We start from the raw sequence: 230,686 nt of genomic DNA, 5'->3' as shown, positions 1-230,686 counted from the left end.
TTGAAACGCCTGATAACTCCGCTAAGCTATCTAAGCTAAGTTTTTTTATCGTCCTTGCTTGTCTTAGTTTGCCACCAGGAGTCATAGGTTTGTGAGCATCATAAGGCACTATTTTCTTCCTTTCATCAATGCAATTCTATGGTTATAGTGTAACATTAAAGAGGCTTTCATTCATAGAAGTTTCTCACAAAGACATTGTATTGGTAATTATTTTCTCAAAAAATAAGAAAATAATTATTGAAATCGGTCATTTTATGTTCTATAATTTAATCCTCCCCTGCTAAAAATGAGTATTTTCATAAACTCTAAAATCTTGAATTTCCTGCCCTCGCAAGAGGGCCTTTTTTTGTTTACCTCCCCAAATCAGGGGAAATAATTTGGATTTGAAAATAAAACTTGACTTTTCCAAAACACCACCATAATGGCGAATGGATGGTACTGTCTGCCATACCTTGCGTCGGAGGTGTTGTTCTTATGTTAACTGCTTGCCGTTCCCATGAAAATTATCAACTTTTTCTCAAAATGCAATTAATCCCTTTATATCAGGCTGACACATAGACTACTCTCTTTTAGTCAGTCAGTAGCCGCTTTATGGCTACTCAATCTAGATCCTGCCATTCCTTATTTATGTGAACACTATTCTTCCAAAGGTCGGCCCGCTGACTTTGATCCTGTCGATTTACGGCGTTCTTTAATCCTTATGGCTAAAGTACATGAAGTGCCAACGGGGACGGTTCGGAAAGGGGTGCGCACTGTTCCTGGACAACCTGTGCAGAAATGAGCAATAAAACCAGGCGCATAAAGCGAATTTTACATTCAAATTGGCAGGAGCATTACCTGCTATGGACTGAATATCGGCAGACCATCCCTAATACTCCGACGTGACTTAAGTAGATTATCCTGCTGAGGTACGAAGCTCGGTGAAGACGGCGAAAAGCAGACCTGTGAAGTGGTTAGCGAAGTAGTCGGGGGGCTATAAAGTGATCATGCCTACTCATCAGGAACTTCCGTATGTACGACCCGTAAAGAACAAGATACCTAACTGAAGGTATTTACTCCCTTCGTGGAGTCCAAGCGCAGGAATGGAAATTCCTTTTTTCATTCCTGTTCCAAACCCAATGATAACCCAATGAGGTTTGGAGTCTTACGACCGCCGATAATGGTCAAAAAGATGATTGGCGGGCCAAAGGAAGAGGTTAAAGTCACTATGTAAAGCTAGAATGTAAGAAACAGTGGAACTTCGGACGAGAATGCTAATGCAGATAAAAGCAGATGACTCGAAATGGGAGGAAATGCCCGTAGTAATGATGAAATGGAGTAATGTCCATGGAGTGAAGGGGCATAGTCAATATTTATATGAAAGTCAACACAACCTGCTAGGGAAGGCGTGGAGCCATACCTGACATGAAACCAGCTGGCCAAATCGAAAACGAGGAGGCTGATGCTTGGAACAACAATCTAACTATCCCGTCCTAAAAGTTCCTGCCGACGAAAAGGAACTGTATCAATACCTTGACCAGTTGTATACAAAGACCCAGAAAGCAAAAAAAGATAGAAAAGCTATAAAACATAACGGTCTGCTGGAAATCATCATATCAGGGGTTACCATACAAACCGCAGTCCACAATATTAAAGCAAACCGTGGAGCTGACACGCCGGGAACCGATAACGAAACCATGCGGCAAATGCTTGAATTACCCTATGAGCAAGTTATCGATACAATCCAGAAACATTTTAGCCAGTACCAACCTCGGATGATACGCAGAGTGTACATCCCCAAACCGGGAAAAATAAGCCTTCGACCGCTGGGAATACCCGCTGTTACAGACCGCATTATCCAAGAATGTGTTCGCATCGTCATAGAACCAATCCTCGAGGCTCAGTTCTATAGTCATTCTTATGGATTTCGACCCTACCGAGACACACATATGGCTTTGGAAAGAATAGCAGACATCGTCCATAAAACTGGATACCACTGGATCGTCGAGGGAGATATAAAAGCTTATTTCGATACCATAAATCATACCCGGCTGATCAAACAACTTTGGCATATGGGTATCAGGGACAAACGAGTCTTGATGATAATTAAACAAATGCTTAAAGCCGGAATTATGGGCGAAGTTAAGCGAAATCTAATGGGAGCCGCGCAAGGCGGAATCATATCGCCGCTACTGGCAAATGTGTATTTAAATCGATTCGACTGGTCAGTTGCCAATGCCTGGGAAGAAAAGAAAACCCGGTATGCATACACGCGAAAGGATGGTAAGTTACAAGCCTTACGGGAGCGTAGCGCACTAAAACCGGCGTATGTTATCCGCTATGCGGATGACTGGGTACTTGTCACCAACACAAAAACCAATGCAGAAAAGTGGAAATTCCGCCTACAGACAGAATTTATGTCCAAATATAAACTGGCACTATCAGAAGAAAAAACAAGAATCACGAACGTCAGGAAAAAACCAATAGAATTCCTGGGGTTTACCTTCAAGGTCATTAAGTTCGCTAAGGCGCGTAAAGGATACAAGACAAAAACAAGACCCAATCCCTTACGGCTTAAAGACAAAATAAACAGCCTACGCGAACCCATACGGCAGATAAGTAAACAAGGGACGCCAGAACAGACAATAAAGCACATCCATCTGCTAAACAGTCAAATTCGGGGAATCATCAATTACTATGACAAGGCGACTCAAATCACAACGGATATAAACAAACATTCTTGGAATCTTATGTACCTTGCCCGCCGTGAAATGAAGAAAATTGGTGGTCGGTCGATTCCTGCGAATCAGACTGACAATTTATCATCGGTGCATAGTCAATATACAACAAAAATACCGATGCTAGAAGTAAACGGACAGAAAATTGGACTTACCTCTCTGGCCTTTTGCAAATGGCGAAAAACCAAACTGAAAAATCAAGAGGAAACTCCATACACGCAGGAAGGGCGCGAGAGGTATCAACAACGGACAGGAAAGACCAAGGGATTATTTCGCCAAGACAAATTGCTCAACGCGAGCAAAATTGCGAGTCAAACAAACGGTTTAGGGTATAACTTTGAGTATCATTTAAACTGTGCGTATGCATTTAACCGGGATAAAGGGACATGTAGAGTGTGCAAAGTAAAGCTTGGGAGTGAAAATGTGGAATTTCACCGCATTCGACCATCTTTGTCTTTGAAAGACCTTAACCGTGTCCCAAATTTAGCGAGTGTTTGTAAAACGTGTCATGAAAGAATCCACTGGACTGCGGTACATCCGAAATTACCTGTAAAATCGGAGAAAAAGCTTAACAGGATGAGAGAAAAGTTGTTGTTGACTAACCATAAAATATTGATGGAACGCGCGGTGAAGCGAAAGTTTCACGCCGTGTGTGAATCAGGGGAAAAGGGAGTCCGAACGGCGCAAAATGCGTGCGAGGATGCCCCTTACCTACTGGTACTTCAATCGGAAGTTTTGCGCGCAAAAAGGCTCAACTAACGGCTCCCGGCTGTCAGTTGAGCCACAAAATTATCTACGCGCAAAATTTTTGATTGTCCGGGAAGAATGAAGTCGCGGGCTGCCCAGCTATGGAATTTCAATCTTTTTCTCTCGGTTTTTGATCGTTGATTTTTTCTGTTTTCGTACATTTTTTGTGCTTTACTTTGCTAATTTGTAATAAATGGGGGTTCATTTGTCTTGATTTGGACATACCTTCCCCCTCCCCCAAATAGGTCTTGGCAGTATCTATTCAATTTCTGCAACATTAAGGCGATGCCCCTTTGGCTAATGAATAGCTTGCCTGTAATTTACCTTTTCCACATACAGGACACATCGTTACATCCCTGCCTACAAGAATGCATAGAATCTCAACAGTTGTAAGACCTTCAAATTTTGGTTTGTAGGTTGGACTTAAAGTTAGTTTTCTGCTTAGTTCCAGCTTGGTCTTTTTGTTTCGGTTGGCAAGGAGTCCGTAATGCCTGATTTTGACAAAACCTTTGGGAAGTACATGCAGTAAAAATCGCCGAATGAATTCAACGCCACTGAGCGTTAGCGTTTTTGTCTGGTTGTTGTCGTTAGAGTCTCTTACGGTAATTGTCACCGTATGTTCATCCATGGCGACAATGCGTGTATTGGATAGGGCTATCCGGTGCGTGTACCTTCCCAAATATCGAACAACAGCGAGTGGACCGGAAAAAGTCTTTTTTGTGTAAATGTACCAGTTTTTGGCATAACACTGCTTGAGTAACTCCCGGAAACATTTTGGCTGTTGATATTTCTGGGCATCTCCATAAAACATCAGCAAGTTTTGGCGGTAGTATTGCTTGATGTGGTGAAGAAACTTACCCCGAAACTTTTTAGCTAACACCTTTACTGGAAGGAAGAACTTCTTACTGCTGTTTTGCCATTGATTGTTTTTTGTTAGTCCGCCTGCCAATACCACCGTGTGGATGTGCGGATGATAGTGCAAATCTTGTCCCCAGGTATGCAGTAAGGAAAAAAAGCCGATCTGTGCGCCAAGATATTTGGTATCTTGGGAAAGTTCCGCCAAGGTTTGGGCTACCGCTTGATACAGCAAGCCATAAAGCAATTCCTGGTTTTGATAAACCAATGGCTGAAGCTGTGATGGTAAAGTAAACACCACATGGAAGTAAGGAGCATTGAGGATATCTTTGCTTCTTGCGTCTACCCAAACTGCCTTATTAATACCCTGACACAAAGGGCAGTGCCGATTCCGGCATGAATTGTAACGAACAACTATATGGCCGCATTCTTCGCATTCAAACGTATGACCACCTAAAGCTGCTGTCCTGCAGCGCATGATATCATTAGCGGCTTTGGCTTGTTGTATGTATGGAGCATAGCTTTTTTCATACTGGGGATAAAACTTAAGGAAAACATCCTGTACTGTAGTCATTTGGAGTTGCTGTTTCCAGTAGTATCAAGAGGGCTCTTAATGCCCATAAGGCTTTTCGATGTCATATGCAGGTATGTCATTGTAGTCTGAAGATTTTTGTGCCCCAGCATTTGCTGGATAAACACGGGATCGACCCCATCCTCTAAGGCATGTGTAGCAAAACAATGCCGAAGCGTATGGGCAGAAATATTTTGTTTTATTTGCAACTGGTTGCGCAGCTTAATCATGGTATTTTTGATGGACTTGACGTTAATGTGCTCGCTTTTGTGTTGTCCTGGAAACAACCAATCGTCCATTTGGTAGCTTGAAAAATAGGCCCGGAAGTACTTTCGCAATACATCAAGGGCCAGTTCTGACAAGATGGTGTATCGATTTGTATTATGTTTGGCGTTTTCTACCCGTACGCGCATACTTTTACTACAAATGTCACAAATCTTCAATTTAGCTACTTCGCTGACCCTGAGACCACTACCGTATAGTAATGCTAAAATAGCTTTATGCTTTAGATTCGCAGCTTTATTTAATATTGCCAGCACATCTTGCTTAGCTGGGGTGACTGGAAACTTACGTATTCTTTTCATCCGGGGAATTTTTAAGGGGTTCCACTCTTTACCTATGATACAGGTATGAAAGAATTTCACAGCGGAAATGTAACAATTAATGGTTCCAGCTGACAGACCCTTTTCCTTTTTGAGATAGAGGACATATTGTTGGATATCGCTATCTGTAACGTCTTCCATGCATTTGTGCTGATTTTGCATATAATTGATGAAGGCAAAGATTCTTCGCAAATAGGATTCCCGTGAAGATTCCGGAGTCCCTTTAAGTTCAAAGTATAGCTCAATCTCTTGTTTATATTGTTGCATAGACATACTACCTCCTGATTTTTTGGTTTTGTGAAGCCAATTCATGGCATCAGGAGGAGCTCTAGCTGTGTTAAAAAACGTATGTATTTCAGTCTTAGGACATGGTATAATCATAAAGTAAAAAGTACGTTCCTCCTTTCTGGTTTGTTTGGTTTGGCGATTAAACAATACCACAAAAGGGCGTACTTTTTACATTTTTCATGAAATTTTTATTTACGGGGGACTATCAAGGCCATCGCGTGAGCGATTTCGTTCTTCGTGCGCCACGCAGGGGCGCATCATATAGTGGGTGGGAATCCCACTGAGAAAGATCTAGCAAATCACTCATAGCGAGTCTTGGGCGGCATAGGGTAACCTATGTCGTTAAGCGTAGACAGCAAGGTAGTAGGCCGAAAGCGAAAGCTGAAGGGATAGAGCCTCGAAATCCCAATCGGGAAGGTTGATACTGTGAACCGAGTAGAAAACAACATCAAGATATTCGCTATGCAAGAATACCTTGACTTCCCCGGGGTCGGTGACCTTGGCATGTTACACATAGTTATGATGCGTCAACGTGGGAGACCCTAGCAGCTCTTTACGCAGAGGAAGTAAGGCCACCAAGCGATAATAAAGTGAGAAGGCCGAAAGCGCTAGGGAGTCAGATTACTGCATACTACCGAGGAAGCAGGGTAATGCCTGCAGAGGGAAGGCGGTAACACAACATTGACCTTGAAAGAGAAACATATTCTACACACAGAGGTAGGGTGACTTGATTTATCAAGCACCACAGATATTACCGCCTTTGTCCTGGTATTCCCGCCACGTGATAGCACTGAGAAATTTGTAGTGCTGCCATACTTTTGGATTCCTGAAGATAACTTGGCTACAAGAGTTCGGCGAGATTATGTGCCCTATGACATCTGGCAGCAGCAGGGCTACATTAAGACCACCCACGGTAATGTGGTCCATTACGGCTTTATTGAAACCTTTATTGAAGAACTCAACACCAAGTACAACATCAAAGAAATTGCCTTTGATAGATGGGGTGCTGTACAAATGGTCCAGAACTTAGAGGGCATGGATTTTACCGTCATTCCTTTTGGACAAGGCTACAAGGATATGTCGCCAGCAACCAAAGAACTCATGAAGCTTACCTTAGAGAAGAATATAGCACATGGGGGTAACCCATTTCTCCGTTGGATGATGGATAATATCTATGTAAAAACTGACCCAACTGGCAATCTTAAGCCAGACAAAGAAAAAAGCACCGAGCCGATTGATGGTGCAGTGGCATTGATTATGGCGCTTGATCGGGCGATACGGAATGAAAATAAGGCCAGTGTATATGATGCGAGGGGAATATTAGTGTTGTAGGCGGTTAAAATGAATGGAAACATTGATTGTGGGGCATAATTATGGTACAATAAAGCCACAGAAGGGAGCTGAATGTTATGCCTCAGATCATTCCAATTCGAGATTTGAAAAACACAAGTGAGATTTCTCAAATGTGTCACGCATCCAATGAACCTATTTTTGTAACAAAAAACGGTTATGGCGATATGGTAATCATGAGTATGAAAATGTATGAAGAAAAGATGTTCATGCTTGACGTATATAGTAAGCTCATTGAAGCCGAGGAACAGCTAGCGGAAGGAAAAGTGCTTGACGCTGATGCTTCTTTAAAGAGCATAAGAGCGAAATACAATGTATAAATTGCTGGTTTCAGAACTTGCGCATCAAGATTTAAACAATATTGTTTCATACATTGCCGGACAGTTGGCCAATCCAAAGGCTGCTGGAGATTTCCTGGATGAAGTTGATACATGTTATGGTTTTCTAAAGAACAATCCAATGATGTATGAAAAGTGTCAAGATAAGCGGTTAGGAAAAGAAGGCTACCATAAGGCATTGATTAAGAATTATGTGCTTGTATATAAAATCAATGAAGCTTCTCAAATTGTAAATATTATGCGCTTTTTCTACGGTGCACAGGACTATATGAAGTTGATATAAATTATTATAAACATTAAGGCATCTGCTAACCATAAGGGGGCATCTGTAGTCCATTATTGGCGAACGTAGCCTTGCATGGGCTAGAAACAGACATTGAAGCAGCACTCCCTACCCAAAAGAGAATAAACGGGCAGACGCTTCATTGGAAATCGCAAGTCATCCGCTATGCAGATGACTTCGTAATCCTTCATCGAGATGCCCCATCGGTAGAAGTGGTCCGAAAGCTGACAGAAACCTGGTTGGGAAAAGTGGGACTGGAGTTGAAACCGGAAAAGACTAAATTTGTTCACACGGTGGATCGCCTAGTACATGAAAAACCAGGATTTGATTTCCTGGGATTCACAGTACGGCAATTTCCTCAGCGTAGAAGAGGGAAAAGTACACCTGCGGATGACAATTCCCAGCGTATTATAAGGATAATTAAACCAAGCAACAGCGGAATAAAGCGCCACGTCGCCAAGCTAAGGAGCATCATTCATAGATATGGAAGCAACGATCAGGGGAGTTTGATCTACGCGCTAAACCCAGTAATCCGGGGATGGTGTAACTATTACTCGACAGTTGTATCAAAAGAAACCTTCGGAAAAATCGAGCACGTGGTATTTCAGATGTTGTGGGCCTGGGCGAAGCGACGACATCCTAAGAAATCAAGACACTGGATATATGAACGATATTGGATCAGACATAAGGGGACACTAGTATTCAAAGACAAAGACTCCCCGCCCTTGTTTGGTCATAAAGAGACTCCAATTCATCGTCATATAAAGGTAAAGGGGATGCGCAGCCCGTTTGATGGGGACTGGCTATACTGGGCAACGCGAATGGGCAGATATCCGGGACTCGATAAAAAGGTCGCCGAGGCGTTGAAGAAACAACAAGGTAAATGCGCCGTGTGCGGCCTTTACTTCACTGAATTGGATTTGCCGAATACCGTGACAAATGCGCAAAAGAATCACCCAACAACGTACTGGTTAACACATAGTCACTGCCAATAAAGAAGTGCCAATAATTTGGCCAAATAACTGAGGAGCCGGATGACGAAAAATTGTCACGTCCGGTTCTGGAGCCGAGCCGGAGGGGTAACCTTTCCGGCTTAGGTAGCGGCTTGAGGCCGCAAGGCCTCTGGCTACTCGATCGCCTGACAACGAAATTTCACTAATTTGTTTTGCCGATTATCGAGAGTGTAACTCACGGGTACAAAGGAAGACAAGTATAATCCAGGTGACGCTTCCTGATTTGCGGAGGATGGAGATATCGGTAACAAATATTTTGCTCCGCAATAATACGGAAAATAAAACACCGCAAAGTAACGTCGGACTTTAGTTGGGCAGATTTTTAAATATGCAAGCAGCTGGAAAAGATGAAGTTGCCGGTTGCTGAGCAAATCATATGTATGGGAGAAAACATATGCGAAAAACAAAGAAACGGGCGCAACGGCTTCAGTCAGCCCAGCTGTGGATGTTAAAATATGAAGGAAAGAACATTGTTAAAGGCTATAGAAAACATTTTGGCGTAGATATAATATGCGCTATTACAGAACTTCAACTGCTTGGATATAAATTTACCGACGAATACACTAACAGTGTAAGAAGAACAATTGAAGCTGAGCGAATAAAGCGACTAGAAAAGAAGAAGCAAAAAGATTTAGCGGGTCTAATATCTTCTGATTCTGATGACACATTTTATTATGTTGCTGGATATACTTCCGGCGGCGCACCTTATGGCATAACCTGGGAAGAAGCAGAACGCTTTGTTGGCGAAGATGACGAGTAAGGAGAATAACGATGCCTGTGAAAATAAAGGACTTGGTTGCTGAAATGGAAATGCAGATGGATGAATATAGACAGAAGGATACAAGGTGACGGTTTGTCCTGTTTCCTTACTATTGAGGATTGACCGTATTTATAGTGGTTTCTGTCAATATTCTCATTCATCGAAACAAGTGAAAGGAAATAAGCTATTTATTGGCGAAAAAAGATAGTGGATATTGTCAGCAATAAAATTTTGCCTAGGGCGGGATGTTGCTGGCATTATCATGCAGAAAAAGGAGAGGATTAATTATGACAGAAGATGTAGTAAAAGAAGAACAAGATAATTCAAAAAAAGTGAGCTGGGAAGCTTTCGTAAAGCAGGATGCACTTAACTTTATGATGAGCCACAACCTTCAAGCTATTACCGTTGATGATGGTGCCGGTAAGAAAGGCGTCATTAAACGGACAAGTAAAGGTGACTTTTCCGTACAAATCACTTCCAACGAAATATTGTAAAAGTGAGACCCCATAGGGAGCCGTGATTGGCTTACCCTATGGGGTGCAGTTTATCATCGACTATTAAACTTTCCGGGAGGTAGTCTTTTTGTTACCGGTAAAAAAGGTGGCTGTCTTTCTTATGATGCTTGGCATGAAAAAAGGCCAAAGTATCCTTGAGTTAATGGATAATAGCGAAATCAAAGCTGTTGTGTCTGAAATTCGGAGCCTATCGGCGGTTTCACCAGAATTTCAAAAAAGCGTCTGGGCAGAGTTTAAAGAGTTAGGCTTCGAAGAAAACATGAGACCTTCTGAAATATTAACTGTTCTACGATTTTTATTTAACGGCAGCAAGATAAGTGATAAAGGGGACCGGCGATATGATTAGCGGCTTTCCGCCGTTGTTTGCGCTATTCATTCTATGGAATTTAGCTGCATTTCTGATGGTTATGCTGGACAAACGCCGGGCTCGCAGGAATGAGTGGCGCATCCGTGAGCGAACTTTTTTCGTTTGTGCTGCAGCCTTTGGAGCGTCAGGGATTTTGCTTGGCATGCACGGTTTCCGCCATAAGACACGCCATCGATTATTTACTATAGGCATACCAGTGTTATGTTTGCTTAATCTTATTGTTGGATATTTTCTCATGACGTTAATAGCCTAAGTAAAAACACACGGATGCAAACCTTGTGTTATCGCTATAAAAATTAGATTGCAACTGGCCGTCAGGCTTGCGTTGGTCGATAAAATTGCGTTATTGTGTTATTTATATCTAGAACTATGTTTCTTCCTGTTCCGTTTCTAATGAAAAAAATAGATGAGGAGAAAAAATACGGTGAAGCAGTCTAATATTGAGTATATGATAAATATGACCAAGGAATATCTTGAAGGGAAAATAGAGAGCTTTGCATATAATTTGGATTTTTCGTATGAGTTGGAGAAACGATATAAGAAGATGCGGCGGGAAGACGAGGATTACTGTGACCTGATCTATGAATTCCTTTATGAAGAGGGTGTTGCAAGGTATAATGAACTATCAGAGATAGCATTCAAAAAATTGGTTCATAAGCAATACAGTCACATAAAAAAAATCGCCCGAGAGGGTTTCTGTTAGTATATTTTATGCAGAGAAGTATTGTTGATCCAACAATTAGAAAGGGGGTTGCCATGACAGACAATAGACAGCTATCTGAAATAAAAGATCATATCACCGCTACTATTCGCCGCAATTCGGACAGGGGCTTTATCCCATATAGCGGCTGCAACCGGATTTGTACGGAGTTTCTTGGTATATTACAGGAAGCCGATAATCTGACAGACCAGAGGCAGGCGTTTGATATTTATATTTTTGCATTGCTGCGAATGGTAAAGTTACTTTCTCATGCTGACACATCTTCCGGCGCGGCCACTGACGTATGCCGAGAATGCGTAGAAAAAATAGACAAGCTGTGTCGGGAATCTAGTGAAGAAAATAATAAGCATTTCTTTGATATGCTTATTAAGACAGCAAAGAATAAGGCATTTCATGATTGGCCGGATGATGGTTATAAGTTATTAAAATCAGCTGTTTATTTTGTTCATGATAAAAAGCAGGCTAAAAAAATATACGACGTTTTTCCGTTACTTGGAACTCTTTATGATGGCAGGCCATATCCAGACGAACTATTAATTACTCATTCGATTATTGAACTGTTGGACGGAGCAGAAGTGGCAGAACAATATCTGATGGAACACATTGATGTGCCGGAAATTAGGATGATTGTTGTGGACAAGGCTATTGCCGAAAAGGATTACCAACAAGTAGAAAAACTATGCAAGGAAGCCATCGAGAAGAAAATACGCGGACATTTCACCCGGCCTGCTCCCTGGGCTTACTATTTGGAACAAATCTACGCTGAAACAGGTAAACAGGATGAGCTTACGGAAACCGTACGATATATCTTGTTTCAGCGGGACACAGCCTATTTGATGAAGCTAAAAAAAATATATCAGCAGCAAGGTGTTTGGAAAGAAAAAGAAGAGCTGCTTTGGCAGGAGCTTTCGAAGAAATTGCCAGTGAATGAATATGCGGCTCTCTTGGAGCGACAGGGCGAAATGGTAAAGTTATTAGATGTTGTCAAACAGTGGCCTTCGCTTGTATTGTATTATGGCAAGCAAATGGCTATTAACTTCCCGGAAGAAACACACAAAATCTTTGAGGAGTACATATTAAAGGAAGCCCATGCAGCTACTGACCGCAGAAAATATAAGCAAGTTTGCCGGATGATTAAAGATTTTGCTCAGGCGGGGGCAAAAGAAAAAGGTAAGCGTCAAATAAATCGTCACATGTACAACCAGGCCTCCGGATGAGACAATAGGTCCAAGAGAATCACATAGAGTTTGTTGGAGTCATTTGGATTCTTAGAAACTCGCAGGAGGTCTACTTTTATGAGCGTACAGAAAGTGACGCATGAAGTTCGATTGGAGAAATGGCGCAATATTGTTACGGCTTGCCGCAACAGTGGCAAAACCATTAAAACGTGGTGCAGCGAAAATAACATTAACGTGAAAACATACTATCATTGGCAGAAACTTGTATGTCAGGAGACTTGCCGGGCAATTTCGGTAAGTCTCCCTGCCTCCAGCGAGGCTGTTCCCGTACAGGGTTCGGTATTTGCAGAAATGAAGATGCCTAAGCATCGTGCGGAAACATTGGCTATCACGATTGAGCGTAACGATATGCAAATCCATGTCTATCAAGGCGCTGATATGGTAACCGTGGAGGCTACGCTTCTGGCACTGAAACATTTATGTTAGGTGATATATCTAAAATCGAACATATCTTTCTCGCCTGTGGCCACACCGATATGAGAAGATCTATTGATGGTCTGGCAGCGACCATACAGCAATGCTTTCACCTAGATCCGTTCTCCAGCAGTCTGTTCCTGTTTTGCGGCCGTCGGCGTGATCGAATCAAAGCGCTCTTTTGGGATGGCGATGGCTTTGTACTTTTGTATAAACGGCTGGAGAACGGAGGCTTTCAGTGGCCAAAAGATGAAAAAGAGGTCAAACACATTACGCCACAACAGTTTCGTTGGCTAATGGAAGGGTTAAGCATTCAACAGCCGAGGGCGCATAAAAAAGTCGATAAAATACAAATCGTCTAATTTGCTGAAAGTCCTAAATATCCTGCAAAATCAATGGATTTAACGGATTTTTCATGGAAAAAAGCCATAAAATATGGTATAACCCGACTTTTACAGTTAGAAAGATAAAAGAAGTTCATAATTGTTGAATTTACTGGCTTTATTCAAGTTGATTCATATGTAAAATTTGTTATGCTACAGTAATATTTTTCAGGAATTTATTAAATAGCTCCTGCCTCGGATAAATATTGTAAAAACTTGTGCCGAACGTGTCCTGGATTATCTTGTAGTCCATTGCGATTTCATCTCTATCGGAATATGCCAAAGTGTCTACTATTTCCCCTTTTTTGTTTAGCGCTTTTTGAAACGCGATCGCACCGCCGACATCGTCAAGGTGAATGATACCGCCTTTCAAAACCTGGCATGTCGCAGCCCCCAGAGTTCTTGCGATTCGTTCGGCTGACAACGCTTTTTCTCCCATGCGGTGCTGAATGATTCGGATGATGAGAAGGGCGACGAAACAGATCAAGAAATGTGCACGGATATGTTCAATTTTTCTAACGAACACGGGTCTGGCATAAAGATCTGTTTTCATAATCCTAAACGACTGTTCTATCTGCCAAAGACCGCCGTATACCTGCCGCATTTTGCGCTCATCGTAGTCAAGTTCGCTGCTGATAATGCAAAAATAGCCATCATACATCGCGTCATGCTCCGCCTTTTCTAAATTCACACTGCGGAGCTTTTTCGTGTTTCCCAGTATCTCCCCAGTTTCCTTGTCAACGATAGCTTCTTTTGTATATTCGTCGACACCTTTTTTGATACTATAGGCATTGTTTTTGACCGAACGCGCAGCTTTTTCCAGTTTTTCTTCCCGTTTACGCTTTGCCATGTCGGCTTCAGTCTTCTTCCAATATAAAAGTACTTTTCTTACTCGGATTTCTTTTTTTCCGTCCTTGTCCTTACCCTCGTATTCTTCTTCGAACAGCTTGTATCTGTAGGTACCCTGTTCGTTTGATGTCCATCCACTTTGATCAAACAGTTTTTCATTGTAGCGTTGTCCTTTTTTCCCTTTTATTATCTGCGAAAAGACAAAACCGTCACCGTTGTTCACAATTGCGTTGATATTCTTCGAAGAGTTGAGGCCTTTATCGGCAACTACAATCAGTCGTCCTAACCCGTACGAATCCTTGACATCCTTCATTGTCGGCTGAAGCGTAAGGGAATCACTTGTATTTCCTGGGAACATCGACATATTGACTGGTAATCCGTTGGAATCCATAAACAACCCCATTGCGACAATAGGGTCAGTGCGGTGTTCTTTCGATACGCCTCTTTTTCGCAGATCCTCTTCGCCATTTGGGAAATCGATCTCGAAGAAATAATTAGTCACATCATAGAATGCATAGGAAAGGTCTCGACCGATCGTTTCTTTAACACGTTCGTTTAAATGCCGTTGCAACTCCACCTCAAAATCTGCGAAGTGGTCAAGCGACCTGTAGACATCTGGCAATGTAAAATCGGTGCACATCCCGTAGAAGCCGTCCTTCAATTGGCATGAGGCGCGTTTTGAATCTGGATGAAGAACTCTTGCCAACACTAAGAATTTAAAAATGTCGCAGGGTGAATACTCCACCCGAAACTTGCGTGATTTCTCAAAGTTCTCGATGAATGAATTGATTTCGAGCAGATTATAAACGGCTTCCAGGAACTTGTATCCGTAGTTCTGTCGCCGATTTTCTTCACCATACATCATCGCATTAGCTGCAACTTCGATTCGTAAGGGAACAGTATCTTTAAAGTTATCATCGAATTTCACTACCATAGCCATGAAAGCTTCGGGATCTGGCTGATCTTCGAGATAACCAAAACTTTTAATCGTACGCTGCTTTGTGGGTAGCCCTGGTCCAGGGCGATACCCTTCGACAACACGGATGTGAGTCTTAATAACGCCGCCACGCTTTACACGATCTTTTTTAATCATTGAATATCACCTCATTTACATTATAGCATATCTGTAGCATAACATAAATAAAAACGCATAAAAAAATGCGGAAGTCCGCATTTTACAAGTAGATTATTTCACTCTGTCTGCTCTCTATGTTCTGCTAACTGTAAAAGTCGGGTTTGCTGAAAGTCCTAAATATCCTGCAAAATCAATGGATTTAACGGATTTTTCATGGAAAAAAGCCATAAAATATGGTATAACCCGACTTTTACAGTTAGAAAGATAAAAGAAGTTCATAATTGTTGAATTTACTGGCTTTATTCAAGTTGATTCATATGTAAAATTTGTTATGCTACAGTAATATTTTTCAGGAATTTATTAAATAGCTCCTGCCTCGGATAAATATTGTAAAAACTTGTGCCGAACGTGTCCTGGATTATCTTGTAGTCCATTGCGATTTCATCTCTATCGGAATATGCCAAAGTGTCTACTATTTCCCCTTTTTTGTTTAGCGCTTTTTGAAACGCGATCGCACCGCCGACATCGTCAAGGTGAATGATACCGCCTTTCAAAACCTGGCATGTCGCAGCCCCCAGAGTTCTTGCGATTCGTTCGGCTGACAACGCTTTTTCTCCCATGCGGTGCTGAATGATTCGGATGATGAGAAGGGCGACGAAACAGATCAAGAAATGTGCACGGATATGTTCAATTTTTCTAACGAACACGGGTCTGGCATAAAGATCTGTTTTCATAATCCTAAACGACTGTTCTATCTGCCAAAGACCGCCGTATACCTGCCGCATTTTGCGCTCATCGTAGTCAAGTTCGCTGCTGATAATGCAAAAATAGCCATCATACATCGCGTCATGCTCCGCCTTTTCTAAATTCACACTGCGGAGCTTTTTCGTGTTTCCCAGTATCTCCCCAGTTTCCTTGTCAACGATAGCTTCTTTTGTATATTCGTCGACACCTTTTTTGATACTATAGGCATTGTTTTTGACCGAACGCGCAGCTTTTTCCAGTTTTTCTTCCCGTTTACGCTTTGCCATGTCGGCTTCAGTCTTCTTCCAATATAAAAGTACTTTTCTTACTCGGATTTCTTTTTTTCCGTCCTTGTCCTTACCCTCGTATTCTTCTTCGAACAGCTTGTATCTGTAGGTACCCTGTTCGTTTGATGTCCATCCACTTTGATCAAACAGTTTTTCATTGTAGCGTTGTCCTTTTTTCCCTTTTATTATCTGCGAAAAGACAAAACCGTCACCGTTGTTCACAATTGCGTTGATATTCTTCGAAGAGTTGAGGCCTTTATCGGCAACTACAATCAGTCGTCCTAACCCGTACGAATCCTTGACATCCTTCATTGTCGGCTGAAGCGTAAGGGAATCACTTGTATTTCCTGGGAACATCGACATATTGACTGGTAATCCGTTGGAATCCATAAACAACCCCATTGCGACAATAGGGTCAGTGCGGTGTTCTTTCGATACGCCTCTTTTTCGCAGATCCTCTTCGCCATTTGGGAAATCGATCTCGAAGAAATAATTAGTCACATCATAGAATGCATAGGAAAGGTCTCGACCGATCGTTTCTTTAACACGTTCGTTTAAATGCCGTTGCAACTCCACCTCAAAATCTGCGAAGTGGTCAAGCGACCTGTAGACATCTGGCAATGTAAAATCGGTGCACATCCCGTAGAAGCCGTCCTTCAATTGGCATGAGGCGCGTTTTGAATCTGGATGAAGAACTCTTGCCAACACTAAGAATTTAAAAATGTCGCAGGGTGAATACTCCACCCGAAACTTGCGTGATTTCTCAAAGTTCTCGATGAATGAATTGATTTCGAGCAGATTATAAACGGCTTCCAGGAACTTGTATCCGTAGTTCTGTCGCCGATTTTCTTCACCATACATCATCGCATTAGCTGCAACTTCGATTCGTAAGGGAACAGTATCTTTAAAGTTATCATCGAATTTCACTACCATAGCCATGAAAGCTTCGGGATCTGGCTGATCTTCGAGATAACCAAAACTTTTAATCGTACGCTGCTTTGTGGGTAGCCCTGGTCCAGGGCGATACCCTTCGACAACACGGATGTGAGTCTTAATAACGCCGCCACGCTTTACACGATCTTTTTTAATCATTGAATATCACCTCATTTACATTATAGCATATCTGTAGCATAACATAAATAAAAACGCATAAAAAAATGCGGAAGTCCGCATTTTACAAGTAGATTATTTCACTCTGTCTGCTCTCTATGTTCTGCTAACTGTAAAAGTCGGGTTTGCTGAAAGTCCTAAATATCCTGCAAAATCAATGGATTTAACGGATTTTTCATGGAAAAAAGCCATAAAATATGGTATAATTATTACATGAAAATTCTAGTGAACGGTACTAATACACAAGAAGAAATGATCTCTGTTTCTCGTACTGAATATGAGGCACTAAAAATACAAAATGAGGAACTGACTCAACAGGTCAAGTGGCTGATGGAGCAAATGCGTCTTTCCAAACAAAAACAGTTCGGCTCCTCCAGTGAAAAAAGCAAATACGATCAGTTTAATCTTTTTAACGAGGCGGAGGCAACAGCAGATGAACGGGTGCCCGAGCCTGAATTGACTGAAGTTCAGAAGCATTATCGTAAGAATGTCAAAGAAAGAAAAGAGACCATTCCTGCCGATTTACCAATAGAGGTTGTAGAGCATTTTTTACCGGAACATGAACAGGAATGCCCGGAATGTGGTTCAAAACTGCATATTATGGGTAAAAATGTCCGCCGCGAATTGAAGATCATCCCGGCCAAAGCAGTTATCGTAGAACATATTGACTATGTATATGCCTGCCGCGACTGTGAAGTCAATTCATGCAGCGTGCCTATTATCAAGGCACCAATGGACAAGCCGGTAATCAAAGGAAGCTTTGCTTCTCCAGAAGCAGTTGCTCATATTATGACACAGAAATTTGCAAATGGAATGCCATTGCATCGCCAGGAGCAAGATTTGAGCCGTATGGGCATAGCTCTTTCCAAACAAACTATGTCTAACTGGCTAATTCGGTGTTCTGAAGATTGGCTGGAGCCAATCTATGATGCCTTTAAAGAGCTACTTTCCATACAGCCAGTGCTCCACGCAGATGAAACCATTTTACAGGTACTTCACGAGCCGGGCAAATCTGCGCAAAGCAAAAGCTACATGTGGCTGTATAGAACTGGCGGGTGTGCTAGTATACCTATTGTGCTGTGTGATTATCAGCCAGACCGGAAGGCAAAGCATCCTTTAGAATTTTTGCAGGAGTTTAGCGGCTACCTTCATACGGATGGTTATGCCGGGTATCATAGCTTGCCGGAGCGAATCGTCATTGTGGGCTGCTGGGCACATGCCAGAAGAAAATTTGACGAGGCGCTAAAAGGCCTTTTGGAAAAAGACCGAGAAGGCTCTGGGGCGCAACGTGGCAAACAATATTGCGATAAGCTATTTACTATTGAGCGCCAACTAGCTGATTGTACACCGGAAGAACGCTATAAAAAGCGTCAGGAACTGGCAAAACCAGTGCTTGACGAGTTTTTGTCGTACCTTCATACAGTAAAGGCATCTACCAAGAGCGGATTTGGCAGAGCCGTGCACTATACGTTGGAGCAATGGAAATATCTCGAACGATATCTACTGGACGGAAGGCTGGAAATCAGTAACAATCGCGCCGAGCGCAGCATTAAGCCGTTTGTGATTGACCGCAAAAATTTTCTCTTTGCCAACACACCGCGAGGAGCTAAAGCCAGCGCAGTTGTGTTTAGCATAATAGAAACCGCAAAGGAAAATGGGCTCAATCCATATGCCTACCTGACTTATATTTTTAAAAACGCACCCAACTGGGATATACGAAATGATGTTGAGGTACTACAACGACTAATGCCCAGTTTTGTTCCAGATTACTGTAAAACTAATGCCGTTACCAAATGACTTGTTGTCAAGGTGACGGCATTTTTGACGCTTACAGAAAAAGCAATCAATTTAATTGATCGCTTAAGTGAAATGTATGTAAGGCGTCCGGCTATGGTAGAGGAATTGGGTGGGTTGAAAAGAAAGCTAGGAACCTAAGATACCCATTTCCACCGGATCAGGAAAGGTAATCTGGTGAAGATGAAGAAAAAGATTATTAGGAGATTAAGAATATGACCAATCAGAATTTAAAAAGGACTATTTTGGCAACTGTTGATAATCAGATTCGAGAGAATAACCCGCCAATTACAAGAACGACATTGGAAAAATTAAAAAAATTAGGATACACCGAAAAAATCGCCAAAGAAAAAATTGCTGCTGTCCTTATTGAAGAAATATATGATGTAATGAAAAATAATGCACCTTATGATGAGGAAAGGTATAGTAAAAAGTTGAGATCATTGAAATAAGCAGTGCAGTGTTTTGTGCCGCAAAGTAATAGCCAGTTAATATGGCTACTATTTTGCGGTGCTCATGTTTTTTAAGCAGATATTAAGACAGACCTAACCGGCACTTCCAAACTTGCCCAGGATAAACCCTCGCGTTATTTCTAATTTATTTATCCGCCTAATTCCAAAAACGACTTCACGGACATCGTCTTTGGGTGTTGTATATATAGGCTTCTCAGGTTTTTTTAAGCCATCTATCCGGACGGAGAGCCACCGCCATTACTACAATGCAACTTGGGCAGATTGGTGTGATAAGCGAAAATTTTTATCTTTTATTATAAACAAGAAACAAAAAATCAAGTAAAATAGAATAGAATAGACTATATTTTATAGTGAGGAGAAATTAACTTTTATGTATGTATTTTCAATTGTACTAATTGTAGCATCAAATATTCTGTATAATGTGTGTCAGAAATCAACACCAGAAAGTGTCAACCCAATGTCGTCTCTACTTGTAACCTATTTGACAGCATCGCTCGTAACTCTTATTACATTCCTACTTTATTACACGGATGAAAATTTAGTTCAATCTATAAAAGGATTAAATTGGACAAGCATTGTGCTTGGCATTACAATCGTTGGTCTTGAATTTGGTTATTTGATGGCATATAGGGCAGGTTGGAATATAAGTGTTGGTTCTTTAGTAGCAAATATTCTTCTTGCACTAATGCTTATTCCAGTTGGTATTTTATTCTACCAAGAGGGGTTTGCTATAAATAAGACATTGGGTGCAGTGCTTTGTTTGATTGGACTGGTACTTCTAAACAAGAACTAAAGTGTTAATTTGAAGTTAGATAGCCACTGGGGACGCTTCTGAATGGCAACAAACTAATCCTAAAATATTAATGGTCTTGTGTGATTTCTATGCCAAGAATGCTAGGCAACTAAGTAAAACAGGCATTTATCATATAATGTTACGTGGTAATGAGCCTTCCGCATTAATTAAACGGGGATATAAAGATATTACTTCGTGGTTTAACTATAAATTACCTTCAGTATCTCCGGGTTTTACATAAACCGACTCATACGCAGTAGTATTAAAAAAAGTACGAGAAACAGCCAGTGGTATAATAGCCAATATAACAAGAGCTAAAAATAGTATGAATTGAACTAAAAGATAAAGTTTAAAAAAGTATAGTATGATTGAAATTACATCAATGAAGATATATAATTTAGTTGTCAAATTTAATTCACTTTCTTTGGCCCAGCACTAAGCTGGGTATTTTTTTGCCTTCTGCCGGGTTTGAGGCTGGTGGACGGCATTCGCCAAGCAGCATCATTAATACAGTACACATGCTGTATTGCCGGTAAGATAACAAAAAATCCGCCGCATTCCATATTCATCGGAATAACGGCGGATTTTTTGTTTTTCCTTATGACGCCAGTAGTCGTTTTTTCGGTCGACCCAGATAGAAGCTGATTTAACCTCCGGGGTCATAGCCCGATTCGGTTTACCGGCAATTTTTAGTGTATTCGGATTGATAGTTCCACATTTTATTGTTTTTTTACTCTTGGACATGGTGACACCTCCTATGATAATATCAGTCTGAGTAAACCGTCCAAGTCTTGGCATTGATAGGATAAACTGTTTTCTAATAAGCGGTATATCCAAATAAAATTAACATGTGTTATTCGCACAGTACATAACCTATTTGCATATATTATTACTAACAGGATTACCACATATTAATAAGCAAAAAGGAGCGTTTAAAATGAATAAATACTGCCCTACTGTAGAAAATCCGGAAAAACTCTGTGAAACAGTAAAAGGTCTAAACATATACCTGGCAAATCTTAATATACTTTATGTTAAACTTCATAACTTACATTGGAATGTTGTAGGCGTAGGATTTTTTGATTTACATGCACAAACACAAGTACTATATGAGGCAATTGCAGATAAATTTGATGCTGTTGGCGAAAGAATTAAAATGTTAGGTTATCAGCCTCTAGCTTCAACAGAAGAGTATCTTGAAGTTGCTACAATAAAGGAACTTCCCAGCGAATTTTTCAGTTCACAAAAAGTAGCTAAAATAATAGTAGATGACTTTTGTTGTATGGTAAGTATGCTGAAAAGAATAAAGGATGTAGTCACAGATGATTGTGCAAGCGGACTTATAGGCGACGGCATTTGTTTCTTTGAAAAATATATCTGGTTTTTTAGTGCTTATTTGACAAAATGCTAAATGAATTCGGCGTTCACAATGAATCCTCAATTCCCGATAAATTTATAACGAGGCTGGCGGCTTAATTCCGAGGCTTTTATAAAGTCCTACCTGTTTCTTTGTTACCTCACCTACATGCAGAGCATGACATGGCTGTTCAAAGCATTCGATGACATCAAGATCATCCAGAAGTTCCTGCATTGTGTAGCTTTTATATAAATTTTGTTCCGACATCTGTTTCTTTATGTAAGAAAGATAGATCAGAGCTATGAATTGGACAAAGAGCTTTCCTTCTAGTGCACTGTCTAATGACACGCCAGTGCGCCGCATGTTCAGGCGTTCCTTCAGATTACCAAAGGCTTTTTCCACAAGATCCTTGTTACGGTATGTTTCAAGAGCCTTTATTGAATCTTTGATTTCATTACTGATAAGAGCAAAAAAACCATAATCCTTTTCGGCGGCGTCCACGGCTTCCTGCTTAACTGTGACCTTCGTTCCCCGTACCGGTGTCGTACTAATATTGAAATACTTGGTGTACTGCCGTTCATGTTCTGGTTTACGACTTCCGGAAACCAGTTCTTCTTCCAGCATATCGAGCATGGCATTGAAGTTCTTTTCGTGTTCAAGAGCCTTTTCGCCATTAAAATAAATATGAAGATACATACGTCTTTTATCTTCGATGGTGTCTCCCTTATAGGGTCTTTCCTGTGAATAATTCCAGGAAATCAGGGCTGTATGTGAATAAATCTGATAGACAGCATTATAGTTTGCTCGTGTCCTTAGGGTATCCCTTACCTTATCCAGTTCCATACGGATAAACTTCAAGGATACTTTGGCTGAAATGAGGAACTTCAGATGATTTTGATAAAGATTGTTAATATTTTCTTTGCTGTAAAAGCCTCGATCCATAACTAGCTTTATCTTACCAAATCCAAGATATTCCATGTCAGTAAGCAGTTTTTTAACCGTCTTGACGTCACTGATATTACCGGCGAGTTTGCGGTAATAGAAGGGCAGGTTTGATTCTTCACCAAACAGCAGCGCAAGATTAATCTGCGGAAGCGGATAATGGTCTTTGTTGTGTCCATATTTTACCTGCTTTAAGGATTCGGAATAGGACGAAATACTTGTCGTGTCATAGGCCCAGTATTCGTTCTCACTTCTTCGTTTTCCTTGAAGCCGAAAAAAATGCTCCTTTCCTTCCTCGGTTATGGATGCGAACAGTTCACTGCTTCTTTGAGAAGAAATGTTTTTTCCATAAGGATGCATGTGTGTCCGATCCCATTTGGGAAAACGACTTAATGGATTCCTATCTTCAAGAATCAGGAAGTAGGCAATAGATAGAATTTGCCTATATTGCTGTGGAAAGCACGATTTCAAATCTGCGGAAATACCCAGAACTTCACCTATAGAATCGCAACCCACTTGCTGGAAGACGGCGCATCTCTATTACAGATTAAAGAGCTGCTCGGTCACAGCAGTATCCAGTCCACAACTATTTATTTGCATCTGGCAAATGTAACAGCTGGCATAAAAAGCCCGCTCGACAACATGCCTACGATTGGTAATCCAGAGGCAGCTTCCCATGCCTGAATTACAAGATATTTTTGCCCAACACGGAGAAAGCTATCGTTTCAACCACGGCCTTTCCATGAATCAAAGGAAAGCCACGCGTGCTATAGAGAACTGTCGCACCGCTGCCATCCTCATACTCACTGTATCGTGCCAGGTGGCGGGCTTACCTCTTGCGGCAAGTGGGTTAACTCCAGAAAAAAGTTTTTTATTCCAGTGAAGGTTTTGTCGAGAAAATTCAGAGGTAAGTTTTTATATTATCTTAAACAGGCTAAGCTTGAATTTTACGGCTCAAGTGGTTATCTTCAGAATCCGGCTCAGTTTCATGATTTTATGACATCTCTTTATCAAAAGGAATGGATTGTCTATTGCAAGCCGCCTTTCAAAAACGCTGGCTATGTAGTCGAATACCTGGGGCGTTATACTCATCGCGTTGCCATTTCCAACAATCGTATCCAAAAACTTGTAGACGGCCTTGTTACATTCAAGTGGCGTGACTATAAAGATGGCAATAAGCAAAAAGAAATGGAGCTACAAATAGATGAATTTATTCGCCGGTTTCTCATTCATGTGTTGCCTAGTGGTTTCACCAAGATACGTCATTATGGTTTTTTAAGTCTGCGAAATAAAGCAACAAAACTGAAACTCTGTAAAAAGCTCACAAAAACCGTGTCTAGTGGCATACCAAGAGTAAAGCTATCCATACTTGAGTTATTGAAAAAACTAACTGGTAAAGATGTATCGCTTTGTCCGTGTTGTAGAGTTGGTCATTTCAGCAGAGATTCACCAGGACAATCACAGTAAGTGGATAGGGACTCCATAGTGCCTCTTAATTGGGGAGGGGGAACGTATGTCTAAACTGCGCTATTTCGAAGCATTTTGGTCGTTATTTCTGATCTTTAGCAAGCAAGTTTTTAAAAAATCGATATACCAATGATCAAAATGCACTTAAGGCATTTTTTTATTTCCCCATAAGCTCAAATGCGCCGCAGTTTCGTCCAATAGAATTATCCAAAGTCAGCTCCCAGTCTCGGCGAGCTGATTTTTCTTGTGCAGCTGACCTCGGATAATTCTCTATTCATTATGCAAAGTAAGTTATTATGCTAAGTAATCTGCTGAAGTGCTGATAAACTCTACAGTTTTCTTTGATTTACTTTGCATAATATATTTGGACATGTGGTCAAATATTCAAAAAAAATATCAAAATAGCTTTTCTTTATACGAAATAAACTGGTTTTCCAGACTTTCTACGCATGGGGTCAGCTTTTTTACGAGAATATTATGCGAAGTAAATCAGTTACAAATGCCCTCAAACCGTGCATTCTAAGCGTTTACTTTGCATAATATATTACTTTGCATAAGGTGGCATTTTATCTCCTTTGTTATCGAATATAGTCTTAAATGAACTGGACTGGTGGATTAGTGATCAATGGGAAAGTTTCGAAACAGCTCATACCTTTACAAGAAATGACAATAAGCTAAATGCTCTACGTAATTCTTCAAAGCTAAAAGAATGCTTCATTATTAGATACGCTGACGACTTTAAGATCATGTGTCGTACCCGCGATATAGCCGAAAGAGTCTTCATAGCAGTTAAGTCTTGGCTCAAAGAAAGATTACATCTTAAAATTAGCCCGGATAAATCCAAAATAACAAATCTGCGAAAGAAATCATCTGAATTTCTTGGCTTTTCGATTAAAGCCGTTGTAAAAGGCAAAAAGCGGGTAGCCCATTCAAGTAAAATCTGATGCTGTTAGTAAAATAATGGTCAAAGGTAAAAAACTAATCAAAAAAGTCAAACAGAAGTCCAGCCAAAAAAATATCGCCCTGTTCAATTCCTACGTGCTGGGAACCCAAAATTACTATCGTATAGCAACGCACTGTTCTATAGACTTCAATAATATTGGATACTATCTTGATAGGATAGCAAAAATGAGATGGCGGTTAATCGCCACCAATAAAGGCTCTCCTGACAAAGTATATACCCAAAAATATAAGGGCTATAACAAAAACAAATTATATATCCGCTGCAAAATTATATACCCCATGTCATGTTGCAAGCATAAAAATGCAATGAGCTTTTCTACCAAAATAAATAACTACACCACTGAAGGTAGAATACTCATTCATAAACAGATCGAAAAGGTATCAGAGCATGAATTTCTCTATCTGGTGAAACACCCTGTAGAAAATCAAAGCATTGAATACAATGACAACCGAATATCATTATTCTCTGCCTAATGCGGGAAATGCAGAATACTTGGAACGAGACTGAATGTCAGTGATTTTCACTGTCACCATATCAAAAACATCCAAACCAATGGAAATGATAAATACAAAAACCTTGTTATAGTTCACCCTGATATTGACCAATTAATACACGCAACCCAATCCGGTATCATTCATCAACTACTGGCGAAACTTAATTTATCTAATGAACAGATAGAAAAAGTAAATCAATTCCGGCTAAAAGTAGGAAATTCTGAGGAAAATATGAAAAGTGCTCCGGCTTGTGAGAATATGGGTCGAAGCACTTTTGGAGCTTGGAGAACTACTGCGAAGCAGTTTAGTACAATCAAAAATTTGCGTAGATAACTTGGAGGATAATCTTGCAGATTCTGCTGTGAGGTTAGCCTTTTTTGCGCGCAAAACTTCCGATTGAGCCTTCAAGAACCGTTCTTTTATATTTGACAAAATATTTAGTAAAAGAGGTTATTTGTCTTAATATGACGAATACATATATATCCAAAGTATAAATAGGGGAGGTTCATTTCGTGAGAAGCATTCAGACAAAATTGACGGTATTTATTTTATTTATCTTTTTGGTGGCGATGGGAACTTTGGGAGGACTGAACTACTGGAAGGCGCGATCAATCATTACTGACAATATGAGCAGTGATATTGCTGAAAAGGCAAAAAATTCATCTGGCGATGTCGGTGACTGGTTGGAGGCTCGTAAAGCAGAGATGTTGATAATGTCGGTAGATCCTTTGGTTCAGAGCGGAAACTTTGAAGTGATTGCTCCCTTTTTGTTAAATGTTGCTCAAACGAATAAAGTGTACGACAGCATTGGATATATTAAACCTGATGGAACATATATTAATTCATTGGGGTCACAAGGCAGCTTGTCTGAGCGGGAATACTTTCGGCGAGCAATTAAAGGAGAGACAGTAATTTCCGACCCAGTGATATCAAAAACTACTGGTAAACCGATAACGGCGGTGGCTATTCCTGTAAAAAAAGATGGTAAAGTTAGTGGTGTGATTTATGGGTCGATTAATATGGAAGGACTCAGTAAGAAAGTATTAGATATAAAAGTAGGGCAGACGGGATATGCTTATGTCTTGCAGGCAGATGGCTTGATTATTATTCACCCTGATAAGGAAATAGCTATGAAGGTTAACGCCGTCAAAGACGAAAAACTTCCGCAAGCGCTCCGTTCTGTTAATGAACGCATTGTAAAGGGTGAGATAGGGTTAGCTAATTATGATTATGCAAACACAAATAAAATGGTGGCCTTTGCACCGGTACCAGGGGTCAAATGGTTTTTGGCTATTAATGTGCCAATAGCAGAAATATCCGGAGCTGTATCAGCCTTAACCACGATCTCAATGACGACGATTATTGTGGTTTTAGTTCTTACCGCCCTGGTGATTGTTTGGATTGCGCGCCGTATTGCAAAACCTATTCAGGCATTGGAGACGGCGGCCAATCGTATTGCTGAGGGTGACATTTCACAGACAAAACTGGAAATTGTCTCTAATGACGAGATTGGGCGTTTAGGACAGAGTTTTGAACAAATGGTGCAAAATCTGCGCAATCTTATTCGAAAAATTCATGGGGCTACTGAGCAGGTAGCAGCTTCCTCGCAGGAATTGACAGCAACTTCGGAACAATCGGCACAGGCCGCCAACCAGATTGCTACGTCAATTACTGATGTGGCTGCAGGTGCCAGTGAGCAGATGGATGTAACCAACGACACAACTGCTGTTGTGGAGCAGATGTCGTCCAGTATTCAGCAAATGGCCGCTAATGCCAATCAATTGGCTGATTATTCATCCCAGGCGGCTGAAAAGGCAAAAACTGGCGATAAAGCGGTAGAACAAGCAGTGGTACAGATGGGGCAAATCCAAACGACGGTTACAGCTTCAGCTCACGTTGTAGCAAAATTAGGTGAACGCTCCAAAGAAATTGGACAAATAGTCGATACTATTTCCGGTATTGCCGGACAGACCAACCTTTTGGCATTAAATGCGGCTATTGAGGCTGCAAGAGCGGGAGAACAGGGTAGGGGTTTTGCCGTAGTAGCCGACGAAGTGCGCAAGTTAGCTGAACAGTCACAGGATGCAGCAAAAAGAATTGCCGAACTTATTGGCGAAATTCAGGGAGATACCGACAAGGCCGTTGTAGCCATGGAAAATGGCACGAAAGAAGTCAAGACAGGAGCCGAGGTTGTAAATCATGCTGGTGCGGTCTTTAGGGAAATTGCGGGTCTGGTGACAGAGGTATCGGGTCAGGTGACAGAAATTTCTGCTACAATGCAGCAAATGGCGGCAGGCAGCCAGCAAATTGTTGGTTCGGTGAAAAAGATTGACAGTCTTGGCAAAAAATCGGCGGATGAGGCACAGAGCGTTTCGGCTGCTGCTGAAGAGCAACTGGCTTCTATGGAGGAAATTGCCTCATCGAGCCAGGCACTTGCTAAGTTAGCCCAGGATTTGCAGACCGAGGTAACTAAGTTTAAGCTATAAATATAAAATGGAATACCATGAGCAGATAGTGTGAATACTTAGTGTAGCAAACACTTTGTTTTGGTTTTCAAATAATATTTTGGGTAAGCACCTCAGAATACCCTAAAATTAATGTGGTTCCCTATAAAGATATGTGCAGCTGTAATCAGCCATATTGAAAAATAGCCTTATTCCGCAAGGGTTCGCATGTTTTGATAAATTAAAAATGTGTGTTTTTATGTTTTCATAGACGTGCTAAACGGGGCGAACATACGTTGGGGGTCGCCCCCCCTACATGAAATTCGGTGGGGTTAAGGGGCGCGATGCCTTGAAATATAAGGGTTTTGCTGCTGCATACAGTAAATATATCGAACATGTGTTGGGGGTCGAAAAAGCGACACCCTAAGTCTATGCGAACATAAGTAAATGAGTTAAGTTTGATTTGTATGATAGTTTAATACTTGGTAAAGTGCTTCGGCCCGTGAGATGGGTCGAAGCACTTTTTTAGTTAGAGAGTCACTGCGAAACAGTTTAGTAAAATAAGATTTATGCGATATTGGCACTTGGGAAGATTGTATTCTTCTCAGGTGCTTTTTCTTGCCAATCTCGCATAAATCCCTACTCATTTTGCGTAAACGTATGGAAGTATTAGGGAGGACGATCCCTGTTACTGTTAAGACCACCCAAGGTAATGTGGTCTATTACGGCTTTATCGAAGCCTTTATTGAAGAACTCAACACCAAGTACAACATCAAAGAAATTGCCTTTGATAGATGGGGCGCTGTACAAATGTTGCAGAATCTAGAAGGTATGGGTTTTACCGTCGTACCGTTTGGACAAGGCTACAAAGATATGTCGCCAGCAACCAAAGAACTCATGAAGCTACCTTAGAGAAGAACATAGCGCATGGCGGTAACCCCGTACTCCGGTGGATGATGGATAATATCTACGTAAAAACTGACCCAGCTGGCAATCTTAAGCCCGACAAAGAAAAAAGCACCGAACGGATTGACGGTGCAGTGGCATTGATTATGGCGCTTGATCGGGCGATACGGAAATGTTAACAAAGCCAGCGTTTATGACGAAAGAGGTATTTTGACACTATAAAAATGAAATTACGCAAATTATTGACCAAGCTTATTTCATAAAAAACTTAAAAAATGAAATAATAAGTGATATAATACAAATGTAATTTCATTTTAAGGAGTAGAACATGAAGGATCGTGCCGGAGAGTATAAAAAAAATCTAAGCGGGGAAATGCAGTACAATTCCTATGAGCCAAAACCGCTACCGCCCAATCCGCCCGTAGTCATGGATGAAGAGATTATTGCTCTGTTGGTGAAAGCCAATAGAATGCTTGGAATACTGGATGCCCTTTCAAATCGGATACCTAATATTGATTTGTTTGTTTCCATGTACGTCCGGAAAGAGGCTTTGCTGTCTTCGCAAATTGAGGGAACACAGGCCACTTTGGAAGATATATTGGACCCAGCCATAGAAGAGAATACAAATCGTAATGTGGCGGATGTAATAAACTATATTAAAGCGGTTTTGTATGCTAGCAATAGAATGCAAGAACTTCCATTATGCAACAGACTTTTAAGAGAAACGCACGCAGTATTAATGGAAAACGTACGGGGGGGAGAAAAAGAGCCTGGGGAACTTCGGCGGAGTCAAAATTGGATCGGTCCGCAGGGAAGTACTTTGAAAACTGCCATTTATATACCCCCGAATCCGGAAGATATGCAAAGTGCTATGTCTGATTTAGAGAAATATATCAATAGTGAAGAAGAAGTTGATCCGCTCATTAAGATTGCATTAATCCATTATCAGTTTGAAACCATTCATCCTTTTTTAGACGGGAATGGTCGGATGGGCAGGCTGCTAATTCCTCTTTATTTACGGGAAAAGCACCTTCTTAAACACCCAAATCTATACATTTCTTACTTTTTAAAAAGAAATCGTATTGAATACTACGACCGGATGATGGAAGTAAGGCTAAAGGGAAGATTTGAACAATGGATTCAGTTTTTTTTGAAAGCAGTTGCTGAGTCAGCGCAAGATGCGATTGATACCATTGACTTGTTAGTGGCACTGCATGAAAGAGACCACGCAAGAGTACTGGGAGCGAAGAAATCACTCAAGACGACGGTGCAGGTTTTTGAATATATTAAAAAGAACCCGATTATTGATATCAAAAAAACCAGTACTGAATTAGGTCTTGCGTTTAATACGGTTTCTAAAGCGGTAAATAATTTGATGGAAATCGGGATATTGAGGCAAACACAAAATGCAAGCCGCAATCGTTGCTTTGCATATGAGGAATACCTTAACATTTTGAGAAAAGATACCTGACAATACTCAGACTATTATTTTCATTCAAAGCGAGCCATCTTCAGAAGGAGGTGGTTTTTTCATACTCATTTCAGGAGGTAACCAGTGAAAATATCATTTGTATCAAGATTTTTTCAAACAAGAGCCAGTCCGAAAAACAGCTCATGGGGCAGTGCATATACCTTCTTTCTCGGAACAAGCACAAGCGGAAAAACCGTAAATGAGCGAACTGCCATGCAAACAACCGCTGTTTATGCCTGCGTTCGAATCCTAGCCGAAACCATAGCATCGCTGCCTTTACACACTTATCGTTATACTACGAGCGGTAAAGAAAAAGCAGCGGATCACCCCATATATTATCTGCTCCATAGCGAACCAAATCCAGAGATGACTTCATTCGTGTTTAGAGAAACACTGATGGGTCATCTTTTATTATGGGGCAATGCTTACGCTCAAATCAATCCGCGATGGCCGGGGCAGAGTAGTAGCTCTTTATCCGCTGCTACCTAACAAAATGACCGTCAACCGAAACGACCAGGGCCAGCTTTACTACCAATACGAGAGAGATGGTCAAAGCCATTTGCTCCGCAGCAACGAAGTCCTGCACATCCCGGGCCTTCAAAAGTATTGGCATCCCGCCAGAGCAAGCGCAATTTTTAGAAACAAGAAAGTTTCAAACCGAAGAAATATGCCGCATATTTCGGGTGCTCCCACATTTGGTGGCAAGCCTTGATCGTGCGACTTTCAGCAATATTGAGCACCAATCCATTAGCTTTGTTGACAATACCATTGTTCCATGGGTTTCAAGAATCGAACAATCAATGCAGAAGGCGATATTTACAGAAACCGAGAAAAAGGCATTCTTTGTGAAGTTCAATTTGAATGGACGATTACGGGGCGATGCGGCCACAAGGGCTGCCTTCTATCAAACCATGCGGCAAAATGGGATCATGGCGGCCAACGAAATTAGGGTTCTAGAAGATATGAATACGATACCGGATGAGTTAGGTGGCGGAAAATATTTGGTTAACGGAAACTTTGTTGATATGGCTGATGCCGGGGCTTGGACTGGTAAGTATGATGTTGGAGGAGGGATAAAAGATTGATTGAAAAATTTTGGAACTGGAGTAATAGTGAAGAAGGACGCACACTGTACTTCGACGGTTACATAGCCGCGGATAGTTGGTATGATGACGATATTACCCCAAAAAAATTTAAAGCTGAACTTAATGCATCCGCCGGTGATATATCCGTGTGGCTTAATTCTCCCGGGGGCGATGTTTTCGCTGGAAACCAAATCTATAATATGCTAAAAGAATACAAAGGCAAAGTCACTATCAAAATTGATAGCCTAGCTGCTAGCGCCGCCTCGGTCATTGTCATGGCCGGAGATGAGGTAATTATGTCACCGGTCAGTATGCTCATGGTGCATAATCCGGCCACCATGATTTTTGGTGAAGCCGCCGACTTTCAAAGCGGTATCAAAATGCTAAGTGAAGTGAAAGAGGGAATTATCAATGCATACGAACAAAAAACAGGGCTATCAAGAGCACTCAGCCACCTATTTTGATTGTATATATGCGCAATACCAGGTGGCCGACCCCAGTCGAGCCTATAGCGAATCGACAGCGGCTGATCGATTGGCAAGGAAAGATTTTTTGGAAACCGTAAGATATGCCGAGTTTGTGAGTGACAACGATCAAATGCTGTGTGCGAATATAAAGTGGCGATATAGACGTAAGTTTGAGAAGGGCGAACTGGCTATCAATGCTACCCGTTTTTGGGGCTACGACAAAGATGAGTACGGCGATTTGGTTATCAATCAAAGCCAGGCCGAGATTGTAGAACGAATTATTAAAGACTATATCGGCGGTAAGGGTACTTTTGTGATTGCCAAAGAGCTTAATGCTGAAGGAGTTATGACCATTGCCGGTGGCCGGTGGCATCCCAGCACAGTGCTAACCATACTCAAAAATGAAAAGTACAAAGGCGCTGCTAAGCTTCAAAAAACATATCGCAAAGATCACCTTACCAAGAAGAAGTGTATGTTCGAATGCTTAAGGATCTAAATGTTGAGGTGTTTTTTGAAAAGGAGAATATTAAGACGCTAGACAGTAAAGGGGAAGTTCTGCTTTCTATTTTAAGCTCCTTAGCCCAAGACGAAAGCCGGTCCATTTCCGAGAACTCTACTTGGGGCATAAGAAGGCGATTTGAGCAAGGGAAGCTACAAATCAACCACACCAAATTTCTAGGCTATGATAAAGATGCAAATGGCAATCTTGTTATTAATGAAAAGCAGGCCAAAATTGTCAGGCGCATATTCACAGAATTTCTTAATGGTAAAGGGACTAACCGCATTGCCAGAGACCTTGAGCGTGACCGCGTACCCAACTGGAATAGTAAGCCTAAATGGTATGAAGGCAGTATTCGGAAAATGTTATCTAACGAAAAATATCGTGGAGATGCTTTGCTGCAAAAAACTTACACCCTAGATTTTTTGACCAAGAAGAGGGCAAACAATACTGGGTAGGTGCCACAGTATTTGGTAGAAGATAGCCATCCAGCCATTATCGACAGGGAAACCTGGAAAGCCCTGCAATTAGAAATGGAGCGAAGGAAAAAATACGCTTCAGGGCACAGGATTCAAAAGCTGGAACTTGCTACGGAGGATAATCCTCACAACTAAAAAAAGCCGGGACTGAGTCCGGCTTTTGAAGTTGACTAGAAATTGTAGACTTCGTCGATTTCTTCGGGTGTGAAGTCCCAAACAAGGTTATGAGGCGGGCAAGGCTCATATTCAAAGAATTCAGGCAGACGATCATGAGCGTTCGTAAAACCAGCTGCGGTATTAAAGGCCCGTTCAACTTTAAGAATTGATTTTCCGAGGGCAGTTACGTCGTCTGCTGTCAATGACAGACCATAGCGAGCATTGATCATATCGACCAGAGCGTTAAAGCCTTCAGGAATATCCAAGATAGCGAAGGCAATGAAGAGACACATACCAGTGCTGTCAACAGCAGCGGTGGCGATTTGCAGGTTACGGGAGAGTTCTACTTGTCCTTCCTTCTTGAGCGGATCTACATAGCCACCAACTTTTAGGATGTTTGTAGCTATGGTGTAACCAGAGGTGTGGTCAGCTCCCATTGGAGAAGTAGCATAGGTCAGGCCGATACCTTTAACGTTACGTGGATCGTACGCAGGGATAGCCTGATCCTTAACAATAGGAGTCCGGAACAGACCGCAAATCTTACCAACAATGGCTGTACCACCACCAAGGATTCGGCCAAGTGGAGTAGGAACAGCGATTTCCTTGATAGCAGCCAGAGCAGCGTTGCCATCACCCCAAGGAAGCAAACCACCTTCAATAGCGGTAGCTACGGCAACAGAAACGTCGATAGCGTCTACGCCGACATCGTCCATTGCCCGGTCGATATAAGCGATGGCATCCAGATCTTGAATACCGGCGTTAGCGCCAAGGGCCCAGATAGTTTCATACTCAAAACCACTCGTAATGTAATTGCCTTCTTTGTCCGGATACCACTGTGAACAACGAATGATGCAACCAGTGTGGCAACCGTGAGACACTTTGCCTTGACCGCCACGCTCGCTGATCGTGGCATTCAGGGTTTCACCGGAGATTTTGTCATTCCAGTCAATGCGGCCTGTAGTGAAGTTCTTGGCAGGTAAACCGCCAGCTTCGTTTAAGATGTTAATCAATACGTCCGTACCGTACGCCGGTAATGCCTGACCAGTTACCGGATGAGTAGTCAACGCCTTGGCAAACGCTTTGGCTGCTGCTCTGAATTCCTCTGGTTTCGCAAGGGTAACGCCAGGTGCACCGGCATCATCGATTATCAGAGCTTTTACTTTCTTGGAACCCAGCACTGCACCCAGACCGCCACGGCCAGCACTACGGATGTTGCCTTCAGGATCTTTAAAGGAAATATTAGCGGTAGGCAGGCGATATTCACCAGCCGGACCTGCCAACGCGATACCAACTTTGGCACCATATTTGGCATTTAAGACTTTAATCGCTTCGTAGTTGCCACAGCCGCCGAGTATTTCAGCCGGAGCGTCCTCTATGGTTACACCACTCATATCAATTTTAAGCACATAGAACTTGTCTTCTTCAGGCATTCCCTCGATAACCAGAGCTTTGATACCCATTTTGGCCATCTTTTGGGAGAAAGTTCCGCCAGTGTTACTTTCCTTGATGGTACCGGTCAGCGGGCTCTTACCACCTACAGAGAGCCGTCCGGACTGGGCAGCAGTAGTGCCGCTGAGGAGACCGGGAGCAAAGATCAGCTTGTTGTTTTTTCCCAACGCATGGCACGTGGGTTTGACTTCATCGTTAACGAAGTTTGAAGTAAGAGCGCGACCTGCTAGGGCTGCGTACTTTTCTGGAGCCTCACTCGTTGTAACTTCCTTGGTTGTCATGTTTACACGGATAAATTTGTTCATAATAATCCTCCTAATTGTTTTGATTTAATTGATTTAATTGATTTAAAACAATTAGGAAGAGGCGCTAAAAAATATTATATTTTAGTACCTTTTCCTTTGCGCATTAGCGGGCACGAGAATCACTCATCGCATCTAACGTTTATTATCTCTTGTTTAGGATGATACTAAATCGGAAGCAAATATTAGATTTTTTGTCTTTATCCTATACACATGTTAAACAAAAAGATTCGTAAGTCTACCAATCAATGGGTATGAGGGTTACTTTATACAATAGCAACGTCTTCTATGCCCTCTCTAGAAGCTACAACTTTCTGCCTATCTTTTTCATCCATATGAGGATATATTTGCTCAAAATCATTTGTGATGTTCTCCCATAGGCGTTCATTTGCCTGGCTATCATTTTCTTTCAGAGGTTGATTATGAATGGCACGACTTATATTGTCCAAACCAGTTGTATAGGATGCGTCTTGCGTTAGAGCAATATTATCCTGAGTATTACTCATGTTAATATTTTCCATATTGTGCCTCCCATCTTAGATTATTTGCTCTCTATATATACTGGACATAATTCGTTGTTACATACATACATTTTTCTTTTAAATTTTAGCATGTATATTTTGGGGATATATGTATAAAGATATAAATTCGACCTAACCGACACCTTCAACGCTTGCCCAGGAAGGGACAAGGAACAGGTGCTCTGTCCCAAAGTGAATGACGTAGGTCCTTATTGCTAAGACGATCTAATCGACAATGATGCAGAAATGTAATTTTGGGGAATCTTTTTGATTGACAGTAATTCGGCGAAAATAATAATACCGCAAATGATGGTCATTTATGTTGACCACATTTTGCGGTATTTCTTCTTTGATGATTCGTAAGCTAGATCTGTCAAGACCTAACCGGCACTCTTAAAGCTTGCCCAGGATATATTCTCGCGTTATTGTCTAATTTATTTATTCGTCGAATCTCAAAAACTACTTCCCTAACATCGTCCTTGGATGTTGTGTATTTATAGGCAATTATGCCAAACTGTATCTCCTGGTTTCACGTAGATCATCTTATGGGTAGTGGTATCAACAAAAGCACGTAAAATAGTCAGTGGGGTAATAGCTAATATTTGCAAAAATATTTAACCGATAAAAAAGACTTTCTCAGGAGGAACATGCAAATAGACCATGTCCCTTATATTTTTCGCCAGGGTTTTCCATTTTGTTTTATCCATATCTATATGAATAAAGTGGCCATCACAGTTTACTGTGATAGAGACATAGAACGTTCCATCCATCACGTCAATAATCTGACAGTAAAATGTATTCAATTCTTTCGGGTCGTTATCGTAAAGGTGTAAATGGTAACTGTGAAAACCTATCGTTGTTTTTGAGTTAAGTTGGACTTTGGTTTTAGAGTTTGACAATAGCGTTTTAATAGTATTATCATGGGCGTTAGCACCTACGTTAATCAGGTTTCGACAACCAACAACTTGTGCTACCTCCAACGTAGCGGGGCGTTCCGTTACTTCATGCTTATCACCCATCTGAACACTCTTACCATGAGCATAAACCAGAATGTGATCGCAGAGGCGATGGGCCTCTTCAATATTGTGAGTTACGAGTAAAACTGTTCCTGTAAAATTATTTCGAATGATTTCAAGTAGTTCATTTTCAAGGTGGCGTTTAATATGGTTATCCAGAGCAGAAAATGGTTCATCGAGTAACAAAAGGTCGGGGCGCGTAATAAGTGTACGCGCCAGCGACACTCGCTGCTGCTGGCCGCCGGACAACTGTGCTGGATAATGATTTTCGCGGTCTTTGAGACGAAAAATATGAAGTGTTTCTTGGACACGATCTGTTTTATCCCGCTTATTCAAACCTTGTAAACCGAAAGCGATGTTCTCCTTGACTGTAAGATGGGGGAAAAGGGCATAGTTCTGAAAAACGTAGCCGATGTTTCGTTGGCGTGGGAGTATATTAATCTTTTCCCTGGAATCAAAAAGCACACGATCATTAATCACAATTCTTCCTTCGTTTGGGGTTTCAATTCCAGCGATTGAACGCAATGTAATACTTTTGCCGCTGCCGGAGGGACCAAGAACGCCAAGTATCTCATTATCCGCATGGAAATTGGCGTGCAGTTTAAAATCACCTAAACTTTTTCGAATGGTTACATCAAGCATACTATTATCTCCTCAGAACATTTTTGTCAAGTTGATTGAGCAGGAACAGGATAGACAAAGCGACAATTGTCATGATCGCGACTAGCATATCAGTAAGTTCGGTGTTGCCCGCTAGAAGGGCATCATATATGGTAATCGGCATCGTTGACGTTTTGTTCGGGATATTACCAGCAACCATAAGCGTAGTGCCGAAATCTCCTAAAGCGCGGGCAAATGAAAGGATAATGCCTGACAAAATACCACGCCACGCCAGCGGGAACAGAACTGTACGAAAAATATTATAATCAGTTCGTCCTAAGAGACGCGCTGCGTGAATTAAATCTTTGTCGATAGAGGTAAATGCCGTGCGTGCGGTTTTAATCATGAATGGAAGTGATACAACCATCGCTGCAATGGTTGCGCCAAGTGGAGTAAATACAATCATGACATTAAAGTTCTCTTCAAGAAATCTGCCGATAAAACTTTGGCGACCCAACAATATCAAGAGATAATAACCTAGAACCGTTGGCGGCAGCACAATTGGCAATGTCAGCAGTGAGTCTGCTAGATCAGCTATTTTACTACTAGATTTACAAAGAAAATAGGCCATCGGAATACCGATGGCAATGCTTAGCAAGGTAGCGCTGAACGCTACCCTTAGCGACATGATAAGTGGAAATAAGTTCAGATCAGATATATTCATGATGATTACACCTACAGTCCACTTGGTAGAACAAACCCGTATTTCTTCATGATAACTCGGCCCGCGGGACCGTTCACGTATTGAATAAACTGGCGAGCCAATGCTTCGTTGGAAGTGCCCTTTACGACAGCCAAGGCTTGATCAAGGGGTTCGTGAAGGTTGCCGTCAATCAGAGAAAAATCAATATCATCTCTCTTTGACAAGGAGAGCGCAATAATGCCGACTTCGGCATTGCCTGTCTGGACATGTTTTAATGTATCTTGAATATTATTTCCGTATACTAACTTATCTTTAATTTTATCCCACAGACCTGCTTTTTCTAAAGCTTGCTTTGCGGCAAGTCCATATGGTGCATGTTCGGGGTTTGCGATGGCAATTTTTTTGATATCAGGAGAAGTTAAATCAGTCAAATCCTTTACATTATAAGGCTTTCCTTTTAGAGCCGCGAGACCGATACGACCTCTGGCGTATAGTTGCTTGGTGTCGGAAACAATCTTACCCTTGGCATCTAAATCGTCCACATATTTGACATTGGCAGCGGCCAATAAATCAAAGGGAGCACCATTTTCTATTTGGTGGACTGCCGTACCAGTAGAGCCGAAACTAAATTCAACCGTATTACCAGTTTCTTTTTCAAAGTTTTGGCCGATTTCTTTAAAGGCTACAGCAAGGTCAGCTGCTGCGGCTACTGTTAGCTTTTTCACCGGTTGCGTTTCTGGCGATTTTGAGGTGGGTTGCTGAGTAGCACACCCCCAAAGCGTTAATGACACGGCAAAAAGCATTATGATTGTGAGTAAACGAGTTTTTTTCTGCATGTTGATCTTATCAACTCCTGTATGAATTTTATATAAACTTTCTCTCCTCTGATGAAACGAATTGATGTAGTAGTCAGCGACACTTCCATGGTATATTAATTATCCATTTCATCTATATCGAGAAGTTACCAAACTGTTTTATTAATCGTCCATCATATTTTGGTAACACAAATGACGGTGACGTTCCTAAACTTCATCTGGGTCATCTATGACGATGTTGTTTTTTAAAAACATCTTATTAAAGTTTTGCAAAATACTTGGCCGTTTTAACCATTTGGCTTACATATGAGTTTTCATTGTCAAACCACGATGCTATCTGAACCTGATAAGTATTATCATCAATCCGACTAACCATCGTTTGCGTAGCGTCAAACAGTGCGCCATAGGTAATACCAACTATATCAGATGAGACATATTCTTCTTCCGTATAGCCGAATGAATCTGATGAGCATGCTTTCATGGCCGCATTGATACTTTCAACCGTTATATCCTTTCCGTGGACAACTGCGATAAGAATAATTAAGCATCCTGCAGCCACAGGAACTCGTTGAGCTGAACCGCTGAGCTTTCCATCTAACTCCGGAATGACAAGTCCAATGGCTTTGGCAGCTTCTGCGGTGGTAGGAACAATATTAGTTGGTGCAGAACGCGATCTTCGCAAGTTACCTTTTCTTTGTGGGCCATCAAGTATCATTTGGGTAGCTGTAAAAGCGTGAATTGTGGTCGAAATGCCGCTTTGAATTGGCACATAGTCATTTAAGGCCTTAGCCATTAATGCTAGGCAGTTCGTCGAGCACGAAGCAGCTGAAATGATTTTGTCATCTGGCATCAATAACTTCTCATTTATGCCGAATACGATGGTCGGCATGTCCCTTCCAGCCGGAGCGGAAATAACAACCTTACTTGCACCTGCATCAAGATGAGCCTGCGATTTAGCTTTAGACAAATAAGCACCTGAACACTCCAGCACAACGTCCACACCAAGCTGTCTCCAGGGAAGTTTTGAAGCATCTACTTCTTTATAAACTTTTATCTCTCTTTCGCTAACCCTGATAAAGTCTTCGCGGGCTTCTACTTCGTCGGCAAGTCTAAACTTCCCCTGAGTTGAATCATGCTTTAGAAGATAGGCTAACAGGGTAGCATCGGCTAAATCGTTAATTGCTACTACTTCGTATTCATCTGAATCGAAAAATTGTCTAAGCGCAAGACGCCCTACGCGGCCAAAACCATTGATTGCAACTCTTATACTCATATCAAAACTCCTCCTTCAATTTTGTTTATATGTTAAGTAAACGTGAATTGCCTGAGTTTTTTGCTCTTTACATGAAACTGCAAATCAAACTAATTATTTGAGGAAAAAATGTCATTACAACAACTGCGCGAATAACCTGCATGACAATGATATCTGTGTTTTGCACTCCAATATCTGAGGAAATTAGTGCCATGTCAGACGCGCCTGCGGGAGTAGTGATCAACATCGCTTCTTTTCTGGTAAACCCATACATTTTGCTTATGATTTTACCTGTTATAAAGCAGTTTGCTATATAGCCGATAATAATTATTAAAATGGGCAGTAGCAGATGCCGTATATCGGAGATGTCTGACATTGTAATGCTACTTCCGATATACGTGCCACTTAAAATCTGTGCCCCTTGCTTTGCCCAACGCGGCAGATAAGCGAAATCAAATACAAGTTTTAAAATCAAAACAGATAGTATGGGAAAAACAAACGCACCTGCAGGTATACCGGAGTACTTTCCGATAATCCCCATAATTAATGCTATAACCATTGTTACCGAAAAGGCTAGCCAAGATTTTGTGCTTGATTTTCCTCGTTTTACGGTAAAAGTTTCTCTGTCTACATTTTCAGTAAATTTTCTTCTGTTATGATAAGCTAAAATCATCGCTGGGAATATGCCAATCCCCAGCACTTGACGTACCATTTGCATTACCGCAACTTTCGGTGCATCGGCTCCCATGTCTGCTGCTATAATTGGCGTATCGCTGATTCCTCCAGGAACCGCTGCCATTAACGATGTTACTAGATCTAAAGGGCTGATTAAATAAATAATTGTGCCTACAAATAAATTAAGTATTAAAAACGCAAATAACATGAGTGCAGTAGGTTTCGCAATGTTAGGAAGGCGTTTTAAATCACTTTTTTCTATTGTGCAACCCATGAACGCTCCTGCTATAATTAGGGCTAATGTTTTTGTTTCATTTGGCATATGAGCAACCCCAAACAAAACATTTATCACGGCTACGCCAAGAACGGCACCAATCATAAGTCCTCCAGGGACTTTTATTTTATAAAATGCAAAACCTAAACTTCCTCCGGTCAAGAGAGTAAGTAATAAATTAACCATAACTCGTTCCTTTCTTACTTGAAAATGTGCGAATTGATACGTAATCGTATATAAACGCTAAAAAGTAGTGGTTTATACATGATTTAAAATAAATTATATCACTAAAACGCACTTAGTCTAGTGATTAGTGGCAAAAACATACGAAATGATATATAATTACATTAAATCACATATAAATATAGAATGGACGGATATGAATGGACAATAATAAAGCACTGTCTACAGAGCAAGTTGCAGATATTTTACATGTTAGTAAAAGTACAATCTATGATTTGATTAAAAGAGGTGAAATCACATCCTATAAAGTTGGCCGTAAAGTTCGGTTCACAGAGGAAGATGTAGATAACTATATTGCAAAATCAAGAAATTTGCAGGGAGCATCGAATGACAAGTCCTTTCTCCAAAATGATTTAATGTTTGGAACAAATCAAAGTAGTAAAAACTTCATTATTTGCGGACAAGATGTTATCTTAGATGTTTTGTCAAACTATTTGAGATTAAATGGAGTGTCAGCACTGCGTGCGTATATTGGTAGCTATGACAGCCTAATCTCCTTGTATCAAGGGAAGGTTCAGGTTACTGCAGCGCATTTGTGGGATGGCGATACAGACCAGTACAATATTCCCTATGTAAGGAGACTACTCCCTGGGATTCCGGCTGTCGTTATCCACCTGACATGTAGAATGCAAGGATTCTATGTAGCAAAAGGAAACCCGAAAAACATTAGCACATGGAGTGATTTTGCGCGCGAGGACGTTACGATGATCAACCGAGAAAAAGGTGCAGGTTCCAGGGTGCTACTTGATGAGAATCTTAGACTTCTTGGAATTAGCGGCATGCAGATTAACGGCTATTCCAACGAGACATCATCTCACTTGACAGTAGCCAGTGCAGTTAGTAGTGGTGAGGTGGATGTTGCCATCGGAAACGAAAAAATCGCAAAGCAAGTGGATAATATTGAATTCATCCCTATAAAAAAAGAACGCTATCAGCTTATTATAAAAAAAGATGACCTCAATACATATGAGGTCATGACCATGCTAAAGATTATCCGTTCCGCTACATTCAAAAAAGAATTCGGCAACATTGGCGGATATGATATAACTGACATCGGGAAAATTGTAGCTGAAACATAATCGAATAATACACAATAAAATTAAAACAATAATTAAACGAAAACGCTCCCCGGCGTTGCTGCACTGCGATGCTGTGCAGGGGTTTGGAAAATTACCCTTCACCGCTGCTAGCATTGGAGCCGATCTTATCAGCATCAGTGCGCATAAGATACATGGTGTCAAGGGTGCCCGCTTTATGTGAAAAAGGGCGTAAATATGTATACTATCATGTTCGGCGGCGGGCAAGGAACGGGGTCTGCGTTCAGGGACGGAGAGTTCTCCGCTTATTGCTGCTTTCGGTGAAGCAGCTCTGGTTTATAGGTTCTTCATTGGCAGCGTGTCGCAAAAGGTGTTTGTGCACGCTGTTACTCTGGTCTACAGTATTGGTCTTGCAGCGAGAACGTAAATAGTGGTAGATTTGAATATCAAAGTTGAAGGAGGAGTCTTTGTGCCCAAAATTGCAAGTCAAGCCAAACGATTACGGATTTATATAGGGGAAAGTGACCATTGGAAACGGCGTTCGATGTATCACGCTATCGTAGAAAAAGCCAAAGAGCTGGATATGGCGGGAGCAACCGTATTTCGAGGTCTGGTAGGATATGGAGCTGATAAACGTATTCATACAGCAAGCATTGTAGATCTGTCAAGTGACTTGCCTATACTTGTTGAGATTGTTGACAGTGAGGAATATATAGCGAAATTGTTGCCTTATTTGGATGAAATGCTGGAAAATGGACTTGTGACAATTGATGATGTTGAAGTCATCAAATATGGCAATAAACCGCCCAAACGTTGAAAATAGTGGATAGATAATTTGGGCAAGCGGGGTGAAACGATATGTTAGAAATCATCTTAGTAGCGGTTGGCGGCGGGCTTGGCGCAACTACCCGGTTTTTGACGTCTAACTGGGTGGCAGCGCGTTTTGGTACAGAGTTTCCGATGGGGACGTTGCTGGTTAATGTCGTGGGGTGTTTCATTATTGGATTGTTTATGGCGCTGACTACCGAACGTTTGAGTGTCAGCCCCTATTGGCGGCTTTTGGTTGCCGTGGGATTTTTGGGTGGGCTGACCACCTTTTCGTCGTTTAGTTATGAAACGCTGCATCTTTTGGAGGAAGCGAATGTCATGCAGGCTTTTTATAATGTCGGGCTTAATGTCTTGGTCGGTTTTTTTGCTACCTGGCTGGGAATTGGTCTCGTCAAATTGTTCTAATAGCGAACGATTATAGGAATAAAGGGGAGTGGAGACCGTGATTTCTGTACAATTACCCAATGGCGGTAGACAGTATGAATTTCGTCACGTTGTGTTTGATTATAACGGAACGTTAGCTGAGGATGGTGTTGCTGGTCGAGCTGGCGGCCAAGACGCATGTGGTGGTGATAACGGCGGATACTTTTGGACTGGTGCGTCAGGAAATGGCAACGGTGCCGGGGGTGGAACTGATTGTATTGGAGGCTGAGCAGGATGGCACGGAAAAAGCCCGGCGCGTCCAGGAGTGGGGCGCCGAGCATACCGTGGTTGTCGGCAATGGCGTCAACGATCAGCCGATGTTTTTTATTGCCGGGCTGAAAATTTGCGTGCTGGGCCCGGAAGGTGTCAGCACCAGCGTGCTGGCGGCGGGCAACATTGTGGTGCGGTCGCCGGCGGACGCCATCCGGCTACTCTTAAAGCCCAAGCGGCTGATTGCGACCCTGCGGACCTGATGTGGTTTTAAGGGGCAGGCTATGCAGGAGAGGATGGGGCAGCGCATGCATAAGAATATTATTCTGTTAGGGTTAGTCAGTCTGTTTACCGATATATCCAGCGAAATGATTTATCCGCTGGTGCCGCTCTATCTGACCGCCGTTTTGGGGGCGTCGCCCGCCGCCCTGGGCATCATCGAAGGTATTGCCGAAAGCCTGGCCAGTTTGCTTAAAATCGGTTCCGGGCGGCTGGCCGATCGGCTGGAAAAGCGAAAGCCCTTGGCGATTGTTGGCTATGGCCTGTCGGCGGTGGGAAAAGTACTGTTTGTCGTGGCCGCCAGTTGGACGGGAATTTTGTGGGCGCGGGTCGGCGACCGGTTTGGCAAAGGTATCCGCACCGCGCCGCGCGATGCGCTCATTGCCGACGCCTGCGATGACCAAAGCCGCGGCAAGGCGTTTGGCTTGCACCGGGCCATGGACACGGCTGGTGCGGTCATCGGCATTGGGTTGGCATATTGGCTGTTTACCCAGTACAATGGCAATTATATTACTGTCTTTTGGCTGTCGGTTGTTCCTGCCGTGATTGGCGTATTACTCTTATTTTTGGTCAGTGATGCCGGGAAAAGTACGGTACAGACGGCAAAGAATCTGACGTTTTCCTGGCGGGAACTGGACAGCCGGCTCAAGTATTTTATTATTGTCAGTTTTCTTTTCAATCTGGGCAATTCTTCGAATCAGTTTTTGCTGGTGCGGGCCGGTACGGTCGGGTTTGACGCCGCGCAGGTCATCTTGCTGTATTTGCTGATGAATGTCACCTATTTACTGATTTCTTACCCGGCGGGGCTCTTATCCGACCGGGTGGGGCGACGAGCGTTGCTGGTTGCCGGCTATTTGGTGTATGGACTGGTCTATATGGGATTTGCGATGGCCCAAAGTTCCTGGGCGCTGATTACCCTGTTCGGCGTCTATGGCCTGTATATCGGTCTGACCGAAGGGAATGAAAAGGCGCTGCTGGCCGATATCGCGCCCAGCAGGCAAAAAGCTTCGGTGTACGGCCTGCATGCGCTGGTAGTGGGCGCAGCGCTGCTGCCAGCGTCGGTAATTGCCGGCTTTCTCTGGGAAGCCTTCGGCGCGGCCGCGCCTTTTTGGTTTGGCGGCGTTACAGGGCTGCTGGCAGCAGGAGCGATTTGGCTGGGGCTGAGAAAATAATCGTTGAAATATGGGATTATATCGCTATCTGTAATGGATAAGGATGGAACACTGAAAGCACGCCAAGCGGCGTGCTTTTCGTGTACGGGGTTATATTATAGAGCCGGCAATCCCATTGCTTTATCCAGTTTGGCTTTACTGGTATTGTAGTCGTATAAGGCCTGGACATAGTTGGTTTTAGCCTGGGTTAAAGCAACCTGGGAATCGAGTAAGTCTAGGTTAGTGCCAACTCCGGCGGAGTAACGGACCAGGGAGATTTTATAGTCGTCTTCCGCTTTGGTTACGGTCACTTGACTGGTTTCAATCCGTTTTTCGGCCTCCCGCAGCCCCAGATAGGCCTGCTGCAGTTCCAGTTGAATGGTATCCAGCGTTTGGTGCTGCTGGTCATAGGTTTTTTGCAGGTTGGCTTCGGCTTGAATCGTTTTGGCGTTTGTGAGGCCTGAATCAAAGATATTGAAGCCTAATACTAGATTGACCGACCAGTTGTTGGCTGACCAGTCCCTCCACCCGACCACCGGTATAGAGAGGATAGCTCAAGGTCAGCTTATTGTCAAAGTTATCCTTGACCGTGGGGGTTGGTTTGTTATCGGTGGGAGCGGGCAGCAGGCGGGCTGTGGTATGGGCGTAGTTTAATGTAGGCGATGCGCCTGCCTGATTTTCGGCAATTTTTCCATAAGCCGCCTGCCGGTCAGAAAGCGTCATTTTGATGGTATAGTTATTTTGCAGGGCCAGCCGGATGCTGTCAGTCAGAGTGAGTTCAAGCGGCGCGGCCCAGGCCGCCTGGGTCATGAGGAAAAAGCAGATGATGATACTGCTTAGCAACTTGCTTCGTTTCCCTATATTATGATTATCCATATGGATTCCTCCTGTTTGCCTGCGTTAGTCTGGAAATGGTAATCCTTGCCCCTGCTCTTCATGGGCAATGCCGTCGCGCAGGCGGTACAGCCGTTTAAAGCGGGGGATGATGATGTCATCATGGGTGACCACAATAATGGCGGTCTGGTATTGTTCGGCCAGCCTGGTTAGTATTCTCATGACAATGAGGGACCGCTCGCTATCTAAAGGAGCCGTCGGCTCATCAGCCAGGATAAAGGGCGGCCTATTGGCCAGGGCGCGGGCGATGGCCACGCGTTGCTGCTCACCCCCCGACAGTTCGGACGGTTTCGCATGAGAACGATGGTCAACTTCCAGCGCGGTCAACAGTTCCCTGGCCCGTTCCCGGGCTTTGGCATTAGAGAGACCGGCCAGCATGGGCAGGAGCGCCACGTTGTCCAGCACCGAAATAAAGGGGATGAGATAGGGGGCTTGGAAGATAAAGCCGATTTTATCCCGCCGGAGTGCTCTGAGATCGTCTACAAGCCAGCCGTTGTCATAGATGACTTCTCCTCCCAGGACAATTTTACCGCTGGTCGGGTCAATGACTGCGCCCAGGCACTGGAGTAACGTGGTTTTGCCTGAACCGCTGGGACCTAGTAGGCCGACGACTTCGCCGGGAGAGACTTCGAGATTGACGCCTTTGACGGCATGGACGGCGGTGGAGCCGGAACCATAGGTCTTGACCACATTGTCCATACGGATGGCTAAAGAAGGAGTGGAATGCTCAGTTGTCATAGTATCATCCTCCTATCGCCGAAGCCGGCTGGACTTTGAGCGCGGCCCGGATGCCGATAATGCTGGCCAGGGTGCAAATCAAGAGCGTAAGGATAAAGGCGACAATGCTATCGGTCAGCACAAATTCAATATGTTTGGGAAACAGCGGTGCCCACAGGGTAGCGGTTGTTTTGCCTACAGCAAAACCAATGAGGCCCAACCCCCAGGCTTGCTGCAAGATCATGCCGGCAATAATCCGGTTTTTGGCGCCAATGAGTTTTAGTACAGCGATTTCTTTAATTTTGCCCATGGTCATGGTGTAAATAATGAGGGCGATAATGGCTGTGCTGACGATGGCCAGAATAACCATAAATATGCCCAGTTGTCTGAGTGCGTTCGAGATCACCTTAACGAGGAGAATTTGTTCCATTTGGGCAAAGGTGTAGACTTCAAAGTGCTTCCAACGCCGGATGGTGTCAGCCACAATGGACGGGTCGTAGCCAGGGGCTACCCGGACGAGTACGGCGTTTACTTTGTGATTGGATTGCTGGGATTCGGTAACCGCCTGCAGGAGACCGGGCACGCCGGGACGGTTGAGCTGAGGGTCGGCGGCAAGGCGGTTGCGGTCATTATAGATGGAGGTGTTATCTTTTTGGAACTGCACTTCCTGTGCATCCTGCATGGTGATAAAGACCACCGGATCACCGCCGGAGGATACCATGCGATCGGTCAAGCCGACAACGGTATATTCGTTGCGGCGGATGCCAATTTTATCACCGACTTTGAAGCCGGTCTTGGTGTCGGCGATAGCTTCATAGCGGGATTTGCTGATGGGACGGCCAGCTACCAGATAAGGCGGCTCACCGGGCTTATCATGTTCAAACCCGGCCACCATCGCCCGCACGTCTTTGTCACCATATCGCACTTGGACTGTCAGATAGGCCACATTGCTGACTTCGGCCACACCGGGCAGACCGGCGATGCTGCGGTACACATCATCATAGAGGGTGGAAGATTCGGCGTAAGGCCCCATGGTATCATCCTGTACCACCCACAGATCGGCGTGAGTACCATGGATGAGGGCAAGAGCATCGTCCATCATGCCGCGCACCAGACCGGTCATGGTTAGAGTCACGCCGATTAACAGGCCCAGGCCGACTGCCGTTAGTACATAACGAACCCAGCTATGGGATATTTCTTTTACGGCTAAATTAATCATGACTTTTTCTCCACCCGGACGCTCATACCTTCGGCCAGTTGTTTCGGGCTGTAGACCACCACGGCATCACCCGGATTTAATCCGTCAATAATTTGGGTTTGGCCGTCCAGTGTCTGTGTGCCGACCGTAACCGGCTGAAAGCGCAGACGATCATTTTCCACTATCCATACGCCATTTTGTTTATTGAGGCGTTTGACAGCGGCGGTGGGCACAACGAGTGTATCGGCAACAGGGGGTAGGTCAATGGTGACCTCAGCTAACTCACCGAGGGGAATCAGGCCGGCCAAATCGCTGAATGCGACATCAACAAACCGTTCTTCGGTTACATTATCGCCCTGGACTTCCAGGCGCGCTACTTTACCAACAAGAGGAGCATCCTGGCGGGACCGGAGAACAATGCTGGCCGGTTGGCCGATGGCAATCCCGTAAAACCGGGATTGGTCAATGCGGGTTCGTACCCATAAGGTTGCTGGGTCTACCAGGTGAAATACCGACTGCCCGGCGACGACCGTTGTGCCTGGCTCGGCGTCCCGGGATACGATGATGCCGTTAACCGGGCTAATCAGTTGTAAGTTGGTGCGTTGACTCGCTATGGCATTTTGGTCAGATACTGCCCGTTCTACTTCTTTTTGCGCCGCTGCTAGTGAAGCCTGGGCGGAGTCATAGGCAGCTTGGGCGGCATTGGCTTCGTTTTGCTTGGAGTCAGTCAGCTCGGCGCTAATCGCCTGGGCTGCCAATAAGTCGCTATAGCGCTTGGCGTTGGTCTGGGCCAAGGCATTACGGCTGTATGTATCCCGTATCTGCGCTTCACTCACTGCCATTGCACTTTGCGCTTTCGCTACGGCGGCGGAAGCAGACTGCAGTTTCTGGTCCAGGTCTACCGGGTCAATTTCGCCCAGTACCTGTCCGGCTTTTACAAGGTCACCGTGGTCGGCCAGTGCGGACAGCAGCCGGCCGGCTTGAGTAGGTCCGACAGTATAGGATAGGCGGGCTTCCACGGTGCCGATGCCGAACACGGCGGGTTTTAGATTTTCTTTGTGAGCTTTGGCAACGGTTACTTTCGGTGGACCGAGCGGTCCTTTGGTGTACAGAAACCAGCCGGCACTGCCAACTAGGGCCAGAACGCAAATTGCGATAATCGGGTGTTTCCACTTTGTTAACAAGGATTTCAAGATTCATCACCTCAACGATAATAATTAGGAGGAAACACTACCGGGGGTTTAGGGTAGCGAGGAATAGAAGTTCCATAAATAAGACGAACAGTTTGACCATGTGCAGACCTCCTGAGGAAAAGTATAGTAGAAAAGTTAGGCGAAACTGTGCTACAAATGTGAAATAAGTGTGAAATTATTCAGTATTATATAGCGAATGACAAAAGCATCTTGCTGACGGCAAGATGCTTTTGTCATTCGCTACTTATTGTTTGATTGTTGCTGCCACATGGGGCCAGGGCCGCCGCGCCTCATACCAGGGCCTCGGTCCATCATGCCAGGACCTGCGTTGTTTTCCAGACGGTCTTTCATCCAGGCGATACGCTGGTCAGCCTGCTCTTGGGTCAGGTTGCCGAATTCGACCTGTTTTTGGATGACTTGTTTACGAACTTCAAACATTTGCTTTCTGAGGTCAGTCATTTGATTAAACAGGGGAGCCAGTTCCTGCTTCTGGGCGTCAGTCAGATTCACCTGGTTGCGGGCGAAGGGCGGTACGTTGGTCGGAGTTGCGGCATATACCATGGAAGCGGCAAAGGCGAGCACCAACAGACCGACTACCGCGATGAGAAGGGATTTTTTCATACGTTTTACCTCCTTGTATTGATTAATCGGTTGGTTTTTTCCAACTGATTTTAGTTTAAACAATAAGTAAGGCAAAAGTATGGAGAAAGTGTAACAAAAGTGTGAAATATGCTTTGACCAACAAGGATATCAGAGTACTGACGCTATGGGGGGGTTCGCCATATAATATGAATTTCGTATACCATACTTTATGAAATGTCACCAGCAAAAAACAGAATAGGAAAAGCCGGAATTTCCTGCGTATGGAAATTCCGGCTTTTCCGCCATAATGCTATTTTTGCTATTCATCATTTTATTTTTAGATTTAGATACTGTTAGGTAGTAAAAGTATTGTTAAAAATAGCTATTAATTAGTGAGAATATTTCTTTTCTGGTACGTTCATACTCGGCAGCGGTAATAAGACCTTGGGCATAGCGACGATTTAATAGTTCCAGGCAATCAGGCTGTACATTTATTTCTTTTTGCATAGATTCGTATTCAGCAGCAGTAATTTCTTCACTGTCCAATCTTCGTTGTAACAGTTCTTGACTAGTTAAGCCGTCGCGTATCGCTATATCATTGTCTGTAGCATTACGGCGTATTAATGCTATCACTAAAAGTACAGCACAAACAACAATGGCGAGTACGATTAACCCACCAAAACCGCTGTTCAACCCGGAAAACTCTTGATGGTGCATTCGATTACCCCCTGTTTTTTATTATGTTACCCCTATTCCTAATTATATCCCTGTCAGGGAAAAAAGTGTGTTAGGCTTGGCCTTAAGAGCGCGGCCATCAATACATGCTCAAGAGCCAATAAACCATCGTTCCGCCGATGACAACCCAAACTGTGTCTAGCTTGCCGAGCCGCAACGCCCCGAAAGTCACCAAAGCGATAACGATTGACAATGGATTAACTAAAGAATACCGCGCTAGGTCTATAGCCACAACCAGCATCATGCCAGCAAAAGCTGCGACGATTCCCTTGATGGCTGATTTCACCCAGGTGTTGTTCCTGATTTGTTGATGAACTTCAGCCGTTACCATAATCAAAAATAAGGACGGCGAAAAAATCCCCAGTGTCGCTGCAATAGCTCCGCTGACAGCGGCCACCTTATAGCCGACGAATGTCGCCGTGATGAGGACCGGTCCCGGGGTAACCTGCCCAAGCGCGATGCCTATCACGAACTCATCCAGAGTTAACCAGTGATAATGTGTTACTACAACTTCCTGTTGAATGAAGGGGATCATGGAAAATCCCCCGCCGAAGAGCAATGCCCCCATACGGAAAAATACTGAGGCAAGTTGCAATAAGACAGGCTGCCCAGAAGCACTGAAAGCGATAGCCACCAACACAGCGGCAAGCACTATAATCTGTCTGATGGGAATACCCATCACTCCAGCATTCGGCTGTACATTTTCCATTGAAGCAGCCTGGCTCTTTAGGGATTGATAGTAAACCAGCATGCCGGCGAAAGCAGAGAAAAGCAATAATGCAAAAATGTTGGCGCGATACAGCATAATGCTAACCGCGGCTAATGCAATACCTAATCCTTTCCAGTCAGTTACCGCCGATTTACCGATTTCGATGACTGCGTGGGCAACAAGACCAGCCACTACCACCGCTATGCCTTTAAATAAGGTATCGACATCCGGTACTGAATCGTAGGTAAAGTATAGGTAAGAAAGCAACAGCATAAGGCCGAATGGCGGTAAAAGGAAGGCAAAGAAGTAAGTTAAGGCCCCGACTATACCCCGTATTTTGTAGCCGGCATAGACGGTGAGCGATACCCAGGTTGCACCCGGCAGGAGCTGTGCCAGAGCCAAGCCGTTAATAAAATCTTCTTCGCTAATCCACTTACGGTTCTTTACCAGATGCTTTTTGGTTTCAGCAGCCAGCGCCGGACCAAACCCGGTTAGGCCAACTTTAAGATACACAACAAATAATTGCCACAGTGAAGGGCCATAACCCGACATGGCAGGGGGGGATGGTACAACAGTGGCTTTCAAAATCAATCATCTCCTTATGGAGTTAGCTTTTGCCACTATACTATGGGAAAACGAATCGTGACAGTGGTGCCTTGACCAACCTGGCTGGTGACTGTCACCGCCGCCTGATGCAACTCAATAATTTGGTTGGCAATGGCTAGTCCCAGGCCGGTGCCGCTATCGTCCCGGCAATGGGATTTATCCACTTTGTAAAATCGTTCCCAGATGTAGGGCAAATCTTTGGACGGAATCCCGGTGCCGGTGTCGGCAACTTCTACCCCGGCGGTGTCACCCTCGGCAAAAGTTGTGAGGGTTACCGTCCCGCCGGACGGGGTGTATTTTATGGCATTATCCAACAGGATTAATAAGAGCTGGGTAATCCGGTCGCCGTTGGCCCGAATAGCAGGGAGTGGTTCTTTGGTATTGGCCACTAGGTGAATTCCCTTTTGCTCTGCTTGTTGTTTAAGCATATGCACCACACTGTCGGCTACTGCCGCCAGTGGTATTTTTTCTTTATCGGCGGCAGCCTTAGCCGACTGCAGTCGGCTTAAATCCAGCAAATCATTGATGAGGCGTTCCAGCCGCACTGTTTCGTCCCGCATCAGCCGGTGGTGTTTTTTGATTTGCGCGGGTTCGTCAACCGTCCCGTCCAATAGCGCTTCGTTATAGCTCCGGATAATGGTCAGCGGTGTCCTGAGTTCATGGGAAACATTGGCCACGAAATCACGACGCAGTTTTTCCATTTTATTGAGTTCAGCAAGATAACTGGCTAAATCCCCGGCCAGAGAATTGAGCGCCAAGCCCAGACGACCCACCTCATCGCTGGTTTCCACCTTGACCAGGGTATTATAATCACCCCGCGCCATGGCGCCGGCTGTTTCCTGCATGGCTTTGAGCGGGCGCACGATATTGCGGGTGAGATAGTTGACCACCAAGAGAGCTAATAGGATGGCCAGGAGGCCCGCTCCGCCGATATAGTAGTAAAGGTGCTGCATGAAGGCGTTGATGCCGGCCACCGGCGCATGCAGCAGCACGGCGCCGCCCACCTGGCCGTTCGCCAGGGTGATGGGAACGGCAACGACCAGCATTTTTTCACCGTAATATGGGTTGTCGAATGTTTTTGTCCAAGTTTTGCCGTCAACAAATACCGGGTCCAGTTCGTTGATAATGGCGTATATGCCGCCTTGGGACTGAAATCCCATGCCGGGCTGTCTGGGGCTGCCCAACCCAGGACCGCCGTTCATGCGCCAGCCGGGGCCCCGCCCCATACCCATGCCGGACATGTTCACCACGTGACGGGATGCGTCCAGTACCCATATCCGCGCGTCCAGGTAGCTGTCGGCATTGGACAAAAAAGTGTCCAGGCCAGTAAAACTGCCGTTTTCCGCGTGGAAATTCTTTAGGGTGCCGGCCAGCTCTGTTCCCTTGGCCGTAAGCTCTTGCTGCTTGGCTGCCAAGGTTTGCTCTTTGATGAGGGCCGATACCCCCAAGAGGACGCCGCCTACTAAGACGATGATGACCAGCATAAAACTGAATAATAGTTTGAGTTGCAAGGAGTGTTTCATGGTCGTACCTCGAAACGATAACCGACTCCCCAAGCTGTTTGAATATCCCAGGGAGTGGTTTCTTTCGTGCCCAGCTTTTGCCGCAGGCGCTTAATATGGCTGTCTACCGTGCGAGTTTCGCCGCAGTAGGTGTAGCCCCATACTTTTTCCAGCAGCATTTCCCGGGAGAAAGTCCGTCCGGGGTGAGAAGCCAGACACCATAACAGTTCCATTTCTTTCGAGGTTAGCGGGACAGTTTGGCCAAAGGTAGTAATGGTATGTTCATTAATGTTGACTTCCAGATTGGAAAAGCGCAAAACATCGGCTTTGGTAAATTCGGTATCCGGCGCCCGCCGCAGCACGGCGTTGACCCGGGCCACCACTTCGCGCGGGTTGAAGGGCTTGGTTACATAGTCGTCAGCCCCTAATTCCAGTCCCATAATCCGGTCGTCATCTTCGGCGCGGGCCGTAAGCATGATGATGGGCACACGGGAAAATTTGCGGATTTGTCGGCACACTTCGATACCATCAAGTACCGGCATCATAATATCTAACAGAATCATGCTGGGTTTTAATTGCTCTACTTTGCGAATGGCTTCCACACCGTCCGCTGCCTCCTCGACGGTAAAGTTTTCTTTGGTAAAATACAGGGCTAATATCTCTCTGATTTTTTCATCATCATCGACAATTAAGATGGTCTGTTCCCGCATGAGAATGCCTCCTTTGTGGTGATTGTTATCCTCATTATACTGGAAAGCGGTGGCGGAAGTATGACTCAAATGTAAAAAAAGTGTGAAATCTATTTTTTCATACGCTGTGCGGATTGCTTTTTTCGTAACAGGGGAATATAGTAATAGTGAGCATATGCTCACTTGGAGGTGGCTACATGCCGAGACGATGTTGCTGTGGATGGGTAGACCAGGAGCCGCAGTGCAGACGATTTACGCCAGAATGCAAATCAGACGCGCAACCAGTGGTTGTTGGCGTGGAAGAACTGGAAGCGGTGCGTCTGAAGGATTTAGAGGAACTGGATCAAGCAGCCTGCGCGGCTGTGATGAATATTTCGCAGGCCAACTTCCAGCGGATTTTACAATCGGCCAGGGCGAAAATTGCCATGGCCTTGGTACAAGGGTGAACGATTTTAATAGAAGGGGGAAGTTACATGGTGAAAAATCGGGTATTTGAGTGTCGGGACTGCGGGCATACCTGGGAGGTTGCGCCTTGCACCGAGGGAGGCAAGCACGGCTACGAACTTGCCTGTCCGCAATGCGGTAGCATGAGCAAAATGAAGGTTGACGAAACCGGAGTTAAACATGCCTGCGGCGGGCATCACCATGGTCATGGATATAGCCATGGCGGCGGTTGCTGCGGCCACTAATCGTTACGTTTAAATAGAAAATTTGTTGTCGAGAGACAAACGCTGGTTGAATGAAATGCCGGAAAAGCTATTTCGTCAACCAGTGCGGCAACAAAACCTGATAAAGGAGTGGCATCCATGGATGTAGTGATTTCTTACGCGCTGGCCATCGGCGCGCTGGTATGGTCCTATTCGAAAGACAAGTCCAAAACGCGGCAGGGATTGAAAAAAGCATGGAAGGCATTTGAAAACATTCTTCCCGCCTTTGCCATCGTTTTACTCTTGATTGGCATTTTACTTACTGTGATTTCACCGGCAACGGTAACGGCCATGTTAGGGCAGGACAGCGGTTTTTATGGCATGCTGATGGTCAGTATCATTGGGTCCATCACGTTGATACCCGGGTTTATTGCCTTCCCGCTGGCTAAAGCCGTTCTGGACATGGGGGCGGGGATTCAGCAGGTGGCTGTTTTTGTCTCCACGCTCATGATGGTGGGTGTGGTGACGGCTCCGCTGGAGCGGCAATTTTTCAACACCAAGACAATGCTATTGCGAAATGGCATGAGTTTTGTCTTTGCCTTTGTGGTAGCTTATGTTCTGGGGCAGGTGATGACGTTATGAGCTGGCTCATGCGATATAAATGGGTTCTGGTCTTCTTGGCGGCGGATATCATGGTATACATCTATGACCAAACGATGGGCAGGGAAATTGTGCACCGCACCCAAGAAAGTTTTATCGAGATGTTAAGTTTTATTCCGCCGATTTTTATTTTATTGGGTCTTATGGATGTGTGGGTGCCACGGGAAAAAGTAGTTGCCCATTTAGGGCCGGATTCAGGAGTCGCGGGCATGGGACTGGCGACGTTTTTAGGCGCGGCTGCCGCGGGCCCGCTGTATGGTGCGTTTCCCGTCGCGGCGGTCATGATGAAAAAAGGAGCCAGTTTTTACAATGTCATGATTTTCATTGGCTCCTGGGCAACCTTAAAAATTCCGATGTTCTTGTTTGAGACACAATACTTAGGACCTGTGTTTGCCGGTACTCGCTGGATATTGAGTTTAATCTGTATTGTCGTGATTGCCGTTACGATAGATTACTTGTTGTCTCCAGGAGAAAAGACGGAAATATATCGTAAGTATACTGAGGACAAGGCAGCTTTGCAGCCAGGATTGAATCAGGTTGGCCTGCCTGGGCAAGCCAGGCAAAATACGGTTGGCGGAAAGCCTAAAGGATGAGACCCGCCTGTCGTATTCTTGGGAGTTAATACAATTATGACGGAACGGGCCGTATAACGGCAGAGAAATCGCTCCCGCTGTGTAATAAAAAGTCAGCCCGACGTCTTCAAAATCAGGCTATGACCTTCTCGTAGGATAGCTGTGATCACGAATGCCCTATAAAATATAAACCCCAGATGGTTTTATTTAAACCAGCCTGGGGTTTATTCGTGGCCCGCTCCGCATCCCTGCGGGCGGCGCTCCGGCCTTCGTGCCTCAGCCCTCCGCCTGCCGTCCTCGGGCTGCTCCGCTCAGTGCCCAATACAACGGATACCACTCTATGGCTGACCGTCCGCTCCTTGCGGCGTTCCGCGTTGCTCCACTCTCCTCATCCGCTCTCGTTCAGCCACCGCTGCCGCTTAGAGTCGTATCCTGCTGGGTGGCAGTTGTCATTCTGCAGAGGTAGCAGGCCAGGACGCTCCTTTTTCTCGCACCCAGACCTGCCGGGGGCTACGTCGGCTGGCCCCGCACGCTGCGCGGGGCCTCGGCAGGACACTCCAACCGGCCCGGCCGCAAAACCACCGGCCGACCCAGCCGGGCGTCCCGCCGACCGCCGGGAACGAAAAACAAAGCACGAAGCCCGGAGAGAACGACGGGTAACCAACCGCTCCACCGGGCCACCTGCGGCCACTCGCCTGGCTGGGTGGTAACAACCGTTCGTTCCCTGCCGCGGCCGCGCCCGTCCGGGCGCCCTAACGGGAAGGACTACCCCCCAAACCCCCCGCTAAGGAGCGGCCGAACAAATTGGGGGGGACGCCGCCACGGCAGGGCCCTTCACTAGCCGGGAGGCAATCAGACGGCGGCACCAGACGGCCCGGTTACGCTTTAGGGAACCCACCCCCTGACCCCCTCCCGACGAATAAACGGGAGGGGGAAGCGGCAGTCCGGTGCCTACAGCCCAATAAACGGCTTACCATGAGCAGCCATGAAACCCGCGTGGCCGCACATCGTAAGCCTGCTTTGTTTGCCATAGTCTGCCTGGGCAGGGAAGCGCACCGGCCACGGCAGCCAAACCCGCGCCGCCGCGCCCCGTGCAAACGGGCCTGCCGGCAGCAAGGGAGCCGCGAACTGCGCGGTGGGAGAAATGAAAAAACCGCCCACGGTTGGAAGGCGGCACTGTATCGGAGCAAGGTTAGGGACAATAAAAATTCTTTTTTGCTCTGGTAGAATATGCTATACTAAGTGTACAGGCTGCTCGGGGGACGGTTAGCCCCTTCCTTTTCAGGAAGGGGGTGGTAGGATGAGTATCTACGAGGCATTGACATTTGCGGTTGCATTTGCCACTCTCATGGTATTGATCACGACCAAAAAGAAATAACCGCCCCTGCTCAAGACGGCGGTTATTTCTTAAATAACACGAATTTGGTCTAACCGTTTTCCGGTTAGACAGCCTGTGGGGCTGACGTGTGTCGAGCACGTCAGTCCTTTTCTTATATTATACCCATAGAATGTAAAATATGCAACCGGTCAGGCAAAAATCATTACCCGCATGACAAAATAACGACGGATGGAAAAACTGCCTTTGATGTAATTGAACGCGTTGAAAGTTCGAACAGAGAAGTCGTGTTAGGGAGAGATTTAGTACTACCGTGGCCTTGGAACCGTGAGCGTTCAATTAACAGTATAGTCAATATAGGTAGAAAGAGACCTATGGGAGAGTGGAAGCAAGATTGTTCAAATCACAGAGTAACACTATGGCTGCCAATGGGGATTGCTTGGGTAGGTGGTGGAAGTCATTCTATTGCAGCGGGGATAATTAAGGCAACAGGAAAAATAAAGCCGGACTGCATATATGACATAAGCAGAATGTACGATTACGTTTACTGCGATGGGAAGAATTACATCCGAAAGGATGATTGGCAGATTATTTCTCATGTTAAAAATATTGAATTTGCTGCAATCTTTGAGACAAGAATTCCACCGCCGCCTCCTTGCTCTAATAACCATTTAACTTCTTCCACTGGCTCTGTTTTATTTTGTCCCTTCTCTTCCTATACCGACAAATGATGAGAATGCGCAGCCGCCACATCGGCAGGCAGCCAATTGCTATAATGAATACGCCAAAAAAATAAATGGTGAGTTTAGAGCAACAATGGAATTTCCAAGTAAAACTAGTCCGGAAAAAATGGTTATAACTATTGACTGTGCGGGAGCCACATTAAAGAAGGCCATTGCAAGCGATATAAATGTTATTACAAGTCAGCCGTCGCCAAGGGCAGGGAATTTGCTACTCTGTAATATTTTTCAGGAAAACAATTTTTTGTTGGGATTTGGTGTTGATGAGGTTACAAAGTGTTGTGCTTTTTTAAGTAGCTGATAACTAGCACATCGGGCTTGTTCATACGTTTCATGTATCTCTTCTACTAAAAATTCTTTGCGGTCTTTTTCTCGAGCCGCAGCAAAGCAAGTTAACTTAAAATTGTCTTCGTGATATAAAATTTCAATTAAAATTGCATCCATTGTATTTGAATGAACTGTATTTAGATACGGCTCATAATAAATAGCCCATTCAAAGCCTTTAATTTTTTTGGGCAATATATGCTCTATCCAGGTTTTATGGTTTTGAAAAGCTATATAACGAGTAGGGGATTCGTTGGTTTGCAGGACAGGGTTTTGAGGGACTAATGTCAAATGACGCTCCATTATTTTTCATCACCTTTTGCGAATTATTAATTTTAATACTATATAATAGTCGAGCGTATACATAATGTTACTAAATTCTAAATGTACAAAAAAATATCTGAGTTAATATTTTACCTATATCTACAATTGATTTTGGCATATTCGACGAATTATTCATGGGAAACAGCACTATTGAACGTGAGTGGGTATTTACAGAGTAATACAAAGCCGTTCAATAACTTCTACTCGATGCCAACGGGGACGGTTCCGCCTGACAACGAAATTTCACTAATTCGTTTTGCCGATTATCGCGAGTGTAACTCACGGGTACAAAGGAAGACAAGTATAATCCATATAATCCAGGTGACGCTTCCTGATTTGCGGAGGATGGAGATATCGGTAACAAATATTTTGCCCAACAATAATACAACAAAAAATAAAGACACCGCAAAGTAATAGCCAATTCATTATGGCTACTATTTTGCGGTGCTCACATTTTTTAAGCAGATAGATTATATTTCTTCACGCCAACGATTAGTTTTCTGAGCCGCAATAAGTTCTGCAATTCCGGTCTCTTTTACTAGTTTCGATAGTTTTTTATTATCAGCTATCCATCTGTCACTAAAATCCTCAGGCCCCATATACTGGACTGACATTCCCAGTTTCTCCATATTCTCTTTGAATTCAGGGTCATTGATCATTTTACTTAGCCCTGCTGTAAGCCTAGTCTTTTCTGCTAGCGGCATTTCCTTAGGCGCTGCAATTCCATTCCAAAAGTTGAAAGCAATATTGATTCCCTGTTCCTTGAAGGTTGGCACATACTCAAAGCCTGGTAGAGTCAATCTATTCTCATTGGCCACCCCCAGTATTCTGATTGTACCATTTTGTACGTGCTCTTTTATAGCCAGTGGACTAAACACGCCATTAAGCTGTACATGCCCGCCTAAGAGAGCCGCAATGGCTTCCGACTCACCCTTGAATGGCACTTGTTTAATAGTAATACCGGCTTCCTTGGCAAATAATTCTTCGGTGATATGTACTGTCGTACTTAATCCTGAATGACCAACCTGAATGACCAACCTTAATTTCACCTGGATGTTCTTTGGCGTAACTGATTAACTCATTCAAATTTCCCCATGGCTGGTCAGAAAGCGAAATTATCATTACTGACGAAGATACAACATTAACTAATGGCTCCAAGGCACTAGGGTAATGGTATCTTGTTTTTCCATAAAGTGGTTGTAATATTGCGCTAGACCCAACAACGCCGATTGTAATACCACAAAATAACATTAAATTCCTGCTTTTGACAAAAATAAATAGCCGTGTTAGACGGCTAATGGTATCTGTGAGACATAGAAATACAGGGATGCTGTGTGTTTTCTGGTAGATATCTTATTTTTGCTAATAAATCATTACTTATGATTGCCGGCACTTTCAAAGCTTGCCCAAGGTAAACACTTGCGTTATTATCCAATTTATTTATCCGACGAATCTCATAAATGGCTTCCCGAACGGCGTCTTTATCTGTAGTGTATCTAGCAGCAATTTGTCAAACGGTATCTCCGGGTTTTACGTAGACCGACTCATACGCAGTAGTATTAAAAAAGGCACGAGAAACAGCCAGTGCCAATATAACAAGAGCTAAAAGTAATATGAATTGGAATAAAAGATAAAGTTTGAAAAAGTTTAGCATGATTGATAATACAACCATGAAGATATATAATTTAGATGTCAAATTTAGTTCACTTTCTTTGGCCCAGCACTAAGCTGGGTATCTTTTTGCCTTCTGCAAGGTTTGGGGTTGGTGGACGGCATTCGGAAAAGTGTGATAAACGATCCAATTTGTGCAGTCAAGCTATAACATCAATGCTGCCCAATTGATAGTCAGGAAATTACTTCGTTTTGATGAATTGCGTAAGCAATGGAAAAACAAAAAATCCGCCGCATTCCATATTCATCGGAATAACGACGGATTTTTTGTTTTTCTTTATGACGCCTGTAGTCGTTTTTTCGGTCGACCCAGACAGGAGCTAGTTTGACTTCTGGGGTCATCGCTCGGTTTGGTTTACCGGCAATTTTAAACATGTTCGGATTAATGGTTCCAATTGCCAGACGAACGTTTCCACCAGAGTTAAATAGTAAGTGGGAGTTTCCGGGTGGTAAGATCGAATTGGCAAAGAGAGAGCCTTCAGGATGCTTTGGATATTGGGCAGGGACAGCATTGTGGCTAGACATTTACACGAACGGGAGTTTGAATTTATTCCTGAATTCAAGCTATTTTTGAATACAAACTATCTGCCATTGATACAAGATGATACTTTGTTCTCAAGCGGAAGGATTAAGGTAATTACCTTTGATCGACACTTTAAAGAAGAACAAGATAAAACATTGAAAGACAAGCTGAGGGAGAGTGAGAACTTAAGCGGTATTTTAAACTGGTGCCTAGAGGGGCTACGAGGATATTACACTGAAGGCTTAAAACCGCCGCCCGATGTGGTAGCTGCAACAGCTGAGTATCGGCGTGAAAAGGATAAATTAGGAAAGTTCATCGCGGAATGCTTAGAAGAAGCAGAGGAAAATATCACCGCCAATAGTACATACCAAGTTTATGAGCAGTGGTGTAAAGCCTGCGGCTACGGTTGTGAAAATAGAGATAACTTCTTTGTAGAACTACGAAGCAAGAACATGCTCAGTAAAAGTGGCACAGTAAAGGGCATAACAAAACTTCGTGTAATAAAAGGCTACCGTTTTTCAGAAGATTGGCGACCGCTATTTTCAGCATAAGCTGAGTATTTAAATATAAAGCATCTAGGAGGAAAAGAATGATAAATCAACAATATTCAAGACTGGATTACCCAGAAACCTATGAAGAACTATCCGGTTAGGTAAAAGAAAGTTTATCAAAATGGATTGAAGAGAACCTATCGCCCAGAAAGACAGCAAATTACGATTACTCTAGTTATGGCCTAAAACATCACTTTCAACTGGACACCGGACATTATGTATATAACGGTCAATTTAAAGGTGCAATGCAGGTAGCTGGCTACGCTGCTGTCGATGAACGAAAACAAAACTGGAATTATAGGATTAGGTATAAACGGAGGCGAGATCTATAGCGCCGACTTCGGTGCTAACCTTTATAATAGTGACGATTGCCCAGAAATATATGAGAAACTATTTAACAAACCGACTTACAAATTAAAATATAGTTAGGAGAATAAAATGAAAAAATTATCAGCAGGTAAAAAGAGATTGTTAGATTATCTTGGAAAGCCTTATAGGGCTATGATTATTGATTTAGAGAACTGTGTTTACTGTGATTTGGGAGATTATGACATAGAAATATCCGGGGGAAAAACGATTCGAGCTGACTTTGACATTTATGTTTGGAATAAGAAAGAGTTGAGAATTATCGAGAAGCATATGGGAGTAAAAAACGATTTGCCAAGTATTAAAGAACTGCTTGAAAGTATACGGAACAAGTATTCAGTGATTGCTGAGATGGCCCAATCAGTGTGATGACTATGTGATTTTAATTCGACCATTGCTAAAGATAATGCTTAAGGTATTGAAGAATCCTTCTATCACTTGACTTTATCGGCTCTGAGAGTGATGAATGGTACTAGAATTGATAGAAGGGAGTAGCCTTATGCGAGTTAGAATCATCGAACCAATCAAACCACCTGAACTAAAACGCAAACGAGTATGTGCTTATGCAAGGGTATCAACAGCAAGTGAAGCTCAAGGAGAATCACTAGAAAACCAAACTACTCATTAGTTTTGTAGTTTACACGATTAGGCCTTGGTTAGTGCGGTTAGAGCAGTCTATTAATAAAGCCTTATTGAGTGACAGTGAAAAAAGTAAGTACTACGTTGGCTTTATAGTGGAAGGGCTTTTGCGAGGCGATTATGTGTCGCGAATGCAAGGTTACGCTGTCGGAATTCAAAATGGTTTTTTAAGCTCTAATGACGTAAGGTCTTTAGAAAACTTGAACGCAACAACGCCCTGCGCCGCAAATTGCCAAAGGAAAAACAAGAATCAGAAGCCCAGCCGCAAGGCGCACCGCATCAAGAGTAACAAGATTGAACTTATTGAAATAGGGGGAACAACACATGAATAAAATTTTAGAACCGCGAAAAACGCGCCAAGCTTTGGGATAGTTATCTGCGGAACTTGCGGCCATATTTTTGGCAAAAAAGTAGTTAGGAATAGGCTCGTCCCATCGGAGAGGCTGTATTTGCCCTTCAGCTAATTCTTTCTCTACCGTAAAACGAGGCAACATAGAATTCCCAAACCAAGCATGATAAGTTGCTTTATTGTTTCGATACTGTTGGCTTCGAGGATGGATTGCGGAGTTGTCCTAAAATCCTTGAGGAATTTTTCCAGCGTTAAACGATAGCTGCAACCCGCTTCAGTGAGTATTACGCATGTTTCGGCCAAGTCATACGGTCTAACCTTTCCTTCTGAGCCAGTGGGTGGTTTGGAGCTGCCAGGAACAGCATTTGTTCGCGGGAAATATCTTCTGCAATAAGATCATACTCCCAAACCTTGTTATTAATAATTACCCCAACATCGATTCTGTTATTGCGAATATCGTCATAAATTGCATCGCAGTTTACAAACTTCAGGACCATTTCTACTTTGGGATAAGCCTTTCGATACGCTTGAAGCAATGCTGGCAAGCGATAAGTTCCTAACGATTCATTAGTTCCGATGGTCAAAGCGCCTTGCGGAACATCGGGATTGGCAATCACTTTCGCAGCTTCCGAAGTAAGCTTGATTACTTGTTCAGCATATGGCAGCAAAGCTTCTCCCTGAGCAGTCAGACATATGCGATGTCCAAGCCGTTCAAACAGTCTTACTCCCATCTCGTTTTCCAGATTCTGAATGTGGGTTGTTATGGTTGACTGAGCATATCCCAGCGCATCTGCCGCCTGCACAAAGCTTCCCTGTTTTGCGATAGTTACAAATGTTTTGAGTTGTCGAAGTTCCATGATCATCATCCTTGGTTCAGTAATTTCGAATGTTACATTCTAATTATTCAATTTTATCATTTGTTACGTCTATGATAAGATAAATCACAAGAAACTGCTATAGAAAATTAGGTGGTGATCTGATGAAAACAAAAAAAGTGTTGCTTTTGCTGTCAAACGGTTTTGAAGCCTATGAAGCCAGCGTCTTTACGGATGTACTGGGCTGGAATAAGCAGAAGGGTGACGGCTGCACTGAGGTAATAACCTGCGGCGGCCGCAAGGAATTGAAGTGTACCTGGAATTTCACCGTTATTCCCGAAATGTTGCTTTCGGAAGTTGACGTGAATATGTTTGACGCACTGGCTATTCCCGGCGGTTTTGAGGAAGCCGGCTTTTACACCGATGCTTTCAGCGATGAATTTCTTTCTGTTATTCGTGAATTTGACCGGGCAAACAAAATCATCGCCTCCATATGCGTTGGAGCTTTACCGATAGGCAGAAGCGGCGTACTGAAGGGGCGCAAAGGAACTACATATCATCTAAATAATGGTTATCGACAAGATCAATTAGCGTCTTACGGAGTGGAAATAGTTGACCAATTAATGGTGATCGATAAAAATATAATAACATCTTCTTGTCCATCCACTGCTTTGAATGTGGCGTTTACTTTGCTAGAGATGCTGACATCGCCGGAAAACTGCTATAAAGTAAAACATTTAATGGGGTTTAATAAGGAGGGGCTTATTTATGAATAACTAATATCTTTACTGAAAAAGTATGTGAAATCTATGATTTTGCAGTAGCAAGAATAGAGTGGTTACAAGGATTTTTATCCCTCGAAAACGGTATTCCAAGCCGTTTGACCTTTGCACGAGTTTTGCAAATCATGCAGCCTAAAGCGTTTGCTGTATTGTTTTCTCAAATCATGTCTCATGTTGAAGTGGTTAGTAAAGGACGGGTAGTTGCTATAGATGGTAAGGCACTTGCCGGCACCTACCATAATGAAGGAAGAAAAGGATTAATATATATGGTCGGTGCTTGGTGTAGTGAAAATAAAATTTCTTTAGCACAGGTGAATACTCAAGCTAAAAGTAACGAAATTACTGCTATTCCTGAGTTGTTAGATTTATTGGATATAAAGGGTGCTATCGTCACAATGGATGCCATGGGATGTCAGAAAGAACTGGTTAAAAAAATCGTAAACGAAAAGAAAGCGGATTATCTTATTGGGCTCAAAGGAAATCAAGAAACAATGCACCGAGAGTTTCTTGAATATGCGCAGTCTATCCTCCAAGATCCGCTGGAAAAAGACCAATATGAAATGTACCGCACCATTGAAAAGGGACATGGTCGGATAGAAGAACGCCATTATTACTTATTTCGTAATTTGGAGTGGTTTCAAAATAAGAATCAATGGGCTGGCTTATTGATATCGAAACACCCACAGAAATTCGCCTTTATATCACGAGCGCCCAAGGAAGTGTAGAAGAAATTGCTCAAACCTCTTGCTCCCATTGGGGAATCGAAAATAATCTACACTGGGTACTAGATGTGGGTTTTCGTGAGGATCAATGGTTAACACGGTTGAATATGGAAGCGGTAAATCTGTCTTAACTACGGAGATTATCTGCTAATTTATTAAAATTGGACGAATCTAAGATGTCCATTCAGAGAAAACGCTATCGTTGTTCATTGGATTTGGCGTATATGGAATTTGTTATTTTTAACCCTAAACTTTTTTCATGAACATGCCCTGGCTGCATTACCTATACTGTTGAAAAGTAAATAATTATATATTATAATAAAATAATACATAAAATTGCCTCAAAGCTGAGACTTCATACGGGGGAGTCTCTATTTTTATGAAAGGAGGTAAAAGAAGCATGGCTACATTAAAAATAGTCTTAACATTGATTCCGTTTATTTGGATTGTTGGCATGATCCCATTTGTTAATACGATTTATCCTATGGTTTTAGGGCTGCCATTTTTAGCGTTTTGGTTAGTAGCTGGCATATTTGTTACTTGTGGGTGCTTGAAAATAATATATAAAATTGATTCAAAAAATGACAGTGAAATTTAAAGCATGGAAGCAATAGGGGGAAAAAGATATGGGGAATGAGGTAAGCGCTCTTTTGGTAATCTCTATATTTATCATTGGCGCAACTGTTGTTGGTATACTGCCTGGAATGAAGAAAAAAATGAATCTTGAAGAATGGGCTGTCGGAGGCAGAAATTTTGGCAGGTGGTTGAGCTGGTTTGTCTTAGCCGGCGAAATTTATACTGCATTTGCATTTCTTGGTGCCAGTGGTTGGGCATACAGTCGAGGAGCGCCGTCTTTTTATATGCTTGGATATGCTGCATTGGCTTATGTGGTAGGCTATTATGTGCTGCCTAAAATCTCTCCGCTAGGTAAAAAGTATGGTTTAATGACGCAGCCTGATTTGGTTGAGCATCTCTATAAAAGCAGAACGTTGGCTGTATTGACTGCAACAATTGGTGTGGCTTTTTTATTACCCTATTTACAGTTGCAGCTAACAGGTTTAGGATTAATCATTGAAACTTGTTCCTATGGGCAACTGACACGCATACCTGCTATGCTGATTGCCTTTGTTCTAGTTGCATCCTTTGTATACTTAAGCGGGTTAAAAGGCGTCGCGGCAACGGCCGTAATTAAAGATGTTGCTATGATTACAGCGGTTGCTTTTTTCGGATTGTATCTTCCCATACACTATTTTGGCAGTTTAAGCGGTATGTTTGAAGCAGTGGAGGCGGCAAAACCAGGCTTTCTTACTTTGCCAGGAGGTACAAAGAACTTAGATGTTAGTTGGACTATGTCTACACTGCTGTTGACGGGATTAGGGTTTTATATGTGGCCGCATTTTGTGCCTAACAGTTTTAGTGCCCGTAATCCCGACGTACTTCGCCATAATGCCGTTTATTTACCGCTTTACCAAATATGTTTTCTGTTTCCGATGTTGGTTGGCTTTACTGCCATATTAGTTCTAGATTCCCCATTAAAAACACCTGATATGGCATTTATGACAATGGTAAGAGAAACATTTCCGGGATGGGCATTGGGACTTGTTGGTGGTGCAGGTGCGTTAGCTTGTATGATTCCGGCGGCTGACTTGCTGCTATCTACGTCTATGTTATGTACTCGCGGTATTTATTGCAAAACAGTAGGCAAAGACGCATCGCCGGAAAAAGTAGCGTTTCTTGCGCGGGCCACTGTGTTGGTATTAACAGGTATTGCATTATGTCTGGCTATTTTTCTTCCCAATATGCTGGTTAACTTATTGCTTACCGGTTATTCTGGTGTAACTCAATTTTTCCCAATGATTGTGTTAGGACTTTTCTGGAAAAAGGCGACAAAACTGGGTGCATATGTTGGCTTAGCGGTTGGCGAAATATTAGTATTTGCCCTGATCTTAGGTAAGATGGACCCTTTCCTAATTGGTGGGATGAATTTTAACGCCGGGTTTGTTGCATTAGTCGCGAACCTGATCTGTTATGTAGGTGTGAGTTTAGCAACATACACTCCCGTTAAGGCGGAAACTGGCAATGCGTATACAGAACCTGGTGTTGTAAACGGGCGCTAATTCTAAAGTCGTCTGTATTTACTATTAAGGAAAGGTAGTATGGCTGATGGAAATGTACCGCAAGCAGGAAAAAATAAATGAACGGTGTTTTAAAGAAGCAGTAGAGTGGCGCCGTCAACTCCACAAATGTCCGCAAACAGGCTGGCTCGAATATTATGCAACCGGGTTTATTGCTGATAAATTATCCGGCTGGGGTTATCAGCTGCTTTTAGGAAAAGATGTGATTGCTGCAGCTAAACAAATCCAATTACCGAATGCCCAAAGACATGATGAAGAGTATAAGCGCGCGCTATCGTTTGGCGTAAAAGAAGAATTCATTTCTCCCGCAAAAGGCGGGTTTACCGGTGTAGTAGCAGTGTTAAAGGGAGATAAGCCCGGCCCTACTGTCGGCTTTCGCTTTGATATCGACTCCAATGAAGTGTGTGAAGCAAATGATTCCGGACATCGGCCAGCTGATGAAGATTTTATATCGCAGAATCCCGGCTGTGCACATATGTGCGGGCATGATGCTCATGCCGCGACAGGATTATTGTTAGCTCGCTATTTCAGTGAAAACCGGGACATGATTCATGGTACCGTAAAATTGATTTTTCAACCAAATGAAGAAAACCTCTCTGGAGCGGCTGCTATGGTGGCTGCTGGAGTGGTTGATGATGTTGATTACCTATTCGGGGGACATGTTGGCACTAGTCTCAAACAAATTGGGCAGATTGCCGTAAATGTAAATAATATATACCCTATGTCGCGGTTTATGGTTACCTACCGTGGGCGGGCTGCTCATGCGGCGATCCGTCCGGATGAAGGTAAGAATGCTTTACTGGGTGCCTGCACAGCGGTAACCAATTTATATGCTATTGCCCGGCATGGTAACGGGGCATCACAGATTAATGTCGGGGTTATGAACGCAGGTACAGATTGGAATGTAATTGCTGATAAAGCTAGTTTTCGTTTAGAAACGCGGGGCGCGACAGATGCGATTAATGATTATATGGTCGTAAGAGCCAAGGAGATATTAACAGGTGTTGCTTTGATGTATGGCCTTGAATTAGAAATTACACCTGCTGCTGTCGCCTGTGGCGGTGCAAATTCGCCAGAGTTGGTTGCTTTGGCCTCTAAAGTTGCTAGTGCGCTACCATCTGTTAGTCAGCTTTTGCCTGAAGCTGGTTTGAATGGTTCTGAAGATTTCACTGCAATGATGAAACAGGTGCAAAACCGGGGCGGCAAGGCTATATTTGTTTTATATGGAACGCCTACCGGTGGTGGTCACCACAATGCGGCTTTTGATATTGACGAGACAGTAATTGCTAATAGTGTGAAATTTTTAGCTGCCATGTACAGCGAAATTACGATGGGACGGGGTTGATGGTCGCAGGACCCTTAACTCTTAGTTCCTTTGGAATTTAGCAGTAATTCAGTGTAAATAATAATACCGGAAGGATACAAGGTGACGGTTTTGCTATTTCCTATGATTTGGCAATAGATACAATGGGGACGATTTGTTTCCTTTCTATTGAGGATTGACCGTATTAATGATAAGTGTCAGAAGGAGACAGGGTTACTTCAATTATAGGTAATAGCATATACTCGAAGCGGTTTATGGTATTTAGAGCATTTGAAATATGGAATGCGGTCATTTGACTCGACACTTCCTGGTTTGGAATCGGTCTTATCACTGTTGTCGCTAACCTGAATACTTTTGGGATACTTAGAATGCATAATAATCCACTGGCCTTACTTCTCTGACATTTTGTAAATGGAGAAAAACTAAACTGAAAAATTACTTGCTAAATCGGAGAAAAGGCTTAACAGGATGAGAGAAAAGTTGTTGTTGACGAATCATGAAGTATTGACGGAGCGTGAGGTGAAGCGAAAGTTTCACGCCGTGTGTGAGTCAGGGGAAATGGGAGTCCGAACGGCGCAAAATGGTCAGCCTCCTACCCGATTATGTGAAGATAATGCGCTGCTGAACAATAAATTTGAAACCGCATACCAGAATGAATATCAAACAAACGCAGTCACACTATGCTTTTGGAGGATAATGGCAGTGAATAATGAAATTATGGGACTACTCAGAGACTATGTAAAAGGTTATAAAAATATTAAAAAAACTGAATCGGCTTGGAAGGAGCCGGTTGTTGGATTTGCAAGTGCTGAGGATCCTATGTTTTTAGCGCTTAAAGACCTAATAAGTCCTTCTCACGTGTTGCCAACGGACTTTATCAAAGATGCTAAGTCGATAATTGTATTCTTTTTACCTTTTCACGATGAAATTATAAAGAGTAATATTGGCAATATTGATAGTTCAAGAGTATGGGATATTGCCAATATTGAGACCAATAATCTTATAGTGGATATAAATAAATATATGCATGATAAGATCAGAGAAAAGGGATATACTTCTACACTTTTACCGCCTACTTATAATTATGATGAAGAGAAACTGATCAGCGATTGGTCGCACCGCCATGTGGGGTATATTGCTGGTATTGGAACATTTGGGATAAACAATATGTTTATAACGGAACAAGGATGCTGTGGTAGAATGGGCAGTATTATCACGAATATGCCGTTGTTTCCTACAGAAAGAAAGACACAAGAAAATTGTCTTTACAAATATAATGGATCCTGTAAAAAATGTGTTGAAAAATGTGTAGCTAGCGCAATCTCTACCGAGAACGGATATCCTTTCGTAAATAAAAAAAGATGTAACGATCAGATTTATAACGATAATATACCAGAGTATCCAATAGGCCTGGGCGATACCTGCGGTAAATGTATGTGTGGTGTCCCTTGTTCTTCAAAAAATCCTGTACAAAGTTTTCTTGATTCACACACGAAATAGGTAAAAATGATTACTGCCTGTAGTAGGGCCCCGCAGCATTATGCTACAGGGCTTTACTTTTCTCTTATGCTATAGTTGTACTTACGCAGTGTAGCTAGGGGTATTTATGCCGGGATCGGCTCCTGGCTGGCCTACTCACTGCTGACGTCCAGTATCCAAGATAACTCTGCTATCTATAATTTTACCATTGTAAACAATTGCTCTATGCAATGATTTTGCAATTTAACATACTAACAGGAAGTACGCCTAGTAAACAAACGGATCTTTGCTTCAATCACAAGTTTTTATATGATTGAAAACCTTTTATTTGCGACGTTTGCGTTTATCCATAAGGATACCTAGCTGCACCTGTTTATTACTAAGTTGTTTGCGTAGATTCTCCTTATTATCCTCACACAAACAGACCTGTAGAAGACTCTCTAATGATACAATCTCCCGTTTTAGCGCCATCTCAGTCGGAAGAACACCGTTATTTTTTAGTATTTTATACGAAGAGCGGAGTTCTTGTGGTATCTGAGCATCATCAAAGATAAGAGGTTTTCCTTTGCCAGGCAAATTATCAAGTTCACCTTGTTCAATTGCCTCTTGTATTTTCTGTTCTGCAATCTTAAAAAAGAAGGAATCATTCATAATTTATCGTTCTCCTGCATAGTGGTAGCGGCTAAAATTATTAAAAGTATTTTATGCTACCATATTACCACGGTTTTTTTGACATGTCACTGCCATCTTTATTACACGTCAATCAGCCCGTCACACCGAAGGATATAGGGGGACGTGGTAATGAGCCAATCCTCATTAATTATAGGAAAATTGCCTAAGCGGTAATACAGTAGAAATAGCATGTTTATTACGAGTTGTTGTTTCCCTTCAGTTTCTAAGATAACAGTGAAACTATCGAATCCCTTGACTAAACCTCTAATCGGAAATCCGTTTATCAAATGAATAATAACGGGGATATTCTTGTTTATTGCTTGATTCAAAAAGTTGTCTTGTAAATTTAGTTTTTCCTTTTCTTTGGCCCAGCACTAAGCTGGGTATTTTTTTGCCTTCTGCCGAGTTTGGGGTTGGTGGACAATGTTTGTAGGATTCGTTCCGTTTATATTTCGGGATATACCAGATATTCCGATCGGCTGGCTGAAGTTGAAGCATGGAGATATCGTTTGTGATAAAACGCTAATCCTGCCCTGCGCCGCAAGTTCTATTTTTATTCGAACCGCAATCCCTCAATATTGGTATGGCAAACACAATCCTTTCTTAACTCTGCTAGATTCCCTTCTTTCATACGAATATTCTGTACATTAACGCTTAATACTAGGATAAAGTTTTATGTTTTTTGTCATTGTTGTTATATTACAACAAGCTGTAGCAAATCTAAGGAGGCTTGTAGGCATGCAAAGAAATCCATCGCTCCCATGTAAATTGCTGTATTTCTTTTTGATAGTCCTGATTATGGCGACAGCCGGTTGCGCTGATAGACCCCAAAATCAGCTGCCACCGCCGCCACCACAATCGCAATCTTACACTATGCCAAACACGAACTTAACTATGAATCAGATGAATAAGGCGCTCGATGACATTGAGACCAAATCAAAAGATAACCAATGGGAGCAGGCTAAGGGATCAGCCAACAATTTATTTAATCTCAACGACCAACTCTCTACTCATATTACTGATGCGAATTTTCGCAATAACCTTCGTCAAAATATTTCTGTTTTGAAAGAAGAACTGGAAAAATCTTCTCCTGATCAAAAGACTGTCAGTAATCAAGCCAATTTAATTCGAAATATGTTAAAAGACGCTCCCGGCAAGATTACAATATATCAGGGAAAACTCGATGTATGTACTGGGACAACGAGACAGGTTCATTGTCCCAATTAGTTCACCAGTGAAAAGCTGCTATTTTAAAGAGAAGAATATGTATGGTAAAAAAACTATGGGTAATGATCCACTTTTATAATTGATCAGGAATACCTATATGCTTTGCTAATGATTGTTACTGCATATACCCGCTATGACCAGGATTGCACCGACTATACATATATGGGTACCTATCTGTTCAGAGGGCTATGCGCGGTTGACCCAGATGTAATTCCACTTGGAACAAAACTTTACGTTCCAGGATATGGCGAAGCCATTGCAGATGACACATAGGGGGAGCGATAAATGGGTGACAATAACCCCATAGGGAGCCGTAATTGGCTTACCCTATGGGGTTAACTATTTTGTGGCCATCATAACATTTGGGCATAGACTTCCCATCAAACTCCTCTTTAACTATATTGCTGCCTAGGGCCTGGTCATGCCTGTGATTCTTTTCTATAACACAGTTGCCGTCTGTTTTTCACCAGTTTATTCATCACCATCGTGCTGGAACTGTTTTCAGAAATAGTTTTAACTTTATTCGGCGTGAGAAATGAAGCCGATTTTGTAATAGGCACGTTGGCCGTCCGCATTTTTTCATTGAGTCTGCTTGGCAGAAGTCTTTCCTTGCTAATCATGTTTTTTTGCATGGCTACGGAGAAAAGAAAAATTGCCAGTGCTATTTCCCTTGTGGAAGGTTTTGTAATTGTCGTGTCCGGTGCGCTTATCCTAGGGCATTGGTTTGGAATTACAGGCATATGGTTTTCTTTCGTTCTCGCCGAAATAATTATCTTATTGATGGTTGGCGTGTATTATTTGTATAAGAAGAAACGCTCCGCAGGCTTGCAGCAAGATATCCTGCTGCTTGATACTTCAAGTACGAACTCTTTGCAGGTACTGGATCTGACGATTCAAAGCAGCATTAAAGATGCTGTAGGCCTTTCAGAAAAAATTATAGCTTTTTTGCGAAACGGCAGCGTAGAAACCGGTCTTAGCAACAAAAGTGGGTATGGTCATCGAAGAAATGGCAGTCAATATTGCTATGTACGGACATAAGAACAGCAGAAAACAACATTATATTGATATGAAATTACATCAATGAAGATATATAATTTATATGTCAAATTTAGTCCACTTTCTTTGGCCCAGCACTAAGCTGGGTATTTTTTTGCCTTCTGCCGGGTTTGGGGCTGGTGGACAATGTTTGCCAAGCTGCATCATTAATACGGTACACTGCTGTATGTAAAGATTATATAAGTAATTAATTGTAATATAAATGATATTGTCGATGCGTTAACAGCGGAGGTGCCCCATGAAAAAATTGACTGAAGAAGATATTAAATATCGGTGCATTACGCCGGCTATCGAGCAAGCCGGCTGGAAAAAGGAACAAGTCCTGATAGAAAATACTTCTTTATTGATGGTCAGGTTTTAGTGCGCGGCAATACGGTAAAATGGAGAAAGCGGAAAAAAACCGATTATCTGCTTACCCATAAAGACGGGCAAGTGCCATTGGCAATCGTTGAAGCAAAAGATGCAACCATTCCGTTACATCCATTTTTTTTTAGACGTTAGTATATCAGTCCATACTGGACAAAAAGCGGTAGTTACAAAAAAATCGACAAATTCTATCGGAAAGCATTTTATTGATAGGATTTTTCAATTAGACATTCTGTTGATGATAAAGCATACTGGGTATGAAACTCGTTGCATAGCATCTGCTTTCAATACGCGAAGATACTCGAGTTCTCCGCAATATCAAGGGGTTCGAGTTACTATAACTAACAAAGTGCAAAGAGGTACAATATGACGACTCAGATAAGTGTTGTTTCCGGATTTTTAGGAACTGGAAAGACATCTTTCCTAAAAAAGATCATTTTAAACATGGAGGGCAAAGTTGCTTTAATATTTTAATAGAACCTTCGGGGGTCGGCAGTCTTTCGAACATTATAAGAGTAGCCAAAGGAATTCTGGAGCTTGATACGCAGCACTCCATTCTCTTTAATTTTACTCCTCATCATTGCCAGTGGGAATACCTGGAGGAAGACAAGGAGACCAAGGTGGTCGTAATCGGTACTGATTTAAACAAAGAAGCTATAGCGGACTGGTTTGGCAAATAGCCGGGAGGGAGGCAGCATGAGCAAAATTATTGACTTTCAATGTACCTACGCTAATTCTGTGGGAATCAAAAAGGAGGCCGTACATGGCCTAGATTTAGAATTTCCTCAGGCCTATAAAACGTGGCAGGGTATGACCCAGTTAGCCCTAGCTTTGAAAAAGTATGATAAAACGGAGTTTTATGAATTGCCCTTTTGTCATACGGTCGAAGGAGAAGCGATGGGAGGGGATGTTAATTATGGAGATGAAAACGCAGGTCCCAGGGGGAATGACTATATTTGTACCACAGCAGAAGAATTGTTGGACTTGCCTGAAATTGATTATTCCCAGGGACGTATCGCCGAAGTGCTAAAGGCCTGCAAATATTTGCGGGAGAAGGGCGAACAGGTAGTTTTATACATTTCAGGCCCTTTTACAATTCTGAATATTCTAATGGACCCCCGGTATATTTTTAAAATATTTAAAAAAAATCCGGAGCAAATGAAGCTTATTTTTGATAGATTGCAAGGGGAAATGCTGTGCTATGTGAAGGAAGCACAGAAAGTAGGAGTCACTATGCTCAGTTATGGTGATTCTATCGGCGGTCTGAATATCCTGGGACCTGAACTGTCGGAAAAAACAGTGGAACTCTTTACGTATCCTTTCTTCAAAAAAGTGGAAACAATCCTCGACAATGAAACCCTCCTGCAGCTTTGTCCTAAAACTACCTTTGCCCTGCTGGGTATGGAGAAAGCGGTTTGGCGGGACATTGATTTGGGAGCGCCCGTGAAATATACTGCGGCTTGTCAAAAAGTAGTTGGGAAAACGAAATTTGTTGGACAAATGTGTATTAAAAACAGAGAGTTTGTCTTAGAAAACGGGATAATTAAAAGCATTGAGTTGCTTTAATTTAAGCAAAAGAACGAAAAAACAACAGTAATTTTTTAAATAAATGACGGAGGAAATGACCTATGCACAAAGATGATCTCATGACTCCTAACGAGCGACTGACGGCCTTTATGACAGGAAAGCCGATGGACAGGATACTGGCTATGCCGGTGGTCTGCTCCATGTCCGGGCTGGCATTAGGAATGACCCATAAGGAAAAAAGAAGCAGCGCGTTAAACGAAGCCAAGGCCCAGGTGGCTTGCTATGAAAGATTTGGCAATGATTTAACCATTATCGAATACGGGCTGCACGGAGTAGGGAAAGCGCTGGGTTCCGTGATGAGTGATCCGGAAGACTCCATCCCGGCAATTATGAGCTATACCTTAATCGATATAAATAATGTGGATCAACTGGATATGTCAAAGCTGGAGCTGAAGAATGACAAGAAATTTCAGCTCCATGTGGAAGCAACTAAAATTCTCATAGATGAAGTGGGAAAAGAGGTTCCGACGGGGGTGTTGATAACCGGTCCTTTTACAGCGGCTGCTAGCATCTATCAAACAGAGTATTTGCTAAGGGCAACCAGAAAAAATCCGGAAAAATTACACCAGTTGCTCCAGTTCTGCACGAAAGGCTTAAAAATGATTTATCGGGAATTTATTAAAGCCGGGGCTTTAATTTTGTTGTGTGATCCCATTGCCTCCGGGACAATCCTCAACCGCAAACAATATGTAGAATTCGTTTTGCCTTATACGATAGATTTGATGAAGGATATTCACGAGGCCAAAGGAATGGTGTGCTACCATATTTGCGGCGATACGACGGCTATTGTAGGAGATATGGTGCAGTCGGGCTGTGATATGCTGAGCATCGATAACAGGGTGAATCTGGCCTATACCAAGCAGGTAGCAGGGGACAAGGTTCCTATTCTGGGGAATGTAGACCCCGTAGAGGTGTTATATTTGGGGAATACCCAGGATGTGGATCTGGCGGTTAAGAGTTGTCTTCAACAGGCCTATGACAGTCCCTGCGGATACATTTTAGCGTCAGGCTGTGATCTTTCCGGAAATCTTCCTCTGGAGAATATTGATCAATTTATGGCGTCCGCCAGGAAATATGGGAAATGGCCCTTGGAGCCCGGAAATTTCTCGAACTAATATAATAAATCTAATAAATAATAAAATAAATAGCAATATGGAAGGAGAAACTTATGGCAGCATCCAAAGCGGAATTATTGAAAAGATTATCAGACGGCGTTGTGGATATGGAAGAAGATGACGTAATTGCAGCCTGTCAGGAATACGTAGAAGTAGGATATCCGGCCTTCGACGGCATTATGGAGGGCCTTGTGGACGGTATGAACCGGGCAAGCCAATTATATGAAGAGGAAGAGTATTATGTTACGGATGTATTGCTGTGCTCAGACGCCATGTATGAAGGGCTGAATATTTTAAGCCCCCATCTTCCTGCGGACGAAACAGGGAAAGAAAAAATAAAAGGCGTAATTGGGGTCGTTGAGGGAGATACCCATGATATTGGCAAGAACCTGGTGAAGATTATGCTGGAAACAGCCGGATTCGAGATGGTTGATTTGGGAAGGGACGTTCCGCTACAGAGCTTTGTGGATAAAACCAGAGAGGCCAACGCAGCCTTTGTATGCATGGCAACCCTGATGACGACAACGATGGGGGGGATGGGTAAAGTAATCGAGTTGTTAAAAGAAGCGGGACTGAGAGAAAATGTTAAGGTGATTATCGGCGGAGGGCCAATCTCCCAGAAATTTGCCGATATTATTGGGGCGGATGGTTATTCTCCCAATGCCGTTGCAGCGGTCAAATTGATCAAAAACTTGCTTGATATCGCCTAAAGGAAGGTGCAACTGTGTTATTACCAAAGGAACGGCTGAATAAGGTTTTCAGCGAGGAAAAAGTTGACAGGCCCCCCTGCATTTGTCCTGGGGGGATGATGAATATGATCACTGCAGAGCTGATGGAAGAGGTGGGAATCTGCTTACCGGAGGCTCATACGAATGCCCGGATGATGGCGGATTTGGCAGCGGCGGTTTATGAAAAAGGTTGCTTCGAAAATTACGGGGTTCCCTTTTGCATGACCATTGAAGCGGAAAATTTGGGGGCGAAGGTGGATTTGGGAACAGACTTTTATGAGCCCCATGTTGTAGAATATGCCATCACCTCCGTAAAGGAGTGGGACAGGCTTGCCGCAGTCAATAGCCGGCAGGGAAGGGCGGACGTAGTTGTTGAGGCTATTAAATTATTGAAAGCCAAGGGAAATGATGTACCGATTGTAGGGAATATAACCGGCCCCATCAGTATGGCCAGTTCGCTGATGGAGCCTGTTGTGTTTTATAAAGAGCTGAGAAAAAATAATGCGAAGGCCCATGAATTTATGGAGTTTGTCACCAACCAATTGATCGCATTTGCGAAAAGACAAATCGAGGCAGGGGCGGATATTATAGCAATTTCCGATCCAAGCGGGACGGGTGAAATTTTGGGACCCAAGCCCTTTGAAGAATTTGCCGTGAAATATATTAATAATATTATCGACAGTATTCAAAGTGAAAATAAGCATACCATTGTCCACATTTGCGGCCAAATGAGAAAGGTATATGCGGGAGTAGCGAAAATAAAAAGCGATGTGTTGAGCTTTGATTCCATTGTCAGCATGAAGGAAGCCAGAAAAAATCTGGGAGACAGGTTGCTGATGGGGAATGTCAGTACCTACGCCATTGAATTTGGTGAACCCGGAAAGATTGCCCTACTAACTGAGAGATGTGTAGGGGACGGAGTCAATATTATCTCTCCTGCCTGTGGGCTCGGGATGAAATCCCCTTTGAAAAATGTAAAATCAATACTAGAGACTTTAACTAAAGGAGCTGCGAACAGCGATGCCTGATATTTTCATTAAGAACAAAAGGAAAAGAATTCAGTGCGGGCCAGGTAGGAATTTGCTTCAGCTCCTGCTAGAAAATGGGATTTTTGTGGATAATCCCTGTAACGGGAAAGGCTCTTGCGGAAAATGCAAAATTAGGCTTTTGCAGGGGAAGCTGCCGACTGTCTCCGAGACGGAAAAAAGGCTTTTGAAAAAGGAAGAAATCGCCGCGGGCGTAAGACTGGCCTGTCTTGTAGTGCCTGAAGAGAATATCGAAATCGAAACGCTGCAAAAAGAAAGAAAGCATGAAATACTGACAGCCGGTTATATGCCTGATTTTCGCATAAATCCGGGGATTTCCAAAAGAGTCTTTCAAATAGAAAAACCAACATTGGAAAATCCAAGCGCATATGAAGATTCTCTCGGCAATGCCTTGGGCAGGGAAGACTTGGATTGGAGACTGCTACAGCATTTGGCAATAGGGGATGGGAAGGTTACCGGTGTTTTTAGCGGTAAGGATTTAATTGGGGTCGAGACAGGCGATACAACGGCGCTTATTTATGGAGTGGCAGTCGATATTGGTACAACGACGGTGGTAACCGCTTTAATTGATCTGAAAACCGGAGATGAGCTGGCTTCAGCTTCAATGCTTAATCCGCAAAAAAAATTTGGTCTTGATGTGTTAACCAGAATCACCTATAGCCTAGAAACTCCGGCAGACGGTTCAAAAGAACTGCAGAATGCGATTGTCGAAGGGCTCAATTCACTGATTGAAGATATGTGCAGCAAGTCGGCTGTCAGCAGGCAAAACATTTATGAGATCTCAATTGCTGCTAACTGCACGATGATGCACTTCCTGCTGGGCATTGACACGGCGCCGATAGGACGCTCCCCTTATGTTCCGGTTTTTGTCAAATCCAAAAATATAATGGCAAGAGATATTGGCCTAAAAGGAGCTCCGGGCGCAAGGGTATATTGTTTGCCGTCGGTATCCTCCTATATCGGCGGGGATATCGTAGCCGGAGCATATGTCTGCCAGCTGGAAAAAAACAGGAGGAATCTCCTGTTTATTGATATTGGGACCAACGGCGAAATTGTTTTAGCTAAAAACGGCCGGCTGATGTCCTGCTCCTGTGCTGCGGGGCCGGCCCTGGAAGGAATGAATATCAGTTGCGGCATGAGAGCGGCAGTGGGGGCCATAGAAGATGTGGCAATTACTGCAGAGGGGATTAAGCTAAAAGTTATCGGTGATGAGGCACCGATAGGTTTATGCGGCAGCGGCATTCTGGCGGCTGTAAAAGAATTGATTCGTATCGGACTTGTTAGAAAGAATGGCAGCTTTATCAAGAAAGAAGAGCTGGAAGAAACGGATTATCGATATCCTATGCTGCGGGTAGACGGTAAGAAGCGAGAATTTGTTTTAAGAAATGGTCAGGAGCCTTTGGGGATTACCCAGGGAGATATCCGGCAGGTTCAATTGGCAAAGGGAGCGATTCTCTCAGGGTTCCATGCTCTGTTAAGGCAGGCGGAGCTTCATATGAATCAATTGGACAAGGTCATGATAGCGGGGCAATTCGGAGCCCATTTGCCGGTCGACAGCTTAGTGGGAACGGAAATTTTACCGGAAGAGGTTAAGGATAAGATCCATTATGTGGGGAATTCCTCGAAAACAGGGGCCTATATGGCCCTTATGTCTGTTGAAGTAAAGAAAGAGATTGAGGCGTTGGCTAAGCAAATGGACTATATAGAACTGGGAGCATCAGAAGGATATGAAAAGCTGTTTGCCCAATGCCTGCAATTCGGGAAAGCCCAATAATAATACTGCCTCCTCTGAGGATGATTGCTTGACCATTGCATCCGGCTATTTTCTTTGGGCTGGGGGCGGTTGCTGTATAGCAACCGTACAGCAATGCGGTAAATACTTGCTAGGTGAAGGGTTAATATATTATATTAATAGAACGTATGCAGGGAGGTTGTAACATTGGAAGAAGAATTGATACAGTCTAACAAATGCTGAGGAAGTCCGCAGAAAGAACATGCAGGTCTGCATGATGAGCGTCATTCCGAGAATTGTATGGTTTGTGGGTCTGTACTAAATTATCAGACATATGCTGTAGCTATGGTTTGCGACTATTGTGGCAAGACCTATCCAGCCTCAGTTTTTTGTGAGAAAGGGCACTATGTGTGTGAAGATTGTCATGGCGCTGGGTATTACAGTTTTCTAGAGAAGACTGTAAATGAAGCGACAAGTAAAAATCCTATGGAAATTGCCGAGACACTACTCAAAGGTAATCTGTTGCCTTCATTAGGAGGAGAGCATCATGCTATCGTGACTACCTCTCTTTTGGTAGCCGTCAAAAATTATGGAGAAATATCGCTTAGCTATGGGACTAGGAGCCTGACAGAGGTGGACATTGCGGAGGGCATACGGCGGATGAAGCAAATTCCTAGTTGTACTTGTGCAAATCATGGAGCCTGTGGGGCCGGTCTAGGTGTTGGGGCATTTTTTAGCATTCTTTTCGACGCAACTTGTGCGAAAGATACTGAGCGCACGTTATCAATGAGGGCAACAAATGCAGCCTTGGCAGCTATTGCGAACAATGGTGGGCCAGGATGCTGTAAACAAAGCGTTAGAACGGCTATATTAGTGGGTGTCGAACTGTTAAAAGAAATATGTCGAGTAAAACTTCCTGTGACCCATATGCGTTGTTTTCATATGAAGGATACTTCCCATGGATGCAAAGGAGCTTACTGCCAATTTAGCAGATAAAAAAAGTGTTGTTACAATAAATTTTTGATTCCTGGTGTGCCAATGTCACCGGGGACGGTTCTGATTGGCAATAGACTAATATTGGAATATAATGGTCTTAGGTAATTTCAAAGGATACAAGGGAAAGGTTCGTTCTGTTTCCTTTACATTAGAGTTGACCATATTGATTATGACTCTTGACAACATTTTTGCTTGTTTGAAACAAGTGAAAGGAAATAAGCAATTTATTGGCGAAAAGAGATAGTGGACTTTTTTGGTAATACTAGTGATCTTTTCAGTGGTTGCTGAAAATGATGTCAGTAATAAAGTTTTGCCTAAGGCGGGATGTTGCTGAATGGCTTGGTTAGGTTAATTTTGTGATATGTAGCCACAAACTTAGCTAGTTAAATTTATATTGACAGAAGGGTATCAATTTCATAAAATTTAAATTAATTCTGCTGTGAAAGGAGGCCAAGAGTGATGGATTTTAGTTTCGGCACGATGCTGCGTGATGCAAAATCACCCGTTCGCGCGAGCGATTTAACCACAAATTGGATTAGTCTGTCCTTTTTTAAGCAAACAACATATCGAAAAAGACTGCCGGAAGCTCTTGGCCGCAAATAGAAAAGGTCACTCTTTTCTATCATAATTTACGTACAAAAAAGACGCCGGTTATTCGGCGGCTTTTTCTTTCACAGGAGGAAATACTATGCAAAAAATCATCAGTTATCAACAAATTGGGGAATTGGCTTTTCCTATGATTATCGCCCAGTCGGTGGTGCTGATAAACGGCATGATTGACCTTGCGTTCATCGGCCCCTATGGTACTGAGGCCATCGCTGCCGTGTCAATTGCAAATGCCTTGTGCGCTACCCTGTTTAATTTTCTGGAAGGGTTCAGGCTTGGCACAACTGTTTTAATCGCAAAAGCGTCGGCTGCTAATAATGCGCCAAAAGCAACAGCCGTAATCAATGCGGGGTTATTTCTTGTTATCGTAATCGGCGTGATTTTTATAGCCTGTGCCTCGTACATTAGCGATACCGTCTACGCTATTGCCGGCAATGAGCAAATGAAATATCACGGTATAGATTATCTGAAAGTATGGCTGTGGGCATCACCTGTTATATTATTCTCCTATGTGATCACAGGACTGTTTAGAGGGTTGCGCGACATGGCGACGCCTCTATATAGTACCGTTGTCATTTGTCTGTTGAATATCTTTTTTGATTATCTTTTTGTTTATGGTGGGTTTGGTTTTCCCCGAATGGGCGTAAAAGGAGCGGCGTGGGGAACTTTGCTTGCCAATTTGACCGGTTTGTTAATCATCATTTATTTAGCGCTGAAGAGATCGTTAACACGGCAGTATACGAACTGGAGACAGCCGTGTTTTAAACAGATCCCAGAATACATTTCTCTTGCTGTGGATATTGGTCTCAATACAGGATTCACGTTACTGGCTTTGCTGCTTTTCGTCTGTATAATAAAACCATTGGGAGCTAGTGCTTTAGCGGTGCATCAGATTACTTTGCAGGTTTTTAATTTTGCTTACCTGCCTGCTGTCGGTTTTCTAATCACAGCATCCATTGTTGTTCCACAGTTGTTGGCGAATCAGCAGGAATATCTTCTTTTTCCTACAGTGAGCCGAATATGTAAAATGAGTTTTGGTGTAATTATGGTAACAAGCAGTCTGCTCTTTATTTTTTCAGAAACTGTAGGTGCCTTCTTTAGCCCCACAGACAAGCTGGTAGCGAAACAAGCTGCTCAAACTATTGAACTTGTTTGTTTTGGCCAATTATTTTCCTCTGTTTATATGGTTCTGCGCGGAGCTTTGACCGGCTGCGGGGATACCCGTTTTATTGTATACGAAGGCTGGGTATCAGGTTATTTGGTATTCTTGCCGCTAGCTTATCTTTTTGCCATAAAATTAGGCTATGGCATATTGGGCGGCTATGTGGGCTTTGTTTTATGGTGCGTGACTGATTGCGTCGCACTGGCTTTTCGGCTGTTCGTGCAAAAACGTTGTCAATAGGATCTACAGATGCGGAAGCATATCTTTTGACACAAAAACCTAAAGCAAGCAATGCATTCAATTCTCAGGCAAGGCAGTTATCAAAAGGTGGAAGTACTATTCGTGCAGTTATTCTTAATGCGGCACTAAGACATTCGCTACCATAGCCCAAAATATGAATATATGTTTTTTGCTGCATAGTTTAGAGGCTGATGCTATAATATGGTTGTATAGCTGGATTTGGTATAACGGTTGTATCTGCTTTTTTATTAACTATGACTAATCCGATGATCATAATGTCTTTTGCTGCTGTTTTTGCAGGACTAGGAGTAGGAAATGCCGATGGAAAAGATATATTTTCAGTCTTCCTGGTTTTAGGTGTTTTTATCGGTTCTATGCTTTGGTGGTTAACCTTAAGCGGAATAGTAAATGTACTATGTCTCAAGTTTGACCAAAGGAGATTAAAGTGGGTTAATAAGCTTTCGGGAATTATAATTGCAGGCTTTGGTATATTTTTCAATCAAATTTCCTTGGAACATAAAGCCTTAATACTTTAATATTAAAGTTCCGAAATTAAGTTGATGATTGATCCCATCACAGCTGAAAAATAACGCCCTGATAAACAAAATGGAGCCATAAGGCAATTTAAACTCTTTCTTTTATTGTTTTGGGTTTTAAAACGAAATCTTTTTCAGTGGCCTCTTGTACAGGTGCCTTTTTGGTATAAACTATAAGTGCATACGAGATATTTTTGCGAAGGAGGAGAAACTACATGTCAGTGATTGTTTCGGCAGTATTCAAGGCAAAACCAGGAAAGGAAGGAGACCTTGAAAGTGTTTTGAGGGCAATAATACCGGAAGTTCAAGCGGAAAAAGGGGCTGTGCAATATGCACTTCACCGGGCGGCAAGTGATAATAGCCAGTTTTTCTTTTACGAAAAATATGCTGACCAGAATGCTTTGAACTATCACATGGCTACTCCGCATCTACAAGGACTTCTCAAGTCAATTGACGGGCTTGTGGCCGAGAACCCGGTAATTGAAATTTATGAGGAGATAGCGGCAATAAGACGGTAATCCGAAAGCGAGGTCACTGAAAAAGTGTACTCTAATGAGCCCAATTTTAAAAGAGCTTGGAATTACGAAGAAATGAGTAATTCCAAGCTCTTTTTTGATACAATTGAAGTAACAACATATAATCCTGAAAAAGTGGATAGAGTTATATTCTCAGTTTTGATTGATTTTTGACCTCATATGTAGGTATAATTAATTATACCTACATATGAGAGGGTCTCTATAAAATGAGTTCGATAGTACGTCAAAAAGTTGGCGATAAAATATACCTATACGAATCAGTTTCCTACCGAAATGAGGAGGGCAAACCCCGTAATAAGCGAGTGCCTATTGGTATAATTGATACGATTACAGGCAACCCAGTGTATAAACCTGAGTACCTGGAGCGAATGAATCTGTCAAATAGTATTTTCGCTAATCAGCTGGACTGTTTTTCTATTGAAGAGCTTCGTGATTCTACCATCAAAGAGTATGGGGCATTTTATTTATTTAAGCATATTGCTGAAAACACAGGGCTTTTATCCTGTCTTGCCTGCGCTATGCCCAAGTATTGGCAAAATATCTTTGTTCTTGCCTGTTATCTGGTTTCCTCAGGCGACCCTTTTTTGTATTGTGATGATTGGATTCATAGTACCGATTGTTTTCCTGTTGACAACTTATCTTCTCAACGAATCAGTGAGTTACTTTCCTTGATGACACCCGATGTTCAGGAACGGTTTTATCAAGAATGGTGCCTGCCGAAGTGAACAGGAGTATCTGGCTTTGGATATTACTTCGACTTCTTCCTACTCACAATTTATCGATGATGTGGAGTGGGGATACAACCGGGATAAAGAAGATTTGGCCCAAGTCAATTTATGTATGCTGATGGGTGAAACATCAAGGCTTCCTATTTACCAAACGTTATACGGTGGCAGTTTAAAAGACGTGAGCACACTGATAACCACTCTTTCGAAGTGGAAGGCAGTTTCTGCAGATCGGCCAACATTACTTGTGATGGATAAAGGATTTTACAGTACAGCGAATGTGAATGCTATGCTGGACTCGGCGTCTCCTGTACGTTTTATCCAGGTGATACCTTTTACGGCTCGGTTTGCTAAAAAGCAAGTAGAAAGCGAACACAAAGATATTGACCAATTATCCAATACGATTGTCTATGGTGGTGATTCCATCCGCGGGGTTACCAAGCTGCGCTCTTGGAATGGTAAGCATAAACTGTACACGCATATATATTATCATGCGATGAAAGCAATGAAGGTACGAGAAGAATTATTTTCTCATGTTACACTGTTAAAAGAGCAGGCGGAGAAGAATCCTGAACTCGCTGGTAAGTTGGAATTTTCTGGCGACAAAGTGGAGAGTGGTGAGACTTTGGAGCAAGCTCTTCACTGGGAACTGTTTGAAGAACTATGTATAAAAGTAAGCGTTTTGCGAATTTTTTGAATCTGTTAATTTTAATGTAAAAAATAAACTTTTCACTCTGGCAGCATACAGAGCGAGTTATATTTGCGGAGTGGTGTTTTTGAAAGAACACCAAGAATATCAGTGGGTAAAAAATAGCGATTTAGTTAAATTTGATTTTGCGCAAGCGGATATTCCAATTGTCTAAAAGTTGTTGAAAAATCAAAACCATAATAGCGAGATAGTTTAGGCGAAGTTTTTATAAACGATGTTATCAGACTAATTTTAAATTTTTCTTTATTTAAATAGCGAAAGTGTTGACGTAATTAGATATAGAGAAAAGTGTTTAAGTTTAAATATGATTTTGAATCTGCATTTACACCGAGTATGCTACTTAAAGCGTTGCACCAACTAAAAAAGCTTGAAAGCGTGACGATAGAAGAGCTTCAAACTACGGTATATTCTCAATCACAGTCTGTTGTAAAAACAATTAAGGCTGTCTATGGCGTAGATCTCGAACCACTTAAAGTAGATCTTGCTAAAGAACTGGCGGCAGTATTGAAAGGTTTAGGGTCATGGTGGACTGACGAAGCGTTTCTCAAAACAGAAATTGGTGAGTTCCTGAAATTTATTATTCACATACCAAGCAAGTTATAACGATGGATCTACTGCTACACCGAGAAATGACTTTTATAAAAGATCAAAGAAATAACAGGACGAAGCAATGCCATGAGTATGGAGCAACGAAGAGAAAAACTCCGTCAGTGTATTGTCGGCTGAGTAAATTATTTTGGTATGGCTGATATGTCCAAGACACTGGATGAGTGGCTGAGAAGAAGGATAAGAGAATGTGCTTCTGGAAACAATGGAAAAAAATCAGAACGAAGCACGATAACCTTGTGAAACTCGGCATAGATAATCGCAAAGCGTGGGAATATGCCAACACAAGAAAGAGCTATTGGCACACAGCCAATAGCCCAGTCCTCTCGCGGACACTCACCAACGAATACCTAAGGAAAGTAGGCTTTATCACCATAAGTGAAAGGTATTCAGTAATACACTAATTCTATTGAACCGCCGTATACCGAACGGTACGTACGGTGGTGTTATCCCGTTAACGGGATAACAGAACTTATCCCGTAAAATCGTGCATCCCGATTATTGATCTGAAACCCTCATATAAAGCCCTTCTTCCGTAAAAATATCGGGATAATATTTTTCTTTCAGTATGCTGTATATTGAATTTATCAAATTCAATAGGAGGTTTACATGAAAGATAGTACGATTTTTGGAATCATCCAACAAGCATTAATGATTTTGGAAAAAGAAGTAGGATTAGCCCCATCTTCACTTGAAGTGATTGCATCACGTAGTTTTAAGCCAATCTCTGCTTTCTTCAAGGTAAAACAAGAAGAATTTTACAGTGAAGACTTGATAAACGAACTTGAGGAACTCTATAGAGAGAACCTGCAGGCCGGAGCGATTTCCCGAAATGTATTCAATCTCCGCACCCGAGGAATCAGGATACTGCGAGAAGTAGGCGAGACGGGCAGATTCGTTTGGAAAGGCCCCGCTTACAAAGATACTTTCGCTTTATCGGAGAACTTTGAGCGCATTATCGCCGGTGTCGCTGATGATAGTCACTCAGAACTCAGAAATCGTAATAACCAAACCATAGTCAGGCGCTTTCTTCTGTCGCTTACTGGCTTGGGAATCAGCGATATCTCTCAAATTAAGGCAGAGCATGTGCAGATGTTTCTGAGCGATATTTCGCAGACACGCGCAAAAAGCATGGACGATGTTGTCGGATCACTCCGTAAACTGGATCATTATCTCACCAGTTCAGGGGATTCAGGACTTCCGTATGCAGGCTTACTGATGGTGCCGAGAGCAAGAGAGAGAAAAATATATCCGTGCATGCCTCTGGATGACTTGAACTTAGTCATCAGGTCTATTGATCGAAGCACCGCGATAGGGAAACGCGATTATGCCATTTTGCTTTTGGCAGCAAGCAGCGGGATGCGTGCTGGGGACATTGCGAAGATTAAACTGTCGGATATTGACTGGCGTAAAAGCGAGGTCCAAATAATCCAAGGAAAAACCCAGATACCAATTAGCCTTCCACTGCAAAGAGCCGTTGGCGCAGCGTTGGCAGACTATATCCTGAACAGCCGTCCGGAATCGGAATCTCCACAGATATTTTTAAGAAGCCTTGCACCTTTTCAAAGCTTTAAAGATGGCGTTTCAGTAGCGTGCGTCTTGCGCCGACGTATGAAAGCAGCAGGGGTTTCACATAGGCTTGGTGATGGGAAAACGATGCACGGCATCAGAAGGATGCTTGGAACCCAGATGACAATGGAAGGGGTACCCATCACAACGGTCACACAGATACTTGGTCATCAAAACACCGGCGCGACAAGACCATATATTTCTTTGGATATTGAGGGCTTACGCGAATGCGCACTGGGGTTTGACTCTTTTGAGGAGGGCTCCAGACTATGAAAACGCTCAGCGAATATATTGAGGATATGCTCCTCTACAAAGAGTCCATTGGTTATTCCAGACGTTCCTACGAGTACGATTTAGATCGTTTTTGCAGATTCATAGAGTCAAAGCAGTTGAATGTGTCTGAACTCAAGGAAGACGTAGTTCTTAACTGGTGCTCACGGCGGGAAAACGAGTCCAAGACCGGGGCAAGAAGAAGGATTCAATCAATTCGGGAGCTGCTTAAGTACCTATCTGCAATCGGAGTCGATTGTTATGTGATCCCATCAAGTTTTCTCCCCAGGCAAGAGACACGAACCCCATATATTTTCACAGATAAAGAGATGTTGAGCATTTTCAAGGAATGCGACGGGCTTCCACCTAATCTTTGTTCTCCGCATCGGCATCTGATTCTTCCTGTATTATTGAGATTGATCTATTTCTGCGGCCTACGCCCGAACGAAGGTCGGGAACTGCAGGGCTGCGATATTGATTTCGACAAAGGCATACTGCTAATCCGAAAAAATAAATCCCACAAAGAACGCTATGTCGCCATGTCCGACGATGTATTACAGATGTGCAAGAATTATCAATCAACTGTTGCAGAGATTTTCGCCAACCATATGTACTTTTTTCCATCAACAAACGGCGCGCCATTTAATCGGCGTTGGCTTGCCAGACAGTTTCAAATGATCTGGAGTAAAGCCCGGGGAACTGGCAATGAAGCAAGCGCTGTTACTTATGATCTTAGACATCGCTACGCTACGACAATGATGATGAAATGGCTGGACGAAGGCGCGAACCTTTACGCCAAGCTCCCGTACCTGAGTGCGTACATGGGCCACACCCACTTTTCGGACACGGCATATTACATCCACCTTTTGCCCGAAAGGCTCATTCGTTCAACTGCTATTGACTGGAGCCATTTTTCGGATTTGATCCCGGAGGTGGCCGAAGATGAATGAGAAGAGCACTCGGTTTTTCAAGTTGGTGAGAGACTTTTTGACGGTATATCTCCCCGATCAAAAAGCTGTGAGCGTCAATACAGTTAAATCATACCGTGAATGCCTTAACCAGTTGTTACGCTACATTTGCGATAGAAATGGGATCAGTCTGGGAAAACTCAGCTTTGAGCGCCTTTCCAAGGAGACTGTCGAGAATTATTTAGGGTATCTTGAAAAAGAACGGTATTGCAGTGTTTCCACGCGCAATCATCGGCTCGCATGTATCCGGTCATTCGTTAAATATGCCGGTGCCAGGGATATTGGTGTTCAGGCATACGTCAAAGATTTGTGTACTATCCCTTTAAAGAGGGCAGCAAAGACTACCGTCATTAAATTCTTCAGTGAAGCTGCGTTGAAAACAATACTTGAGCAGCCAGATACCAGAAAGAAGAAAGAGTTGCGAAACCTATTCTTTATGATACTGATGTATGATACCGGAGCCCGAAACCAAGAACTGCTGGATCTCAAGCTAAGTGACATTCATTTCGAAGGGAAATCTCCCTACGTTGTCATTACCGGAAAAGGCAGAAAAACGCGTTTGGTGCCGGTAATGCCCAAAACCGTTGATCATTTCAGAAAATATGCTGCAGTTTTTTACCCTGAACACACTTCTGACGATTATCTTTTTTACACTGAGCGTAAAGGGCGCCGATTTGCAATGTCGCCAGACAACACAGAAAGATTCATCAAGAAATACGGTGTCGCTGCTCATAATATGAATCCTGAAGTTCCTGAGTCGTTTCATTGCCATATGTTTCGCCATAGCCGCAGCATGCACTTGTACAGAAGTGGTATGCCAATGGTATTGCTGGCTGAATGGCTCGGGCATGCGCAGATTTCATCGACCTTGATTTATGCGAATGCTGATACGGAAATGAAGAAAGAGGCCATCCAGAAAGTTACTTCAAAGCTGAACCCGCTGGTGTCTGGAGAAACCACATATCTTGAATGGGAAGATGATGAGGAATTAATCAGGCAGCTTTACGGACTGAGTCGCTAAATATTATCCCGATATTATCATGAAAGAAGGGCTTTATATGAGGGTGTGATGCCGATAATCGGGATGCCGCATTTTGCGGGATAAGTGGTGTGAGAGGTCACTGAGTAAATTAATTACTCAGCTCCTACTCGATTTTTAGGGGGTAACGTTACGCGCAATAAACAATTGCGCGCATAGGCAGGTGTTCCGCGTAATTGTATAGAAAGGAAATATGCTGGAAGCATTTTGTCCATTCGAATAATAAGCCGAGAAGGATAGTCCATAAATCGCAGTTTTCCGAAAAAAGGTAATTATAATTCTCAATACTTGATGAACGAGGCCTCTGCGTTCAGGATGTCATTCGCCAGCATGGTTTTTTCGAACAAACCTTGCTTCCTATCCTATGTCCTGCAGGTGAGGCACATAGCATTAGCTGAAAGAAATGGTTATTATGAAAAGAGTATTTGCTGAATTCCCCGGATTTTGTGACATGGAGTCAGCCATAAATATTGAAACGCATATGCGTAAAGAAAACGAAGGAAAAATAAAATAGAAAGAAGGGTTAAAATGTCTTATAGTCCTAATCTATCCTCGGCGTTTAATGATACTAAGATGCGGAGTGACAAAATCACCCCCTGCTCCGGTATGTGCTCTTTCTGTACTGCTGACTGTGCAGGTACTTGTGAAATTGGCTTGTCTGCTGTGCTTGGCAAATCGATTGTCTATCCAACTAACACTGGCAATAACCAAGTGGCGGGTGAAAAAGACTATCCCATTGACTATTCCCATTTCAACATCAACGGCCGCGCCTTCGGAGCAGTAGGCTGTCCCGCTGACAGCGAGCAGGCCACTATTTTTGGTGTAGGCATTTCTACTACCATTGGCCGTAGCAATCCAGTCAAGTTGAATATGCCAATTATCCTGCCGGCATTGATTAAGCTAAACTGGAAGGACTATTTTGCCGCTGCCGCTATGGCAGGTGTCTGCTGCGTTATTGGCGAGGGCTCTCCTAGTAAAGACCCGAATCTGCAACTTGACGCAAACGGAAAAATTGTGCGTTTTGAGATGCTGAAAGAGATGCGGGAAGCTTTCAGTCGCTATGACAAAGGTTATGGGCAAATCGTTCTCCAGTGCAATCTGGAAGACCTAAGTATGGACCTGGCTGAATATGCCCTTACGGAGTGTGGATTTACGGCCATTGAGTTAAAATTCGGCCAATCTGCCAAAGGTACGCAGCCAGCCGTCCGGATAGGCAGTCTGCAGGAAGCCCTAATGAAAAAGAAAAATGGCTTGATCGTACATCCCGATCCGGAAGACCCTGAATTCGTCAAGCTGTATGAAAAGCATGCTTGTCCTGAATTCTGGAGCTATAACCGCCTACCTATGTGGACGGAAGAAGCGTTGCAACAGCGCATAAAGTCTTTGCGGACACTTGGCATGAAGAATGTCTACTTCAAAATGGCAGGATTTGATCGCCATGATATTGAAGAGGTTCTCCGTCTTGCTGCCGTACTGGATGTGGACCTGGTTACCATAGACGGGGCCGGTGGCGGTTCCGGTTACAGCCCCAGCAAGATGATGAATGAATGGGGTCTGCCCGCGGTATGCATTGAGAGTGCTTTGCCCGAAATTTGTGGGCGGTTGGAACGCATAGGATTGACTGTACCTGACATTGCCATTACAGGCGGTATAACCAGTGAAGACCAGGTATTTAAAGCCTTGGCTATTGGTGCCCCCTATGTAAAATTAGTTGGCATCTGCCGTGCTGCGATGGCTGCGGCTATGGTAGGCGAAAAGGTCGGACAGTTACTGGACAGAGGTATGGTTCCCAAACATTTGGAACGTTATGGAGAAACAAAGGAAGATCTGTTCCGGCATCTGCCAGAATTGCGGAGTATTTACAATGAAGAAGCTGACCATATGTCTTTCGGAGCTATCGGTGCATACTCTTATCTGCACAAAATTGCTTTCGGTCTGCGGCATTTTGCTGCACTTAACCGCAAGTTTGACGTTAAGTATATAAATCGGGAAGATGTGATCCCCATGACCCGGGACGCAAAAGATATCCTAAACGGTACCTGGTTTTGATGAAATAAAGAAGATAGTGGTCCGCATGACCTTCACTCTGAAAATGAACCATCTTTCGGGCGACAGCCCAATCGACGCATTCATTCCTGGGTCGGTTGTTGTTTCCTTATCACCTTCGTGAATTTACAATTCTTGTAACAGTAAAAGTATGCAATTAAACCGACACTTTTAGCATAAGGAGGGTCGAGCCTTTAGCAAAACGATAATTTCGCGTATTAGTATCGTTTTGATGTGTATCCCCATGTCAAGGACAATTTGGGTTTTTGGTATTCCAATCAAATAGGTAATTATGCTATACTATCCGTGCTTTACCGCAAGGGAGGATAGGGCAACGCTGAGGAGCGACCCGAGCGCCCGTGCGGGTTTACAAGGGAGACGGTGAACGTCACCTTGTATCCGACCTTGTATTCTGTGCATTCTGTGCCGGAGGACGGTAGGGTGAAACACGCCGGCGGCCAGCCTGAAAGTACAGTGCCGGTGGAAAGTCTCGGGGGCGATAAAGAGGGGGTGCAGGCATTCAGTGCAGACCGCAGTGCGGGCAGGAGAGACCGCCGTCCAGTGTGCCGCAAGAGAAAAGTTGCGGATCGAGTCCAAAGAGTGGCGGGGGTTAAACCGGTCAAATCCCATACAGGCCGCGATGATATGAGAAATTCTAGTTTCATCTAGTCGAGACGAGGGCCAGGTTGGCCTATCTTATCGCAGAAAAAAATAGAGTTTAAACCTATCCTCCCGGACAAACATAACGAGGAGGAGTTACACCCATATTTTTGTATACTCAATCTGCTTCTGCGTTATCTCGCTGACCCATAACTCATGGCCTGGTTGTTCATAGCACTCAATAACATCAAATTCATCCAAAAGTTCGTGCATTGTGTGCTTTTTGAATAAATTTTACCCCTTTGATGAACTCTATTCCGCAGCTAACCAGAAGGTCAAAAGGCTTGAGAGAGTGGCCTTGCCGGGATCAGGGCTGAAATAGTTTTTAATAATATTAGAGAAATTTGTCATTAGACATGATACGGCGAACCGTACAGTGCGACCTGTTCCTCCGAAACGTGGGTAGCAAAGACTGCTCATTAATATTGAGCATACGCTCAAATATAGTTTGATACTGGGGAGAATATGAAAAGTGCTCCGGCTCTTGAAAATATGGGTCGAAGCACTTTTTTACGTAGAGAGCTACGAATTTGGAAGGATTTAGCGTAGAGTTATGAAAAATATATGAAATAACCACAGAATTACTGGATGTAAAATAGCTTTTATGAGCAGTAAGGGGCAGTTGGGAAAGAGGCAAAACCATATTTCCACGCTTAATTCAGGTGACTATAGTATAACTGAGGGGTATGTGGAAAACTTTGATCCAGCCCCAGCTTCAGGACATAAATATGAGTCATTTACAATAAACGGCAAAAAATTTAGATATTTGGATTATGACGATAGTACAGGGGCGTTTAACCAGACCCGTTCACATGGTGGCCCTATTTATGAAGGCCGATGGGTAAGGATAAGCTACAAAGACGGTCTTATATTAAAAATAGAGGCAAGAATTGGTTAGAATTTCTCCCAGAAGAGCTCACAAAATTCGACGTTTTTCCAAATATAGTCAATATAGCCAAAAATATTACCATCCATTCGATGATAGTCTTTCTAGCAGAATATAAGACAGCATGTTCTATAACACTTCAATGAGTGCAAAAAAAGGTTATATTTCGTTAGAATCTTCTCGCTAAGGTCTCGCAGGTTTTGATAAATTAAAAATGTGTGTTTGTATGTTTTCATAGACGTGCTAAACGGGGCGAACATACGTTGGGGGTCGGCACCCCCCTAAAAGAAATTTGGCGGGGTTAAGGGGCGTGGGGCCTTGAAATATAAGGGTTTTACTGCTGCATGCAGTAAGTGCAGCGAACGTGTGTTGGGGGTCGGAAAAGCGCCCCCCCTAAGTATGTGCGAACATAACATGCCGTTACTATTTTGATGTGTATGAGAGTTTGATGTGGGAATAATAGAAAAAAATGCTCCGGTTTTAAAAGCACTCTGGGATTGCCACTACATAGCAGTTAGTACAATTATACGTTTACCGTTAATTTGGTCCGTTTTCGTAGAAGTATATGCTTTGTAAAGCGCCTTGTTATTTAATGGCAGGAAGTTTAGTAATCGATTATAACGCTTTAAACTTGGGAGGAAGTATGAAAATTAATTTTACTAAACAGGAGTATAAAAGTTTACTTGATATACTGTATATCGCTGATTGGATCGCGTCTGCCTATGATGAAATTGGAAATAGCAAACCGGTTGCTTATGATCAGTTAGAGCAAAAATTGTTGTCGTACGCAAAATATAGATGGGCGAGCGGTATGAATAAAATCAGTGAACATTGAAAAGGGCGGGATTGTATGGATAGGAATCAGGGTGATTTTAATAAAAAGGAACTGTTAAAAAAACGTTTGAATTCGATTCAATTTGCCGTAACTCAGGAAAATGCTACTGAACCTTCTTTTCGAAATGAATATTGGGATAATACACGTGAAGGCATTTATGTTGATATTGTGTCAGGAGAGCCGTTATTTTGTTCATTGGACAAATTTGATTCCGGCTGTGGCTGGCCAAGTTTTACAAAGCCATTGGATAAAAAGAGAATAAAGGAATCGGTAGATGCAAGCCACGGTATGATGCGTACGGAAGTTCGCAGCACAAATGCAGATTCACATTTGGGGCATGTGTTTACCGATGGGCCACAACCTGGCGGCTTACGTTATTGCATCAATTCGGCAGCATTGTGGTTTATTCCCAAAGAAGAGCTAGAGAAAGAAGGCTATGGAGAATTATTGGCATTGTTTGAAAAGTGAGTTGTTGAGTACAAGCATTAGGGAGGTTTGAACATGAGTGTTAAAGAGACCGTTCTTGAAACCATGAAAACTGCCGGCAAGCCGTTAAGCGCAGGAGAGGTTGAGAAATTGTCCGGGTTGACTCGAAAAGATGTCGATAAGGCATTTAAAGAATTGAAAGAAGAAAATGCCATTGTATCGCCGGTACGCTGCAAATGGGAACCGGCGAAGTGATACCAGATATTGAACTGTCTATTGATAACTCCGTATAACGGTCCCAGAGTACGATGGACTACCGTCCTTACCAATGCGCCGCTTACTGAAAACCACACGCTTATGGATACTCGCTGCGACGAATGTACGGTCTGTACGGTAGCCTGTCCTGTCCACGCCATCAAGGGACGAACGTTTTCACGATGTGAGAGCCGTGAAATGCGACTTGATGTAACTCAATGTGAAAACTATTTTAAAACCCTTAAAGCTGAGGGGAAATTGCCAGTATGCAGATGAAGGAGGGATGTCTTATGATACTAAAAGGCATTAAAGGTCTAATAAAGAAAATCAGATTTACAGGTGTTACAGTCAATGTAGGATTTATTGGGGATTGAACTTCGCTGGGGGTTCTTCCTGAATGAATATGCAAAAAGGCAGGATAATTCATGGGCTTTATCAAATTAAGATCCGAAGTTATGAAAATCTACATTTTATAATTAGTTAGGATTGGTGTTGTAACCATGAGTTTAATACCTAGTGGAATTAGGTAGAGAAAATAGCCATAACTTACTGGAAAAGCAAGGTATGGCATTTTTACATATGGATATTATCAGACTTGAAATTTAACTCGATACGCAGAAGGTTATCACCCGTAACATCACCATCAGCGAAACTTCTTACCATATGTAAAAATATGGCGGGATATATTAATTTAGGTAAAGAAAGTAGCTATAGTTTACTGAAAAGTAAGTTATGGATATTATTACATAAGGGCGATTATCGGACTGCGTGGTCCGCTAATCGTGGACAATAACAACGTGTTCCAGGGTGTGAAATTCAATTAAGGGTATTTTGGGGTCAAATTATACAATTGAAATTTCTAATAGAGGTAGGATGAAAAATGCGTGATTCTACAAAACAGCAGAGTAATCCATTTTCTACTGGAGGGGTCGGTGGGAATTTTGAAACACGTGTTCAAGCTGCCTTTATTGTTCTAATGCTCACCGGTAAGATTGCTCCCTGCTTGCCAGCTTGGCCAATAGTAAAGTTAAAGCTTCAAGGAATTTTTAAAAGGGTTTCATATTTTGGGTTATGATTTGGATACCGAAACAGGAATTTGCCTTTCATTAATTCAGTCATTAATTGCACAAAGCTCATCGGGGAATCCGGCACATCTTTGGTCCAGAATTATTGATGTGGTCCAGTCATATAACCAAAATGCGGGGACATATCTTGATAATGTTTTTTCATCCATAGGGCTAATAAGTTCATTGAGTGATCTAGAAGCGGGTTTTGCATTGATGCCGAAGAAGTATTTTATATTAGAATCGATCGAAAAAGTACTTGAACTTCAATATACTAATGCATTCACAAATTTACTTCATCAAGCCTTTGTTAATGTGTTTAATATGATGATTGAAAAAAAAGACTACTTTCTAGGGAAGTGGCGGGAACGGTTGGGGAGCGATAATGTGCTGGTGAGGTATAAGGACAAGCAATTTATTGAGATAATAACGGATGCTGAGATGATTAATGTTTTTGATGAAGATTTGTATTTGGCGTTTGTGGAGAAGATAACAGTCCAAGATGGCGGCAGGTTAATAGTTAGTTTGCTTGATGGAACTGAAATTGAATGTCAAAGTTGATAGTGATAGGAAATGGCCGGTTAGAGTGTCATTAAATCATCTTGACGGGCTCCCTTTGAGAGCGGTGGAGATAAAAGAAATTTTGGAAAAAATATGATCAACTAGTATTTGTGCAAGAAACTTGATAAGAAAATGAATTAAAATTATCACAATCGCAGTTGACAATAATCAAAACAACTGGTATAGTATTAATTCTGAGGACGCGGGAGTGGCGGAACTGGCAGACGCACTAGACTTAGGATCTAGCGCCGCGAGGCGTGCAGGTTCAATTCCTGTCTCCCGCACCATAATGCCGGAGTGACGTAATTGGCAGACGTAGCAGACTCAAAATCTGCCGGGGGTAACTCCGTGTCGGTTCGAGTCCGACCTCCGGCACCATCTAGGGGTATAGCTCAATTGGTAGAGTAGCGGTCTCCAAAACCGTTGGTTGAGGGTTCAAGTCCTTCTGCCCCTGCCACAAAGTAATCGGGGCGTGGCTCAGTTTGGTAGAGTACCTGGCTTGGGACCAGGGGGTCGCAGGTTCGAATCCTGCCGCTCCGACCAGATACCATTATAGATCAGAAAAGCTGAATCTTTTTTACTGTCAAATAAGTTAGTTGACATAATTAAAATGATCTGATATAGTAATAAGTCCGAAATGATGGCGATATGGCCAAGTGGTAAGGCTAAGGTTAGCAAGACCTTGATCCCCTAGTTCAAATCTGGGTGTTGCCTCCAATACATAGCCTGGGATGAATTGTTATCTTAGCTATGTCCAACCTACTGTAATATATAGGGAATTCAATAGTATGCAGCTGTCGAGCCACCTCAGAGTGGAGGGCAAAAGCGTACTCCAGAATACCCACCTGCTGAGTGCAGGTTTGGACATATAAAGAGACGACATTTTGGGCATGAACATAATACCAGTAAGTAACAGTTGACATGATATGAACAACATGATAACCTATAAAAGTCGCTGCGAGCGGCGGAAATAAATGGCACAAACAATTGTGTTGAAATAACAAAAACAACATGTTATGATATATTTCCGTCACAGAACAGACGATGTGCTCCTTGAAAACTGAACAATGTAAGTAATGCATCAAAAATGCCAGATGTGCGGTAGTATGTCGCTTGCGACATACAAAACCAAAAATAAACAATTTCTTAATTTGATTTATAGAGCCAACAAATGGCTTCAATAATATTTTATTGGAGAGTTTGATCCTGGCTCAGGACGAACGCTGGCGGCGTGCCTAACACATGCAAGTCGAACGGGGAGTTATTTATAACTCCTAGTGGCGAACGGGTGAGTAACGCGTAGACAACCTGCCTCTAAATTGGGGACAACACCGCGAAAGTGGTGCTAATACCGAATGTGGTATCTTAGTCGCATGACTGAGATAAGAAAGGTGGCCTCTGAATATGCTACCGCTTAGAGATGGGTCTGCGTCTGATTAGCTAGTTGGTGAGGTAACGGCTCACCAAGGCTTCGATCAGTAGCCGGTCTGAGAGGATGAACGGCCACACTGGGACTGAGACACGGCCCAGACTCCTACGGGAGGCAGCAGTGGGGAATCTTCCGCAATGGACGAAAGTCTGACGGAGCAACGCCGCGTGAGTGAAGAAGGTCTTCGGATTGTAAAGCTCTGTCGTTTGGGACGAACGTATTCTATGTAAATAATGTAGAGTAATGACGGTACCAAAGGAGGAAGCCACGGCTAACTACGTGCCAGCAGCCGCGGTAATACGTAGGTGGCAAGCGTTGTCCGGAATTATTGGGCGTAAAGGGCGTGTAGGTGGATCTTTAAGTCGTGTGTCTAAGTGCGGGGCTCAACCCCGTATAGGCGCAGGAAACTGGAGATCTTGAGTGCAGGAGAGGAAAGTGGAATTCCCAGTGTAGCGGTGAAATGCGTAGATATTGGGAGGAACACCAGTGGCGAAGGCGACTTTCTGGACTGTGTCTGACACTGAGGCGCGAAAGCCAGGGGAGCGAACGGGATTAGATACCCCGGTAGTCCTGGCCGTAAACGATGGGTACTAGGTGTAGAGGGTATCGACCCCTTCTGTGCCGCAAGCTAACGCAATAAGTACCCCGCCTGGGGAGTACGGCCGCAAGGTTGAAACTCAAAGGAATTGACGGGGGCCCGCACAAGCGGTGGAGTATGTGGTTTAATTCGACGCAACGCGAAGAACCTTACCAGGACTTGACATTGAGTGAAAAGCTAAGAGATTAGAACCTATCCTTCGGGATACACGAAAACAGGTGGTGCATGGCTGTCGTCAGCTCGTGTCGTGAGATGTTGGGTTAAGTCCCGCAACGAGCGCAACCCTTATCCTTTGTTGCCAGCGCGTAAAGGCGGGAACTCAAGGGAGACTGCCGCAGACAATGCGGAGGAAGGCGGGGATGACGTCAAGTCATCATGCCCCTTATGTCCTGGGCTACACACGTACTACAATGGGCTTAAACAAAGCGAAGCAAGCCCGCGAGGGTAAGCCAAACGCATAAACAAGCTCTCAGTTCGGATCGGAGGCTGCAACTCGCCTCCGTGAAGTCGGAATCGCTAGTAATCGCAGGTCAGCATACTGCGGTGAATACGTTCCCGGGCCTTGTACACACCGCCCGTCACACCACGAAAGTTGACAACACCCGAAGCCGGTGGGGTAACCAGCAATGGAACTAGCCGTCTAAGGTGGGGCCGATGATTGGGGTGAAGTCGTAACAAGGTAGCCGTATCGGAAGGTGCGGCTGGATCACCTCCTTTCTAGGGAGAACCGATTCGACGTTCGAAGGTCGACCTTCGATCTTCGACGATAAACACGAATCAACTTCCAGGTCGGTACATTTGGCAGATGCAAGACAGAGATAGAAACCTTGCCTTTTTCGAAAGTCGCAGGTCGAAAATCGATAGTCGAATACTCTTACATTGTTTGGTTTTGAGGGAATGCAAGTTACCAAAACTTACTTGTTGAAATAAACGTCGGCGGTTCGATCCCGTCATTGCCCACCATCTTCTCATAACGGCCCTGTGGTGTAGCGGTCTAACATGCCGCCCTGTCACGGCGGAGATCGACGGTTCAAATCCGTTCAGGGTCGCCATATATTTTTGTCGGTCTTATTTAATAAGGCTGTTAATATATAAAGAAGACTCCGTAGCTCAGCTGGATAGAGCGTTTGACTACGAATCAAAAGGTCGCAGGTTCGAATCCTGCCGGGGTCGCCATTTGTATATCAAGGGTTTTACGAGGTTTTCGTAAAGCTCTTTTTTCGTTTTCATAGTAGTTTTTACAACAACCGTACAACACGGCGGAAACTGCATTCTCTTAAAACGCTAATTAAGTGGGTTATGAGTGATCGGTGCGACCGAAAAGGAAGAGTTGAGCCATGAGGCGATTCTTTTGTCTTGCCGTAGCAATATTTGCCTAATTCATCACGGTTGACTTTCCCAATGATCAGCCGTTTAGATGAGTATCTGCTGAGTCTGATATGCAGGACTTGTTAGCAGAACCTTTGATTCAGATCATTTTGCAGTTTTTAAGACTGGCGACCACGGAACGCATGCCCACAGACTGGCAGGCGACTGGAAGAAAACAAGTCCGCGCTTCCTCCAGTGTACTCTGCATATTGAAAAAGCCGTGAATTATCCCATTATACCGCTTGAGGCATACTTTGACCCCGGCGGCGGATAACCGTTCTGCATAATTTTCGCCTTCATCACGTAGTGGGTCATATTCCGAGGTAATAATACATGCGGGGGGAAGATCGGCAAAGTTGCCTGCAAGCAAGGGAGAGGCCAAAGGTTTTTTGGCTTTATTTATATCATTTAAATGCTGCTGGTTAAACCAGGCAATTCCTTTTGTTGTTAGCCGGTATCCTTCACCATTTTCGATTTTCGAGGGGGTTTGTCCGTCCAATACCCATCTTGTAACCTGGTAACACTCTTCCAGAGGCTTCGGAAATTTATGCTCAGGCGCTAGGCCATAATCGATGGATATTACAGCACAGTTCACATTGTTTGTTATTTTCCGGCATATAGGATCATAGACATCAATATTTCACAGCACAAATCCACCACCATGAATTAAGATCAGCACAGGATAGATGCCTGTTGTTTTAGGATAATACACCCTGATTGGTGTATCCCGTATGGAGGTTTTTACAACACGGTTTACCACAGACCCCACTTCCTCAGGAATCCCTTTAAAGTCATCCCAGCTTTTACTGGATCATCCATGTGCCGCAGAAGGCTTGGACGACCGATATTCCAGATGGTATTGGCATCCTCCTTGACAGTACGGTCGCTGGAGAAACGGTTGGAGTAAGCAATGTTTATGGTTGCCACCTTCCTTCTATATCAATCTAGTCAGTTTCTGAATTGAGGCAGGCGGGTCAATCACAATGAGAATATCGTTGGCTGCAATTGTTTCTTTTTCGAGTGAAGTATGAAGAAAAGCATGGTTTCGATTAATGGCAGCAATCGTTAAATTAAGAGCCTTCTTAGCCCAAAATTCCCCAAGTTTTTTTCCTACAAGTTCTGATTTTTCGCAAATGTGTATTTCGGTCATGTCAATATAGAGCTCCTGGTTGTAGAATATATTTTGGAAAAAATCATGGGCAAGCGGATGCGTTATGGCGGCTAGTATCTGTCTTCCGCCTGATATGGAAGGCGATATGACCACTGTCGCACCGGCTTGCTTCAGTTTAGACTGAGCCTCTTCTTCATCCGCGCGTGTCGCGACGGTAATGCTGTGATTTTGGCTTTTGGCCGATAAAGTAACATATACGTTATCGGCGTCATCTGATAAAGCGGCTACCAGGATATTAGCCATCTTAACACCAGCCGTCAGAAGTACTTTATCTAGCTTGGCATCGCCGCAGATTGCCATGATTTCGTTTGCTAACAGTGAATTGACTTTTTCCGGGTCTTTTTCTATTACGACAAAGGACTTTCCGTTGGTTTTTAAGCCTGCTATTACTTGCCGTCCGACCCGGCCGGCCCCGCAGACAACGATATGATGCTTTAAATTAGCTATTTTTTGCAGTATTGTGCGCCTCCCCAATCGATCTTTTATATGTCCTTCAATGATGATGCTCATGATCAGTGTGAGCATATAGCCTGCTGTGCCAACACCACAAATCATAAAAAAGAATAGTAAAGATTTTTCCGGCTGCAGTTACTGGTACTACATCTCCATAGCCTACGGTGGTTATCGTGGTGGTTGTCAAATAGACGGCATCGAGCCATGGCAAGTGTTCAATGGAGGCGAATCCAATAACTCCGATAGTCGCCACACAGAGGATATACACTATAGCCATTTTTAGTTGATTCATCGAAACACCTGCTTCGCAGAGCTTTTTTGTTTATAACATTGTTTTTGAGTGCGGTTATTTTAATGGATGCCTATTTTTTGAAAGCATGGGAAATATTATAATGCCGATGAAGGATTGTATCTTACGACAATTTCCTGACCTGCTTTAATATAACAGCTCTCTATATTCTTTTCTTATAGGATCAAGACGTGATAGCTGCTATCACTTTTACATAGTTAAGTAAACGTTCGGTGGCGGTTATAGTGAAGCTGATGTCCATTTCCTGCAGCGTCTGAAGTGCAGGTGAAAACTGGCGCTTTAGAACTTCCCGATAAAGATTTTCCTTGCTGCCGAAATAATAGATAATAGCGGCGCCATTAACATTGGCCGCCTTTGCCAATTGGTCTACGGTTACACCTAAACCTGAATGAGGCAAATAAAGGTGTGGCCGCATCCAGGATTTGCTTTGCCGTATTTTTTTCATATCACCACCGCCTAAAATGAAATATGATGCTTATTTTTTTGCCATTCCGTTGCTCAGTAGGTCTAAGCAAGTATATGAAGTTATACCGAAGGGTGTTTATCAGAGATCGCCTGGGTCTGCGGCATGTTATGAGGGGGCTGTGCTTTGTTCCAGGCGGCATACATGACCGGCAAGACGATGAGAGTTAATATTGTAGCACCGAACAATCCGCTGGCAATAGCGACGGCCATAGCTCCCCAGAAAACACTGGATACTAACGGAATCATTCCCAGTATGGCGGCTGCCGCTGTCAATAGTATAGGACGCAACCGGATAACTGTTGCGTTGATAATCGCATCCCACATCGGCATTCCCGCCGCCAGAAGCTGGTCAATCTGATCCATCAGGATAACCGAGTTGCGCATAATGATGCCGGCCAAAGCCAGAATCCCCAGTTGTACTACGAACCCCATCGGGCTTCCTGTCAGAAGCAGGCCGATAACTACGCCCATGATGCCTAGCGGTGCCGTTAGCAAGGTCAACATCATTTTGGCAATATTTTGCAACTGGATCATTAGGAGAATCATAATGGTGATCAACATCGCCGGTACCGGAGCCGTGAGAAAGCCGGTGGCTTTGATGCTATTTTCCATGGCCCCGTCGTATTCGATGCTGTAGCCCAGCGGCAGGCTGGCCCGCAGTTCCTTTAGATCATTTTCATACACTTGCTGTACAATGTCGTTGCCTGTAATACCGGGCCGGATTTCTGCCTGCACCAGAATCATCGGTTTTAAGTCACGGCGCCAAATACGCCCTTCCTCCGCGTCGTAACTAATTTTGGCAATTTGGTCAAGCGGCACATACTTTCCATTGCCAAGGTGGATATTCAAGTCTTTAAGACGGGAAGGATTATTTCTGTCCTGGGCGTCAAAGCGGAACAACATGTTCACAGTTCTATCCTTTTCCCGGAATTCGGCAATGGTTGCGCCGGATAACTGCGTCTGGAGAGTAGCGGCCAACGCCTGGGTGCTCATGCCTAGTTTCCTGGCCTTATCCTGGTCAATCTCCAAATGCATGACTTTGTTTTTTTCGTCCCAGTTGAAACTTACCTCTTTTACAGCGGGATGTGCTGCCAGGGCATCTCGCATCTGGCCGGCGATTTCCCGGACCTTGTCATGGTCATATCCCTTAACCCGCAGCATAACCGGGTAGTCTGACGGCATGCCGCTGGCAATCACCTTGATATGCCCCTGGACGCCGCTAAATTCTTCAGCGAGCAGGGTATTGATTTTTTCGGCCAGAGAACTTCTGGCCTTGAGGTCTTTGGCTACGATGACAAATTCAGTGAAGTTGGTGCGCGGAAAAACCGGCTCAAAACTGAGGACAAAGCGCGGTGCTCCTTCGCCAACATGATAGGTATAGTAGGCAAGGTCAGGGTCTTCCCGGATGCATTCAGCAAACCGGCGGGCCACTTCTTCCGATGATTTCAGGGAAGATCCTTCCGGCAGCTTGAGTTGTACAATCAGTTCCGGGCGGGTGGAAGGAGGAAAAAATTCCTGTTTGACCAAGCCGAGCAGGCCAAGCGAACCAATAAAGCAGGCCACAGTAGCGAGCAGTACTTTTTTACGGTTTTGTAAGCACCAGGATAAAATTTGCTTAAACCAGCGGTAGAACGGAGTGTCATATACGGTATCACCTCTGTCTGCGTCTGCCTGGGGCTTAATTTTGATAAACAGGTAGCCTAACAGCGGTGTCGCTGTACCGGCAACCAGCCAGGAGGTCAATAAGGCAAGGGTAATTACTGAAAAAATGGTAAAACAATACTCGGAAGCCGTACCCTGGGAAAACCCGACCGGGATAAAACCGGCGCAGGTAATGAGTTCGCCGGTCAGGCGGGGATAGGCTGTCGACGTGTACGCAAAGCAGGCGGCGTTAAAGCGGTCCCAGCCCTGTTCCATTTTGACCACCATGGTCTCAATGGTGATGATCGCATCATCGACTAACAAGCCTAAAGCCAGAATTAGGGCACCCAGAGAGATTCTTTGCAGGTCAATGCCCAGTAAATTCATGAAGGTAAAGACGGTGGCAATGACCAGGGGAATGCACAGAGCCACGATGACGCCTGAGCGCATACCCAGACTGGCAAAACTCACGATCAGGACAATAATAATCGCTTCCGCCAGGGATTCGACAAACTCATCAATTGAGGTTTCTACTACTTTTGGCTGGTTGACGGTTTGGTGAAGCTCCAGTCCGGCGGGCAGTTCTTTTCTGAGATGCTCAATGGTTTTTTCCAGGTTTTCACCGAGAGAAAGAATATTGCCGCCAGGTTCCATAGCCAGGGATATGCCGATAGCCGGCTGGCCGTTATAGAAAAACTTGGGGTCAACCGGTTCGGAATAACTGCGGGTTACTTTCGCTATGTCTCCCAGGCGAAATGTGCGTCCATTTGCCTGGATGGGTGTATTGCGGATGTCGTTCATGGTTTCAAACATGCCTGTGATTCTTACATAGAGATTATCTGACGATGTTTCCAGCATGCCGCCGGGAGTCATTGCATTTTGTGTTTGCAGGGTAGAAGTAATGACGGCGGGATCGATACCCAGTTGGGCCAATTTGCTATTTTCCATCTCGATATAAATTTTTTCTGTTTGTACACCGAGTAACTGGACTTTTCGCACACTGGGCACGCCTAGCAGAATGCGGCGGACTTTTTCCGCCTTTTCTCTTAACTCCTCATAAGTAAAGCCGTCACCGGTCAGTGCATACATAACACCGTAGACTTCGTCGTAACGGTCATTAAATGTTGGTGCAAGAGTGCCTTGGGGAAATGTGCCTTTGATGTCATTTACCATGTTGCGGGCTTCCAGCCACCGTGCGCGGATTTCGCTTTTTGGAACAGAGTCTTTTAAGTTTACGTAAATTACAGCGGACCCAGGGGTGGAGTAACTGCTTACGTAATCAAGTCCTGGTAAATCCTGCAGTTTTTTTTCGATCTTGTCCGTCACCTGTTCTTCCATTTGCCGGGCTGTAGCTCCCGGCCAGGCTACGGCCACAACCATTTGTTTTATTGTGAAATCCGGGTCTTCCATGCGGCCCAGATTTTTATAAGAAACTACGCCGGCAATGAAGAAGAGGGCGATAAAAAAATAAATAAACTGCTTGTGGTTCAGTGCCCATTCAGTAAGATTGAAAGATTTCATATAGAATCACCACCTGCCTTTACCTTTTGGCCCTCTTTGAGTTTATGCACTCCGGCGGTTACAATCCGTTCACCCTGCTGGAGACCTTCCAGCACTTGAATGGTTCCATCGCCGAATTGGCCTATTTTAATTGGGCGCAAGGCAATGGTATTGCCGGTAACTACCCAAACTGCCGGAATATAGCCGTTTTGATAAATTGCTGCGAGCGGAATACTTACCGTTTGCTGCGAGCCACTGCCCAGGATGGTGACGGCAGCGGTCATGCCCAATTTCATTTCCGGCGGCGGGTTGAGTAAGCTGATGCGCACTTTATAAGTACGGGTTATTGGATCGGCCATGGGGGCGATTTCCCGTACCCTGCCATCCACTGTTACATTGGACAGTGCCCAAAATGTCACTTTGAGTTGCTGGGCTTTGCGCAGTTCTTCTATCCGGTTTTCCGGGACGCTGATTTCTACTTCCCGTTCGCCATCCTGTACAATAGTCAGTACGGGTTGCCCGGCGCTGACCACCTGCCCCATTTCCGCCGAGATGGCGGAAATTACCCCCGGCTTGTCAGCGCGCAGCAGGCTGTAATCAAGTTGATTGGCCCCTTGCGTATGCTGGGCCGAAGCCTGTTGTACCGCAGCTGCAGCCACTTCATAGGCGCTGACGTATTGATCGTAAGTCATGCGGCCGACAGCCCCTTGCTCATAGAGCTGCCTGAAGCGGTTCAGATTGCTTTCCGCCAGACGGAGCTGGGATTCGGCGGAGTATACCTGGGCGGAGGTGCTGTTTACAGTCTGTTGAATATCTTTGGGATCGATCTGCATCAGTACATCGCCGGCATTTATTATGCTGCCCAGTTCTACATTCCGTTTTATAATTTTGCCGCTTACCTGGAAAGCCAGCTGGCTTTCATAGCGTCCGCGGACTTCGCCGGAATACATATATCCTTGCGTGGCTGCTGCAACGTCCACTACGGCTGTCCGGACCACAGTAATATCATCGGCAACAGCCTTGGTTTGACGATGTTCATTCCATACCATACCGCCAATGATACACAACGTCGCTACTATCGCAGTTAAACTGTAATATAATTGCTTTTTTGATACTTTAGTTAGCCAATTCCATCGTTGCATGATTTTACACCTCATTTTTGTTACTTTTTAAGGGGGACAGACCGGATCGAAGGTTTTTCATAAGAACAGACATGGATCATTTGTCCATCAATAACCAGCTCGACTTTTCCCAGATGTCTGCCTTCCCAGGCCCATGTTTGGATGAGATCGGAAATAAGCTCGTTGATTTCTTCTTTTGGCAATGCCGGGTCGGCCATGACGGGGATGCCGTGAATGATAGTGTATATTTCCATTATTCCTCCTGAGCATCAGATTGACTGATATTGAAACAAGTTACTGTTGGGGATATTTTTGAGGAAGACGTATAGACATGTTCGTACTTAATTTACATTTTTAGTACAAATGGTACAGAAGGGGATTTTTAAATCGCACAAAGGTGCGACTTAAAAATTCCAAGAGAGAAAATCTTATTTATTAGGTGGAAGTAGTCCGAATACGATGATATCTGCCATGGCCGATAATGCATCCGCATGGGTCAGATTGTTTTCCTCAAGAAACTGGTAGTTGAACAGGTCATTCATCGCATTGGTTACGATTTGCCTGAGCACAGGTACATTGATAGGGCGAAGTGACTGAGTTTCAATACTCTGAACGATAAAGGACGTCAGGTGGTGCAGCTGTTCCTGGCGGAAATCTGCTACTAACTGCCATTCCTCAGGATAATAATGTCGAAGGTCATCATAAAGACTATGATTATTTATGGGGCCGAACACTTTTGGGGCGACTTTAAGCAAGGCCTGAATTTTTTCTGTTACGGACAGTTCGGCGTTATTGTAGATTTCCTGTTCCTGGTGTTGAACGTCCTGGGTGGCTGTAGCTATAATGTCATGCACAAGTTCATTTTTGGAGGCAAAGTGCTCATATAAAGAAGTTTTACTGAGACTAAGGCGCCGGGCCAGGTTGCTCATGGTAAATTTTACGCCACGGGTTTTCATTTCATCGGCCGCGGCCATGAGAATTTGATTACGCAAATAAGATCACCTCATTAAATTAGTACCAAAATGACAAAATTGGTACCGCAGAATTCAAATTAAGAATATACCACTTTCTAGCAAGTGTCAATACACATCGTAAAAAATTTTTGTGAGCATGGCGATCAATAACAGATTATGGGGTAGCTCTTTGACTGATGCAATATTTGTATTGACAGATGATAAAAAAAAGCATATTATGGCACTGAAAATTATGTACCATTTTTGTCAAACAGGTACAGCGTGGCAAATGTGGAGTGCAGAAAAGAACTGGACGGATTAGGAGATGAAGCAATATGAACGTAACCGAACGGTTAGGTCTTGCAAGACAGGTAATTTTCTTAATACCGGCTTTACTGATTTTTCCGGTTTCCTTTCAAATGTTGGGAGTACTGCTTGCGGCTCCTATATCGGATCTGTCAGCGGCCATAACAGGCATATGCCTGTATGGGGAAATCCGGAATCTGAATCAGAAGCACCGATTATTTGTTTTTAACCATACGGAGCTGATTTGACTTGAGGTGTTAGACACAGAGCAATGAAAAAACGTATGTATGAGACCGAATTCAAAGAATACCAAGGAAAGTTAAAAAAGTGTAATACAATTTTCTAACAAGGAGAGAAAGAGAATGAAAAAAATTATGGAAAGCGTAATTAAAAACTACAAGGGAGGCAGTTTGCCTAAAATCGATGTGCATGTTCATTATGTGCCGCAAGCTTATCAGGAAGCCTTATTAATCAACGCTAAGAAAAACCGCGACCGGTTTCCAACCCCGGAGTGGGATGTAAAGACTCATTTGGACATAGCCGAACAGTTGGGCATTGTTACTAGCATGTTGTCAATTACCTCGCCGCATATTCATTTTGGTGATGATCATGCCGCTAAGGTCTTGGCACGAAAAGTAAATGAAGACGGCGCGAAACTTGTCCGGCAATATCCGGGTCGGTTTGGCTTGATCGCTTCTTTGCCATTGCCTGATATAGATGCCAGTCTGGAAGAAATTCAGTATGCTGTAGATGTTTTGCACGCCGATGGATTTACATTACCAACCAACTCGCAAGGAGTCTACCTGGGTGATCCGCGCTTGGACCCCGTTTTTGCAGAACTAAATAAGCGCAAAGCTATAGTGACCCTTCATCCCACTACTCCCGGCGCGGTACCGGCAAATATTCTCGAAGATTTGCCGATGCCGCTCGTGGAATTTTTCTTTGACACAACCCGAACCATTATTAACATGATCTTAAAAGGTACCTTAAAGCGGTTTCCTGATATTAAAATTATTGTTCCTCATGCCGGTGCTTTTTTGCAATCCTTGCAGACCGGATGCAGGTCGGTCTTCAGGTATTAAACAAAGGGGAAGATGGTATTGATGTATATGCCGCTTTACGGGGATTATATTATGATGTAGCCGGAGTCTGCCTGCCACGGCAATTGGCTGCTCTGCTGCAGCTGGTAGATAATGACCACCTGTTGTATGGAAGTGATTATCCCTATACGCCGGCGGCTGGCTGCATTTATTTAGCAGACGCATTGGATAAGACAAATTTGCTTACCGATGAGCAGCGGCGTGCCGTATACCGGGATAACGCGGTAAATCTGTTTCCCCGGTTGAAATAGAAGCTAAAGAATCGGCAAAGAACCTAGTAGAATAAGAACCTTTATTTGTTCTTAGAAACTGTCAGAAAAGAGGGAATGGCAGATGATAACTAATATACATGTAAGAGATTTACATGCTCCTCTACCTGTAGTTGGAGCTATACTTGATAGTTTAGCCTCAAAGCAAGACTTATTATGGCCGTATGAAAAATGGCCACCAATGTTGTTAGATCGACCCCTTGGCATTGGTGCGGTAGGAGGGCACAGTGCAACCCGGTATATTGTAGAATCATATAAACCAGGACAGTATATTAGCTTTCGTTTTACTGCCCCCAAGGGACTTATTGGAACTCACTGCTTCTCTATTAAAGAAATTAAGCCTGATGTTGTTCAGATAAAACATGAAGTCAATATGAACTTAGAAGGTTTTGTGAAAATTTGGTGGCTTATAAGAATTCGGTATGTGCATGATGCTTTAATTGAAGATGCTTTTGACAAGGCTGAAAGTTATGTGTTACTCATCGTCCACTGAATCGAAAAATTTAATTGGAAATTCAGTATATATGATATTGCTGATTGCAGCAAGTTATCTATATCAAAAAGATCCTTTTAAAAACCTATGGTTTGGAATGGCTGGTGTAATGTGGGTTTTAGTGAACTCATTTATACATATTTCGGCAACAATTCTAGGTGGGGAATACTCACTTGGAGTTGTTACAGCAACACTTCTTTAGATACCGTTTGGATTAGCCTTTCTCATTATGTGGGGTAAGAAAGGCTTTCTGAATTGGAAAAACCTTATGCTTTCGTTCGCGGTTGGTGGTTTTTTGATTATGCTCCTGCCTACATTTACAAGGGCAATCATTCTTAAGGCGCAGCTTGCAAAAGTTTTTCATTTGATCAGTGGTTGATTGTAACAAAGTTTACTGGCGGTTTCCCAAGTGCGAAAGCTGAGTTAATGAAAAATGAAAGAAGTGTGATTCAATGAAAATTGCCGTAATTAACGGCAGCCATCGCGGCAGAAATGGCAATACGAATATTATGGTTTCTGCTTTTTAAAGGGAACCAGGGATGCAGGAGCAGAAACTGTAACTGTTTTTTTAGCGGAAAAAGAAATTAAATATTGTACGGCGTGTAAGGCCTGCTGGTTTAACACGCCGGGGAAATGTGTCATCAGGGATGATATGACGGAAATTATATCTCTCATCGAAGATGCGGATGTTCGTGTTTTGGTGACACCGCTTTATTTTGATAATATCTCCAGTTTGCTAAAACTTTTATAGATCGACTTATGGTAACAGCCAGCCCCTATTGGGGAAAAGACAGGGAAGGAGAATGCCGTCATTTAACAACAAAAGTCGTCCCACAGTTAGTCATGATGGCGAATTATGGTTTTCCGGAAAAATCACATTTTTAGGTAATCTCACATTGGCTTAAACGGCATGCCCGTAATCTCAATGCACAGATAATTGGTGAAATATAAATTTTTTCTTTACGTAATTCCATTTCTGGCGGAAGCGATCCTAGGTTTCTTAATGCCAAAAAACTGGATACAACAGCCATAACGGCAATATTTTTTCCCAGGGGTGTATAGGAGGATGCTTTATTGATAATAAACGGATAGGCCCAGCCGGTGCCAAATCCGGCAATCATAATTGATAGGGTGAGCATAGTTTTGGAGTCGTTTACGGCCAAACCACTATAACCTGCAGCCATCAAGAGCCGGCTTCGCCGATAATATATACAATTAAACCGGCTAGGACCTTCTTAAAAAATAAGCGGGGGGTTTAAAAATTTGGCTATCCGGATTAATTTGTTGAAACTTACCTTTTCACACTAATTAAAGCATTTCAATCATTCAATTAAATTGCCTCTGAAAGCTACCAAGTATATTACAATAGATAAAATAATTAGAATAGCTAAAGCGTTGTATATGTAAATAAATCCAAACGCTTGTGCCACGCTGCCCCAAATAACAGAGCCAACCATTATACCCAAGTCCATTGCACATAGAAGTGTTGCATTTGCCGCTCCTCTTCTTTCCACTGGTGCAAAGGATATAACCAATGCGTTTATAATTGGCTGAACTGCACCGTGACCAACGCCATAAATTATAGCGGCCACAAGAAACATTGGCAGCGACGCAGCTACAGGCCTTTGGAGGTTCCATAGCGGTCAGCAATTCGACCTGAGATTAACCTGACAAGTATCGTAGACAGTGCAGTAACTATATAAAATATCCCTATATTTTCTACATCTTTCTCACTCGCATATGCAGGCAGGAAAATTCCTACGGTGGCGTAGGTCATCATAACAATAAAATACAAAAAGGATGGCCACATCGCAGTTTTCTCAAAAAGCGTTGCTTCTGTATTTTGTCTTGCTCTATATTCAAGTTGTTTTTCAATAATTGGAGGCTCTGTACTTATTTGATTAAGGTAGGTAAGAACGTATTTCGGGATTGCTTTAGCTCAGTAAATCCAACCGGTAAACTATAACAAGTGAGAGGCTAACAGGCAGTAGTAGTAAATCTGTTGGAAACATACATACAAGGAAGTATCCTACTTGTTGCCTGAAGAAAAGGATCTACCTGCAAAATCTGTTCGACTTCTGCTTGCCACAGCCTAGACAAGGTATACTATGACAAAGATTTCCGCGAGCGGATGGAAGAAGACGGGCAGGAGGTATTGTTTGTTGCTATTAACTAGTGATGATTTGTCCTTTCAATGCTAACGGGGCAAATGGTTTATCAGCATCCACGCTAACAGTATGGACAATCCGACCGTCCACGGCACGGAGATGTATCATTATCCGGGCAGCGCCCGGGGCAGGCGGCTGGCGTCTTTGTTGCAGGCCCGGCTGGTGGCGGAACTGGGAATGGCCGACCGGGGCGTCAAGGAAGCCAATTTTCAGGTGCTCAGGGAAATCGACTGCCCGGCAGTGCTGGTGGAGGTGGCCTTTCTTTCGAATGAGGCCGACTGGCGGCTGTTGACCGGTTATGCCGGCCAACTGGCCGCGGCGGTAGCCATAGCTGCCGGGCTGGCGGACTATTTTGCCGGCTAACAGCCGCTGGGGCTGAGCGCTGCACCGGCCCCGCAGCTAAGGGGTGGATTGTCGACCACGCTTGTCGACTGCTGCCGTCCGGCCTTACAAGAAGCCAAAATGGAAATTCTGTCTGAAAAGTGGGATATGATTATTTTAGATGAAATCAACTATGCCATTAAATTTGGACTGGTGTCTTTGGATGCGGTCTTAGCATTGCTGGAGAGCAGGCCGCCCCTGTTGCACTTGTTGCTGACCGGGCGTGAGGCAAATCCTGCGATTATTGAACGGGCTGATTTGGTGACCGAGATGAAAGAGATTAAACATCCGTACAAAAAGGGAATAAAGGCGCAAAAGGGGGTGGAGTTTTAGAAGCTAGGATCATTATAAACAAGAAATGATTCATGGACGGAAAAGAGAAAGCCGAGATGGAAAACATGTATGTATGTTTCTCATCTCGGCTTTCTCTTTTCGGGTAAGTGCTTAGTGATAACCTTTGCTTATTTTTGGAGGGCATCTGCACTGTAAGTGGTAAATCAAAAATTGTACCGATAGATCTTTTCATCCCCATAGTCTAAAAAGATAATTTGGATCGGAGTCAGACCAAGTTATTGAGAATTTGTCATTTGGCGATTTCGAGTATTGCCCGAAGAAATCGGGGTTTTGAATGTGTACCCACCCATCCTTATCATATTCTATGTTTTGGTAGTCACGGGAAGGTTTTCGGACTTTTGAGCCAGGCAAGCGCTCTTGGACGATTTTGATCGTTGAAGACAGGTTTTGGGTTGGTTTTGCTTTTGTTAATTTCCATACTATAAAGCATGCAATGAGTAATAGTATAAGTGTAAGCATAAGACACCTCCATCTATAAATACATTTTGTATTTTTTTCTGCTATGCTGATGAATAATTTGATATCGTAAGTTTAACTCTTTTTATTTAGAAACACTCAGCATTAAAGTGACACACTGCCGTTTTTTAAAAAGTGGTCGTTTTATCATGTTCACCTTTTAATGTGAATATATCCCAATAAAGGTTATAGTATCATTTTCAGCCAAAACTGTCAGCATCCTTCCCGGACTTTCGTTATGAAAGAATCCTGCCGCTCGCGCCCGGACTGCCGGGGGACGGGGAACGACGGCTGGCCCCGCCCAATGCGCGGGGTCTCGACAGGAACGAAAAACAAGGCCCGCCGGAGCTTGGGCCAACCAGACCGTTCCACTGCCGCAAACTTTACAAAAAAATTGACACATCATTACAAAAAATGCTATTATGAAAGCAAATTATGGAGTAATGTACTTTCAGGACAATTAAATAGTGTTGAGATAGGTGCCCACGAGGGCTTAATAGGGAAGACCGGTGTAACGCCGGCGCGGTCCCGCCACTGTAATAGGGAGCGAATCCAAAGTATGCCACTGAGACACGCGTCTTGGGAAGGTTTGGACGAGCGATGATCTAGAGCCAGGAGAACTGCCTGTCTGTCAATCACCGTTTTACCTACGAGCGATGGGGAGGGGGTTAAGTACATACATGTTGTATGGTATTTCTTCCCGGCGTTTTACGCCGGGATTTTTTAATACAACAGAGGTATTGTTTCTATCTCCCGCCTATGGCCGGGAGATTTTTTATTCGTAGTAGGTATAGTTGCTGTCCAGTACAGGTAGAAGATTTAGAAGAGGCCCGTCCAGCGCACAAGTGGAAGATCAGGTGTATCGCCTGCAATTAGATTATAAATTCTAACAGGAAATTACCGGATGTAAACGTGTAATTTTGCAAGCAAAAATTTCTAGTAGATGCGTAGTTTGCGTTGTCAGTGATATTGTTTGTACGCAATGAATTCCGGCTGCAGTAGGGGGTGCCAAAATGCTGACTGTTGCAGCCTTTTGGCATAGAAAGGGATGTACATGAATCCACAAAATGAGAAAGACTGTTTAAAGATTGCGTTTTATGGCAAAGGTGGAATTGGCAAATCCACAGTTTCCGCCAATGTTTCCGCAGCGCTGGCGATCCAAGGCTGTAAGACTTTACATATCGGATGCGATCCGAAGGCGGATTCCGCACGCTGCCTGGTGGGGCGTAAAATTCCTACCGTGTTGCAACAATTGCAGATAAAACCAGAGGGGATTGACAGGAACGATATTGTTTTTTCGGGTTTTGGCGGTGTTGACTGCATCGAGGCGGGAGGGCCTGAGGCCGGCATTGGCTGCGCTGGCAGGGGGATCATCACCATGATGGAGGAATTGAAGTACCTGGAGCTCTGGCGGGAGGAATGGGACGCTGTTATCTATGACGTGCTGGGCGATGTTGTGTGTGGCGGCTTTTCGGTTCCGATGCGCGAACGATATGCAGATACCGTTTATATTGTGACATCAGCGGAGTTCATGTCGCTATATGCTGCCAATAACATCATGAAAGCGATTAGCAGAAGTCAGGGAGCACGGTCCGTAACGCTGGGGGGATTAATTCACAATTGCAGGACCGGTGAGTCGAAGCGTGAGGCAGTGGAGCAGTTTGCCTTATTGACGGGTACGCAGGTAGTGGCCGATGTCCCGTTCAGCCGGGAAATAACCCTGTCGGAACTGGCAGGCAAAACCGTGCTGGAAAAGTATCCGGATTCAGAAGCCGCTGGTTTCTTTAAAGAACTGGCAGGGGTCATTGCTAAACATCAGGGTCAAACGCACATAAGAGCGCTGAATGATGATGAACTGGAAACATTCAGTCACTATATGCTTGATCTGGAATTGGCAAAAGCATAAATAGCGGGGCCGGAAATGGGAGGAAATGAATTTGTCTTGTGCAGGTTATAAACAGGGAAGCCATAGTATTGAGAAGATCAATCTTTCGGCTGTGACAGATACAATACCGCTTGATAGCTTTTTTGACCGGGGCATAGCGGATGACGACTGTGGAGAACTGGTTAATCTGGCCTTGGCTGTGCCGGGCATTGACGTAGTAGCGGCCGGTCCTGCATCCTGTTCACGGGTGCTATACTTCAGAGCTGCGAAAAAAAGTTTGCAAGAACGCTTGTTTTTGCACCCTATATCCAGCAATGATTTTACTGCCGGCAATCATCTGCAAAATTTGGAAGAATCGCTTACAGACCTGGCGGCTTCGCGCCGATCAAGAGCGATCATTGTGTATGTTACTTGTGCCGATATTCTTGCCGGCACTGATTTTGCCAGTATAACCGGACGCGTAGAAAGTAAATACGGGATACCGGTGAAGGTCTTTGAGCGGGGGCCGCTTTCCCGGCGACGGACGCTGCCTAAAGAGCGGCTGTGTGATATTTTTATCGATTTGTTGCAACAAGGTAATCGGAGCGGAAGCAATAACTGCATTCACTTGTTGGGAGACGCAGGGAAGCTTGCTGAAACTTCCGGACTAAGAAAGATGCTTATGCACTACTGTTCCGACGGGGAAATCAGAGAATTTGCCGCGCTGGACTCTTACGAACAATTTGAGGAAATGACAACAGGCAAACTGAACATTGCCTTGGATCGCTTTGGTTATGACTTGGCAGTGGGCATACAGAAAAATTGGAACATACCTTTCGTATTTCTGCCTGCCTGCTACAATATGAAAGAGATCAAAGGCAGCTATGGGGCATTGATGAAGGCGCTACATACAACCTGGGATTTCAGCCAGGATTCGAAAGCCTATCATCAGTTGGCGGCACAAACTGCTGCGACATTAGCAGGCAAACAAATTGCGGTGGGAATTGGAGCAAGGTCTTTCGAACTCGCCTATGCTCTGACGTTGGCTGGCTTTTCTGTTTCCACAATATTTGCGGATACCGTGAATAAAAACGATAGGGCGTACATCAATGCGCTTCTCGCCATAGGAAGCCAGGCGCAGGTATATCTGATTTCAAACGTGACCAGCGAAACGCAGGCGGGCGGGTTTGCTGAAATCGATGTCGCCATTGGCGAAAAAGCAGCGTTTTATTGTGCGAAAGCCAAAGAAATTCTGGTGAGTGCCGACTATCGTTTCGGTTATGAGGGAATCACGGAAATTATGGAGGCGATGAGATGACAATGAAATTAACTCGCCTTCCTTCGCTGGCAAGCGACTATTCAGGCGCATGTTCGGTTCTGTATGCGATGCAGGCGCTTACCCTTTTATACTCGTCAGGCGGATGCAGCAGCGCAATCATCGAATGCGATGAGATCAGGGATTTGCGGCAGACCTTGTTTTTCTGTTCCAAGCTGGGGGAGTTGGAAGCCGTCATGGGCGCGGCGGATGAATTCCTGCTGCAGGCACAAACTCTTTGTGCGCACAACCGTCAGACGAAATTTACCGCTATTATTGGTACGCCTATACCGGCGTTGACCGGGACCGATATTGCGGCAGTTGCCGATGAGTTGAGCCGGCAGACAGGCTTGCCGGCCATGGCGCTCTCTACGGAGGGATTCAAAGACTACTACTCCGGTGTTCATCAGACACTGTTGGACTTGGGGAAGCATTTTCTGGAGAAGCGGGAGAAAAAGAATAACCAGGTCAATATCATCGGGTATACGCCGCTCAGTCTTGGCAGTCCGGCGCATCTGACTGAACTGATGAATGAACTGGAAGCGTGCGGTCTTACTATCAATGGTTCGCCGCTGGCAAAGATGAATTTGGGCGACTTTAAGAACATGTCTGCCGCCGCGTTGAATATTGTCGTATCGCATGAAGGCGCGGGGCTGGCTCAATATATGCAGCAAGAATATGCAATTCCCTATGTTTTACATGTGCCGATAGGAATGTGGGGTATGCGGCGATTGTTTAAAACATTAGTGGCGGTGACAGACATCTCGTTCGGCCATACAAGCTGGAACCAATATGCCCAAACTGGCAAGGCACTGTCTGCACGCCGCGCCGTGGTGATCGGCGAACCGCTGTTTGCTTCTTGTATGGCCGCTTGTCTGCAAAATGATTTTGGGCTTGCCTCTGTTGAACCAGTCAGCTTGGTAAAAACCGATAGGCGTATGAAAAGTGTCTATAAAGAAGAATCGCTTTCCGGTGTCCGCTTTTTTACGTGCGAGCATTCACTGGCTCAGTGGCTAGGGAAAGGGCAGCCGGATATTATTATTGGGGACCCCTTGTATCAGATTCTGGTACGTCAAAAGAATATCCAGTATGTGCCGCTGCCGCATGTCGGCTTGAGCGGTTCAATGCACGCTGATTTGAATTATGAGTTCATTGGTAAGAAAGGCTATGATTATTTAGCAGGATTTATCGGGTCATGACATTCAAGTAACATAACGGAGGGGGTTTTTATGCTGGAGCATCGTAAAAAATGGTTGCAAGGGGTAGCACTGCTGTTGGCTGTGTTCTTTATGTTAAGTCTTGCAGGCTGTCAATCCGGGGGGAGCGGAAAGAAACCGCCAACCGGGCAAATGTCTGAAACGAAAATTGTCACCGACTTAGTGGGAAACCAAGTGAAACTCAAGGCTAATGTGGAAAAAATTGCCGTTGTGCCTATTCCGTGGGCTACGATTGTTTATGCGGTAGATGGGACGGGTAAAAAAATCGCTGGCATGCATCCGTCGGCGATGAAGGCCTATCAGAGTAACATATTGAAAGCTATGGCGCCGGAAATGGCTAACGCGAATTCGACGTTTGTAGATAACAATTTCAACGTGAATTATGAAGAAGTCGCCAAGCTGAAGCCGGATCTGGTCGTTATCTGGGATTATCAGCCGGAGATTGGCAAAAAGCTGGCAGAACTGGGCATTCCGTCTGTAGCGATCAAATACGGCACGCTTGAGGATGTACAGAAAGGCATCAAGCTGGTCGGTGAAATCATTAATCAGCAAGAGCGGGCCAATGCGCTGATTCAGTATCATCAGGATACAAACGGCTATCTCAAGTCCAAGGAGAGCGCACTGGCGGGCAAGAACAAGCCTAAAGTGTTATATTTACGGGATGAGCAACTGCAAGTCGCGGTAGGCGACTCGGTGAACCGAATCATGATTGAAACGGCAGGCGGTACAAATGTCGCTAATGAGGGCAGCGGCCAATGGTCAAAAATAACCATGGAGCAGGTTATGGCGTCGAACCCAGATGTCATTGTTATCAGTAATTTCTCCAATGTGTTGCCGGAAGATTTATACACGAATAAGTTTCCAGGGCAGGATTGGAGTAAAATTGACGCCGTAAAAAATAAACGAGTGTATAAAGCGCCGATGGGAATTTATCGCTGGGATGCACCCTGCGTGGAAACGCCTTTAATGATAAAGTGGCTCGGCAAAGTTCTTCAACCGGAGGTATTCACGGATTACGACCTGAGGGCTGATCTGAAAAGCTTTTACCAGACATTTTTTAACTATAAGCTCAGTGACGCGGAACTTGACCAAATCCTAAACAGTAAACGCAATTCTGGCCTGAAAATCTAACGATAGAGAGCTTGATTGATAATAAAACAAAGTCAAAGTAGCTGCTGTTTTGATTGGAAGGGCGAGGAAAGCGAGGCATGATGTGTAAACAACAGAATTTAAAGTTTGTGTGGATGGCTGTATTGGTCGTGCTGCTGGTTGCCTTTTTCGTATCTCTCTTTGGGGGCCGTTATGTAATTCCTCCCCATGAGGTCGGCAGCATACTGCTTGATGGAATGCGCGGTGAAGAAGGGGACGGCATGGCGTTTTCCGTTGTTTGGAATCTCCGGCTGCCACGGATCTTGTTGAATAGTTTTGTCGGTGCGGGACTGGCTGTTGCCGGAGCAGCATTCCAGGGGATTTTTAGAAATCCCCTGGTTAGCCCTGATGTGCTGGGCGTCAGTTCGGGAGCGGCCTTTGGGGCGGCGTTCGGTATCTTGCTCTCTGGAATGAATCATCTTGCTACAGCTATGGCGCTCTTTTTTGGCATTGTGAGTGTTTTTATGACCTATACGCTTTCCAAGCTGCGCGGCGAATCGTCTACGTTGTCCCTGGTGCTGTCCGGCATGATCATTTCTGCGGTATTCAGCGCACTCATCTCTTTGATTAAATACGTCGCCGATCCCTATGACAAGCTGCCAGCTATTACGTATTGGCTGATGGGCAGCTTTGCCAGCGCCTCGTACAGCAATTTACAATTGGTCGGGGTTCCCATTTTACTAGGGACGATTGTGCTGCTCATGCTGAGGTGGCGTATCAACATTCTGTCATTGGGGGATGAGGATGCCTATTCTTTGGGAGTTAATCCGGTAAAGACCCGGCTGGTTATTATTGTCATGGCGACACTGATTACAGCCGCCTGTGTGACCGTTACGGGTGTGATCGGCTGGGTCGGTTTGGTTATACCGCATATCTGCCGTATGCTGATCGGAGTAGATCATAAAAATCTGCTGCCTGTTTCCTGTGTTGTCGGGGCAGCGTTTATGATTCTTGTTGATCTGATGGCCCGGACGGTAACTGCGGCGGAAATCCCCATTGGCATATTGACAGCCCTGGTCGGTGCGCCGTTTTTTGCCTTACTATTTAAGCAAGCGAAAGGTGATTGGCAATGATACTGGAAGTGAAGCACGGCTATTTCGGATATACAAAAGACAGTGACATACTGCGGGATATCTCTTTTGTTCTTGGCGAACAAGAGATTATGACCATACTCGGTCCCAATGGTATCGGCAAAACGACTATGTTAAAGTGTATGACAGGCATCTTGCAATGGACCCAGGGGCAGACGCTGATCAACGGAACTCCTATGGGAACTTCGCGGGAGGCACAAAAACATTATCCTATCGGGTATGTGCCGCAGGCCCACAGTCTTTCTTTTCCCTATACCGTTAGAGAAGTAGTAACCATGGGGCGCGCACGTCATATTGGCGTTTGCTCCGTGCCCTCCCGGCATGACAAGGAAATTGTGGATAAGGCAATGGAGCAGGTAGGCATAGTCCCTATTCGGGACAAGCCCTGCACGCAATTAAGCGGCGGGCAATTGCAACTGGTCTTCATTGCGAGAGCCTTGGCCGGTGAACCGAAGGTGCTGGTGCTTGATGAACCCGAGTCTCATCTCGATTTTAAAAACCAGTTCATGATGCTGCATCTTATTAAAACGCTGGTAAAGGAACGTGGTATATCCTGCATTATGAATACCCATTATCCGGAACATGCGTTGCGTCTGTCGGATACGACGCTGCTGCTTGGCAAGAATTCATATCTGTTCGGAAAAACGCAGGAGATTATTACCGAACAGCGGGTTAAAGAGTATTTTGATATCGAGGCTAAAATTTTATCGGTTCCCTATCATGACGAGAGTATCAAAGCTTTTGTTGTGCTAGAAAGCTTTGATCGTGCAGAAGAAGCATACAGTAGTTCTTAACAATTTTTGCTCGCGATTGTATTTCGCGGGCTTTGTTTTTTGGTCTACTGCAAGCCCTGTAGGAGCTTGAAAGCCTTTATAGGTTTTCCTCAGCGTCAACACTATGCTCTTGGCAGCGGAGTGACTTTGTTCTTCCTGGGTGGATGGGTTAAGGCTTGCTGTTGATTTAGGTGCGGACGTCGGCTCTTGTTCCGCTATGCCGAAGGAGCAGCCTGTCACAGATAGAAACACTACAATAGCAAGTGGTAGTAACCGTTGCATTTTCCTCCACCTCATTTGACTGCTTTTTGATTATGCAGGGAACCTCCGGCATAATCGAACACCGGTGTCCGCAAACTAAATGCAAATGTTTTCGCGTCAACAGCGCCCACAGTCTGATCGCTGTCGTAAAGCGCCAGCAGCAAATCCGCCATTTGCTCACTGGTATGGTAGTGGCCAAAGCTCTTGTCATAATCATATTCCGCTACATCGTTGGCAACTTTACCAAACTCTGTTTGCGTTGCGGCAGGAGCTAGTACTTTGGCCTTTAGTTCGGCGCAGGCAGCTTTTAACTCATGGGCCAGCCCTTCGGTAAAGGCACTTACGAAGAATTTGGCCGCACTATATGTAACGGCGTTGGGGACTATGCAATAGCCGCCCCGGGAGGAAATATTAATGAGCTGGGTCCCGGGAACATCCTTGTAATCCCGGACATAGAGCGAGGATAAAAGGGTCAGGGCTTCCACATTGACTCGCAGCATGGTTTCAATTTTGTTCAAATCTTGCTGGGCCACGCTGTCATAATTGCCAAAGCCCGCATTATTAATCCAGGTTTCAATCGAATACCCCTTTACCTCTTGATACAGTTGATGCGCATTGGCCGGAATGGATAAATCACAGACTTTTACTACGACATCCACAGCCAGATGCTGTTCTCCAATTTCTTGTTTCAGTTTTTCTAGCCGGGCTTGACTGCGGGCGACTACAATTACATTTTTAGCGCGTCGGGCGAACGCTTTAGCGGTTGCATAACCGATACCGGAACTGGCGCCCGTAATGACCGTATAGTTTTGGGTGTTGTTCATTTGTATAACCTCCTGTTTTTTGGTATGCTTATACTGTACAATGTAGAGTTAACTCTAGGTCAAGTCTTTTGCGGAGGTGTGTGATATGAATTATTCTATTGGTGAGTTTTCGGCCATTACCGGGATTAATATTTATACGTTGCGGTACTACGAAAAGGAGAAGCTGATTATTCCGGCGCGGAAAGAAAACGGCAGACGCAGTTATGCGGAAAGTGATATTGCGTGGATACAGTTTATCAAGCGCTTGAAAGATACCGGTATGCCAATCAGGGAGATTCAAAAATATGCCAAGCTCCGGGCTCAAGGCGATATGACAATGGCTGATCGTATGGAAATGCTGGCAAGGCACCGGGCTGTTCTCAAGGAAGAGATAGGAACGCTGGAGGAACATCTTAGCAATCTGGATGATAAAATTGGCTATTATCAGACGGAGATAAGGAAACGAAACCAATCTGTGGGCTAGAATTTATTTTTATGCTGGATTGGCTGTGGGGTAACTATTGTTTGTTAAGAGGTTAATATGCAGTTCGAGCAGAGGACCCAAACCGGGCTAATCACAGTCATTTGTTGCGGACTGCGGGTTACGTTGGCTGGCCCCGCACGCTGCACGCGGCCACGGCAGGCCCCTTCACATAACTGGGAAGCAGCAAGACGGCGGCAGCAGACGGCCCGGTTACACTCTGGTGGATCCACCACCTGCCCCCCTCCTAGCGAATAAACGGGAGGGGGAACCGGTACCACATCACCGAGTGACTAGTAAGACGGCTTACCATGAGCAACCGCCAAAACCATGCGGCCGCACATCGTAAGCCTGCTTTGTTTGCCATAAAAAGCCAGGGGAGTGCACCGGCCACAGCGGCCAAACCCGCACCACCGCGCCCCGTGCGACGGGCCTGTCGGAAGGTAGATCGTACTATCTAAATAGAAGCGGGAGCAAAGTCGGTGCCCTTTAAAAATGTTATCTACAGTTATCCGATATCGAACATGCTAATGCCTTGCTGGCAACGATGGAAGATGCCGCCTTTTTTGGCGGCAGGTATAAGGGTAAGGTGATTACAGTCCATTCCAATCAGCGCGGGGAGTTTACCAAACAATAAGAGCACCAATATTTATAACAACGTGAATACTCGCGTTCAATCAGAGGAAAGGTAAGTAAAGCTATCGATAAAAGGTGGTGCAATCATGAAAAAAGAGATAGTAAGTGTAACGGCATGACCTGCGCCTCCTGTGCAAATGCGATTGAAAAGTCCATAAAAAAGCGGCCTGGAATCCATGAGGTGAGTGTAAACTTTGCGACCGAAAAAGCCAAAGTCGTATATGATGCCACGCAAACACGGATCTCCGAAATGAAAGATACCGTAGCTGCTGCCGCAGGATAAAGCGAAGGAAGTGAAAAACCTGTAGGCGGAAGGCAAAAAAGTTGCCATGGTAGGGACGGTATCAATGACGTGCCGGCCCTGGCTCAGGCGGATATCGGGATAGCGATTGGCTCTGGAACGGATGTTGCAATGGAATCGGCTGATATTGTTCTGATGCGAAGCGACCTGATGGATGTGCCTACAGCCATACAGCTAAGCAAGACGACAATACGCAACATCAAGCAAAACCTGTTCTGGGCGTTTGTCTACAATTCAGCTGGCATACCGTTGGCAGCCGGACTGCTCTATCTGTTCGGCGGACCGCTTAACCTGGAAGGTAAATTTGCAACAGTGGAGCTAGCGCACGAGGTGGATGATGCAAAGCTTAAAGCCGCCATCGAAGATGCGGGATATAAAGTTACCCATATTGAGTAGCTGACGCATCCAAAAACCCCAGTGTGACGGAAGCCACTGGGGTTTTTGGATGTATATGCAAGGAACATGATTATTTTTATGTCTTAAACGTACTGCAGCAAGTGCCGGCAGAAGCCTGTACCCGTTATTGCCGCTGGAGTGAACTTCGATGTCGTCTGCATGGCATTCATAATAGTATTGAGTGTGATGGCATTCCTCACACGCATTTTGCCACTCTTGACATAAAAATTACCTCCTGAAAATTAGTATGAGACATCTTTTCGTTTGTTATGCTGAAGCGATGCCAACGCAGTATCCGAACTTGAAAGGCTGACCAGAATTTCCGGGCGTTAATGGACGAACTGGCCGGTACAGAAAACCGTTTGGTAGTAGCCCGGAAAGACTACAATGAAAGCGAGTATAAACTTACTGTCGGCAGAGGAGGAACCTTAGACCGCCAAATTACAAAATAAATATTGTACGAAGGAGGGCTTACTGGTGGGCCAATATTCGGTGTTGATTGTCGATGACGATGTCAAGCTGGTCAGACTGTTACAAACCTATTTTACCAAAGAAAAATTTATTACCTACACCGCCAATGATGGCTTGGATGCCTTGCAAATAGTACGGAAACGCAGGCCGGACATTATGGTACTTGATTTGATGCTGCCTGGTATAGATGGATGGGATGTATGCCGGAAAATTCGCAGAGATAACGACATTCCTATCCTTATGCTAACCGCCCGGGACGAGGAAAGCGACCGGCTGGTGGGCCTGGAAATAGGAGCCGATGATTATGTGACCAAACCCTTCAGTCCCAAAGAAGTGGTAGCCAGAGCCAAAGTAATTCTGCGCCGTGTTCATAAAGGAGTAGTTCAGCATGAGCCAATTCGGGCAGGCAGCCTGGTCATCGACTTGGAACGGCACCAGGTTACGCAAGGGGACCAGTCGATTGAACTTACCCCTACCGAGTTTAAAATCTTGGAACTCATCGCTGCTAATACAGGCAAGGTATTCAGCCGTCTGCAGATTGTCGAACAAATTCAGGGATATACGTTCGAAGGTTATGAGCGGACCATTGATGCCCATATTAAAAATTTGCGCCGTAAAATCGAGTCCAACTCTAAAGAACCCCAATATATTCAGACAGTATATGGGATTGGCTATAAATTTACCGGTGATCGTGATGAATAGAGTGAACAGCATCACCTATCGCATTACCGGCCTGATGTTTTTGGCAGTGGCGTTGACGGTATTTTTACTCATTTATTTGGCTGATGCCCAAATGGTAGAACTGTTTCAGGAATACCTAGTGGTGCAGCATATGGAGATGCACCAGGGCAGTGGAATGGAACATATGGCTGACGGCAGCCCGGCCATGACGGTCGTCATGGGACCGCTGGAAGAGACCTTTTTAACTTCGGTTCATAAGTCGCTGATTTGGGTAGGGATTGCCATTCTGGCGGCCGGGCTGGCGGCCAGCTACGCTTTAGCCCGCAGTATTACAGTGCCGCTGCGCAACCTGAGCCGGGCGGCGGAACAAATTGAGCAGGGCGACTATGATCAAAAAGTAGCTGTGGAAACGAAGGATGAAGTAGGCCATTTGGCGGATGTTTTCAACCGGATGGCGGAAGCGTTGGCGACAAACACGAATCTGCGCCGCCAGTTGTTGGCGAATATTGCCCATGAGCTCAGAACACCGTTGGCTGTGATCCAAGGCCATCTGGAGGGGATGGTGGACGGTGTTATTGAGCCAAGCCAAGAGCAGCTGAGTTCGCTGCATGAAGAAGCAATCCACTTAAACCATTTAATTAAAGATTTGCGTGACCTGTCATTGGCCGAAGTCCGGCAATTGGTGCTGGAAAAACGGCCTACAGATATTAATCAGCTTGTTAGCCGGGCGGTGGCTATGCTCAAACCGCTGGCCGATGCAAAAGAAATTCAGGTTGGCTGCATACTGGCTGATGACTTGCCGGAGATTAGCGCGGACAGCGACCGGATGAGTCAGGTGTTTTATAATATTTTGGTCAACGCTATTCGCTACTCGCCCCGTAAGGACAGCGTGCAGGTGACTACGGCTCTGACTGAGGCCGACAATCGAAACTGGCTTACAGTAGCTGTTGCGGATCGTGGACCGGGTATTGCCCCGGAAGATGTACCTTGTATTTTTGATCATTTCTACCGTGGTGATAAATCCCGGGACCGCAAAAGTGGCGGGTCCGGTTTAGGGCTTGCAATCGTCAAACAATTGGTGGAAATTCACGGTGGTCAAGTGGCAGTCGAAAGCAAGCTAAATAGCGGCAGTACGTTCCAAGTGATGTTGCCTGTGGGGCCTGAGAGCAGGCGATCCTAACATTTTACATGAAAAAAATTAGCCGGGAAATATTATGCTGATATTATGTAGATTGGTCAATAAGACGCAATCAATCAAGCTGCCGTCTTATGACCATGGAACGAGAGGACTGTAATATGGATTAAGAGATGATGGTACAGACAGAAATTATCCGTAATCGATATAACCGAACCGCCCGGTTTTATGATTGGATGGACAAAATGATTCCTGAAGCTGTTCGGCGGACAGCTATTGTCAAAGTCACGGGTAAGGTGCTGAAAGTTGGTGTGGGCACAGGCAAAAACCTTCCTTATTACCGGGAGGGTTGCGAGGTAACAGGTATCGATTGTAGTTCTGGCATGCTGGCTAAGGCCCGGCAAAAGTTAGGCATAGCCAAAGTGCCGGTTACGCTTCTGGAGATGGATGCTCAGCAGATGAAATGCTGATGGTACCTTTGACACGGGTAGTTACGTCCTGCGTATTTTGGTTCGGTCCCTGACCCAGTGCAGGGTCTTAGGGAGGTGCGGCGAGTTTGTAAGCCTGAGGGGCAAATCATTTTACTGGAGCATGTCCGTAGTGAGAATTTTGGTATTAGGGTGGCTACTGGATGTTCTGAATCCGGTCTCCCTCTATCTCGTCGGTTCCAACATTAACCGGAAAACGGTGGAGAACGTAAAGACTGCCGGCGTTGATATCCGGCAGGTCAAGGACGTAAGCGGATCTGTGTTTATCAGAACACACTGTATAACCTTGCTGCGGCGGCGCATTAAGAATCCAAATTTAATAGTCAAAAGGTTCACGCTTGGTGCCAGAAGCAAAACCGCTGTAGCTCTTGTGTTTATTCAGGGCATTGCCACCCGTGTTAAACAACGTAAGGTAAGCATTTTTTGATGCTGTCAAAGAAATAATTGCAATTCATGGCAATAAATGCTATTATTATAATGAAAAATGTAAAATAATATATTGTAATAGACAATTGAAGAGTGTTGAGGTAGGTGCCCGTAAGGGCTTAATAGGGAAGTCCGGTTTATGCCGGCGCGGTCCCGCCACTGTAATAGGGAGCGAATCCAAGATATGCCACTGGGACGAGAAGTCTTGGGAAGGTTTGGATGAGCGATGATCTAAAGCCAGGAGAACTGCCTATCTGTCAATCACCGTTTTTCACCCACGAGCGATGGGGAGGGGATTACAGTTGTTCATCTGGCTTACTTAGAACTGTTCTAAGTAAGTTGTGTGGTATTGCTGAATTTACTCCTGGTTATTATTAGTCAGGAGTTTCTATTTAATGTGTTGTAGAATCTCTCCCGGTTGCCATGGCAGCCGGGAGTTTTCTAATATGTCCTTCTTCTTACTACTCCTTATGTTTTTTATTGCTATAAGCAGCGTAAAATTAAAGAAACCGACATCCGCGTGATGATGACTGCCGGCAACACGACTATGGCGCACCTGTTTTTAGGAACTGTTTATGGATGAATTTGTCTCATCGCTGTTTATTCCGCATATAGATTTGTCTTTTCCCCAAATGTGCATATCTAAAGGATTAAGATCCTAGATTTAAATAATAAAGCTTACAACGGACAAAGAGTTGACATCGGTTGATAGGAGTTGAGTAATTTTGAAGAAAATAGAGAAAAAAGCCTTTTTAATGGTGGGTTTAGGCACCGCCTACCCGGAGGCCCGCCAATTGGCCAGCGAAAGTATAGATATCAAACTTTGGGCAGATTTCCCACACTATGAAGTGCGTCGGGCATTTGCTTCCCATATCCTGATAGAAGAACTGGCGGAACGCGACGGTATCCAGGTTGATGACGAGAGACAGGCATTAGAGCGCCTACAAGAAGAAGGTTTTACCGAGATTATCGTGCAGCCCTTTCAGATTGCTGCAGGGGAAGAGTACGAAAGAGTCCGAGATGTTGTTCAGGACTATGCCGAACGGAACGAGTTTGGCAAGATTGTGACCCTTCCGTGTGTGACCGTCTGGGCCAAACCGATAAGACTTGCTATTCATTGATCATCAGAAAATAGCAAATTACATACGGCTAATCAGCTAGTATTTCAGATATATCTCATAGAGCAGAGGTGCTTAAAGTGATAACGAAATGATGAATTTGTGTGAACTACCATATCATATTATTCAAGCTGATCTGAATCTAAGTCAGTTCACTCTGCATGGTATTGTCAACGGTATTTCAAAAAAGGTGTACTTAGTGACCGATGGTAATAACCACAAAACCATCCTTTATATCTGGCAAAAACCTTTTCTAGGACTAACAGAAGCGCATACTGACGGTTTACATTATTTGTATGCAGAAGGATTTGAATATTTTTGCCATAACACCAGGTTGTTGACTGATCTGGGCATCAGAGTTCCCCGGATAATAAAAACAGGGCATTTTTTCGCAGAGGAGGTATTTGATTATGCCTATGTGGAGTGTTTTGACGGGGTTAGTCTACAGGAGCATCTGCAGCACGGCAATATTGCAGAAATTAGTGATACGTTGAATGCAGAACTTAATAAATTCTATTCTTGCAGCCGGGATTACTACGGATCTCCTTTACTCACCAACAGATACGCTAAATCTTGTCAGCTTTTATGTTATGAACATACTGTTGAGGAACTGGAAATAGCGTGTAGTTTAGACAACACTGTAAACAGAATGAAACATTCGGTTTTGCAGCAGTTGGACAACTACATGACTATCCTTGCCTGTCAATTAAAGCCGGATAGTTATGCACTTATACATGGAGAACCAACGCCGTTGCATGTCTGGTTGTTGACTGACGGCACAATTGGTTTTATCGACATCGAAGGCATCAAATTTTTCGACATTGAATTTGAATATGCTCTCCTGGATATGTTGTATAACTTTCTATCCACCAGTAAGCCTAAAAGATATGACCGAAATAAGCTGTTATTTTACAAGCTGTATCACCGGATATGTTGGTTATCGGTTTCTGTAGATTATTTGCGGAATATTGATGCAACCAATAAATTTTTCACAAGGCTGAGGAGTACAGTGACTCGTGAGCTGTATGAAGGTGACAGGCGATATATAAAGTAGAGGATTATCAAAATAGTATGGAGACTGCTCGTCATGAATAAGAAAAAGAAAAGGAAAAAGGTGAAAACAAAAAAATGACCCAGACTGCTGAAAAGTAGCCTGGGTTTAACTACTAATACTGGCCTTTTGCCTGAACTTCCTCGAAAATATTTGCAATGCAATCCCTCTTGTCATAATTCTGTTGACGCTTAACGAGATTGCCAACAAGACTCTTACAATGGACACGGTAGGGAAGCATCTGGGTATTTTGCTGCTTGGGTTGATTGGCAAGTATGTATTCAATTTGCTGGTATATATTTTCCAGAGCGGTACCGGTTTTGAAATTATGGGGAGACAAAGGCTGATACTGGGTGAGCGCTTGCGGCGTTTGCCTATGGGCTATTTTGCCGCTAATAACGTGGGCAATTTTCGGCTGTTGTAACCAGTGATTTAACCTTTGTTGAAATGTTTTCCATGCAGTTCCTGACCAAAGTGGTAAACGCTGTTACCAGTACGGCAATTTCCGTTGTATTTATTTTTTCATTAACTGGAAAATGGATGTTGTTACTTTAAGCGGATATCCCATTGCCTTTTGGCTGTATGCCAAAATCCAAAAGGATTTCAAGAAATTTGCTGCTGAGAGGCAACAGGGTCAGGCGGATGTTATTGCAAGCATTCTTGAGTATCTTCACGGCATTGCCGTTATCAAGGCCAGAATATGAAATGCGATTCTGTGCTGTCGCACATAAGTATGGTTTTTGCCCATCGACTGTCTACGGTCAGAAAAGCAAATCAAATCCTGGTTTTAAATCACGGCGGGGAAATTGCCGAAAAAGGTACTCATGAGGAATTGCTGGCAGGCAATGGCAGCTATGCAGAGTTCTGGAGAAGACGGCAGCAGGCTGAAAAGTGGAACATAAATACCGGGATGGCTGCAGGAAGCAGTAGGGCGGTATGAAGTGGTGAATAAAAGGAGGAAACTTGGTATGACAGAATTCCCCAAGGCGGATGCAGGCGCCAATAAGCTATTTGCAATGGTACATTTTTCAATGTATACCAAAATATTATTTGCCGGTATTGAATTGGCGGTATTTTCAGAATTGGAAGTGGCCAAAAAGCATACCGAAATTGCCGAAAAGCTGGCCTTGCATCCGGAGAATACCAGGCACTTGCTGGATGCTTTAACAGCAATGGAACTGTTGGAGAAAAAAGCGGGTTTCTACAAAAACACGGTGCTGGCAAGCAAATATCTGGTAAATGGTTGTGACTTATTTTTGGGGGAATACCTTAGAGCTTACAGCAGACTGGCCGGTTTTGACGATATTGATATTGTAAAACTTGTAAAAGAAGGCCCCGCTGATGGATATGAAGATAAAAAAGGTCTGGAAGCGCATGCGATATACAGTGAATATACTGAAATGGCAAAAAGCGGACAAAGAGCCGGCAGGGCTGGAGAAATTGCAGCGATTATTGCTGCGCTGCCTGAATTTGCCGGGTTTAAAAAAATGCTTGACCTGGGAGGAGGCCCCGGACTAATCTGCATGGCTGTTGTTGCAGCCCATCCGGTGCTGAAGGGAGTAGTCTTGGATACTCCGCCTGTTGGCAAGGCTGCAGCGGAAACAATCCGGGAATATGGCCTGGAAGACCGGGTGGAAGTGCTGATCGGAGATTATATGGCGGATGCTATTGGCGGCGGATATGATTTTATCCTGGCCATAGGTACGCTAAATTTTGTCAAGCATGATTTAGACAGGGTAATAAATAAAATCTATGACGCATTAAATCCTTCAGGCGTATTCATGTGCATTTCCGAAGGGTTGACCCACGAAAAAACCAGGCCGAAAGAAATGGTTGTCGGCTGGCTGCCAAGCTATTTAGAGGGCTGCGATTTCAGTTTGGAACAGGGAGAAGTCAGCGCCGCCGTTCTCCGAAATGGTTTTCGCAGCGTTTATACACGCACAATGAATCTATTGATGGGGGAGATGGATGTGGATATCGCCAGGAAATAGTGCAGTGTTCACAATAAAAACCTCATTAAATATGGAAGATTTTCATTTTGGGTTTTAATTAATACCTCTGAGAGTGGAAAAAAACGAAACAGTTTATACAATGGTCATGATATAGGGTAGTTGAACGGCATGACATGTAGTCCAGTATTATGACCAGCAAATACTGAGGACTTTCCATAGTCTTATACCGATGCGGAACAAGTGAGAGCTGAACAGGCAGTAGTAGTAATGAATGGCTACACCGATAGGGTACTCTTCGAATACTATGGCACCCCTCACAAACTAGCAGTCTAAAGCCTTTTTCAGGGTTGCCAACGAAATTTTTCAACTTCCTTTTCGACCACATTCCGAATGCGCGACCCATATTTAGCTTTGAATTTCTCCCAATTATTGTTTTCATCAAAGAAGATTCGTCGCAGTATATTGTTATCCATTACTTTACAATACCACAGTGCTCAAAAAAGGGTACCCTCAGGTAACCCCAAAAATCATATATTTTTTATAATAATAAAAAAGGCCGCCCTCATTAAGTGAAAGTGGCACATTGTCGACACAAAAGTCTGAGACGAAATTTTTTCTCTTTTCATTTGGCAGATTATGATATAATGATCGTACAGGTTGTGTACGGAGCGGTTAGAACTCCCGTAATAAGGGGTGACGCTTAATGACTACATATGAGTCCTTAGTTGTGATGATTATGTTTGCTACTTTAGTAGTTTTAGTCATAAAAGGCAAGTAACCGCTCCTAGCCAAAGGTAAGCGGTTACTTATTGTAACTAACTATTTTGGGCTAACCGTTTCTGGTTAGACAGCCTGTGGGGCTGGCGTGTATCAGCACGTCAGTCCTTTTCTTATAGTATACTCCTAGAATAAAAAATATGCAACCGGTTACAACAAACACGCCCTCAATAAACATCAGCGGGCCCGCCCGGATAGCCGGTGGGTCATGAAGAAATAGGGGAAACGTGTCAGAAAAGGCAGGAAAAAGCAGAACGAAAATTGGTGACAATTGGCAATCGCTGTGTTAAAATAAATTAATAATAAGAAGCGGACAACCACATAGTGTAATGGTACAGGTGCCCGCAAGGGCTTCATAGAAAAGCCGGTGTAAGACCGGCGCGGTCCCGCCACTGTAATGGGGAGCAAAGCCAAGATATGCCACTGGGAGGAAAGTCCTGGGAAGGTTTGGCGGCGCGAGGAACCAGAGCCAGGAGAACTGCCTGTACAACAGTCACCATTTGACCTGCGCGTGCTCAGGGAGGGGATTTGATGTGTAGTTTACACCGGCAGTGTTGCCGTATAAACGCCGAAGCCTTTCTGAGTGATTATCGCAGAGGGGCTTCTTTTGTTTACTAGTGCCGGTAGCTGGTAATGCCGGACGGGTTGCCTGATTACCAGGGAGCGCCAGTAAATGCCTGGGAGGATACTCTGGCCAGGGTATTAATTCATCCTGCATTGTGTCAAAAAGCAACAATTACAGAAACAACAACTAAATATTGCCAGGGATAGGTGCCCGCAAGGGCTTAATAGGGAAGTTTGGTGCAAAGCCAACACGGTCCCGCCACTGTAACGGGGAGCAATGCCGAGATATGCCACTGGGATGAAGGTCCTGGGAAGGTTTGGCAAAGCCATGAACCGCAAGTCAGGAGAACTGCCTGTCCGACAATCGCCGTTTTCACCCACGAGGTATGGGGAGGGGATTACGTAACGTTGCCGGAAACATCCTGGTAGCTTAGCGTAACCACACTCCCGGTCAGGGATTTTTTTATTTGCCCGCAGACGATGCGCGATAGACAGGCCAAAGAAAAATGATAGGAGTATACCCAGTGAAAAAATTACAAAAACAAACTGGCAGCGCTGATCGCAATTGCATTTTTCGTATCCGGCATTTTCGGACTGTTAGCGCCGACCCAGACGCTGGCCGCCAAGGCCAACAGCAAGCAAACGGTCGGCTATGTTAGTGAAATAGGACGAAGAAAAACAAACTGATTATCAGTTCTAGCTATTCATGCACCGGTGGTACAGCAGCCGGTCTTCAGGGATGAAAAATAAGCAGCAAAGGAATGAAAGAATTTTGAATCATGTTTACAAAGTTATCTGGAACCGCACCCGCGCCTGCTGGCAGGTGGTATCCGAACTGGCGAAAACGAGCGGCAGGGTGAAATCGCTCCGGCGGAGGAGCCGGCGGGAGAGGGAGACACCAGGGGGCAGTTTTGCCTGCCGGCAACTGGCGGCGGCGTTGGCCGTAACGCTGGGCTGCTCACTGGGGCTGGCGGCGGAGCCGGCTGCCGCGGCGGCGGTGGAGACCAATGCCACCGGTAATTTGTACTATGGTAGTGATGGTAATTACAATGTCTTTGCCACCACTTTGTCTTCCGCGAACGACGAGTATATAACTCCTTTTGCTTATAACAATGGTACGAAGACAACCCGTAATTTTACCTTGTGGAACGCGACCGGAACCTCCTTAACCAGTGATCAGGCTTATCGGAGCGGTCCTGCCGGTAGGACCATCAGTGGCACAGCTTATCCCGGTTGGTCGACGATCCTGGGCTACTCCAATATCTATTTAAAGCTTTCAGATGGCAGCTATGTCGACGTCTCTACCTATGCCAGTACGCAGATACTGATCGCGACTCTAAATACCGACTATTGGATAAATTCAGAATATGCTAAGGAAATTGACGAAGCGTTCAGTACCGGGGATTTGAGCAAGCTGACGCATCTGCCGCAGTTTTACGGCCTGACAACAGACGGTCAGTATGAATTGCTGGGTTCGCGGATCATTATAAGCAGCATAGCTAATACGCTCACGAGTACTGGTACGTCTTCGTATAGCAGTGTGACCGTCAATGCCGGCGATACCTGGCGGCCCAAGGACCGGATGGTGTCAAAGTCCAATCAGGTCGTATCAGGTGCATATGATCTTGCCAATAGCCTGACGGTCGCTCCTGACGGTACGATTACGAATACTGAATATACATCGCCGGCTACTTATATAAAACTGGACGGGACAACCGCCGCTTTTCCCACTACAGCGAAGATAACAGGCAGTACAGTTCCTGTCAACAATGGTGAGGTGCCTCTTACAGGTTCTTCCAGTACGACTTACATCAAGGTCGACAACCTTACTGTCGGCCAAGGCGGCACCATTGACCTCGCCTATCTCAATACGTCGGGCAGTAATCCGCTGGTGCTGCAGACAACTACCTATAATAAAAATCGCATCATTATAGCGGAAAACGCGTCGCTTGCGGACGGCACCATCCTGCACTTTGGTTCTTATTACGGTAATCAGCAAATTGGATCTGATAAGACGACGAGCCTCTATAGACTCAGCAACAGCGGCATGGATCAGCTCTTTGTCACCAACGCGACAACGCCGGACGGCCAGGCTACGGTCTACCTGGAACTCGGCTATGTGGGCGGGCTGTCCCAAGCCACGCAGGGGGTGGCAACGCGATCAACTGGATACCCGATATTTTTCGGCATCCTGAACGGGGCGGAAAATTTTACGGTCGAGGGCAAGACCACACTGGCCGACGGCATCTTCAGCCAGTACCAGATCACGCCGGTGGTCGCCCGGTACGACAACTATTTCACCGCTGATCCTGACGCCAGTACCAGTACCAACCGGACCGGCACTGCCTGGTATCTCGACAGCTACAGCTGGGTGAATCTCGGCACCGCCTCGGAGTCCGGCCGGTCGGCGGCTGATAACAGTGTAATTACGAACAATCTCTGGAAAAGCAACTATCTTAATATGTTCCGCCGGGTGGGCAGCCTCCACCGCCAGCCCTTCACCGAGCAGCGGGTCGAGATGCTGGGCGACAGCGCCCCAGCTGCGGTGAGCAGCACCTCGGCGGGCGGGATAGGAACTCAGGAAACAGGCGGGGACACTTCCCGCACCCTGGGCATCGCCTCCCATCCGGTACAGACGGAGGACCAGAAAGAGAACGCCTGGGCCGAGGTCTGGCACGGCAAGTATCAGAGCAGCTCCGGCTACGGCCGTCAGGTGGACCAGACCTATAATGGCCTGCAGGTGGGCTATGACAAGCTGCTGAGTCATGACATTCATGGCGGCAAAGTCTATAACGGCTTTTTCCTGAGCAAAGTGGACGGCAAGTCCACCACCGCCACCGGCGGGGGCGACCAGGACAGCCAGGGCCTGGGGCTGTACGCTTCCTGGGTAGGCAACAAAGGCCACTACCTGGATGCGGCCATCATGGCTTCCCGCCTCACCAATGACTACCACCTGACCGGCGACACCGGCAGCGGCCTGGGTCGGATCAACTGTGACTACACCACCTGGGCCTATGGCCTGGGTCTCCAGTACGGCTATCAGTCACCGGCCGATAAGCGCGGTTGGTACTGGGAGCGGTCGGCTTCCCTGTTCGTCGGCCGCACCGACGCGGTCAGCTATAGCCTCAGCAACAACCTGGGCATCAGTCAGGCCAGCACTGATACCGTTACCGGCCGCCTGGGCCTGAAAGTCGGCAAACAGCTTGCAGGTGACCAGGGCAGTGTCTACGCCGGCATGGCGGCGCTGCATGAATTCGCCGGCGGCACGGGGTTGCACGCTTTTTTCGGCAACCAGACCATGGCGCTCGATACAGCCGGCGGCAAGGACACTTGGTGGGAATGGAGCCTCGGCGGCAACTGGAAAATTTCGCCGACCGGCGTTTTTAATCTGGACCTCAATAAGACGACCGGCGGCAGCGATGGCAGCAACTGGAAAGTGAGCGGCGGTCTCAACTGGACCTGGGGCGGCTTCTGGGGCGGCAGCAGTGCTGCGGCTAACAACCAGGCAACCGCGCCGGACAGTGGCGAACCTCGCAGCGAACCCACGCGCGGCAGCACCGCTCTGGTCATCGGCCAGGCGACGGCTGCAGCGGCGCCGGCGGAGACGCAGCCGCCGGCCGGCAGCCTGAACAGCCAGGCCGGAACGGAACAACCCGCTGTTGCCGCCGGCCAACAGGAAACAACTGAGGAAACAGCCGCCAACAATACAGTACCGTCTCAGCCGGTCATAAACCAGCCGGTCAGCGCACCGACCGGCGCCAACAGCGGTGGGTACAGCTTCGCCCCGGTCACCGTCGAGGCCACCCGGCCCGCCTGGGAGAAACAGCTTTCCCCCGGCCAGGTCAGCGTTGTTTATCCCGAACACTTTGAAGGTGAGCAAAAGGACCTGCCAGACCTCCTTGACCGTGTGCCCGGCCTGTTCATCCAGCGCGTCAGCGGTGACGGCCACTATACCGTGGCCCGCGTGCGCGGCTCGACCGGCGCTCAGGTCGCCGTCTACGTTGACGGCGTCCTGATGAACCTCAACGGCGAGGCGGCCGTTAACCTCTCGTCCATTCCGGTCGACAATGTGGAACGTATCGAAGTCTACCGCGGCTACGTGCCGGCGCGCTTCTCAGGCTCGCCCCTGGGCGGTGTCATCAATATCGTTACCAAGAAGCCCAAGGAACTGGGCGGTACCATTACTCAGGGCATCAAGTCCTACGGCGGCTACACCGGCACCTATCAGCTCACCGCCCCGGCCGGCGACGGCAGCCTGCTGTTCACCTACCAGCGCGACATCTGGGGCGGCGATTTCCCGTTTACTGTGGCACCCTTGAACTATGGCAACTATTCCAACCAAGGCTTTGGCGACGTCGACCGCCGTTCCAACGGCTATCAAAACAGTAACGGTATGATCAAGTGGCAGGATGACCACTGGATGGTCAAGGCCGCCTGGAAGGACCTGAACGAACAGCTGCCGCGCGCCGTTAACACCCTGCAGCCAACCGGCACGCCGGGCATGGGTGGCAATACCGGCGGCTATACCGAGTATTTCCACAAAGGCTACTATGACGCCGATCTCAATACCAGCCAGAAAGAATTCCAGATCGGTCGCCGCGCTACGGCGGGCAGCCTCGACTGGGGCTGGAAGACCTACTACCTGAAGCAAAAGAAGGACTACCGCAACACCGGCATTTATAAATACGGTGCCGACACCGGGAAAGATGTCGATGCCCTGTATGACTATATCCCCGGCTTCAACTGGACCAAATACGACTCGGACAAATGGGGCGTCAACCTCAACGGGTCGCTGAAAATGGGCGGCAGCCACCTGCTGGAACTGAACTTCGACTATAGTGACGAAAGCATGGATGCCGACGGCAGCCACTGGAACGACTGGGCGCAGTCCGCCTGGGTCAAGAACTGGAACCGCCAGTATATCAACCACTACAAAATTCAGGAATACCACCTGACGCTGCAGGACAGCATCACCCTCAACCAGGCCGGCGACTTCAAGCTGACGCCGGTACTCCGCGCCGACCGGGTGGTAATGTCCACCATGGCCGACAACGACAAGAAGTGGCAATACTCCGGCGCCGCCGCCCTGCAGAAGCAGCTTAACGACCACTGGAGTCTCAAGACCAATTGGGGCACCTACAACCGCCATCCTAATTTCTATGAGCTGTTCGGCGACGGTGCCACCATCGCCCCTAACGAAGGGGCGGCCAAGTTCTTTGACCTTGACGGCCAGGGTACCTGGGAGAGCGGCCACCAGTTCGACTTCAGCGTCAGCTGGCAGGGCAAACTAGCCCAGGCTGATACCGACACCAGCCTCACCTGGTTCCAGCGGCGTTCACAGAACCAGTTCGCCCTCTGGCAGCCCAATGTCCCCAACGCCCCGGGAACTTATTACCCCATGGATGACGCCCGCGTCCACGGTATCGAGCTGACCCACAACATGAAATGGCGGCGCGTCGGTCTCGACCTGAGCGGCACCTGGCAGAAATCGGAGTATACGGACAACAACATGGGCGGCAATCACAACGGTATAAAGTCCTACATTTCCTACACCCCGGAATGGGTCTGGAACGCCCGCCTGGATTACCTCCTGCCGGGTGACAAGTTGGATGTCTTTGCTGAGTATCACTACACTGACATGCAGTTTGTCGGATTGCAGAACACACTTGCCAGTATCGAAAGAAGTTTCATCAATAGTTTGTCCACCGTCAATCTGGGCGCCAAGTATTCCTTCGGCAACGGCTGGAAGCTGTCCGCCGGCGTGAACGATGTCTTCAACAAGGGCTATGAGGCCAGAATGATCTGCATCGATGCAGTGCGCAACGCAGCCGGCGGCTGGGAAGATGTAAATAGTTATTGCGCCCTCGCCTATCCGCTCGCCGGACGCATGTATTACGCCACTATGGAATACAGGTTCTAATCGGTGTCAAGCCTGTCTGCTTCGCACCTGAGACTTTTCGCTCCGGGTACAAGCAAACGGGATTCACATAAATAGCAGGCTAAGGAGGTGATTCCAGTGAAGTAGATACGCGTTACCGCAAAAGAAAACAAAAGTACATTTAAATAAAATGAAATGGAGAGGTGATTTACCATGTCTACCTTAGCAGTAGGTGTAACCAATTACGGTCAAGGGCTTGTCAGTACAGTAACTTTTGGAGTGTCGGCGCCTCATAACATTGCGGCTGTGACGGAACTTCCTCCCGGTCAAACTCCGGCTAAAAAATTATCCGGCGATCCGCGCGTTCTGGCGTTTATGCACGGTACGAACGAACGGGCCTTGATTGCCAGCTATACCTATGGCACACCACCCAGCGTGGGACAGGCAACCTTCGGCGTATACGTGCCCAGCGCCACCGGCACCTGGGGTTCGCCCATCGCCACCGCCACCACCAGCGGCGGTACCAACAATTGGGGCGTCAGCAACCCCTGGGGTCTTGTCAGTATCAGCGATTCCAGCAGCGGCGATTATCTCTATATCCAGGACTATGACTCCAACAATATCGCCATTGTCAACATGGCTAACAACGCCTACACCCTGGCCGGCACCATCAGCAACGTCTTCACTGGCTACGACAGCGGTAAGACCCCGCACGGCAGCGGCATGGACGTGTACAGCTTTGATGACCCGGACACCGAAACGACCGCCCATGTACTGGTTGCCCTGTACAATCAGGCCGATTCATCGTATACCTACGGTAATTCCGCCATTGTGCTGATCCGGGTTGACGGCACTACCGCCACCACCATCGGCACCATTGTCACGTTGACCGAAAACGCCATTTCCGTGACAGTGGAAAATGATGTTGATAGCGGTAATTTCTATGCCTATGTCGCGGCCATGGGCGGCATGCAGGTCGCCGACGGCAACGGCAGCGCCTCCAAAGTGGATGTCGTGACTCTCCCGAACACCGTTTCGTCAGGCACATATACACCCACGCTGGCATTGCTCAACACAGTTGCCGCCACTACCGCCCCGACCACCTTCGGCGATTTCAATGATGTTGAGTTTTGGGGCACGGGAACGGATCGACGCGCCTATATTCTGGTTTCAAACTTTGATCAATATTATTCTACGTATACCTACCAGCTCGTCAGGGTAGCAGCGGCTTCCCTGCGCAGCGGCAGCTTCAGCGGCAGTTCCAGCACAGGAACTGGTCTCACTTCCAGCCCGGCCGGCGCTACCTGGCTGCTGGCTCCAGCCAATGACACCTTGTGGCTGGTAGATGGCAACTACGTGCACAATGTGCCGTCCGGTGCTTTGACATTGTATGATCCTAATACGAATCCTACTCCGATTGGCAACGCCGTAGCTAATGCCACTAATGGCGGTATCGGCTTGGGTAACAGCACCGTTAATGGCTATCTGAACACCGCGTCGGTCGTCATCGACCGGACAGCGGCCAGAACCCGGAGCGGCAAACCGACGACTGCTGTTTCCCGCAGCAAAATGGCGCTTACCGTCGAAGAACTCAAGCGCAGAACCGGCAAGAAATAAGGTTTTCTCATCCGGCGACAGGCGAAAATCCTGCGTGGCTCAGGCTGCGCAGGATTTTCCGCCCCAGGCCGGTTGCCGCTTACCGGTGGCTGATAATCAGCCCGCAAGAGAAAGGAGGATTTACTATGAAAGCCAAGCCACGCTTGTCCTGGCAAAACCATAACCGGCCGAACCGTCGGCCCGCACCGGAGGTCCTGCAGAGTGGTCCGCTAGCCGTTTCGCCCGCTGCCAGGGAAATAGAAAAGCTGCTGCAGAGAAAGGCAGAGCCGTCCCGGCCGGTATTGCCGCCGCCGGGGACATCTCCCGTCCGGCCGGCGAGGCGGGGGGAACGGCCGAAACTGCCGGCCATTGTCCGGTTTGCCCGCCGGCAAAGCGAACGCCTGCAGGTGAGCAACAAACAGTTACCCGCCAAACAACTGGTGAAAATATTCCATAAAATTGCCAACGCTTTTTGTCGAGACGAATTCTACCGGGAGCATGCCCATTTCCCGGATCTGTATCAGACCGCGTTGCTGGCGCTCAGCCGCTACGACCTGCAAGTAAACCTCGGCGCGGCCGCGCGCGGCGGCATGGCCGACCGGTCGCTGGCCGCCTTTTGGCGAAGCTATTTTCGCGTAAATCCGACGATGGACAGTACCGAATATTTCGCTGCGGTGGAAACAGCAGCTGTGCTGGCGCTGTTTATCGCTGACGCCGAGCTGTTTACGGTCGACGGCCCGGTCTGGCCAACAGAGGACCGGACGGGACTGTTTTACAAAGCGCAGGAATTCTTTGCCGTCAAGGGCTACTTGGCTTTTCCCGCACCGGCGGGAGAGACGCTTACCCTCAGCCCGTATGCGCTGACCCGTGTGCTGCGCCAGTTCTGCTGGTTCATTGAGAATTTCTACCAGGTCAACCAGAAAGGCTATGTCTATACGCCGCCCCTGTCCTGCGAGGTGGTCAGCCAGGTAGATGATCAGGCCGGCCTGGCCGGGGAGGCGTATGCGGCAGCCACCACAGAAAAGGAGGGGGAAGAGGATGCCAACCGATGATTTGCGGGCAAGCCTTCTCAAAAAGAAGACGGAAATAACCCGGTTAAAAACCGACAAGGCCCAGGCCCTGCAGCAAATTTCCGAGCATAACAAGGTGTTTTCTCAAGCCGTTGCCACCGGACTTAGCCTAAAGGCAACAGCCGGAGCGGCAGCAGGGCAGGCCGTGGAAACCGCCAAAAGCCATATTAAGCGAAGTGCGCAACAAGCTATTGACTTGGTGGCGACCATCGCTGAGCTGGAGCAGGAAGTCGCCCAATTAGAGCAGCAGCTGTATGACGTCGATCAATTGGAGCAAAAGAAAAAGGACTTTAAAAAGCCGAAGCGGGCCAAACCCATCGCGAAAAAAGCGGCCGAACAGGTAACCGTTTTGTTTCTGGCGGCCAATGCCCTGAAGGACGCTCCGTTGGAGCTGGATGCCGAAGCCAGGGATATCCAGGAAAATATTCGTAAATCCGCGCGCCGCGACGCCATCAACTTTGTCACCCGCTGGGCGACGCAGCCGCTCGACATCCTGCAGGCCATCAACGAGACCAGTCCTCAGTTGGTGCATTTCAGCGGCCACGGCTCGGAAAATGATGAGCTGATTCTGCAGGGTGACGACGGCCAGCCCAAAATGGTGCGCCTGGCCGCCATTGTGCAGGTCATGCTGAGCGCCGCCGACACCATCCGACTGGTGTTTTTCAATGTCTGCTTTTCCAATGATGAAGCGAAAGCGGTCGTCAAGTACGTCGAGGCGGCAGTCGGTATGAACACGGCCATCGGCGACGAGGCAGCCAGGGTATTCGCCGCCCAGTTTTATTCAGCCCTCGGCTTTGGCAAGTCATTAAAAATTGCCTTCGAGCAGGCCAAGGCGGCCTTAATGCTGGAAGGCATACCGGAAGAAAATACGCCGCTCTTATTTGTCAAAGAAGGTCTTGACCCGGCTCAGCTCGTATTTATTAAGGAATAAAACAGCGAGTTGGAGAGAGTGAATTATCATGCAGCAACAACAGGAAGTCAGCCTTGACCTGGTGCCGTTTATGGCCAGGGGCATAGCTCAAAACAAGGTCGCCCGGTCCGTGCTGGATAGAATCTGCGGCGCCGGTGGCATCGTGATCGACAGCACTATGACTCCCCGGCGGCGTGCTTATGACAGCTATTTCCGGGAAAGTGACGTACTCACCGAACTGTATTGCCAAAAAGCCACAGACCTGCTTGTCACTTCGTTTCAGGAAAATGACAACGGACAAAAAGCGGCAGCGGCGTTTGAACAACTGCTGAAAAAATGCTGGCGGCCGATTTATACGTATGTAAAAACAAAAGACAAAGAAGTCCCATTCGAATCGTTTTGGCGGTTGTTAATGAAAAAAGAACCCAGAGTGACGCCCCGTGAATTGCGCAATCTGCCCGCGCCGCCGGTGCTGCTGGACAAACGTCAGCGGCCGCTTAAGCCGTATGTCAATAAAAAGGATATGCTGGACGGCGATTTTGCAATTTTTTGGCATCTGGTCAATGCTTTCGGGAAAACCCTCACGGAACAGGGACCCCTGTTCCACTCTAATTTTCAGGCCCACCTCCGGGCGCAGGAAAAAATGACAGGGGAACGGCCAGCTTCCGTCTTGACGGACCGGCAAAAAGAACTGTCCGAAACGCTCTGGCAGTCCATTGACCAAAAACTAAAGGGAATTCCGGCCAGTTTGGACGAGTATTTTCATACTTTAGAATATACCCGGACCACCGGGTATATGTTCAAACGAGAAAACTTCAGCGGCCTGCCGTTCGACGCCATTGCGCGGGTGCCGGTCAGCCGGTGGGAACTCAGGCGCGCCATAGAGACGATGGCTGCCTCCCTGCCCGACGAGACTCAGGTAACGGCTGAACTTAAGCAGGCGGCCCTGGATTTTTTCGCTCGCACGCTGCTGATCCGTGCTTGTGCGGTCGAGTATGATAACCTGCGAACCTTTGCGTTACGGGAAATCCGGCGGGAGGGAAAAACGGCGGCCAAGCGTTTGCAAGTTGACAAGCTGAAAGCAGAGCTGGCCCAAGTGCAGAAAAAGAATGCGGTGTTGGAAGAAATGCTGGCGGCCAAACAAAGGGTATTGAATGAACTCCAGCTTAAAATAGATAAAAACGAGATTGCCCGGCAAAAAGAAAGCGAGCAATGGCAGGAAAAACTGGACGATACCAATCGGATACTGGACAAGCTGCTTGCCTCCTCAAATCAGGAAAACGAGCCGGAAAAGGAGCTTAGTCCGGAAATCATCGAAGCCATTGCCTGGCTGAAGGTTGTTATTCTCGGCGGGCGTACGGATTGGCAGCAACGCCTAAAGCAAAAGTATCAAAACTTTAGCATGATTTCGTCTGAAAATGTGAAATTCGATCTGTCGGTACTGGATGCGGCCGATGTCATTGTGATCAATTGGAAACATTTGGGGCATAGCTTGTTTTACCGGACGGTAAACTATGCCGGCAAATATAATAAGCCGATTGTATATCTCGGCAAGAGCAATGAGAAACATCTGCTTAAAGCACTGTACCGGGAATGTATTTTGTCTAAAGAAGAAAGGGGTTAGTATTGAAAAAGGAGGCATCCCCCATGAAACAGCATGTCTTTTTAGTGAAAAACAGAACGGTAGGGACGGGCTGACCCGCAACTCCTGGGGCAGTACCGACAGTATAGAACTAAGCCCTGATAAAATCCAGGATAATACAAGAAGTATACGATAACTCCCTGCAAATTCAAACAATCTCGCAACCAGTGAGTTTTCCATAATTTATTCTCCCTTCAACAAAAAATAGAAGTCTGCTGCAGCTTTGCAACTGACTTCTATTTTAAAGAAGATGATATAGAACTAATACTCCATATAGATTGTTTTAGCTCCATTTAGTCAAAGCGATTTTCGGTAAGCTGAGGGAGAAATATGCATTACAGCCTTAAAGGCACTGGCAAATTTGCTGGAATTTTCATAGCCGACGTTACCGGCAATAACCGTGATGCTATCTTGACTCGTAAGCAGCATGGAGGTTGCTGCCTGCATGCGATACGTGCGTATATAAGTAACACGTCAGTCCTTTTCTTATAGTATACTCCTAGAATAAAAAATATGCAACCGGTTACAACAAACACGCCCTCAATAAACATCAGCGGGCCTGCCCGGATAGCCGGTGGGTCATGAAGAAATAGGGGAAACGTGTCAGAAAAGACAGGAAAAAGCAGAACGAAAATTGGTGACAATTGGCAATTGCTGTGTTAAAATAAATTAATAACAAGAAGCGGACAACCACATAGTGTAATGGTACAGGTGCCCGCAAGGGCTTCATAGAAAAGCCGGTGTAAGACCGGCGCGGTCCCGCCAATGTAATGGGGAGCAAAGCCAAGAAATGCCACTGGGAGGAAAGTCCTGGGAAGGTTTGGCGGCGCGAGGAACCAGAGTCAGGAGAACTGCCTGTACAACAGTCACCATTTGACCTGCGCGTGCTCAGGGAGGGGATTTGATGTGTAGTTTACACCGGCAGTGTTGCCGTATAAACGCCGAAGCCTTTCTGAGTGATTATCGCAGAGGGGCTTCTTTTGTTTACTAGTGCCGGTAGCTGGTAACGCAGGACGGGTTGCCTGATTGCCAGGGAGCGCCAGTAAATGCCTGGGAGGATACTCTGGCCAGGGTATTAATTCATCCTGGATTGTGTCAAAAAGCAACAATTACAGAAACAACAACTGAATATTGCAAGGGATAGGTGCCCGCAAGGGCTTAATAGGGAAGTTTGGTGCAAAGCCAACACGGTCCCGCCACTGTAACGGGGAGCAATGCCGAGATATGCCACTGGGATGAAGGTCTTGGGAAGGTTTGGCAAAGCCATGAACCGCAAGTCAGGAGAACTGCCTGTCCGACAATCGCCGTTTTTCACCCACGAGGTATGGGGAGGGGATTACGTAACGTTGCCGGGACATGCCGGTAGCTTAGCGTAACCACACTCCCGGTCAGGGAGTTTTTTGTTTGCCCGCAGACGATGCGGGAAGACAGGCCAAAGAAAAATGATAGGAGTATACCCAGTGAAAAAATTACAAAACAAACTGGCAGTGCTGATCGCAATTGCATTTTTCGTATCCGGCATTTTCGGACTGTTAGCGCCGACCCAGACGCTGGCCGCCAAGGCCAACAGCAAGCAAACGGTTGGCTATGTTAACCGACAACAAGTTTTCGCCAGTTACCCCGGCATACAGGACCTCATGAACCGTATCCAGACCCTGCGGGACGAGGCACAAAAAGACTACGACACCAATGCCAAAGATCTGCCGGCAGCCGACAAGCAAACCTACAGCGATAAATTGGCCCGGCAGGAAGCCCAGCGGGAAGATGAATTGATGAAGCCGGTGGGAGATAAAATTGAGGCATCCATTAAGGCCGTCGCTGAGGAAAAAGGACTGACAGCAATTTTTGACGCAGCAACCGTGGTCTACGGTGGTACAGATATCACCGCCGATGTGATAACCAAAGTAAAACAATAAGCAGCAGCGATAGTGTACCTGAGCCTAACCGTCCTGCCCGGACGTGCTAACGACGTCCGGACAGGCTGCGATATGAATTTGTTTCAGGAGGCAATAATGTCACCTACCCGCAACAGGGCCGGACCTACTATTTGACCGCCCAGTATTTCTTCTAAACCAACGCAACTTTGCCGCGCTGATGCCCAGGCAGAGGCAAACCAGGCCTGGACAGATTGTCCGGGCCTGTTTGCCGATATCGCCGGAATCGCTTGTCTCTCACAGGGAGGAAGAGAGCAAGGCAGGATTGTCATGAATACACAATTTTTTAGAGGGAGAAGGAGGATTATGATGAATACACAGGTCATTTTGCCTGACAACAAAATCGTGGGCACCGGCTGGCGGCCGCCATTGCCCGATCTGCGCGACTATGATGAGTGCCATCCCAACCTGCAGGAAACGATAAAACGCCTGGGGATCGATGCGGCCGCGCCTTTGCCGGCCAAGGCGGATTTGCGCCAGTGGTGCAGCACACCGGTGCCGGAGCAGGGCCAGTTGGGGGCCTGTACCGCCCATGCGGCGGCAGCCATCATTGAATATTTTCAGAACCGGGCCTTTGGCAAGCATTTTACCGCCTCCCGGCTGCTCTGGCAATCAATCCGGAAGGGGTATGGCGGCAGATTGAACCGCTTTTAGCCGGTAAGCTAGATGATGCCGCCTTTGCCGGCCGGATTTTGGACATGATTGCCCAGGGGGAAATCGCCTGATGTTGATTATGTAATTACTAATGGTCTTACCTTGCTCCAAGATAAGGTCTATTTATCGCAAACTTTTATAATGACCAATTCATATTTTGTGTTTGAGTTTTAACCATGTGATGATATAAGCCGTCTTGTTTTAGCAAATCATCAGGTCTGCCTTGCTGAGAGACATATCCATCAGACAAAACGACGATCTTATCGGCATTGGCGACGGTTCTCATACGATGGGCAATAATCAAAACCGTTTTATTTTTAATCAGTTCTGCCAAGGCCGCCTGAATCTTTGTTTCATTTTCCACATCCAAGGAAGCAGTGGCTTCATCCAATAAGATGATGGGCGCATCTTTAAGAATGGCCCTGGCGATAGAAATACGCTGGCGTTCTCCGCCTGATAATATAGAACCATTTTCGCCAATAATTGTATCGTAACCCATAGGCATACGCGATACGAAGTCATCACACATAGCCAGCCTTGCCGCCTCTTTTACTTCTTCATCTGTTGCATTACGTTTTCCCAAACGAATATTTTCTATGACAGTGTCATTAAATAAGGTGACATCCTGAAAAACAATCGCATAATTTTTCAGCAGCGCTTCGGGATCTATTGCCGTTATATCCTGGCCTCCCAGCGTAATCTTACCGGAAGTTGCATCCCAGAAACGTGCCGCCAGTTTTGCAGCCGTACTCTTGCCACCGCCGGAGGGACCTACAAGAGCTGTCACCTCTCCTTGTTTTGCCAAGAAAGAAACATCCTTTAAAACCGGTTCATCGGTATTGTAAGAAAATGCGACATGGTCAAATTCGATGTCATATCCATTCAGTTTATAATTTTTTTCACCGCGTTGAACAGGCTGTGCTTCCATTTCCTGCATTCTTGTTATAGGAATTTCAGCAATAAAAATCTCAGCAATATTTGATAGTGTTCCGGACAAAGGATCGTACAATCTTGACGCCGTAATCAAAAAAATCAGGTAAGTCAGCAAATCGGTTTTTTCTGCAATTAATAATTCACTGCCTGCCAATATTACCGAGGCCAAGCCAAGTCGCAGCAGTGCTTGTGCACTGGTCACAAAAGCGCCCAGGGTCAATTCAGAATGAATATGCGCCTGTTCTGCTGCATCCAGTTTTTTGTCTAATCCTTCTATATAACGTTCTTTCATACTGCAGGCCTTTATATCCTGGATGGTTTCAAGGCATTCCTGAATACCGTCGGCACAAATTCTTTTGGCTTGATAATGCTTAAGTTCGGCCCGGTTCTGCATATATTTTGAACCAATAATCATAAGAAACGCTGCAGGAATGACCCATAATACGGCAAGTCCCATCCGCCAATCTGTATAAAGCAAGCCAATGGCAATGACAAGTGTTGAAAGCATAGCCCCAAACAATTGTGGAACAGCATGGGAAAAAGCATGTTCCAATGTCGCGCAATCGCCCATAATCGTATTTGTTAAGTCCGATAAGTCTCTTTTACCGAAAAAGGACAAAGGCAACTGACGAAGTTTTTCCGCCAAATTAATCCTTCTTGTGGCGCTTTCCGTATAGGTAGAAATAAATACACTGGAATACTGTAAATACTGGCAAAAATATAAAACAATAAACACTACAAAAACAAGCAGCACATATTTCATCAGGTCAGGTGTTGAGGCGCTTGTCCCTAACAGCGGCTGTAACAGTTCAGCCAGCAGCATGATAAAAAGCCCCACAGGAAGCATCATACTAAGATCGGCCAAGGCACTGTATAAACTGCCCTTGATTAAATCCTTTGCCCCTCTTTCACTGAGTGCAAATTTCTCTTGCAATAATTTAAGCATGTCCTACCGCCTTTCCGACCTTCCATGAAACGGAGGTTTGATATTCCTGCCACATGCCGGCATACACACCCTTTTGCTTTACTAACTGTTCATGAGAACCTCGTTCCACAATCTCGCCCTGTTGCAGGACTAAGATACAATCAACATTTTTAATGGAAGAAAGGCGATGGGCAATCATTAATACCGTTTTTCCTTTCGTCAGATGTTTGAAGGCTTTCTGAATCTGATACTCATTTTCCGGATCGGCAAAAGCAGTCGCCTCATCTAAAATAATAATCGGAGCATCTTTTAAAATGGCTCTTGCTAACGCAATCCGCTGTTGTTCCCCGCCGGAAAGGTAAACGCCGTCAGTTCCCACAACCGTATCAATTCCCTGCGGCAGCTTTGCCAAAATATCATCGCACTGCGCCAGATGTGCTGCATAAAGAGCTTCTTTCCGGCTTGCCTCTGGTTTGGCTGCGCAAATATTATCCAACAGACTGGCTTTGAATAACTTTGTATTTTGAAATACAAAAGCGATTTTTTGCATTAAATCTGTTTCCCGAATCTCCCTTACATCGATTCCGCCGATTCTAATGCAGCCCTCATTTACATCCCAAAAGCGCGGGACAAGGCTGGCCAACGTGGTTTTGCCGCTGCCGGAAGAACCTACTAAGGCATAGGTTTTTCCCTGAGGTACGGTAAAGCTCACTTGATCAACAGCAGGCTGTTGATTGCCAGGATACGTAAAGGTCACATTTTCAAAACAAATGCCGGTATCTTTCATTGATCCATCAAGGTTCCCTGCTGCAAGCGTTTTAGCCTGTATAATTTCATATACACGATCAACGGCCTCTTTTGCCGTCATGATACTTTCGCCCATACGCATGATTTTACTCATCATAGCAATGCACAAAGGGACAAACAGCATGTAGAAGATAAGATCCAAAAGGAACCCTTTATAATCTGCTACCGTTAAGCTAAATAATATACCGACAGGTAGCAAAAGCAGGGAGGGTGCGTTAATCGTGATTATAAATCCAACAAAGGGTACACGGCAGGATAAAGCAAAACCCGAGGCAAACCTCCAATATTTTGTAATTGATTCGTGGAAATTTTTAAAAGAATAAACGGTTTGTTGAAATACCTTTACAACCGGAATTCCCCTGACATATTCAACAGCTGCCGTATTCATTTCCTCCAGGGCATTCATGTACTGATTCATACACTTGGCTCTTTTGCCGCCCATCATCTTTTTTAAAAAGGACAGGCTAAGCAAAAGCGGAACTAAGCAAACCAAGCCCAGCCTCCAGTCAAAGATAAAGAAAACTGTCAAAATTGCTACAGGCATAACGACAGCGCCAGACACATCAGGCAATTGGTGAGCTAAAAAGGCATGTGTTAAACCTGCATTATCATCAATTATTTTTCTCAGCTTTCCGCTTGTATTTGTGTTAAAAAAACCTAGCGGTAAATTTACAATTTTATGCATAGCCTCTTTACGCATATTTTTCTCAACGCGAAAGGCAGCAAAATGGGAGCATAGCAAGCCTGCAAAATATAAAGCAATACTGAGAGCGGCAAAGCCTACCGCCAGCCAGCCAGACTTAGCTGTTTCCACAGCCTGCGCAAAATCCGGCAGCACTCTTAATGCATCTCGAATCACGAACCAAATGCAGATAAAGGGAACTATCGACAGTATAGAACTAAGCCCTGATAAAATCCAGGATAATACAAGAAGAATACGATAACTCCCTGCAAATTCAAACAATCTCGCTACCAGTGAGTTTTTTTGAACACTCATATTCATTCCTCCTAAAAGTAAAGATAACAGCTTCTTTCTTAATGTTACTTAGTTTGACTCATTGCGTTTAATTGTTGCCGTTTTTGTTCTCTGCCCTTGGTAAGATATAAACCTGCAAGAATTACCACGGCTCCGAAAAATTGCATCCAACCGAAGGCCTCACCAAGAATTAGGTAACCTGCTGCAACCGTGAAGACTGGGCTTAAATTAAAGTATAAAGATGCAATAGTACTACCGGCTTTGGCTGTTCCCCAAATCCAAAGACAATTTGCCAAACATAATGGAAATACACCTGAGTAAAAAGCGCTGGCCCAGCCTGGCCATGGTATTGCTTGCCAATCAACGGCTAACATAGAAGGCAAAGAAATAAGCCCGAAGAGACTGGTCGCAATAATAAGAACATAGGTAGTAATTTGATAGACTGAGTAGGTAGCAGATAATGGGCGTGAAAAAACCGTAAAATAGCCATAGCTTATTTGTGCGGCTAAAACCAGTATAGCTCCTCCAATATGGCCGCCGGAAAGACTTATTGCTTTTCCGGTTCCGGCTACCATCAAAACGACACCTAGCAATGAGAGAAAGATGCCTTTAATAACACCCGGTTTAATATTATCAAACCGGTGAAAGTGATTTATAATGGCAACACTGACTGGGAGGCAGCCCAAAATAAGTGCCGCATTTCCTGCTGTAGTGAGCTGTAAACCAAAAGTAAAGAAAAGATGAAAAAAGAAAAAGCCTAGACTAGCGATGAAAAGTGGTTTTTTATCTTGCTGTCTTAATGGTACCCATTTACATAAACGAGGAAAGATCAGCCAGCCCACAGCTAAAGCGGCAAAAAGACGGATGGCACTATACGGCATCGGTGGAATGTGGATAAGCCCGATTTTCATTACCGGAGGATTTAAACCCCATATAAAGGCGACAAGAATTAAAATCAAATGAACCTGCATATTTAACACCTCTTTCACAATATAAGTACTATGTTTTTTCTCCAACAAAAAATAGAAGTCTGCTGCAGCTTTGCAACTGACTTCTATTTTAAAGAAAATGATATGGAACTAATACTCCATATAGATTGTTTTAGCTCCATTTAGTCAAAGTGATTTTCGGTAAGCTGAGGGAGAACTATGCATTACGGCCTTAAAGGCACTGGCAAATTTGCTGGAATTTTCATAGCCGACATTACCGGCAATAACCGTGATGCTATCTTGACTCGTAAGCAGCATGGAGGCTGCTGCCTGCATGCGATACGTTCGTATATAAGTATAAATAGGCATTCCGTAAACCTCTTTAAAACAAGATTTCATGAGAGTGATGGATATATCAAATCGGTTAGATAATTCCTCTAACGTGAAATGATGCTCTATATGCTGCGTTATAAACTGTTTTATTTGCTTAATCTTATTAACTTGGCTTTTTTGGAAATACGGACGCTTTTCATATTGTTCCGAAGCATCAATTATACTAAGAAAAAGTAACAGTTCCAGTACCTTTAGTTTAAAATATCCGTATTTCACTTCATCGGGGATCGTATAGAGTTCCGAGAAAATATGCTGTATGGAATCTTTCGCCCGTATGATAAAGCAGCGGTCACCGGCACATAATTTATCGCGTAATGCGTATAAATCAATAGAAATATCCGTCAATATGGTCGAAACCATTTTCGCTGCCTCTTCGAGATCAATAAAAATTGATACCCCGTGATAATGTTTTAGAGGAAAGGTGGCATTGGTGTTTCGATTATTTACTACTGTATTAACAGCAAGATCGCCTTCGCTTAAATAAGTATACATTCCATTGATAAATTCACATTCAAATCGGCCCTCGCGGCAATGGTTGATTTCTACTATATCCTTGTGTAAAAAAATGTGATGCGGGCATTTACCTGTATGAAAATCGTTATACGTCAACTGAATTCCGGGAAATACCTGATAACTTGTCAGGATTCCTGTTCCGTCATCATTTTTCATCTCGTAAACCGTACAGTGCTCTGACTGCTTAATTATTTTTGTATCGGCATCATATATGGAATTGTTTTGAAATACATTGTTCATAGAAATACCTGCTCATTTGATAATAATAATCATTTGGATTTATCATACGCAATGAATTGTTTTTTGTAAAGCAAAAAGTTAAACAAGTATTTTCCGGATTCCAAAAGAATGTTTCCGGGTTTATCCAGGTGGAGTAGACTCTCCACCTGAATCCCCGATGTTTCAGCTATGCTGAAACGAGTTCACTCAGAATGGCTGGGAACTGACGCTGTTACAGTTTGTTCCGGACGAGAGTCAGGGGTTACTTTAAACCATGTCGCATACATGGTCGGCAGGACCAGCAGTGTTAATACGGTAGCGCCCAGCAAGCCTCCGGCAATAGCCACTGCCATAGGACCCCAGAAGCTGCTCTCCATCAGGGGAATCATGCCTAATATAGCGGCGGCTGCCGTCAGCATGATAGGGCGGAACCGCAGTATGGCGGAGTCGATAATAGCATTCCAGGGGGTCTCGCCGGACTTGATGTGCTGTTCAATTTGATCAATCAAAATGACGGAGTTGCGGATAATCATGCCGCTGAGTGCCAGTATACCAAGCTCAGCCACAAAGCCTATCGGCTGTTGCGTCAGCAGCAGGGAAAGACTGACGCCAATGATTCCCAGCGGAGCAGTCAGTACGGTTAAAATCATCAGAGAGATTTTTTGCAGCTGAAACATTAAGCAGGTCAAAATGATGATAAACATGGCAGGGACGGGTTGAAGCATGAGTCCCATGGATATTTTGCTCCGCTCCAGCGCTCCGCCGATATCAATGCTATAGCCGGGCGGTAAACTTTCGCGCAGCTCCTTAAGCTGGGCATAAACCTGTTTGGTTACGTCATTGCCGGTGGCTCCCGGCAAAACATCCGCCTGTACCGTGATGGTAGGTTTAAGATCACGCCGCCAGATCAGGCCATCTTCGGCCTCATAGCTGATTTTGGCGATTTGATCTAGAGGAACAAACCTACCGTTGCCAATATGAATAGTAAGATCTTTTATATGGGATAAATCCTGCCGGTCTTTCTGGTCGAGGCGAAATACGATATCCACCGTTTTATCCTGTTCACGGAACTCGGATAGAGCAGCACCGGACAAATGGGATTGCAAATTCGCAGCCAGAGCCTGGCTGTCAATTCCCAGCATGCGGGCTTTGTTCTGGTCAACTGTTAAATGCATGGCTTTACTTTTTTCGTTCCAGTCAAAATTGGTGTTGGCGGCATGAGGGTTGGACGCTATGACGTTTCTTACCTGCCGGGCAATTTCCCGTACCTGTTCATGGTCATAGCCGGTTACTCTGAGCATGACAGGATAGGGGGAGGGCGGGCCGGTCAGGATTACCTTGACGTGCCCGTGCACATTGGGAAAGCTTTCTGTGAACAAATTATTTACTTTTTCATGTAAGGCTTTACGGGCTTCCAGATTTTTGGCCACAATTACGAACTGGGCATAGTTGTTGGCGGCAAGGTTGGGTTCGGCGGTCAGTACGAACCGGGGCGAACCTTTTCCCACATAGTAGCTGTAATTTTCAATGTCGGGGTCGCCGGCGAGGTTTTCGGCAAAGCGTTGGGCCTCATCTTTTGCCGCCTGCAGCGAAGCTCCTTCGGGTAAAGTCATTTCCACAATCAATTCAGGACGTAAAGAAGAAGGGAAAAACTCCTGCTTGATAAATTTGAAAAGAAATAGGGAGCCGGTAAAGCAGACGATGGTAGCGCCGATGACCAGCTTACGGTGACATAGACAATAGACCAGTGTTTTCCGGAAAAGCCGGTAAAACCTTGTGTCATAAATGTCGGCGTCATGCCCGAGCCCCTCTTTTGTTTTGATTAATTTAAAACCCAGCAGTGGCGTAACAAAAACGGATACAACCCAGGATAGTAACAGCGCGATCGCAACAACGGGAAAGAGACTGCGGCAAAATTCAGATGCGTTTCCTTTGGCAAAGCCAATGGGGATAAAGCCGGCGCAGGTAATCAGTGTTCCTGTCAGCATGGGAAAGGCAGTTGCCGTATAGGCAAAACAGGCAGCCTTAAAGCGGTCCCAGCCCTGTTCCAGTTTTACGCTCATCATCTCAGTGGCAATGATGGCGTCATCGACTAAAAGTCCCAGGGCGATAATCAGGGCGCCCAGTGAAATCTTATGTAAGTCGATGCCCATAAGCTGCATGCAGGTAAACGTACCGGCAATAACCAAAGGAATGCACAGTGCCACTACCAGGCCGGAACGCATGCCGAGGCTTAAAAAGCTAACGGCCAAAACAATGAGGATGGCTTCCCGCAGGGATTCTACAAATTCACTGATCGACGCCTCGACTACCTTGGGCTGGTTGGATACCTGGCTAAGCTCCAAACCAAGCGGCAGGTTCTTTTTGATTTGGGCTACTGCTTTGCTAAGACCGGCACCCATATCCAGAATATTACCGCCCGCATTCATGGATATGGCAATACCGATGGCCGGCTGGCCGTTATAATACATTCGGGGGTCAATGGGATCGGCGTAACGGCGTTCAACCCTGGCAATATCGCCCAGCCGGAAAGTGCGGTCGCTGGCCCGGACAGGCAGGTTGCGGATGTCCTCGATATTGTCAAACATGCCGCTGACTCGCAAATAAACATTATCCGACGAGGTTTCGATCATGCCGGAAGCGGCCATGACATCCTGATTTTTAATCGTACTGACAATTAAACTGGGATCAACACCCAATTGGGCTAATTTGTTGCTTTCCATTTCAATATAGATTTTTTCCTCTTGTACCCCAATGAGTTCGACTTTTTTTACATCGGGAACTCCCAGTAGGGTCCGGCGGATCTTTTCGGCCCGATCGCGCATCTCTTCATAGGTAAACCCGTCGGCTGTCAGCGCGTAAATGCAGCCGAACGTATCGTCAAAACGGTCATTAAAAGCAATGCCGGCTACTCCCTGGGGCAAAGTGCCGTTGATATCGTTGACCATGTTGCGCACTTCCAGCCAGGTAGGACGGATATCTTTTTCGGCTACGTTGTCATCTAATGTGACATAGATAACAGCCTGACCCGGTTTGGAATAGCTTTTCAGATAATCCAGACCCGGCGTGTCCTGCAGCTTTTTTTCGATTTTATCGGTTACCTGTTCTTCCACCTGGCGGGCGCTGGCCCCGGGCCAGGAAACCGATACAATCATTTGCCGGATGACAAAATCGGGATCTTCCATCCTTCCCAGACGGAGATAGGAGAAAATCCCCATAATGAATGTGATAAAAACGAAAAAGTACACAAGCTGTTTATGACGGAGTGCCCATTCTGTCAGGTTTAGATTTTTCATAGGTTATCACCAGTTACACGAACCTTTTGTCCTTCCTGCAGTTTATGGACTCCGGCGGTTACCACCACATCCCCGTTTTGCAGTCCTGCCAGTATTTCAACTTGGTTGTCCCCGAACGGTCCGACGGTTACAGGTCTTAGACTTGCGGTATTGTTTTCAACAACCCACACATTTGGTGTGCTGCCTGTTTGATAAATGGCCGACAAGGGAATTGTGGCTATTTGTTGCTGCTGACCGCCTGGATACGTTGCCGCGACAGCCGCAGTCATGCCCAATTTGACGTCTGATGGCGGATTGACCAGGCTTATGCGGACTTTATAGGTGCGGGATATTTTATCAGCCATAGGTGATATTTCTCTTATTTTTCCGTCTACAGTGACGCCGGGCAGAGCCCAGAAAGTGACCCGGAGCAGTTGTGACTGGCGTAGTTCTTCAATACGGTTTTCGGGGACGCTGATTTCAATTTCCCGGTCGCCGTCCTGCACCAGGGTAAGGACAGTCTGTCCGGCGCTGACGACCTGTCCGGTTTCGACACTGATGTTAGAGATAACGCCGGCACTGGTGGCATACAGGGTGCTGTAGCCCAATTGATTAGCTCCCTGGACATATTGAGCGGATGTTTGCCGTACGGCAGCGACCGCCGCGTCGTAGGCACTTTGATACTGGTCAAGCTGAGCCTGGCTAATCGCATTTTGCTCATATAACTGACGGTAGCGGTTCAGGTTGTTTTCCGCCAATTTTAATTGCGACTGAGCAGAATATACCTGAGCGGCATTCGCGTTTACCGTTTGATTAATATCTTTGGGATCAATCTCCATCAGGGTGTCACCGACTTGGACCACACTGCCCAGATCAACATGGCGTTTGATGATTTTTCCGCCGACCTGAAAGGCAAGCTGGCTTTCGTAGCGTCCCCGGACCTCGCCGGAATAGGTGTACTCCTGTGCGGCGTTTATCAGTCCGACTGTGGTTGTCCGGACTAAAGCAATTTCGTCTGCAACTGATTTGGGCTGATGCTGTCCTTTCCAGATCATGCCGCCGATGATGCAGATGCCTAATACGATGGCTAAACCGTAAATTATTTTTTTTTTGAGTATTTTATTTAGAAACTGTAACTGTCGCATTAATTTAGTCCTTCCTTATGTGATTTCGTAAAGGAACAAGCTGAACCACGGGTTTTTCATAAGAAATGACATGAATCAGTTGTCCATCACAGATCAGTTCAATTTTTCCCAGTTCTTTGCCTTCCCATTTCCAGGTTTGGATGATATCCCAAACGAGTTGTTTGATTTTTTTCCTTGGCAATGCCGGGTCGGCTACGACAGGTATGCCTTGAATGATAGCGCACATTGTTATTGTTCCTCCCGCTGATTAGGCAAGTTTTTGGAAAACGTACCCGTCAGACTGATAACAGCTAGCAATCCCATACAACCTGCCAGCGTAAAGAAGATGGCGGCAACGGTTCCACTGGCTAAATTTCGCAGGGTATCTAAAAGTAATGGCGAAGAAAACTGTCCCAGAAAAGCAAAACTGGATACTACAGCCATAACGGCAATATTTTTTCCCAGGGGTGCATAGGAGGAGGCCTTATTGATAATAAACGGATAGGCCCAACCGGTTCCAAACCCGGCAATCATAATCGATAGGGTGAGCATAGTTTTGGAGTTGCTTACGGCCAGACCGCTATAACCTGCAGCCATTATCAGCAGCATGCAGCAGGGAAGCAAGCGGTTCAAATACTGGCTGGCGGCTTTGAGACTGAATCCTCCTACAAACATGCTTACGGCATTGATGGCGAAGAGAATGCCGGCGAAACTGGAGTCACCGATGTTTCTGCCATAAATTAGTAAGGAAAGGTTAGTGACAATCGCATAAAAGGCCAGCATGACCAGAAATGCTGCGACAGCCCAGCTGTAAACGGGACCGGGAAGGGCGGTTTTACTATTTGTTTCCACTTGTTTTTGGGGTGCCGGAATATCTTTAATAAACAGTGTAACAAGCACCAACACAAGAACGGCGATTAAATAGACATAAAAAACGTAATGCCAATTGATCAGGGCAAGCAGGCCTGCGCCAAGATTGCCGATGATAGCGCCCAGGTTATTGGCCGAAAAGGAATATCCCAGCATTTTAATTCGTTCGCCGCCCTGATAAAAATCGGCAATCAGACCGGTCGACAGTGGCATAATGATGCCGGTTCCTGCTCCCAGCACGGCGCGGAAAACAAGGAGTGGAATCAGTGCATCAGCAAAAACGGCACCGGCTCCGCCGATAATATATACAATTAAACCGACTATCAGCAGCTTTTTTTTACTCATATAGGCACTTAGTATTCCCGATAGGATGGAAAACGGGATGATGAATAGTGGTGGTACAGAAAGGATTAATTTAATCATGGTTTGACTTTCGCCCGGAAACGCCCTGGCAATCTCCCCCAGTCCCGGAGCCACTGCCGCTCCGGCCATAATGGTGAGGAGGGAAATGGAGAGAAGTGAAATTTTAAACATTAACTAGGACACCTTCTTTCAAAATTTATCCAGCGGATACCGCGGACATCCTGGCAGGTATTTCGTCCTCATTAATATTGAATCAACGTTCAATATTAGTCGAAAAAAATTGCCAGCCATATGCTATTGATATTCATTATCAATATTTACATTATGCTCATTTCCATTAAAATGTCAAGCTTATTTTTACAGCAACAAGGGCTTCTTGTGCATAAAAAAATGGAATATTGAATAATTGTTCAATATTTAGTTAAAAAATTATTTTACCAAAGAGTTTATTCCGTAAAAGTATTGCTGGGTAAAGAGATGCATAATATGGGTTGCCCATTCTTCATCTTTATAGTGCCTGGCAATCTCGAACAGGCCTTCCATAAAATTATTAGCCAAAATGTGATAAAATAAGTCATCCATTTTTTTTTCAGAGTGGATTAGGTTATTCTGTAATTGTGCTTGGATATGAATTTGGGTAAGCTGGATAAGTTCCTCTCTGGCATTTTCGTACACTGTTCCATTGCTTTTATCGACTAAAATGATAAATGGTTTGCGGTTATTCTTGAGCAAATTAAAGATAAAGGGCAATTCTGCCTGAAAAAATTGGTCAAACCCAGGTTGGTTGTCCGGAGAATTTGTTGTAGACAGCATTTTTTGAAAAGAACGATAACTAGGGCCAACAACGGCGTCGAACAAAGCCGCTTTATTCTTGTAATAGGTATAAATAAGCCCGACAGGAATGCCTGCTTTCCAGGCAATATTTCTCAGGGTAGCGGACTGATAATTCTTTATATAAAATTCATCAATCGCCGCCTGAAATATTTTTTTTTCTATTTCCTCTTTTAATATCTGTGCCATAGGTACCTCATGCATTACTGTTGATTAATAATTTAAATATAGCGCTGATTTGGTTAAGTTGTCAAGAGGTTCCAACTGTGACTGGCTGGTAAGATAATTGTTGCATTCGCCGACTGCCATGAGAATACTGCTTAATTTAGTTATTAAAATGGACTTGACAATTAACGGAAATGCGGCATAATATAAATATGATAATGATTATCAATATTAGTTAACCTGAATTTATTTTTTGAACAATATTGAATAACTGTTCATCATTGTTGGGGGAGGGCATCAAATGAGAGAAGATAACCTGGACAAAGAGTACAAGAAGTATAGTATTTGGGCCCGGCGGCGGAGGTGCGAAGTCACATGATAGAATTTAGAAATGTCAGCTATAGTTACCGGAAAAACGGCGGCAAAAATATTGATGATTTAAATTTCACAATTCACAAGGGAGAGTTTGTATTAATAACCGGAAGGAGCGGGTCAGGCAAAACCACCGTATCAAAGTGTATAAATGGTCTTATTCCCTATTTTCATGAAGGAATAATGGCCGGCGATGTATTTGTCGGCGGGGAAAACACAAAAGGCCTGGCATTATATGAAATCGGAGAAAAAGTCGGTTCGGTCTTTCAGGATCCCCGCTCCCAGTTTTTTACCACCAATACAACCGATGAGGTGGCCTTTGGCTGTCAGAACTTGGGGATGGAGCGGGGCGAGATACTGCAAAGAATAACCGATGCCTTTTGTTCATTGAAGATTGGCGGTTTGCGGGACCGAAGCATTTTTGAACTGTCAAGCGGCGAAAAGCAAAAGATAGCTATCGCCTCATGCCGGGCCATGAACCCCTGCGTCTATGTATTGGATGAGCCGTCCGCCAATCTGGATATTGAATCAATCGATCAGTTAGGCAAAATATTACAGGTGTTGAAAAACAGCGGGATCACTATCGTGGTAATAGAACACCGTCTGTATTATTTACGGGAATTGGTAGACAGGATTCTATATATGGATGGGGGCAAAATTACCGGCACATATGCTGCCGCTGATATTGAGCATTTAAACAGTGAAAAGCTGGCGGCGATGGGGCTAAGGCACTTTAACCTGGCTGATATCCAATATTGCGCCAAAAGGGTTGCCAAAAACAGGGATATCGCATTAAAGGTTGCGAATCTGGAGTTCGTTTATAAGCGCCGGAAGAGCATCGGAGGAACGGGAGAGATACTCCGAAATGTCGGCTTTACAGCCTGGGGAGGAGAAATTATCGGCCTGACCGGCAAGAACGGTGCGGGCAAAACCACTCTCGCCAAAGTGCTTGCCGGCCTGCTGAAAGAGAAGAGTGGCAGTATCGCCTTCAATGATCGGCGGTTGCGCCCCAAGGATAGATTGAGAAAAACGTATTTCGTTATGCAGGACTCCGATTACCAGTTATTTTCCGACAGTGTGAGCAGGGAGTTAGAACTTGGCAACGAGCAGCTGGAAGGCCTGCCGGAAAAATGCCATAAGGTGCTCGGCGAGCTGGATTTATTGCCGTATGAAGAAAGTCATCCGGCTGCGCTGTCCAGGGGGCAAAAGCAAAGATTGACCATAGGGAACGGTATTATTTGTGGAGCGGACGTCATTTTTTATGATGAGCCGACAAGCGGCCTGGATGCGGAAAACATGAAGAAAGTTGTAAAACTCCTGACAGAGCAGGCCGGGAAAGGAAAGCTTGTGTTTATCATTTCCCATGATTATGAGTTTCTGCTGAACATTTGCAGCCGGATACTGCATCTGCAGGACGGGATAATTGCCAATGACTTTGAACTGGAGGGAATAAATGAACCAAGGTTAAAGAAATTGTTATTTACATAATCGATTTATGCTTTTAGCATAGGATTGATTGCTGAATTTTTGCACGAAAGGAGGAGTGCTGAATGAACGGTTTTTCAGCAGGCGAAAAAAGAAAATTTCAATTAGACCCGCGAACAAAACTGCTTATTGCGGGATTAACAGGCATTATTGCCTTTGCTTCCGGTCAGACATTGATGGTTCTGTTATTAGTAGCGGTCATTTCCGTCTTGATGTTTATGGCGCGAATCTATTTAACTACAATAAAGTTTTTAACGATATTTGCTTTTGTTTTTTTTCTGGAGCTCACGGCCCAAGTGTTTGTCAATAATTCCTTGACAATTATGGCGGTAACTCTCGTCTGTATTTTCCAGCGTTTTGTTATCCTGGCAATGGTGGGAGCTTATATAGCGGAAACCACCCCCACAACTGCGCTGATAGCTGCCATGGAAAAGCTGGCAATGCCCAGACAAATCATCATACCATTGGCGGTTGCTTTGCGGTTTGTGCCGACAATCAGGGAAGAATTCGGCTATTTGCGGGATAGTATGAGGATCAGGAAGATTAATACTTCCTTTACTGGGTTTATTTTACATCCGGTTAAAAACATCGAGTATTTATTAGTTCCCCTGTTGATCAGAAGTTATAAAATAGCCGACGAATTGGCCGCTTCGGCCATGGTCAGGGGGCTTGACAGTCCCCGGGTAAAAACGGTGCTGTATGAAACACAATTTAGAACAGGGGATTTTTTGACAATGGCGTTATTTGTTATTGCCGTAGCCGGGACGCCCATTTGGGGTTAGGTATAGGCCCAGGGATAAACGGCAGTCAGATAGTTCAATATTAGGGAGAGGTGAGTAAATTTTGCATGAATGCAATAAGAAAGTGGAATTAACATCCAGGGATTTAATCAGTCTGGGGATCTTTAATGCCATAGCAATGGTCGCTTACTTCGGCGTAGCAACTGTTGCCGGGACCACGGTAATCGGTCTGCTGGTCTGTTCAGCTGTCGCTTTTCTGCCGATGGGCGTTGTCTATATGCTGATGGCAGTCAAGATAAAAAAGCGAGGTGTATTTTTGATTTCCGGAGCGGTACTGGCAATCATCGCTATGACAAGCGGCCGCATTTATCATGCGGTGGGCTGCGTTGTGGGCGGATTACTCGCAGAGTTTTTGGCCGGTAAAAATAAATACCAAAAATCAGGAGGGATAATCCTGGCATATGTTACTCTTGCCTTTGTCGAGTTTCTGGGAATATATTTGCCGTTCTTTATTCTTGGTCAGGAGTATATGCTGTCACGGGGCAACAAAGTCGCTATAACGCCGGATACAGTAAATACATTTATGAGTTATTTTACCGCAGGTAATTTTTTCCTAATCGCCTTGTTGAACATAGTAGGGGCTTACCTGGGAGCGAAATTGGGACTGCGAATTGTTAAAAAGCATTTCCGCAAGGCTGGGCTGGTTGAATAGCTAGGTGTTACTTAATTTTGAATAGAAATGATCTCGTGTTCAATATTTCCGTAGCACTGCCAGTTTGAAGACGCAGACTTTGAATATATAATTTTATTTTTGCATTTTTTGTATGCATGGCATACAATTTATTTAGCCCATTTTGTATGCCATGCATACAACAGTCATTGCTTCGTCTGAGCCAAGAAATGCTCAGTCGTTAAGATTATAGGAGGCGAACAACATGGAAAAAACGAGTCTCAGTCCCGGAAGCTTCTACCGGATGATTCAGCAATATAAAGAAGCTCAGCTTTTGTTTGCGGCCATCAGGCTGGATGTATTCACCTATCTCAACAGTTATTTGACCCCAGGCCAGTTAGCAAAACAGACCGGCTGCAATGAAAGAAACCTGGCGTTTTTTTTAAACAGCTTGGCAGCGATTCGGCTATTAGAGAAAAAGCATGACACCTTCCGTAACACAGCCGAGGCAGAATTGTACCTAAGTCGAAATAGTTCCCTTTATTTAGGAGAATATCTACTGTTTTGGAACCGAATAACCGGACTGGAACAAACGGAAGAACAAGTCCGCACCGGTCCTGATGCTGTCGTACAGCAGCATAACGAGGGTGTGAAGGTTTATAACTTCCGTGAATTGGCCCGTCTGTCTGCGACGGAAATGAAAACAGGCCGCATTCAGTCGTTTTTGCAGGCTGGCGCTCCTTTATTTTCTCCGGCTGCACCACTGAAAATCCTTGATCTTGGCGGCGGCTCCGGGATGATGGCCATTGAATTTGTCGACCGGTATCCTGCCGCTTCGGGCGTTATTTTTGAACATCCTTCGGTTGCCGATGTGCCGGAACAATTTGTGCGCGAACATCAGCTTTCCGAACAGATATCGATCATGCGGGGCGACTTCACAGTGGATTCCATCGGCACGGGTTACGACCTCATTATTGCCTCCGGTATTCTGGATTTCGCCAATACCAAACTCACGTCCCTGGTCGAAAAACTGGCCTGTGCACTCGCACCCTCCGGGTATTTATACCTTGTTACCCACGAAGTCAGCGATGATTATCTTTCTCCCAAAGAATTGATTATCGGCTGGTTGTCCAGCCATTTGGCCGGCTTGGATAATTTATTGACAAAAAAAGAGATTGACCTAGCACTAGCAAATGCAGGATTTAAAAAAATAGCACCAAGGCCAATAGATGATGTTTTGAAAAATTTACGGGGTGAATTTTATACACTGTCCTAGTGGCTGTACTGGCAGAAAAACACCCAGGTAAACTAAGGAGGTTGAAAATTAATGCATAAAAAAATCTCGTTTGCTTTATCCGTCCTGATATGCTCCTGCGCTAACGGTTTTGCGGAAAGCAGTGAAGCCATCGACCCTTACTCTTTTGCCATGCCGGAAATCGTCGTTACCGCAACCAGAACGTCAATGAATACCCAGACCGTTCCAGCCGCCGTGGAAGTAATTACCGCCGAAGAAATAAAAGCCAAGGGAGCCTATGTCCTAAAAGATATTATCGGATCGGCAACCGGTGTTGCCATCACCCGGGCCAATGGGCGGGCATCTCTTTCCGTCCGGGGTTTTGACGCCCGCTACTCTATGATCCTGGTTGACGGCAAACGGATTCCGGCGGAGCCTGACCCGCTTTATGAACTGGACCGGATTTCCCTGGAGAACGTGGAACGCATTGAAATTGTCCGCGGTCCGGTCAGTTCACTCTACGGCGCCGATGCTCTCGGCGGTGTGGTCAATATCATCACCAAAACATCAAAAGAAAAATCGTTCACATTCAACCTGGATCAGGGGTTTTTAAGCCGCAGCGGTGATAAAACGGGGCGTTATGCTTTTACTTATGATTCCGGCCGGCAAGGAAAGGCCAGTATAGTCCTGTCCGGCTCCCTGGTTGATAACGATGCCTCGCTGAAGGACGACGGCACCACCTATCAACCTTTTGGCGACCGGAAAACCTTCAGCAGCCGGTTTGAATATTATCCTACCGACAAGGAAACCGTGACGCTGACCACCTCATACATGAAGGAAAATACCCATGAATATGCCATTGCCCAGACAGTCGCAGGAACCATCTGTACCAATATTCATGATGACAATAAGCGCAGCGAATACGCTCTTAGCTATAAAAAACTTCTGAACGGCGGCGAATTCTTTGTAAGCGCGTATCATTCCATCTGGGACAAATACAATGATACGGTAAACCGCGCCACCGGGCAGTACACCAATGCCACTTACGGTTACCGCACCATCTCCGGCCTGGAAGCTCGCATCAGCAAAACGGCAGGTGACAATCACCTGCTCACTCTGGGCGGCGAATTCCGTCCGGAACTGTTCCGTGGCACCGGCACCCAAAGTGGAAAAGGAACTTTCACCAAAACGTATCATGGGAAAACTTACACAGGCTCGGAAGTAAAAACCGATTATTCCGCCCTTTATCTTCAGGATGAGTGGAAGATAGCGCCAAAACTATTTATGGTCACATCTGCTCGCTATGATGACAGCAATCGCTTTGACAGCAACGTTAGTCCAAAAATCGGTTTGACCTATACAACGGAGTCGGGATGGCGGTTAAAATTCAATGCCGGCCAGGGATTTCGTGTACCTTCGCCCAACCAGTTATACCGGAATTTAAATGTCACCAGGAATGGGAAACTAGTCAGTTCTGTAGGCAATCCCAACCTAAAGCCGGAAGATTCAACCTCTTATGATGTATCAGTAGAACGGGATTTCGGCAAAGCGACCAGTAAACTTACTTATTTTTCTAGTAAAATCAAGGATATGATTGACGAAGTCTGGGTGGATACGGCCAAAATCGAATTCCAGAATATCAATCGCGCCAGCATCCAGGGTATTGAGGCCGAAGTGTCCTCTCCCTTATCCGACTGGTTATCCTGGTCGGCAAATTATACCTATCTTGACGCTACCAATGATTTGACCGGCGCTCGCCTGTACAACAGGGCACGGCATAAGATTTCTTCCCGTTTTTCTTATCATCCGGAAGACAGCTGGACTGCCAACCTGTGGGTTGATTCTTATCTCGGCTATTGGTTCCAACCGTCCGCCAATGTATCCACCAATAAATCGTATACCTTATGGAACATAAACGCGGAAAAGCAACTCACGAAAAATCAAAGCCTGCTGCTGGGAATAGACAACCTCTTTAATCATAAAGACGATGACCTTTCTTTACCAGGAAGTTTTATCCATGTCAATTATAAACTGAAATTATAGGTGTCAAAATTTATACACGAATTCTGTTGAATAAATCCAACAGAATTCGTGTATGAGAAATTAGGCAAGTAGGGAGTGTGCGGAAGAAATGAATTATTATTTTCGAATGTTTTCATTGTTAAAAGGGGTTTACTGGCACGTCGCCGGTAAAGCCGGCTTGGGTCTTTTGATTATCGGGGCTTATGTGATTCAGGCCCTGGCGTTAGCCCAAAGCCTGAATATTATTTTTCTCACGAAAAGTCTGCAGGGACTTGGCGGTATTCTACTCTTTATCGGGGGACTGATGCTGATTAGGGGAATACTGCACTGGCTGGATGAGATATATGCAAAAAAAATAGCTTTGTTATTGAAAAGTGTTTTACGGCAAAGATTATTTCAGCATATTTTACACTTGGGACCAGCGTATCAAATCAGTTACCGCAGCGGTGGGCTGCAGTCGGCGCTTACCGACGGCGTGGAATCTCTGGAGCCTCTTTTAACTTCTTACATTCCTCAGTTATTAGTAGCTTTTATCGGCTCCGGGTTGATCGCGGCCTATATTTGGCTAATGGACTGGATGATCGGACTCCTTGTTTTGTCAGGGATTATGATCGCCGTTCTTTTCCCACTGGTGATGGGGCCTGTAGTAAGAAAAGTCTTGTTGAGTTACTGGGGTTCCCATGCCAGGCTTAATGCCCAATATATCGATGCTATGCAAGGGTTGCCCACTTTAAAAATATTTAACGCCAGTTTAGGTAAGGGAGAAGAACTGGCAGGAGAAGCATGGAAACATTACCGGCACTCAATGGAAGGAATATCTACTATGCTGCTGGATAGTACAGTAGTAAAAGGTGTCGGTACCGCCTGCGCCATTTTCGCAGCCGGGCTGGGCGCATGGCGGGTAGCCACCGGTGTATTGCCGCTGGCAGAGTTGTTTATCATACTGTTTCTAGCGGTGGAATGCTTCAGGCCAATGAATGATTTGGTAACATATTGGCATCGCAGTTTTTTAGGATTGGCAGCCGGCCGGGAAATTTTTGCTATTCTGGACACGCCTGTGACTATTCAGGATTCGTCTTGTCCTGGTGAAAATAAAAAATTACATTGTCCATCAATTGAATTTAAAAATATTTCTTTTGCGTATGACAATGGCAAGCGGCCGGCACTAAATAATATTAGTCTTACGTTGAATCCGGGAGAAACAGTGGCTGTTGTTGGTAAGTCCGGCTCAGGAAAATCAACGCTGGTTAATCTGCTGCTGCGCTTTTTTGACCCGCAACAGGGAAAAATATTTATGGGTGGCCGGGATATTACGGAATACTCCCTGTCTTTTCTCCGCAGCCAGATTGCGGTGGTATTTCAGGACACTTATCTATTTTACGGCACAGTGGAGGAAAACTTAAAAATAGCTAAACCGGACGCCAAAGCTGCAGAAGTGGAGCAGGCGGCCCGGTTAGCTCAGGCCCATGATTTTATTATGGAATTGCCTGATGGTTACCAAACTCAGATCGGTGAACGGGGTCTGCGGCTGTCCGGTGGTCAGAAGCAAAGGCTTTCCCTGGCCCGGGCATTCTTAAAGGATGCTACCGTGCTGGTGCTTGATGAGGCCACTTCCAATGTGGATGGCGTTAGTGAAGAATTCATTCAAAAAGCTTTAGAGGGTTTGACCCGGAATCGAACAACCCTGATCATTGCTCACCGTCTGTCTACCATTCAGGCTGCAGACCGGATTGTTGTACTGGACAGTTGTGAACTTAAGGAAATGGGCACACATTCAGAACTGCTTGCTGCCGGGAGTATTTATTCTCAACTGGTAAAAGCACAACAGGGATAAAGAAGGGGGTATATCACTTATGTTGGAATCCTTGAGACTGACGGAAATTATTAAGTTGCTGCCTTATCTAAGGCCTTACAGAGTGCGTATGGCTATGTCTATATGCTGCGGAGCTCTGGAACATCTGTTGTTTATTGCCGGCACAGCTTTAGGCGCATATTTGGTTGGGCTGGCGGCCTTTGGCGGCCGGGCAGATGATATTTGGCAATTTTTGCCGTTATTGGCTATTATGGCAATTTTGTGGGTGGCTATGTATTTCGGCGATCTGTGGGCGGCCCATGATGTTGCGTTCCAGATATTAAAGGATTTTCGTAAAAAATTATTCCAGGCGGTGGAAAGGTCGGCACCCGCACAGCTGCTCAATATGCGTTCCGGCGAGTTGGCTTCGGCATTAATGGCTGACACAGAACTGTTAGAATGGTTTTTTGCTCATACTGCCGGAGTTTTCATCGTAGCGGTGCTGGTATCGGCAATTACCTTGAGCATGCTCGTATTAATTCATTGGGCATTACCGCTGGTAATCATACCCTGGATTTTGTTACTGTTCAGCGTACCGCTCTGGCTGCGCCGGCAGGCTGATCAGCAGGGAACGGAAAGCCGGGGAAAACTGGCGGACATTGCTTCGGAAACAGTAGACGGAGTACAAGGTTTGCGGGAAATTATCACTTACAATTTTGAGGACGGTTTTTTGCGTCGCTTACAATTATTGTCGGAAAATTTGGATCGAAGTTTGCTGGCTTATGGCAAACGTTTGGGCCTGGAAGGGGCCGTTTTAAATGTTTTTTCCACTGCGGCTATGCTTTCGGTTTTAGGGACAGCGGCATACCTTATTGTTGACGGGCAACTGGCTTTTTACTGGTTACCTGTGGCTATAGTTATAGCGGCTAATGTTTTTAACCCGGTACTTCAAATTGCTGCTATGGTCAGAAATTTAGGGCTGGTTACGGCAGCAGCCGGCAGGGTGTTTACTGTTCTGGAAACAAGGGAAACAGTTGGGGACAGTAAAACTGATGGGTCATGCCGTATATCAACAGCCAATGTTCAATTTTCCAATGTATCGTTTCACTATAGTAAGGACTCGACAAATACTCTGAACGATGTAAGTTTTTCAGTAGAGACGGGAGAAATGGCAGCCTTGGTAGGACAGTCGGGAGCCGGTAAAACAACCTGTCTAAATTTGCTGCAGCGGTTTTGGGATGTTTGCAAGGGACAGATTACTATCGGTGGCGTAGATTTGCGGGACATACCTCTGAAAAAGTTGCGCAATCTGGTCTCTGTAGTGCCTCAGGATGTATATCTGTTTAATACTTCGATACTGGATAATATCAAACTCGGTAAGCCGGACGCTTCTATGGAAGAAGTAGCGGCAGCCGCCCGCGCGGCCAATATTCATGAGTTTATTATGAGTTTGCCTGATGGTTATGAAACAAACGCTGGGGAACGGGGACTAAATATGTCCGGGGGACAAAAACAAAGAATTGCAATTGCCCGTGCTTTTTTGAAAAATGCGCCCATTTTAATCATGGATGAAGCGTTATCCAGTCTAGACGCAGAAACTGAGCGACTGTTGCAAAAATCCATCGCGAATTTGCGTCAGGGAAAGATAACTATTATTGTGGCTCACCGGCTTTCTACTTTCCGGGAGGCGGATAAACTGGTGGTATTACATGACGGCAAAGTAGAGGAAATCGGCCCTCATGACTTATTGGTCAATCAGGGAGGGTATTACCAGAAATTTATTTTAGCGCAGTTGGTCAGTTGAAAAGCAAAACTATAAATGCTTTTTGGGAATGGACTATAGTTAAGAGGAGGTTCCGTCATGTTACAGCCACGAAATGATCAAGAAGATTATTTCGTTTTTGCAAACTGATCCGCCAAATGAGCTTTCATTCCTTTAAATGTATGAATGAAGGCTTCCAGGGGAGTCAGGTTATAGGTTGCAGTCGAAAAAGTGGCAGTGGTGGCGACGATACCGGTTGTGACATCATAGACAGTTTGCGTTAGTGTAATGCGGTAGGTGTTGTTTTCTTCTTGTTTTATCCGCATGGCACTTACCTCGGAGACAATGGCCCACCGGCAGCCGGAGGCACTGGCTGGCTCCCGCCAGTCTGCCTGAGTATCAGCTGTGACATGGTCCGGTAATGTCTGCTGGTATTCATCCTGTAATGCTTCCTGCATGTATAAAAAGTCTTTTGTCAAAGCAGCAGGAAGGTTACTGCTAAGATGGGCGATATAGACGCGTCCGGGATTTATTTGTTTGTTAGCGGGCGGGATAGGCAGCTGTATTCCGCCCGCTATAGCCAGACGGCGTTTGTCATAATAGTTTTTTATTGCAGAATCTATGTAGCCGATCAATTGATGCCCATCTTCCACTGTATCGGGCGGGTACCATTTAATTTCCCGGCCAAACTGCTGATAGCCGCCGACCAGGGTTTGCAAGATTCCGGGTACCACGTCGCCGGAATTGACGATCCGTACCAGATCGAGGTTTGGGTCGAACTTGGCGGCAAACGCAGCATTACCTACAGCAGGTGCACCGAAGGTAATGACTTTCAACTGCTCCGGGTTGACGCCTGCGCTAAGCAGTCTGGCTCCGGCCAAAGTGGCGGCTGCGCCGCCGAGACTGTGACCGGTTAAGTACAATTTGTGGGTTGGGTCAGATAAGAGTAAGTCGGAAAGCGCGAGACTAACCTGCTGGGGATTGCGTAAGACAGCTGATAAGCCGGCTTGTACAAATTGATTAAATCCTTTGTGAACCTTAGGTTCGGTGCCGGGAACATCTTTCTTCGAGGCATTGACAGCGCATTCTTCCTCATTGCTGCCGGCAAAATATACTTTATCAAACTTGAGATCGGTTTTAATATCTCTATCGTTTTCCGTGCCGACAATCGCTACAAGGTAGTAGGGGACACCTTCTTTTTGAGCAATCAGGTAGCGGGCGCCGGTATGGCCCTTGGACTGAATGTAATGATCAATTTGCCAGCCATCCTGTTCCAGATAGCGATTGACCAACTCGCCGATCCGGCCGCTGTAGGCCGCCGCGCTGGCAGCGGCGGTAAGGTAGAGCGTATAGGCTTCTTCATAATCTTCTTTTGCCCCGGCATAGCCTGTGACCGGAAAGTATGTTAGCAGGCACGTAAATAGGCCTAGCAGTAAGAAGCGTTTCAATTCATATCACCTCGCAGTTCTCGTTGTCTTAAGGTGGATTGCCTTAATAGGACTACTCCAGCGAACCGGTTTTAGTATTGTAGGTTACAGAATCTGCGGACCATGTGTCAGTGCCTTGCGTGACCTGTACATTGCCGGTAAAGGTTCCAAGCTTGGTGCGCCAGTTGTAGTCTGCTGTATCAGCGGTGATGGTGATATCGGGCTGCGATAAGGTCACGCCGCCGCTAAGTACCGCTTTGTGCTGGGTACCGTAGACGTAAACGCTGTCGGCGGTAAGATAAATGGCATCCTGGGTAAGGGTGATGCCGTCTGAGCCCCAGACCTCCATTGAACTGAGGCTGACTTTGGCCTGACCGGCTGTTATTACGCGGCTGCCAACTTCAACGCGTACATTGCCCTTTAATAGATAGAGCCCGGTATCTACATCGTAATAGGTGGTATCGGCCGTGATGATAGGTTTGGCAGCAACTGGGCCTGTCGAGCAGGCTAAAAGAAAGGAAAATAAAATAAAGAGTGTTAGCGCGTTACGTTTCATAGTTTATGACCTCCAGGTTGATGAGTGGTGATAGCGGGGTGATTTTCGTATGCTGGTCTGGCCTTATACCAGGCCGCATACATGGTCGGTAAAATGATGAGTGTTAAAATGGTAGCGACAAAAAGTCCACCGGCGATAGCGACAGCCATCGGTCCCCAGAAAATACTGGAAACCAAAGGCAGCATGCCCAGAATTGCCGCCGCGGCCGTGAGCATGATGGGGCGAAAACGGCTGACAGTTGCATTGATGATCGCATCCCACAATGGTTCGCCGGCGTCGATATGCCGGTTAATCTGATCAATAAGTATAACCGAGTTTCTGATGATAATCCCGGCGAGTGCCAGAATGCCCAATTGTACGACAAAACCCATAGGACGTCCGGTCATCAGCAATGCCGTGCTGACGCCGATCATTCCCAGCGGCGCCGTTAGCAGTGTTATGAGCATCTTGGGGATATTGTGCAGTTGAAACATGAGCAGGGTTATAATGATGATCAGCATCGCCGGTACGGGTTGGAGCAGCCAGAGTATCGATTTCTCACTTGACTCTGTGGAACCGCCGATTTTAATACTGTAGCCTAATGGCAGCGAGGCACGAAGTTCTTTTAAGTTTTCATAGGCGTTATTAGTTGCATCGTCCCCCAATACGCCTTCCGCAGTATTGGCCTGGACCGTAATCGTCGGTGTTAAATCACGTCGCCAGATTATGCCTTCTTCTGCATTATAACAGATTTTAGCGATTTGATCCAAAGGAACATACTGGCCGCCGCCAATGTGAATGGTAAGATCTTTAAGGTGGGAAAGATCCTGGCGGCTGTCTGAATCGACGCGGAAAACAATGCCGACAGTTTTATCCTTTTCGCGAAATTCTCCAACCTCTGTTCCTGATAACAAAGCCTGGAGGCTGGCTGCCAATGTCTGGCTGTCAACGCCCAGTGCTCGGGCTTTGGCCTGATCAATGTTCAGCCGCAGGACTTTGTTTTTTTCATTCCAGTCCAGACTGATATCGGTAAGATGAGGATCGGCGGCCATGATGTCCTGCACTTGTCCGGCGATGTCCCGGACTTTATCGTGATCAGCACCGCTGATTCTGAGCATAACCGGATATGGGTCGGATGTGCCGGTTTGGATGATTTTGGTGTGGCCGCGTACGGTGGTAAATTCAGTGGCAAAGAGCTGTTGAACTTTTTTCTGCAGTTCGATGCGGGATGGTAAATCTTTCGCTACAAAAATAAACTGGGCAAAATTCGAATTCTCTATCGGCGGGTCTGCGGTCAGAACAAAGCGTGGCGCTCCTCCTCCCAGATAATATGTATAGTTGATAATCGTATCATCCGCTGCAAACTGATTTGCAAATTTCGCGGCTTCCCGTTCGGTTGCCTGCCGGGAGGCTCCTTCCGGCAGGTGCATTTCCACGATGAGTTCGGGACGGGTCGAGGCTGGAAAGAATTCTTGCTTGAGCAGTCCCAGTAGGAGAAGTGAGCCGGCAAAGCAGAGTACGGTACCTGCCAACACCTGACGGCGATGGGACAGGCACCAGGTCAACAGGCGCTTAAACAGGCGATAAAATGGTTTATTGTATGCATCATGCTCCGCCATATTGTCGACGGGAGTGACTTTCAGCAAATGATACCCGAACAGGGGGGCTGCTATAACGGAGATCACCCAGGAAATCAGGAGGGCAATGGTGATTACCGAGAAAATGCTGCCGACAAATTCGGAAGCGCTTCCTTTGGAAAAACCGACCGGAATGAATCCGGCGCAGGTGATGAGTGTGCCGGTCAGCATAGGAAAGGCGGTAGCGGTATAGGCGTAGCAGGCGGCGTCAAAATGGCTCCAGCCCTGCTCAAGTTTTACGATCATCATTTCAATGGCAATAATGGCGTCGTCCACTAAGAGTCCCAAAGCAATAATAAGAGCTCCCAGGGAAACTTTATGTAAGGCAATTCCCAGCATGTGCATGGTAATGAATACACCGGCAATTACCAGCGGAATGCAGAGCGCCACGATGACACCTGAGCGAAGGCCCAGGCTGGCAAAACTGACTAAGAGAACAATGCCTACCGCTTCTGCTAGCGTTTTGACGAATTCATTAATGGATTCTTTGACCACGGTGGGCTGATTGGTAACTGTATGGAGCTCCAGCCCGAGGGGCAGTTCCTGCTTGATCTGGGTCACCGTTTGTTCCAGGGATTTACCCAAGGCAAGAATATTGCCGCCTTTTTCCATCGATAGCGCCAGTCCGATTGCCGGCTGGCCGTTGTAAACCATTTTCGGCTCCGGCGGGTCGATATAACTGCGTTCAATTTTGGCGATATCACCAAGGTGGAAGGTACGGCCTCCAGAGCGTATCGGGAGATTTTTCAGGTCATTTATATTTTCAAACATGCCGGATACGCGCAGATAGATATTATCTGAAGCTGTTTCGATCATGCCGGACGCCGTCATGGCATTTTGTGCCTGTACGGCAGCGGTAATGTCTGATGGAGCAAGACCCAGCTGCGCCAGTTTGGCAGCTTCGATTTCAATATAAATTTTCTCCGCCTGTACGCCAACCAAATCGACTTTCTTAACGCTGGGCACAGCCAGCAGCAGGCGGCGGATAGTTTCCGCCTGTTCCCGCAAATCTTCATAGCTGTAGCCATCACCGGTCAAGGCGTAAATGCAGCCAAATACATCGTCAAACCGGTCATTGAAATAAGGACCGTCAACACCTTGCGGCAAGGTGGCTTTGATGTCATTGACCATATTGCGTACTTCCACCCAGGTTGGATGCACCTTATCGGCAACAACAACGTCTTCTTTCAAGGACACGTAAATTACGGATTGTCCAGGCATAGAATAGCTTTTTAGATAATCCAGTCCCGGCGTATCCTGTAATTTTTTTTCGATTTTATCAGTTACCTGTTCTTCTATCTGGCGGGCGGTCGCGCCCGGCCAGTTTACCGATACGATCATTTGGCGGATAGTAAAGTCAGGGTCTTCCATCCGGCCGAGATTCTGATAGGAAATAATTCCGCCCAGGAAAATGACGGTAATGAAGTAGTAGATTAGTTGTTTGTGGTTGAGGCTCCACTTTGTTAAATTAAATGTTTTCACAGCTTATCACCATCCGATACTCGCACCTTCTGCCCTTCGCGGACTTTGTGTACGCCGGCTGTGATGATAATTTCACCCGGAAGGAGGCCGGTTACCTGCACCTGGTTATTGCCGAGGCCACCGATTTGGACAGGACGCAAATGGACGGTGTGATCGGTTACCACCCAAACGCCAGGTAGGTCATTGGTCTGATAGATGGCCGCTAACGGGATGGAAGTAAGGTTGATGTTTTGATCGCCGGCACTGGTTAAAGATACGGCAGCCGTCATGCCGAGCCTGATTTCCGGCGATGGATTCAGTATACTGATGCGTACTTGGTAGGTGCGGGTGGTCGGAGCGGCCATAGGGGCGATTTCCCGCACTTTGCCGTTGACTTTTAGGTTAGGGAGAGCCCAAAAAGATATAGTGAGTTCCGAAGCTGTGCGTAATTCCTCGATGCGGTTTTCCGGCACACTGATTTCCACTTCGCGTTCCCCGTTTTGGACAATGGTTACTATCGTTTGACCGGCGCTGACTACTTGTCCGGCCTCGGCATTAATGCTGGAAATGACACCAGATGTATCTGCACAGAGCCGGCTGTAATCCAACTGATTGGAACTTTGCCCATATTGGGCAACTGCTTGCTGTACGGCCGCCTGGGCCACTTCATATGCATTTTCATACTGGTCAAGCTGGGCCTGACTGATGGCGTTTTGTGAGTATAATTGCCGGTAGCGCTGCAGGTTGCTTTCTGTCAGCTTTAGCTGTGATTCGGCGGAGCGGACCTGAGCCGAACTGCTGTTAACCGTCTGCTTAAGATCTTTGGGATCAATTTCCAGCAATACATCACCGGCATTGACGACACTGCCGAGCTGCACATGACGTTTGATAATTTTACCGGCCACCTGAAAGGCAAGCTGGCTTTCGCAGCGACCGCGCACTTCCCCGGCATATGTATAGCTTTTTAATTCCCCGGCGGCGCCAACTACAGCAGTGCGTACCAGGGGGATCGTTTCAACCGTGGCGGCGGGCTGGTTCTGAGCTTTCCAGAAAAAAATACCGGCAATGCATAAGGCGACTGTCGCTAAAACATAAAATAATTTCTTTTTTGCTATTGTTTTTAAGTAACTGACTAGCTTTGCTGATTGCATGAGTGATGTGCTCCTTTACTGTTTAAATTTACGCTGCTGATTAGTTGAGCATTGATTTATAGCAGAAAGTTAATTGAATACCATTCAATTAACTTTCTAAAAAAAACGCTCATCCCAATATTGGGTATGGCGGAATTTTCCCCTGGGTTATGTTTTGATTTATCTGGTTAGCATGATATGAATTGTTTTTTCTTGTGCGCCTAACGCTTTTTCAATAAGAGCTTCTGCCATTGTTAAACGAAATGTCAAAATCTCGTCAGAAGTCTTTTGATAGAGTGCTTCACTTAAAAAATCTGTGATGACTAGAATATAATCTACGGCAGTCGGCGGGTAAGACACGAAAAAATCCTGATTGGCTATTCCTGCTTCTACGATTTTTAACAGCCAGGGAGAGAGAGCCAGTTCGAGTTGGTGAAATAGTTTCTCTTTAAGTTGTAAATTTTGAGCATCATATAGCATATTGAGCAGCAATCCGTCTTTATAATTGGCTCTATGTAATGCGGCAGAGATTACTAAGGCTATTTTTTCTGCAGGAGTGGTGGTAAGATAATATATATTTTTGATTTCTGAGATCAGGAAAGCGGCGTGTCGATCCAGAAGAGTTTCTAATACTTGTTCTTTTGATTTAAAATAATAATAAAGAGTTCCCTGTGCTACACCCATTTTTTTGGCAATGTCGCTGATGGTGGTTGCATGGTAGCCTTTGGTAAAAAATAGCTGATCGGCAGCATCTAAGATTTCGTTGATGCGAATTTGAGGATCTTGCGGTGGTCTGGCCATAGTGCACCTCAATAATTTGAATTATGTTCAAATTATAAAGCAGCTGAAAAATAATGTCAAGGATAAATATGGTCACTTCAATAAAATTGAAATTTTAGCTTCGCAATAGTAGGGATCTTCAATGGCTGCCATAGTATCATCCAGGATACTTTCCAGATAGGCGTGTCCAAGGAATGTAAGCCTGTGATTATTTGCATAGTCCACAAGTTGTTGAAAGGTTGGGTCCATCTCCGTCCAGGGTCCTCGGTAATAACCAACAAGGTAATGGCCGGCAGGCTTATACGTCCAATTCATAGCTACGTTGTTTTTCTTATCAATACGGTAAAAGCAATTGGTTAATTGGCTGAAATTTCCCTGTTGCACTTTTTTGGCATCCATCATATAGCCAAGAGGGTATCCATTATAGGTCCGGGTATGATAGCAGTTATGCATAAATTTCAGCATAGCTTTTATTGATTGTTCCAGAGATACTTCGGAAATCGGTTCGCTGACTACGATTGCTTGCGCTTTGGATTCAATAATTTCGATTTTTGAATAATCGATTTCCAGGTTATCTTCCAGGCTGCGAAGCTTATTTTGTACAACCTTTTGCAGCCATACAAGCTCGGCAATTTCTTGCTCCAGCAGGTGACTTTGATTATTCAGCAATGTTCGTGTTTTTTGTGGAGTGCAATGCGTCAAATGGTTTTTGATCTCTTCCAATGGAAGACGAAGTTTGCGCAGCAGTTGAATTACGTCGAAAAGATCGCTTTGTCCATAGGTATAATAGCGATAGCCGTTTTTTTTCACAATAGCCGGTTTAAACAAATCAATGCTGTCATAATACATCAAGGTGCGCTTGTTAATGCCGTACAGAGCGGCAAATTGACCGGTAGTAAATTTTTTTTGTAAAAAATCATACATGATATAAAATCTCCTCTTGACTATACAGTTACTGTATAGTCTATTATAGTTTAATAGCTCCAAAATTGTCAATTTTAGGAGTCCATTGAGTTGCCCGCAGGTATAATTTGGGGTGTAGCAAAGCAATGCGGCAATGTCATTAACAAATAGGGAGGTTGGAAAATTGTGTCTTCAGCAAAATTCAGGAAGAGTTACTGTGTAGGATTGAGTGCTATACTGATTTGTTTGATCATTATAGGATGTGGCGGCACGAGGATGACGATGCAGGAAAAAGAAGTGCCGGTTAAAGCCGTAAAGGTTATCCAGCAGGAGGTAACGAGAGCTAGTGAATATGCAGGACAGGTACAGGGGAAAAATGAAGTGAAAATTCAGGCGCGTGTGTCAGGTAATATTGTTGAGAAAATGGTTTCCGGCGGTGATATCGTTAAAAAGGGTCAACCATTGTTTCGCATCGACAGCATTCAATATGAAAGCACATTGCTTTCTACTCAAGCGCAACTGGTACAAGCCGAGGCTAATTTGGAAAATTCACGGATTGATACGGAACGATATCAAAGCCTGCTGAATGCGGCAGCCATTCCAGAACAGCGTTTGACTACTCAAAAAGCGACCGAACGTCAGAATGAAGCGGTCGTGGCTTCTTATCAAGCACTAGTAAAAAAGGCTCAGGATGATGTAAACAGTACTTTGGTTGTTTCACCAGTAGATGGACGCATTGATGTAAATGATGTCGGCGTGGGAACTTATGTGCAGGCAGGGAGTACCACGCTAGTCACGGTTGGCACTCTTGATCCGGTGTTTGTACAGTTTAGTATGAGCGAAAATGAATACCTTAGCTTGCGGCAGGTTTCGCAAAACAATATTGCCAGCCACAACTGGGGTGAGGATGTCATGATTACATTAAGTAATGGTGAAGTGTATCCGTTAAAGGGCAAAGTAACACAGGCGGACAGAAGCTTGGCCAATAATAGCGGAACCCTGACGTTAAAAGCTTCTTTTGCCAATCCGGATGAGATTTTAATCCCAGGCATGTTTGCTAGAGTTAAGATCGCCGGCGTGCCAATAAAGGATGCAGTGCTGGTTCCACAGCGGGCTGTACAGCAGGTTTTGGATAAATCGCTGGTCATGATTGTCAATGCTGAGAATCAAGCGGAGCCCCGTCCGGTGATTCTGGGGGAAAAGGTGGGCAGTTATTACCTTGTAAAAGAAGGGTTGACAGTAAATGACACCGTGGTGGTAGAAGGACTGACAAAGGTTAAGGAAGGAGTGGCGCTTGATGTGACAATCGTTACTCCGGAAGAGTTGGAGTTATCGGTTAACTCATAGGAGGTGTGAACAATTATGGCAAGATTTTTTATAGAGCGTCCAATTTTTGCAATTGTTATTGCGATTATGATTGTAATAGCAGGAACGATTGCCGGACTGAGTCTTCCCATCGCCCAGTATCCACAGATTCAGCCGCCAACTGTATCGGTATCGGCAACCTATACCGGGGCGAACGCCGAAGTGGTCAATCAGACAGTAGCCCAGGTTTTGGAAGAGCAGATTAACGGTGTACAGGGTATGAACTATATGAGTTCAAATTCTGATGATTCAGGTGCCTATAATCTGGAAGTGGTCTTTGATCTCGGAGTCGATGGTGATATCGCTGCCGTTAAGGTACAGAACAGTGTCGCGCAAGCTAATGCTACTTTACCGGCAGAAGTAACCGCAGCTGGTATTACCACCAAAAAAGCATCGTCTGACATGGCTACGATGCTGAGCTTCTTTTCACCCAAGGGCACTTATGATAATACATTTTTAACTAATTACTTCAATGTTTATTTAAGGGATGCTATTAAGCGGGTCAATGGCGTCGGTGATGTCATGGTTTTTGGGTCGGAGTTTTCCCGGCGCATTTGGATCAATCCGGATCGCATGGCGGAACTGGGGTTAACGGTTGCCGACGTAATTGAGGCCGTCAAGGAACAAAATGTTCAGGCGCCGGCCGGTACAATCGGCGCTATGCCTGTACCTAAAAAGCAGGAGTTTCAGTATACTGCTAAAGTCCGGGGGCGTTTAACGAGTATCGCCGACTTTGAAAATATCATTGTGAAGGCTCAGCCGAATGGCTCCTTTGTTTATCTGAAAGATATTGCGCGAATCGAGAATGCTGGGAAAGAATTGAATTATACAACAAAACAGGATGGGGCCAATGCGGTTGCGGTTGGTATTCAACTTACCAGCGATGCCAATGCAATGAATACCATCCAAGGTGTAAAACAGGCCGTGGCAGCGGCGGCAGTGAATTTTCCACCGGATATGAAATACATATCTGTTTTTGATAATACGGATTATATTTCAGAATCTGTGACAGAGGTAGTTAAAACCTTCCTTGAAGCGATGGCCCTCGTTATGATCATTGTATTTGTTTTTCTGCAAAGCTGGCGGGCGACCCTGATCCCGATGCTGGCCGTTCCCGTATCGTTAATTGGTACGTTTGGTGCCTTTATTGTTCTTGGTTTTTCAATCAACACATTAACGCTGTTTGCAATGGTGTTGGCAATCGGCCTGGTTGTTGATGATGCTATCGTCGTTATTGAAGCGGTCGAACATCACATTCGCTATAGTAAACTGACACCTGTGGAGGCCACGAAACGAGCAATGGACGAAGTATCGGGGCCGGTTATTGCCATTGCTTTTGTATTGGCCGCCGTATTTATTCCGGTTGCTTTCATCGGCGGTATGGTGGGCGTTCTCTACCGCCAGTTTGCCTTGACGATTGCGGTGTCGATGGCTTTATCTGCGGTAGTCGCCTTGTCGCTGACCCCGGCACTGTGTGCTTTGTTATTAGAACCACATAAAGAACAGGTAAAAAGCAGTGTTTTGGGCCGGTTTTTTGGCAATTTTAATGACTGGTTTGACCGAATCACTAGCGCTTATAGTGAAACGGTGAAATCATTAATCTCCAGGGCAAAATATGGTTGTATTTTCTTATTAATCATCTTAGTGGGAACGGTGTACTTATACAAAGTTGTCCCGACGACATTTGTACCAGATGAAGATCAAGGGTTCTTTGCGACGGTTGTTAATCTGCCGGAAGGTGCAAGTATGAACAGAACACAGGCAGTGACCGGACGACTGGTAGAAGAAATCAAAGTACTGCCAGGTGTCAATCAGGTTATTTCAGTTGACGGTTATGATATGTTGTCAAATGGTGTCAAACCCAACGCTTCCGTCCTCTTTGTTGGACTCGAACCGTGGAGTAGGCGAAAGGATCCCGCTACCCAGATTGATTCTCTCATTACTCAGGTTTATAGCAAAGCGGGTCTGTATCCGGAAGCATCTATTATGGCCTTTAACATTCCTTCTTTGCCAGGTCTGGGCATGGTCGGCGGTTTTACTATGATATTGCAGGATATGTCCGGCCATAGCAAGGAAGAACTGGATGCGATGACGAAGAAATTTGTGCTTGCTGCCAATCAAATGCCGGAAGTGACTGCAGTATACTCTACGTATAAAAGTGATTCTCCCGGCTATGAGTTCGAAGTTGACAGAGAAAAGGTAAAAAATCTTGGTATCGCGTTAAATGATGTATTCACGGCTTTACAAGTCAATTTTGGCGGTACCCAGGTGAATGATTTCAACATGTTTAACCGTACCTATAAAGTGGTTATGCAAGCAGATACAATGTTTCGCAATGAAGCGGACATGACGCGGTTTATCTATGTCCGTTCCTCAAATGGTTCTATGATTCCATTAGATACTTTATTAAAACCTAAGTTGACTACAGGGCCGTCCATTATTACTCGTTTCAATGCGGCGCGCAGCATTCAGATCAACGGCTCTGTAGGAGCAGGCTATAGTTCCGGGCAGGCTCTCGCTGCTATGGAAAAATTGGCTAAAGAAACGCTGCCTTCCGGTTTTAGCGTGGAATGGTCAGGGCAAAGCCGGGAGGAAAAAAAGGCAGGCAGCAAAACCATGCAAATTTTGGCAATGGCCTTGGTATTTGCCTTTTTATGTCTGGCGGCACTGTATGAGAGCTGGAGCGTTCCTTATGCTGTCATGCTTTCCGTACCAACCGGTATTTTCGGGGCATTATTGTCTCAGTTTGCTATGAATCTGCAAAACAGTGTTTATATGCAGATTGGAGTGATTATGCTAATCGGTTTAGCCGCTAAAAATGCAATTTTGATCGTCGAATTTGCAAAAGTCAGGGTGGATAAGGGGATGGACCCGGTCAAAGCTGCTATCGAAGCTGCGGCACTACGTCTGCGCCCGATTCTGATGACTTCTTTTGCCTTTATTATTGGCTGTCTGCCGCTGGCGATGGCTAGCGGTGCCGGTGCTGGCGCAAGAAAGGCGATGGGTACTGCGGTTGTTGGCGGTATGACGATCGCTACGGCTTTTGGCATCTTTCTTATCCCGGTATTATTTGTGGTTGTAGAGTGGATTGTGGCTAAATTACATTGGAAGAAAAAGAAAAAAGAAGCCTATTCAGCATAAATTTGAATTGCACTTTAAATTCTCCTAAACCAACTTTGGTTTAGGAGAATTTTTTTGTAGGCGCGGTCCCAAAATCGTTAAATATTGCCAAAATTATTACAAATGTGAATATTAAAAAAATATATTGACAATTAAGTGGTAGTTAGGATAAAGTATGATTAAAGACGAATACAAACAGTGTTTGATAATATCGAACAGCATAAGTTCTGTTTGATCGAAAACTGTAAGTTTGGTGAAAGGAGGTTTTTAAAAAAGGATAGGTGACAGTTATGTTAGGGTCTATGCTGAGAAAGAGTAGTAGTTGAAATTTTTTAGGAGGTGTAGTTAATTGGCAACGATAAATTTCACTGAAGAACGCGAGCATCAGCTAATGAGTAAAATACGGTGGAAACTTGTACCGTATGTTATGCTTTTGTACATTGTGGCTATGTTAGACCGGGTTAATATTGGTTTTGCTGCTTTGCAAATGAATAAGGATTTGGGGATTGGCGCCAGTACGTTTGGTATGTTGGCCGGTATCTTCTTTATAACATATTTCTTTTTCGAAGTCCCTAGTAATGTTATTATGCATAAAGTAGGTGCTAGGAAATGGATTGCCAGGATTCTTGTTAGTTGGGGACTAGTAACGGTTGTTCTGGCATTTGCCCAAAATGTTACCCATGTTGCGATCCTGCGGGCCTTGCTTGGCGCCGCTGAAGCTGGTTTTTATCCTTGTATTGTCTTATATTTTACGTTTTGGTTCCCGACGAAGCATTTTGCCAAAACCATGTCACTGTTTATGTGCGGGATGGCGTTGGCGAATATCGTTGTTGGTCCAATATCATCGTGGATTATGGAAAACGTGGTTTGGATGGGGCTGGCTGGCTGGCGCTGGATGTTTATCTTGGAAGGATTGCCTGCCATTATCCTCGGTATTGTTACACTCTTTGTTATGGTGGACAGACCTGACCAGGCAAAGTTCTTGAATGCTGAGGAAAAACAGTGGCTTATTGCAGAACTGGAACGTGAGCATGTAGCCAAACAATTAAAGGTCAAGGTCGCTAGTAAATGGGAAGTATTTAAGAATGGCCGGGTGTGGCACTTAGCCTTCTGTTACCTGTGCTATGTACTTGCTCTCTATGGTCTTGGAATGTGGATGCCGCAGATATTGAAAAATCTGGCTAAAGCTATGAGCTTGTCAAATATTGGTTTGATATCCACTATTCCCTATATGTTTGCTATAATTGCTATGGTTTATGTCGCTAAACGTTCTGATGCCGCACAAGAACGCCGGTATCATACTGCTTTACCAATAGGAATAGCCTTTTTTAGCTTGATTAGTTTAACCATGACAGATAATTTGATGGTCTCAATGTTGCTACTGTGCGTAAGCCAGGCCGCCATCTACTCGTTTGTTGGCACGTTCTGGACATTGCCGAATTTGTATCTGTCGGAAGCTACCGCTGCTGTCGGTATTGCGATTATTAACTCGTTTGGCAATTTAGGTGGTTTTTTCGGGCCTTATATGGTCGGCTTCCTGAAAGACGCAACTGGTTCGACCAACGCCGGTATGTATTTCTTAGCTTCTTTCGCGATTCTGGGCACTATCTCTGTGTTGGCAATCCCCAAAAAAGAAGCAGCAGCTGAATCGTTAAAATCCGGTATAGGTGAATAACTTTGTCTTACTAAGCGCAGCAGGCAAATGCTACGCAGTTGCTCACTAATGCAGCCAGTACTTGTGCTGGCTGCATTTAGCTTTTAACGTTTTACTATCTATAATTGCCAGGATAGACATTCGTTCCAAGTAGCATACTAAAATTGGGGTGATTTTAGTATGCTAAGATTAACAACTACATTTTTACTAATCATGCTCTCCTTTACTTTAGTTGCCTGTGGCAGCAGCAACAACACCCCGCAGGCAAAACCAGAAGCGGCGGCACCTCCTGTCACTGATCGTGTGCAGTCACAGACTGACTTGTCGGGACAGCTTCAGCGCAGCTTAGAGCAATTTGAGGGTAAGGCAGGTTTGTACACAAAGAACTTAAAAACAGGTCAGGCTTTTGGGTTTAATCAGGATACCATCTTTCCCACTGCGTCAACTCACAAAATTGTAGTTGCGCTTGCCATTTACAAATACTTATATTCAGAGGCTACAACAAACGAAAAAAAACGTTATGACAGCAACATTAAGCAAATGATGGTAATCAGTGACAATCCCGCTTTTTATCAATTGTTAGATGATATTGAACGAAAAAAACCAGACGCACTTACGCGCGTATTGACAGATCTTAAACTTGTCCATACCAGAATACATAGTCGGGAGGCATTTTCCCAATACGGCTATCACAGTGTAACAACTCCATCTGAAATGGCTGTGGTTATTGAAACAATTTATAATGAGACCTATCTGGGAAAAGAATTCTCTGCTATCCTAAAAGAAGAACTGGGTAAGACTATTTTCAAAGAAGAAATTCCACGCTATATGCAAAAGGCTAAAGTGTTGCATAAAGTAGGTGAACTTCCGGGAGTGCAATGTGACGTAGGTATTGTTGATGACGGCCGTGATCTGATACTCATTAGTGTTTACACAACTACTCAACGCGCTGCTCCCTATGCCAGTAATTTTATTGCCGATACTTCAGCTAAAGCCTATAATCTGCTTCGAATCAAATAGTGAAAACATCATACACGGCCACGATCAGAAAAAAATTTTAAAAGACCGGGCAATCTCCTTGGGGGATTGCCCGGTTGTTGTACAAGCTGGTAGTGTGTAGTTGTTGAACTACGTTGTACTTAGTGTAACCCTAATTCTTTGCGTTTTTTCTCAATATGGTCAATATATATTTGTACAGTCTTATCAGCATTAGTTTCTACTGTAAGTTTGCCAAGTCCCAGGGTTTCAGTCGTTTCGGTTAATGTTTTGACTACAAGATCGCTGCCAGTAACTGATGGTACGGGAGCTACATGCACCAGCCAGCCGAGTGCGATAGCTGTGCAAGCATCAGCAACAGCTTTTTGTTCAAGATATTCGGGAGCGCCAATAACAAGTGGCAATTTATTGGTGTCAACATCTAGAGCGTCGGCAAGTTCTTTAGCTGTTTGGGTCATCTTTCCAATGTCGACACAAGCTCCGTAGGAAAGAACCGGTGGGATACCCAGTGCTTTGCAGATTTCTTTGAGACCAGGTCCGCATTCATCGGCAGCTTGTGGATTGGTTAACCCGGAATATTGCATGACTGCAGAAGTACAACCGCCTGACAATACTAGTATGTCTTTTTCGATTAAGCCTTTGGTAATACGGAAGATATTACTGCCGCCTTGACCATAGCGGGCGGTAGTGCAGCCAACAATAGTTGCGATACCGCGTATCTTACCGGCGGCAATTGCATCAATAAGTGGTTTCCAGGTGCCGCCAAGTGCTTCTTTCACTGATTCGGTGCTAAAACCAATTACACAACCTTCAGATATATGGGGCGGGATGTATATCTCCCGGTTTTCGGCTTTACGCTTGGCATAGGCTTCTATTGCCATTTCGAGAATCTTTTCGGCCTGTTTTTTCATTTCCTCAGGCTTAAATTCGACAACTTCAGTGCCTGGCATGCGAATAACCTCATGGGTGCTAACCATTTTAGTGCCAAAGCGTTCTGCGTAGAGCGGCAAGGTCGGAATGGTACAGTTATAATCAAACATAAAGAGATCAACTGCACCTGTGGCAAACAGGTATTCTTCAGATAACCATTCGCCTTCCTGACCACCATAGGCACTCATTTCTCCCGTATCCTTGTAATTTAGCAACTGTTGACCCTCACAGACATGGCCCAGTATCTGCATGCCACTGGCACCTGCTTTTTTTGCTTTCTCCTGCCATTCCGGCGTAGAAGCTAGTTCAATAACCACATGGGCCGTCAATGGCATATGGCCGTTGGTAATAATATTAACCATATCTTGTTTAAGGAGCCCCATATTCTGCTTGGCAGCGCGAATTTTTTGAGTTCCCATAAGGATCTCTTGCAGAATATCAAGTGCAAAGAGACCCTGATATTCATTGATTACCCCCAGACGGACAGACGTTAGTAGAAAATCTACAGGGTCGGCATTAAGGTTGGTCATGCATTTGGTTTGGGCTAATCCGATTTCACTGAAGCCACCACCGGGGTAAATACCAAGTTTGCGCCACAACTCTTGACGCTTGGGTGGTGCAAAGGCTTGAACCATAGCTGATTCTTCCCAGTAGGGTTTACCCATATCTGCAAGCACCCAATTAGCAAAATTAACAGCTACTTTATTAGCATCCTCATGGCTATTTAAACCTGCCATTTCAGCATATTTTAAAAGTTTTTGCTTGTCGCGGATTTTTAGGCCGCTATCTGGTTTTTCGGCAGCTGCTTTCAGGGTACGGGCGGCTTGCTGGGCGTGGAATATATTTGCGGATGTACCGATGGTGACATGACGATAGACAAAATTCCTGGATACCATAACATCGGCATCAACACCACAGTTGCCACGAGGCGCTTTGGGACTAATGCGGCAGGGGCCGTTGGCACATAGTTGGCAGGATAGACCAGAAGAACAAAAATTGCAGCGGATTTTTTCTTGCTGTTCAAAACGGTCAAATACGTTGGTTAAACCTTGGGCGTGTACGTGCTGATACATTTCACGTATAGCCGGGTCAATGATAATGTTGAGGGGAAACCCATCTTTGCTCTGGTCGTGAACCTTAATATGTTCGCGCTGCCATTTATGCACTTCAGGCATAGATGAAGGTGCTTTTTCAATGTCGTAGTATTTTTTCGCGTTTTTGTGAATATCAAAATGTTGGTCCGGATTATTTGTACCACTGGCGTCACCTTTATTGAGAACTGATTCAACGTCTCCGCGGTTGGTAGCATCTTGGCTTTTAATTAAGGTTTCATTAGGCATCTGGAATATACCCTCCTTTAGGTTGCTAACGTTAGTTTGTTACTTTAGAAGGGATTTTATTTATAAGTATGGAAGAGTAAGTTTTTTTTTCCAGCACAATATTTTGAGTATGTACGTTTGCAATTAGCATTGCTGGTGGAGGTAATTGTATAGCAAAGTTCATTGTTCAAAATAGCGTAACTTAGGAAGGCCTGTGATAATACAGATAGATATATTTCATTCAAATTAATTAAAAATTAATACTGAATTAACGCGACTCTCATAGCCACATGATATTATATTAGTAGACTTTTGTTATCCAGAGGGAAAGAATAACTTTCTCTGGATAGAGCGACGAAGACTTCTGTCGGCGTCCTAAAAGACTTGGCACAAGCCCAGTCTTATCTTATTTCGATACAGGTTCGAGGGGAGTGAATCTAGTGCACCATAATGTAAGCGCTGGCTTACTGTTGTATCGGATAAATACTGGACGATTAGAGTTACTGTTAGCGCATCCGGGTGGACCATATTTTGAAAATAAAGATGACCGATATTGGGGGATTCCCAAGGGGCATCTTGAGATTGGTGAAACAATTGTTGAAGGTGCAGTGCGGGAGTTTATTGAAGAAACTGGTATCAATCCGGATTTAACTTATTCAATTTATCTTGGTAGCGCTCCGGGAAAGTATAAAAGAATTCTACATATTTGGGCATTTGAGGGAGATTGGGATGTATCTAAGCCAGTGCAAAGTAATGCGTTCCAGTTAGAATGGCCTCCCCAATCGGGTCAGGTTTGTCTATTTCCCGAAATTGATAAGATCGACTTTTTTTCGATAGCAGAAGCAAAGAGGAAAATAGAGCGAGAACAATTAATATTTATAAACCGTCTTGAAAAAAGGCTATTAGGCAGTAATTATCAAAATCAACTTGATTTATTACCGAAAATTGCGCACGGTTAAGCTAAAGAATACAAGGAGAGGGGTGTTACTTTTGGCATCCCCAAAAGTAACAAAAGGTCTAGGCCCAAAGCGTCCAAAAGCTGAAAAGCCGGGCGATATTCCTAAAATCCGTAAACTCGCTACGCTCAAACAGTACGGATTTTTTAACGGAATACCGCCCGGCTTTTCTTCTGCGGAACGCTTTTTCCGGCAAAGGCCGGGGGGTTACGGGAGTTGCGGGGGTTGCCGGGATTATATACCTACCTTTATTCTGTGGATGGACCTATTTCCTCGTGGCTAGTATCTGATTGTTCATTAATTTTAAGTGCTTCCTCAATATCTGCTTGGGTAGTATGGTTAATAATCCTTCGAGTACCAAGAATAAACCCGTGCATAAACGGTGGCATAGGCGGCATACGTAAAGGTGGTTTAAGGTATTGAAGGTAATTAAATATTGCTGGGGGAGCTACATCATCTTTGATAAGCAGGAGCGGAGTATGTTTTCCCTGATGAGCAAAGCTTGACGCAGCTACAATCAAATCCCAGCGATTCAAGTTAGCGAACGTGAAGGCATCGCCTAATCCCTTGTGATTCCTGTTCCAACCAAGGTTTGTAACAGGGTCATGGTATTGAGAGAATTCAACTGACGTTTCAAAGGGGTCAGCGCCTGCTATGCGCCGCACTGGCGGTTCTACGATAGTGCTGATTTCCCGGGAAACACTATCTGACACTGAATGTCTGCCGCCAATAATGTAAACGTTTTTTTCAGCCATATCTTGTAAGACTGCAGCTGTTGAGCGAGGGAGCCGGTCTTTATGTGTAAACAGAATGGGCACCCCCGAATGTGTTGAATAGTAGGTAGCTAATACACTTTCGTAAGGGTTATCGGCAGACACGACAAACAAGCATACTGGGCCATCTGGTGATTCGGGTGGTATTTGTTCCCGCAATTTAGCTACTTTGACAGCACTAGTAAAGATGCTTTTTCCCATAATGTGTAACACATCATAGCCCATACTCTCAATTTCGCGAATGACTTGTGCCTCAAACGGGCCAATTGCAATGATTGAGGGAGCAGAGTCAGCGCCCGGAGGGTCCAGACGTTTAATTTCTTCGCGGGTAAGGGCCGCAAGTTCGTCTAGGGGCGTAAACAATAAATTGCCCATAATGGGGTCATGCACCAAACTAGCAGCAGCAAAGGCATAAGGAAATTGCTCAGCAGGTACTAGTATTATTACCTTGGGGGCTGAGCTCATAGCAGGCTTAGGCCACTGCATGCGGGATACAGCAACCGACAACTCAATTGCCGTATCATAAGGAATACGTGTTGTGTCCACTGTATTTAGGGGAACCATCCTGAATTTCACCTCTTCCTGACATAGTTGATATTGGGTATGTGGTTTTCAGTATATAGTTTATGCTAGAGGTGAAGTGATTGGTTTATAATTGCTTATAAATAAGTTAAGGGATATAAATGCAATTTAGAACAGCGACCGTAGCCGCTGTTCCGGAGAAGAGTTTTATTACTAAAGCTAGCAAATCACGTGGAAAATATTTCCTGGAAATAAAACAATCTAATAACGTGGGACCACCGGGACGGCCATAAGAAAAACCGCTAACGCGGTCCTTTGTCTTACGTTGAGTCAATGGAATACAAGGAGCGGGGTGTTACTTTTGGCATTGCCCCATAAGTAACAAAAGGTCTAGGCCCAAAGCGTCCAAAAGCTGAAAAGCCGGGCGATATTCCTAAAATCCGTAAACTCGCTACGCTCAAACAGTACGGATTTTTTAACGGAATACCGCCCGGCTTTTCTCCTACGGAACGCTTTTTCCGGCAAAGGCCGGGTGGGAGTTGCGGAAGTTGCCGGAGTACCAGCACCTTATGGGGGCATAATTTCTTTAAGGCAGGGGGTGGCGGTACTACAGGCCGATTAGTGCCATTGCCTTTCTTCTTCAATCAATATTCATTTTACCCAGGGTATCTTCTCCCCAAATTTTAATCATTTTTTTACCATTTTCAATAAAACCATGAGCAAGTTCGCAATGTCTTAATACGGCAAAGTTTCTTTCCAACTGTAACTTCGATAAATTAAATTTGTTCATAATTTGCTCGGCAGTAACTGAACCTGCTTCTTTAATGTAATTGTAGATGTTTTTTTGTAGTTCAGTTAATCCGTCGCTTCCTTCTTGGCCTGCCATTTTACGGGCCAATTTAGCACCATATACGGCGGCAACATCACACGTACGCGGGGGTTCCAACATTTCAAGATAACAATCCTCACAGAGCATTTTACCCTGATGCAGACATTGTTCTCCCTCGGGGATTTCGTTGTTACATTTAGTACAAATCATGATTATCCTTCCTTTCAGTACGTATAATCTCTTGAATGTTAATATACTAACAATTGAATGTTAGTATATTAACATTCAATTGTCAATGTTTTTTCAAAATCTCAAATAGGAGAATTGCTCTAAATTATTTTGTATATTTGACAAATTTGCGCTATGATGTAATAGTCACGCAAGAGCAATACAATATCTAACCAAATGAGGTGTTAGTCTAATGAAAAGGGTTTTGATGGTTTTTTTATTGGCACTGGTTATCATAAGTTCAACTACCAGTCCTGCTTCTGCTGCTGCCGATAGTAACGCGACTGCAGCTGTCGCTCTCTTTATCGACACGTCCGGTCACTATATTCCGGGGGTTGATATCCTAAATAAGGCGCTGAATGAAGTAATTCGATTTAAGATAAACGTTTTGCTTTTAGGAAGTGAAGTACAGTCTGGAAATGAGGTGTTACGGGATCTTAACCGCTGTAACGTCAATAGCGCAGCCGATGCTACCCTCGAAGAATTGGCTAAATACGGGAATGAGCGCCATGTGAATTATATTGTTTTGGTATCTGTTCGACCACTGGATGTAGCTCTTGATTTAAAGGCTTATTCTACGGCCGATAACGCTTATATTGTGGATAAATCGGTTACTCGTCCGGATGGAACGGAAACTGCATCAGTAGTGGATACGCTATCAGACATGGTTGGTAATGAGGTCGCTCAGGTCCTTCAGACAATTCATGGTTCTTAAAGCTGGTACTTTGCAACGGCCTGGGGGATTAGGAAATTGCTGGTTGGTTAAAACACCTACTTACTTGTAGGTGTTTTTTATTGCCCGTAAGGCAAGTGGCAGTGTTGGATGTTTGAGTAGAGGTTGAAACCAAACAGCGAGAGTTGACGGTGAAACTTTTATGGGAAACGTAGCCAGTCTAGCAGGATACATTGTGCGGATGGAGAAATATTTATAGCTGATAGATACAAGGGGGAATAAGACATGTACAGTAGAAGGCTGTGGTTATTTTTTTTGATTCTTGGTTTGTCAATTTTGTTTGTCGGTTGTTCCGGTATACAAGAGACTAAAATTCCGAATGCAGGGAGTCTTATGGTGGGGATGAGTACAGATGCCGGCACAATTGATGACAGGTCATTTAATCAAGCAACATGGGAAGGCCTTGTCAAGGCAGGAACGGATTTCAATTTTAAGCCCAAATATTTGCGCCCGTCCGGTACGACAACAGCCGATTATGATAAAGAGATTGCCAATTTCCATGATGCGGGTTACAGGCTAATTTTTACCCCCGGATTTAAGTTTGAGAATTCAATTTATGCAGCGCAAGAAAAGTATCCGGATACCAAATTCGTGATTTTGGATGGAGTTCCGCATCCGGGCAACGATTACAGTAAGGTTAAAGTTGAGCAGAATACAGTAGCTATTAACTTCGCCGAACATGAAGCGGGTTTTCTGGCAGGTGTGGCGGCTGCTTTACAGATTAAGACCGGTGAATTTGGTTTTATTGGCGGTATGGAGTTTCCATCTGTGCAGCGTTTCAATTGGGGTTTTCAGCAAGGTATAAAATACGCTAATGCCAATTTAGGTACTCAAATTAGCGTAAAAACCGAAAACTTTATTTATCAAGGCACGTTTCATGATGTTGCGGCAGGCCAACAACTGGCTGCGCAGATGTATGATCGAGGTGTCAATGTCATCTTTGCCGCAGCCGGCAGTGTCGGTATTGGCGTAATTAATGAAGCGGTAGCACGGACAAAAGGCGGACAATCAGTTTGGGTCATTGGCGTCGATGTAGATCAATATGCACAAGGTTATTATGATGAAGGTAAGACAAAATCAGTTATCTTGACTTCGGCGATGAAGTGTGTTAATCAGGCAGCTTATGATATGGTGAAGAGTGTAAAGGAAGGAAATTTCCCCGGCGGCAAGGCACTTACTTTTAATGTAAAAAATGATGGTATTGGCATTCCGGCTAACAACCCAAATCTCAAGGAAGAGGTTACAAGTAAGATTAAAGAAATTGTTGAAAGCATGAAAGAAGGTAAAATAACGGTTGCTGATAAAGGTGAAGGGTTATTGCGTTAAAGTTTTATGCCGTAATAGATGCTTAACCCCAAATTCACCTGAATGTATTAAGCAAGAATAGGTCCGGATTGGGGAGAGAATGTAGTTATACAAGCAACTCTCTTATCCGGACCTACTTTTATCCAGAGGGAAAGGTTAATTTTCTCTGGATTGGACGACTACGGTTTCGGTCAGCGTCCTAAAGGACTTGGCATAAGCCAAGTCTTGGATAGGGGGAGGTTATCAGGCGTGGAGTACGTCGTAGAAATGCAGGGCATTCGTAAAGAGTTTATTGGGATTGTCGCCAATGATGATATTACGTTAGCCGTTCGGCGCGGTGAAATACATGCAATATTGGGGGAAAATGGCGCAGGAAAATCTACATTGATGAATATTTTGTTCGGATTATATCAGCCAGATAGTGGCAGAATACGGCTGCACGGACAGGAAGTCCGGATTACTAATCCGAAGGTTGCCAATGATTTGGGAATTGGCATGGTTCATCAGCATTTTCAATTGGTTCATAACTTTACTGTCACGGAAAACATTGTTTTGGGAATCGAGCCTGGCCGGCTTGGCATTGTCAACACCAAATTTGCAAGCCGTCAGATAAAAGCGTTATCTGAACGTTATGGGCTGAATGTCGATCCGGATGCGAAAATTGAGGATATTTCTGTAGGCATGCAGCAACGGGTAGAAATTTTAAAAATGTTGTATCGTGATGCAGAAATCCTGATTTTTGATGAACCGACAGCTGTTCTTACGCCACAAGAAATTGCCGATCTTATTGAGATTATGAAAAACCTTGCCGCAGAGGGAAAGGCTATTATTCTCATTACTCACAAGCTAAAGGAAATTAAAGCGGTAGCTGATCGTTGTACAGTGATAAGACGGGGACGATGTATTGGTACGGTAGATGTAGCTTCCTGCAGTAAAGAAGAGATGGCGGAGATGATGGTCGGGCGGCCGGTCTTTTTAAAAGTGGAAAAAGAGGAATACTCTCCGGGGGCAGTGCTACTGGAAATCAAGGAATTGACAGTACTTAACCAGAGCAAGAGGCCGGCAATTAAAGAAATATCTTTTTGTATACATGCCGGTGAAATTCTCGGTATTGCCGGTATAGACGGCAATGGGCAAGCAGAACTAGTCGAGGCTATAACTGGTTTAAGAAAGATTCAGACAGGCCAAATTCTATTACAAGGCAATGATATTTCTTCCTTAACCATTAAAGAGCGGATTGATGCCGGACTGGCACATGTGCCGGAAGACCGCCGGAAACGGGGCCTGGTGCTTGACTATAGTCTGGAAGATAATCTGGTGCTTGAAGTTTATGACCGGCCGCCGTTTTCCAAAAACTATGTGTTAAACCGCCCTGCTGTGCGGCATTACGCAAAAGAGATTATGCAGTATTTTGATGTTCGTGCCGCACAAGGCTCTGTTACGATCGCCAGGTTGTTGTCAGGCGGTAATCAGCAAAAAGCCATCATTGGACGGGAAATAAGTCTTAATCCTAAGGTTCTGATTGCCGTACAGCCGACAAGAGGTCTTGATATTGGCTCGATTGAGTATATTCATAGACGGTTAATTGCGCAGCGGGATGCCGGCTATGCGGTGTTGTTGGTATCCTTGGAACTGGAGGAGATTTTGAATCTTTCAGATCGTATTGCGGTTATTAGTCAGGGCGAATTGATTGGGTTAGTCCAGGCTGATGCCACAAATGAAAATGACCTCGGCATGATGATGGCTGGTATGCGAAAGGAGGCAGACTCTTGACAAAAATAAATTGTCAAAGTCAAAAAGAGGCTCTTATTCTGCTGATGACCATCCTGTTAGGCTTGTTAGCTGGAGCCATTTTTATGTTTTTAACCGGTCATGATCCGGTAACTGGCTATGAGCTTTTATTTCGTGGCGGATTAATGAGCTTGGAACGGGTTGGGAACACAATTGCAACGGCTGTACCCCTGATTTTTACCGGGTTATCAGTGGCTTTCGGGTTTAAAACCGGTCTTTTTAATATTGGTGCAGCCGGTCAGATGTTAATCGGCGGCTTTTGTGCTATTGCTGTGGGGTTGACAGTGGATATTCCCAAGCCGCTGCTGCTAACAGCCATGGTATTGACGGCAATGGTATGCGGCGGTTTATGGGGGGCAATAACAGGCTGGTTTAAAGCCAGGTTTAATGTCCATGAAGTGGTTTCTACGATAATGCTTAACTGGATAGCCTACTGGTTGGTATACTATCTTGTGCCAGCCTACTTCAAAGGCTCATTTGAAACAGAATCCCGGAATATCCCGCAGGCAGCTTCACTACGTACAGACTGGCTTTCACAGTTATTTAACGGCTCGTATATTAACTTGGGGATTTTTTTGGCAATTGCCGCCGTGTTGCTTAGTGTATTCGTATTGCAACGTACAACACTCGGGTTTGAGTTAAAGGCTGTGGGGTTCAATCGCTATGCAGCGGAATATGCGGGTATTAACGCTGGCCGCAGTATTATTCTTTCGATGGTGATTGCCGGGGCTCTGGCCGGCTTGGGCGGTATGACACTATACTGTGGTTATACTACCAACCTTCAAATCGGGATATTGCCGTCACAGGGAATTGATGGTATTGCTGTAGCTTTATTAGGGGCTAATTCACCGTGGGGAGTCTTGGGAGCCGCATTATTTTTCGGTTTGTTATATTCCGGCAAAGGTTTTATGAATGCTATGACCAGTATACCACCGGAAATTGCCGACACTATTATTGCCACAATTATCTACTTTGCGGCTACAAGTGTTCTTATTGAAAAAGGTATTGATAAGCTTCTAAAAAGGCAAAAAGGAGGGGCTTAATTTGTGGCAGGTTTTGCAGCAGATTTCACCTTATGCAATTGCGTTTGCCATTCCTTTGCTTATTACTGCGATTGGCGGTTTATATTGTGAGCGCAGTGGGGTGGTTAATATTGGGCTGGAAGGCTTAATGGTTATCGGTTCTTTTACTGCAGCTATCACAATCTCAGTTTTGCAGCCGGTTATGCATAGTCAGGCTCTCTGGCTGGGGCTTTTGGCGGCAGTGCTGGCGGGCGCGCTTTTTTCCCTGTTGCATGCGTTTGCCAGCATTAGTTTACAGGCTAATCAGGTAATTAGTGGAACGGCTGTCAATATGATTGCCGGTGCGCTTACTGTGTTTATTGCCCGTAATATGACAGGCAGCGGCAACATCCAGATTAGCCCATTTACCCGGTTTGATATACCGGTACTTAGTGATGTGCCACTGATCGGAAAATTGTTATTCACCAATACCTACGCGACAACCTGGCTTACGCTGTTTATATTGACAGTAACTTATTTTGTCTTATATAAGACTGTTTTTGGACTGCGTCTTAGAGCTTGTGGGGAACATCCGCAGGCCGTTGATTCGGCAGGGATTAATGTGCAGTTGATACGTTATCTGGCGGTCATTATATCAGGTGCCTGTGCCGGGTTGGGTGGTGCTATTGTCCTGACAACCTATTCAGGTGAGTTTAATGGCACAGTATTTGGTTTAGGTTTTTTAGCTTTGGCGGCACTGATTTTCGGACAATGGAAACCGCTTGGTATTTTAGGGGCTACCTTTTTTTTCGGTTTTGCCAGTACGATAGCGACATCTGCACAGGCTATTCCAGCTTTGGCGCATATACCGGGCTTAGTACTTAAAACATTCCCGTATATTGTAACGCTGATTGTACTTGTTTTATTTTCTAAAACAACACAACCTCCGCGTGCGTCCGGGGAACCCTTTGAGCAGGGAAAACGTTAGTGATTGTAGGAGAGATGTTAATTTGATATAAAAGTAGGGCTGTGAAAAAACTTAGAAATAAGTTTTCTCACAGCCCCTTTTGACGTAGGGGTTGCTTAGTGCGTCTTGAAAGCGCTGCCTACGGATAGGTGATTAAGTTTCTTCTAAGATCAGTTTTAATAAATCTACGTTGTGGAGAGTGACAGATGAGCGATGACAGTCGATAATACCTTCATCTCTCATGCGACCGATTTCTCTGGACATAGCGGGGCGGGAAACATACAAATAGTCAGCCAAATTATTGCGGTTTAGCGGCAGTGTAAAAGTATTTTTACCTGTGATTTTATACTGTTCCAGAAAATACATGCAGATTTTTTTTCGTAAACCTTTGATTGCAATATAATCCAGTTTGCGATGTAGACGAAAGTCTTTTGTTGCCATACGAGTTATGATGTTTTGCAATATCTTTTCACGATTTAAACAAGAATTTTCGCATTTATTGACAAGTTTATCACGTGGCAAAAATATTACGGTACAGCTTTTTTCTGCAATTATTGAAATTGGCCAAATTGTTTTCCTGGAAAAGATAGCTCTTAGACCGAAGTCTTCCCCTTTTTTCAGCACTTTTATTAGCATGCGCTTTCCTAGCAGGTTTTCTTTAATTATAGATGCTGTGCCGTTGATTAGTAGCCCCATATCAGTTATGTTATCGCCTTGAGCAATGATGTAAGATTTCGCGGAATAATTTATGATTTTTGGTTTAAGACAGGCAAACATTATGGTTAGTGCATCGGAAGAAATACCGGAAAACATGGGTGATTCCGAAAGAAATTTGTATAAATTTTCTTGCAAGAATACCACAACCTTCTTTGTTTTGTAACCGTGGATACTGACATTTTTTCTATTGCTGGATATAATTATGAAGTAATAACAGTTTACAACATAAACAAACACAAACAAATAATGATAATAGATTATGTTTTTTATATTCAATTATATTCGTATGTGTAAAAGTTTGCAAGTTATATATATATTAATCAATTTTTAGATTATAAATAGCTATAATTGATATAAAATAACTGACTGACGACAAGGAGGAGTATCTAATGCTAAAAAGATCATGCCTATTATTTGTGGTAACTTTGCTGATGCTTTTATTGACAGCGTGCGGAAAAGAAGTGGTTTTTCAAGAAAATAAAGGATCAGCAATGGAAGTGAACGACATGGTCGGGAGAAAGGTGACCATTCCCCTGGAAGTAAAAAAAGTCTTTACAACTAATCCTATCGGTACAATTCTGGTATATTCTATTAATCCTGATAAGCTTGCGGGATTAAATAATATGCCGCTGACAGCCGGAGAAGTAAAATATATTAGTAGGCAATACCTTGATTTGCCAACATTAGGAGGAGGCTATGGTGAGGGAGGGACAATATCCAAGGCGAATTACGAAACAATATTACAAGCTAGCCCAAACGTTATTATTTCTACCTCGGTGACAAACGAAGACAATTCTGCTGCTGTATTGTTTGCGGATAGAACACAAAACCAGATAAATATACCAGTAGTAGTATTTGATGGGTCTCTTGCTAATATTGGCAAAACTTATGACTTTATCGGTACTGTTATTGGCGATAAGGAGCGGGCGAAAGAACTGGGAGATTATTGCGAAAAAACGATTGCGGAAGTTAAGGCAATTGTTGAAAAAATACCCCAGAATAAATTGGCGCGGGTTTATATTGCTCAAGGAACAAATGGGTTGACAACCAATCATTCCGGTTCAGTGCATACCGAAGTGCTGGATTTTGTTCGGGGCATTAATGTGGTCCAAGTTCCGCTGAATGCAGGTCCTGGTCAGGCTGTAGTATCATTGGAAAAAGTGATGATCTGGGATCCGGATGTTATTATTGTAGGTTATGAAAAAAGTTTAGAGAGTGTTGGTGGGCTTCGTGGCTACATAATGAACAACGATGAGTGGAAAAACATCAAAGCGGTTAAAACCGGACAGGTTTACGAAATTCCGTCCAATCCGTTCAATTGGCTTGACAAACCACCATCTGTCAACCGAATTTTGGCTGTTAAGTGGCTGGCAAACCTGCTTTATCCGGAATATGTAAAACTGGATATTAAGGCAGAGACAAAAGAATTTTATCAGCGCTTTTATCATTATCAGCTATCTGATCAAGAGGTGGATGAAGTATTGAGAAATGCATTGCGGGAATAGTTGGATTCACTATGTTGTTTTATGTTTTATTTTGTGATATTGTATTTTAGATAGAGTGAACTCGTTTCAGCAAAGCTGAAACATCAGAGGTTCAGGTGGAGAGTCAAATCCACTTGAACAAACGCCGCCTATAGAGGTGGGAGTCTTAACTCGTATGCTAAGATAAATAGAGTGAAAACGCTAGATTTACAATTCGATTTCAAATTGTAAATCTAACCTATTGGACGTTGGCGAGCCCTCAGGTATAACTAGAAAGATTAGTTATATCATTCTGAAAAGGAGTGCGGTATGGACAGGATAGCAAAACTATAAGCACATCTTTTTGTTAGCCAAACTCTTCATTAGTTTGGCTAATTTTATTACTTTATGGTTCAAAACCTATAGCTGACAGGGCAAGGCGCACGGTGCAGATCCGGCAAGGAAAGTTTAAAAATACAGAGTATGTAACGGTGGTGTAATTATGCAGTTAATTACTGTATCCGGTCCGCCTTCTGCAGGGAAAACGGCAGCGATTGCCAAGATTGCTGAAGTTTTGCAGCAGGATAAAATGAAAGTGGCGGTTGTGAAATTTGATTGTTTATCGACTAAGGATCAGGAATTTTATCAAAAAAAGGGTATAGTTGCCAGGACTGGACTGTCAGGCAATATTTGTCCAGACCATTTTTTTGTCAGCAATATTGAAGATTGTGTAGCATGGGCAAACCGGAAAGACTTTGCGATGTTGATTAGTGAAAGCGCCGGACTATGTAACCGTTGTTCGCCGCATATCCGCGGGGCGCTGGCAGTATGTGTGATTGATAATTTGAGTGGCGTTGAAACCCCGCGAAAAATTGGGCCAATGCTAAAACTGGCTGATATTGTTGTGATTACCAAAGGGGACATTGTCTCGCAAGGGGAACGGGAGGTCTTTGCTTTTCGCGTCAAACAGGCCAATCCCCGGGCAGTAATTGTTCATCTTAATGGCATTACCGGGCAAGGAGCTCAGGAAGCCAAAGAATTATTTTGTAAGGCCGCTGAGTTTGAAAGTCTTATTGGCAGTCAACTGCGTTTTTCCATGCCGGCTGCCACTTGTTCGTACTGTTTGGGGCAGGTTCGTATTGGCGAGGACTTCCAAATGGGTAATGTGAAAAAAATGGAGTTAGACTGAGAAGGGACTGGGTCTAAGTGTGGGAAAAGCTATTTTCTATGACTATGCAAGAATTATTTACTGCCTATCCGTATGCGGCTGATTTTTTTCAAGCCTTACCATTGCCGGTTAAATCGTTTGACCGGGTTTGTAATTATTTTTCAAGTATGGACGAAGAAACTTCCCAGGATTTAGGGATGGATCAGCAGGTTCTTATCGAACAATTTGTCGCTTTTATGACTCAGATGCAGCAACTGCAGGTTGAGGAGGAGGCAGTCAAATCGGTTACTATTGTTGGTGGACAAGACAAAGACGGTCAGAGTGAAAATATAGTATTAACAATTAATGCCGGTGAAGTTATTTGCATCGTGGGACCAACAGGGTCGGGGAAGAGCTGTTTGCTGGCAGATATTGAGTGGATTGCTCAACGGGATACACCGACAAAACGAAAGATACTGATCAATAATCAGATTCCGGATGTCAAACGCCGCTTTTCTATAGAACATAAGCTGGTTGCTCAACTTTCGCAGAATATGAATTTCATTATGGATTTGACGGTTGAGGAATTTGTTCAGATGCATGCCGAAAGCCGAATGGTGGAAAATGCGGCGGAAATTTGTGCTAGCATTATTGCGAAAGCCAACGAATTAGCTGGCGAGAAGTTTTTGCCAGCTACGCCGGTTACCTCATTAAGCGGCGGTCAGTCCCGTTCCCTGATGATTGCTGATGCGGCCTATTTGAGCAAATCGCCGATTATCCTAATTGATGAAATTGAGAATGCCGGAATTGACCGCCAAAACGCGATCCGGCTTTTGGTTGACAGACAAAAAATTGTATTGATGGCTACTCACGACCCGATTTTGGCCTTAATGGGCGATAAGCGGCTGGTGATCAAAAACGGTGGAATAAAGAAGGTCATTGTGACTTCAGAACAAGAACGCCATAATTTGGTCTTGCTGGAGAAATTGGACCGTCAACTATCCGCAATCCGGGATATATTGCGTAACGGAGGGTGCATTGATCTAATACCGGCCGAACCGGGGGTGACAATTTGTTAACTGCGGCTATGCCGCCAAGACATCAAAAAGACGTAGAGGTGAAATGATGATCTATTATAAACCAATTGGCGTCATTCAGTCGCCGTTTAAAGAGCCAAAAGGAACGCCTATCCAACCCACGGCGGCACGGGATGTAGAAGGTATCATTGAAGTATATCCTGACTATCGGGAGGGATTGAAAGATATTGAAGGATTTTCACATCTGATCCTTCTTTATCACCTGCATCTGGTAAAGGAGTCTGGTTTATTGGTTAAGCCATTTCTGGGCGATGAACTGCATGGCATCTTTGCTACACGATCACCGGGAAGGCCAAACTCCATTGGTTTTTCAGTAGTGCGTCTCATCAACGTGGAAGGAAATAAACTATGTATCAGGGATGTAGATATTGTAGATGGAACTCCTCTTTTGGATATAAAGCCTTATGTAGCTGAATTTGATGCCCGGCAAGATGTAAAAGCCGGCTGGTTTGAGCAGAATATGCATAAGCTTGCGACAACAAGAGATGATGGGAGATTTGCAAAATAGTATGATATAAGGCCTTTTCATCTTTGTTACTGGCGTAGTGCATCAATTCGTTCGAAGAGGTGGCGTGCTTGCTGGCCAAGACGTTTGCTGTAGATTTCACGTAAGGGAAAGGCTTTTGCGGCAAATTCTTCGGGGTGGTCAATTTCGTTGATTTGTATGCCTTTTTCTTTTAGGTGTTCAAGAAGTTTGACTTCTTCTCTGGCGGCTAGTTCTCGTTCGTAGTCCTGTGCTTCTCGGGCTGCTTCCATGATTAGCTGCTGCTCGGAGGGGGATAATTTTCGCCAAGTTTTTTCGCTGATCAGAAGTACCTGTATAAATAACTGATGATTGGTGAGGGAGAGATATTTTTGAACTTCATAAAACTTATTGTAGAAAATCAGGGAAACAGGATTTTCTTGTCCCTCTGCTACACCATGCTGTAAGGCGCTATACACTTCACTAAAAGGCAAAGGAATTGGCCAAGCTCCGAGGGTTTTGAAGCCTTCAAGGCTGGCTTCGCTTTGGGGAACCCGGAGGCGCAGTCTCTTCAGATCGGTAGGCGTACGTATGGGGTTGCGGTTATTGGTGATTTGGCGGGAGCCGGCGTCAAAGTAACATAAGACACGCAGCCCTTCCGCCTGCAGTTTTTGGTCGATTTCGTGTCCGATAGGTCCATCGAAGACGCGCAGCTCATGGGCTTTGTCTTGATAGAGGTAAGGCAAATCAAAAATGCCCATAAGCGGTTCATATATGCTTAAAAATCCAACAGAGGTGGTGCCCATGTCAATAGTGCCCATACGCATACTTTCATTGCGGTCACGCATGTTCCCAAGTTGGGCATTTTCATATACCTGGATTTCTAAAGCGCCATTAGATTTTTCTTTTAGCAGCTCAGCCAGCTTTTGCGCGCCCCTGCTTTCAGGTGCATTTGGCGAAGTATCTGTTCCTAGACGCAATACTGTTTTTCCGTTTGCAGTTCCAACTAGCTGATTGGTGTTGGTACAGCCACCAAAGAAAGAGATCAACAAGAGAAGTGGGACCAGACAAAGGGTCCACATTTTTTTTTGCAGCACTTCGGGGCCTCCTCTGCAGCGATTTAGCTAATTATGATCATCGCAGGAATTGTGGGTAGAGTGAGCCTGTAAGAATGTTATGGCGTTTTGTATGGACAGAGGTTGGCTGAAGAAATACCCTTGTACCAGATCGCAGCCGCAGACACGGAGAAAATCCAGTTGTTCCTGGCGCTCCACTCCTTCGGCAACCACATTCATTTTCAGGTTTTGGGCAAAACGGATAAGCGAATCAACCAGAGTGTTGTCTTTGCCGGGGATGTTGTCAATAAAGGACTTGTCAATTTTTAATGTTTTTACAGGGAAGAGGCGTAAGTGGGTCAACGAGGAATAACCGGTGCCGAAATCATCCAAGGCCAGGCTGACCCCCAGGTCTTTCAGTTTATGGAGTTTGGAACAGCTCTCATCTAGGGCGGTTAACAAGGCGCTTTCGGTAATTTCCAGTTCCAGTTGGCTTGGAAGAATCGGCGTGGTGTGGAGAAGCTGTCTGATCATGCCAACAAAATGATCGTCAGCCAGTTGCTTGGGAGATAGATTAACGGCAATCCGTATATCGTCATAGCCTAACTTAGAGAGTGTCTGGATGAATTGGCAGGCTTGGGATAAAATCCACTCGCCAATGGGGATAATCAGCTGACTTTGTTCGGCAAGGGGAATAAAACGTCCTGGTGGAACACAACCATGTTCCGTGCTATGCCAGCGCAGCAGTGCCTCAAAGGCAATTAGACGATCGTCTTTGAGGGAAAGCTGTGGTTGATAGACTAGGGATAACTCGTTATTTTCCAAAGCGTGCCGCAGACTATTGGTCAACCGCAATTTTTCCTGGGCGTCGCTCAGCATGGCCGGGTCGAAGAAACGCCAACAGTTGCGTCCGGCTGCTTTAGCGGCGTACATGGCATTGTCTGATTTCTTTAACAGTTCTTCTACTGTGGTACCATCATGGGGATAGGAGGCAATGCCAATGCTGCCGGAGATGCGTACGTTTGTTGCAGCAAGGGGATAGTCCTGACAGAGATTTTCTACTAAACGCTCGGCAATTTTTGCGAGTTGCTGTACATCGGTGTAGTTCGTAACAAGCACAATGAATTCATCGCCTCCTAGACGGGCAATGAATGCGTTGGAACCTGCCATTGTTTGGACAAGTTTTTCACCTGCGGCGATAATTACAGTATCGCCAGCAAAGTGCCCAAAGTTGTCATTGATACTTTTGAGGTCATCTAAGTCTACGAAAAATAAGGCACAGCTTCTTATTGAGGCATCGGGAAGCTGTATTTCCTCTTCCAGGCGGGTCAGCAAGCAGGCTCTATTAGGCAATCCGGTTAAAGCATCTCGAAAAGCAATGCGGCTGAGTTGCTCATGGAGCTGTTTTCGCTGAACCAGTTCCAACTGCAAATCTTCCTTTAGTTTCGCAGCCTGAAAGGCAAGAGCAGACAGATCGGCGTATTGCTGCAGCATCTCCAGAGCATCTGGTTCCATGGGATGGACAGTGTGCAGCCAGATTAAAGTCAAACAGCCAATGATTTTATCATTTGTTGGTTTTAGGGGAACCATAATAGCTGTGCTGATGTCTTGCCAATATATGTCACGCAGGCGGTTAGGGAAAGATTGATAGTCTTCTGTATATTGCAGGCGGCCCGTAGCCAGCAATAAAGGGCAAAGACCGCCAGTAGTCGATAGAAACTGCCCCGGAAAGGGTGTATGCGACCCACGAATATAGCGTGTTTGCAGGCGTCCGTCTTCCAGAAAGGCGATATAGCCATTAGCAGCATCGGTTAATTGTAAGGCGCTGTTCAGCATGGTCTGCATTTGTACGTCCAAAGCAGCCGTATTATCTGTAAAGAGCTGCACCATGGCGCGATGCTGCAGTTCGCGCAGCCGTAGCTTTCCTTCAGTGGTCTGACGTATTTGGATTTCCTGTTGCATATGTTCATTGCTGTGATGCAATTCGTCTGTAACTGCAAGCAGCTCTTCATTTATAGCGAGGAGCTCTTCGTTAGCTGCAGTCAATTTAACTTCGGCATGGCTTCTTTCGGTTACTTCTACTTGCAGAGCTGTATTTGAATCATGCAATTGCAGTGTGCTTAAATCCACTGCACGGCTTTGTCGCAGCAGCAGCGCTGCAAGCCCGGAGAAAATTAAAAAGGATAGAAGAATATGGGTGATTGCGGCATTGCGCAACGGTGCCAGGGCCAGAGTTTTATTCTGCACCGTTAGGATGGCCCAGGAAGCGGCATAACCAGGCAGGTGGATAGGGGCATAACTGCAAAGAATGGTATTTCCTTCGAGGTCCTGGTATTCAGTATTACCCTGGATTCCATCCAAAGCCTGCGCGGAAGCCTGCATCAATCCTTGGGGCAACGTAATGGGCTGATATGCCAACTTGTATTCGAAAGTATTTAACAACAGAACTTTTCCAGCAGCATCGCGTGCTACAAGCGTTTTCTGACCGGTTTTGTAATTATAATGTTCTTTGATTTGCTGAGAATCCGGATGGACGATGACAGTTCCAGTCTCGTCAAGGACATAGGTGTAGCGTTCGTCACCGCGGTAAAACTGGCCCACGCGTTCCTGGATCTCGTCTACACGCAACAAGGCGGCCATGACGGCGATTAAGGTATCGTCTTCATCCTGCGTAATCGGGAAGAAGAGACCGATTACGGTAGCGGGGATCTGCATATCGCTGCTGAAAGAGTAAAAAGAAGGACTAACAAAGGGCTGCTGCTCCTGCAGCAGCCGGCGAAACCACCAGCGGTCTGGGCGTGTAGTGGGGATACCGCGTACGCGGACGGTTTGCAGGCCGTCCGCTGCTCGTTGGATGATTAGGTTTTCAAAAAAACCATGTTGTGAAAAACGATTTAGGAGAAATAGCTGTTGTTCCTGGACCTTCATACTTCTTACTTCCTGAGCTTGGGCCATTTCCGCGCCGACTTGATAGGCCATTTCTAGGAAGGAGGAAATGCTAAGAGCAACTGTTTCGGAATAAACAGTGTTTTCTTCAGTGAGGCGTTTATAATATGATGTGGATAGGAGATAATAATTAACTGTGTTAAAGAGTAGGAAAGCAAACAAGCCTAGAATGATAATTCGGAGGGAAAAGCGCATACTGTTGCGTTGTATCATGGAGTACCTCCTGTTTACGTCCTTGAGCACAATAGCAACATGATGCTGTTGCGGAAAACGCTAAAAGCAATAATTTGTACTTGGATTTAGTGTACAGTAATTACTATTGAGGTTGTTATTATCCAGATATCACAGTATAAGACAAACTTTTTGCGCAGAATCAACAATATGTAATTAATAATTCTTCCTATTACTGGGGGAATCCTTTTTTGATTCAAAAATCATTAGGGTGCTAGCGGTTACTTGATGTCCATATTATAATTGCGGAAAAGCATCTATTCACGCAGATGCTTTTTTTTGTCTATTATACTAAGGAAATACCAATATTATCGTGATTTCTTAATCAGTATAGTGGATGGACTATTGAAAATCTAGGGATTAGTATGCCACTTCTTTAAAAACACTTTAAACTTTTCTGAAAAGCATTATGGTAAAATACGTCTAGAACAAACAAGTCATAAAACACTCGATTTAAGTCTTTAAATGAAAGAAAAGCATGAAAATTAAAGGTTTTTTTGCAAAAGTATGGAATTTCAAGGTAATATAAGACCTTGTAGATTTTGCAGGAGATGGATTATGGTAGGAAGCAAATGATGTGTGTAGCACGGGAAGGAGTAATCAATGGTAGAAAAAAACGGAATTATTTCTCAACACCCTCTGGTTTTATTCAGGGACTTTCGTATGCTTTTTCTGGGCCGAATTATTTCCGCTATCGGAGATAAATTTTTTACTATTGCACTTGCCTGGTGGGTGGTTTCGTATGGCGGGGAAAACAGTAAGCTCCACTTGGCTTTACTGATGGCCAGCAATGTAATAGGAGTGGTAGTGTTTGCCCCGTGGATGGGAAACATGGCTGATAAATTCAATAAAAAACATTGCATGATGGCCGCGGATGCCGCTCGGTTTAGCATTTTAGCACTACTCTCTTATTTTTTTTACCAAGAAGAATTTAACTTGCTCTTTTTATATTTTTGTTGCTTTGCTATTGCAGCGTTTGTTCCTCTGTTTGAAGCTGCTGCCAGCAGTTCCCTGGGACTGCTAACTGATACCAAAAGCCTGCCGGGGGCGGTGGCTATTGACTCTTCTATTTTAGGACTGTCCAATGTTTTAGGGGCTGCAGTCGGCGGAATTGTTTTGGCGGCTATCGGAACTTTGGGAGCCTTTATGGGGAATGGATTTACCTTCCTGCTTTCTTTTTGCTTTATCTGGGCTATTCGTACCAATTTAGAACCTTCCACTAGTTCGCGGCCGGAAAGTCAGCAAGGAAAGATGGGGGAAATTATTGCTTACTTAGTGAAGAAGCCTGCCATCGGCATTTTAGCACTGAGCTTATGTATTATTAATTTTTTTTCGGCTCCTTTACTATTATTTATTCCGATGGTCGTTAAATTTCTGCTACAGTACTCTGTTGGCTGGGTGGCCGCTATGGAAGGAGCGCTAGCTTTAGGAGCAGTGATGGCCACGCTTATACTGAGTTGTTTTCCCAGGCTGAATCGGGGTAGTATTTATCCAAAATTTTTTTTGGGCGTGCTAACTATGGGGGCTATGGCTTTAATAATGGCTTGGGTCCCCAACGGGTTGGCAATTACTGGCGCTCTTTTTGTTTTCGGTATTGCGATGGGTTTGGTTAATACTACGCTGCAGGCTACGTTCCAGCAAATTGTTCCTAATGAAATAAAAGGACGGTTTTTTGCTCTTGCCGGTGCGGCTAGTTTCGCGCTTGTGCCACTGGCTTATGTATGTAATGGTTTAGTTTCACAGTATTTTCCGCTTCCGTGGGTTATAACAGCTAACGGCATAGCCCTAATGATTACGTCGACAGCATTTTTATTCATACCGCAGGTAGCAGAAGACGCGCATGAATGACTGTAGAAAGATACAAAATACGATATTTCGGGAGGAATTTTAGTGAAGAAGTCTGTTTATTATCCGCTTAGTCATCCGCAACAGCGGATTTGGTATACGGAAATGATGTTACCTGAAACAAGTTTTGCCAATATTTGCGCGAGCATGCTACTGAAAAAAAGTAATATTAACCTGGAGTTGCTTAAGAAAGCCATCAATCTGGCCATTCAGCATAATGAAGCCTTGCGTATCCGGCTTATTCAGAGTGACAATGGTGTGCAGCAGTATGTAGCAGAATACCACGAAATTGACCTGGATATAATCCAAGGCCCTGGTTTGTCTGAGTGGTTTAAAAAACAGTCACAAACACCCTTGGCCTTACTGGATGCACCTTTAGCTTATTTTGCTTTGGTAAAATATTCGGAAGAAAGCTATGGATTTTATATTAAACTGCACCATGTGATTAGTGATGGATTCTCATTTTCCATCTTGAATAAGCAAATTGTAGAATATTATGAAAAACTGGAAAGCGGACAGGATATAGAAGCGATAGCTAAGCCTTTATTTACCGATTATTTTGCACGGGAAGAAGAGTATTTGGTTTCCCGGCAATGCACGCAAGATCGTGAATATTGGCTGCAACGACTTGAAAATCTTCCAGAGCCGCTTACTATGCAATTTACCTCAACAAAATTTGGCATTACTGCCACACGGCAGATCTTTGGCGTAGCGGAAGATTTGCAAAATAAAATCGATCAATTTTGTCGCCAACAGGAGACTACCTTATTTCGATTTATGATGTCTGTATTCTATGTGTACTTGGCCCGAGCCTACCGCAGCAATGATATTATCATCGGCACAGCTTATTTTAATCGGGTGAATAGAAAAGAACTGAATACCATCGGTATGTATGTAAGCACAATACCTGTGCGCATAGCGCTTGATGGTAAGAGTACATTTGCCGATGTATTGCGTCTTGTTCATTGTCAGTTAACGGAAGATATGGCTCATCAGCAATATCCCTACAACTTGCTTGCACAGGACTTGCGCGCGATGGGACAAACACCGGATGGCCTGCTCAATATCAATGTGGTGCAAATACCCAATGGCAAAGCTGATAAATTTGTTAGCCAGCAATGGTATCAGGGAGCTGACCCAGCCCTACTAAATATGGTGATTAATCCTAATCAACTTCCGAAAGGTTCGCCGTTAGAGATCGCTCTTGATTATCGCAATGATTTATTCAATGCGGCTGCTATCGAACGTTTATTTGATTGTTTGCTGGCGTTAATCCAAGATCTATTGGATAATCCGCAGAAACAACTATTCCAGTTGGAAGTTATGCCTAAGGTAGAAAAACAGCAGCTCTTAGTGGAATTTAACAAGGCACAGCTTCCTGTTCCAGACAAAACCTTTGTTGATTTGTTTCAGGAACAAGTGGACAAAACTCCTGAGAATATTGCGGTAATGGATTTCCAGCAAAGCTTAACCTATGCTGAGCTGGACAAGGTAACTGATAGTTTAGCTGCCCGTTTGCAAAATCTTGGCGTTGTACCTGATACCATAGTTGGGATTATGGTCCCCCGGACTGCCGATTTTATTATTGGAACATTGGCAATCATGAAAGCCGGGGGGGCTTATCTGCCGATTTCAGCCGACTATCCTGATGGAAGAATTCAATATATGATTGCCGATAGCAAGATTTCTGTTTTGCTGGGAGTAGAACAGTTTAAGGCAAAAGCGGCTGGGTTTCAGGGTACCTTTATTGATATGGGGATGCCCGGGTTATTTGATTATCCGGTTCAGAACCTAGCAAAAGCTAATAGACCTTCAGATCTGGCCTATATCATTTATACATCAGGCTCAACAGGCAACCCAAAAGGGGTAATGATTAGTCATGCTAATCTGATTCATTTGTGCAGTTGGCATAACAGCCAGTATCAAACAACGCCAGATGATATTTCAGCCTTGTTTTTTAACACCAGCTTTGATGCCTCTGTAAAACAGATTTTCCCGTTTCTGATTGAAGGGGGAGCTGTTCTCATTATCCCGGAAGAGTTGCTGCAAGATATTGCAAGTCTGAATAAGTATATTGTCGAAAAAAAGGTAACTTTTATTGGTCTGCCAACTCAGTTTGCCGAAACCTTTATGGCCAGCTGTGACAATAGTATTTTGAAATATATGATTGTCGGTGGGGAAAAGCTGCGTAGTTATAAGCCGCGCGGCTATGAATTAATCAATGAATACGGTCCTACCGAGTTTACGGTCTGCGCTACCTATTATCCGGTGCAACAACAGCTGGATAATATTCCGATTGGGAAACCGGTTGCTAATTCGTGGGCCTATATTCTGGATCAAGCTGGCGCCCTACAGCCACTTGGAGTACCTGGGGAACTTTGCTTGGCCGGACCGCAAATTGCCAGAGGCTATTTAGGCCGGCCTGACCTAACAAACGAAAAGTTTATCAATAATCCGTTTCAGACCTGTGGAAAAAATGCCAAGCTGTACCGTACCGGCGACCTAGCCTATTGGAATGAACAGGGTGAGCTTATATATCTAGGTAGAATGGACAATCAAGTTAAGCTCAGAGGCTTCCGGATCGAGCTTGGGGAAATAGAAAGTGCCATGACAACCTTTGATGGAATTATCGAGGGCGTTGCTGAGGTTAAAGAAATTGGCAAAGCACAGTATTTGTGCGGCTATTTCACAGCAAACACTGCTCTTAATACAGAACACCTGAGAGAACATTTGGCTACAAGCCTGACCGAATATATGGTGCCAGCCTTCCTAATACAATTAGCAAGCTTACCACTGACGCCTAATGGTAAAGTGGACAGGAAAGCGTTGCCTATGCCGGAATTGCAAGGCAATGCTACCTATGTTGCTCCGCGCAATGACACAGAAGCCATCCTTGCAGCTGTGTTTGAAACGATATTGGGAGTGCAGCAGGTGGGTATTGATGACAGCTTCTTTGCCTTGGGTGGAGATTCTATCAAGGCCATCAGAATGGTATCCAAGCTGCGTGAAAAAGACGTGTTTGTAACAGTGCCGATGGTGATGCAAGGGAAAACCATTCGTGCTATTAGTGAAACAGCCGCCTGTCAAGATACGATGCCAACTATTGATCAGCAAGCCGTCGCAGGCGAAGTGCCGTTAACCTTTATTCAAGCTTATTTCTTTGCGCAAAATTTGCCTCGTCCTCACCATTTTAACCAATCGATAATGCTGGAATCAGCCCAGCGTGTAGACGAAGCCAAACTATGTCAAACTTTACATGCCTTGACTGCACACCATGATATGCTGCGTGCTGTTTATCGTTCGGCTGGTCGACAAGAGATTCGTCCGGTCGAAAGCGAATATCTCTACAGTTTGACTATCTATGAGTATCAAGAAGATGACCAGTGGCAGAATGCTATGGAAGTAGTCTGCAATAAAATGCAAGCTGGGTTTGATTTGACCAACGGCCCCCTGATGCAGGCCGGACTCTTCCGTACACCGTCTACAGATAAGCTGTTTATTGTCATCCATCATCTGGTAGTGGACGGCGTATCCTGGCGTATCCTTATCGAAGATATAAATACTGCGTACAGACAAGCAAGGCGAAACGAGACGATTACGTTGCCGCCGAAAACAGCCTCCTTCAAAGCCTGGAGCGAGGCCATTGCCCGCTATCGCATAAGCTATGCGCTCAAACTGGAAATCTCCTACTGGAAGAAGGTACAAGACAGCCTTTCTGCCGGGCGTATTCCTGCTGTATTCACTCAGGAGAAAGGTTTTGGAAGCGTGAATGTAACGATAGACGAAGCGCAAACACGTGCCTTAGTATCCACCGCCTCTGAAGCCTATCATACCGAAGTTAATGACCTGCTGCTCTGCGCGCTCGGGAGAGCTGTGCATAAGGTCACCGGACAAACAATGGTAAGCATTGCTCTGGAAGGGCATGGCAGAGAACCAATTTGTGAACATTTGCCAATTGACCGGACAGTAGGCTGGTTCACCAGCGTATATCCTACAGTTCTTACTGACATCGGTTCCGATATAAGGACTGATATCCGCCGTGTAAAAGAAACACTGCGACGTGTGCCAAACCACGGTATCGGTTACGGTATTCTCCAATATATCGGTGAGCCCGCATTAGACCAGCAGCTTCAACCAGATATCTCCTTTAACTACTTAGGGGAATTATCTGAAGAACATACAACAGCGCTGTTTACCGTAAATAATCAAGTACCGCAAGGGCAGCATGTCTATGAAGGCAATACCTTTGGTTCGCCCATTGCCTTAAATGGTTTAGTGAAAGATAAGCAGCTATTGATGGATATCGGCTATGACCGAACAAAATACAAGGATGCCATGATAATGCAGCTAGGGGACGCCTTTGCCCAAGAATTAAAGATGCTGATAGCCCATTGTGTTTCCCGCGAAAATATTGAGATAACCGCAGCTGATTTAGGCGAAACAGCTTGGAACGACACCGAATTTGAAGCCTTATTGCAGCAGACACAAGCCAAAGGCTGGGAAATAGAGCGTATTTATCCCCTAACCCCCATGCAGGAAGGAATGCTGTTTCACCGCATTGCTGAACCGGAGTCGACAAGCTACTTCTTGCAAAGCGTACTTCGTTTGACTAAACCATTATCTATAGATTTATTACAAAAAGCACTCTACCACTTGGGACAAATACATGAAGTGCTTCGGACTGCTATTCTTTACAAAGGTATGAGCGAATCTCGCCAGGCAATTATCAAAGGGCGGGCTTTTGAAGTAAGTCAGGTGGACATAAGTGGTGCTAGTGATACGTCAGAACAGCTGGAAATGATTAAACAGCAGGATATTCAGCGCGGCTTTGACCTGCAGGAAGATCCACTGCTTCGAGTTATCATAGTGAAAATATCGGATGGCGACTATCGCCTGATCTGGAGCACACATCATATCATTATTGACGGTTGGTGTCTCTCTATTGTCATGAATGATTTTATAAATATCTGTAACACCCTCTATGTCGGGCTGGAATATACTGCAGTTGGGAAACTAACAAAAACTCGCTATGAAGACTATGTAAGAAGCCTTCTCGTTTACGATAAGGAAGCGGCATATATCTATTGGAAAAATCTCCTTTGCGGCTACTCCACCGACGCAGCGATTCATCCGTTGGGAACTCCAACCGGCGGCGAGAAACAGGAAAGTACAGTAACCTACCAGTTCAGCAAAGAGATTACCGAACAAATACAAACTGTTTGCAATCACTATGACGTGACTATCAACACCGCGGTCGAAGCAGCCTGGGGCTTGGTACTGCAAAAATACACTAATACCGAGGATGTCGTATTCGGGAAAGTAGTATCTGGCAGAAATACAGGTATTGCCGGTGTCGAGGAAATGGTCGGCTTGTTTATTAATACCATTCCTGTACGTGTGCAAACAGACAAGGAGGAAACTCTTGGTAATCTGCTGCAAAAACTGCAGCAGCAGGCCATCGAAAGCACACAGTATGACACTTGTGCGCTTTCTGAAGTCCAGCAATTGAGTGATGTTGGCAGTAGTTTAATCAGGACAATCATGGCATTTGAGAACTACCACATTGCTGAAAGCAATGCAGAACAACATGTCATTGAGTTTATGCTCGAAGCTGCTAGAGAACAAACTAACTATGGTATTTCGGTTGTAGCCTATCTACAGGAAACACTGACTATCGGGATTGCCTATCATACCAATATATATGGTAACGCTGAGATTACACAAATTCTGGCGGGAATGGCTGCTGTATTAACAGAAAATCCAACTGTGTTATGCAAAGATATTGCTATTGTAAGTGATGAACAACTAAATATGTTGGAACGCTTTAATCAGACCCATACTGAATACAGCAATCCATGTGGCAGTATCGTTGAAATGTTTAAGCAACAAGTACGACGAGTGCCCAATAATATCGCCGTAGTTTATGAGCAAAAGCAATATACCTACCAGGAACTTGATGAAATAACCGATAAACTTGCCAAAACACTCAAAACAGTGGGCGTTGGACCTGAACAAATTGTAGGTGTACTTATTGATCGCAGTGAATATATGGTTATTTATCCACTGGCCATCGTAAAAGCCGGCGGAGCCTATATGCCGCTAGATCATTCCTTTCCAACCGACAGACTGGAGTTCATGATCCAAGATGCCGGTGTTCAATTGATACTATCTGAGCAAAATAGGGTAGCAGAACATCTTCCTCAGTTTAGCGGAACAATAATAACAACTGCAGACATCGCAACAATCGAAGTTGACGAAAGTATAACCCTAGCTATTCCTGCACCCAATGATATGTTCGTCATACTCTATACATCAGGGTCTACAGGAATGCCCAAAGGTTGTATACTTGAAAACCACAACCTGGCCAACTATTGCAACTGGTTTCAAGCGTACTACCGTGTTACCGAAAATGATCGAGCAGCAGGCTATGCAAACTTTGGCTTTGATGCCCATATGTTAGATATCTATCCCTATATCACCTGTGGGGCAGCGACCTATATTATACCAACGGCAATGCGACTGGATTTTATCAAACTTAATCAATACTTTGAAGAAAATCAACTTTCATTAGCCTTTATGACTACCCAACTTGGCAGACAGTTTGTTGAAGAATTTGATAATAAGTCATTACGGGCACTCCTTGTGGGTGGGGAAAAGTTATTGCCGATCAAAAAACCAGCCTATGATTTTTATAATGTCTATGGGCCTACAGAATGTACGCTTTTTACTACAAGCTATGAAATCAAGAATGATTACAATAGTGCAATTATTGGCAAGCCACTGGCTAACTATCAGCTCTATGTGCTAGATATCAATCTGCAGTTGCTCCCAATCGGAGCTGCCGGTGAACTGTGCATTGGAGGGGCTGGTGTTGGCAGAGGCTATTTAAACCGTGAAGACATAACCCAGGAAAAGTTTATTATGTGGCAGGGAAAACGTATTTATCGAACAGGCGACCTGGTTCGATGGACCAAGGATGGTGAAATTGAATACCTGGGGAGAATGGACGGACAAGTAAAACTACGCGGTCTGAGAATCGAATTAGGCGAAATCGAAAGTCAAATTCTAAGCTATGAGGGAATAACAAGCTGTGCCGTTGTCGTTAAAGAAATTGGTGGCACGCAGCACCTTTGCGGCTACTATACAGCGGAAAGCATCATTGATGTAGAAAACCTAAAAGAACAACTGGCAGCTAAACTTACAACCTTTATGATCCCCACTGCCTTTACTGAGCTAGCTAAACTGCCACTTACTTCAAACGGTAAAGTAAATCGTAGAGCTTTGCCTGACCCAGTCATCGAACGTCAAGAGCGGGTTCTGCCACAAACGGAAAGCCAACAGCAATTATTTGACCTGGTAGCCAACCTGTTAGGAACCGACGATTTTGGCATTACCGACGACCTATTCCATGTAGGCATGACCTCCATACTAGCAATAAAGATGTCAGTTGCCATCTACCAGCAATTCAACCTCAACATCAAGACAAATGATATCCTCCAAAACAAAACCATCGAAAAGCTGGCAGTGATCCTCGAAAATACCGCCCAAGCAGAAACAATAGCAGTGTTTGCCAAAAGAGAATACTATCCACTCACAGAAAACCAACGCGGCCTTTACTATGAATGGGAAAAAGACCGGTCAGCATTGCAATATAATATTCCCGAAGTAATCAAATTATCAAACAAAGTAGATCCCAATAAGCTGCACGCCGCTGTTGAAAAAGTTATAGAAGCCCACCCTTACCTAAAAACCTGCCTGGGAACCAAAGAAGGGCAAGTTGTACAACTAAGACAAGATGACAAACCAGTAGTCATTCGGGTAGCAAAAGTAAGCGAAGCAGAAATAGAGAGCATTAAAGCAGCCTTTGTTCAGCCCTTTGACCTCTTTACCGGGCCGCTGTACCGTATCGCCATTTACTATACAGACAAGCAGACCTATCTATTTATGGATATCCACCATATCATCCTTGACGGCAGCGCCTTAGGGGTGTTCACCGCCGATTTAGTAACAGCCTATACCGGCGCAGAACTGCAGCAGGAAAGCTATACTGCCTTTGAATATGCCCTCGAAGAAGAACAACTGGTAGAAAGCGAAACATATCTTGCCGCCGAAAAATTCTTCGACAATATGCTAAGTGATAGCATGACTGAACTTCCCAAAGTAGCAAAGGGGGAGGGGGAAGGTCAGGCTGAGCTTGTTGTTACACATGTTCCTGGCCAAAGAATAACAAAATTCTGTAAAGAAAATGCTGTAACGCCAAGTAACTTATTTCTAGCAGCACTCTGCAATACTCTAACCCGCTATACAGGCGAAGCAAGAATAGCGATAACCACGATTTCCAGTGGCCGGAACGAAAATAAGCTAAATGGCATTATGGGGATGTTCGTAAAAACCTTACCTATAGTTATTCAGCTTAATCCTAGCGAAACAGCAGCAGCTTGTGTTAAGGGTGTGCAAGAAACCATGTTTGCAACCCTGGCCAATGAAATCTATCCCTTTACCAAAATGGTCGAAAAACATAAAATCGTACCACAGATTAACTATGCCTATCAGGGCGGTCTGTTAGACACTGCTATCCTCGAAGGCCAAGCCTTAGAAATAGAAGCCCTAGCACTGAACAAAGTGAAATTCCCCTTATCGATCGATGTAGGTCTGAAAAATGAGGAGTATCAGCTTGTTATTGAGTATGATGAAAGCCTGTATACCAAGGAATATATTGCGACCCTAAGCAGTGCCTTAGCTGAATGTGCCCAACAAATCGCCCAAAATCCCCAGCTGTTATGCAAAGATATTTCCATTGTAAATGAAAAGCAGCGACAATTGCTGGCAAGCTTTATCCCGGCAAGCGAGGACGATGTCGGCCAAACCCTGCAAGAACTATTTGAGCAAGCGGCAGCCACAAATGACGAGAAACCAGCACTTATTGCAATCGACAAAACCTTATCCTATGACGCGCTAAATACGGCAGCAAACAAAATAGCAAATGCATTAATCGCCAAAGGAATCAAACCAGAAGACAAAGTCGCCTTTTTATTGCCACGCGACAGCAGACTTATTTGCACGATATTCGGCATAATTAAATCAGGCGGTGCCTTTATCCCGGTTGACCCCGAATACCCGCCAGACCGAATAAAACATGTGCTGGAAGACAGTGAAGCCAAATATATAATCACAACAGAGAGTAAGCAGGCAGAGTATAATTTTAGCAATGGCTTAGTTGTCGATGAACTATTGCATAATAAAAATCAAACTAATCCCCAAACCGAAGTAACCGCAAACAATCTATGCTATATCATTTATACCTCAGGCTCAACCGGCAAACCCAAAGGTGTAATGATCGAACATCGTAATATTGTAAATTATGTATTACCGCTAAAATCCAACTTCTATATTAACAAGATAGTAACCACTTGTTCGACAATGCTGTCAGTCACAACAGTCGCTTTTGATGTGTTCTTAGAAGAAGCCTTGGTAACACTCGCCAATGGTTTAACCTTAGTTTTTGCCGACGAAGATCGGGCAAATAACCCCATGCGGTTAGCCGAGTTCATTACGGAAAACGGTGTTGATGTGATGTCGACAACGCCTTCACGGATAATGCAGTATGTCGAAGCAGCGGCGTTTGCTAAGGCACTTGATAAGGTCAAATTAATTATCTGTGGCGGCGAAAAATTCCCGGCAAACTTCTTTACTGTGCTGAGAAAATATACAGCGGCGCTAATCTATAATACCTACGGACCGACCGAAACCACGATAGCAACAAATGCGAAAGAACTTGAAAATGAAGAAATAACGATCGGCAAAGCACTGTCTAATGTTACGTTGTATGTTGTTGATAAAGAGTTGAATGTGCTGCCAATCGGTGTAGTTGGTGAATTACTCATTGGCGGAAAAGGGGTAGGCCGAGGCTATTTAAACCGTCAAGATCTAACTGATGAAAAGTTTATCCAGTTTAAGGGCGAACGAGTCTACAAATCTGGTGACTATGCCAAATGGACGGCAGCTGGCGAAATCGATATTATGGGCAGAATGGATGATCAGATTAAGCTGAGAGGGCTTCGGATTGAACTAGGCGAAATTGAATCCCGCATGAACGAATATGCAGGCATAACGGCAAGCGTAGTTACGATCAAACACTTGCAAAATGCAGATTATCTCTGTGCCTATTTCACCGCGAAAGACAAAATAGACATAAGTGATTTACGCGAGTACTTAAAGCAGCAGCTTACCGCCTACATGGTGCCTACCAGCTTCACCCAGCTAAACAAGATGCCGGTTACACCCAATGGAAAAATGGATGTAAAAGCTCTGCCAACGCCGGAAATCAAGAACTACAATGAATATGTTGCGCCCACGAACGAAGTAGAAGAGCAGCTTTGCCATATTTTTGCGGAAACGCTAACGCTTGACAAAGTAGGCATTACAGACAGCTTCTTTGACCTTGGGGGCACTTCCCTGCAAGCCATGAATGTGGTAGTTAAAGCAATGGCACTTGATATTGGAATAACTTATGCCAATGTCTTTAAACATCAAACGCCACAAAAACTTGCCGAGTTTTTAACTAACAATGTAGAAGAAGCGGTAACTACCGACGTGAGTGCCTATGACTATAGCGCTATTGATAAACTGCTTGCCCAAAATACCTTAGGCGAAATTACAGAGGCGCCAATCGGTAATATCCTCTTAGCCGGCGCTACCGGATTTTTAGGAATTCATATCCTGAAAGAATTCCTGGAAAATTACCCTGGTAAAGTGTATTGTCTCATTCGCTCCAAAGATAATGTTGCCGCTGATACCAGACTGAAAGTCCGGCTAGTATACTACTTTGACAATGATTATGCTGAACTGTTTGGAAACCGGATTTTTACCGTAGAAGGTGATATTAACGAGCTGGAATCAACCAATGTGTCGGTCGATACGGTAATAAACTGTGCGGCTAACGTTAAGCATTTTGCGGCAGGTGATGAACTGGAAAAAGTCAATGTCGGCGGTGTTCAAAAGCTAATTCAGTATTGCCTGGACAATAAGACACTGTTAATCCAGGTTTCCACTACCAGCGTTTCCGGAACAGGCGATGCGATCATGAAGGATTGTAAGATAAAAGAATCCCAGCTATACCTGGGACAAACCTTAGACAATAAATATATCTATAGTAAATTTTTAGCAGAACGGTGTGTATTAGAGGCAGTAGTAGATAAAGGATTGAAAGCCAAAATCATGCGTGTAGGCAATTTGATGTCGAGAAATACAGACGGAGAATTCCAAATCAACTTCCAGGGAAATTCCTTTATGAATAGTTTAAAATCATTTAAACTGCTCGGAAAATTCCCGGTAAGCTTTATGGGTGGTGCCGAAGAGTTTTCGCCAATTGATAGTACGGCAAAAGCCATTGTTAAGCTGGCGCAAACCAATAAAGAATATACGGTATTCCATCCTTGTAACAATCATGCTATCTATATGTCGGATATTATTTACGCAATGAAAGAGTATGGCTTTGCGATCGATATTGTAACTGACCGTGAGTTTGTAGAATGTTTAAAGGAAAAGATGCAGGAGGCTAAACTTATGCCTGCGCTTACAGGAATTTTGGCATACCAAGAAAGCAGCACAGAAAAACCAGTCTATGGATTAGGTAGAACAAACGAATTTACGACAGAGGTTTTATACAGGTTAAACTTTAAATGGCCAATGACTTCAGAAGTATACATTAAGAAAGCAATTGAAGCATTAGAAGGATTAGGGTTCTTTGATACCGAGTATTAATGAAAGAAAGAGAGGAGGCAACGAGCCTCCTCTCTTTCTTTCATAACTCGCTACTAGTGGCTCCTGCTTCGTAAACATAAAATAATCCCCACCTTGAACCATGCAAGATGAGGATTACAGAGGACTTTAACAACCTTTTTTTAGTTCTTTCACCATTAGCGCACAATATCCCTCTAGATTTTCAAAAGGGTTAGGGTCATTATAGTGTAAATCAGCATAGACTATACGATTTTCTTCCCGAAATCCTAATTTCTCTAGGACCTTTTTTGATTTCAGGCTGGTGCACTCGGCGAGGGCGTATTTATATCCTTTAGTGATAGCATTTGCCAATACTTTTTCTGCTAAGCTCGTTGCTATCCCCAGGGCCTTAAATTGGGAATCTATCCCTGTATAAAACATATGCAAACAATCTCCAGCAATGAAGTCCATTTTTTGGATAAAATGATTATCCAATTCCTGAAGCAACACACTTGAAGGCATTGCCTGCTGCATAATTACGGGATCAACAGCTTTCGCACGTGTGGGATCAAATATTAGATCAACACAAATTGCGAAACCAATCACTTTACCGGTTGCTTTTTCAATCGAAATAAAACTCAAGCCATCCTCGGCTGCAAGTTGGCAATAATCTTCTGCTAAAGAATGGAATTGTTGGTGGCTTAACCCCAGGCTTTTTGTCATTGGCTCTTCATAAGTAAATATTTTGCTAAAACAGGCAGCGGTTTGCTCAGTGTCAGCAAAATTCAGCAACTTATATTCTACAAGCTCATTGGTGTCTAATGTGTTCTTACTCATAGTGAGTGCCGTTACAAGAAACTTATAAAAATCTATAAACTCCATAATAAAACTTATAAATTTTATGTTCTCTTCCCAATTCATCACGCCCGATTTTGCCAAAGCTACTTTCGTTTGATATAGCGTTCCAAGGGCTTAAACTCCCGACATAACGAATCGGTACATATTAGCGTTATCTTTTAGGTGATGTTACGCTAATTTGGAGTATTCTCTCAGGTTAATTGCCGCCTGCAAATCTCTATCCATCACATTACCGCACTCGCATTTATAAACTCGGTCAGAAAGTTTTAAGTCTTTCTTAACGTGACCACATTTACAGCAAGTTTTGCTACTCGGATAGAATCTATCAGCTTTTATTAACTTAACTCCGTACCATAAGCATTTATATTCAAGCTGTCTAACAAATTCAAATAGCTTTTGTTCAGCTATCGCTTTAGATAAATGCCTGTTTTTCATCATTCCGCTAATGTTCAAATCCTCAATCACTATGTACGCTGGCTTGGTTTTCACCAGTTCCGTAGCCGCTTGATGAATATGGTTAGTACGGATATCCGTTAGCCGTTTATAAGTTTTATTGATTCGTTTTTCAAGTTTTAAAAGATTCTTGCCCTTCCCTTTTATTTGTTTATTTTTGTTTTTTTCATACTGCCTGCTTGCCTTACGTTGCAGACGTTTCAGTCGTTTATTAGCTTTCTTTACTGCCTTTGTTTTGTTGATATTTTTATACTTTTTGCCGTTACTGACTATTGCTAAATCCTTAATACCTACGTCAATTCCTATCGGTTCAGATATAGGCTTATCAATCGTCATATCTGGCATTTCAATGCCTACCGATATATACCAGTTCAAGCCGTCAAATGTTATTCTTGGATTGCTATATTTTGAATTAGGCGGTAAACGTTCAAACTCAGCTAATTTGACTTTTCCTATCTTTTCAAGTTGAACGTGCTTTTCAGTTACTTTTAGTTTGAGATTATCATGATAGAACGCAGGTTTTGACTTCCTTCTGGACTTGAATCTTGGCTTGTCAGCTAACTTCTTGAAAAATTTCTTGTAGGATTCGCAGGCATCTTTTACAGCTTGTTTGGTAATATTGTTGCTGTATTTGTATAGCCAAGATAATTCTGTTTGCTTTAATAGTGTTAATTGTTTTCTTAGCTCACCATCAGATAAAAATTTGTTATCTGCTTCAAAGTTTTTCTGCTGTTGGTCAAGCGTCCAGTTATAAGCAAACCGCGCTGTACCTGCACATTGAAAGAGTAGTGAATTTTGCTTGTTATTTGGCTTTAGTTGAACTTTGATTGATTTAATCATGCTCGCCCAAATCCTTGACAAACTTTTTTGCTTGGTTTGCTCGTTTGCCTTGAAGTCTACAAGCAAAAACAGTCACAATTTGAATCATATCCTCAACAAGTTCCTGCTCTTGTGTTTTCTCTGTATTGTCTATAATTTCAATAGCACATTGATTAAGACTAGCGATATATTCAATTAACTCAAAACCAAATCTAATCAATCTATCCTTATACAAAACAACAACCTTATCAACTTCGCCAGATTCTATTCGTTGTATCAAATTTTGCAAGCCTTTTTTGTTGTAATTAATACCACTACCAATATCTGATATTATTTCAAACGGTTTACCTTGCGATATTAGATAGCTACTTACATTACTAATTTGCCGTTCCAAGTCATCTTTTTGTTTAGATGATGATACTCGGCAATAACCAATTACAATTTTGGGATTATCGGTTTTGATATGCAAAACTTGCTTAATTTGTTCTTCCGAATAGTACCTATAACCATTAGTAGCGGTATGATGCGGTTTCAAAACTCCATTTTATCCCAATTCCTCAGTGTTTGTGCGGTCTTGCCAACCAGTTTAGAAAATTTGTTAATAGTATAATATTCCATGTTAACACCTCAATAATTATTACACCACTAACATTGTTAAATGTATATAGCTTTTAACAACTTTTATTTAACTGTTTCTCACCCTCCCCAAAATTCTATGACCGTGATTTTACATTATTGATATAGAAAATTCATAATACGACTTCAGTATAGCAAAATTTAGCAAGGAGGTATATAGGACTTGCACCAAAAGTGAATAAAGGCTTTACCCTTACCTCTGCCGAAGTTCTTCTAATATCAAGTATGGAATGTCGGATAGCTTTCCGAAGGAATTTGTAATGATGTGGGGGAGTTTTAAAATATGAAAGTTGCAATAATTTCACCGATTGCGTGGAAGACACCGCCGCGACATTATGGTCCGTGGGAAAGAGTAGTGTCATTATTGGCAGAAGGACTTGTTAAAGAGAATATTGATGTAACACTGTATGCTACTGGTGATTCACTAACGACCGCCAAGCTTCGCAGCGTATGCAGAGCACCTTATGAAGAAGACAGAGAACTGGATGCTAAGGTTTGGGAATCTTTGCATATATCTGAGATAATGGAACAGGCAAATGAGTTTGACATAATACACAATAATTATGATTTTTTACCTCTGACTTATAGTGGACTAATAAAAACTCCAGTGATAACAACAATACATGGGTTTTCTTCACCTAAAATTCTACCTGTTTATAAAAAATATAATAAAAAAACACACTATGTTTCAATCAGTGATGCTGATAGGAATGGGGAACTTGATTATATAAGGACTGTGTACCATGGAATAGATATAGAAGAATTTACATTAAACGAAAACCGTGGCGATTATTTGGTTTATTTTGGAAGAATTCATAGAGACAAGGGAACTTATGAGGCAATACAAGTTGCTAAAATGGCAAAAATGAAACTGGTAATTGCCGGTATTATTCAGGATAAATCTTATTATGAAAATTATGTAAAGCCGTATCTTAATGATAATATTTGTTATATTGGATCAGTAGGTCCTGAAGAAAGAAATAAAGTATTAGGTAATGCCTATGCATTGTTACATCCCATTAATTTTAATGAGCCGTTTGGCCTTAGTATAGTTGAAGCAATGGCGTGTGGAACACCTGTCCTCGCATTTAAAAAAGGTTCTATGCCTGAAATTATTCAAGACGGCATTAATGGGTTTATTGTATCCAGCATAGGGGAAATGGCTGAAAAAATTAAAGATGTTATGAATATTTCACGGGAAGCTTGTCGTAAAACAGTTGAACGCAGATTTACGCAGGAAAAAATGGTAAAAGAATATATTGAAGTCTATAAAGAAATAGTAAAAAATTCGTGATCTATATATTCCGCATTAAGGAAGTTTACAGGCGCAGGGGCGGTGTATTGACAACGCTCCACCACTAGCGTTTGACTTCCGCTTTTGCCAACACACCACCCGCCTGCAAAAGTCATTAACATGTTGTATATAGTTTATGGCATGGCAGGTCTGCTATGATTTAGGCAAAGATTTACAAGATCATTGATGTTGGCAGTTCCTACGCACATGACAGAATCGGCAGCTCCCCAGTATATTTTAACAATACCATTTTCCTCAAGGATAGCTCCGCAGGTAAAAACCACATTATGAACATATCCTGTTACTTCCCAAGGGTCTTCAGGTTGTAGAATCCAACTATCGCCGACACCTAGAATGATGGCGGGATTATCTAGTTTGTGTAAGGCGACTCCTAGTCTATATATTGATCCATCCATGGTGGGAAAGACACCGTGATAAATAGAAAGCCAACCTTTGTCAGTTTTGATAGGTGTTGCTCCGGGACCAATTTTCATTTCATCCCAGTGATACGGTACAGGCATCATGATTAACTCTGATTCTCCCCAATAGATTAAGTCCTTTGAATAACTAATCCATATTGCCCAAGGAGAAATTTCGGAATGCGGTCGATCAAGGCGTATATATCTACCATCTATTTTTTGGGGGAAAAGAACAACATTGCGATAATCAGCTTCAGTGATTAGCGAGATACGGTCTAATGTTTTGAAATCTGTTGTTTTTGCCAAACCGATTCGCACTCCGTGTTTTGAATATGCACTATAAGTGATGTAGTATTCACCTTCTATGCAGGAAATACGAGGATCTTCCACACCGAAAGCCTCATATTCTTTGAAAACCCTCGCTGTTGCTGGAGTAATAAAAGGTTTGTCATGTACTATAAAAGAGTAACCGTCATTGCTTTCTGCTAATCCAATAATAGAGCGCCTGTATCGAGATGAGAACGAAACAACATGTAGTATTTTCCCCGATACTTTGCCACTCCAGCGTTATGTACGGTGTGGACGGAATAAGGAACATCTTTTTTGGTTAATATCGGGTTAGCCTTATAACGTTTTACAATAGGTTCTTTTATTGCGATGTCCTCCTTACTAATGTGACTCTATTGGGTGTATTATACTACAATGTCTAATACAAACGTGCAAATGTTTGCATTGAAAAAACAGAGATTTGTATTAAAACTATATGTTTTTAAGTAATTGTGAGGGGCCGTGCTGAAATTCTTATATTTCAACACGGCCCCGTCTTTGTTTGATTAAACTGTCTACATCTATATCGCATTCCCTGTCATTTGACCTTTAGCAATACAGTAGAGACTACGATCGTTCTTAGCTGATTAGAAATTAAATACTTCGTCGATTTCTTCGTCTGTGAAGTCCCAGGTAGTGTTATGTGGTGCACATTCTTCCTCAAAGAACTCCGGCAAACGGTCATCGGCATTGGTGAAGCCGGCCCTGTGGTTGAAGCCGCGCTCAGCCTTGAGAACTGATTTGCCAAGATCAGTAACATCGTCGGCGGTAAGGGACAGACCGTACTGGGCATTAATCATATCAATCAACGCCTGGAAACCATCGGGGATATCCAGGATAGCGAAAGCAACAAACAGGCACATACCGGTGCTGTCAACAGCGGCAGTGGCAATTTGCAGATTGCGGGACAGTTCGATGTTACCCTCTTTTTTCAGTGGGTCGACATCGCCGCCGATCTTGAGAATATTGGTAGCAACTGCATAACCGGAAGTATGGTCAGCGCCCATCGGAGTGGTAGCGTAGGTCAAGCCTACACCCTTAACCGCACGCGGGTCGTAAGCCGGAATTGCTTGCCCTTTCACGACAGGAACCCTGGAAACACCATAGACGCGTCCTACGGTTGCTGCACCACAGCCGAGAATCCGGCCTTGGGGAGTGCCTTTGCGAATTTCTTTAATCAATTCCATGGCCGCCTTGCCATCGCCCCAGGGAATGACACCGCCTTCCATATAAACACCAATGGCAACAGTGATATCAATGGAATCTACACCAACGTCATCGCATTCACGGTCAGCATAGGCAATGAGGTCAAGGTCATTAATCATGGCGTTGGCGCCAAGAGCCCAAATAGTCTCATATTCAAAACCGCTGGTAATATATTTGCCTTGCTTGTCAACATAGTGCTGAGAGCAACGCATGATGCAACCGGCATGGCAACCGTGGCTAGGCTTACCGCCGCGGGCTTCCATAGTTGCAGTCATGGTTTCACCGCCGATGTCATTGGCCCAATCGTTCCGGCCACGGCGGAAGTTTTGAGTAGGCAGACCGCCAGCTTCGTTCAGAATATTGACCAGAATGTTGGTACCGTATTTGGTTATACCCTGACTGGTGACCGGATGAGTTGTAAGGGCTTTGGCAAACCGCTTTGCAGCACTCTTGAAAGCTTCGCGATTAACAATGGGAACACCGGGAGCACCAGTATCATCAATAACAACAGCTTTTATCTTTTTGGAACCCATGACAGCACCCAGGCCGCCGCGGCCGGCGCTGCGGATGTTGCTTTCAGGATCAGCAAAGGAAATGTTGGCTGCCATAAGCCTCATTTCACCGGCCGGACCAATGATGGCCACACCGGCTTTAGCACCATATTTTGCCTGCAGGACTTTAATGGCTTCGTAGTTACCCATGCCGATGATTTCAGCGGGAGCATCTTCAATGGTCACATCGTTCATTGTAATTTTGACGATGAAATACTTATCTTCTTCCGGGATTCCTTCAAACACAATTGCCTTAATGCCCATTTTGGCCATCTTTTGACCAAACGTGCCGCCAGTATTACATTCCTTGATACCACCGGTTAGCGGGCTCTTAGCGCCACAGGAAAGCCGGCCGGAATTAGCAGCGTTGGTACCGGTAAGGTAGCCGGGTGCAAAAATTAATTTGTTGTATTTCCCTAGTGGATGACAAGTTGGTTTCACTTCGTCGGCGACGAAGTTGGATGTAAGCGCCCGGCCTGCTATGCCGGCGTACTTCTCGGGAACCTCGCTGGTAGCAACATTTTTTGTTGCCATGTCTACACGGATAAACTTACTCATAAAAAACCCTCCTCCATAATTATAAAAAAAGAGGTGCTAAAAATATTTTAGTAAATATTTTAGTAAATCATTTTAGAACCTCTTTTTCTGCCAAGTTTTCTCCAAAGGCATCACCAGAATAAGAAATAAAGTATGTAAACAGCAAAAAAGGAAGCCCGTAATACGGACTTCCTTTGCATAATGGCAGGTGCAAAAATTCCTTTTTGCGCCCTGTTTACTATCTCCTGGCTGGCGATAGCAACTCGGAACTCTTAGAATAGTATATTCGCTTCCATCCTTAAAATTCCTGCAAGAAAAATAGAATTTTAAGAAAATTAGTGAATTTTTTTTAGGTCCATCTAAATGTGGACAACTCCTTCTACAATTTCCCCTGTTTTCTGATAGCTATTGACTCAAACTGTTTAATGCATTTACAATATTGCTAGTATGTTAACAATTGAGCTTGGGGGTGACATAAATTACTAACAATGATATTTCGGACCGTTATATTTCAATACGTACGCTGATTGAACTGACCGAATTCCAGGATAGCTTAGATGATGTTTTGGAGATGCACTTTGCCCGGTATAGTTTGTCCAAGGCTAAGTTTAATGCTCTAATTCAGTTATTCATGACAGGTGGGCAAGGGCTGACACAGTCAGAATTAGGTAAAAAGTTGCTGGTATCCCGAGCCAATGTTACCAGACTTATTGATCGATTAGAAAAAGAAAACCTGGTGATTCGCAAAGGTGATCCAGCCGATAAAAGGGTTTTCCAACTTTACCTTACAGACCATGCTAGTATGCTCATGAACACCTTTGTTCCTATTCATAACCAGTATGTGCATAAGATTATGTCTGTGCTTGATACTGATGAAAAAGAATTGCTTATTACCTTGTTAGATAAGCTTAAAAAAGGATTGGATCAATGTTAGCGGCTATTTGAAGACGCTAAATAGTACAATGTGCATTGTACAAAAATAAGGGAACACAACTTGAAATTGTGTTCCCTTTTAATATTTGTAAGTGGCAGAACATTGGAAGTGATTTAGACCCCAAAACTAACATAAACAAATTAAAACATAAATAATTAATATTTATTATCGGTTTAGATAGTTTGCGATTATTGACAATGTTGACAGTATTAACATAACAATATATAATTTTATCTAAAATGGGAAATAATCCCGCGGTAAGGTCGTTTTAGTCAATACTGATAGAATTTTTTGCGTGGTGGCTCTTTTTGAATTAACAATTTATTTAAACGGAGATATTATGAGCAACTATATGTCTAATGTAGTAGTCTGTCAATACAAGAAAAAACCTGATGAGTTGGATAAGGTACTTCGTTTTGTGCCGTCAAGTATTGGCGAGGCATTATTAGTCACTGACTTGAACGCTAAGATATTGTTTATGAACAGTACGGCAGAAAACCTCACGGGTTATTTAGAAGCAGAAGTTTTGGGTACAACGGTTATGGAACTATTTGAAATAATTGATACAACTACTGGCCAGGTTGAGTTTCCAACAGGCGAGAGCACCAAAAGAAATACAGTTATTAGATTTGGTAATAATACATCCCTTTTCACCAAACATGGTAAAGAAGCTGCTGTTTATGGTTCGGTTTCTCAGATAATGAATGATGCTAAGAATATCGTCGGGTTTGTGATTGTTTTTTTCGATATGACCGAGCAGCGGCGGCGAGAAAGAGTATTCAAAGACAGTGGCATGCGGGATAATCTGACAGGTCTCTATAATCGTTCTTATTTTACATGGGAAACTACGCGAGTGAAGGGAAAACAATATGTTCCGGTTGGTTTGATCATGTGTGACATTGACGGGCTGAAAATTGTAAACGATACACTGGGTCATAACGCTGGTGATAATCTGCTTATTGTCGTAGCGATGATACTGAAGAAGAGTTTTCATGAGGAAGATATAGTGGCCAGAATCGGCGGAGATGAGTTTGCAATTTTGCTTTTCCAAAGCTCGAACTCCGCGGTAAGTAACGCATGCCGGCGAATCCGCAAAAATATCGCGGAGTACAATGAGATGAATGCCGGACTACCGCTTAGCGTTTCTCTCGGCTATGCTGTCGGTAATAACTTATCGACAGATGTCAGTACATTAATTGAACAAGCAGACCGAAACATGTATAAAGAGAAACAGCAGCAAAGCAGAAGTATTAAGCGATCTGTCGTTAATACCATCATGCGGATGATTGGAACAAAAGATTTCATTACCCAGGGGCATTGTGAACGTGTAAAAAACCTGATGGAACCAGTGGCTTTGTCCTTGGGTCTATCTGAAGAGCGTATAAATGAACTAAAGCTATTAGCTGAGTTTCATGATATCGGCAAAGTTGGCATCGCTGACCAAATTCTATTAAAACCAGGTCCACTCACTGACGAGGAAAGAACTGAGATGCAGCGGCATTGTGAGATAGGGCAACAGATTGCTATGGCAGCGCCGGATCTTGCTCATATAGCCAACGGAATACTAAAACATCATGAATGGTGGAACGGTACCGGCTATCCACAAGGCTTAAAGGGAGAAATCATACCCATTGAGTGTCGTATCTTAGCTGTTGCCGATGCCTACGACGCCATGACAAATGATCGGCCCTATCGCAAGGCTATGGCATCCGAAGCAGCATTGGCGGAGTTGAAAAAGGGGGCTGGCATTCAGTTTGATCCAGTTGTGGTTGTTGAATTTACGCGCATGCTCAAAACGCTGAAAGTATACGCTGCAGCCAGTGTCAAGGATGCACTCTTGAAAGTAAAACGAGCATATATTGCTAACAACCCGGAGCAAAGTCTGTTGCTTCGATTCGGTGGTTCGGGTGAACTTAAACAACAAATAGAAGACGGAGCATTGGTGGATGTCTTTATTTCGGCAGCGCATAGCCAAATGAACCAATTGCAGGAGAAGAAGATGTTACTTGATGAGACGAGAAGAGAACTTCTGCAAAACAGAATTGTCCTGATTGCATCAAAAAAATCTGATATTTCCTGCAATTTTCAAACGCTAACCAAAGATCAAGTAAAAAAAATAGCTGTTGGTAATCCTGAAAGTGTGCCAGCAGGCAAATATGCCCAGGAATTGCTAATGTCATTGGGAATTTTCGAAAACTTAAAAGCAAAGTTGATTATTGCTAAAGATGTCCGGCAAGTTTTGACCTTCGTTGAAACAGGAAATATTGATGTGGGTATTGTATATCAGACTGATGCCCAAATATCCAAAGAGGTGAAAATTCTTGACCGGGTACCCTTGAAGTCATGTTCGCCAGTGGTATATCCTGTGGCAGTAATGAAGGACAGTAATAATATTGAAACAAGTAAGGAGTTTATTAAATTTCTTACTGGCTATCAGGCACGAGAAATATTTAAGAAATATGGCTTTACGATTTGCGGTGGATCATAAAATCTGGGTGTCGCCTCCCCCAAAATTGCTAAGTGCAGGTTTGGACATACAAAGAGACACTTTCGATAAGTATTTATAAAAAAACAAAAAGTTACAGTTGACATAAATGGTTGGACATGATAATCTATAAAAGTCGCTATGAGCGGCGGCAATAATTGGCAAAAGAAAATAGTGTTGACATAAACTAATGAAGATGTTATTATAATATTCTGTCGTTGAAACATGGCACATCGGTTACGGATTAAACGTACCGTCCATGGTACGTCCGTGGCAAAATGTTCCCTGAAAACTGAACAATGTAAGTAATGCATCAAAAAAGCCAGATGTGCGGTTGTATGTCGCTTGCGACATACAACACCAAAAATAAACAATTTCTTAATTTGATTTATAGAGCCAACAAATGGCTTCAATAATATTTTATTGGAGAGTTTGATCCTGGCTCAGGACGAACGCTGGCGGCGTGCCTAACACATGCAAGTCGAACGGGGAGTTATTTATAACTCCTAGTGGCGAACGGGTGAGTAACGCGTAGACAACCTGCCTCTAAATTGGGGACAACACCGCGAAAGTGGTGCTAATACCGAATGTGGTATCTTAGTCGCATGACTGAGATAAGAAAGGTGGCCTCTGAATATGCTACCGCTTAGAGATGGGTCTGCGTCTGATTAGCTAGTTGGTGAGGTAACGGCTCACCAAGGCTTCGATCAGTAGCCGGTCTGAGAGGATGAACGGCCACACTGGGACTGAGACACGGCCCAGACTCCTACGGGAGGCAGCAGTGGGGAATCTTCCGCAATGGACGAAAGTCTGACGGAGCAACGCCGCGTGAGCGAAGAAGGTCTTCGGATTGTAAAGCTCTGTCGTTTGGGACGAACGTATTCTATGTGAATAATGTAGAGTAATGACGGTACCAAAGGAGGAAGCCACGGCTAACTACGTGCCAGCAGCCGCGGTAATACGTAGGTGGCAAGCGTTGTCCGGAATTATTGGGCGTAAAGGGCGTGTAGGTGGATTTTTAAGTCGTGTGTCTAAGTGCGGGGCTCAACCCCGTATAGGCGCAGGAAACTGGAGATCTTGAGTGCAGGAGAGGAAAGTGGAATTCCCAGTGTAGCGGTGAAATGCGTAGATATTGGGAGGAACACCAGTGGCGAAGGCGACTTTCTGGACTGTGTCTGACACTGAGGCGCGAAAGCTAGGGGAGCGAACGGGATTAGATACCCCGGTAGTCCTGGCCGTAAACGATGGGTACTAGGTGTAGAGGGTATCGACCCCTTCTGTGCCGCAAGCTAACGCAATAAGTACCCCGCCTGGGGAGTACGGCCGCAAGGTTGAAACTCAAAGGAATTGACGGGGGCCCGCACAAGCGGTGGAGTATGTGGTTTAATTCGACGCAACGCGAAGAACCTTACCAGGACTTGACATTGAGTGAAAAGCTAAGAGATTAGTTCCTATCCTTCGGGATACACGAAAACAGGTGGTGCATGGCTGTCGTCAGCTCGTGTCGTGAGATGTTGGGTTAAGTCCCGCAACGAGCGCAACCCTTATCCTTTGTTGCCAGCGCGTAATGGTGGGAACTCAAGGGAGACTGCCGCAGACAATGCGGAGGAAGGCGGGGATGACGTCAAGTCATCATGCCCCTTATGTCCTGGGCTACACACGTACTACAATGGGCTTAAACAAAGCGAAGCAAGCCCGCGAGGGTAAGCCAAACGCATAAACAAGCTCTCAGTTCGGATCGGAGGCTGCAACTCGCCTTCGTGAAGTCGGAATCGCTAGTAATCGCAGGTCAGCATACTGCGGTGAATACGTTCCCGGGCCTTGTACACACCGCCCGTCACACCACGAAAGTTGACAACACCCGAAGCCGGTGGGGTAACCAGCAATGGAACTAGCCGTCTAAGGTGGGGCCGATGATTGGGGTGAAGTCGTAACAAGGTAGCCGTATCGGAAGGTGCGGCTGGATCACCTCCTTTCTAGGGAGAACCGTTCGGTGTAACAGCTGAACTACTTCCAGGTCGGTACATTTGGCAAGCATTACGATACTAGACGGAGTTTATGTGCTCGCTGTAGTATCACTTACATTGTTTAGTTTTGAGGGAATGCAAGTTACCAAAAATTACTTGTTGAAATAAACGAGTGACTATGGTAACATAGATATTCCTGAAAACAACATATCCAGTGACGATAGCTGTGGGAAGGAAGGTACTCATGTACCTTTGAATGTTACAATGTGTGTTCTGTAGTGTAAAGAGAGTCTTCGTCAAAGCCGTGAGGTAGTATATATACTTAGCGGCGGTAAGACGTGTGACCTGTTCCGCATACCGAACACAGTAATTAAGCAAATTCTACTGTTAAAGGTGACTGCAGCTATATTCTAAATCAACTGTCAATAAGTAGAGCCTGGTTGGAAACGGCCTGGGAGATTAGGAAGTTGCTGGTTTTGGAACGAAAGTTGCCAGAACTTACATGTTGAAATACACAAGTAGATCTGATAATATAGATGTTCCGCTGTTCCTTGAAAACTGCACAGAAGAAAGCAAAGTAAAATTACCTCTCATATGCAAATATGTGAAGTAACTTAACGAAGCGCAATTAGGATTTAACTGAAGGCAAAACGTAAGCTAAACCATCGGCACAGTAAAATGTAGCCGAGAGACTGGCTAGCGTGCATCAGATGCTAGGCGGAAGGAGGACGCGAACGGAGTCGTACTGGAAGTACGTCGAAGAGAGCGCCCGGACTGACAACAACGCAGATGATGTGCGATAGACAGTCGACAATGTATTAGCAACAAGACTAAAATAAGTCAAGTTATTTAGGGCATACGGCGGATGCCTAGGCGCCAAGAGCCGACGAAGGACGGGGTAAGCTCCGATATGCCAGGAAGAGCTGCAAGCAAGCTTTGACTCCTGGATTTCCGAATGGGGGAACCCGGCGGTGGTAATGCACCGTCACCTAACGTAAGTTAGGAGGGCACCCGGGGAACTGAAACATCTAAGTACCCGGAGGAAAAGTAATCAATTGAGATTCCCTAAGTAGCGGCGAGCGAACGGGGAAGAGCCCAAACCAAATCACTTCGGTGATTTGGGGTTGAGGACTGACAACAATCAAACCAGGCTTAGTCGAACTACCTGGAAAGGTAGGCCACAGAAGGTAATAGCCCTGTAAACGAAAAGCAGAGTTTGAGGGTCAGAATCCAGAGTACCACGGGACACGAGGAACCCTGTGGGAAGCAGGGGGGACCACCCTCCAAGGCAAAATACTCCTTGGCGACCGATAGCGCATAGTACCGTGAGGGAAAGGTGAAAAGCACCCCGGGAGGGGAGTGAAAGAGAACCTGAAACCGTATGTCTACAAGCAGTCGAAGACCCTTATGTGGTCAACGGCGTGCCTATTGAAGAATGAACCGGCGAGTTACAGTAACTAGCGAGGTTAAGTGGGAAACACGGAGCCGAAGCGAAAGCGAGTCTAAATAGGGCGATAGTTAGTTATTGTAGACCCGAAACCGCAGTGATCTATCCATGGCCAGGTTGAAGCGCAGGTAAAAATGCGTGGAGGACCGAACCCGTGAGCGTTGAAAAGCTTTGGGATGAGTTGTGGATAGGGGTGAAATGCCAATCGAACGCGGAGATAGCTGGTTCTCCCCGAAATAGCTTTAGGGCTAGCCTCAGGTAATGAGTATAGACGGTAGAGCACTGATAGGGCTAGGGGTCTTATAGATTACTGAACCTTGTCAAACTACGAA

The 230,686-nt window shown here is 44.5% G+C and carries 202 protein-coding genes, 7 tRNA genes, 3 rRNA genes, 1 other RNA gene, 10 pseudogenes and 6 riboswitches (2 of these 229 only partly in view); of the genes and pseudogenes, 155 read left to right on the top strand and 68 right to left on the bottom strand.

The features are described 5' to 3' along the window. Positions 1 to 109, bottom strand: partial view of a helix-turn-helix domain-containing protein gene (locus AC1ECB_RS14090; protein WP_485664408.1) — the 5' end (the start) only. The gene continues 248 nt to the left of window position 1, outside the view; only the first 109 of its 357 coding nucleotides appear in the window; the start codon lies at positions 107 to 109; its stop codon lies off the left edge, out of view. A gap of 1,336 nt (positions 110 to 1,445) precedes the next feature. On the opposite strand from AC1ECB_RS14090, the gene ltrA reads away from it, so the two are divergent. After that, positions 1,446 to 3,476 (top strand): group II intron reverse transcriptase/maturase, encoded by a 2,031-nt coding sequence (ltrA, locus tag AC1ECB_RS14085; protein WP_485669248.1) that lies wholly within the window; start codon positions 1,446 to 1,448, stop codon positions 3,474 to 3,476. A 265-nt stretch (positions 3,477 to 3,741) separates the two neighbouring features. Here ltrA and AC1ECB_RS14080 read toward each other — a convergent pair whose 3' ends face one another. Together AC1ECB_RS14080 and AC1ECB_RS14075 are read right to left on the bottom strand one after the other, a co-directional pair. Continuing rightward, positions 3,742 to 4,893, bottom strand: a complete 1,152-nt coding sequence (locus AC1ECB_RS14080) for an IS91 family transposase (protein WP_485666579.1) — start codon at positions 4,891 to 4,893, stop codon at positions 3,742 to 3,744. Further along, positions 4,890 to 5,765 carry a tyrosine-type recombinase/integrase gene (locus AC1ECB_RS14075; protein ID WP_485669247.1) on the bottom strand — a complete coding sequence of 292 codons (876 nt, stop codon included), beginning with the start codon at positions 5,763 to 5,765 and terminating at the stop codon, positions 4,890 to 4,892. The genes AC1ECB_RS14080 and AC1ECB_RS14075 overlap by 4 nt, the downstream gene beginning before the upstream one ends. Positions 5,766 to 6,506: 741 nt before the next feature. Here AC1ECB_RS14075 and AC1ECB_RS14070 point away from each other — a divergent pair. The 12 genes and pseudogenes from AC1ECB_RS14070 to tnpB all read left to right on the top strand — a co-directional run. Then, a pseudogene (locus AC1ECB_RS14070) lies at positions 6,507 to 7,112 on the top strand (terminase TerL endonuclease subunit); the annotation flags it as partial. A gap of 77 nt (positions 7,113 to 7,189) precedes the next feature. Then, a complete protein-coding gene (locus AC1ECB_RS14065) occupies positions 7,190 to 7,450 on the top strand; it encodes a type II toxin-antitoxin system Phd/YefM family antitoxin (protein WP_485669246.1) in 261 nt (86 codons plus the stop codon). Continuing rightward, positions 7,443 to 7,751: a type II toxin-antitoxin system RelE/ParE family toxin gene (locus AC1ECB_RS14060; RefSeq protein WP_485669245.1), complete on the top strand. Its 309-nt coding sequence runs from the start codon at positions 7,443 to 7,445 to the stop codon at positions 7,749 to 7,751. Before AC1ECB_RS14065 ends, AC1ECB_RS14060 begins: the two co-directional genes overlap by 8 nt. Before the next feature lie 41 nt (positions 7,752 to 7,792). Next, complete coding sequence (locus tag AC1ECB_RS14055; RefSeq protein WP_485669346.1) at positions 7,793 to 8,746, top strand: group II intron maturase-specific domain-containing protein; 954 nt, start codon at positions 7,793 to 7,795, stop codon at positions 8,744 to 8,746. Positions 8,747 to 9,158: 412 nt separating this feature from the next. After that, entirely contained in the window at positions 9,159 to 9,524 is a 366-nt protein-coding gene (locus AC1ECB_RS14050) for a hypothetical protein (RefSeq protein WP_485669244.1), read from the top strand. Positions 9,525 to 9,811: 287 nt separating this feature from the next. Further along, complete coding sequence (locus AC1ECB_RS14045; RefSeq protein WP_485669243.1) at positions 9,812 to 10,018, top strand: hypothetical protein; 207 nt, start codon at positions 9,812 to 9,814, stop codon at positions 10,016 to 10,018. An 88-nt stretch (positions 10,019 to 10,106) separates the two neighbouring features. Then, a complete protein-coding gene (locus AC1ECB_RS14040) occupies positions 10,107 to 10,385 on the top strand; it encodes a hypothetical protein (RefSeq protein ID WP_021171234.1) in 279 nt (92 codons plus the stop codon). Continuing rightward, the gene (locus AC1ECB_RS14035) at positions 10,378 to 10,659 is read left to right on the top strand and encodes a DUF1294 domain-containing protein (RefSeq protein ID WP_485669242.1); all 282 of its coding nucleotides are present in this window, start codon (positions 10,378 to 10,380) and stop codon (positions 10,657 to 10,659) included. Before AC1ECB_RS14040 ends, AC1ECB_RS14035 begins: the two co-directional genes overlap by 8 nt. A gap of 171 nt (positions 10,660 to 10,830) precedes the next feature. Then, a complete protein-coding gene (locus AC1ECB_RS14030) occupies positions 10,831 to 11,109 on the top strand; it encodes a hypothetical protein (RefSeq protein WP_485669241.1) in 279 nt (92 codons plus the stop codon). Between the two features lie 53 nt (positions 11,110 to 11,162). Beyond that, entirely contained in the window at positions 11,163 to 12,344 is a 1,182-nt protein-coding gene (locus tag AC1ECB_RS14025; RefSeq protein WP_485669240.1) for a hypothetical protein, read from the top strand. Between the two features lie 78 nt (positions 12,345 to 12,422). Further along, positions 12,423 to 12,791 carry an IS66 family insertion sequence element accessory protein TnpA gene (gene tnpA / locus AC1ECB_RS14020; RefSeq protein ID WP_485664427.1) on the top strand — a complete coding sequence of 123 codons (369 nt, stop codon included), beginning with the start codon at positions 12,423 to 12,425 and terminating at the stop codon, positions 12,789 to 12,791. Continuing rightward, on the top strand, positions 12,785 to 13,141 hold the full coding sequence (gene tnpB, locus AC1ECB_RS14015) for an IS66 family insertion sequence element accessory protein TnpB (RefSeq protein ID WP_485666585.1): 357 nt from the start codon (positions 12,785 to 12,787) through the stop codon (positions 13,139 to 13,141). Before tnpA ends, tnpB begins: the two co-directional genes overlap by 7 nt. 169 nt (positions 13,142 to 13,310) lie before the next feature. Here the strand turns inward: tnpB and AC1ECB_RS14010 are convergent, their stop codons facing one another. Continuing rightward, positions 13,311 to 15,104 (bottom strand): IS1634 family transposase, encoded by a 1,794-nt coding sequence (locus AC1ECB_RS14010; RefSeq protein WP_485668909.1) that lies wholly within the window; start codon positions 15,102 to 15,104, stop codon positions 13,311 to 13,313. A gap of 311 nt (positions 15,105 to 15,415) precedes the next feature. Then, on the bottom strand, positions 15,416 to 17,209 hold the full coding sequence (locus AC1ECB_RS14005; protein ID WP_485668909.1) for an IS1634 family transposase: 1,794 nt from the start codon (positions 17,207 to 17,209) through the stop codon (positions 15,416 to 15,418). Positions 17,210 to 17,440: 231 nt separating this feature from the next. On the opposite strand from AC1ECB_RS14005, the gene tnpC reads away from it, so the two are divergent. The 3 genes from tnpC to AC1ECB_RS13990 all read left to right on the top strand — a co-directional run bounded on the left by tnpC (position 17,441) and on the right by AC1ECB_RS13990 (position 20,287). Then, positions 17,441 to 19,024 carry an IS66 family transposase gene (gene tnpC / locus AC1ECB_RS14000; RefSeq protein ID WP_485665402.1) on the top strand — a complete coding sequence of 528 codons (1,584 nt, stop codon included), beginning with the start codon at positions 17,441 to 17,443 and terminating at the stop codon, positions 19,022 to 19,024. 212 nt (positions 19,025 to 19,236) lie between these two features. Beyond that, on the top strand, positions 19,237 to 19,473 hold the full coding sequence (locus tag AC1ECB_RS13995; RefSeq protein ID WP_485669239.1) for a hypothetical protein: 237 nt from the start codon (positions 19,237 to 19,239) through the stop codon (positions 19,471 to 19,473). A gap of 391 nt (positions 19,474 to 19,864) precedes the next feature. Continuing rightward, on the top strand, positions 19,865 to 20,287 hold the full coding sequence (locus AC1ECB_RS13990) for an EamA family transporter (protein WP_485669238.1): 423 nt from the start codon (positions 19,865 to 19,867) through the stop codon (positions 20,285 to 20,287). A 504-nt stretch (positions 20,288 to 20,791) separates the two neighbouring features. Here AC1ECB_RS13990 and AC1ECB_RS13985 read toward each other — a convergent pair. Next, a complete protein-coding gene (locus tag AC1ECB_RS13985) occupies positions 20,792 to 21,031 on the bottom strand; it encodes a hypothetical protein (protein ID WP_485669237.1) in 240 nt (79 codons plus the stop codon). 193 nt (positions 21,032 to 21,224) lie between these two features. On the opposite strand from AC1ECB_RS13985, the gene AC1ECB_RS13980 reads away from it, so the two are divergent. Then, positions 21,225 to 21,698, top strand: a complete 474-nt coding sequence (locus tag AC1ECB_RS13980; RefSeq protein ID WP_485669236.1) for a Dps family protein — start codon at positions 21,225 to 21,227, stop codon at positions 21,696 to 21,698. A 42-nt stretch (positions 21,699 to 21,740) separates the two neighbouring features. On the opposite strand, the gene AC1ECB_RS13975 is transcribed toward AC1ECB_RS13980, so the two are convergent. Continuing rightward, positions 21,741 to 23,102, bottom strand: coding sequence for an IS1634 family transposase (locus tag AC1ECB_RS13975; RefSeq protein WP_485669235.1), 1,362 nt, complete (start codon positions 23,100 to 23,102; stop codon positions 21,741 to 21,743). Between AC1ECB_RS13975 and AC1ECB_RS13970 the strand changes: the two genes are divergently transcribed. From AC1ECB_RS13970 to AC1ECB_RS13915, 12 genes and pseudogenes are all read left to right on the top strand, one after another. After that, the gene (locus tag AC1ECB_RS13970; RefSeq protein WP_485669234.1) at positions 23,025 to 23,270 is read left to right on the top strand and encodes a tyrosine-type recombinase/integrase; all 246 of its coding nucleotides are present in this window, start codon (positions 23,025 to 23,027) and stop codon (positions 23,268 to 23,270) included. The genes AC1ECB_RS13975 and AC1ECB_RS13970 overlap by 78 nt on opposite strands. Beyond that, positions 23,263 to 23,469, top strand: coding sequence for a hypothetical protein (locus tag AC1ECB_RS13965; RefSeq protein WP_485669424.1), 207 nt, complete (start codon positions 23,263 to 23,265; stop codon positions 23,467 to 23,469). The genes AC1ECB_RS13970 and AC1ECB_RS13965 overlap by 8 nt, the downstream gene beginning before the upstream one ends. Then, positions 23,400 to 24,053, top strand: a complete 654-nt coding sequence (locus AC1ECB_RS13960) for an IS91 family transposase (protein WP_485669233.1) — start codon at positions 23,400 to 23,402, stop codon at positions 24,051 to 24,053. Before AC1ECB_RS13965 ends, AC1ECB_RS13960 begins: the two co-directional genes overlap by 70 nt. Before the next feature lie 563 nt (positions 24,054 to 24,616). Continuing rightward, positions 24,617 to 24,997 carry a reverse transcriptase domain-containing protein gene (locus AC1ECB_RS13955; protein WP_485669345.1) on the top strand — a complete coding sequence of 127 codons (381 nt, stop codon included), beginning with the start codon at positions 24,617 to 24,619 and terminating at the stop codon, positions 24,995 to 24,997. Between the two features lie 16 nt (positions 24,998 to 25,013). Continuing rightward, a complete protein-coding gene (locus tag AC1ECB_RS13950) occupies positions 25,014 to 25,490 on the top strand; it encodes a hypothetical protein (protein WP_485669232.1) in 477 nt (158 codons plus the stop codon). Between the two features lie 533 nt (positions 25,491 to 26,023). After that, positions 26,024 to 27,997 (top strand): methyl-accepting chemotaxis protein, encoded by a 1,974-nt coding sequence (locus tag AC1ECB_RS13945; RefSeq protein ID WP_485669231.1) that lies wholly within the window; start codon positions 26,024 to 26,026, stop codon positions 27,995 to 27,997. 657 nt (positions 27,998 to 28,654) lie between these two features. Next, positions 28,655 to 29,083: pseudogene (locus AC1ECB_RS13940) on the top strand (terminase TerL endonuclease subunit); the annotation flags it as partial. 106 nt (positions 29,084 to 29,189) lie between these two features. Next, complete coding sequence (locus AC1ECB_RS13935; protein ID WP_485669230.1) at positions 29,190 to 30,332, top strand: Fic family protein; 1,143 nt, start codon at positions 29,190 to 29,192, stop codon at positions 30,330 to 30,332. A gap of 90 nt (positions 30,333 to 30,422) precedes the next feature. Continuing rightward, a pseudogene (locus tag AC1ECB_RS13930) lies at positions 30,423 to 31,417 on the top strand (phage portal protein). Further along, a complete protein-coding gene (locus tag AC1ECB_RS13925) occupies positions 31,414 to 31,881 on the top strand; it encodes a head maturation protease, ClpP-related (protein WP_485669229.1) in 468 nt (155 codons plus the stop codon). The pseudogene AC1ECB_RS13930 and the gene AC1ECB_RS13925 overlap by 4 nt, the downstream one beginning before the upstream one ends. After that, complete coding sequence (locus AC1ECB_RS13920; protein WP_485669228.1) at positions 31,829 to 32,380, top strand: recombinase family protein; 552 nt, start codon at positions 31,829 to 31,831, stop codon at positions 32,378 to 32,380. The genes AC1ECB_RS13925 and AC1ECB_RS13920 overlap by 53 nt, the downstream gene beginning before the upstream one ends. Then, a pseudogene (locus AC1ECB_RS13915) lies at positions 32,365 to 32,997 on the top strand (recombinase family protein). The gene AC1ECB_RS13920 and the pseudogene AC1ECB_RS13915 overlap by 16 nt, the downstream one beginning before the upstream one ends. A 35-nt stretch (positions 32,998 to 33,032) precedes the next feature. On the opposite strand, the gene AC1ECB_RS13910 reads toward AC1ECB_RS13915, so the two are convergent. From AC1ECB_RS13910 to AC1ECB_RS13880, 7 genes are all read right to left on the bottom strand, one after another. Next, complete coding sequence (locus AC1ECB_RS13910) at positions 33,033 to 34,772, bottom strand: aldehyde ferredoxin oxidoreductase C-terminal domain-containing protein (RefSeq protein ID WP_485669227.1); 1,740 nt, start codon at positions 34,770 to 34,772, stop codon at positions 33,033 to 33,035. A 263-nt stretch (positions 34,773 to 35,035) separates the two neighbouring features. Continuing rightward, positions 35,036 to 35,290, bottom strand: a complete 255-nt coding sequence (locus AC1ECB_RS13905; RefSeq protein WP_485669226.1) for a hypothetical protein — start codon at positions 35,288 to 35,290, stop codon at positions 35,036 to 35,038. 614 nt (positions 35,291 to 35,904) lie between these two features. Continuing rightward, a complete protein-coding gene (locus AC1ECB_RS13900) occupies positions 35,905 to 36,948 on the bottom strand; it encodes a sulfate/molybdate ABC transporter ATP-binding protein (RefSeq protein WP_485669225.1) in 1,044 nt (347 codons plus the stop codon). 4 nt (positions 36,949 to 36,952) lie between these two features. Beyond that, positions 36,953 to 37,630 carry a molybdate ABC transporter permease subunit gene (gene modB / locus AC1ECB_RS13895; RefSeq protein WP_485669224.1) on the bottom strand — a complete coding sequence of 226 codons (678 nt, stop codon included), beginning with the start codon at positions 37,628 to 37,630 and terminating at the stop codon, positions 36,953 to 36,955. Positions 37,631 to 37,641: 11 nt separating this feature from the next. Further along, a complete protein-coding gene (gene modA / locus AC1ECB_RS13890; protein WP_485669223.1) occupies positions 37,642 to 38,445 on the bottom strand; it encodes a molybdate ABC transporter substrate-binding protein in 804 nt (267 codons plus the stop codon). A gap of 238 nt (positions 38,446 to 38,683) precedes the next feature. Continuing rightward, positions 38,684 to 39,697 carry a type I glyceraldehyde-3-phosphate dehydrogenase gene (locus AC1ECB_RS13885; RefSeq protein WP_485669222.1) on the bottom strand — a complete coding sequence of 338 codons (1,014 nt, stop codon included), beginning with the start codon at positions 39,695 to 39,697 and terminating at the stop codon, positions 38,684 to 38,686. Positions 39,698 to 39,764: 67 nt separating this feature from the next. Next, entirely contained in the window at positions 39,765 to 40,811 is a 1,047-nt protein-coding gene (locus AC1ECB_RS13880; protein WP_485669221.1) for an AbrB family transcriptional regulator, read from the bottom strand. Positions 40,812 to 41,008: 197 nt separating this feature from the next. Between AC1ECB_RS13880 and AC1ECB_RS13875 the strand changes: the two genes are divergently transcribed. The 7 genes from AC1ECB_RS13875 to AC1ECB_RS13845 all read left to right on the top strand — a co-directional run bounded on the left by AC1ECB_RS13875 (position 41,009) and on the right by AC1ECB_RS13845 (position 44,817). Then, positions 41,009 to 41,947: a substrate-binding domain-containing protein gene (locus tag AC1ECB_RS13875; RefSeq protein WP_485669220.1), complete on the top strand. Its 939-nt coding sequence runs from the start codon at positions 41,009 to 41,011 to the stop codon at positions 41,945 to 41,947. Beyond that, positions 41,937 to 42,128 (top strand): aminotransferase class V-fold PLP-dependent enzyme, encoded by a 192-nt coding sequence (locus AC1ECB_RS13870; protein WP_485669344.1) that lies wholly within the window; start codon positions 41,937 to 41,939, stop codon positions 42,126 to 42,128. Before AC1ECB_RS13875 ends, AC1ECB_RS13870 begins: the two co-directional genes overlap by 11 nt. 246 nt (positions 42,129 to 42,374) lie before the next feature. After that, the gene (locus tag AC1ECB_RS13865; RefSeq protein ID WP_485669219.1) at positions 42,375 to 42,722 is read left to right on the top strand and encodes a DUF190 domain-containing protein; all 348 of its coding nucleotides are present in this window, start codon (positions 42,375 to 42,377) and stop codon (positions 42,720 to 42,722) included. Between the two features lie 41 nt (positions 42,723 to 42,763). Next, the gene (gene crcB / locus AC1ECB_RS13860) at positions 42,764 to 43,138 is read left to right on the top strand and encodes a fluoride efflux transporter CrcB (protein WP_485669218.1); all 375 of its coding nucleotides are present in this window, start codon (positions 42,764 to 42,766) and stop codon (positions 43,136 to 43,138) included. Positions 43,139 to 43,175: 37 nt separating this feature from the next. Beyond that, positions 43,176 to 43,385 carry a hypothetical protein gene (locus AC1ECB_RS13855; protein ID WP_485669217.1) on the top strand — a complete coding sequence of 70 codons (210 nt, stop codon included), beginning with the start codon at positions 43,176 to 43,178 and terminating at the stop codon, positions 43,383 to 43,385. Further along, on the top strand, positions 43,342 to 43,629 hold the full coding sequence (locus AC1ECB_RS13850; RefSeq protein ID WP_485669216.1) for a hypothetical protein: 288 nt from the start codon (positions 43,342 to 43,344) through the stop codon (positions 43,627 to 43,629). The genes AC1ECB_RS13855 and AC1ECB_RS13850 overlap by 44 nt, the downstream gene beginning before the upstream one ends. 45 nt (positions 43,630 to 43,674) lie before the next feature. Next, positions 43,675 to 44,817 carry an MFS transporter gene (locus AC1ECB_RS13845; RefSeq protein WP_485669215.1) on the top strand — a complete coding sequence of 381 codons (1,143 nt, stop codon included), beginning with the start codon at positions 43,675 to 43,677 and terminating at the stop codon, positions 44,815 to 44,817. A gap of 95 nt (positions 44,818 to 44,912) precedes the next feature. Here AC1ECB_RS13845 and AC1ECB_RS13840 read toward each other — a convergent pair whose 3' ends face one another. The 10 genes from AC1ECB_RS13840 to AC1ECB_RS13795 all read right to left on the bottom strand — a co-directional run bounded on the left by AC1ECB_RS13840 (position 44,913) and on the right by AC1ECB_RS13795 (position 53,642). Next, on the bottom strand, positions 44,913 to 45,332 hold the full coding sequence (locus tag AC1ECB_RS13840; protein WP_485669214.1) for a TolC family protein: 420 nt from the start codon (positions 45,330 to 45,332) through the stop codon (positions 44,913 to 44,915). After that, positions 45,262 to 45,672, bottom strand: coding sequence for a hypothetical protein (locus tag AC1ECB_RS13835; RefSeq protein WP_485669213.1), 411 nt, complete (start codon positions 45,670 to 45,672; stop codon positions 45,262 to 45,264). Before AC1ECB_RS13835 ends, AC1ECB_RS13840 begins: the two co-directional genes overlap by 71 nt. A gap of 24 nt (positions 45,673 to 45,696) precedes the next feature. After that, a complete protein-coding gene (locus AC1ECB_RS13830; protein ID WP_485669212.1) occupies positions 45,697 to 46,428 on the bottom strand; it encodes an ABC transporter ATP-binding protein in 732 nt (243 codons plus the stop codon). A 4-nt stretch (positions 46,429 to 46,432) separates the two neighbouring features. Beyond that, positions 46,433 to 47,626 carry an ABC transporter permease gene (locus tag AC1ECB_RS13825; RefSeq protein WP_485669211.1) on the bottom strand — a complete coding sequence of 398 codons (1,194 nt, stop codon included), beginning with the start codon at positions 47,624 to 47,626 and terminating at the stop codon, positions 46,433 to 46,435. Next, entirely contained in the window at positions 47,623 to 48,789 is a 1,167-nt protein-coding gene (locus AC1ECB_RS13820; RefSeq protein WP_485669210.1) for an efflux RND transporter periplasmic adaptor subunit, read from the bottom strand. The genes AC1ECB_RS13825 and AC1ECB_RS13820 overlap by 4 nt, the downstream gene beginning before the upstream one ends. A gap of 249 nt (positions 48,790 to 49,038) precedes the next feature. Continuing rightward, positions 49,039 to 49,419, bottom strand: a complete 381-nt coding sequence (locus AC1ECB_RS13815) for a DUF2680 domain-containing protein (RefSeq protein WP_485669209.1) — start codon at positions 49,417 to 49,419, stop codon at positions 49,039 to 49,041. A 333-nt stretch (positions 49,420 to 49,752) separates the two neighbouring features. Then, on the bottom strand, positions 49,753 to 50,097 hold the full coding sequence (locus AC1ECB_RS13810; protein ID WP_485669208.1) for an SHOCT domain-containing protein: 345 nt from the start codon (positions 50,095 to 50,097) through the stop codon (positions 49,753 to 49,755). A gap of 97 nt (positions 50,098 to 50,194) precedes the next feature. Next, positions 50,195 to 51,376, bottom strand: a complete 1,182-nt coding sequence (gene chrA, locus AC1ECB_RS13805; protein ID WP_485669343.1) for a chromate efflux transporter — start codon at positions 51,374 to 51,376, stop codon at positions 50,195 to 50,197. Between the two features lie 68 nt (positions 51,377 to 51,444). Then, the gene (locus tag AC1ECB_RS13800) at positions 51,445 to 52,953 is read right to left on the bottom strand and encodes a HAMP domain-containing sensor histidine kinase (RefSeq protein WP_485669207.1); all 1,509 of its coding nucleotides are present in this window, start codon (positions 52,951 to 52,953) and stop codon (positions 51,445 to 51,447) included. Then, positions 52,950 to 53,642 carry a response regulator transcription factor gene (locus AC1ECB_RS13795; RefSeq protein WP_485669206.1) on the bottom strand — a complete coding sequence of 231 codons (693 nt, stop codon included), beginning with the start codon at positions 53,640 to 53,642 and terminating at the stop codon, positions 52,950 to 52,952. The genes AC1ECB_RS13800 and AC1ECB_RS13795 overlap by 4 nt, the downstream gene beginning before the upstream one ends. Before the next feature lie 176 nt (positions 53,643 to 53,818). On the opposite strand from AC1ECB_RS13795, the gene AC1ECB_RS13790 reads away from it, so the two are divergent. The 5 genes from AC1ECB_RS13790 to AC1ECB_RS13770 all read left to right on the top strand — a co-directional run bounded on the left by AC1ECB_RS13790 (position 53,819) and on the right by AC1ECB_RS13770 (position 57,567). Next, entirely contained in the window at positions 53,819 to 54,067 is a 249-nt protein-coding gene (locus AC1ECB_RS13790) for a DUF134 domain-containing protein (protein WP_485669205.1), read from the top strand. A gap of 27 nt (positions 54,068 to 54,094) precedes the next feature. Next, positions 54,095 to 54,310: a hypothetical protein gene (locus tag AC1ECB_RS13785; RefSeq protein WP_485669204.1), complete on the top strand. Its 216-nt coding sequence runs from the start codon at positions 54,095 to 54,097 to the stop codon at positions 54,308 to 54,310. A 117-nt stretch (positions 54,311 to 54,427) separates the two neighbouring features. Further along, positions 54,428 to 54,910, top strand: a complete 483-nt coding sequence (locus AC1ECB_RS13780; RefSeq protein WP_485669203.1) for a permease — start codon at positions 54,428 to 54,430, stop codon at positions 54,908 to 54,910. Then, complete coding sequence (locus AC1ECB_RS13775) at positions 54,907 to 55,521, top strand: permease (protein WP_485669202.1); 615 nt, start codon at positions 54,907 to 54,909, stop codon at positions 55,519 to 55,521. The genes AC1ECB_RS13780 and AC1ECB_RS13775 overlap by 4 nt, the downstream gene beginning before the upstream one ends. Positions 55,522 to 56,964: 1,443 nt before the next feature. Then, positions 56,965 to 57,567, top strand: a complete 603-nt coding sequence (locus AC1ECB_RS13770) for a DUF6710 family protein (protein WP_485669201.1) — start codon at positions 56,965 to 56,967, stop codon at positions 57,565 to 57,567. Between the two features lie 237 nt (positions 57,568 to 57,804). Here the strand turns inward: AC1ECB_RS13770 and AC1ECB_RS13765 are convergent, their stop codons facing one another. The 3 genes from AC1ECB_RS13765 to AC1ECB_RS13755 all read right to left on the bottom strand — a co-directional run bounded on the left by AC1ECB_RS13765 (position 57,805) and on the right by AC1ECB_RS13755 (position 59,475). Then, a complete protein-coding gene (locus AC1ECB_RS13765; RefSeq protein WP_485669200.1) occupies positions 57,805 to 58,203 on the bottom strand; it encodes a hypothetical protein in 399 nt (132 codons plus the stop codon). Positions 58,204 to 58,694: 491 nt separating this feature from the next. Further along, positions 58,695 to 59,261 carry a tripartite tricarboxylate transporter substrate-binding protein gene (locus AC1ECB_RS13760; RefSeq protein ID WP_485669199.1) on the bottom strand — a complete coding sequence of 189 codons (567 nt, stop codon included), beginning with the start codon at positions 59,259 to 59,261 and terminating at the stop codon, positions 58,695 to 58,697. Continuing rightward, entirely contained in the window at positions 59,173 to 59,475 is a 303-nt protein-coding gene (locus AC1ECB_RS13755; protein WP_485669198.1) for a tripartite tricarboxylate transporter substrate-binding protein, read from the bottom strand. Before AC1ECB_RS13755 ends, AC1ECB_RS13760 begins: the two co-directional genes overlap by 89 nt. A 933-nt stretch (positions 59,476 to 60,408) precedes the next feature. On the opposite strand from AC1ECB_RS13755, the gene AC1ECB_RS13750 reads away from it, so the two are divergent. The 4 genes from AC1ECB_RS13750 (at position 60,409) to AC1ECB_RS13735 (ending at position 62,306) form a co-directional block, all read left to right on the top strand. Next, on the top strand, positions 60,409 to 60,969 hold the full coding sequence (locus AC1ECB_RS13750; protein WP_485669197.1) for a primase-like DNA-binding domain-containing protein: 561 nt from the start codon (positions 60,409 to 60,411) through the stop codon (positions 60,967 to 60,969). Positions 60,970 to 61,407: 438 nt separating this feature from the next. Then, complete coding sequence (locus AC1ECB_RS13745) at positions 61,408 to 61,704, top strand: hypothetical protein (RefSeq protein ID WP_485669196.1); 297 nt, start codon at positions 61,408 to 61,410, stop codon at positions 61,702 to 61,704. A 130-nt stretch (positions 61,705 to 61,834) separates the two neighbouring features. Further along, positions 61,835 to 61,963, top strand: coding sequence for a hypothetical protein (locus AC1ECB_RS13740; protein ID WP_485669195.1), 129 nt, complete (start codon positions 61,835 to 61,837; stop codon positions 61,961 to 61,963). 31 nt (positions 61,964 to 61,994) lie between these two features. After that, positions 61,995 to 62,306: a phage portal protein gene (locus tag AC1ECB_RS13735; RefSeq protein WP_485669194.1), complete on the top strand. Its 312-nt coding sequence runs from the start codon at positions 61,995 to 61,997 to the stop codon at positions 62,304 to 62,306. A gap of 140 nt (positions 62,307 to 62,446) precedes the next feature. Here AC1ECB_RS13735 and AC1ECB_RS13730 read toward each other — a convergent pair. Then, a pseudogene (locus AC1ECB_RS13730) lies at positions 62,447 to 63,180 on the bottom strand (LysR family transcriptional regulator). Between the two features lie 122 nt (positions 63,181 to 63,302). Between AC1ECB_RS13730 and AC1ECB_RS13725 the strand changes: the two are divergent. From AC1ECB_RS13725 to AC1ECB_RS13700, 6 genes are all read left to right on the top strand, one after another. Then, a complete protein-coding gene (locus tag AC1ECB_RS13725) occupies positions 63,303 to 63,914 on the top strand; it encodes a DJ-1/PfpI family protein (protein WP_485669193.1) in 612 nt (203 codons plus the stop codon). After that, the gene (locus AC1ECB_RS13720; protein WP_485669342.1) at positions 63,911 to 64,645 is read left to right on the top strand and encodes an ISAs1 family transposase; all 735 of its coding nucleotides are present in this window, start codon (positions 63,911 to 63,913) and stop codon (positions 64,643 to 64,645) included. The genes AC1ECB_RS13725 and AC1ECB_RS13720 overlap by 4 nt, the downstream gene beginning before the upstream one ends. A 397-nt stretch (positions 64,646 to 65,042) precedes the next feature. Next, positions 65,043 to 65,240: a DUF3311 domain-containing protein gene (locus AC1ECB_RS13715; RefSeq protein ID WP_485669192.1), complete on the top strand. Its 198-nt coding sequence runs from the start codon at positions 65,043 to 65,045 to the stop codon at positions 65,238 to 65,240. Positions 65,241 to 65,268: 28 nt separating this feature from the next. Next, positions 65,269 to 66,759, top strand: a complete 1,491-nt coding sequence (locus tag AC1ECB_RS13710; RefSeq protein WP_485669191.1) for a sodium:solute symporter family protein — start codon at positions 65,269 to 65,271, stop codon at positions 66,757 to 66,759. Positions 66,760 to 66,805: 46 nt separating this feature from the next. Further along, on the top strand, positions 66,806 to 68,122 hold the full coding sequence (locus tag AC1ECB_RS13705) for an amidohydrolase (protein ID WP_485669190.1): 1,317 nt from the start codon (positions 66,806 to 66,808) through the stop codon (positions 68,120 to 68,122). Positions 68,123 to 68,569: 447 nt separating this feature from the next. Further along, positions 68,570 to 69,601: a hypothetical protein gene (locus tag AC1ECB_RS13700; RefSeq protein WP_485669189.1), complete on the top strand. Its 1,032-nt coding sequence runs from the start codon at positions 68,570 to 68,572 to the stop codon at positions 69,599 to 69,601. A gap of 303 nt (positions 69,602 to 69,904) precedes the next feature. On the opposite strand, the gene AC1ECB_RS13695 is transcribed toward AC1ECB_RS13700, so the two are convergent. Both AC1ECB_RS13695 and hfq read right to left on the bottom strand, forming a co-directional pair. Then, positions 69,905 to 70,231, bottom strand: a complete 327-nt coding sequence (locus AC1ECB_RS13695) for a DnaJ family domain-containing protein (protein WP_094604907.1) — start codon at positions 70,229 to 70,231, stop codon at positions 69,905 to 69,907. A gap of 165 nt (positions 70,232 to 70,396) precedes the next feature. Next, positions 70,397 to 70,581, bottom strand: a pseudogene (gene hfq / locus AC1ECB_RS13690) (RNA chaperone Hfq). A 409-nt stretch (positions 70,582 to 70,990) separates the two neighbouring features. Between hfq and AC1ECB_RS13685 the strand changes: the two are divergent. The 38 genes from AC1ECB_RS13685 to AC1ECB_RS13500 all read left to right on the top strand — a co-directional run bounded on the left by AC1ECB_RS13685 (position 70,991) and on the right by AC1ECB_RS13500 (position 99,007). Further along, positions 70,991 to 71,479 (top strand): hypothetical protein, encoded by a 489-nt coding sequence (locus tag AC1ECB_RS13685; protein ID WP_485669188.1) that lies wholly within the window; start codon positions 70,991 to 70,993, stop codon positions 71,477 to 71,479. A 108-nt stretch (positions 71,480 to 71,587) separates the two neighbouring features. Next, positions 71,588 to 71,752, top strand: coding sequence for a 3D domain-containing protein (locus AC1ECB_RS13680; protein WP_485669341.1), 165 nt, complete (start codon positions 71,588 to 71,590; stop codon positions 71,750 to 71,752). 357 nt (positions 71,753 to 72,109) lie between these two features. Beyond that, the gene (locus AC1ECB_RS13675; RefSeq protein WP_485669187.1) at positions 72,110 to 72,517 is read left to right on the top strand and encodes a hypothetical protein; all 408 of its coding nucleotides are present in this window, start codon (positions 72,110 to 72,112) and stop codon (positions 72,515 to 72,517) included. Positions 72,518 to 72,773: 256 nt separating this feature from the next. Next, positions 72,774 to 72,896, top strand: coding sequence for a hypothetical protein (locus AC1ECB_RS13670; RefSeq protein WP_485669186.1), 123 nt, complete (start codon positions 72,774 to 72,776; stop codon positions 72,894 to 72,896). A gap of 371 nt (positions 72,897 to 73,267) precedes the next feature. After that, complete coding sequence (locus tag AC1ECB_RS13665; protein WP_485669185.1) at positions 73,268 to 73,375, top strand: GTP-binding protein; 108 nt, start codon at positions 73,268 to 73,270, stop codon at positions 73,373 to 73,375. Beyond that, a complete protein-coding gene (locus tag AC1ECB_RS13660; protein ID WP_485669340.1) occupies positions 73,369 to 73,581 on the top strand; it encodes a GTP-binding protein in 213 nt (70 codons plus the stop codon). The genes AC1ECB_RS13665 and AC1ECB_RS13660 overlap by 7 nt, the downstream gene beginning before the upstream one ends. Positions 73,582 to 73,597: 16 nt before the next feature. Continuing rightward, positions 73,598 to 74,467, top strand: coding sequence for a uroporphyrinogen decarboxylase family protein (locus tag AC1ECB_RS13655; RefSeq protein ID WP_485669184.1), 870 nt, complete (start codon positions 73,598 to 73,600; stop codon positions 74,465 to 74,467). A gap of 62 nt (positions 74,468 to 74,529) precedes the next feature. After that, a complete protein-coding gene (locus AC1ECB_RS13650) occupies positions 74,530 to 75,603 on the top strand; it encodes a uroporphyrinogen decarboxylase family protein (protein WP_485669183.1) in 1,074 nt (357 codons plus the stop codon). A 53-nt stretch (positions 75,604 to 75,656) separates the two neighbouring features. Then, complete coding sequence (locus AC1ECB_RS13645; RefSeq protein ID WP_485669182.1) at positions 75,657 to 76,313, top strand: corrinoid protein; 657 nt, start codon at positions 75,657 to 75,659, stop codon at positions 76,311 to 76,313. Between the two features lie 14 nt (positions 76,314 to 76,327). Beyond that, entirely contained in the window at positions 76,328 to 77,359 is a 1,032-nt protein-coding gene (locus AC1ECB_RS13640) for a uroporphyrinogen decarboxylase family protein (protein WP_485669181.1), read from the top strand. After that, on the top strand, positions 77,352 to 79,151 hold the full coding sequence (locus AC1ECB_RS13635; RefSeq protein ID WP_485669180.1) for an ASKHA domain-containing protein: 1,800 nt from the start codon (positions 77,352 to 77,354) through the stop codon (positions 79,149 to 79,151). The genes AC1ECB_RS13640 and AC1ECB_RS13635 overlap by 8 nt, the downstream gene beginning before the upstream one ends. Before the next feature lie 366 nt (positions 79,152 to 79,517). Continuing rightward, on the top strand, positions 79,518 to 80,105 hold the full coding sequence (locus tag AC1ECB_RS13630; protein ID WP_485669179.1) for a DUF5714 domain-containing protein: 588 nt from the start codon (positions 79,518 to 79,520) through the stop codon (positions 80,103 to 80,105). Positions 80,106 to 80,561: 456 nt separating this feature from the next. Beyond that, on the top strand, positions 80,562 to 80,708 hold the full coding sequence (locus AC1ECB_RS13625) for a hypothetical protein (RefSeq protein ID WP_485669178.1): 147 nt from the start codon (positions 80,562 to 80,564) through the stop codon (positions 80,706 to 80,708). An 85-nt stretch (positions 80,709 to 80,793) separates the two neighbouring features. Then, positions 80,794 to 82,113 (top strand): MATE family efflux transporter, encoded by a 1,320-nt coding sequence (locus AC1ECB_RS13620; RefSeq protein WP_485669177.1) that lies wholly within the window; start codon positions 80,794 to 80,796, stop codon positions 82,111 to 82,113. A 209-nt stretch (positions 82,114 to 82,322) separates the two neighbouring features. Further along, positions 82,323 to 82,649 carry a LysE family transporter gene (locus tag AC1ECB_RS13615; RefSeq protein WP_485669339.1) on the top strand — a complete coding sequence of 109 codons (327 nt, stop codon included), beginning with the start codon at positions 82,323 to 82,325 and terminating at the stop codon, positions 82,647 to 82,649. 215 nt (positions 82,650 to 82,864) lie between these two features. Then, positions 82,865 to 83,167 carry a putative quinol monooxygenase gene (locus tag AC1ECB_RS13610; RefSeq protein WP_485669176.1) on the top strand — a complete coding sequence of 101 codons (303 nt, stop codon included), beginning with the start codon at positions 82,865 to 82,867 and terminating at the stop codon, positions 83,165 to 83,167. A 224-nt stretch (positions 83,168 to 83,391) separates the two neighbouring features. Beyond that, positions 83,392 to 83,910: a hypothetical protein gene (locus tag AC1ECB_RS13605; protein WP_485669175.1), complete on the top strand. Its 519-nt coding sequence runs from the start codon at positions 83,392 to 83,394 to the stop codon at positions 83,908 to 83,910. Between the two features lie 16 nt (positions 83,911 to 83,926). Further along, on the top strand, positions 83,927 to 84,607 hold the full coding sequence (locus AC1ECB_RS13600) for a transposase (RefSeq protein WP_485669174.1): 681 nt from the start codon (positions 83,927 to 83,929) through the stop codon (positions 84,605 to 84,607). 300 nt (positions 84,608 to 84,907) lie between these two features. Next, on the top strand, positions 84,908 to 85,222 hold the full coding sequence (locus AC1ECB_RS13595) for a hypothetical protein (protein WP_485669173.1): 315 nt from the start codon (positions 84,908 to 84,910) through the stop codon (positions 85,220 to 85,222). 612 nt (positions 85,223 to 85,834) lie between these two features. Further along, positions 85,835 to 87,067 (top strand): site-specific integrase, encoded by a 1,233-nt coding sequence (locus AC1ECB_RS13590; RefSeq protein WP_485666396.1) that lies wholly within the window; start codon positions 85,835 to 85,837, stop codon positions 87,065 to 87,067. Then, positions 87,064 to 88,014, top strand: coding sequence for a tyrosine-type recombinase/integrase (locus AC1ECB_RS13585; RefSeq protein ID WP_485666397.1), 951 nt, complete (start codon positions 87,064 to 87,066; stop codon positions 88,012 to 88,014). Before AC1ECB_RS13590 ends, AC1ECB_RS13585 begins: the two co-directional genes overlap by 4 nt. Beyond that, entirely contained in the window at positions 88,007 to 89,053 is a 1,047-nt protein-coding gene (locus AC1ECB_RS13580) for a tyrosine-type recombinase/integrase (RefSeq protein ID WP_485669172.1), read from the top strand. Before AC1ECB_RS13585 ends, AC1ECB_RS13580 begins: the two co-directional genes overlap by 8 nt. Positions 89,054 to 89,599: 546 nt before the next feature. After that, positions 89,600 to 91,120 (top strand): glutamate synthase-related protein, encoded by a 1,521-nt coding sequence (locus AC1ECB_RS13575; RefSeq protein ID WP_485669171.1) that lies wholly within the window; start codon positions 89,600 to 89,602, stop codon positions 91,118 to 91,120. A 1,261-nt stretch (positions 91,121 to 92,381) separates the two neighbouring features. Next, positions 92,382 to 92,675, top strand: a complete 294-nt coding sequence (locus tag AC1ECB_RS13570) for a hypothetical protein (protein WP_485669170.1) — start codon at positions 92,382 to 92,384, stop codon at positions 92,673 to 92,675. 631 nt (positions 92,676 to 93,306) lie between these two features. Then, positions 93,307 to 93,498, top strand: a complete 192-nt coding sequence (locus AC1ECB_RS13565; protein WP_485669169.1) for a hypothetical protein — start codon at positions 93,307 to 93,309, stop codon at positions 93,496 to 93,498. Positions 93,499 to 93,513: 15 nt separating this feature from the next. Beyond that, positions 93,514 to 93,966 (top strand): peptide-methionine (R)-S-oxide reductase MsrB, encoded by a 453-nt coding sequence (gene msrB, locus AC1ECB_RS13560; RefSeq protein ID WP_485669168.1) that lies wholly within the window; start codon positions 93,514 to 93,516, stop codon positions 93,964 to 93,966. Positions 93,967 to 93,999: 33 nt separating this feature from the next. Beyond that, positions 94,000 to 94,179, top strand: a complete 180-nt coding sequence (locus AC1ECB_RS13555) for a hypothetical protein (RefSeq protein WP_485669167.1) — start codon at positions 94,000 to 94,002, stop codon at positions 94,177 to 94,179. 880 nt (positions 94,180 to 95,059) lie between these two features. Next, positions 95,060 to 95,254 carry a hypothetical protein gene (locus AC1ECB_RS13550; RefSeq protein WP_485669166.1) on the top strand — a complete coding sequence of 65 codons (195 nt, stop codon included), beginning with the start codon at positions 95,060 to 95,062 and terminating at the stop codon, positions 95,252 to 95,254. Continuing rightward, positions 95,244 to 95,804 (top strand): hypothetical protein, encoded by a 561-nt coding sequence (locus AC1ECB_RS13545; protein ID WP_485669165.1) that lies wholly within the window; start codon positions 95,244 to 95,246, stop codon positions 95,802 to 95,804. Before AC1ECB_RS13550 ends, AC1ECB_RS13545 begins: the two co-directional genes overlap by 11 nt. Before the next feature lie 202 nt (positions 95,805 to 96,006). Continuing rightward, positions 96,007 to 96,091: transfer RNA gene (locus tag AC1ECB_RS13540), tRNA-Leu, on the top strand. A 4-nt stretch (positions 96,092 to 96,095) separates the two neighbouring features. Beyond that, positions 96,096 to 96,182 (top strand) — tRNA-Leu (locus AC1ECB_RS13535). A gap of 3 nt (positions 96,183 to 96,185) precedes the next feature. Continuing rightward, positions 96,186 to 96,261: transfer RNA gene (locus tag AC1ECB_RS13530), tRNA-Trp, on the top strand. Positions 96,262 to 96,270: 9 nt separating this feature from the next. Beyond that, positions 96,271 to 96,347: transfer RNA gene (locus tag AC1ECB_RS13525), tRNA-Pro, on the top strand. 99 nt (positions 96,348 to 96,446) lie between these two features. Next, positions 96,447 to 96,521: transfer RNA gene (locus tag AC1ECB_RS13520), tRNA-Cys, on the top strand. A gap of 3 nt (positions 96,522 to 96,524) precedes the next feature. Next, a non-coding RNA gene (gene ssrS, locus AC1ECB_RS13515) (6S RNA) lies at positions 96,525 to 96,698 on the top strand. Between the two features lie 294 nt (positions 96,699 to 96,992). Next, positions 96,993 to 98,548: ribosomal RNA gene (locus tag AC1ECB_RS13510) — 16S ribosomal RNA — on the top strand. Between the two features lie 258 nt (positions 98,549 to 98,806). Beyond that, positions 98,807 to 98,883 (top strand) — tRNA-Asp (locus AC1ECB_RS13505). Positions 98,884 to 98,930: 47 nt separating this feature from the next. Then, positions 98,931 to 99,007 (top strand) — tRNA-Arg (locus AC1ECB_RS13500). 292 nt (positions 99,008 to 99,299) lie between these two features. Here AC1ECB_RS13500 and AC1ECB_RS13495 read toward each other — a convergent pair. From AC1ECB_RS13495 to AC1ECB_RS13460, 8 genes are all read right to left on the bottom strand, one after another. Next, positions 99,300 to 99,836, bottom strand: coding sequence for an alpha/beta hydrolase fold domain-containing protein (locus AC1ECB_RS13495; protein ID WP_485669338.1), 537 nt, complete (start codon positions 99,834 to 99,836; stop codon positions 99,300 to 99,302). A gap of 297 nt (positions 99,837 to 100,133) precedes the next feature. Further along, on the bottom strand, positions 100,134 to 100,895 hold the full coding sequence (locus AC1ECB_RS13490) for a potassium channel family protein (protein ID WP_485669164.1): 762 nt from the start codon (positions 100,893 to 100,895) through the stop codon (positions 100,134 to 100,136). Then, complete coding sequence (locus AC1ECB_RS13485) at positions 100,864 to 101,115, bottom strand: ion channel (RefSeq protein ID WP_485669163.1); 252 nt, start codon at positions 101,113 to 101,115, stop codon at positions 100,864 to 100,866. The genes AC1ECB_RS13490 and AC1ECB_RS13485 overlap by 32 nt, the downstream gene beginning before the upstream one ends. A 181-nt stretch (positions 101,116 to 101,296) precedes the next feature. Continuing rightward, entirely contained in the window at positions 101,297 to 101,578 is a 282-nt protein-coding gene (locus AC1ECB_RS13480) for a TetR/AcrR family transcriptional regulator (RefSeq protein WP_485669162.1), read from the bottom strand. 80 nt (positions 101,579 to 101,658) lie between these two features. After that, positions 101,659 to 104,760 carry an efflux RND transporter permease subunit gene (locus AC1ECB_RS13475; protein ID WP_485669161.1) on the bottom strand — a complete coding sequence of 1,034 codons (3,102 nt, stop codon included), beginning with the start codon at positions 104,758 to 104,760 and terminating at the stop codon, positions 101,659 to 101,661. Beyond that, complete coding sequence (locus AC1ECB_RS13470) at positions 104,757 to 105,788, bottom strand: efflux RND transporter periplasmic adaptor subunit (protein ID WP_485669337.1); 1,032 nt, start codon at positions 105,786 to 105,788, stop codon at positions 104,757 to 104,759. The genes AC1ECB_RS13475 and AC1ECB_RS13470 overlap by 4 nt, the downstream gene beginning before the upstream one ends. A gap of 113 nt (positions 105,789 to 105,901) precedes the next feature. Further along, a complete protein-coding gene (locus AC1ECB_RS13465; RefSeq protein ID WP_485669160.1) occupies positions 105,902 to 106,114 on the bottom strand; it encodes a hypothetical protein in 213 nt (70 codons plus the stop codon). A gap of 174 nt (positions 106,115 to 106,288) precedes the next feature. Continuing rightward, positions 106,289 to 106,852 carry a TetR/AcrR family transcriptional regulator gene (locus AC1ECB_RS13460; protein ID WP_485669159.1) on the bottom strand — a complete coding sequence of 188 codons (564 nt, stop codon included), beginning with the start codon at positions 106,850 to 106,852 and terminating at the stop codon, positions 106,289 to 106,291. A 151-nt stretch (positions 106,853 to 107,003) separates the two neighbouring features. Here AC1ECB_RS13460 and AC1ECB_RS13455 point away from each other — a divergent pair, with 151 nt between their 5' ends. From AC1ECB_RS13455 to AC1ECB_RS13430, 6 genes are all read left to right on the top strand, one after another. Next, positions 107,004 to 107,135 (top strand): hypothetical protein, encoded by a 132-nt coding sequence (locus AC1ECB_RS13455; RefSeq protein ID WP_485669158.1) that lies wholly within the window; start codon positions 107,004 to 107,006, stop codon positions 107,133 to 107,135. A 13-nt stretch (positions 107,136 to 107,148) separates the two neighbouring features. Beyond that, entirely contained in the window at positions 107,149 to 107,367 is a 219-nt protein-coding gene (locus AC1ECB_RS13450; protein ID WP_485669157.1) for a hypothetical protein, read from the top strand. 114 nt (positions 107,368 to 107,481) lie between these two features. Beyond that, a complete protein-coding gene (locus AC1ECB_RS13445) occupies positions 107,482 to 108,201 on the top strand; it encodes an amidohydrolase family protein (protein ID WP_485669156.1) in 720 nt (239 codons plus the stop codon). Further along, positions 108,177 to 108,470 carry an amidohydrolase family protein gene (locus tag AC1ECB_RS13440; protein ID WP_485669155.1) on the top strand — a complete coding sequence of 98 codons (294 nt, stop codon included), beginning with the start codon at positions 108,177 to 108,179 and terminating at the stop codon, positions 108,468 to 108,470. Before AC1ECB_RS13445 ends, AC1ECB_RS13440 begins: the two co-directional genes overlap by 25 nt. 82 nt (positions 108,471 to 108,552) lie before the next feature. Then, complete coding sequence (locus tag AC1ECB_RS13435; protein WP_485669154.1) at positions 108,553 to 108,981, top strand: hypothetical protein; 429 nt, start codon at positions 108,553 to 108,555, stop codon at positions 108,979 to 108,981. Between the two features lie 583 nt (positions 108,982 to 109,564). Then, positions 109,565 to 109,732: a flavodoxin family protein gene (locus tag AC1ECB_RS13430; RefSeq protein ID WP_485669336.1), complete on the top strand. Its 168-nt coding sequence runs from the start codon at positions 109,565 to 109,567 to the stop codon at positions 109,730 to 109,732. Positions 109,733 to 109,862: 130 nt separating this feature from the next. Here the strand turns inward: AC1ECB_RS13430 and AC1ECB_RS13425 are convergent, their stop codons facing one another. Together AC1ECB_RS13425 and AC1ECB_RS13420 are read right to left on the bottom strand one after the other, a co-directional pair. Continuing rightward, positions 109,863 to 110,165, bottom strand: a complete 303-nt coding sequence (locus tag AC1ECB_RS13425; RefSeq protein WP_485669153.1) for a hypothetical protein — start codon at positions 110,163 to 110,165, stop codon at positions 109,863 to 109,865. 138 nt (positions 110,166 to 110,303) lie between these two features. Then, positions 110,304 to 110,588, bottom strand: coding sequence for an MFS transporter (locus AC1ECB_RS13420; protein WP_485669335.1), 285 nt, complete (start codon positions 110,586 to 110,588; stop codon positions 110,304 to 110,306). Positions 110,589 to 111,197: 609 nt separating this feature from the next. On the opposite strand from AC1ECB_RS13420, the gene AC1ECB_RS13415 reads away from it, so the two are divergent. From AC1ECB_RS13415 to AC1ECB_RS13380, 8 genes and pseudogenes are all read left to right on the top strand, one after another. Continuing rightward, positions 111,198 to 111,512: an N-acetylmuramoyl-L-alanine amidase family protein gene (locus AC1ECB_RS13415; protein WP_485669334.1), complete on the top strand. Its 315-nt coding sequence runs from the start codon at positions 111,198 to 111,200 to the stop codon at positions 111,510 to 111,512. Between the two features lie 81 nt (positions 111,513 to 111,593). Continuing rightward, positions 111,594 to 111,863: pseudogene (locus tag AC1ECB_RS13410) on the top strand (cob(I)yrinic acid a,c-diamide adenosyltransferase); the annotation flags it as partial. A 937-nt stretch (positions 111,864 to 112,800) separates the two neighbouring features. Continuing rightward, a riboswitch (cobalamin riboswitch) is annotated at positions 112,801 to 112,982 on the top strand. Positions 112,983 to 113,394: 412 nt separating this feature from the next. After that, positions 113,395 to 114,246, top strand: coding sequence for a nitrogenase iron protein NifH (locus AC1ECB_RS13405; RefSeq protein WP_485669152.1), 852 nt, complete (start codon positions 113,395 to 113,397; stop codon positions 114,244 to 114,246). Positions 114,247 to 114,271: 25 nt separating this feature from the next. Further along, complete coding sequence (locus AC1ECB_RS13400; protein ID WP_485669151.1) at positions 114,272 to 115,522, top strand: nitrogenase component 1; 1,251 nt, start codon at positions 114,272 to 114,274, stop codon at positions 115,520 to 115,522. Beyond that, positions 115,519 to 116,718, top strand: coding sequence for a nitrogenase component 1 (locus tag AC1ECB_RS13395; protein WP_485669150.1), 1,200 nt, complete (start codon positions 115,519 to 115,521; stop codon positions 116,716 to 116,718). Before AC1ECB_RS13400 ends, AC1ECB_RS13395 begins: the two co-directional genes overlap by 4 nt. A gap of 30 nt (positions 116,719 to 116,748) precedes the next feature. Beyond that, positions 116,749 to 117,867 (top strand): ABC transporter substrate-binding protein, encoded by a 1,119-nt coding sequence (locus AC1ECB_RS13390; RefSeq protein ID WP_485669149.1) that lies wholly within the window; start codon positions 116,749 to 116,751, stop codon positions 117,865 to 117,867. Positions 117,868 to 117,944: 77 nt separating this feature from the next. Beyond that, complete coding sequence (locus AC1ECB_RS13385; RefSeq protein WP_485669148.1) at positions 117,945 to 118,958, top strand: FecCD family ABC transporter permease; 1,014 nt, start codon at positions 117,945 to 117,947, stop codon at positions 118,956 to 118,958. Further along, a complete protein-coding gene (locus tag AC1ECB_RS13380) occupies positions 118,955 to 119,770 on the top strand; it encodes an ABC transporter ATP-binding protein (protein ID WP_485669147.1) in 816 nt (271 codons plus the stop codon). Before AC1ECB_RS13385 ends, AC1ECB_RS13380 begins: the two co-directional genes overlap by 4 nt. A 272-nt stretch (positions 119,771 to 120,042) precedes the next feature. On the opposite strand, the gene AC1ECB_RS13375 is transcribed toward AC1ECB_RS13380, so the two are convergent. Continuing rightward, positions 120,043 to 120,834 carry an SDR family NAD(P)-dependent oxidoreductase gene (locus AC1ECB_RS13375; protein ID WP_485669146.1) on the bottom strand — a complete coding sequence of 264 codons (792 nt, stop codon included), beginning with the start codon at positions 120,832 to 120,834 and terminating at the stop codon, positions 120,043 to 120,045. 85 nt (positions 120,835 to 120,919) lie between these two features. Here AC1ECB_RS13375 and AC1ECB_RS13370 point away from each other — a divergent pair, with 85 nt between their 5' ends. The 22 genes and pseudogenes from AC1ECB_RS13370 to AC1ECB_RS13265 all read left to right on the top strand — a co-directional run bounded on the left by AC1ECB_RS13370 (position 120,920) and on the right by AC1ECB_RS13265 (position 142,368). After that, positions 120,920 to 121,297 (top strand): MerR family transcriptional regulator, encoded by a 378-nt coding sequence (locus AC1ECB_RS13370; protein ID WP_485669145.1) that lies wholly within the window; start codon positions 120,920 to 120,922, stop codon positions 121,295 to 121,297. 748 nt (positions 121,298 to 122,045) lie between these two features. Next, positions 122,046 to 122,213 (top strand): cation transporter, encoded by a 168-nt coding sequence (locus tag AC1ECB_RS13365; protein ID WP_485669144.1) that lies wholly within the window; start codon positions 122,046 to 122,048, stop codon positions 122,211 to 122,213. Beyond that, positions 122,197 to 122,501: pseudogene (locus tag AC1ECB_RS13360) on the top strand (HAD-IC family P-type ATPase); the annotation flags it as partial. The gene AC1ECB_RS13365 and the pseudogene AC1ECB_RS13360, both read left to right, overlap by 17 nt. Before the next feature lie 458 nt (positions 122,502 to 122,959). Further along, a complete protein-coding gene (locus AC1ECB_RS13355; protein WP_485669143.1) occupies positions 122,960 to 123,079 on the top strand; it encodes a hypothetical protein in 120 nt (39 codons plus the stop codon). A gap of 25 nt (positions 123,080 to 123,104) precedes the next feature. Beyond that, the gene (locus tag AC1ECB_RS13350) at positions 123,105 to 123,800 is read left to right on the top strand and encodes a response regulator (protein ID WP_485669142.1); all 696 of its coding nucleotides are present in this window, start codon (positions 123,105 to 123,107) and stop codon (positions 123,798 to 123,800) included. Next, a complete protein-coding gene (locus AC1ECB_RS13345) occupies positions 123,793 to 124,959 on the top strand; it encodes a sensor histidine kinase (protein ID WP_485669141.1) in 1,167 nt (388 codons plus the stop codon). Before AC1ECB_RS13350 ends, AC1ECB_RS13345 begins: the two co-directional genes overlap by 8 nt. Positions 124,960 to 125,087: 128 nt before the next feature. Then, a complete protein-coding gene (locus AC1ECB_RS13340; protein ID WP_485669140.1) occupies positions 125,088 to 125,384 on the top strand; it encodes a class I SAM-dependent methyltransferase in 297 nt (98 codons plus the stop codon). Between the two features lie 130 nt (positions 125,385 to 125,514). Further along, on the top strand, positions 125,515 to 125,829 hold the full coding sequence (locus tag AC1ECB_RS13335) for a spore germination protein (RefSeq protein ID WP_485669139.1): 315 nt from the start codon (positions 125,515 to 125,517) through the stop codon (positions 125,827 to 125,829). Positions 125,830 to 125,914: 85 nt separating this feature from the next. Next, a riboswitch (cobalamin riboswitch) is annotated at positions 125,915 to 126,096 on the top strand. 225 nt (positions 126,097 to 126,321) lie between these two features. Beyond that, positions 126,322 to 126,411 (top strand): annotated as a pseudogene (locus AC1ECB_RS13330) (hypothetical protein); the annotation flags it as partial. A 142-nt stretch (positions 126,412 to 126,553) separates the two neighbouring features. Next, on the top strand, positions 126,554 to 126,949 hold the full coding sequence (locus AC1ECB_RS13325; protein ID WP_485669138.1) for a sirohydrochlorin cobaltochelatase: 396 nt from the start codon (positions 126,554 to 126,556) through the stop codon (positions 126,947 to 126,949). Between the two features lie 88 nt (positions 126,950 to 127,037). Continuing rightward, positions 127,038 to 128,000 carry a hypothetical protein gene (locus tag AC1ECB_RS13320; RefSeq protein ID WP_485669137.1) on the top strand — a complete coding sequence of 321 codons (963 nt, stop codon included), beginning with the start codon at positions 127,038 to 127,040 and terminating at the stop codon, positions 127,998 to 128,000. A gap of 217 nt (positions 128,001 to 128,217) precedes the next feature. Beyond that, positions 128,218 to 128,421, top strand: coding sequence for a hypothetical protein (locus tag AC1ECB_RS13315; RefSeq protein WP_485669136.1), 204 nt, complete (start codon positions 128,218 to 128,220; stop codon positions 128,419 to 128,421). A gap of 112 nt (positions 128,422 to 128,533) precedes the next feature. Beyond that, positions 128,534 to 128,701, top strand: a complete 168-nt coding sequence (locus AC1ECB_RS13310; RefSeq protein WP_485669135.1) for a hypothetical protein — start codon at positions 128,534 to 128,536, stop codon at positions 128,699 to 128,701. Beyond that, positions 128,698 to 128,937, top strand: coding sequence for a hypothetical protein (locus AC1ECB_RS13305; RefSeq protein WP_485669134.1), 240 nt, complete (start codon positions 128,698 to 128,700; stop codon positions 128,935 to 128,937). Before AC1ECB_RS13310 ends, AC1ECB_RS13305 begins: the two co-directional genes overlap by 4 nt. A 28-nt stretch (positions 128,938 to 128,965) precedes the next feature. Beyond that, positions 128,966 to 129,988 carry a class I SAM-dependent methyltransferase gene (locus AC1ECB_RS13300; RefSeq protein WP_485669133.1) on the top strand — a complete coding sequence of 341 codons (1,023 nt, stop codon included), beginning with the start codon at positions 128,966 to 128,968 and terminating at the stop codon, positions 129,986 to 129,988. 664 nt (positions 129,989 to 130,652) lie between these two features. Further along, the gene (locus AC1ECB_RS13295; protein WP_369794452.1) at positions 130,653 to 130,727 is read left to right on the top strand and encodes a putative holin-like toxin; all 75 of its coding nucleotides are present in this window, start codon (positions 130,653 to 130,655) and stop codon (positions 130,725 to 130,727) included. 318 nt (positions 130,728 to 131,045) lie between these two features. Next, positions 131,046 to 131,226: riboswitch (cobalamin riboswitch) on the top strand. A 252-nt stretch (positions 131,227 to 131,478) separates the two neighbouring features. Beyond that, positions 131,479 to 131,661: riboswitch (cobalamin riboswitch) on the top strand. Positions 131,662 to 131,814: 153 nt separating this feature from the next. Continuing rightward, complete coding sequence (locus tag AC1ECB_RS13290) at positions 131,815 to 131,949, top strand: hypothetical protein (RefSeq protein ID WP_485669132.1); 135 nt, start codon at positions 131,815 to 131,817, stop codon at positions 131,947 to 131,949. Between the two features lie 80 nt (positions 131,950 to 132,029). Beyond that, positions 132,030 to 137,210: a TonB-dependent receptor domain-containing protein gene (locus AC1ECB_RS13285; protein WP_485669131.1), complete on the top strand. Its 5,181-nt coding sequence runs from the start codon at positions 132,030 to 132,032 to the stop codon at positions 137,208 to 137,210. A gap of 171 nt (positions 137,211 to 137,381) precedes the next feature. Then, entirely contained in the window at positions 137,382 to 138,785 is a 1,404-nt protein-coding gene (locus AC1ECB_RS13280; protein ID WP_485669130.1) for a hypothetical protein, read from the top strand. A 125-nt stretch (positions 138,786 to 138,910) separates the two neighbouring features. Further along, entirely contained in the window at positions 138,911 to 139,816 is a 906-nt protein-coding gene (locus AC1ECB_RS13275) for a hypothetical protein (RefSeq protein ID WP_485669129.1), read from the top strand. Beyond that, positions 139,803 to 140,765 carry a CHAT domain-containing protein gene (locus AC1ECB_RS13270; protein WP_485669128.1) on the top strand — a complete coding sequence of 321 codons (963 nt, stop codon included), beginning with the start codon at positions 139,803 to 139,805 and terminating at the stop codon, positions 140,763 to 140,765. Before AC1ECB_RS13275 ends, AC1ECB_RS13270 begins: the two co-directional genes overlap by 14 nt. 28 nt (positions 140,766 to 140,793) lie before the next feature. After that, complete coding sequence (locus tag AC1ECB_RS13265; protein WP_485669127.1) at positions 140,794 to 142,368, top strand: hypothetical protein; 1,575 nt, start codon at positions 140,794 to 140,796, stop codon at positions 142,366 to 142,368. 315 nt (positions 142,369 to 142,683) lie between these two features. Here AC1ECB_RS13265 and AC1ECB_RS13260 read toward each other — a convergent pair whose 3' ends face one another. Further along, a complete protein-coding gene (locus tag AC1ECB_RS13260) occupies positions 142,684 to 142,848 on the bottom strand; it encodes a helix-turn-helix domain-containing protein (protein ID WP_485669333.1) in 165 nt (54 codons plus the stop codon). 230 nt (positions 142,849 to 143,078) lie between these two features. Then, a riboswitch (cobalamin riboswitch) is annotated at positions 143,079 to 143,259 on the top strand. Between the two features lie 252 nt (positions 143,260 to 143,511). Further along, a riboswitch (cobalamin riboswitch) is annotated at positions 143,512 to 143,694 on the top strand. Between the two features lie 152 nt (positions 143,695 to 143,846). Between AC1ECB_RS13260 and AC1ECB_RS13255 the strand changes: the two genes are divergently transcribed. Beyond that, entirely contained in the window at positions 143,847 to 144,302 is a 456-nt protein-coding gene (locus AC1ECB_RS13255; RefSeq protein ID WP_485669126.1) for an OmpH/Skp family outer membrane protein, read from the top strand. A gap of 324 nt (positions 144,303 to 144,626) precedes the next feature. Next, a complete protein-coding gene (locus tag AC1ECB_RS13250; RefSeq protein WP_485669125.1) occupies positions 144,627 to 144,974 on the top strand; it encodes a hypothetical protein in 348 nt (115 codons plus the stop codon). A gap of 136 nt (positions 144,975 to 145,110) precedes the next feature. Here AC1ECB_RS13250 and AC1ECB_RS13245 read toward each other — a convergent pair whose 3' ends face one another. From AC1ECB_RS13245 to AC1ECB_RS13205, 9 genes are all read right to left on the bottom strand, one after another. After that, positions 145,111 to 146,853, bottom strand: coding sequence for an ABC transporter ATP-binding protein (locus AC1ECB_RS13245; RefSeq protein ID WP_485669124.1), 1,743 nt, complete (start codon positions 146,851 to 146,853; stop codon positions 145,111 to 145,113). Further along, positions 146,846 to 148,636 (bottom strand): ABC transporter ATP-binding protein, encoded by a 1,791-nt coding sequence (locus AC1ECB_RS13240; protein WP_485669123.1) that lies wholly within the window; start codon positions 148,634 to 148,636, stop codon positions 146,846 to 146,848. The genes AC1ECB_RS13245 and AC1ECB_RS13240 overlap by 8 nt, the downstream gene beginning before the upstream one ends. Positions 148,637 to 148,680: 44 nt before the next feature. Beyond that, positions 148,681 to 149,634, bottom strand: coding sequence for a DMT family transporter (locus AC1ECB_RS13235; protein ID WP_485669122.1), 954 nt, complete (start codon positions 149,632 to 149,634; stop codon positions 148,681 to 148,683). 96 nt (positions 149,635 to 149,730) lie between these two features. Next, positions 149,731 to 150,690, bottom strand: a complete 960-nt coding sequence (locus AC1ECB_RS13230) for a helix-turn-helix transcriptional regulator (RefSeq protein WP_485669121.1) — start codon at positions 150,688 to 150,690, stop codon at positions 149,731 to 149,733. A gap of 182 nt (positions 150,691 to 150,872) precedes the next feature. After that, positions 150,873 to 153,965: an efflux RND transporter permease subunit gene (locus tag AC1ECB_RS13225; RefSeq protein ID WP_485669120.1), complete on the bottom strand. Its 3,093-nt coding sequence runs from the start codon at positions 153,963 to 153,965 to the stop codon at positions 150,873 to 150,875. Next, a complete protein-coding gene (locus tag AC1ECB_RS13220) occupies positions 153,962 to 154,999 on the bottom strand; it encodes an efflux RND transporter periplasmic adaptor subunit (protein WP_485669332.1) in 1,038 nt (345 codons plus the stop codon). Before AC1ECB_RS13220 ends, AC1ECB_RS13225 begins: the two co-directional genes overlap by 4 nt. A 94-nt stretch (positions 155,000 to 155,093) precedes the next feature. Further along, positions 155,094 to 155,315, bottom strand: a complete 222-nt coding sequence (locus tag AC1ECB_RS13215) for a hypothetical protein (RefSeq protein ID WP_485669119.1) — start codon at positions 155,313 to 155,315, stop codon at positions 155,094 to 155,096. 2 nt (positions 155,316 to 155,317) lie between these two features. Then, complete coding sequence (locus AC1ECB_RS13210; RefSeq protein WP_485669118.1) at positions 155,318 to 156,472, bottom strand: MFS transporter; 1,155 nt, start codon at positions 156,470 to 156,472, stop codon at positions 155,318 to 155,320. Positions 156,473 to 156,730: 258 nt separating this feature from the next. Further along, complete coding sequence (locus AC1ECB_RS13205) at positions 156,731 to 157,321, bottom strand: TetR/AcrR family transcriptional regulator (RefSeq protein WP_485669117.1); 591 nt, start codon at positions 157,319 to 157,321, stop codon at positions 156,731 to 156,733. A 351-nt stretch (positions 157,322 to 157,672) separates the two neighbouring features. Here AC1ECB_RS13205 and AC1ECB_RS13200 point away from each other — a divergent pair, with 351 nt between their 5' ends. The 7 genes from AC1ECB_RS13200 (at position 157,673) to AC1ECB_RS13170 (ending at position 167,416) form a co-directional block, all read left to right on the top strand. Next, positions 157,673 to 159,157, top strand: a complete 1,485-nt coding sequence (locus tag AC1ECB_RS13200; RefSeq protein WP_485669116.1) for an ABC transporter ATP-binding protein — start codon at positions 157,673 to 157,675, stop codon at positions 159,155 to 159,157. A gap of 62 nt (positions 159,158 to 159,219) precedes the next feature. Beyond that, the gene (locus AC1ECB_RS13195) at positions 159,220 to 159,936 is read left to right on the top strand and encodes an energy-coupling factor transporter transmembrane component T (RefSeq protein WP_485669115.1); all 717 of its coding nucleotides are present in this window, start codon (positions 159,220 to 159,222) and stop codon (positions 159,934 to 159,936) included. Between the two features lie 61 nt (positions 159,937 to 159,997). After that, positions 159,998 to 160,606 (top strand): MptD family putative ECF transporter S component, encoded by a 609-nt coding sequence (locus tag AC1ECB_RS13190; protein ID WP_485669114.1) that lies wholly within the window; start codon positions 159,998 to 160,000, stop codon positions 160,604 to 160,606. Between the two features lie 223 nt (positions 160,607 to 160,829). Beyond that, a complete protein-coding gene (locus AC1ECB_RS13185; protein ID WP_485669113.1) occupies positions 160,830 to 161,840 on the top strand; it encodes a methyltransferase in 1,011 nt (336 codons plus the stop codon). 51 nt (positions 161,841 to 161,891) lie between these two features. Further along, the gene (locus AC1ECB_RS13180; RefSeq protein ID WP_485669112.1) at positions 161,892 to 163,841 is read left to right on the top strand and encodes a TonB-dependent receptor plug domain-containing protein; all 1,950 of its coding nucleotides are present in this window, start codon (positions 161,892 to 161,894) and stop codon (positions 163,839 to 163,841) included. An 88-nt stretch (positions 163,842 to 163,929) separates the two neighbouring features. After that, the gene (locus tag AC1ECB_RS13175) at positions 163,930 to 165,654 is read left to right on the top strand and encodes an ABC transporter ATP-binding protein (protein WP_485669111.1); all 1,725 of its coding nucleotides are present in this window, start codon (positions 163,930 to 163,932) and stop codon (positions 165,652 to 165,654) included. Positions 165,655 to 165,673: 19 nt separating this feature from the next. Further along, positions 165,674 to 167,416: an ABC transporter ATP-binding protein gene (locus AC1ECB_RS13170; protein WP_485669110.1), complete on the top strand. Its 1,743-nt coding sequence runs from the start codon at positions 165,674 to 165,676 to the stop codon at positions 167,414 to 167,416. A gap of 86 nt (positions 167,417 to 167,502) precedes the next feature. Here AC1ECB_RS13170 and AC1ECB_RS13165 read toward each other — a convergent pair whose 3' ends face one another. The 6 genes from AC1ECB_RS13165 to AC1ECB_RS13140 all read right to left on the bottom strand — a co-directional run bounded on the left by AC1ECB_RS13165 (position 167,503) and on the right by AC1ECB_RS13140 (position 175,268). Next, positions 167,503 to 168,822 carry a lipase family protein gene (locus AC1ECB_RS13165; RefSeq protein WP_485669109.1) on the bottom strand — a complete coding sequence of 440 codons (1,320 nt, stop codon included), beginning with the start codon at positions 168,820 to 168,822 and terminating at the stop codon, positions 167,503 to 167,505. Positions 168,823 to 168,874: 52 nt separating this feature from the next. Continuing rightward, positions 168,875 to 169,357, bottom strand: a complete 483-nt coding sequence (locus AC1ECB_RS13160; protein WP_485669108.1) for an LptA/OstA family protein — start codon at positions 169,355 to 169,357, stop codon at positions 168,875 to 168,877. Then, positions 169,354 to 172,455 carry an efflux RND transporter permease subunit gene (locus AC1ECB_RS13155; protein WP_485669107.1) on the bottom strand — a complete coding sequence of 1,034 codons (3,102 nt, stop codon included), beginning with the start codon at positions 172,453 to 172,455 and terminating at the stop codon, positions 169,354 to 169,356. Before AC1ECB_RS13155 ends, AC1ECB_RS13160 begins: the two co-directional genes overlap by 4 nt. Beyond that, the gene (locus tag AC1ECB_RS13150) at positions 172,452 to 173,585 is read right to left on the bottom strand and encodes an efflux RND transporter periplasmic adaptor subunit (RefSeq protein ID WP_485669106.1); all 1,134 of its coding nucleotides are present in this window, start codon (positions 173,583 to 173,585) and stop codon (positions 172,452 to 172,454) included. Before AC1ECB_RS13150 ends, AC1ECB_RS13155 begins: the two co-directional genes overlap by 4 nt. A gap of 159 nt (positions 173,586 to 173,744) precedes the next feature. Next, positions 173,745 to 174,365, bottom strand: a complete 621-nt coding sequence (locus tag AC1ECB_RS13145) for a TetR/AcrR family transcriptional regulator (RefSeq protein ID WP_485669105.1) — start codon at positions 174,363 to 174,365, stop codon at positions 173,745 to 173,747. Positions 174,366 to 174,437: 72 nt separating this feature from the next. After that, positions 174,438 to 175,268: a MerR family transcriptional regulator gene (locus AC1ECB_RS13140; RefSeq protein ID WP_485669104.1), complete on the bottom strand. Its 831-nt coding sequence runs from the start codon at positions 175,266 to 175,268 to the stop codon at positions 174,438 to 174,440. A gap of 255 nt (positions 175,269 to 175,523) precedes the next feature. Here AC1ECB_RS13140 and AC1ECB_RS13135 point away from each other — a divergent pair, with 255 nt between their 5' ends. The 4 genes from AC1ECB_RS13135 to AC1ECB_RS13120 all read left to right on the top strand — a co-directional run bounded on the left by AC1ECB_RS13135 (position 175,524) and on the right by AC1ECB_RS13120 (position 182,406). After that, entirely contained in the window at positions 175,524 to 176,594 is a 1,071-nt protein-coding gene (locus AC1ECB_RS13135) for an efflux RND transporter periplasmic adaptor subunit (protein WP_485669103.1), read from the top strand. A gap of 15 nt (positions 176,595 to 176,609) precedes the next feature. Next, a complete protein-coding gene (locus tag AC1ECB_RS13130) occupies positions 176,610 to 179,753 on the top strand; it encodes an efflux RND transporter permease subunit (RefSeq protein ID WP_485669102.1) in 3,144 nt (1,047 codons plus the stop codon). Positions 179,754 to 180,081: 328 nt separating this feature from the next. Further along, positions 180,082 to 181,407, top strand: coding sequence for an MFS transporter (locus AC1ECB_RS13125; RefSeq protein ID WP_485669101.1), 1,326 nt, complete (start codon positions 180,082 to 180,084; stop codon positions 181,405 to 181,407). Between the two features lie 159 nt (positions 181,408 to 181,566). Beyond that, positions 181,567 to 182,406, top strand: a complete 840-nt coding sequence (locus AC1ECB_RS13120; RefSeq protein ID WP_485669100.1) for a serine hydrolase — start codon at positions 181,567 to 181,569, stop codon at positions 182,404 to 182,406. A 119-nt stretch (positions 182,407 to 182,525) separates the two neighbouring features. Here AC1ECB_RS13120 and cooS read toward each other — a convergent pair whose 3' ends face one another. Continuing rightward, entirely contained in the window at positions 182,526 to 184,652 is a 2,127-nt protein-coding gene (gene cooS, locus AC1ECB_RS13115; protein ID WP_485669099.1) for an anaerobic carbon-monoxide dehydrogenase catalytic subunit, read from the bottom strand. Positions 184,653 to 185,071: 419 nt separating this feature from the next. Between cooS and AC1ECB_RS13110 the strand changes: the two genes are divergently transcribed. Then, the gene (locus tag AC1ECB_RS13110) at positions 185,072 to 185,590 is read left to right on the top strand and encodes an NUDIX domain-containing protein (RefSeq protein WP_485669098.1); all 519 of its coding nucleotides are present in this window, start codon (positions 185,072 to 185,074) and stop codon (positions 185,588 to 185,590) included. A gap of 245 nt (positions 185,591 to 185,835) precedes the next feature. Here AC1ECB_RS13110 and AC1ECB_RS13105 read toward each other — a convergent pair whose 3' ends face one another. Together AC1ECB_RS13105 and AC1ECB_RS13100 are read right to left on the bottom strand one after the other, a co-directional pair. Next, entirely contained in the window at positions 185,836 to 186,924 is a 1,089-nt protein-coding gene (locus AC1ECB_RS13105) for a cell wall-binding repeat-containing protein (protein WP_485669097.1), read from the bottom strand. A 598-nt stretch (positions 186,925 to 187,522) separates the two neighbouring features. After that, positions 187,523 to 187,921 (bottom strand): hypothetical protein, encoded by a 399-nt coding sequence (locus AC1ECB_RS13100; RefSeq protein ID WP_485669096.1) that lies wholly within the window; start codon positions 187,919 to 187,921, stop codon positions 187,523 to 187,525. 211 nt (positions 187,922 to 188,132) lie between these two features. On the opposite strand from AC1ECB_RS13100, the gene AC1ECB_RS13095 reads away from it, so the two are divergent. The 5 genes from AC1ECB_RS13095 to AC1ECB_RS13075 all read left to right on the top strand — a co-directional run bounded on the left by AC1ECB_RS13095 (position 188,133) and on the right by AC1ECB_RS13075 (position 193,757). Continuing rightward, complete coding sequence (locus AC1ECB_RS13095; RefSeq protein ID WP_485669095.1) at positions 188,133 to 188,654, top strand: hypothetical protein; 522 nt, start codon at positions 188,133 to 188,135, stop codon at positions 188,652 to 188,654. Between the two features lie 243 nt (positions 188,655 to 188,897). After that, on the top strand, positions 188,898 to 189,998 hold the full coding sequence (locus AC1ECB_RS13090; protein WP_485669094.1) for a BMP family lipoprotein: 1,101 nt from the start codon (positions 188,898 to 188,900) through the stop codon (positions 189,996 to 189,998). A gap of 228 nt (positions 189,999 to 190,226) precedes the next feature. Then, positions 190,227 to 191,750, top strand: coding sequence for an ABC transporter ATP-binding protein (locus AC1ECB_RS13085; RefSeq protein ID WP_485669093.1), 1,524 nt, complete (start codon positions 190,227 to 190,229; stop codon positions 191,748 to 191,750). After that, the gene (locus tag AC1ECB_RS13080) at positions 191,747 to 192,811 is read left to right on the top strand and encodes an ABC transporter permease (RefSeq protein WP_485669092.1); all 1,065 of its coding nucleotides are present in this window, start codon (positions 191,747 to 191,749) and stop codon (positions 192,809 to 192,811) included. Before AC1ECB_RS13085 ends, AC1ECB_RS13080 begins: the two co-directional genes overlap by 4 nt. 1 nt (position 192,812) lies before the next feature. Beyond that, on the top strand, positions 192,813 to 193,757 hold the full coding sequence (locus tag AC1ECB_RS13075) for an ABC transporter permease (protein WP_485669091.1): 945 nt from the start codon (positions 192,813 to 192,815) through the stop codon (positions 193,755 to 193,757). A 132-nt stretch (positions 193,758 to 193,889) separates the two neighbouring features. Here the strand turns inward: AC1ECB_RS13075 and AC1ECB_RS13070 are convergent, their stop codons facing one another. Then, positions 193,890 to 194,588 carry a Crp/Fnr family transcriptional regulator gene (locus AC1ECB_RS13070; RefSeq protein ID WP_485669090.1) on the bottom strand — a complete coding sequence of 233 codons (699 nt, stop codon included), beginning with the start codon at positions 194,586 to 194,588 and terminating at the stop codon, positions 193,890 to 193,892. 254 nt (positions 194,589 to 194,842) lie between these two features. Here AC1ECB_RS13070 and AC1ECB_RS13065 point away from each other — a divergent pair, with 254 nt between their 5' ends. The 4 genes from AC1ECB_RS13065 (at position 194,843) to tsaA (ending at position 198,668) form a co-directional block, all read left to right on the top strand. Beyond that, complete coding sequence (locus AC1ECB_RS13065) at positions 194,843 to 195,958, top strand: ABC transporter substrate-binding protein (RefSeq protein WP_485669089.1); 1,116 nt, start codon at positions 194,843 to 194,845, stop codon at positions 195,956 to 195,958. 460 nt (positions 195,959 to 196,418) lie between these two features. Continuing rightward, positions 196,419 to 197,105 (top strand): GTP-binding protein, encoded by a 687-nt coding sequence (locus AC1ECB_RS13060; protein WP_485669088.1) that lies wholly within the window; start codon positions 196,419 to 196,421, stop codon positions 197,103 to 197,105. 38 nt (positions 197,106 to 197,143) lie between these two features. Continuing rightward, a complete protein-coding gene (locus tag AC1ECB_RS13055; protein WP_485669087.1) occupies positions 197,144 to 198,142 on the top strand; it encodes an ATP-binding cassette domain-containing protein in 999 nt (332 codons plus the stop codon). Between the two features lie 43 nt (positions 198,143 to 198,185). After that, a complete protein-coding gene (gene tsaA, locus AC1ECB_RS13050) occupies positions 198,186 to 198,668 on the top strand; it encodes a tRNA (N6-threonylcarbamoyladenosine(37)-N6)-methyltransferase TrmO (protein WP_485669086.1) in 483 nt (160 codons plus the stop codon). Between the two features lie 26 nt (positions 198,669 to 198,694). Here the strand turns inward: tsaA and AC1ECB_RS13045 are convergent, their stop codons facing one another. Then, positions 198,695 to 199,720: a TRAP transporter substrate-binding protein gene (locus AC1ECB_RS13045; protein WP_485669085.1), complete on the bottom strand. Its 1,026-nt coding sequence runs from the start codon at positions 199,718 to 199,720 to the stop codon at positions 198,695 to 198,697. A gap of 27 nt (positions 199,721 to 199,747) precedes the next feature. Continuing rightward, complete coding sequence (locus AC1ECB_RS13040; protein ID WP_485669084.1) at positions 199,748 to 202,837, bottom strand: bifunctional diguanylate cyclase/phosphodiesterase; 3,090 nt, start codon at positions 202,835 to 202,837, stop codon at positions 199,748 to 199,750. Between the two features lie 621 nt (positions 202,838 to 203,458). On the opposite strand from AC1ECB_RS13040, the gene AC1ECB_RS13035 reads away from it, so the two are divergent. Both AC1ECB_RS13035 and AC1ECB_RS13030 read left to right on the top strand, forming a co-directional pair. Next, positions 203,459 to 204,703: an MFS transporter gene (locus AC1ECB_RS13035; protein WP_485669083.1), complete on the top strand. Its 1,245-nt coding sequence runs from the start codon at positions 203,459 to 203,461 to the stop codon at positions 204,701 to 204,703. A 42-nt stretch (positions 204,704 to 204,745) separates the two neighbouring features. Next, on the top strand, positions 204,746 to 216,463 hold the full coding sequence (locus tag AC1ECB_RS13030; RefSeq protein ID WP_485669082.1) for an amino acid adenylation domain-containing protein: 11,718 nt from the start codon (positions 204,746 to 204,748) through the stop codon (positions 216,461 to 216,463). A gap of 126 nt (positions 216,464 to 216,589) precedes the next feature. On the opposite strand, the gene AC1ECB_RS13025 is transcribed toward AC1ECB_RS13030, so the two are convergent. The 3 genes and pseudogenes from AC1ECB_RS13025 to AC1ECB_RS13015 all read right to left on the bottom strand — a co-directional run bounded on the left by AC1ECB_RS13025 (position 216,590) and on the right by AC1ECB_RS13015 (position 219,169). Then, positions 216,590 to 217,342 (bottom strand): GNAT family N-acetyltransferase, encoded by a 753-nt coding sequence (locus AC1ECB_RS13025; protein WP_485669081.1) that lies wholly within the window; start codon positions 217,340 to 217,342, stop codon positions 216,590 to 216,592. 105 nt (positions 217,343 to 217,447) lie between these two features. Continuing rightward, on the bottom strand, positions 217,448 to 218,572 hold the full coding sequence (locus AC1ECB_RS13020; protein WP_485669080.1) for an RNA-guided endonuclease InsQ/TnpB family protein: 1,125 nt from the start codon (positions 218,570 to 218,572) through the stop codon (positions 217,448 to 217,450). Next, positions 218,565 to 219,169 (bottom strand): annotated as a pseudogene (locus AC1ECB_RS13015) (IS607 family transposase). Before AC1ECB_RS13015 ends, AC1ECB_RS13020 begins: the two are co-directional and overlap by 8 nt. Positions 219,170 to 219,470: 301 nt before the next feature. On the opposite strand from AC1ECB_RS13015, the gene AC1ECB_RS13010 reads away from it, so the two are divergent. Next, positions 219,471 to 220,481, top strand: coding sequence for a glycosyltransferase family 4 protein (locus tag AC1ECB_RS13010; RefSeq protein WP_485669079.1), 1,011 nt, complete (start codon positions 219,471 to 219,473; stop codon positions 220,479 to 220,481). A gap of 134 nt (positions 220,482 to 220,615) precedes the next feature. On the opposite strand, the gene AC1ECB_RS13005 is transcribed toward AC1ECB_RS13010, so the two are convergent. Both AC1ECB_RS13005 and AC1ECB_RS13000 read right to left on the bottom strand, forming a co-directional pair. After that, a complete protein-coding gene (locus AC1ECB_RS13005; RefSeq protein ID WP_485669331.1) occupies positions 220,616 to 221,440 on the bottom strand; it encodes a glycoside hydrolase family 130 protein in 825 nt (274 codons plus the stop codon). Positions 221,441 to 221,814: 374 nt separating this feature from the next. Beyond that, positions 221,815 to 223,542, bottom strand: a complete 1,728-nt coding sequence (locus AC1ECB_RS13000) for an aldehyde ferredoxin oxidoreductase family protein (protein WP_485669078.1) — start codon at positions 223,540 to 223,542, stop codon at positions 221,815 to 221,817. Positions 223,543 to 224,092: 550 nt separating this feature from the next. On the opposite strand from AC1ECB_RS13000, the gene AC1ECB_RS12995 reads away from it, so the two are divergent. The 4 genes from AC1ECB_RS12995 to AC1ECB_RS12980 all read left to right on the top strand — a co-directional run. Further along, positions 224,093 to 224,455, top strand: a complete 363-nt coding sequence (locus AC1ECB_RS12995; RefSeq protein ID WP_485669077.1) for a MarR family winged helix-turn-helix transcriptional regulator — start codon at positions 224,093 to 224,095, stop codon at positions 224,453 to 224,455. A gap of 352 nt (positions 224,456 to 224,807) precedes the next feature. After that, positions 224,808 to 226,943, top strand: a complete 2,136-nt coding sequence (gene modA / locus AC1ECB_RS12990; RefSeq protein WP_485669076.1) for a molybdate ABC transporter substrate-binding protein — start codon at positions 224,808 to 224,810, stop codon at positions 226,941 to 226,943. 417 nt (positions 226,944 to 227,360) lie between these two features. After that, a 16S ribosomal RNA gene (locus tag AC1ECB_RS12985) occupies positions 227,361 to 228,916 on the top strand. Positions 228,917 to 229,745: 829 nt separating this feature from the next. Then, a 23S ribosomal RNA gene (locus AC1ECB_RS12980) occupies positions 229,746 to 230,686 on the top strand; it runs 1,977 nt beyond the window's last position. The 16S and 23S rRNA genes sit together here, the layout of an rRNA operon.

The sequence above is a fragment of the Sporomusa sp. 246TCP1 genome, from assembly GCF_057319775.1.
This window is presented reverse-complemented; position numbering and strand designations above follow the sequence as displayed.

Excerpts from the sequence above, each read along its gene's own strand:
- AC1ECB_RS14080 (WP_485666579.1), bottom strand. The coding sequence starts at position 4,893 with ATGACTACAGTACAGGATGTTTTCCTTAAGTTTTATCCCCAGTATGAA.
- AC1ECB_RS14075 (WP_485669247.1), bottom strand. The coding sequence starts at position 5,765 with ATGTCTATGCAACAATATAAACAAGAGATTGAGCTATACTTTGAACTT.
- AC1ECB_RS14065 (WP_485669246.1), top strand. The coding sequence starts at position 7,190 with ATGCCTCAGATCATTCCAATTCGAGATTTGAAAAACACAAGTGAGATT.
- AC1ECB_RS14060 (WP_485669245.1), top strand. The coding sequence starts at position 7,443 with ATGTATAAATTGCTGGTTTCAGAACTTGCGCATCAAGATTTAAACAAT.
- AC1ECB_RS14050 (WP_485669244.1), top strand. The coding sequence starts at position 9,159 with ATGCGAAAAACAAAGAAACGGGCGCAACGGCTTCAGTCAGCCCAGCTG.
- AC1ECB_RS14045 (WP_485669243.1), top strand. The coding sequence starts at position 9,812 with ATGACAGAAGATGTAGTAAAAGAAGAACAAGATAATTCAAAAAAAGTG.
- AC1ECB_RS14035 (WP_485669242.1), top strand. The coding sequence starts at position 10,378 with ATGATTAGCGGCTTTCCGCCGTTGTTTGCGCTATTCATTCTATGGAAT.
- AC1ECB_RS14025 (WP_485669240.1), top strand. The coding sequence starts at position 11,163 with ATGACAGACAATAGACAGCTATCTGAAATAAAAGATCATATCACCGCT.
- tnpA (WP_485664427.1), top strand. The coding sequence starts at position 12,423 with ATGAGCGTACAGAAAGTGACGCATGAAGTTCGATTGGAGAAATGGCGC.
- tnpB (WP_485666585.1), top strand. The coding sequence starts at position 12,785 with ATGTTAGGTGATATATCTAAAATCGAACATATCTTTCTCGCCTGTGGC.
- AC1ECB_RS14010 (WP_485668909.1), bottom strand. The coding sequence starts at position 15,104 with ATGATTAAAAAAGATCGTGTAAAGCGTGGCGGCGTTATTAAGACTCAC.
- AC1ECB_RS14005 (WP_485668909.1), bottom strand. The coding sequence starts at position 17,209 with ATGATTAAAAAAGATCGTGTAAAGCGTGGCGGCGTTATTAAGACTCAC.
- tnpC (WP_485665402.1), top strand. The coding sequence starts at position 17,441 with ATGAAAATTCTAGTGAACGGTACTAATACACAAGAAGAAATGATCTCT.
- AC1ECB_RS13995 (WP_485669239.1), top strand. The coding sequence starts at position 19,237 with ATGACCAATCAGAATTTAAAAAGGACTATTTTGGCAACTGTTGATAAT.
- AC1ECB_RS13990 (WP_485669238.1), top strand. The coding sequence starts at position 19,865 with ATGTATGTATTTTCAATTGTACTAATTGTAGCATCAAATATTCTGTAT.
- AC1ECB_RS13985 (WP_485669237.1), bottom strand. The coding sequence starts at position 21,031 with ATGTCCAAGAGTAAAAAAACAATAAAATGTGGAACTATCAATCCGAAT.
- AC1ECB_RS13980 (WP_485669236.1), top strand. The coding sequence starts at position 21,225 with ATGAATAAATACTGCCCTACTGTAGAAAATCCGGAAAAACTCTGTGAA.
- AC1ECB_RS13965 (WP_485669424.1), top strand. The coding sequence starts at position 23,263 with ATGCCTGAATTACAAGATATTTTTGCCCAACACGGAGAAAGCTATCGT.
- AC1ECB_RS13950 (WP_485669232.1), top strand. The coding sequence starts at position 25,014 with ATGGTCAAAGGTAAAAAACTAATCAAAAAAGTCAAACAGAAGTCCAGC.
- AC1ECB_RS13935 (WP_485669230.1), top strand. The coding sequence starts at position 29,190 with ATGAAGGATCGTGCCGGAGAGTATAAAAAAAATCTAAGCGGGGAAATG.
- AC1ECB_RS13920 (WP_485669228.1), top strand. The coding sequence starts at position 31,829 with ATGCATACGAACAAAAAACAGGGCTATCAAGAGCACTCAGCCACCTAT.
- AC1ECB_RS13910 (WP_485669227.1), bottom strand. The coding sequence starts at position 34,772 with ATGAACAAATTTATCCGTGTAAACATGACAACCAAGGAAGTTACAACG.
- AC1ECB_RS13905 (WP_485669226.1), bottom strand. The coding sequence starts at position 35,290 with ATGGAAAATATTAACATGAGTAATACTCAGGATAATATTGCTCTAACG.
- AC1ECB_RS13900 (WP_485669225.1), bottom strand. The coding sequence starts at position 36,948 with ATGCTTGATGTAACCATTCGAAAAAGTTTAGGTGATTTTAAACTGCAC.
- modB (WP_485669224.1), bottom strand. The coding sequence starts at position 37,630 with ATGAATATATCTGATCTGAACTTATTTCCACTTATCATGTCGCTAAGG.
- modA (WP_485669223.1), bottom strand. The coding sequence starts at position 38,445 with ATGCAGAAAAAAACTCGTTTACTCACAATCATAATGCTTTTTGCCGTG.
- AC1ECB_RS13885 (WP_485669222.1), bottom strand. The coding sequence starts at position 39,697 with ATGAGTATAAGAGTTGCAATCAATGGTTTTGGCCGCGTAGGGCGTCTT.
- AC1ECB_RS13880 (WP_485669221.1), bottom strand. The coding sequence starts at position 40,811 with ATGGTTAATTTATTACTTACTCTCTTGACCGGAGGAAGTTTAGGTTTT.
- AC1ECB_RS13875 (WP_485669220.1), top strand. The coding sequence starts at position 41,009 with ATGGACAATAATAAAGCACTGTCTACAGAGCAAGTTGCAGATATTTTA.
- crcB (WP_485669218.1), top strand. The coding sequence starts at position 42,764 with ATGTTAGAAATCATCTTAGTAGCGGTTGGCGGCGGGCTTGGCGCAACT.
- AC1ECB_RS13850 (WP_485669216.1), top strand. The coding sequence starts at position 43,342 with ATGGCAACGGTGCCGGGGGTGGAACTGATTGTATTGGAGGCTGAGCAG.
- AC1ECB_RS13845 (WP_485669215.1), top strand. The coding sequence starts at position 43,675 with ATGCATAAGAATATTATTCTGTTAGGGTTAGTCAGTCTGTTTACCGAT.
- AC1ECB_RS13835 (WP_485669213.1), bottom strand. The coding sequence starts at position 45,672 with ATGGATAATCATAATATAGGGAAACGAAGCAAGTTGCTAAGCAGTATC.
- AC1ECB_RS13830 (WP_485669212.1), bottom strand. The coding sequence starts at position 46,428 with ATGACAACTGAGCATTCCACTCCTTCTTTAGCCATCCGTATGGACAAT.
- AC1ECB_RS13825 (WP_485669211.1), bottom strand. The coding sequence starts at position 47,626 with ATGATTAATTTAGCCGTAAAAGAAATATCCCATAGCTGGGTTCGTTAT.
- AC1ECB_RS13815 (WP_485669209.1), bottom strand. The coding sequence starts at position 49,419 with ATGAAAAAATCCCTTCTCATCGCGGTAGTCGGTCTGTTGGTGCTCGCC.
- AC1ECB_RS13810 (WP_485669208.1), bottom strand. The coding sequence starts at position 50,097 with ATGCACCATCAAGAGTTTTCCGGGTTGAACAGCGGTTTTGGTGGGTTA.
- chrA (WP_485669343.1), bottom strand. The coding sequence starts at position 51,376 with ATGTCGGGTTATGGCCCTTCACTGTGGCAATTATTTGTTGTGTATCTT.
- AC1ECB_RS13800 (WP_485669207.1), bottom strand. The coding sequence starts at position 52,953 with ATGAAACACTCCTTGCAACTCAAACTATTATTCAGTTTTATGCTGGTC.
- AC1ECB_RS13795 (WP_485669206.1), bottom strand. The coding sequence starts at position 53,642 with ATGCGGGAACAGACCATCTTAATTGTCGATGATGATGAAAAAATCAGA.
- AC1ECB_RS13790 (WP_485669205.1), top strand. The coding sequence starts at position 53,819 with ATGCCGAGACGATGTTGCTGTGGATGGGTAGACCAGGAGCCGCAGTGC.
- AC1ECB_RS13785 (WP_485669204.1), top strand. The coding sequence starts at position 54,095 with ATGGTGAAAAATCGGGTATTTGAGTGTCGGGACTGCGGGCATACCTGG.
- AC1ECB_RS13780 (WP_485669203.1), top strand. The coding sequence starts at position 54,428 with ATGGATGTAGTGATTTCTTACGCGCTGGCCATCGGCGCGCTGGTATGG.
- AC1ECB_RS13775 (WP_485669202.1), top strand. The coding sequence starts at position 54,907 with ATGAGCTGGCTCATGCGATATAAATGGGTTCTGGTCTTCTTGGCGGCG.
- AC1ECB_RS13765 (WP_485669200.1), bottom strand. The coding sequence starts at position 58,203 with ATGGAGCGTCATTTGACATTAGTCCCTCAAAACCCTGTCCTGCAAACC.
- AC1ECB_RS13755 (WP_485669198.1), bottom strand. The coding sequence starts at position 59,475 with ATGTTATTTTGTGGTATTACAATCGGCGTTGTTGGGTCTAGCGCAATA.
- AC1ECB_RS13745 (WP_485669196.1), top strand. The coding sequence starts at position 61,408 with ATGAAAAAATTATCAGCAGGTAAAAAGAGATTGTTAGATTATCTTGGA.
- AC1ECB_RS13740 (WP_485669195.1), top strand. The coding sequence starts at position 61,835 with ATGCGAGTTAGAATCATCGAACCAATCAAACCACCTGAACTAAAACGC.
- AC1ECB_RS13725 (WP_485669193.1), top strand. The coding sequence starts at position 63,303 with ATGAAAACAAAAAAAGTGTTGCTTTTGCTGTCAAACGGTTTTGAAGCC.
- AC1ECB_RS13715 (WP_485669192.1), top strand. The coding sequence starts at position 65,043 with ATGGCTACATTAAAAATAGTCTTAACATTGATTCCGTTTATTTGGATT.
- AC1ECB_RS13710 (WP_485669191.1), top strand. The coding sequence starts at position 65,269 with ATGGGGAATGAGGTAAGCGCTCTTTTGGTAATCTCTATATTTATCATT.
- AC1ECB_RS13705 (WP_485669190.1), top strand. The coding sequence starts at position 66,806 with ATGGAAATGTACCGCAAGCAGGAAAAAATAAATGAACGGTGTTTTAAA.
- AC1ECB_RS13700 (WP_485669189.1), top strand. The coding sequence starts at position 68,570 with ATGAGAGAAAAGTTGTTGTTGACGAATCATGAAGTATTGACGGAGCGT.
- AC1ECB_RS13695 (WP_094604907.1), bottom strand. The coding sequence starts at position 70,231 with ATGAATGATTCCTTCTTTTTTAAGATTGCAGAACAGAAAATACAAGAG.
- AC1ECB_RS13685 (WP_485669188.1), top strand. The coding sequence starts at position 70,991 with ATGCAAAGAAATCCATCGCTCCCATGTAAATTGCTGTATTTCTTTTTG.
- AC1ECB_RS13680 (WP_485669341.1), top strand. The coding sequence starts at position 71,588 with ATGATTGTTACTGCATATACCCGCTATGACCAGGATTGCACCGACTAT.
- AC1ECB_RS13675 (WP_485669187.1), top strand. The coding sequence starts at position 72,110 with ATGGCTACGGAGAAAAGAAAAATTGCCAGTGCTATTTCCCTTGTGGAA.
- AC1ECB_RS13670 (WP_485669186.1), top strand. The coding sequence starts at position 72,774 with ATGAAAAAATTGACTGAAGAAGATATTAAATATCGGTGCATTACGCCG.
- AC1ECB_RS13665 (WP_485669185.1), top strand. The coding sequence starts at position 73,268 with ATGACGACTCAGATAAGTGTTGTTTCCGGATTTTTAGGAACTGGAAAG.
- AC1ECB_RS13655 (WP_485669184.1), top strand. The coding sequence starts at position 73,598 with ATGAGCAAAATTATTGACTTTCAATGTACCTACGCTAATTCTGTGGGA.
- AC1ECB_RS13650 (WP_485669183.1), top strand. The coding sequence starts at position 74,530 with ATGCACAAAGATGATCTCATGACTCCTAACGAGCGACTGACGGCCTTT.
- AC1ECB_RS13645 (WP_485669182.1), top strand. The coding sequence starts at position 75,657 with ATGGCAGCATCCAAAGCGGAATTATTGAAAAGATTATCAGACGGCGTT.
- AC1ECB_RS13635 (WP_485669180.1), top strand. The coding sequence starts at position 77,352 with ATGCCTGATATTTTCATTAAGAACAAAAGGAAAAGAATTCAGTGCGGG.
- AC1ECB_RS13620 (WP_485669177.1), top strand. The coding sequence starts at position 80,794 with ATGCAAAAAATCATCAGTTATCAACAAATTGGGGAATTGGCTTTTCCT.
- AC1ECB_RS13610 (WP_485669176.1), top strand. The coding sequence starts at position 82,865 with ATGTCAGTGATTGTTTCGGCAGTATTCAAGGCAAAACCAGGAAAGGAA.
- AC1ECB_RS13605 (WP_485669175.1), top strand. The coding sequence starts at position 83,392 with ATGAGTTCGATAGTACGTCAAAAAGTTGGCGATAAAATATACCTATAC.
- AC1ECB_RS13590 (WP_485666396.1), top strand. The coding sequence starts at position 85,835 with ATGAAAGATAGTACGATTTTTGGAATCATCCAACAAGCATTAATGATT.
- AC1ECB_RS13585 (WP_485666397.1), top strand. The coding sequence starts at position 87,064 with ATGAAAACGCTCAGCGAATATATTGAGGATATGCTCCTCTACAAAGAG.
- AC1ECB_RS13580 (WP_485669172.1), top strand. The coding sequence starts at position 88,007 with ATGAATGAGAAGAGCACTCGGTTTTTCAAGTTGGTGAGAGACTTTTTG.
- AC1ECB_RS13575 (WP_485669171.1), top strand. The coding sequence starts at position 89,600 with ATGTCTTATAGTCCTAATCTATCCTCGGCGTTTAATGATACTAAGATG.
- AC1ECB_RS13570 (WP_485669170.1), top strand. The coding sequence starts at position 92,382 with ATGAGCAGTAAGGGGCAGTTGGGAAAGAGGCAAAACCATATTTCCACG.
- AC1ECB_RS13565 (WP_485669169.1), top strand. The coding sequence starts at position 93,307 with ATGAAAATTAATTTTACTAAACAGGAGTATAAAAGTTTACTTGATATA.
- msrB (WP_485669168.1), top strand. The coding sequence starts at position 93,514 with ATGGATAGGAATCAGGGTGATTTTAATAAAAAGGAACTGTTAAAAAAA.
- AC1ECB_RS13555 (WP_485669167.1), top strand. The coding sequence starts at position 94,000 with ATGAGTGTTAAAGAGACCGTTCTTGAAACCATGAAAACTGCCGGCAAG.
- AC1ECB_RS13550 (WP_485669166.1), top strand. The coding sequence starts at position 95,060 with ATGCGTGATTCTACAAAACAGCAGAGTAATCCATTTTCTACTGGAGGG.
- AC1ECB_RS13490 (WP_485669164.1), bottom strand. The coding sequence starts at position 100,895 with ATGCTCACACTGATCATGAGCATCATCATTGAAGGACATATAAAAGAT.
- AC1ECB_RS13485 (WP_485669163.1), bottom strand. The coding sequence starts at position 101,115 with ATGAATCAACTAAAAATGGCTATAGTGTATATCCTCTGTGTGGCGACT.
- AC1ECB_RS13480 (WP_485669162.1), bottom strand. The coding sequence starts at position 101,578 with ATGAAAAAAATACGGCAAAGCAAATCCTGGATGCGGCCACACCTTTAT.
- AC1ECB_RS13475 (WP_485669161.1), bottom strand. The coding sequence starts at position 104,760 with ATGAAATCTTTCAATCTTACTGAATGGGCACTGAACCACAAGCAGTTT.
- AC1ECB_RS13470 (WP_485669337.1), bottom strand. The coding sequence starts at position 105,788 with ATGGTATGGAATGAACATCGTCAAACCAAGGCTGTTGCCGATGATATT.
- AC1ECB_RS13465 (WP_485669160.1), bottom strand. The coding sequence starts at position 106,114 with ATGGAAATATACACTATCATTCACGGCATCCCCGTCATGGCCGACCCG.
- AC1ECB_RS13450 (WP_485669157.1), top strand. The coding sequence starts at position 107,149 with ATGAACGTAACCGAACGGTTAGGTCTTGCAAGACAGGTAATTTTCTTA.
- AC1ECB_RS13445 (WP_485669156.1), top strand. The coding sequence starts at position 107,482 with ATGAAAAAAATTATGGAAAGCGTAATTAAAAACTACAAGGGAGGCAGT.
- AC1ECB_RS13440 (WP_485669155.1), top strand. The coding sequence starts at position 108,177 with ATGCAGGTCGGTCTTCAGGTATTAAACAAAGGGGAAGATGGTATTGAT.
- AC1ECB_RS13435 (WP_485669154.1), top strand. The coding sequence starts at position 108,553 with ATGATAACTAATATACATGTAAGAGATTTACATGCTCCTCTACCTGTA.
- AC1ECB_RS13425 (WP_485669153.1), bottom strand. The coding sequence starts at position 110,165 with ATGGCTGCAGGTTATAGTGGTTTGGCCGTAAACGACTCCAAAACTATG.
- AC1ECB_RS13405 (WP_485669152.1), top strand. The coding sequence starts at position 113,395 with ATGAATCCACAAAATGAGAAAGACTGTTTAAAGATTGCGTTTTATGGC.
- AC1ECB_RS13400 (WP_485669151.1), top strand. The coding sequence starts at position 114,272 with ATGAATTTGTCTTGTGCAGGTTATAAACAGGGAAGCCATAGTATTGAG.
- AC1ECB_RS13395 (WP_485669150.1), top strand. The coding sequence starts at position 115,519 with ATGACAATGAAATTAACTCGCCTTCCTTCGCTGGCAAGCGACTATTCA.
- AC1ECB_RS13390 (WP_485669149.1), top strand. The coding sequence starts at position 116,749 with ATGCTGGAGCATCGTAAAAAATGGTTGCAAGGGGTAGCACTGCTGTTG.
- AC1ECB_RS13385 (WP_485669148.1), top strand. The coding sequence starts at position 117,945 with ATGATGTGTAAACAACAGAATTTAAAGTTTGTGTGGATGGCTGTATTG.
- AC1ECB_RS13380 (WP_485669147.1), top strand. The coding sequence starts at position 118,955 with ATGATACTGGAAGTGAAGCACGGCTATTTCGGATATACAAAAGACAGT.
- AC1ECB_RS13375 (WP_485669146.1), bottom strand. The coding sequence starts at position 120,834 with ATGAACAACACCCAAAACTATACGGTCATTACGGGCGCCAGTTCCGGT.
- AC1ECB_RS13370 (WP_485669145.1), top strand. The coding sequence starts at position 120,920 with ATGAATTATTCTATTGGTGAGTTTTCGGCCATTACCGGGATTAATATT.
- AC1ECB_RS13365 (WP_485669144.1), top strand. The coding sequence starts at position 122,046 with ATGACCTGCGCCTCCTGTGCAAATGCGATTGAAAAGTCCATAAAAAAG.
- AC1ECB_RS13355 (WP_485669143.1), top strand. The coding sequence starts at position 122,960 with ATGGACGAACTGGCCGGTACAGAAAACCGTTTGGTAGTAGCCCGGAAA.
- AC1ECB_RS13345 (WP_485669141.1), top strand. The coding sequence starts at position 123,793 with ATGAATAGAGTGAACAGCATCACCTATCGCATTACCGGCCTGATGTTT.
- AC1ECB_RS13340 (WP_485669140.1), top strand. The coding sequence starts at position 125,088 with ATGATGGTACAGACAGAAATTATCCGTAATCGATATAACCGAACCGCC.
- AC1ECB_RS13320 (WP_485669137.1), top strand. The coding sequence starts at position 127,038 with ATGATGAATTTGTGTGAACTACCATATCATATTATTCAAGCTGATCTG.
- AC1ECB_RS13315 (WP_485669136.1), top strand. The coding sequence starts at position 128,218 with ATGGACACGGTAGGGAAGCATCTGGGTATTTTGCTGCTTGGGTTGATT.
- AC1ECB_RS13310 (WP_485669135.1), top strand. The coding sequence starts at position 128,534 with ATGGATGTTGTTACTTTAAGCGGATATCCCATTGCCTTTTGGCTGTAT.
- AC1ECB_RS13305 (WP_485669134.1), top strand. The coding sequence starts at position 128,698 with ATGAAATGCGATTCTGTGCTGTCGCACATAAGTATGGTTTTTGCCCAT.
- AC1ECB_RS13300 (WP_485669133.1), top strand. The coding sequence starts at position 128,966 with ATGACAGAATTCCCCAAGGCGGATGCAGGCGCCAATAAGCTATTTGCA.
- AC1ECB_RS13285 (WP_485669131.1), top strand. The coding sequence starts at position 132,030 with ATGAAAAATAAGCAGCAAAGGAATGAAAGAATTTTGAATCATGTTTAC.
- AC1ECB_RS13280 (WP_485669130.1), top strand. The coding sequence starts at position 137,382 with ATGTCTACCTTAGCAGTAGGTGTAACCAATTACGGTCAAGGGCTTGTC.
- AC1ECB_RS13275 (WP_485669129.1), top strand. The coding sequence starts at position 138,911 with ATGAAAGCCAAGCCACGCTTGTCCTGGCAAAACCATAACCGGCCGAAC.
- AC1ECB_RS13270 (WP_485669128.1), top strand. The coding sequence starts at position 139,803 with ATGCCAACCGATGATTTGCGGGCAAGCCTTCTCAAAAAGAAGACGGAA.
- AC1ECB_RS13265 (WP_485669127.1), top strand. The coding sequence starts at position 140,794 with ATGCAGCAACAACAGGAAGTCAGCCTTGACCTGGTGCCGTTTATGGCC.
- AC1ECB_RS13250 (WP_485669125.1), top strand. The coding sequence starts at position 144,627 with ATGATGAATACACAGGTCATTTTGCCTGACAACAAAATCGTGGGCACC.
- AC1ECB_RS13245 (WP_485669124.1), bottom strand. The coding sequence starts at position 146,853 with ATGCTTAAATTATTGCAAGAGAAATTTGCACTCAGTGAAAGAGGGGCA.
- AC1ECB_RS13240 (WP_485669123.1), bottom strand. The coding sequence starts at position 148,636 with ATGAGTGTTCAAAAAAACTCACTGGTAGCGAGATTGTTTGAATTTGCA.
- AC1ECB_RS13230 (WP_485669121.1), bottom strand. The coding sequence starts at position 150,690 with ATGAACAATGTATTTCAAAACAATTCCATATATGATGCCGATACAAAA.
- AC1ECB_RS13225 (WP_485669120.1), bottom strand. The coding sequence starts at position 153,965 with ATGAAAAATCTAAACCTGACAGAATGGGCACTCCGTCATAAACAGCTT.
- AC1ECB_RS13220 (WP_485669332.1), bottom strand. The coding sequence starts at position 154,999 with ATGATCTGGAAAGGACAGCATCAGCCCAAATCAGTTGCAGACGAAATT.
- AC1ECB_RS13215 (WP_485669119.1), bottom strand. The coding sequence starts at position 155,315 with ATGTGCGCTATCATTCAAGGCATACCTGTCGTAGCCGACCCGGCATTG.
- AC1ECB_RS13210 (WP_485669118.1), bottom strand. The coding sequence starts at position 156,472 with ATGTTTAAAATTTCACTTCTCTCCATTTCCCTCCTCACCATTATGGCC.
- AC1ECB_RS13205 (WP_485669117.1), bottom strand. The coding sequence starts at position 157,321 with ATGGCACAGATATTAAAAGAGGAAATAGAAAAAAAAATATTTCAGGCG.
- AC1ECB_RS13200 (WP_485669116.1), top strand. The coding sequence starts at position 157,673 with ATGATAGAATTTAGAAATGTCAGCTATAGTTACCGGAAAAACGGCGGC.
- AC1ECB_RS13195 (WP_485669115.1), top strand. The coding sequence starts at position 159,220 with ATGAACGGTTTTTCAGCAGGCGAAAAAAGAAAATTTCAATTAGACCCG.
- AC1ECB_RS13185 (WP_485669113.1), top strand. The coding sequence starts at position 160,830 with ATGGAAAAAACGAGTCTCAGTCCCGGAAGCTTCTACCGGATGATTCAG.
- AC1ECB_RS13180 (WP_485669112.1), top strand. The coding sequence starts at position 161,892 with ATGCATAAAAAAATCTCGTTTGCTTTATCCGTCCTGATATGCTCCTGC.
- AC1ECB_RS13175 (WP_485669111.1), top strand. The coding sequence starts at position 163,930 with ATGAATTATTATTTTCGAATGTTTTCATTGTTAAAAGGGGTTTACTGG.
- AC1ECB_RS13170 (WP_485669110.1), top strand. The coding sequence starts at position 165,674 with ATGTTGGAATCCTTGAGACTGACGGAAATTATTAAGTTGCTGCCTTAT.
- AC1ECB_RS13160 (WP_485669108.1), bottom strand. The coding sequence starts at position 169,357 with ATGAAACGTAACGCGCTAACACTCTTTATTTTATTTTCCTTTCTTTTA.
- AC1ECB_RS13150 (WP_485669106.1), bottom strand. The coding sequence starts at position 173,585 with ATGCAATCAGCAAAGCTAGTCAGTTACTTAAAAACAATAGCAAAAAAG.
- AC1ECB_RS13145 (WP_485669105.1), bottom strand. The coding sequence starts at position 174,365 with ATGGCCAGACCACCGCAAGATCCTCAAATTCGCATCAACGAAATCTTA.
- AC1ECB_RS13140 (WP_485669104.1), bottom strand. The coding sequence starts at position 175,268 with ATGTATGATTTTTTACAAAAAAAATTTACTACCGGTCAATTTGCCGCT.
- AC1ECB_RS13135 (WP_485669103.1), top strand. The coding sequence starts at position 175,524 with ATGACGATGCAGGAAAAAGAAGTGCCGGTTAAAGCCGTAAAGGTTATC.
- AC1ECB_RS13130 (WP_485669102.1), top strand. The coding sequence starts at position 176,610 with ATGGCAAGATTTTTTATAGAGCGTCCAATTTTTGCAATTGTTATTGCG.
- AC1ECB_RS13120 (WP_485669100.1), top strand. The coding sequence starts at position 181,567 with ATGCTAAGATTAACAACTACATTTTTACTAATCATGCTCTCCTTTACT.
- cooS (WP_485669099.1), bottom strand. The coding sequence starts at position 184,652 with ATGCCTAATGAAACCTTAATTAAAAGCCAAGATGCTACCAACCGCGGA.
- AC1ECB_RS13105 (WP_485669097.1), bottom strand. The coding sequence starts at position 186,924 with ATGGTTCCCCTAAATACAGTGGACACAACACGTATTCCTTATGATACG.
- AC1ECB_RS13100 (WP_485669096.1), bottom strand. The coding sequence starts at position 187,921 with ATGATTTGTACTAAATGTAACAACGAAATCCCCGAGGGAGAACAATGT.
- AC1ECB_RS13095 (WP_485669095.1), top strand. The coding sequence starts at position 188,133 with ATGAAAAGGGTTTTGATGGTTTTTTTATTGGCACTGGTTATCATAAGT.
- AC1ECB_RS13090 (WP_485669094.1), top strand. The coding sequence starts at position 188,898 with ATGTACAGTAGAAGGCTGTGGTTATTTTTTTTGATTCTTGGTTTGTCA.
- AC1ECB_RS13065 (WP_485669089.1), top strand. The coding sequence starts at position 194,843 with ATGCTAAAAAGATCATGCCTATTATTTGTGGTAACTTTGCTGATGCTT.
- AC1ECB_RS13060 (WP_485669088.1), top strand. The coding sequence starts at position 196,419 with ATGCAGTTAATTACTGTATCCGGTCCGCCTTCTGCAGGGAAAACGGCA.
- AC1ECB_RS13055 (WP_485669087.1), top strand. The coding sequence starts at position 197,144 with ATGACTATGCAAGAATTATTTACTGCCTATCCGTATGCGGCTGATTTT.
- tsaA (WP_485669086.1), top strand. The coding sequence starts at position 198,186 with ATGATGATCTATTATAAACCAATTGGCGTCATTCAGTCGCCGTTTAAA.
- AC1ECB_RS13040 (WP_485669084.1), bottom strand. The coding sequence starts at position 202,837 with ATGATACAACGCAACAGTATGCGCTTTTCCCTCCGAATTATCATTCTA.
- AC1ECB_RS13035 (WP_485669083.1), top strand. The coding sequence starts at position 203,459 with ATGGTAGAAAAAAACGGAATTATTTCTCAACACCCTCTGGTTTTATTC.
- AC1ECB_RS13025 (WP_485669081.1), bottom strand. The coding sequence starts at position 217,342 with ATGAATTGGGAAGAGAACATAAAATTTATAAGTTTTATTATGGAGTTT.
- AC1ECB_RS13020 (WP_485669080.1), bottom strand. The coding sequence starts at position 218,572 with ATGATTAAATCAATCAAAGTTCAACTAAAGCCAAATAACAAGCAAAAT.
- AC1ECB_RS13010 (WP_485669079.1), top strand. The coding sequence starts at position 219,471 with ATGAAAGTTGCAATAATTTCACCGATTGCGTGGAAGACACCGCCGCGA.
- AC1ECB_RS13000 (WP_485669078.1), bottom strand. The coding sequence starts at position 223,542 with ATGAGTAAGTTTATCCGTGTAGACATGGCAACAAAAAATGTTGCTACC.
- AC1ECB_RS12995 (WP_485669077.1), top strand. The coding sequence starts at position 224,093 with ATGCACTTTGCCCGGTATAGTTTGTCCAAGGCTAAGTTTAATGCTCTA.
- modA (WP_485669076.1), top strand. The coding sequence starts at position 224,808 with ATGTCTAATGTAGTAGTCTGTCAATACAAGAAAAAACCTGATGAGTTG.